We start from the raw sequence: 165,407 nt of genomic DNA on the forward strand, positions 1-165,407 counted from the left end.
GACAATCCCTGTGTTGAAGTAGTCATTATCTGCCTCAAGCATGGTCACCAAAACCGCATATTCACAGTTCTTTTCTCGACGGTCCTTGTCCAATTCCTTGTAGAAATCCGCATTCTTATGCTTCTTCTCGGTCCCGTCGGCTTCATTCTTCATCTCAAACATGATGGAGATAATCTCCACTCCATTTTCATCACACTCGCGGAAGATAAAGTCACCTTTAGACCCACGTGCAGAGACCTTGTTGTCCTTTTCAAAATAGGCATTTGGGAAGGCAAAACTGCGAACCTTGTTGAATTCACTTTCCGCATACTGCTCCAGACTTTCACCGATAGCTTTTGTAGATTGTTGGGCCTTGAAATTCTTGTAGAACTCGACCTGTTCATTGGCCGCCTTTAGCTGGGCTTCATAATTTTGTTTAACAGAAGCTAGGGACAGTTCATTTTCCTTCTCTTGAAGGAGCAATTGGTTTTGTACCTGATCACGCTCCTTCTCCAAATTAGAAAGCGTCTTTTGCAGTTGGTTCTCATGCTCCAAGCGCAAGGTGGCCAATTGATTTTCCAGCGCTTGCACTTCTTTTTCTTTCTCTAGCAAGCTTTGGCTAGCGGTTTGCTCCACCTCTTTTTTAGCCAATTCTTTTTCAGTATCAAACTGTTGAATCTGGTTTTGTAACTGGGCAATTTCTTGATCCTTCTTGGCTAACTTCTCTTGTTGCTCATTAAGGGCCTTTTGCTCAGCCAAAGCCAACTCTTGCCGAATTCGCTCATGAATTTCCTTGTCAAACTCTGCTGTCCGTACCTGTGACAAGAGTTCGCTGTATTGACTTTCATTGACTGTAAAGACTTCCCCACAGTTGGGGCACTTGATTTCGTTCATAGCATGCCTCTTTCTCTATTCTTAGTATATTATATCATGCCACTTGGAAAATCAAAACCAGCAAGCTAAGCTTGCTGGTTTCAACTGAATATTCATTTCTCTATAGAGACTTTCCTTAGGTGAGGATGGACGGTAGCGACTCCCTTTGGGATTCCATACCTTAGATTTGAGTCTTACGTCTCAAATCTACCGAGCACCAGAAACTAATGCGTTTCTGATGCTTTCCTCACGGCGAAAGGTCTCAATCTATTTTGCACTAGTTCCAAAATATTTTTTTCAATAGTCTCATTCAGTAATAATTTTAGATTTCTGAAAAGATGTTGCTTATTTATAATCTGAAACAGTGGACTTAGCTTACTGGTCTCCACTTATTTCTTTTCAATCGGAGCGACACTGGCTAAGAGTTTCTTGAGACCCACTTCTGGGAAGTTGATCTTGAGCTCTTGGGTACTGCCACTACCAGAGACCTCTAGGACAGTCCCTTCGCCCCACTTCTTGTGAATGGCAATGTCGCCAATGGTCCAAGCGACACTTTCTTTGGCACCCGCTCGGTTGCTATTGCCAAAGGGGAGACTTGATGACGTGAGAGCACTTGGGGCTGCTTGTCTCTTGCGCTCTTGAAGGGCTTGCGACAGGCTCATGCCTTTTTCAAAGGTCGTTCCGCCTCCATTGCTATAAGAAGCCTTAAAGCTAGTGTTGACTGGACGGGCCAAGCCCTGGTAGGTCAATAAATCCGAGCTAATTTCATTGATAAAACGCGTCGGACGGTTGTAGCTGGTCCGTCCAAAGAGCAAACGTGAATTGGCATTGGTCAAGAAGAGAACCTTCTCTGCCCGCGTGATCCCTACATAAGCCAAGCGACGCTCTTCTTCCAACTCATCTGGATCCTCTGCCGCTCGACTAAGAGGAAAAACATTTTCTTCCATTCCAATCAAGAAGACGACTGGAAACTCCAATCCCTTAGCTGCATGAAGAGTCATCAAGGTCACTTCTGAGGTCTCTTGCGCTCCATCGTCTGTATCGGCAATCAAAGCCAAATCATTCAAGAAACGACTCAAGGTTTCCACACCTGTTTCGTCTTCGACGGTTTCCCCGTTTTCATCAAAATTCTTGGTAACAGACAGGAACTCTTGGATATTCTCGATGCGGGCCTGACTTTCCAAATTCCCCTGATTGGTTAAGGCTGTCATATAACCCGTCTTGTCAAGGACTTCTTCGACCAACTCTGTAATGGTCAGCTGGTCCAATCTTTCTCTCAAATCAAGAATGAGATTGGCAAAGTCCCAGATAGCCTGGGCTGCCTTTCCTTTGATGCCTGAGAGCATGATATTGGCCGAAGCATCCAGGAGCGAAGTCTCTTGCATTTGGGCAAAATCGCGAATCTTATCCACTGTACCTGGCCCGATTCCCCGCTTAGGTTCATTGATAATGCGCTCAAAACTGATATTGTCACTGAGGTTAGCAATCAAGTTCAGATAAGCAATGACATCCCGAATTTCCTTCCGGCTGTAGAACTTGGTGCCCCCTACCATAGTGTAGGGAATGTTGGACTTGAGCAAGGCTTCTTCAATGGTCCGTGACTGGGCATTTGTTCGGTAGAGAACAGCAAAATCACGGTGCTTGTAACCCGCTTCGCGACTCAGCTCTTCAATGGTTTTGGCAACAAAGACCGCTTCATCCTGCTCGTCATTGGCCCGATAATAGACAATCTCTTCCCCGTCAGCATTTTGGGTCCAAAGATTCTTAGGACGACGATTTTTATTGTTTTTGATGACATCATTGGCTGCTTGCAGGATAGTTTTAGTGGAACGATAATTTTCCTCTAACAAAACGACCTTGGCATCAGGATAGTCCTTTTCAAAGTCCAGGATATTCTGCATATCTGCTCCCCGCCAGCCATAGATAGACTGGTCAGCATCCCCAACGACACAGATATTCTTAAAGCGTGAAGCTAAGAGTTTGACCAACTGGTATTGGGCATGGTTGGTATCTTGGTACTCATCCACATGGATATATTGGAACTTCTGCTGGTAATAGGTCAGCACATCAGGATGCTGATCAAAAAGACGCAAGGTCAGCATGATCAAATCATCAAAGTCCACTGCTTCCGACTGACGGAGTTCCTTTTGGTAAGCCTCATAGCACTTGGCGACGATCTGAGTATACATATCTCCAGCCTGGGCAGCATAGGCCACTTCATCAATCAGGTCATTTTTGGCATTGGAAATGGTCCCCAAGATGGTCCGTTCATTCCATTTCTTAGGATCCAAATTCAAGGACTTCAAGATCCGCTTCATCAAGGTCCGTTGCTCACCTGGATCGACAATGGTAAAATTGCGATTGTAGCCAATATGATCCGCATCTCGACGGAGAATACGCACACACATGGAGTGGAAGGTGGCAATCAAGCAATCTTGGGTGGCTGGATTCAACTGATAAGCCCGGTCCTTCATCTCCCGAGCGGCTTTATTGGTAAAGGTAATGGCCAAAATATTCCAAGGATTGACCATCTTTTCATCAATCAAGTAAGCGATGCGGTGGGTCAAGACACGTGTCTTACCAGAACCAGCCCCCGCCATGATCAAGAGAGGACCTTCTGTCGTTTGGACCGCCTCTGCTTGGCGATCATTCATACCATTCAATAAAGGATTCATCTCATACTCCTCATTCATTCAATCGTTCTATTATACCACAAAAACCGGCCTAGCTTCTTTTAAAAAAGGACTCATTTGAATTTCCCTTCCAAAAACGATATAATAGTAGCTTAAAGAAAACAGGTTCATATCCGAGGTTGTAGGAGGAAATTTTGGAAAAACCATACAGTAACTTAAAACTGGCCGAACGTGGTGCCATCATCAGTATTTTAGCCTATTTACTACTTTCTTCAGCAAAATTAGCTACTGGCCATCTGCTTCACTCCTCTAGTTTGGTAGCCGATGGATTTAACAACTTATCAGATATTATCAGCAATGCTGCCCTGCTCATTGGGATTCGTCTCGCTCGCCAACCTGCTGACCGTGATCACAAGTTTGGTCACTGGAAAATTGAGGATCTAGCTAGTCTAGTCACCTCCATCATTATGTTTTATGTCGGTTTTGATGTCTTACGCGATACCCTCCAAAAGATCTTCAGCAATGAAACAGTTAGCATTGATCCACTTGGCGCTGGTGTCGGAGTGGTTTCAGCCCTTGTTATGCTAGGCGTTTATTTCTACAATCTTCGCTTAGCCAAACGAGCCAAATCTAAAGCCTTAAAAGCAGCCGCAAAAGACAATCTTTCAGACGTCGTCACATCTCTTGGAACGTCGATCGCGATCGCTGCTAGTGCTTTTAACTATCCAATTGTCGATAAAATCGTAGCCATCATCATCACCTTCTTTATCCTCAAAACAGCCTACGATATCTTTATGGAATCTTCCTTTAGTCTTTCAGATGGCTTTGACGATAGTCTCCTCGAAGATTACGAAAAAGCTATTTTAAAACTCCCTAAGATTGCGCGTGTGAAATACCAACGCGGACGGACCTACGGAAGCAATATCTATCTGGACGTTGTCTTGGAGATGAATCCCGATCTTTCCGTCTATGAAAGCCATGCGATCACAGAAGAAGTCGAGGATCTCCTGAAAGAAGAATTTGGAGTCTTTGACATTGATGTCCATGTAGAACCTAGCTCAATTCCTGAGGATGAGTTGATCGAAAACGTTGAAAAGAAACTCTTAACCTACGAAAAACGCCTCTATGCTAAGCAAGAGTTTGATACATTGCTAGCGGACAATTATACCTTGATTGACGATACCGGTCACGAACACAACAAGGCAGAATTAATAGAGGCTCTCGCAAGCGACCAAGTTCAATTCCAAAACTTTGAACTGGAGTCCATCAGCCAAAAAACCAAACTCATACGCTATGAACTAGACGGTCAAATCCATACCAGTCTCTGGCGTCGCCACGAAACTTGGCAAAAGATTTTCCATCAAATTACTAATAAAACAGACTAAAAGAGGCTGGGACAAAAGTCCTAGCCTCTCAATTATTTTTGGATTGTCGAGCAAGACGCAGTGGTTGAGTGGGCTCTACTACGCTGATTTCATCAGCTTTTACAGCCCTACTCAACTGTGCGGAGGTGGGACGACGAAATCGAATTCTAACGAATTACCGATTTCTGTCCCACTCTCTTTTTTTACTTGATGTCATCTGTTGCTACATCCGTTCCGAACCACTTCTTAGAGATCTTTTGGAATTGGCCCTTTTGATAGAGTTTTACGAAAGCTTCATCAATTTTTTTCTTCAAGGTTTTATCCGCCTTGCGCACCCCTACTGCAAAGGATTCTGTCTCAAAACCGACAGGAAAGACATTGTAGTCTTTTAAAATTCCTTCTGTTTGTAGATAATAGTTGGCATAGACACGGTCGATTAAGAGGCCATTGATCCGATCGTTCTGGAGATCGATCAGTGCCTCGTTAAAACTCTGATATTGGGTAGCCTTTTGATTTTTGACCTTATTTTTTAAGATTTTAGGATTGGCTTCAAAATCCATATAGCCAGACGATCCGGTCTGGGCACCTAATCGTTTCTCTTTCATCCCATCGACTGATTGGATCCCAGATGCTTTCTTTGTGACCAAGACTTGCTCGTTTTTCATATAGGGCTTTGTAAAAGCAACACTTTCCCGACGTTCATCTGTAGCCGAATAGCCATTCCAGATGGCATCAATGGTCCCATTTTTTTGTTCCGTTTCTTTCATGTCCCAATCAATGGGTTGCCAGTTCACATGAATCCCATAAGATTCAAAGACTTGATTGGCCAAATCAATATCAAAACCCGCATAGGTTCCATCTTTTTGTTCAAAGCCCATAGGAACGAAAGTATTATCAAAACCAATCGTGATGGACTGCTCTTTTTGGTATTTTTGCCAGTTGTCCACTTTAGGATCACTCACAGTCTGCCCACAGGCTGTCAGAAAGACGAGACTAAGGACACCTAGCAACCATGGTATTACTCGTTTCATAGTCTCCTCCTATTTAGGCTCAACCTTGAGAAGAACATCCGCAATTCCTTCTGCAAATGGAATATCATGGGTAACAACGATCTGAGTCATCCCCAGTTCCCGGTTTTGCAAGATTAACTTCTCAACTTCTAATCGCAATTCTGGATCCAAGGCCGAAGTTGGTTCATCATAGCCAATAATTTCTGGATCGATCATCATAGCACGAGCCAATGCCACCCGTTGCTTCTGACCACCAGATAGAGAGAATGGATAAGCATCCGCATGTTGTTCGAGTCCCAAACGCTCCAGTAAGCTCATGGCTTTTTTACTCGCTTCTTCCTTAGTAACATTCATGGTCTTGATAGGGGACAAGATCAGGTTTTCCATGACCGATAAGTGTGGAAATAATTGAAAGTCCTGGAAGACAAAACCGAGAAGATTTCGTTTTTCTAAGGCATCTAGAGGCAAATTTTCACCATTATAGACGATCTGACCAGAATCAATGGTTTCAAGACCAGCTAGCATACGAAGCAAGGTAGTCTTTCCTCCTCCAGAAGGTCCAACAATGGCAACGATTTGTTTTTCAGGAACGAGAAGATTGAAATCTGATAAGATCTGCTTATCCCCAAAACGTTTCGAAATTTGTTTTAATTCTAACATATGCTTCTCCTCCTATTTATAATATGAAAACTTCTTTTCAACCCGCTTGGCAATGATGGTCACGATCCCAATGAGGATTAAATAAATAGCTCCCGCTAAAAACATGGGTGCTAGACTGGCATCACGATTGGCTGCCGTCCGACTAGCCAGGATCAAATCACTAATTCCCAAAGCATAGACCAAAGAGGTGTCTTTAATCAAGGACATGACTTCATTGAAGACGCTTGGAAGAACAATCTTTACCACCTGAGGTAAAATAATATATCGAATCGTTTGCCAAGAACTCAATTTTAAGACCTTGGCCGCCTCATACTGCCCTGTCGGAATTGCGACAATTCCTCCACGAAAGATTTCCGCAAAATAGGCTGCATAATTAAGGGTGAAGGCTGTAATAGCCGCAGGCAACCGGTCAATCCGAATCCCAATACTTGGAAGGACGTAATAAATAAAGATCAACTGGAGCAAAAGAGGGGTCCCTCGCATGATCCAGATATAAATCGTTAGGAGTCCATGCAGAATCTTTGAGCGCAATTGAAGCAAAAAGGCAACAACGATTCCTAATGGAATCGATAAAATCAATACGAAAGCAAACACTTGCAAGGTGAGGCTTGCTCCCTTTAACAAACTTGGTAAAATTTCCAAAGCATACTGCATAGCATTCTCCTCCTAAAAAATTATTTAATGAACATCTTATCACAAAAATGGAAAAAAAACTAGTTTATTTTGATATTTATAAAAAAAAATAGCCTTTCGGCTATTCTTCTACTTTTATAAATCCAAATTTATTAAGAGGATAGAGACGCAGATTCACGACTCCTTCGATCTGATTTTTATGGATATAACCAAACTCACGACTATCTTCTGTATCCCCACGGTTATCATTTAAGACCAGATAAGTATCCGATGGTACACGACCAGCCTTGGTCCCTTTTAACTCTGATAAAAAGAAATCATCCGTATAATACCCATTACTCGTTGGAGCCGCTAAGTGTTTATTCAGCATTTTATTTAGGTAAGGTTCTGGTGTTGCCTGTCCATTCAAATAGAGGACGTCATCTACGTAGCTGACTTCATCGTTTTCTTTGGCAATGACACGTCCAAGGTATTCTTTTCCACCGACCTTGTATAAGACCAGATCACTGCGATCTACCTGAGCATTTCTAGTCGCTACCACAAGATCTCCATTTTTCACAGAAGCATTGGCCATCTTATCATTGATACTAAATGGATGAAATACAAAGATTCGTAATAAGATCAGTGCTAAAACCAGTACAGCGACAATGATGACATTTCTAATTAAATCTCTCCTTGGCATGAATGTCTCCCTTCCTTTTTATTTATTATACCATGTTTTCTGTCTTAAAAAAAGAGAAAGAAATCTTTGGAAGTGATTCTTATCAATAGTCACATCTAGAGAAAAAGCCGTTAGTATAAAGAAAAACCTCGCGGTCAATCCTTTCGGACCAACCAGCAAGGCTTTAAGATATAATTGTCTACTAGCGTACTGTACGGATACGCATTGTGTTTGTACGAACTGCCTCACCAAGTGGTACACCTGCAACGATAACGATATCGTCACCAGATTGTACAAGACCTGCTTCTACCGCTTTACGTTCTGCGATTTCGAACATATCGTCAGTTGATGATGGAGCATCTGTCAACATTGGGATAACACCCCAGTTCAACATCAATCCACGTTCAGTCAATTCATCAAATGTCAAGGCCAAGATATCAGCATTTGGACGGTATTTAGAAATCAAACGTGCAGTGTGACCAGTCTTAGTAAGAGTAACGACCAATTTGATATCCATTGAGTTTGTAGCATCTTTAACAGCTGACGCCATAACTTCTGTCTTAGAGTTACGTTCAAATGAATCTGAATTCAAACGTCCGTATTCGTTAAGAAGAGTTTGAGCGTTCATATCGATTTTCGCCATAGTAGCTACAGATTCAACTGGGTATTTACCATTTGCAGATTCACCAGAAAGCATTGTAGCATCAGTACCATCGATAACGGCGTTGAAGACGTCAGATACTTCAGAACGAGTTGCACGTGGTTTTTCAGTCATTGTTTCAAGCATGTTTGTTGCAGTGATAACAACTTTACCAGCAGCGTTTACTTTAGAAGTGATCATCTTTTGATAAACTGGAACCATTTCGAATGGTACTTCAATACCCATGTCACCACGAGCGATCATGATACCATCAGTTACTTCAATGATTTCATCCAAGTTTTCGATACCTTGTTGGTTTTCGATCTTCGCAAACAATTGAACATGGCTGTTCCCAGTTTCTTCACAGATTGCACGAACTTCTTGAACGTCTTTTGCAGTACGTACAAATGAGATAGCGATGAAGTTGATACCTTGTTTCAAACCGAAACGGATATCATCATTATCGCGATCAGCAAGAGCTGGGAAAGGAATTTTCGTATTAGGAATGTTTACACCTTTTTGTTTTGCGATGATACCATCGTTTTCAACTTTAACAACAAATTCACGTTTAGCAGCATCTTTTTCGATAACGCGAAGACCCAATTTACCATCGTCTACCAATACTTGGTGACCCACTTCAACATCATCAAAGATGTCAAGAGCTCCGGCAACGTTCAACGCAATCACATCACGAGTTGATTTAATTCCTTGTTTTGTCGCAACACGAATCGTTTCACCAGTTTTGTAAGAATATTCTTTTGCTTCACCCTCGAACAATTCAGTACGAATTTCAGGACCTTTTGTATCAAGAAGGTAACCAACTTTTTTACCAGCGATTTCTTCTGCACGTTTAACAGTGGCCATACGTTCACCTTGTTCAGCATGGTCACCATGTGAGAAGTTGAAACGGAAAACATTTGCACCAGCTTCGATCAATTTCGCGATATTTTGAGCTGAAGCTTCAACGTCAAGTTTTTCGCCCCAGTATCCATCTTCGCCAAATTTCTTACCACCACGGATTTCGACCGCAGGACCTAAAGTTGCAACGATTTTAACACGTTTGTTCATGATATACGACTCCTTTTATATATATCTGTCTTTTTAAGACAAGGTTAACGAATTTATGAAATAAAATTAGATTGAAGACAAGCTACGGTTCAACTCGGCAAGACCAAGATCAGCTTTATGTGGATTGTTTACCACAATCTTACCATCTTCTGTCAAGCTAAAGAGGGCTCCTTCTTCTGCTTTACCAAGGATTGGGTTTTCAACCATTTTTTCATTACGGATACCAACGGCTACACCACCGATTCCTTGTTTCAACAATTTAACTGCATGTGCTCCCATACGTGAAGCAAGAACACGGTCACGCGCAGTAGGTGAACCACCACGTTGGATGTGGCCAAGCTCAGTCACACGAAGGTCACTTTCATCACCAGCTTCTTTCAACGCTTTACCAAATTCATCTGCAGACATCACGCCTTCAGCCAAGATAATGATGTTGTGGGTACGACCTTTTGCGTAACCTTCTTTGATGCTCTCAACAACATCTTCGATCTTGAATCCTTCTTCAGGGATGATGATTTCATCTGCACCAGATGCAATCCCTGCCCAAAGAGCGATATCTCCAGCGTTACGTCCCATCACTTCGATAACGAAAGTACGGTGGTGACTAGATGAAGTATCACGGATCTTATCGATCGCGTCCATTGCAGTTGTGACTGCAGTATCAAAACCAATTGTAAAATCAGTTCCGACAATATCGTTGTCGATCGTACCAGGAAGACCAACAGCTGGGAATCCAAGTTCAGTCAAGCGCATCGCACCATGGTAAGAACCATCTCCACCAATAACGACAACACCTTCGATCCCGTGTTTCTTCAATTGCTCGATCCCTTTTAATTGACCTTCGCGTTGTGCGAATTCAGGGTAACGTGCTGAATGAAGGAAAGTACCACCACGGGAAATAATATCTCCAACAGATGATCTATCAAGGGGCTGAATTTTACCAGCAACCATTCCCGCATATCCATCATAGATACCGAAAACTTCCATTCCTTCTGAAATTGCTTGACGAACAACTGCACGGATGGCAGCATTCATACCAGGGGCATCTCCACCACTAGTTAAAACAGCAATACGTTTCATTTCGTTGTTTGCTCCTTTTTTTCTTTTACATTCTACGTAATTATAACACAAAGAAGACTAAAATTCTCGTATTTTTCGCACTTTTCACCGATAAATCGTTTTCATAACGAGATTCTTTAGTTCATCCTCTAATTCTTTGTTTTTCTGGACTGTATAGCCTTTCAATTGAAGAGTTTTTTTCTCGTCTTCATAGCGTAATACCACAGGATATGGCCCTGGATATTTTTTTAAAATAGAAAGAATCATTTTATCATCTTTATGGTTAGCCAGTTGAATCCAGAATTTCTCATTGGTCGCTAGTTGCGCCTCTGCTAGAATCATCTGCAAGCGCCCATCACGCTCTTGTATCTTCCCTGTCAAGTAATAAAAGCCACCTTCTTTTATCAAGGAGGAAAATCGATTGTAGGTTTCAGGGAAAAGGGTCACATCCAATTTTTTCTTGGTATCACTGACTTGTAAGAAAGCCATGAGATCACCCGACTTGGTTCGAATGGTTCTGATGTTTTGTACCTCAATGAGAATGCGTGCCTGCTCTCCTTGTATGAGTTGAGAAATTGGTTGGATCTCGTAGGGACTCGTTTGCCCAATCGCAACCAATGGGTGAGTACTGAGCCCGACGCCAATAATGGCCTCTTCCTTCTCATATTTTTCAGCCTGGCTAAAGTCCTCCGCTTCTGTCCAGGAATAGTTAGAATCTGCAAATAAACTACCTAGCTCATCAGCAAATACAAACAAATTCGGCAAATTGTGAAGCACCTTGCGCCTATTTTTTTCAAAAATATCAAACAATCCAAGCTCCACTAAAGGTGTTAACAGAGGTAATTTATGATACTGATTGGGGAGTCGTAAAATGAAATCTTCGACACTTTCAAAGGGACGATTGTCAATGATCCAATACGCTAAATCTCTCGGGAGTCCCTTGATATTTTTCATTCCCAAGTAGATTTTTCGATCCTGGAACTTATCTCTGTAAGGGATGGTGTTGATGGATAATGGCGCGACTTTAAAATCAAACTGAAGAGCATCTGCCAGATAATCGCTGCTCGAATAATTGAGCATGACATCAAAGAAAACATCTGGATAATGGACCTTGAAATAGGCCATCTGAAAAGCCAAGGCAGAATAGGCATAGGCATGGGAACGGTTAAACCCATATCCTGCGAATTTTTCCATGATTGCAAAGACTTCTTTGGCTTTTTCTTCCGTATGACCAAGTTTAAGAGCACCTGAGACAAAATCGTCTTCCATCTGATGCATTTCAGCTGCATTTTTTTTGCCCATAGCCCGACGTAAAATATCGGCTTTCCCCAGGCTAAAGCCTGCAAAACGCTGGGCAACCTGCATGACCTGCTCTTGATAGAGCATGATCCCATAAGTGGGCCTTAAGATTTCTTCGATAGCTGGATCCAGAATGTCAACTTTTTCCTGGCCGTGCTTTCTTTTGACGAAATTATCAATGTAATCACTAGCTCCTGGACGATTGAGAGAGGTGGTCGCTACCACTTCTTCGAAATGATTGGGTCTCACACGTCTCAAGAGGCGAATGGCTCCAGCCTGTTCAAATTGGAAAATCCCCTTGGTATCCCCAGCAGCAAACAAGGCCAAGGTTTCTGGATCTTCTAAATCAATGGCTTCAATCACGATCTCTTCTTGGTACTTTTCATAGACCGCTTCCTTCATTTTCTGAACGAAGGTTAAATTTCGCAGACCCAAAAAGTCCATCTTCAACAGACCATTGGCTTCAACCGCATGGGCATCATACTGGGTGACAAACATGTCTTCTCCATACTTGAGAGGAATGTGATCCGTCAAATCCTGGTCACTCATCACAACCCCAGCTGCGTGGATCGATGTCTGTCTTGGTTGGCCTTCTATTCTTTTGGCAATTTCAAAGCCACGCTCAAATTCTGCTCGGCTATGAATCACTTGTCGAAAAGCTAGATTCTGTTCATAAGCAGTCGTCAGTGTATCCCTAAAGCCAATCCGCTTGGTAATGGAGGTCAATTCATACTCTGGGACCCCAAAACGTTTGAAGACATCTCGAATGGCTTGTTTGGCTCCAAATGTTGAAAAGGTCACGATCTGAGCTGCATGGTAACTCCCGTAACGGTCTCGCACATAGCGGATAAATTCTGGACGATAGATATCAGGAATATCAATATCAATATCCGGCATGGTGTAGCGCTCCACATTTAAAAAGCGCTCAAAGAGGAGGTTCTTCTCCACAGGATCAATCCCTGTAATCCCTAGGGAATAGGCTACCAGTGAGCCTACAGCAGACCCACGTCCCATTCCCATATAATAGCCTTGACTCCGTCCGAAACGAAGAAGGTCCCAGACAATTAAGAAATAATCATCAAAGCCCATCTGGTGAATAATGTCTAATTCATGCTCCAGACGTTCTTGATAGACCGGACTGGTCAAGTTCTTTCGAAGGAGACCCGCTTGAGCTAATTCTCTCAGTTCCTCAACAGCTGGTTTCTGGGGATTGAAGCGAGGCAATTTCAACTGGGTGTCAATATCATATTGAATCCCTTGGACTAGTTTTTCCAGATTTGTGATGGCTTGAGGAAATCGCTCTGCAAAATCATTCTTTAAATTCTGAGGAGTTTTTAGGACTGTTGTAGGATCAATTGACCCTGTTTCTGTCAAGCTTTGATTGTCCTTGATGGCTGCCAGCATCTGCATGGCTTCCACATCTTCCACCTCAAAGAAACGCACAGTATGAAGAGGGAGCACAGGGTGGCTAAACTCTTGGACCGGCGTATCCACAAAAACTCCGATGAAGTAATCTAGACCAAGTGGCAAGTCTCCACTAGCAAAAGGCGCTGGGACAATGACTGCTACTCCTTCTGTTAGGTGTTTCACATCTTCCCAATTATTTTTCCCCATCATTTTGACGGTCGACATCTTCATCAGATTCTGGTAGCCCTTCGTTGACAAGGCCATCATCCGAAACGGAATTGTTTCATTGTCTACTTCTAGTTCAATTTCTAAACCGACCAAGGGACTGAGCTTGTGGGCCTGACAGGCTTCGATAAATTCATAAGCACCATACAAATTATCTACATCCATGATTCCCAATGCGCCATAACCCATGCTTTTAGCCACTTGGACATAGTCTTTTATGCTCACAAGGCTTTCCATAAAGGTATAGACTGTTTTGGTATCTAGCTGTGCAATCACTTTTTCTCCTCCCTCACTTGTCTATTTTTGGGACTCTTTTTTGTACAAAAAAACACCACTGCTACACAATGATGTCTCAACAACGGAAGACATGGGATTCGAACCCACGCACGCTTTTACACGCCTACCGCGTTTCCAACACGGCCTCTTAAGCCTCTTGAGTAATCTTCCATGAATAAAAATATGGAGCCGGTGGGAGTCGAACCCACGTCCAAACACCTGCCAGCATATTTGTCTACAACCATAGGTTATGTTTTATTTTAACAGCTACACGACACATAACTCAAGCCCTGTACCTGCGAGTCTATCAATCTCTTATCTAACTCCTAGACAAAGCTAGATCGTATCTCGCTAAAATTAAGACCTGTCATCAAACACGAGCGATTCGAATCGGGTCACGCCTGCTGGTGTTTAGGCAGCTAAAGCGTAAGAATTATTATTTTTTGCAGTTATATTTAACTGGCGTTTTACATCCGCTAGATGAGTTGCAAAATATGCCTCATAATGCCTGTCGAATCCGTAACGACCCCAAAACGAATACAATTAGTATATCAAAATGTAGCCAAAAATGCAAAAGAAAAAAATTGAACAAGAAGGCTTCCACTGGGAAGCTTCTTGCTCAATTTACTGTTATTATTGAAGATTCAACTTGTACTTGCTGATATAGTGAATCGTGAAGTACATAGAAACAATTTTGATGACTTCATAGATGAGGCCTGGGATGAAGTTAGGTCCAAAATCATCAATATTTCCATAAACCAATGCAGACCCGACAGCATATGAATCTTTTAATGGATTGAATGCTGTACCGATGATACTTAAAACAATGCACAAGAGAAAGAAAAACAGAATAGCCTTAAATCCACGACGATTTTGGAAGAGTTGGCCAAGTGCGATCGATACATAAAATAGGAAGATCCCTGAAGCTGTGGTAAAAATCCACCAAACGATAATCCAATAAGCAATAGAATGACTAAAAGCCTCAGCGATAATACCAAATACAGGAGAGAGGTCTTGTCCAATGACAGCGCCCATCACAATAATTGTGATAAAACCACTCAAAAATAGAAGGAATAGGCAGTAAAGACTCGCTACTAAAGCTCCCACAAATTTAGACAAAATAATCGCATGTGGGCTAGCTGGAAGGGTCCAGGTCAAGTAACCTTCACGTCCGTATAAGTTGGAATAAAAACGACGGATAATAATATAGTAGTTACTAAGATAAAGACCAATGACTCCTCCAAAAATGAGAATCCCAAGAGTCCCCGTCATGATTTGCATACTATTGGTTTCCATATTCACAAAACCGTTTGTAGCACTTCCACCAATAACACCTGTAATCACTGACAAACCTAGTGCGATCAAAGTAATCAACAGATACCATTTACTTGTTGACTTAAATTCGTATTTTAATAATTTACCAAACATGGGTTCCTCCTAATAAACACGGAATTGATCACGGAAGATCTCATCGATTGATTTTCCGTGTTGATTGCGCATAACAGTCGTATTTTCATGCAAGAGGATTCTTCCTTGGTTGATGAAAATGGCCTCATCCAAAACTTGCTCAATATCCGCAATCAAGTGAGTAGAAATCAAGACAGAAGAGTTTGGACGTCTGTTTTGAATAATGGTCCGCAAAATATAATCACGCGCTGCTGGGTCAACCCCACCGATTGGTTCATCAAGAACATACAAGTCAGCTTCACGGCTCATCACCAAAATCAATTGCACTTTTTCCTTGTTCCCTTTTGAAAGGCTGTTCAATTTTTGATTTGGCTGCAAATGCAAATCGTTGAGCAATTGGTAAGCTCGTTGGACATTAAAATCTGCATAAAAATCTTGGAAATAGTTAATAGCATCAATAATTTTCATATTTTCATTCAGATAAGTTGTATCTGGCAAATAGGAAACCACTTTTTTAGAAGCTGGGGATGGTAATTGCCCATGAATATAGATATTTCCAAGGCTTGGTTGCAACAAACCATTAATCAATTTAATGATGGTTGTTTTCCCGCTACCATTGGGACCCAAAAGGCCAATAATACGGCCAGGTTGGATGTTCAAACTAACATCCATGAGAGCAACTTCATGCCCATAATTCTTTGTCACATGGTCCAAGTAGACCAAAGGATACTGATTCATGTAAATCTCCTTTATTTTCTATTTATGCTATTATACCTTGTCCCCTTGATGATTGCAACTTTATCTGAAAATTTGCTAAGAATTTGTAAATGCTTGTTCAAAAAAATAGGGATAAATAAATCAGAGGTTAGGGAAACCCCAACCTCTGATTTGTTTTGATGCATAGAATGTTTAACTGATTCCAAGTGCGATCCGTGCATAACGGCTCATCTTTTCAACCGTCCAAGCAGGGTACCAGACCAACTTCACATCCACTGATGTCACTTCTTCTACTTCTGCTAAAACATCATGAATCTGATCTGTCAGAAGATCCGCTAATGGACACCCCATGGTCGTTAGGGTCATATCAATGACGGTTGCTCCAGTTTCACCGTCAAAATGGATCTCGTAGACAAGACCTAAATTGACAATATCAATCCCAAGCTCAGGATCGATTACCTCTTCCAAAGCATTTAAGATTTTATTTTTAATTTCTTCAATTTGCTCAGTTGTATATGCCATATGACTTCCTTTTTCTGCTATTTACTTTCGATAAAATTTTTTGGCTCGAGTTAAAAAGATCCGCAGGACCTGGGCCACTCTCTTATTTTGGGGCGACCGTTAAAAAGGTCCCCCGGACCTTCCTCGCTTCCGAATTTTTCGGCTCGGGTTAAAAAGGTCCCCCGGACCTTTTTAATCCTCTATAAAGTCACGCAATGGTTTGCTTCTGCTTGGGTGGCGGAGTTTGCGAAGGGCTTTGGCTTCGATCTGACGGATCCGTTCACGGGTCACGTTGAAGACTTTCCCCACATCTTCCAAAGTCCGCATTTTTCCATCATCGAGACCAAAACGAAGACGCAAAACATTTTCTTCACGGTCTGTCAGGGTATCAAGAACTTCATCCAATTGTTCACGTAGAACCACACGTGTAGTGTAGTCTACTGGATTTTCAATCACTTCATCTTCGATAAAATCGCCCAAATGGCTATCGTCCTCTTCACCGATTGGGGTTTCAAGAGAAACGGGTTCTTGGGCAATCTTCAAGATTTCGCGCACTTTGTCTGGCGTCATATCCATGCGTTCAGCAATTTGTTCAGGTGTTGGATCTTGTCCCAATTCTTGCAAAAGATTGCGTTGTTCACGAACCAACTTATTGATGGTTTCCACCATATGGACAGGAATCCGAATGGTACGCGCTTGGTCTGCAATAGCACGAGTGATGGCCTGACGGATCCACCAAGTAGCATAGGTAGAGAACTTGAACCCTTTGGTGTAGTCAAACTTATCAACCGCCTTCATCAAGCCCATGTTTCCTTCTTGGATCAAGTCCAAAAATTGCATCCCACGACCAACGTAGCGTTTCGCAATGGAAACAACCAAACGAAGGTTAGCCTCAGCTAGACGTTGCTTGGCTTCCAAGTCACCTTGTTCCACCAAGATAGCCAATTCTTGTTCTTCCTCATTGGTCAAAAGAGGAACAACCCCAATTTCTTTCAAGTACATCCGTACTGGGTCATTGACCTTAGCAGAGTTGCTTCCAAGCAATTCTTCATCTGACAATTCTGGCTCTTCTTCATTGTTCAACACACGCGCACTTGGGTTGCCATCTTTATCAGTGATCGAAATCCCTGCATCTTGAATTCTTTGCAGGAGATCTTCAATACCATCTGCATCCAGTGTGAAAGGAATAACCAACTGATCATTAATTTCATCATCTGTAGCAGTCCCACTTTGCTTATGACTGCGGATAAATTCTGCAATTTGAACGTCCAATGTTGTAATATCTTTTTGTTCTTTAGCCATTCCTACTCCATTCTTCTTTTTTGAGCGATCAAGCGCTCGAGTTCCAATAAAGCTCTTTCCGCATCCCCAGTCGAGGAAGCTTCTTTCACCTTATTTCCAATTTGTTGACTTTCTTTGCGAAGGAGCTCACGAGTGCGTGTTGCTTCTACTTCTTCTAATTCACCATCCGCTATTTCTTCCGGTAAATCTTCTTCTAACATGCGGTACCAGGCGTGTTGAACCCCTTCTGCTTGCTCTGACAAATCCTGCGAAGTAACTTCTCCATTTTGACAGAGCAATTGGTAAAAGATCTGTAGTTCCGGTGTATCAAAGGAAAAATCAGGTCGTAAACGATAATCATTCAATACCATTGGAAAATCCTTCATTCTACTCAACAAATGATTTTCCGCCTTGATCAAGCGCGTCATCCCACGATTGGGTAATAAATCTACTGAAAAATTCGACGTTCTTGATTGTCCACTACTTTGAGCCTCTTGCCGTTGATGCAAGCGACTATTATTGACAATCTGCTCAATCTGCAAATAATCAAAATCTGGTAATAAATCCGCCAGTTTATAAATATAGGTATTTTGCGCTGTAATGGAGCGCGTCTGGGCGATTATAGGCGCGATCTTTTCTACAAACTCAATCTGCGCTTGTAGATTCTCAATATACTGGGGTTTCCAGTATTGCATCAAGAATTCAACCTTACTGATCCGAGAATTCTTCAAGAGGCCTGCTAGATCTTCTGGGGAAGTTTTTTTGAGGTACTCATCTGGGTCCATCTGATCAGGGATACGGACAATTTCCAACTCCAGATCTTGCAGAACATCCAAGGCCTTAGCTGTCGCTTCAAGCCCTGCCTTATCCCCATCATAAGTCAAAACCACTTTTTTTGAAAAACGAGACAAGTGCTGGACGTGCTCAGGTGTCAATGCTGTCCCCATGGAGGCAACAGCATTTTCAATCCCAGCTCGATAAGCCGCAATGACATCCATAAAGCCTTCCATGATATACATTTCATGTTGCTTTTTTGCGCTTGCCTTAGCCTGATCTAAATGATAGAGTTCATAGCTTTTATTAAATAGACGTGTACTGCGACTATTCTTATACTTAGCGTGATGACTCCCATCATCTATTTTTTTCCATAATCTACCTGAAAAAGCAATGACTCGTCCGCTATCATCCGTTAGGGGAAACATGATCCGATCCTGAAAGGCATCGAAAACCGTTCCAGTATCTGAAATTGTAAACAAACCCGAATCTGTAATGACTTTCTCCGAAAATTTTTCAGAGAGATTTCGATAGAGATAATTCCCTTCTGCTGGTGCTAAACCCAATTGAAAATGTCGGATCACTTCATCGGTCAGACCACGTTCATGCAGATAGTTTCGCGCTTCTTCTCCCATCTTTGTCGTCATCAGAATGGCTTGATAAAATTTACTAGCTTCCTGATGAATCTCATAAAGTTCTTGATGGGGATTCACCTGTGCCTGTTGATTTGACCTTGCCTGGTACTGAAGCGCAATGCCAGCTTTTTCTGCTACAATCTGGACCGCATCCATAAAGGAAACTCCCCGATAGTCCTCAATAAACTTAAAGACATCTCCAGAGCGACCACATCCGAAACAATGGTAAAACTGTTTGTCTTCAACGACATTAAAGGAAGGAGTCTTTTCACCATGAAAAGGACACAGGCCTAAAAAATTACGGCCAGCCTTGGTCAAGGAAACAACTTCTCCAATGACTTCAACAATGTTTACACTGTTTTTAATTTCTGCAATGAGCTCTTTATCAACCATAAACAGTGCCTCCATTATACCATAGATTATCACTTTATATTTTATACTAAAAATTAGTAAAAGTAAATTTTTTCCTACCTATTTCACACAGAAAAGATTTTCAACCTTTATCACTAATTTAAAAAAAATAGGCATATTTCTTGTCAGTCAAATATTTTTCCGTTATACTAACTTAGTATAAAATTATTATGAAAGGACATATAAACGTTATGTTGAAAGAATTAAAAGCCTTCCTCCTTCGTGGAAACGTTGTTGATCTTGCTGTCGCAGTTATCATTGGAGCTGCTTTTGGAGCTATCGTAACATCACTCGTTAACGATATCATTACACCACTTATTTTGAACCCTGCTTTGAAAGCAGCAGGTGTCGATAAAATTGCTGAATTGACATGGAACGGTGTTGCATACGGTAGCTTCTTGAGCGCTGTGATCAACTTCCTTGTTATCGGTACAGTACTTTTCTTCGTTGTTAAAGCTGCTGAAAAAGCTCAAAACTTTGGAAAAAAAGAAGAAGCTGTCGAAGAAGAAGCTCCTGCTCCAACCCAAGAAGAGTTGCTTGCAGAAATCCGCGACTTGCTTGCTAACAAATAATCATTAAAAGATCCGATCTTCTAAGTAGAAGGTCGGCTTTTTTGTCTTTCTTGTTTAAGAGAAACAAAAAACAGACCGAAGTCTGTTCCTGTATTCAATTAGAATTTTTTACGTTTACGAGCTGCTTCTGATTTACGTTTACGTTTTACAGAAGGTTTTTCATAGAATTCACGTTTGCGTGTTTCTTGAAGAGTACCAGCTTTAGTAACCGCACGTTTGAAACGACGAAGAGCATCGTCAAGAGATTCATTCTTACGTACTACTGTTTTTGACATATTTTTCACTCCCTTCAAGCCTAAAATCTTAATTATTTTATCATACTTGAAAGATCCTGTCAAGATATTTTGAAATTTTTCTAGTCTTCTTAACCTTCATTCCATTTCCTTTTTTCCGACTTTTTCATTCCTCCTATTTTATGATACAATGGAAACAAAGAAAACCCTGAAGGAGATACCATGTCAGAAATTTATGATATTACGATTGTTGGGGGCGGACCAGTTGGTCTGTTTGCTGCTTTTTATGGCAATATGCGCCAAGTTAAAGTCAAACTGATTGATTCCTTACCTCAACTTGGAGGGCAACCAGCCATTCTCTATCCAGAAAAAAATATCCTCGATGTACCTGGATTTACTAATTTAACTGGTGAAGAATTGAGCAATCGCTTGATCGAGCAAGTCAAACGATTTGATACACCAATCTTCCTCAATGAAACTGTAGAAAAAATTCAAAAAGAAGGTGACCTCTTCACTATCACTACTTCTCGCCAAGTACATCAGTCTAAAGCAGTCATCATTGCTATGGGTGGCGGTGCCTTTAAACCACGTGCCCTTGACATTGAGGGAGCTGAAGACTTTGATAACGTCCACTACCATGTTTCAAACATCCAGCAATATGAAGGACAGCAGGTGACCGTCCTTGGTGGTGGGGACTCTGCTGTGGACTGGGCTCTTGCTTTTGACAAGATTGCTCCAACTACAATCATTCACCGTCGGGACAACTTCCGCGCCTTGGAACATAGTGTAGAAGAACTCAAACAATCTTCTGTCAACATCAAAACACCATTTGTTCCTAGTCGCTTGATTGGAGAAAATGGTCATGCCACACACCTTGAAATCACAAAAGTTAAATCCGATGAAACTGAACTCCTCCCGATTGATCACTTATTTGTCAACTATGGCTTTAAATCTTCAATCGGAAACTTGAAAGAATGGGGTGTAGAATTGCAACGCCATAAAATCAAGGTGAACCAAAAACAAGAAACCAGCCTTCCTGGAATTTATGCCTGTGGAGACTGCTGCTTCTACGAAGGAAAGATTGATCTCATCGCTACAGGTCTGGGGGAAGCTCCAACAGCCGTAAACAATGCCATCAACTATATCTATCCAGATAAGAAAGTCCAACCAACGCATTCAACCAGTTTATAATAAAAAAGGCCTTTGGCCTTTTTTAAATTGAAGTCAAACTATTTTAAGTTAATCGATTCTGCAAAGAAGTAAAAATGAGTTCCTATTTTTAGTATGAATCAAGAAAATACAAAAACTTTCCGCTGTGAGAAAAGTGCCTGAAACATTACGTTTCAGGCACTCGGGAGTTTTGAGACATTAGGCTCAAAACTAAGTCATGGAACTTCTATGAAGTTCGCTGACGTCCGTACTCACCTAAGGAAAGTTTTTAAAAAGACTTTATCCTCATTATGAAAGGCCTTTGGCCTTTTTTATTTGTCTAAATCGTCTGAGATCTTATTGATCTTACGCAAGCGGTGATTGACACCGCTTTTTGAAATAGGTTTTTGCAAACTATCAGCGATCTGCTGGATGGAATAATCTGGATGGTTCATCCGGATATAGGCAACTTCTTGCAGGTCACTTGGTAAGCTTCCTAGACCGACCGTATCCACAATTTTACTAATATTATTAATGGTTTTCATGCTAGCTGTGACTGTCCGCTGAATGTTGGCCATCTCGGCATTATTGGCCCGATTGAGGTCATTGCGCGTCTCTCTCATGACCTTGATAGATTCAAATTCCTGCATAGCTTGCATGGCCTCTACCACAATGAGAAAATCAATAATATCTTCCGCTCGTTGCAGATAGGTCACCACTCCTTTTTTCCGCTCGATGGTTTTCGCATCTAGTAAAAATCCTTGCATGAGAAGGGCAATTCCTTCCGCGTGGTCTGTATAAACAGAATGAATTTCCAGCTGGTACTTCCCTTTTTCAGGATCCTTGATGGAACCACTCGACAGAAAAGCTCCTCGAAGATAAGCACGACTAGCTGCTTCATCTTCTAAAACACTGGCATCAATGCCTGTCTCAATCCCAAAGAAGGCATCTGCCAAATGCAAGTCAGCTAGAATCTCTTCCACCTTTTCATCCAAGAATACTGTATAGACACGATTTTTTTTCAAATTGGTTTTTTGATGGTGGCGGATATCCGATTTTGCCTCATAGAAATGATGCAACAATTCATAGATATGGCGGGCAATCTTGGCATTTTCTGTCGTCACCGAGAGCGTCAAGCCCCCCATTGAAATCCCAAGACTTCCAGACATCTTGATAATGGCAGCCAATTCACTCTTTTCAAATCGCTTGAGAGACAATAATTCTTCTTTTACCTGAACCGTAAAACTCATTTTCTCACCTGCACGATCTGCATCAACTCTTCGACCACTTTTTCGCCATCATGAAAAGCTCCTCCATTGACCAACTTCAAGAAATCGGAAGAAATCACTTGAGGAACTTGCGAGTGCAACCCCTTAAAATCGTGCTCTACCTGCACCAAGTATTCATCAAATTTGTTACTGTTCATGTAAGCTGCGGGAACCTGATTGATATTGACAAGGACGGTATCGATGAACTTCTCTCCCAAATGTTTATGGAGAACGGCAACGTGGTCACTATCTGTGAAATGCTCGGTTTCTCCTCTTTGGGTCATGATGTTACAAACATAGGCTACCTGAGCCTTGGTTTCAAGGATGGCTTTCCCAATCTCATCGATCATCAAATTAGGAAGGATCGAGGTAAAGAGCGAACCAGGACCTAAGACGACCATATCACTTTCAAGAATAGCTTCCACCACTTTCTTACTAGCTTTTGGGCGCTCTTGATCAAAGGTATTGGTCACATAAACATGATCAATCATGCCGGTGTAGTTAGCAATGTGGCTTTCTCCTACCACTTCTTTTCCATCTTGAAAAACGGCATGAAGGGTCAAGGGACTATCACTGGAAGGATAGATCTTGCCGGTTGTATGAAAGAATTTGGTTAACAACTGCATGGCATTATAGGTCGAGCCTTGCATCTCCGAAATCCCTGCAATGATCAAATTTCCCAAAGGGTGTCCGGCCAAAGGTCCATCATCGTCTGCAAAGCGGTATTGAAAGACCTTCTCATAAAAACGAGGCATATCTGACATGGCAACCAGCACATTTCGAAGATCCCCAGGTGGTGTCAATTTTTGGATGTTCTTCCGCAATTCACCTGAACTCCCGCCATCATCTGCAACTGTAACAATGGCAGTGATATCGACCGGTTTCTTTCTCAGACTATCGAGAATAACAGAAATCCCTGTTCCTCCTCCAATAACGGTTACTTTAGGTTTTCTCATGAGCGATTCACCGTTTCTTTCCGTCTGTCCTTGTCTCTATGACTGCAATTGACCTGCCAATTTTTTTCTAAATCATGCGCTAAGCGCTCTGCAAAGGCTACTGAACGGTGTTGCCCACCGGTACAGCCCATAGCGATGGTGAGAACGGATTTACCTTCTCGTTTATAAGACGGTAAAATAGGAACGATCAAGTCATGGAGGTGACGATAAAAGTCCTCTGATTCAGGGTGATCCATGACATAATCATAGACAGCTGGATCTTGACCGGTTAAATTCCGAAGTTCCAATTTATAGTAGGGGTTTGGAAGGAAACGCACGTCAAAGACAAGGTCAGCATCGATCGGAAGGCCATATTTAAAACCAAATGACATGACCTCAACCCGAAAATCTGGTTGATTGTCTTGACTGGCAAATTGTTCTGCGATCGTTTTTCTCAGATTACGAGGCGTCAACTCAGTCGTATCCACCACATTTTGACTGATATTTTTTAATGGTGATAAGAGTTCGCGCTCTAGGGTAATCCCATCTAAGACACGGCCATCTGCCGCTAGTGGGTGACTACGACGAGTTTCCTTGTATCGCGCTACCAACTCACTGTCCGTAGCATCCAAGAACAAGACCTTGAAATCCAGGTCTTCTTGGTTGTCCAATTCATCCAAAATGGTGCGAATTTCATTGAAAAAAGAACGGCTCCGCATGTCCACAACAACGGCTAATTTATTGTTATCTGGGCTATGGCGCATTAGCTCAATAAATTTCAGCAAGAGCGCCGGTGGCATATTATCGATGGTAAAGTAACCCAAATCCTCAAACGATTGGATGGCGACGGTCTTTCCCGCACCGCTCATCCCTGTTACCATGACCAGTTGAATCTTACTTTCTGTCATTTTCTCCTCCCATAAATAAAACAGAGTGGCCTACAGTTTCCTGCTCTCCACTCTGTCTTTTAGTCTTTGAATGGTTATTAGGCTTTGATTTCCGCAATAACTTCAATTTCAACCTTCACATCACGTGGCAGGCGTGCTACTTCAACAGCAGACCGAGCTGGAAACTCTGTGGTAAAGACTGTTTTATAAACCTCATTAAAAGGTACAAAGTCATTCATATCACTTAAGAAACAAGTGGTTTTCACCACGTGGTCAAAGTCTGTCCCAGCCTCTTCCAAAATAGCCCCAATGTTCTTTAAGACTTGCTCTGTTTGTTCTTGGATGGTTTCGCCAATGATTTCGCCTGTTTCAGGTGACAAGGGAACTTGTCCGCTTGCGAAGAGAAGATTCCCTACGATTTTCCCTTGAACATAAGGTCCAATTGCTGCGGGTGCTTTATCTGTATGAATTGTTTTTGCCATAGTATTCTCCAAGTCTATTTACTTCTGCTGGTTTTCTTTTGCTAATTTTTCCCTTTGTAAGCGCAATTTGCGCTTAGGATTTAGCGTATTAAAGAGTTCTTCTAGTTTTTCAGCATTCCAAACATCGGCTGCTGAAACAAAATTTCCATTTTCATCTCGAAAAGATATTGGTTTATCTCCCACTGAAAAAGCCTCACTTCTTATTTGGAATCCTTGATCCGCTGGGGATCTATCCTAATCTACAAACTCAAATTCAAATTTACCGATCCGGACGATATCGCCATCTTTTGCCCCACGCGCACGGAGAGCTTCATCAACACCCATGCCACGCAATTGACGAGCAAATTTCATGACCGCTTCATCACGATCGAAATTCGTCATATTAAAGAGTTTTTCAAGTTTTTCACCAGACAAGACCCAAGCGGCATCGTCATCCCGACTGATGTCAAAGGCTGGCTGGTCTTCATCAAAGCCATAGTAGACTTCTTCTTGGGCCATTTCGTCTTCTGAATACAAGAGGAATTCTGGCGTTTTGTCTAACAATTCTGCCGTTGCTTCTAACAAGTTGTCCAAACCTTGATGCGCCAAACTAGAGATCGGGAAGATCTGTGGCAGTTCATCAAACTCATCGTAATTGGCTGCCAATTTCTTCTTGAACTCTTTCAAGTTTTCTTGGCTCTCTGGCATATCCATCTTATTTGCCACAATAATCTGAGGCCGCTCCATCAAACGAAGATTATAGGTTTCAAGCTCTTTATTAATTTGAACATAGTCTTCATAAGGGTCGCGTCCTTCGCTCGCCGACATATCAATAACATGCAAGATAACACGGGTGCGCTCGATGTGACGAAGGAACTGGGTTCCTAGTCCAACACCTTGGCTAGCTCCTTCGATCAATCCAGGAAGGTCTGCGACTGCAAAGGATTCACCTGATGGCGTCCGAACCATGCCCAAATTTGGAACGATAGTAGTGAAATGATAAGCTCCAATCTTTGGTTTGGCTGAAGTGATGACACTAAGAAGGGTAGATTTCCCAACAGAAGGGAAGCCAACCAAACCAACGTCTGCCAAGACCTTGAGTTCTAATTCGAGTTCGCGTTCCTGACCAGGTTCCCCATTCTCAGAAATTTCTGGAGCTGGATTCTTTGGAGTAGCAAAACGAATATTTCCACGTCCTCCACGGCCACCGTGTGCGACAATGTACTCTTGTCCATTTTCAACTAGGTCTGTAATGACCTTGCCAGTCTCAGCATCTCGGACGGTCGTTCCTTGAGGGACTCGTACATAGAGATCTTCTGCTCCCCGTCCGTGCATCCCTTTTGTCATTCCTTTTTCCCCATTTTGGGCTTTGAAATGACGGTTATAACGGAAGTCCATCAGAGTGCGCAAACCTTCGTCTACTACGAAGATGACGTTTCCTCCACGACCTCCATCACCACCCCAAGGTCCGCCATTAGGGACATATTTTTCACGGCGAAAGGCCACCATGCCATCGCCGCCATTTCCAGCCTTGACCTTAATCTTGGCTGTATCTAAAAACATACTCATAAATAGATGATTTCCTTTATTTCTGTGTGCGTCTTAATAAGAAAGAGCACCAATTGCGGTTGCAAAGATTGCACCAACCGTTACAATCAACATAATCACAATGACAACCATCGTGATCATTTCAAATGGTGTTTTTTTACGTTTTCCGTTATCTCCAAAAGCCACTTCTAATACCTCGATTACTATAAATTCATTAGCCCTATTTTACCACGAAATAGGGGATTTTTCAAATCGCGCCTACACAAAAAGACCAGACAGAAGTCTGATCTCTTTTTATCTTTAGGAGTGTTTTTTTCTGAGCGAAAGATACGAACGCTCATAAGCAGGATCGATAAGAATGGTCCCTGACTTTTGAATACACAAAGCTCACACCTAGACACATTCATTTTTAAAGTCCGATTTCTGCTTGGACAACTGCAGCAATGGTATCCACATAGTAGTCCACTTCTTCATGGGTTGGTGCTTCTGCCATGACACGAAGGAGGGGTTCGGTTCCACTTGGACGCACAAGGATACGACCATTTCCTGCCATTTCCGCTTCCATTTTTTCAATGATTTCACGAATAGCAGGCACTTCCATCGCCTTGTCTTTCATGCTATTTTCAACCCGGATATTGACAAGCTTTTGTGGGTAAATGGTTACTTCTGCAGCTAATTCAGACAATTTTTTGCCGGTTTCTTGCATGATTTTGGTTAATTGAACGCCTGTTAATTGACCATCACCAGTCGTGTTGTAATCCATGATGACTACATGACCGGACTGTTCCCCACCAAGGTTATACCCAGATTTGCGCATTTCTTCGACCACATAACGGTCTCCAACAGCTGTGATTTCTTTTTGAATCCCCTTCGCATCTAATGCCTTGTGGAAACCGAGATTGGACATGACGGTTGTAACGATCGTATTTTTTTCGAGCAAGCCCTTGCTTGAAAAATACGAACCGATGATGTACATGATCTTATCCCCGTCTACGATTTCTCCATTTTCATCCACTGCAATCAAGCGATCACTATCTCCGTCAAAGGCAAGACCAATCGCTGCGCCTACTTCTTTCACTTTCTCTTGCAAGTGCTCTGGGTGAGTAGAGCCAACCCCATCATTGATGTTCAAACCATCTGGGTTTTCACCGATGACAGTCAATTGAGCTCCTAAATCTGCAAAGATTTGACGAGCACTGGTAGAGGCTGCACCATTTGCTGTATCCAAAACCACGTGCATGCCCTCGAGTTGGACACCTGTCGATACAAGGAATTCTTGATACTTACGCAAGCCTTCCGGATATTCCATGACTGTTCCTAAACCTTGCGCACTTGGACGTGGAAGGGTATCTTCAGCGGCATCAAGCAAGGCTTCAATTTCAAGCTCGCGATCATCATCCAATTTGAAACCATCACCACCAAAGAATTTGATTCCATTGTCCAAGGCTGGATTGTGGCTAGCAGAAATCATAACGCCGGCGCTGGCTTTTTCCGTACGAACCAGATAGGCAACACCTGGCGTGGCAATCACACCCAACTTATAAACGCGAATCCCAACTGATAAGAGGCCAGCGATCAAAGCATGCTCCAGCATTTCACCAGAAATACGCGTATCACGTCCAACAAATACCAAAGGTGTTTCTTCTTCATGTTGGCTCAACACATAACCACCGAAACGACCCAACTTAAAGGCTAATTCTGGCGTTAATTCTACATTTGCTTCTCCACGGACACCGTCCGTTCCAAAATATTTACCCATTTTTGATTACCTTTTTACTTTCTAATTACTTGAACTGGAAGAGGTCGACGACGAACTGCTAGAGCTTGACGTAGACGAGCTACTCTTTGTAGTCACTTGAATCCGTGTTTCACTCGGATTAACCAAGCCTGGTAGAATATTTCCTTGAGCATCCACTGCATTTAAGGAAATGGCTCCGCTATAATTTCCACTGATGATCTCACTGGATGGGAAGACAGCTTGGACATGATCAATACGACTTAAGGTTTCTTGATCACTCGTCACTTCCACCTTAGTTTTTTCAAGAGAAATATCCGTTACCGTAATTCCATCCACAATTTGATTATCCGGGATCGTGGCTCTAACTGCAAACGATTTTTTCGCTTTCTTACCGATTTTTACAGAAACTTTCTGAGGCTCTACGGTTGCTGTCAAACCAGCTGGAAGATCTTCCACAATCAACGGCACTTCAACGGTACCTTCCTTGACCTTACGAAGATCCGCTACCACGCGAAACTTCCTAGTTCCCGGTTGCATCTCACTTGCAAGTGCGACCCGGTTTGAACCCTTTAGAAAGACTGTTACCTCAGATGTCAATCCACTGACAAAATATTTCTTGTCATTATACTTGGCATCAATTGGAATATTGGTCAAGGTATTGGTGTAGGTCTCTGAACTCACTTGCCTAGCGCTGCTATTATTTTGAAAATTAAAGGAAGATGCATTGATAAACAAGATAAAGGACAATAAGACGGAGGCAAAAACATAAAGAAATTCTTTTTTCGATCTCATTTTGTTACCCTCCCAAATAGACGCTCTTTCCAACTAGTCGTTTTATTCTCTTCAGGAACCAGGAAGGCTCTCAATTCTGCCTCGAACTCTTCTAAGGATAAATCATGTCGGAAGGTTCCATTATAGGTCACAGAGATCCCGCCCGTTTCTTCTGATACCACAAAGGTAAAGGCATCAGAGACTTCAGATAAACCAATAGCCGCGCGGTGACGCGTTCCGAACTCTTTTGAAATTCCAGTATTTTCGGTCAAGGGCAGGTAGGCACAAGAAACAGCGATTTTATCATTGCGGACAATGACGGCTCCATCATGCAAAGGAGTATTAGGAATGAAGATATTAATCAGCAATTCTCCTGAAATATCTGCATCTAGAGGAATCCCTGTGGAAATATATTCCTGAAGAGTTCTAGCTCCTTGAATGGCTACCAAGGCACCAATCTTACGTGGGCTCATATAAGCTACTGCCTTAACATAAGCCTGCAGCATCTTCTCTTCCTGACTGACTTCACTCGTCGTAAAGAATTCTGTTGCTCGACCCAGACGCTCTAAACCAATCCGAATCTCAGGGGAGAAAATCACAACCAGGGCGATAACCCCATAAGTAATCACTTGATTGATCAGCCATGAAATAGTCGTGAGCCCTAAGAAATTGGCTAAAAACTGCACCAAGAAAAAGATAATAACTCCACGAACCAAAATCATGATCTTAGTCCCTACGATGGCCTTGATCAAAAAATACAACAACCAAGCCACCAGGGCAATATCGATGATATTGATAACAATACTCCACCAATTCGGGAACAAACTGGTCCAAAATTGTGGATTTGTAAACTGTTGAATATTCATATTCTCATACCTACCACTTCTCTAAAAGACATCACCTTATTATAACATGTTTCAACAGATTTTTCTGTAACCTTCTGACGCTTTTTATGATAAAATATGATTTATGAAGATAAATACAACCTTGGGCCTTCTGGCAGGAAAGCTTGCCGGCTCTATTCTACAAAAAATGGGGCGGGGATCAACCCTACCAGGTAAAGTAGCCCTCAAATTTGATAAAGATATTCTCAGACAACTGGCCAAAAACTATGAGATTGTTGTGATTACAGGGACAAACGGAAAAACCCTGACCACTGCACTAACCGTAGGTATTCTCCAAGAAGCGTTTGGACCGATTTTAACCAATCCAAGTGGGGCCAATATGATCTCTGGGATTACAACGACCTTCTTACGAGCTAAGCATTCGAAATCAAATCGACCGATCGCGGTACTTGAAATTGACGAGGCCAGCCTCTCTCGGATTTGTGATTATATCCAGCCCAGCCTTTTTGTGGTCACCAATATTTTCCGGGATCAGATGGACCGCTATGGAGAGATCTATACAACCTACCAAATGATTTTGGATGCCATTCACAAGGTCCCAACTGCGACGGTTCTGTTAAATGGAGATAGTCCGCTCTTTAATAGTCAGACCTTATCCAATCCGATCCAATATTACGGATTTGATACAGAAAAATCAGAGCCACAACTAGCCCATTACAATACCGAAGGAATCCTGTGCCCGCATTGCCACAACATTCTCAAGTACAAGCTCAATACCTATGCTAACCTTGGTGACTATGTTTGTGAACACTGTGGGTTCCACCGGCCTCCTCTGACTTATGCCGTGTCCGACTTACTGTCTTTAACCCATCGCTCTTCCCAATTCCGGATCCAAGGCCAAGACTACCACATCAATATCGGTGGTCTCTACAACATCTATAATGCCTTAGCAGCTGTTTCCGTTGCTGGATTCTTTGGGGTTCAACCTGAAGTGATTAAGCAAGGATTTGATCGCAGCCGCGCTGTCTTCGGTCGTCAGGAAACCTTTAAGATTGGGGATAAGGAATGTACCCTAGTCCTGATCAAAAATCCAGTTGGAGCTACTCAGGCTATTGAAATGATCAAACTAGCGCCGTATTCCTTCAGCTTGTCTGTGCTTCTCAACGCGAATTATGCAGATGGGATCGACACCAGCTGGATTTGGGATGCCGACTTTGAGCAAATCACCCAGATGGACATCCCAGAGATCAATGCTGGCGGAGTGCGCCACTCTGAGATTGCTCGACGACTTCGGGTCACTAGCTATCCTGCAGAAAAGATCACTGAAATGGCTGAATTAAAAGAGGTCTTCCAACGTATCCAGCAACAGGAAACCCCTCACGCTTACATTTTAGCTACCTATACAGCCATGCTAGAATTTCGTGAACTCTTGGCCCAAGAACACCTGATTGAAAAGGAGATGCACTAATGATATATACTTCCCTAGAATCTTCTGATCAAGCACAGTATCCCTACAGCCTGCGCATTGCTCATCTCTACGGCAATTTAATGAATACCTATGGGGACAATGGAAATATCCTCATGCTCAAGTACGTTGCGGAAAAGCTTGGAGCCCATGTCACTGTTGATATCGTCTCTCTCAAAGACCGATTTGACCCTGATGCCTATGATATCGCCTTTTTCGGTGGAGGCCAAGACTACGAACAGACCATTGTATCAGAAGATCTTCCAGATAAAAAAGAAGATCTTGCACGCTTTATTGATGAAGATGGTGTGGTCCTTGCTATCTGTGGTGGCTTTCAGCTTCTAGGCCAGTACTACATTGAAGCTTCTGGCAAACGCATTGAGGGCCTTGGTATTATGGGGCATTATACCCTCAACCAAGAAAACAATCGCTACATTGGCGACATCAAAATCCATAACGAAGAGTTCAATGAAACCTACTATGGTTTTGAAAACCACCAAGGTCGGACCTTCTTGGCAGAGGATGAAAAACCGCTGGGCAAGGTTGTCTATGGAAATGGGAACAACAAAGAAGATGGGGGCGAAGGGGTTCATTACAAGAACGTCTTTGGGAGCTACTTCCACGGTCCTATCTTGTCCCGAAATGCCAATTTGGCCTATCGCCTAGTGAGCACTGCCTTAAAAAATAAATATGGCACGGACCTTTCCCTACCGGCTTATGAGGAGATTCTAAGCCTAGAGCAGCCGGAAGAATACGCTGATGTGAAAAGCAAGGCACCGACTGAACAATAAGGAGATAATGATGAACAAAAATAATCTACACTACATTGCTTTATTACTTTTAATTTTATTGATTGCTGGTATTTCCCTTGCAAACATGCAATCAGTCACTGTGAATTTCCTCTTGGTCCAATTTAAATTGCCCTTGATCATTCTGATCTTGCTCTGTGTCCTCTTGGGTGCATTTGTCATGACCTTGGTTAATTTTTCAAAGGGCTTCTCCCTAAAAAAAGAACTCAAGAGCACTCAAAAACAACTGGAGGAAGAAAAGAAAGAAGTAAAAATAGAAGAAAAAGATAACAACTAAAAAAGCACCGATCGGTGCTTTTTTTATGCTGATTTACTTTCTTTTGCTTGCAGTTGTTTGGCGACTACTTGAGCTAGGAGTGAAAAGAGAATGACTCCAGCTCCAATCAGGAGAAACGATTCTACTCGGACACTTGGTAACCAAGTCATCAAGCCTTTAGCGATGGGCATAAAGAGAATGGCTAGGGTAAAAATAGTGCTTAATACCCTGCCCAGATAGTCTCTTTCCACCTTTGTTTGCACTTGGGTAAAAAAGTGGATATTAAAAATCGTCATAAAGAGTTCACAGACTAAATTTCCAGAAAAGGATAGAAGAGGAGGAAGAGGCAAGCCCATCATGAATACTCCTACTCCTGTTAAAATCAATAAGAAGAGAAGCATTTCCATGCTTGATTTAAATTTATTAGCAATCAAGGCTCCGATGATGGAGCCAATAGCCCCCAAGGTTAAGATGGTCGCATAAGCGCCCTTGACCCCGTAGAGCCGATTGGAAAATGGGAGTAAAAACTCAAAAGCTGCAAAGAAGAAATTGACACTGGAAGCCACCAAGAGGAGAAAGAAAATTTCTTTCTGATGCCAGATATAGTGCAGTCCATCCTTGATGTCCGAAAAAATATCTTTTCCTGTGAACCGTTTCTTTTCTTGAACTTTGGCTTCTTCTTTCGGAAGGAATGCCACTAGGACAAAGGCGATGAAAAAGGTCAGTGCATCCAGTAAGAGGGTCGCATGGAGACTGGCAAATTGTAAAACAAGGAAAGAGAACACAGGTGAGCTAACACCGACAACCTGTAAGACCAACTCCAAGCGGGCATTATAGGTCACAATCTCGTCCTTCTCTACGACCTCAGTGATAATGGCTTTGTTAGCCGTACGAGAAAATGCAAAGGCAATGGCCTGAACAATATTAGCAAAGATCAAAGCTCCAATCATCCAACGATCGTTCCTGATAAAAGAAATCGCCAAACAAAGGAGACCACACACCAGGTCGGTCGTCATCAAAATCTTGCGACGAGAAAAACGGTCTGAGATCACGCCACCAAATGGATTGACTAGAATGGAGGTGACGAGTTCAGAAATCTGATAGATCCCCAATACCGTCTTTCCCACCGTCCCCATCGAGGCCAGCCAGACACTGTTCCCATAATCATAGAGCATATTTCCCATTCTATTGATCGCCCCACGAGCAATTAATTGGACTGCATATCGATTCATCAAAAAAACCTCCTTCATTTTCTGAAACTATTGTATCAGTTCATGAAAGAGGTTTTTATTTTGTCCCTTATTTGGGAAAAACAATAAGTTACAATTTATAAAAGGATATCTACTGTTCTTTTGATTGAAGCTGCTTAGCTAGTAGCTGAGCCAAGAGTGAAAAGAGAATAACTCCAGCTCCAATCAGGAGAAAGGATTCTACTCGGACACTTGGCAACCAAGTCATCAAACCTTTGGCGATGGGCATAAAGAGAACAGCCAAAGTATAAATCGTACTCAAGGCTCTACCTAGATAATCATCTTCCACCTTGGTTTGCACTTGAGTAAAAACGTGGATGTCGAAAATGGTCACAAAAAATTCACAGACCAGATTTCCCGAAAAGGAAAGATAAGTCGGAAGAGGCAAGCCCATTATGAACACTCCTACACCTGCCATGATAAGTAAAAACAGGAGAATTTTCATACTTGATGTAATTTTATTGGCAACAAGTGCTCCTAGAATAGATCCAATAGCTCCCAATGTTAAGATGGTCGCATAAGCCCCCTTGCCCCCGTAGAGTCGATTGGAAAATGGAAGTAAAAACTCAAAAGCCGCAAAAAAGAAATTAACGCCGGAAGCCACCAACAAGAGAAAGAAAATCTCTTTCTGATGCCAGATATAGTCTAACCCCTCCTTGATATCAGAAAAAATATCTTTCCCCGTAAACTGTTTCTTTTCTTGAACCTTTGCTGCTTCTTTCGGAAGGAATGCCACTAGGACAAAGGCAATGAAAAAGGTCAGGGCATCTAGTAAGAGGGTCGCATAGAGACTGGCAAATTGTAGAACTAGGAAAGAAAACACGGGAGAACTGACACTAACAACTTGTAAGACCAGCTCCAAGTGCGCATTATAGGTTACAATCTCTTCTTTCTCTACAACTTCTGTAATAATGGCTTTATTGGCAGGTCGAGAAAAACCAAAGGCAATGGCCTGAACAATATTGGTAACAATCAGAGCCCCAATCATCCAACGATCATTTCTGATAAAAGAAATCGCCAAACACAGGAGACCACACACCAAGTCGGTCGTCATCAAAATCTTGCGACGAGAAAAACGGTCTGAAATCACCCCTCCAAAAGGATTCACGAGGATCCCTGTCACTAACTCAGAAATCTGATAGATTCCTAATACCGTCTTTCCTATAGTTCCCATTGAGGCCAGCCAGACACTATTCCCATAATCATAGAGCATATTTCCAATTTTGGTAATCGCTCCACGACTAATTAATTGGACCGCATGTCGGTTCATAAAATCTCCTTTATCTCTCTCCTATTTAGGAACATTCATCTATTACAAATTTATCAAAGTGTTCTTGATAGTAAGCTACCTGCTCTGGGAGACCTAGCACATCAAAAATATGCATAGCCTCTTGCATTTGCTGATTCCCTTCTTTCTCTAGCCCCTTCTGATAGAGGGCAAATCCCTTGAGGTAATGAAAGACATTGCGCTCGTAGAGTTTGATGCTCTTGCCGATAATCTTTTCCACAGAGGCTTCAAAATAACTAGCACTTTCAAAAGAACGGTGTTCTAAACAATGCTGGTAACAATTCAGAGCTAGAATCAAGACCAGTTTTCGATGGCGACCAATTTCCTTGTAGAAATCTTCCCGCTCCATCACTTCTCTACCAAGCCGAGTGACATAATCCACATCATAAAAGCTATAAAGATTGCCAAAAAGGATCAACTCATACATGGTCCATTCTTCCGTTTGAAAGAGATAATCCGCCACCTTTTCCAGATCACGTTGCTTCATCGTGTAGCTGGCATCTCTCTGGCAAATCAGCCCTTGTAACAAAATCCAGTTCAATTCAAAATAGAGGGGATTGGTCGAACTTGTAGCCTTTTCCAGTTGTTCTCCTTGAAGCCTTTGAAAACCAGCAATATCATTTGCATAGTAAAGCGGAATAATCTGAGCCATCAAGGCGACATGCTCATGGTGTTGAAAATTCCTAGCCTTATCCATAAAATTCTCAATCGTCACATGGATATTGTCCAAAATTTCAAAGAAGCGCGACGTAGCCAGATCCGACTCCCCCAATTCAAAGCGGGATAACTGGGAGGTCGAGCAGGCTTCTCCTGCAGCTTCTTTTAACGAATAATTTTTACTGATTCGAAATTCACGAAAAACTTTGCCTAAATCTTCCATCTATTCCACCTGCTCTGACAGTTCTGCCCACTCTTCCATGACCGCTTCCTGCTGGACAGTCAGTTGGTCCAGGTCACTCTGGAGTTGAACTAAGTCGGCTGCATCATTGGTGCTATGCATGGTTTCGGTGATGTCTTGGATTTTCTGATCTAGCTCTTCCATCTCTGCTTCCAATTGCTCAATGCGACGGGTGATTTTACGGAGTTCCTTTTGATTTTGTTTTTGCAAGTGATAGTCATTGCTAGTGACTTCTTCCGTTGAAGAAGCGGGCTCAGCTTCTGCTTGCGCTGCAGCAAGGGCCTCTAACTCTGCTTTTTTCTCCAAATAATAATCATAGTCTCCCAGATAAAGGGTCGAGCCCTCTTCTGAGAGTTCTAAGACTTGGGTCGCTACCCGATTGATAAAGTAGCGGTCGTGGCTGACAAAGAGCAGGGTCCCATCAAAATCAATCAAGGCATTTTCCAGTACTTCCTTGCTATCGATGTCCAAGTGGTTGGTCGGTTCATCGAGAATCAAGAAATTGTTGTTTTCCATGGACAGCTTGGCCAAGAGTAGGCGCGCCCGCTCTCCTCCCGACAGCATGCCGACGGTTTTCTTGACATCGTCCCCTGAGAAAAGGAAGGCTCCTAGTCGATTGCGAATTTCTACTTCTGGTGTCAGTTTAAAGTCATTCCAGAGCTCATCCAAGACACTATTGTGAGGGGTTAGTTTACTTTGGGTCTGGTCATAGTAGCCCACCTCGACATTGGCCCCAAAACGGGCTTCCCCCTTGATGAAAGGAATCTGCCCGACAATAGACTTGATAAGAGTAGATTTCCCGATCCCATTTGGTCCGACAATAGCGACCGCATTCATCTTACGGATATCCAGATTGATCGGCTCGGACAGGATTTGATCATCATAGCCAACGGCCGCCTCTTCTACTGTCAAAACGACATTGCCAGAGATCTTATCAGAATGGAAGGTCATATGGGCAGACTTGGTCCCAGCTTCGGGCTTGTCTAGGCGCTCCATTTTTTCCAACTGCTTGCGACGAGACTGGGCCCGCTTGGTGGTTGAGGCCCGCACCAAATTGCGATTAACAAAGTCTTCGAGCGCTGCAATTTCTTTTTGTTGCTTCTCGTAGTTCTTGGCTTCGGTCAGCAATTTTTGTTCTTTTTGCTCCACAAAACTGGAGTAATTGCCGACATAGCGATCTAAAGAATGCTTGGTCAAGTCCAAAGTAATGGTTGCGACCTTATCTAGGAAATAGCGGTCGTGACTGACAATGAGAAGGGCCCCACTATAATTGACCAGATAGTTTTCCAACCAGGCAATGGTCTCAATATCCAAGTGGTTGGTCGGCTCGTCCAGTACCAAGAGATTTGGCTTTTCCAAGAGCATCTTGGCCAGGGCTAGACGGGTATTTTGCCCACCAGATAACTCTTCAATCTTCATCTGCCACATGGACTCATCAAACTTGAAGCCGTTTAGAATAGCACGGATATCTGCCTCATAGGTGAAGCCACCAGCTTGACGGAATTCTTCAGATAGACGGTCATAATCCTGCATAAGTTTGTCCAAGTCAGCCCCAGTTTTTTCCCCCATCTCAAGCTCCATCTGCCGCAAACTTTTCTCCGTCTTACGGAGATCGTCAAAGACATGAAGCATCTCATCGTAGATGGTATTGGACGACTCAAAGCGGCTATCCTGAGCTAGATAGGAGAGGGAAAGGTCCCGCTTTTTATTGATTTCCCCAGAAGTCGGCTCTTCTTCTCCGACCAAGATTTTCAAGAGCGTGGACTTGCCAGCTCCGTTCTTTCCGACCAGGGCAATCCGGTCCCGTTCATCCACTTGCAGGCTGATATTATCAAAAAGAACCTCCCCTGCAAAAGAGCGTTCAATTTTGTTAGCTTGTAAAATAATCATGTCCCTATTTTACTATCTTTTTACGGATTAAACAAGGGAAGACGAAGCATCAAAAAAATCCCGAGCCCCTTGAGGCCCAGAACTTTTAGCAAGTATTTTAAAACTCATTATTCCTTGTATAATTGCCGGACTGCTTCTACATCTGAATCCTGAATACTGTAGAAAGAGCCAGCTGGTTGCATGACCGATTCTCCATCTGTGTGGTCCAACCCAATCGCATGGCCTAGCTCATGCTCAGCTGTATTGACAATCCGATCATAACTATAGTTATAGATATAATTTAACAGATAATGGCGATTGAGGCGAACTGTGATGTGGGTGAACCGATTGGTTAAGAGGTTAGTTTGAGAGGCAGTCTCTCCTGCTGCAGAAACGGATGCGTTGTCCATTTCGGTCAAGACCACATTGGCCTCTTTTTCATTTGTGACCAGCTTGAAAGTAAAGGTACCTGTTTGGTTCCAAGCCTCAATGGCATCCTGATAGGCTTTTATAAAAGTTTGACTGATATTGGGATCTAGATAAACCGTGGCCTCTGCTTTTTCCCAGCGAGCACCACTATGCTCATGATTATCCGTCTGCGTCGTCTGTGAGCTAGGCGCCATCCCAAAGCGCGATGCAAAGCCCTGATTACCAAATAAATTTCCAACTTGATAGACAACCTTTTGGGCAGCTCGCCCAACCCCATCCATACCAGAACTAGGAGAATCTGTGAAATAGATGATCCCCACAAGGATGAGAAAACTGATCGCAATGGTCCAGAAAAATCCCCAAAAGAGACTCCAAGCCATGCGAAGGATTCCTCTGAAAAACCGAAAAATAGTTCTCATACATTCTCCTTTCTCTTAAAGAAGGTATGCAATTGTAACACTCCATTCTTAAAAATAACTTAAATAAACCTGCTTTTTTGCTTATTGATGGATGGTTACTTTTCCTGTCTGGTAATCCAGGCTCATTCCACTTTGAACATTAGGAACAAAGACATTGAACTCAAGAGTCCCGTCACTCGATTTGGCTTCGATCTGAGAACCTAAAGGAATCAGATCTTCCGGCTGATTGTAGATCAAAGTGACCCGATAGCGGACCCGCTTGTTCTTATCTAGGGCTTTTCGAACCAGGGTCTCATAGTAGTTTTGACCAGTGGAATGAGGATCATTGGCTTGATTGGACCAAGCCGTTTGCACGGCGATATTTTTGGGATTGCTAGTAGAGGCGTCAAAGCCTTTGAGATTGCCGATCAAGGCGTAACCCAATAGATGACCTCTATCCACAGCATGGTCGTACTCGCCTGACAGATTATGAACCTGATGCCAACCTGCAGGTTTCCAATCGGTTAGGCCACTTCCTGTTGCATCGCGATCTCTGTACTGACGAGTCGCCTTAGTCATGATGGCATTGGCAACTGTCGGTACGGTCTTTCCATTGACTTCTTTTGTCTTGTTATCCGCATAGGGTTGACTAGCCACACTGGCATCCAAATCTGTTCGATTGCCCTTAACGACAAAGGCTCCAGCTCCGTTCCATTCTATGTCATTTCCTAATTGTGAACGAGCAGATTTCGTTAGTACAGAGCTAGCTAACTCTTTACTGGGTGTTTCCTCTTGGCTACTGGTCACCACGGAAACAACCTGATCCGTCGCTTCTTTTATTGTCGGTTGATTAAAATAATAGCCCCCGATTGCTAGGGCTGTTGCCACCACAAAACCTGCTAAGGTTTGTTTGGTTCGTTTGCTTACTGTTTGTTTTGTCATACCTCTCTCCAAAAAAGAGCAGCGCTAGATGGGTCACTGACTCAATTCGCTGCTCTCCTTTTTACTCAATGTTATTTAAATCTTATTTGCCGGTTAGCTTTCCAATGATTTCTGACCAGGTATCCGGAGAGAGAATGGACCATGGATTTTTTCCATCGCCAATCACTCCATAGCCAATGACCAAACCAATTGCAAAAATGATGATGCCAATCACAGCCAACAGGAGGACAATTCCTAGCTGTTTTCCAACATAGCGAAGATTAGTTTTCATCGTCTGCTTCCTCTACACGTTTCACGTCTGCACCAAGTGCCACCAATTTCTCATGGAATTGATAATAACCACGGTCTAAGTGACTTAATTTGCTGACCTTTGTTTCTCCTTCTGCCACTAAGCCCATCAAGACAAGCGTTGCACTCGCGCGCAAATCGGTCGACATGACCTCTGCACCTTGGAAGCTTTCACCTCCTACGATACGAGCTGTATCCCGCATAATATCTGAGTGAACGCCCATTCGACGCATTTCTTCCAAATGTTGGAAACGATTCTCAAAGACGGTTTCAATCATGGTGGACTCACCCTTAGCCATGGCCATCAAGGCTGTAAATTGAGCCTGCATATCAGTTGGGAATCCTGGGTAGGGAAGAGTTTTAACGGTCACTGGACGGAGCTTACTGATATCCGATTGAATCCGAATGCCATTTTCTTCTTCGGTTACCGTCACGCCCATCTCCTGCATCTTAGACAGCAGAGGACGATTGTGTTCCCAAATGGCATCTTCGATCAAGACATCTCCACCGGTCATGGCTGCCCCAATCATAAAGGTTCCAGCTTCGATGCGGTCTTGTACAACATTGTGGTCTGCCCCGTGCAAGCTCTCCACACCGACGATGGTTAAGGTCTCAGTTCCTGCCCCCTTGACATTAGCTCCCATTTTGTTGAGCAAAAGAGCTAGGTCAACAATCTCAGGTTCCCGCGCAGCATTTTCAATCACGGTGACTCCATCAGCCAAGGTTGCAGCCATCATAATATTTTGTGTCGCCCCTACTGATGGGAAGTCCATATAGATATGTGCTCCCTTGAGACGATCTGCTTTCGCTTCAATATAGCCGGCCGTTTGTGTAATTTCAGCCCCCATGGCTTCCAGACCTTTGAGATGGAGGTCTATTGGACGACTACCGATCGTACAGCCTCCAGGCATGGAAACTTTAGCATGGCCATTGCGTGCCAAGACAGGACCCAAGACAACGATAGAGGCCCGCATCTTGCTCACATACTTATAAGGCGCTTCCTCTGATAATTTTTCTTGCGCATCTACGACAACCGTATTTTCTTCTTCATTGAAGGTCACTTGTGCATTCAAACCACGAACGACATTGTTCATTGTGAAGACATCTGATAAAACAGGGACGTTTTTTAAGGTTGTCACGCCCTCACTTGCAAGGACTGTTGCAGCAAGAAGCGGAAGGACAGCGTTTTTTGCTCCTTCGATTTTGACAGTTCCAACTAGTCGATTATTTCCACCATTAACGATTATTTTTTCCATACGGGATTGTTCTCCAATTTCTTAAAGTCACGACTTCTATCATACCATATTTTTGATAAAATGTGGCTAGAATTGGCCAATAAAAATCTGCCGACTCATCTCATACACGCTGATAAAAAATGAGCTGGCTAGATAGCCGATTCCAATGCTGAGCATCAAGATCAAAAAACGGATTTTAACAGCATTTTCAGTACTTACTTTTAAAAACTTTTCCCATTGAACTAGGTTCAACAATAGGTAATAGGCAAAAAAGATAAACAATAAATGGCTTGAAAAGTTAAAAATCATTTGGATCATACAGCTATTATACCATATTTGATTCTCACTTTCTTCTTTTGATTCTCACTCAACAAAAATAAGGCGAGGACAAGACCTCTACCTTATTTTTTAATATGTTATAAACGATTTCCGACATTAATCCGGTTAATGGCGCGTTGAAGAGCAATTTTAGCACGACGTTCCATATCAACCGAATGCTGATCTTTGGCTTCTTCAATCGCTTTTTCAGCTCGCAGTTTGGCACGTTCTGCACGACTAATGTCGATATCTCGAGCACGTTCGGCAGAATCGGCAACAATGGTAATGACATTACCTGCTACTTCGATAATCCCCCCATTGACTGCAATCCAATCAATATGTTTGTCATCGTCTATCCGACGAACCTTTACTTGGTCTACAGCCAAAACCGCAATGGTATTGATATGATGAGGTAAAATCCCTAATTCACCATCAATTGTCTTGACAGATACAAATGCGGCATGATGATCATAAACCAGTCCATCCGGTGTAACGATTTGGACGTTCATTTGACTCATCTTTCACCTCTTCTTAGAATCCCATTTTTTCAGCTTTGGCGATCACATCTTCGATCGATCCAACACCACGGAAGGCATCTTCAGGAAGATGGTCATATTTCCCATCCAAAATTTCTTTAAAGCCACGAACAGTTTCTCCAACTGGTACATAAGAACCAGGTTGACCGGTAAATTGTTCCGCAACGTTGAAGTTTTGTGACAAGAAGAATTGGATCCGGCGAGCACGAGCAACCAAGGTCTTTTCTTCGTCAGACAATTCATCCATCCCCAAGATAGCAATGATATCTTGCAATTCATGGTAACGCTGAAGGACACGTTTGACCTCAGATGCTACTGCATAGTGTTCTTCTCCTACGATTTCTGGAGAAAGGGCACGTGAGCTTGATGCCAATGGGTCCACCGCAGGGTAGATCCCCAATTGTACCAATTTACGTTCCAAGTTGGTTGTTGAATCCAAGTGGGCAAAGGCGGTTGCTGGCGCTGGGTCTGTATAGTCATCGGCTGGCACATAGATGGCTTGGATGGATGTAACAGAACCTTTCTTGGTTGACGTAATCCGTTCTTGCAATTGCCCCATTTCAGTTGCCAAAGTAGGTTGGTAACCAACGGCTGAAGGCATCCGTCCCAAAAGGGCTGATACTTCAGATCCGGCTTGGGTGAAACGGAAGATATTGTCGATAAACAAGAGAACGTCCTGACCTTCGACATCACGGAAGTATTCCGCAATGGTCAAACCAGTCAAAGCAACACGCATCCGTGCTCCAGGTGGCTCATTCATTTGTCCAAAGACCATGGCTGTTTTTTCAATAACGCCAGATTCTTTCATTTCCCAGTAAAGGTCATTCCCTTCACGTGTCCGTTCCCCAACACCGGTAAATACAGAAATACCACCGTGTTCTTGGGCAATATTATGGATTAATTCTTGAATCAAGACAGTCTTCCCAACTCCGGCACCACCGAAGAGTCCGACCTTCCCACCTTTCAAATAAGGGGCTAAGAGGTCAATGACCTTGATCCCTGTTTCAAGAATTTCTTCTGAAGTAGAGAGCTCGTCAAAGGATGGAGCTTTTTTGTGGATGGAGTCACGAGGAGCATCCTCAGCAAAAGGTTGATCCAAGTCAATGGTATCTCCAAGAACATTGAAGACACGTCCCAAGGTTTCTTTTCCGACAGGAACAGAGATTGGACGACCTGTGTCCAAGACTTCCATTCCACGGGTTAAACCATCGGTTGATTCCATGGCGATGGTCCGTACGACCCCATCACCAAGTTCCAAAGCTACTTCAAGAACGACTTTTGATTTTTGTTGGTCATTTTTATAGACTACAAGCGCATTATTGATCTCAGGAAGTTTATCTCCAACGGAAAAGGCAACGTCTACGACGGGACCTACGACCTGAGAAATTTTGCCTAAACTCATGTCATTCTCCTATTCTAAGTAATTTCTACTGCTCAAAAGTTCTCTTTCAAGCATCTGTTTTTGTATTTAAAATTGTATCCGACAACTATTCAAGGGCGCTAGCACCCGCAACGATTTCGGTAATTTCTTGTGTAATCGCTGCTTGACGAGCACGGTTGTATTGAATCGTTAATTCATCAATGACTTTCTTGGCATTGTCTGTTGCAGTTTGCATGGCCATCATCCCAGCAGCATTTTCAGCTGTTTTAGCATCAATAATGGCACCATAGATCATGCTTTCAGCAAATTGAGGAAGCAATTGATCCAAAATGGCATCTCGACTAGATTCCAATTCTAGATTCAATACATAGTCCTCATCCGCTTCATTTGGGTCCAAATCAATAATTGGAAGCATTTGTTCCACCCGCATTTGACTCGTCAAACTGTTGACGTGGTGGTTGTAACAGACGTACAACTCATCAAACAAGCCTTCCTGATACATTTGGACTGTTTTCGAAATGATCTTGCGAACTTCCTTAAAGCTAGGCTGATCAGGCAAACCACGCAATTCATAAACCGGCTGAATCCCACGGGCACGGAAGAAATCCGCACCGACGCTTCCAATACAGATCACTTCAAAGTCATCTCCAGTTGGATGGTATTCTGCCTTCATTTCCATCATGGTTTTAAGGATGGAGGCATTGTAACCTCCAACCAAACCACGATCGGATGTAATCACGATATAAGCTGTCTTTTTTACCGGGCGACTCACCAACATCGGATGGGACTTGGTATTTTCTGTTTCATGTCCATGGAGCAAGTCTGTTAAGAGCTTACGAACCTTAGCAGCATAAACCTGAAAATCCTTGGCTGCCTGCTCAGATTTACCAAGTTTGGCAGCAGACACCATCTGCATGGCATTGGTGATTTGACTGGTGTTTTTTGTGGATGCAATTTTATTTTTAATATCATTTAATGAAACTGCCATCTTCCACTCCTATTTCTATTTGAAATTTGACTGGTTGACAAATTCAGTAAGGGCTGCATCCAGTTCTTCTTCTGCTGGAAGATCATGTGTCGAACGAATCGTCTCAAAGATTTGATGATAATGTGCTTCGAAGTAATCAAACAACTCTTCTTGGAAACGAAGAATGTCGTCTACTGGAACACTATCTAAGAAACCATGAGTCAAGGCATACAAGATCACGACTTGTTTTTCAACCGTCAATGGTTCATGAACAGGTTGTTTCAAGACTTCAACTGTTCGGCGACCACGGTTCAATTTCGCTTGAGTCGCAGCATCCAAGTCACTACCAAATTTCGTGAAGGCTTCCAATTCACGGTAGGAAGCGAGGTCGATACGAAGGGTACCCGCAACTTTCTTCATAGCCTTGATTTGGGCAGCTCCCCCTACACGAGATACAGAAGAACCTGCATCAATGGCTGGACGAATACCAGCATTGAACAAACTATCTTGCAAGAAGATTTGTCCGTCTGTGATCGAAATCACGTTGGTTGCGATATAAGCAGAAATATCTCCTGCTTGGGTTTCAATGATTGGAAGAGCTGTAATAGAACCCCCACCCAATTCATCTGAAACTTTCGCAGAACGTTCCAACAAACGGCTGTGGAGATAGAAGACATCCCCTGGGAAGGCTTCACGTCCTGGTGGACGACGGAGAAGAAGGGACAATTCACGGTAGGCTACGGCTTGTTTTGACAAATCATCATAGACGATCAAAACGTGTTTACCGTTATACATGAACTCTTCTGCCATAGCAACCCCAGCATAAGGTGCCAAATAAAGCAATGGAGACGGTTGAGAAGCCGAAGCGGTTACTACAATCGTATAATCCATAGCTCCGTATTTACGAAGAGTTTCTACTTGCGTACGAACTGTTGATTCTTTTTGACCAATCGCCACATAGATACAGATCATGTCTTGACCCTTTTGGTTCAAGATGGTATCGATGGCAATCGAAGTTTTCCCTGTTTGACGGTCTCCGATGATCAATTCCCGTTGACCACGTCCGATTGGAACAAGGGCATCAATGGCTTTCAAACCAGTTTGTAAGGGTTCTGAGACAGATTTCCGTTGCATAACACCAGGAGCTGGTGTTTCAACTGGACGGAATTTATCTGTCACAATCTCGCCCAAACCATCTACTGGTTGGCCAAGCGGGTTGACAACCCGACCAATCAAGGCATCCCCTGCAGGGACTTCCATGATTTTACCTGTACGACGGACAGAGTCTCCTTCACGAATATCCGTGAAATCACCCAAGATGATGATACCGACATCCGTTGTTTCTAAGTTTTGGGCCATCCCGTATGAGCCATTTTCAAAGATCAACAACTCACCACTCATGGCATTTTCAAGCCCATGAGCACGGGCAATCCCGTCACCAATGTAGGTTACAACACCTGTCTCAGTGACGTCAAAGTTTGGCTTGAAATTTTCAATTTGTTGCTTAATTAAAGCGCTGATTTCTTGTGCGTTAATCGCCAAAATTCACACCACTTTCTATTTCAATTTAGATTTTATAACTTGCAATTGGTGTTTGAGACTGGTATCCAACGTTTTATGATTGGCTGTCACGACAAAGCCACCAATTAAATCTGGATCGATCTTTTGTTGGATCGAGCGAACTTGAATCCCAAATTTTCTTTCGATAATGGGTACTAGCTTTTGCTCTTGAACAGGATCCAAACCAGCAACCGTCGTAACAGTGACGACAAAAGTGTTGCTCAACAGTTGAATCTGATCCAAACAAATCGTTACAATGTCATAAAATAAGGCTTCACGATGATTGAGAATAACCACTTCAATCAAATGGTCGAGTAATTGTGAATCCGAGGGTTGAAAAAGTCTGAGACTTTTTGCTTTCTCTTCATCCTCTACACCGATATGAGCTAAGAAGTTAGCAAGTCCAGTCTCTTCAAAAATACCCTTGATTTGAGTCAATTTTTCAAAGACTAGGTCTTGTTCTCCTTTTTCAAAGACCAATTGAACAAAAGGCTGGGTATATTTCTCAATCACCATCAGTTGCTTTTTGTCCATTAGGCTTCTCCTAATTCATCAAGATAGCGATCGATCAGTTGGCGTTGACCTTCAGCATCCAGCTGTTGGCTCAACAATTTGCTGGCAAGATTGACAGTGAGATCTGCCACATCGCCTTTGATACTGTTCAATGCTTCTTCTTTGTTATGCGCAATTTCTTGTTGCGCTTTTTCTTTCAAACGTACTGCTTCTTGAGTGGCTTCTGAAAGGATCTGAGATTTGTTCTTTTCTGCAGTTTCCTTTGCATTTTCGACAATAGACGCAGCTTCTTTGCGGCTACCTGCCAACTCTTCTTCACGTTTACTTGCTAGTTCCTCAGCTTTTTGACGAGCTGATTCTGCTCCATCAATATCATCTGTAATCTTTTTGGCACGCGCTTCTAAAATTCCATTGATATTGTTCCATGCAAATTTCTTTATTAAAAAGATTAATAATAGGAAGGAACCAGCAATGAGAATAAAGTTACCAATAATTTCACTCATTGATACATGCATTCTTCTACTCCTCCTCTACTTACTCTTCACCATTAATTTTCTTACCAATATAAATTGATGACAACATGGTAAACACATAGGCTTGGATACATGAAATGAAAATCGAAAACGCTGTCCACGCCATGCTTCCAATAAAGGCAAATGGATACCAATAAACAGCTTGATGCGACAAAGTCACAAGCAAGCTTGCTAGTACCTCACCCGCAAAGATATTTCCGAAGATCCGAAGTGCCAAGGAGGCAAAGTTCGTTAATTCTTCCAAAATATTCATGGGGGTCATAAATCCGGGTGTCACAAAAGCCTTTAAATATTCCTTCACACCACGTCTGCGAATTCCTTCTACATGGGCGATTAAGGTGATCAAAAATGAAAAGGCAAAGTCATAACCCAGGTTAGCGGTTGGTGATGTCCACAAATTGTAACCATTGGTCGTTTCGATTTTAGCCATCAATCCAATGTTATTGGCTACTAAAAGAAAGAGGAAAAGAACAAACAAGAACAAGGAATAGTCCTTTATATAATGTTCCCCAATATTTCCTTTGGTAAAGCCTACGACAAAGTCATATGCGTATTCCAGCACATTTTGTTTGCCTTTTGGTCGGATCGACATTTTTCGACTGGCCCAATAAATGAAGCCAAAAACGGCGAAAACAGAAATCAGGGTCATAGCAAGTAGGGTCAAATTAAAAGATACAGGTCCAAGAGTAATCGTTGGATTGATACTTTCTTCCAAGGTTTGACACCTCCTTTTCTAAAATAGAAGCGTCTATTTGATAATAAAGGCCATAACCAAGGTTACGAAGAAAGTACCTTCGACAAAGGCAACACCAAGAATCAAGAGGCTACGCAATTGACCGATAATTTCTGGTTGACGAGACGCAGATTTCAATAAGCTACTCATCATCAAACCTTCTGCCAGTGATACACCAAAACAGGCTAAACAAAGACCTAAAAATGTTAAATTCATGATGAATTCTCCTTTTATAAATTTTACCTCCTTAGTTTACTCCTAAAAGATATAATAGTCAAATATTTCCTATAAAAGTAAGCGTTTTAGTGAAATTACGTTATTTTTTTAATATGATAATTTTTCCTATCTACGATTGATTTCTTTTAATTTTTAGACGCTTTGTCCACCTCTATTCATTTTTTCTTCTAAAAACCTCTCACCTGCTCAGCAGATGAGAGAATTCGATTATTTAAAGATAGACGTTTTGAAACTGTCTGTTTGTTGCAGTAATTTCTTAAAGATTTTTTCTTTCAAGGCAAGGGTATTGTCAAATTTGACAGAACCATTCTTCAAACTGGCCTGATCTTTTTCAACCGCAGTTGCAAAGGCTTGTTTTAAGTCCTCATAAGAGCTATAAGTAGTCCCATCCACTTCAATAGCCTGAAGTCCATTTTTGGCACTGGTTACCACTTCATTGAAGTAGGCTTTCTTCCAGTCTTCAAGGGTACTGAATTTCCCATCAGAAATCTTTTGAATGATGTAATCATCCCCTAGAGTCGCATGACCTGCTTGTTTGGATTCTTGTTTATACTTGTTTGAAGCATAGCCTAAGAAGCCTTTTTCATAGCCATAGTAACCCCAGAGTCTGAAGGTATTGTGTTTGAAGGACATGGCTCCAGGAGCCCCTTCACTGGTGTTTCCACCATAGATCCCTGTCATCATCGGTACCGTCACATAGGCTGAACCAAAGTCCGATGGATTATAGACACCATTTCCAGGACCACGATTGGTCATGAAGTTGTTGGTGATGAGATCATCTACTGAATGTAAGGTGATGGCTTTTTCCTCATCACTCAAAGGACGCACCTTATCAAATTGATTCTTGGTATTAGCCCCTCGGTATTGTTTATCAACCTTCTTGAACCATGCATTGTTCAAGTCTTGACTGCCTTTATTGAGGACGGCTTCTCCTTCTAGGTAATCCAGAAGCATGAGAGTGTCATTATAGCCTTTCATATACCGATCAATTTCGTCACGTGACTTCAAATCATTTGGATTGGTATTGTACCATTGGTTGCCGTCGTTTGGACGTTCATAGGCCATGTTGAGACCTAGAGCTTTGTATTCCCCATTTGGATTGGATACGGATGGCGTTTGGAGCATGCCTTGAGCATAGGCTTCTAGATCCGTTCCTTCACGGTGTCTCCAGCCACCCAAGTATACCATACGGTCATTGACGTGCGTCGTTTCATGGGTAAAAGCAGAAATCCCAAAGTCACTGATCATATCCGTCACCATAAAGAAGACCGAATCATCTTTATAAGGATTTCCATAGACACGAGCGGTTGCTCCCATGCGCCAATCTGTCGCATGGTAACGATCAGTTGGTCCATATAATTCACGAATTGGAGCGACATCTTTTCCACTATTCGTATGGCCATAACGGTCTGTACTAATGCCTTTATAGTTTTGATTATCAAGGACAGGGGTCGGCACCATATTATTGCTCTTTAGGAGCTGGTTGCGAACATTATCAGCTGCTAATCGCGACCAGAAATCCAAGTAGTCCTGTTGGGCTTTTGCTACTTTATCAATTTCCGCCTTGAAGGCATTTCGTTCTGCCTCAGTGTTTTTACCGTATTTCTCGAAGGAACTATAGGCCAAGGTATTGTATGTTGAAATCAAGAACATGTGCGCATCTTTAAGATTCAAGAGTGGCAAGATCATTTTACCGTGAATATCATTGTTTAAGCCCTCATAGGCTCTATGCTTAGCAGATGCGAAAGCTGGATTGGTCGTCTCAGGCTCCACAATATAGACATTGTCTTTGGTTGCTTTGATGAACCAATCATTCAAGTCTGTATCAGTTGTAAAGAGGTCCATATTGTACTTCAGGAAGTCATTTAGGTTGCTAGAAAGAGTAGACTTCGCAACGACTTCTCGGAAGGCATCATGGGTACGAGTTCCTTTGATGTAGTCTTCTTTTGAACCAATTTCAATCAAACGGTCTAAGACATCAACATTCTTCCCATAGAAGTCTGGCTTGAACAACATGAGCTGCTTAAGATTGACATCATCGAACTTCACTCCGTAATAGCGATTGAGGTAAGAAAGCCCTAAAAGAACGGCCGCCTTGTTGTCATCAACTTTCTTGATAAGGGCACGTTTAGCAGCCTCATCTGTGTTTAATTGATGGTCTTGGTTTTCAACCAGTTGTTTGACAAAGTGAGTCAGATTATCCTTGACTTCTTGGAAACTTTCTTCGAGGTAAAGGTTCTTAATGGCATTGACTTTGTTAGGTCCTGTTCGACCTAAGTGAGTGTAGATTGGATCTGATTGCAATTCTACAGGACTTAATTTCTCTACGATGGCACTGATGAGATCGCTACGGTCCTTGTCCACCATATTTGGCGTGTAGACTACTTCACCGAGCTCCGCCACACTGTACTCTTTGACTTGTTTGACTTTAGAATCTTTCGGTGTCATGCTAAAGACATCTTTGGTCTTATCGGCATAATGGATCAGGATGTGATCAGCATCTGCTAGTTCCGTGACAAAATCATTGCCCTTCATAGCGGTCACAGACAAGACTTCCTTGGTCAAAAGAGGGCTCGTCGCAGCCAATTTATTCCCTTGGTCGACAATCCACTCTTTATTGTAGAATGGTTGCAATTTAGCAATATTACGGTAAGCCAGCTCACGAGTCGCATCGTAAGCAGTGATGGCCTTGTATTGATCGTCTTTGCTAACAAGGTGATTGAGCGTGTCTTCAATCGGTTTGCTGCTGGTGAATGTATCAGCTGTAATTCCCATTGCTTCGATTTTCTGCTCAGCTTCTGCCAGCGAGATGCTAGGGATTTTACGGGAGTTGTTAAAGGATTTCTTCCCTTCACTCACGCCTTCCACGCTGTAATTGCGCTTGGTTCTTGAATAGGTGAAGTAATCATCAGCGTCGATATCCGAGTGTCCGAAGACCATCTCACCCGTTTTGACTTTCATCATGGTGATGTTGTCTTCAATAGTCCCCAAGGCCCAGTTGGTCCCCAGTAATCCACCAGATTGAACCGCTTCTTTGAGTTCAATTGAACCTTTAGCAACGGAGTTTCTGAGAACCCCTTCTTTACCTACTGTGTGGTTATTTCCACCATTTTGAGAGGAATAAACGAGACCTGCAGCTTTGGCTTTGTTCCCAGTGATTTCAGCATCAACGTAAGCTTTTTCTACGACACCCTTCCAGTTCTCACCAACAACACCCGCTAGATAGCCACCTTTGTTCCCAGCAGCGTGCAGTTTCCCGATAAAGGCGACATTACTTACTTTCCCACTGCCATCAATTTTATTGATAATACCAGCTACGTCATTGTTCCCAACAACACTTCCTGTTACTTTAACATTTTCAACAGTTGCATTATTTTTGATGACACCTGCGATTGGAGCTACTCGATCAGTCCCAGGTAGGTCAATCGCAACATTTTCAAGCAAGAGATTCTTAACCGAGCCACCTTCGATGTTCCCAAACAGTGGTCGCGTGATATTATGGATGGCAAATGTATTTCCATCCGTACTTTCCAAAATTCCCTTGAAGGCATTGGTCACATAGGATTTCCCTGCTGGCTGGACATTAGCCGCATTCATATTGCTACCAATCTTAAAGGTACCAGTCGGATTGGCTTGCATGGCTTTTACAAGTTCGTTGAAATTGTAGTAGACATCACCTTCATGTGCTTTTGGTTTCGCAATATAGTGGACATAGTCCTCACTGAACTGGTTGTCCGCAGTCCGTTGGATGAGATCAGGAGCTTTGGCTGTTACTTTGTAGAGGGTCGTGCCATCTACCGTCACTTCTTCGATTTTATCAACGGCTAGTTTCGTGACCTTATTATCATGGGTGGTAACCTTTAAGTAGTAAGGCTTCACATCAGACGGTGTTTCAGTCAAGAGGCTGCTATCAGTCTCAAGACCTTGGTCATCCACGCTAATCAGACTGGTTTCCTTGATGTTTTTGATTTCAACTTTTTTAAGATCAATTCTCAGTGGTTCTTCCTTGAGAACTTCTTCTTCATCCCCATTTCCACGGTCATAGACCATGGTCGTTGCGAGCGTATAATCCTTGTAGTAGTCCAAGTCCGCTAAAGCAGCTGCCAAGTCCGTCTCTGAAAGGGTCAGGGTTTTCACCACTTGATCACCCTTCTTCAATACAGCCTGGATGGACTTGATGGTCACACCGTCTGGTTTATCCAAATGATAAGTAGCTTTAGCACTGCGCTTCAATTCTTCCTTATCGACCTGGGTCAAAGTTAAGGTAGGCTTGTCAAGTTCTTTGGCCCCTTGTTGAATGATCTGATCTTGCGCTTGTTCAACTACTTCCTCAGAAATCGTAGGAGCATCCGTTGTCTTAACTCCCTTAATGGTCTTATAGACCTTGGTGATTTTCTTCTTCCCATTCTTACCGGCTTGAGAAACCCTTTCGGTTCCTTTTAGCAAGGTAGCATCTTGTTCGGTTACCGTCTTAAATGGAATTTCCTCATACGAAACATCCTCTGTTTGGCCTTCAATCGCCTTAGTCCCACGACTAATTTTTTCTGTCACAGGAGCTTTTACCGTTTCAGTGGTCGTGCTCACGGGCTCGCCAATCTTCTCACCATTGACCGTCTTATAAACTCGACGAATCTCCTGGCTACCAGCCTCGCCTTTCTGAAGGAGGCTTTCTTCATCGGTGTAACGATTGGCGTCCGTTACATACTCTGTTTCATATGGAAGGATTACCGTTTCTGTCTCTGTTACCGTCCCTTCCGTTACTTGATAGGTTGGGTTCTCTGGTTGAATAGGAGCTTCGCCGACATGGCCTTCTTCCTGTGTTCCCTTGGCTTCCACCACACCTGTATAGGTTGGGTTCTCAGGTTGAACAGGGGCTTCGCCGACATGGCCTTCTTCTTGTGTCCCTTTGGCTTCCACCACGCCTGTATAGACTGGGTTCTCAGGTTGAACAGGGGCTTCGCCAACATGGCCTTCTTCCTGTGTTCCCTTAGCTTCCACCACACCTGTATAGGCTGGGTTCTCCGGTTGAACAGGAGCTTCGCCGACATGACCTTCTTCTTGTGTTCCTTTGGCTTCCACCACACCTGTATAGGCTGGGTTCTCTGGTTGAACAGGAGCTTCACCGACATGACCTTCTTCCTGCGTCCCCTTTGCTGTTACAACTGGAGAAGGGCTGGGTTGAGGGGTTGGTTGGGCATCTTCTTTTGTCCCAACGGCAAGAATTTGTGAAACTGGTTCTTTTGTGACCTTGCTTTCAACGACTCTGCGAACTTCTTGTCCATCTACCACACTCACTTCCGTCAATATGGTTCGCTCCCCATTTTGGCCAGCAGTCAGCACCTTGGTTTGCCCTTTGGCTAATGTAGGATCAGCTTGTTTGACAGTTTCAAATGGCACAGGCTCAGCAGAGACTTCCAGGCTTGGTTTTTCAACTTGAGGAAAGGCTGGAGCGACTTCTGGGGTCACACGCGCTTGTGGTTCCACTTGTGGAATCCCTGTACTTGTTTTGATCGTTCCTTCTACAGAAGGTTTCGTTTCCTGCATAGCCTTTGGCTCTTGTAAGCTCGTCTTTTGGACTGACGGGTAGCGCAAATAACCAATATAGTCATAACCGTCAATTTGAATCACGCCATTTGCAAGATCTTTGTTCGATGCGATCGCAAGATCCTGATTATAGGTGCGTAAGACTTGATTTTGTAGGGCTGCGACTTCAACTGGAAGTAGAAGACTTTGTCCCATGGCTCCAATCAAAAGGACGCCCATAACCTTCTTTCGGTGCTTTTTAGAGAGTAAGAGGACCGCAAAGGAAGCTGTGGCTAGACTTAACCCAAAAAGAGCGACTTCCTGACTTCCTGTTTGAGGAAGAACCGACTGAGTTGCTTCCTTCTTCTTATAGACGAGATAGAAAGTATCTTCATTTTGATATGCTTCAGGGATTGCATGAATCACCTGTGCTTTTTCTTCAGCGGTTAGCTCTTCTTCTGTCACATATCCTAAGTGCACATGAGCAGGTAGAGTCACCTGATCTGCTTTGACAGGACGAGCTCCTAACAAGCTTCCTCCTAATAAAAAGGCTCCAATGGCTACCGGACCAACACCGACAGATAATTTTCGAATCGAATATTTGGTCATTTTTTCAAACGTTTGTTTCGCTTTTTTCATCCTAAAATTCCTATATAGTAATATTTAATCCTCGAGCAGAGACCTGATTATTTCTAGAGAAGCTGAGACCCTTTCCAGAAAATAAGGACCTTCCCGGGATTTTTTACCTTTACCTATCTTATCTTTTTTCTTCTATTTTAGCAAGCTCTAAAACTCAAAAAAATAAACCGTTTTCTTTATAGGAAGAAAGCAACACAAAAAACGCCTCGAAAGGCGTTTGTATTATAGATCTATTTATAAGGATTGGTACAAATCATTGTATCGTTGACTAGCCGTATCCCATGAGAAGTCACGCGTCATAGCTTGCTCTTGGAGACCATACCAAGCCTGTTTGTCATTGTAGTAGACAGCCAAGGCTTCATCAACTGCCCAGTTAAACCAATAGCCAGACAAATTATTGAAACTAAAGCCTGTTCCACTTCCATCAACAGCATTATACGGTTGGACCGTATCTCGAAGTCCGCCGACTTCATGTACCAGAGGAAGGGTTCCATAACACATGGCCATCATCTGAGAAAGGCCACATGGTTCAAAGCGGCTTGGCATCAAGAAGACATCTGATGCTGCATAGATTTCTTGGGCCAATTGGACATCAAATGTGATATTGGCTGAAAGTTTATCTGGGTAGGCTTGACCAAACCAAGCAAAGGCATTTTCAAATCCAGGATCTCCTGTACCGAGCAAGACAATCTGAATATCCTTTTGCAAAAGTTGATGCAACTCTTCTACCACCACATCAAAACCTTTTTGACGTGTCAAACGAGAGACGATCCCAAACAAAGGAACATCATCGCGAACAGGTAGACCAACACGTTCTTGAAGAGCTCGTTTACTAGCTGCTTTACCTGAAAGATCTGAGAGACTGAAGTGATACGTCAAGAGTGGATCCGTTTCAGGATTATACAGATCTGCATCAATCCCGTTAACAATTCCGGTCACCTTGCCAGACTCCATCCGAAGGATCTGATCCAAGCCACAACCATATTCAGCAGTCATAATCTCATGCGCATAGCTAGGAGAAACGGTTGTTACACGGTCAGCATATAGAATACCAGCTTTCATCCAGTTCAGGCAATCATTCCACCGAAGCGTTCCATCTGCATAGCGTTCAAATCCAACTCCGAATAGGTCCCACAACATTCCTGGGTCGAACTGACCTTGGAATTCCAAATTATGGATAGTCAATACTGTTTTAATTCCATGATAAGCTTGAATCCAACGGTATTTTTCCTTCAGCAAGAAAGGAATCATCGCCGTATGGTAATCATGGGCATGAAGAACATCTGGAATGAAGTCAACTCGTTCCATCGTTTCTAAGGCCGCGAGCTGGAAGAAGGCAAACCGTTCGCCATCATCAAAGTCACCATACACATGGCCTCTAAAGAAATAGTGTTGGTTATCAATAAAGTAAAAGGTGACTCCATCTCGTACAATGCGTTTCACACCCACATATTGACTTCTCCAGCCAACCTTGGTCTCAAAATGCAAGACATCTTCGATTTGATCTCCAAACTTGGCCTCTACCATATCATAGTAAGGGAGGATCACGCGCACATCATGACCACTTTTCGCTAAGGATTTAGGAAGAGCGCCAATAACGTCTCCCAAACCACCTGTTTTAGAAAACGGTGCTCCTTCAGCTGCAACAAATAATAGTTTCATTAGACAATATCCTCTGTAACAATCGTTCCTTTTTTAACCACGACAGGTGCTTCTTCTGTCCCACGAATCGTCACACCAGCAGCCACTTCGACACCCTTATCCAGGATGGCATGTTCGACGATTGCATTTTCATGAATCACAACACCAGGGAAGAGAAGACTACTGCGGACCTCTGAACCTTCATGAAGGCGTACCCGACGTGAAACAATGGAACGTTCAACGGTTCCTTCTACAATACTACCCGAAGCAAATTGAGACGTTTTAATATGTGATGTCTTGGAATAATACGTTGGTTCTTCATTCTTCACTTTCGTATACACCTTTTGGTTTGGTGAAAAGAGCTTCATGAATTTTTGGTTTTCCAACATATCCAAGTTTGCATGGTAGTATGATTCAACTGAATGAATATTGGCTAAGTAACCTGTATATTCAAAGGCAAAAGCATTGTATTCCACCGCCAAATCACGCAAGATATAGCGCAATTTTTGTGGGTATTCTTTCTTAGCTTCTTCTTCAATTTTTTCAATCAACCAAGGAGTGTCCACAATAAAGACATCTGTTGACATGTTGTAGACTTCGTCAGGATCCTTGCCATCAAAAAGTCTTTGCTCTGAAACATGGTCTGTTTCATCAATTTTCAAGACAGCATTGACTTCAGAGATATTTTGAAGATGTAACTTCTTATAAACCACTGTAATCGGACGATCAATGGTATTATGAAGGTGGAAAATTTGGTTGAGGTCAATATTCATCAAAACATCACAGTTTAAAGCAACTGTTTGGTTGGAACCAGACCGTTTCAAATAGGTCAACAATTGTTGGTAATATTCTGGCCCTACCGTTGTATTTTCAACAGGAGTATTATAGATTCCGAGGTAATAGTGGCTCAATAAAGTAGACAAGCCCCACTCACGACCTGAACGAATATGGTCAAAGACCGAACTAATATTTTCTTGTTGGAAAATCCCAAAAACACTACGAATACCAGCATTCGCAAGACTAGACAACGGGAAGTCAATCAAGCGGTATTTCCCATCAAACGGTAGGGATGCTACCGGACGATGGCTGGTCAAAGTGGACATATCATGATACCCAACTGTATTTCCTAAAATGGCTGAATATTTATCAATCTTCATCTGTTGCTACCCCCACTTTTTCATTGTAACCGACAACTTGTACTTCCTCTGTTCCATCAATCACGACACCTTCTGCAATAACTGCACCTTCTCCGATAATCGCGCGTTTCACGACAGCTCCTTTACCGATAATGGCATTGCTCATCACGACAGCATCTTCAACAACTGCTCCTTCACGAACTTGAGCTTCTGTTGATAAGATGGAGTGTTTGACTGTACCGTCTACCAAACAACCATCGACTACAAGAGAATCTTCGATGTGAGCATGTTCCCCAAAGAAGTTTGGTGGTGAAATAAGGTTGCGTGAATAGATTTTCCAGTGACGATCGCGACTATCCAAGGCATTATTTGGATCGATATATTCCATATTGGCTTCCCAAAGAGACTCAATCGTACCAACGTCTTTCCAATAACCATTGAATTCATATGCATAAACACTTTCGCCTGATTCTAGATACGTTGGAATGACATTTTTACCGAAGTCTGACATATCGATATCGCTCTTTTCAGCAGCAACTAACATATTGCGCAGACGAGCCCAGTCAAAGATGTAAATCCCCATTGAAGCCTTAGTTGATTTTGGTTCCGCTGGTTTTTCTTCAAATTCGACAATCCGATTATTGGCATCTGTATTCATGATTCCAAAACGGCTTGCTTCCTTCAAAGGAACATCTAGGACGGCAACAGTCAAGCTTGCGTTATTATCCTTGTGTGCTTGAAGCATGTCATCGTAATCCATCTTGTAGATGTGGTCCCCAGATAGAATCAAGACATATTCCGGATTGATGCTGTCGATATAGTCGATGTTTTGGAGAATAGCATGACTAGTTCCTTCGAACCACCGATTTCCTTCACTAGCTGAATAAGGTTGGAGAATAGACACACCTGTATTGATTCCATCCAAGCCCCAGCTGGAACCATTCCCAATATGGCTGTTAAGGGCAAGTGGTTGATACTGTGTAATCACACCAACATTGTGAATTCCTGAGTTGGCACAGTTTGAGAGAGCAAAATCGATAATCCGATAGCGCCCACCAAATTGAACCGCAGGTTTCGCGATGTTTTTGGTTAATTTTCCAAGACGTGTTCCTTGCCCACCGGCAAGAATTAAAGCGAGCATTTCATTCTTCATTGACTACTTCCTCTTTTTAAAGCTTGGACTCCCTTAGAGTCAACCGATCATCATTTTTTATCTGATGTTTTAGATTTCGTTTTGCGAACCTTCCGTTTCACCTTCCAAATGCTAGCCCCTAAAGCCGGCAAAGTAAAGGTCAAAGTTTGTTCATAATCCTTCCACAGTCCATCTTGAGACTGAACTGTCGGATTGTGCTCTTTCCAGACACCTCCCCATTCTTCTAATTCTGTATTCCAAATTTCTTCATAGACAGCTGATACAGGCACACCAATCGTAAAGTCCTTGCGTTCTACTGGTGCCATATTAAAGACGCACACCAGAATATCTCCTTTACGATTTTTCCGAGCCATAGACAAAACGCTCTGATCCCGGTTATCTGCATCAATAATCTCTAAGCCATCAAAGCTATCATCAATCTCCCACAATTCCTTGTGTTCTTTGTAGAAATGATTGAGCTGAGAAGTGAAACGACGCATCTTAGCATTCATTTCATCCTCTAGATTGCCCCATTCCAGTTGCTCTTCTGACTTCCATTCCAAAAACTGGCCAAATTCTGAACCCATAAAGAGTAATTTCTTACCTGGATGACAGATCTGATAGGTCAAGAGGTTACGGAGTCCAGCAAATTGATTGTAACGATCTCCCCACATCTTATGCATCAAACTCTTCTTACCATGCACCACTTCATCGTGTGAAAATGGTAGTAAGAAGTTTTCAGAAAATGCATACATGAAACTAAAGGTTACCAGGTTAAAGTCAAATTTCCGGTAGATGGGATCTTCTTCGTAGAATCGAAGGATATCATTCATCCAACCCATATTCCATTTATAGTCAAAGCCAAGTCCACCTTCTTCTTCAGGACCCGTGATCTTTTGACCAGCAGAACTTTCTTCTGCAATCATCATGACATCTGGGTGTTCGTTCTTGATAATCGCATTCAAACGTCTAAGGAAATGAACACCTTCATAGTTGAGGTTTCCACCATCAATATTTGGTGTCCATGGACCGCTATCGTAATCAAGATAGAGCATATTGCTCACCGCATCGACCCGAATCCCGTCTAAATGATAGGTATCAATCCAAAACTTCAAACTAGAAATCAAGAATGACTGGACTTGATTCTTTCCTAAGTCGAAGTTCAAAGCTCCCCAACCATAGTTATGGGCCCGATGTTCATCCTGGTATTCAAAGGTTGGTGTTCCATCATAATACGCCAAGGCATCATCATTGATAATGAAATGTCCTGGTACCCAATCCACAATCACTCCGATATTGTTGAGGTGGCATTCTTCCACGAAGTCTTGAAACTCTTCTGGGCTACCATAAGTCTGCTCGAGTGCAAAATATCCCATAAGCTGATAGCCCCAACTCAAGCCCAATGGATGGGCCATCACTGGCATAAATTCCACGTGGGTGTAGTTCATCTCTACCAGATACGGAATGAGTTCATCTTTTAGTTGTTTGAAGGTATAGGAACTATGATCCTCATTACGTTTCCACGATCCTGCGTGAACCTCATAAATATTAACAGGTCGTTCCTTAAAACCAAGTTTTTTGCGGCGTGCTCTCCAGAGACCATCTTTCCAGTTTTTCTCTGGAATGGTCTTAATAATAGATCCTGTATTGGGTCTCTTTTCCATCCATAACGCTAGAGGATCGATTTTTTGCACCTGATGACCATTTTGTCGAGTCACCAAATACTTGTATATATCTCCCTCTTTTGCATCGGAACAGAAGACTTCCCAGACGCCTCCTTCATTACGAACCATTGGAATTTTACGAGCTTCCCAATCAGTGAAATCACCAATCAGATCCACCGCCTGAGCATTGGGAGCCCAAACACGGAAGGTAAAGCCTTCTTGTTCTCCCCTTGTTTCCTTGTGAGCTCCTAAGTACTCTTGAAGATGGAAATTATCCCCTCTTCCAAATGTCCATAAGTCTGTGCTTCTATCCATATACTCACCTCTTTGCTTTTTGAAAGCGTTTTCTATTTGATATTATTCTACTATAAAATCACTTAATTTTCAAGTTGATTCCTGTAAAATCATGTAAAATTATCAGGAAAAGTTTTTCCATTTTCTTTCCCGAACCTTTTCGATCCTTCCTTGGTCATCCTCCTTATCTTACTTACGATTATACTATATATACGAGGAAAATCAAACAAAAACCGAACATTTAAATCACTATTTTTATTACTAACTAGTTTATTACGAATAAAATGAACATTTTTATGAACAATGTAAAAAAAGACTAAGACAGATTTGTCTTAGTCTTGTTGAATTCTTAGTCTACGTTCACGTATTCTTTTGAAAGTTCAAGAACTTCTTCCATTGTTGAACATTCAGTAAGAGCACGGTTAGCGTATTCTTGCATTTTAGCTGTGTCGAGTTTCTTCATCAAGCTACGTGTACGAAGGACAGATGTCGCTGACATTGAGAACTCATCCAAGCCCATTCCGACAAGAAGTGGAACAGCAGTTTGGTCACCGGCCATTTCACCACACATACCAGCCCATTTGCCTTCAGCGTGAGCCGCTTTGATCACGTTGTTGATCAAACGAAGGATAGATGGGTTATATGGTTGGTAAAGGTATGATACTTGCTCGTTCATACGGTCAGCAGCCATTGTGTATTGGATTAAGTCGTTAGTACCAATTGAGAAGAAATCAACTTCTTTAGCAAATTGATCCGCAAGCATTGCTGCAGCTGGGATTTCAATCATGATTCCTACTTGGATATCGTCTGCAACAGCAACACCTTCCGCAAGCAATTTAGCCTTTTCTTCTTCAAGAATACCCTTAGCTGTACGGAACTCAGTTAACAAAGCAACCATTGGGAACATGATCCGCAATTTACCGTGAACAGATGCACGAAGCAAGGCACGCAATTGTGTGCGGAACATTTGGTTACCAGTTTCAGAGATAGAAATACGCAAAGCACGGAAACCTAAGAATGGGTTCATTTCTTTAGGAAGGTCGAAATAAGGAAGTTCTTTATCCCCACCGATATCCATTGTACGAACAACCACAGGTTTACCGTTCATACCTTCAAGAACAGCTTTGTAAGCTTCGTATTGGTCATCTTCTGTAGGGAAGTCTTGAGAATCCATGTACAAGAATTCTGTACGATAGAGACCAACAGCTTCTGCACCATTATCGTTTACACCTTCAACATCTTTAGGTGTACCGATGTTGGCAGCCAACTCGAAGTGTTTTCCATCAGCAGTCACTGTTTTCGCATCTTTAAGGAGAGCCCATTCAGCTTTTTGTTTCGCATAAGCTTCACCAGCTGCTTTGAACTCTGCGATTTGTTCTTCAGTAGGGTTGATCACTACTTCACCAGTGATCCCTGAAACAGCCAAAACATCGCCATCTTTGACAAGTTCTGTGATGTTATTTGTACCAAGAACAGCTGCGATTTCAAGTGTACGAGCCATGATAGCTGAGTGGCTTGTACGTCCACCGATATTCGTAACAAAAGCTTTTACATACTTTTTGTTCAACTGTGCTGTATCAGATGGAGTCAAGTCATGCGCAACCACGATTGCTTCTTCATTGATAGAAGCAGGGTTTGGCAATTTTTTACCAAGCAAGTTGGCAAGGACACGTTTGGTAACGTCACGAATATCTGCTGCACGTTCTTGCATGTAAGGATTGTCTTCCATTCCTTCAAAGATCGCAATGAACATGTCAGTGACTTCTTTCAAGCCAGCTTCTGCATTGATTTTTTTCGTACGAATTGTTTCTTTGATCTGACCAATCATTTCAGGGTCAGCAAGAACCATCATATGCGCATCAAAAACTTGTGCTGCTTCTTCACCAAGGCTTGCTACTGCATTCTCCCGAATAAGAGAAAGCTCGTTTTGTGAAGCTTCAAGAGCTGCATCCAAACGAGCTTCTTCTGCACTTGTATCTTCGACTGAAACAGTCTCAAATGATAAGTCTGGTTGAATGAGCAAATATGCCTTAGCAACGGCAACACCGTCAGATGCTGCAATTCCTTTTAGCATTTTTGTCATATTTTAAGCCAATCCTTCTTTAGTCATTGTTTCTGAGATAGCTGCGATAGCATCATCAGCGTCAGCACCTTCTGCAGAGATTACAACGTCTGCTCCTTGACCAACACCAAGGCTCATAACACCCATGATTGATTTCAAGTTAACTGATTTACCTTTGTATTCAAGAGTAATATCTGAAGCAAATTTGCTAGCAGTTTGAACCAACAAAGTTGCTGGACGTGCGTGGATACCTGTTTCTGCCACGATGTGGAAATCTTTAGAAGCCATAGTTTGACTCTCCTTTTTAAAAATAGTTTTTGAGTTACCTTTTGATAACCCTTACAATTTGGTATTATATCATCTTTTGAAATTTTTTTCAAGATTTTTATCACTGACTTACAGAAAAAGACTGAGAAAAATCCCAATTTAGATACATTTTAAGAAGCACCTGAAGAACAGAGAAAATATCTTTTCAATTTTCTACTATATTATAAGTAACATTTTCCTCCGCTTTCAATGAAAAGAAGCTGTTGAACCACAGGATATTGATTCACCAAAAAATTATAACTAATTAAAGATGCTTTAAAGCCTATTCTTATCCCATTTCTTCGATTTTCACACTTTTCGCTCACCACAATATATTGTGCTTTAAAAACTCCATTTCATCTCTTTGCACAATATTTAGTTTTATTTTGTTGACAAGTTGCTGGATTTTGTTTATACTGTTTACAGATTTATATTTCGATAGGAGAACGGAAAAGAAATGGTAACCATTTATTCAAAAAATAATTGTGTTCAATGCAAAATGACCAAGCGATTCCTCGATAGCAATCATGTGGAATACCGCGAAATTAACTTAGACGAACAGCCAGAATTTGTAGAGCATGTTAAGAACCTTGGCTTCAATGCTGCTCCAGTTATTCAAACACCGGATGAAGTATTTTCTGGTTTTCAACCAGCTAAGTTGAAGAAACTTTCTTAATAAACACAGTATTTTGCTTAAATAGGGTCTAGCGTTAGCAACCTAACACTAGACTTTTTACTTGGAAAGAGAGGACTTCTCCTCTTCATTTTTTTGAACTAGAAAAGGATTATTATGGGATTAAAATCTCTTGAAGATGTGACGTATTTTCGTCTTAACAATGAAATCAACCGTCCAGTAAACGGCCAAATCATGCTTCATAAAGATAAAGAAGCTTTGGATGCGTTCTTTAAAGAAAATGTTGTACCAAATACTAAAGCCTTTGACTCGATTACAGACAAGATTCAGTACCTTCTCGAGCACAATTACATTGAGAGAGCTTTTATCGAGAAATACCGTCCTGAATTTTTAGAGGAATTGGCCCAATTTATCAAAGACCAAAACTTCCAATTCAAGTCCTTCATGGCGGCCTACAAATTCTATAACCAATACGCTTTGAAAACAAATGATGGAGAATACTATCTTGAAAGCATGGAAGACCGTGTCTTTTTCAATGCTCTCTATTTTGCTGATGGAAATGAAGCTATCGCGCGAGACATCGCAAACGAAATTATCCACCAACGCTACCAACCAGCTACTCCTTCTTTCTTAAACGCTGGACGTGCCCGCCGTGGGGAATTGGTATCATGTTTCTTGATCCAAGTAACCGATGATATGAATGCGATCGGACGTTCCATCAACTCTGCCCTTCAACTGTCTCGTATCGGTGGTGGGGTTGGGATTTCTCTCAGCAACCTTCGTGAAGCTGGAGCACCAATCAAAGGGTATGAAGGAGCCGCTTCTGGGGTCGTACCTGTTATGAAACTCTTTGAAGATAGCTTCTCTTACTCTAACCAATTGGGACAACGCCAAGGGGCTGGGGTGGTTTACCTCAACGTCTTCCACCCAGACATCATCGCCTTCCTTTCAACTAAGAAAGAAAATGCCGATGAAAAGGTTCGGGTTAAGACCCTTTCACTTGGTGTCGTCGTGCCAGACAAATTCTATGAGTTAGCGCGTAAGAATGAGGAAATGTACCTCTTCAGCCCATACTCTGTGGAACGTGAATACGGAGTACCATTCAACTACATCGACATCACTGAAAAATACGATGAGTTGGTTGCTAATCCAAATATCCGCAAGACTAAAATTAAGGCACGTGATTTGGAAACTGAAATTTCTAAATTGCAACAAGAATCTGGCTATCCATATGTAGTCAACATCGATACTGCTAACCGGGCAAACCCTGTTGATGGAAAAATCATCATGAGTAACTTGTGTTCAGAGATCCTCCAGGTTCAAGAACCAAGCTTGATCAACGATGCCCAAGAATTTGTCCAAATGGGAACAGACGTCTCATGTAACCTTGGTTCAACCAACGTGGTTAACATGATGACTTCACCTGATTTTGGACGTTCGATTCGTGCCATGGTCCGTGCTTTGACCTTCGTTACAGATAGCTCTCATATCGTAGCCGTTCCAACTATTGACCACGGAAATAAATTGGCGCATTCGTTCGGACTTGGAGCTATGGGACTTCACAGCTACCTTGCCCAACAATTGATCGAATACGGATCACCTGAGTCTGTTGAGTTTACAAGTATCTACTTCATGCTCATGAACTACTGGACTCTCGTAGAATCAAATAACATTGCACGCGAACGTGGTGTCACCTTCCACAACTTTGAAAAATCAGACTATGCCAACGGTACTTACTTTGATAAGTACATGACTGGAGAATTTGTACCAAAATCTGATCGCGTCAAAGAACTCTTTAAAGATATCTTTATCCCAAGTGCTGAGGATTGGGCAGAACTGCGTGCTAAAGTTCAAGCAGATGGTCTTTACCACCAAAACCGCTTGGCTGTCGCACCAAATGGATCTATCAGCTACATCAATGACGTATCTGCTTCTATCCACCCAATTACACAACGGATTGAAGAACGTCAAGAGAAGAAAATCGGTAAGATCTACTACCCTGCAGCAGGATTGTCAACGGAAACGATTCCTTACTACACTTCTGCCTACGACATGGATATGCGAAAAGTCATCGATGTCTATGCTGCTGCAACTGAGCATGTAGACCAAGGTCTTTCACTGACTCTCTTTATGCGCAGCGATATTCCAAAGGGTCTTTACGAATGGAAAACTGAAAACAAACAAACCACTCGTGACTTGTCTATCCTTCGGAACTACGCCTTTAACAAGGGTATCAAGTCTATCTACTACGTCCGTACCTTTACAGATGATGGTGGAGAAGTTGGCGCCAACCAATGTGAAAGCTGTGTCATCTAATCCGCTATCCTAGATAGCTATCAAAAGTCGGTTCGCCGACTTTTTGTGCGGTATTCTATCAATTTATGGTAGAATAGTAACGATTGAATGAATAGAAAAAGAAAGTGATGCAAATGGAAACATACTACAAAGCCATTAACTGGAATGCAATCGAAGATGTCATCGATAAATCGACCTGGGAAAAACTGACAGAGCAATTCTGGTTGGATACACGTATCCCTTTGTCAAACGACTTGGATGACTGGAGAAAGTTGTCTAATAAAGAAAAAGACCTAGTTGGTAAAGTCTTTGGGGGATTAACCCTTCTAGATACCATGCAATCTGAAACAGGTGTTCAGGCTCTTCGTGCGGATATTCGTACTCCCCATGAAGAAGCTGTCTTTAACAACATCCAATTTATGGAATCAGTCCATGCTAAGTCATACTCTTCTATCTTTTCTACTTTGAATACCAAGTCAGAAATCGAAGAGATTTTCGAATGGACCAACACCAATCCTTTCCTTCAAAAGAAGGCAGAAATCATCAACGAAATCTACCTCAATGGGACCCCTCTTGAAAAGAAAGTTGCCAGCGTCTTCCTTGAAACCTTCCTCTTCTACTCTGGTTTCTTCACACCTCTCTACTATCTTGGAAACAACAAATTGGCCAACGTAGCTGAAATCATCAAGTTGATCATTCGTGATGAATCAGTTCACGGAACCTATATCGGCTACAAGTTCCAACTTGGATTTAACGAATTATCAGAAGAAGAACAAGAAAAACTCAAAGAGTGGATGTATGATCTGCTCTACACTCTCTATGAGAATGAAGAAGGTTACACAGAGAGCCTCTATGATGGTGTGGGCTGGACTGAGGAAGTCAAGACCTTCCTTCGATACAACGCCAATAAAGCCCTCATGAACTTGGGACAAGATCCGCTTTTCCCAGACTCAGCAGATGACGTTAACCCAATCGTCATGAACGGAATCTCAACCGGTACCTCTAACCACGACTTCTTCTCTCAAGTCGGAAATGGTTACCTTCTCGGTGAAGTAGAAGCCATGCAGGATGACGATTACAATTACGGACTATAAGACAAAAACCTTTCCAAACGGAAAGGTTTTTTTGTTGCATTCTTTTTCTAATTGGCTCTGCTTCTTTGTTGAAAAAAGAGGTTGAACAAACATCCAACCTCTTCGATAATTACAATTTACCTGCTACAGCATCCAACAATTCTTGGATTTTCGCTTGGTTGCTTCCTCCTGCCATGGCCATGTCTGGTTTACCACCACCACGTCCATCGACGATTGGAGCCAATTCTTTAATGACATTACCTGCATGGACTTCTTTTGTCTTGCTGGCTACAAGGACATTGACCTTGTCACCGATGGCTGCGACAAGAACAAGCACATCAGAGTAATCTTTTTGTTTCCAGTTATCCGCAAAGGTACGAAGGGCACCTGCATCTGATACAGAAACTTGGCTGGCAATGTAACGGTGGCCGTTTGCTTCTTGAACATTCTTGAAGACATCGCCTGCTGCAGCTGCTGCCGCTTTTTCCTTCAATTCTGCATTTTCTTTTTGCAATTGACGGAGTTGTTCTTGAAGACCTTCCACCTTATGAGGGACTTCCTTGAGTTGAGGTGCTTTCAAGGTTGCTGCGACTGCTTTCAGTGCGTCTTCTTGTTCACGGTATGCTTCGAAGGCTTCCTTACCAGTTACTGCTAAGATACGACGAGTTCCTGATCCGATTCCTTCTTCTTTGACAATCTTGAAGAGACCAATTTCAGAAGTATTGCCTACGTGAGTACCACCACAGAGCTCAACAGAGTAATCACCAATAGTGACAACACGAACTTCTTTACCGTATTTTTCACCAAAGAGGGCCATGGCTCCCATTTCTTTAGCAGTATCGATATCTGTTTCAATCGTTTCGACTGCGATCGCTTCCCAAATCTTTTCATTGACTTGTTGTTCAATAGCGCGCAATTCTTCTGGAGTCACGGCTTGGAAGTGAGTAAAGTCAAAGCGAAGGAATTCTACTTCATTGAGAGATCCCGCTTGGGTTGCGTGGTTACCAAGGATATTGTGAAGAGCCGCATGGAGCAAGTGAGTTGCTGTGTGGTTCTTCATGACACGATGACGACGATTGGTATCGATCGCCAAAGTGTATTCTTGGTTCAAGGCAAGAGGAGCAAGAACTTCAACAGTATGGAGTGGCTGTCCATTTGGTGCTTTTTGAACATCTGTCACCGTCGCTACGACGTTTCCTGCAGCATCCAAGATTTGACCATGGTCCGCAACTTGTCCACCCATTTCAGCGTAGAATGGAGTTTCTGCAAAGATCAATGATGCAGTCCCTTCTGATACAGCCTCTACTTCAGCATTGTCCGCTACGATAGCCACCAACTTAGAAGGCAATTGGCTGGCATTGTAGTTGAAGCTACTTTCAACTGTAATGTTTTGAAGGGTTTCATTTTGCATCCCCATAGATCCGCCTTTGACAGCTGATGCACGCGCACGCTCTTGTTGTTCCTTCATAGCTGCTTCAAAACCTTCACGATCGACTGTCATTCCAGCTTCTTCGGCGATTTCTTCTGTCAATTCTACAGGGAATCCGTATGTATCATAAAGTTTGAAGACATCTTGACCAGCAATCACTGTTTGACCTTTAGCTTTCAAGTCTTCAACGATGGTTTGGGCAAAGTGTTGACCAGAGTTCAAGGTACGAGCAAATGATTCTTCTTCACTCTTGATAATTTTTTCGATAAAGTCTTGTTTTTCAAGTACTTCTGGGTAGTAGCTTTCCATGATCTTCCCAACAGTTGGAACCAATTTATACAAGAAGGTTCCTTCAATCCCCAATTTTTGACCATGCATGGAAGCACGACGGAGGAGACGACGAAGAACGTAACCGCGTCCTTCATTACCTGGAAGAGCCCCATCTCCAATCGCAAATGAAAGCGAACGGATGTGGTCAGCAATCACCTTGAAGCTCATATTGTCGCCATCTGGATCGTAGGTTTTACCAGACATCTTTTCAACTTCACGGATGATCGGCATGAAGAGGTCTGTTTCAAAGTTAGTCTTCGCCCCTTGGATAACGGCTACCAAACGTTCTAAACCTGCGCCCGTATCAATGTTCTTGTGTGGCAATTCCTTGTATTCGCTACGAGGAACAGCAGGGTCAGCGTTAAATTGTGACAAGACAATGTTCCAGATTTCGATGTAACGGTCGTTTTCGATATCTTCTGCAAGCAGACGAAGACCGATATTTTCAGGGTCAAAGGCTTCTCCACGGTCAAAGAAGATTTCTGTATCTGGTCCAGAAGGCCCTGCACCGATTTCCCAGAAGTTGTCTTCAATTGGGATCAAGTGACTTGGATCCACACCAACAGCGATCCAGCGGTTGTATGAATCTTTGTCGTCAGGGTAATAGGTCATGTAAAGTTTGTCTTTGGGGAAGTCAAACCATTCCGGACTTGTCAAAAGCTCATAAGCCCATGTGATGGCTTCGTCACGGAAGTAATCCCCGATGGAGAAGTTCCCCAACATTTCAAACATGGTATGGTGACGGGCAGTCTTCCCTACGTTTTCGATATCGTTGGTACGAATAGCCTTTTGAGCATTGGTAATCCGTGGATTTTCAGGTTTGATGGTTCCATCGAAGTATTTCTTAAGAGTGGCAACCCCTGAGTTGATCCATAAAAGCGTTGGGTCATTTACAGGAACCAAGCTAACAGATGGTTCTACAGAGTGGCCTTTGCTTGCCCAGAAATCAAGCCACATTTGACGGACTTGTGCACTAGATAATTGTTTCATATTTGTCTCCTAATTTTTTAAGATTAATTTGCGCTAGCTTCTAACATTTCGACATAATCGATGGCGACACACAGTGAGATGACTAAATCAGCGTATTCATCCTCATAAACCGATACTTGATAGGTAGAGGTTAGATGAAAGAGTTCTTTGCTAATCTCAGCGACGATTTGATCCCGATCATCGAACAATTTGAATTCCAGGTCCCAGATATTTCCCTGCACCCGAAGCCCCAAATCTTCGATATCGTATTTGTCTCTAAAGAGCGTCAGTTTTTTATTGATAAAAAAGCGGTCCCCATCCTTCAACTCAACCACAAATTTGGGAAGAAGGCTGATTGTTTTTTTAGTAATGTGGCTCACTTCTTGTCCATTCTTATCATAGATGGTAAAAGTCTTGGGAATCTTAAGAAAAGATCCCTCAACCTGGTACTCAACATTTCCCAACTCATCTTTGATATCGAACCGCTCGCCACCCAATCGAAATTTTTGTTTCACTTGATAGGTTCGCATCTTTTGATCTCCTTTAAAAAGCTCCAGACAACTGCCCATAAACAAAAGACAAGCCACTAAACGAAGGGCGAAAAACCGCGGTACCACCTTCATTCAATGAACTTGTCATTCTTCATTTTGTATGCAATTGTCTCAGCCGAGTAGCAAAATCATTTCTCTTCCATGGCTCGCACCCCCGCCACTTCTCTGATTCCGAGTAACAATGATTTATTCTCAACTATTTCATTATACAAGTTCCAAAAGGAACCGTCAACTATTTTTTAGATGATGAACTGCTATCGCTCGTTTGAACACCGATATTTTGCAAATATTGGTTGAAGGTTGATTTGAAGGCATCATCTTTGACCTTGATATTGGCATTGGTCATCGCTTTTGCAATAATGCTACGGATGTAGTTGGTATCTTGCTTACGACCGTTAACAATGATCTCTTTCAAACGTTTTTCGTATTTCTTCCAGTCAGAACCTTTTTCTGTCTTCTTATTCAATTTGACAATATAGTAGCTAGCAGAATAGTTTTGACCTGCTGAAACTGTGATCACATCTGAAATGCCGTTCTCATCCAACTTAAAGGCAGCTTCTTTGACTTGAGATGGAATATCTGCTGTTCCTGAATCGAACTTGACTTCGCCACCTTTGTCTTTTGTAGCAGTATCTGTTGAATTGTCTTTGGCGATTTGGGCAAAGTCTGCACCTTCCGCTTTAGCTGCTTCCAACACTTCTTTTGCTTTATCTTCTGAATCCAACTTGATAATTTGTGCTGTCACTTCTGGTGTGTAAGATTCAAAAGCCGACTTGTAGTCAGACTCTTTGATATCTTTCTTAGCAGCTTGGTTGACTGCATATTCCAACAACATATTGCTACGGATTTGTTTCTTCGCTGTTTCTTCCGTCAAGCCTTGTTGCGCCAAGTATGCATCGAATTGTTTGCCTAATTGTTTCTTTTGTTTAGCCAATTCTTTATCGACTTCTTTATCAGAAACCTTTGATCCATATTCTTTTTCAAAGACTTTATTGATGGTCATTTGGAAAAGAACTTGTTGAGCACCTTGGTTGGTTTTGATTTCATCATAGAAATCAGAAACTGTAATCGTGTCCCCTTTCATGGTCACGATATCTTTGTTTGTGCCATTGGCACACGCTGCTAGTGTTACGACTGATAGCAAGGTCACAGCACCTGCTACAAGTTTTTTCTTCATGAAAATTATTCTCCGTTCCTTTTTAAACTTATTCTATTTTACCACAAATTAGAGAGAATACCTTAAATTTACCTAAAAAGAGCTAGGATCTGGCAAGGTTACCGTCTCTGCATTTTTCCGAATCATCAAAATACCATCTCCAAGTGGCACCAAACTAGCGGTCAAATCTGGATGATTGAGAGTCGCATGAAAGAGATTTTGAAGCCCCCGGTAAATGGTTCGTTGCCCACGACGCACTTCCATGATGTCCTTGGCAACATCTCCTCCTTGGAAAATATCATCCAATACCACGACTCCCCCAACCTCCAAGAGTTCGAGAATTCGTGGTAAAAAGACGATGTACTTAGACTTAGCAGAGTCCATAAAGACAAAGTCATAGGTCTCTGTCAAATCCTGCAAAACATCTACTGCATCTCCTTCAAGCAAGGTGATTTGTTTTCTCTGATCGTATTTAGCCAGATTTTCCTTAGCAAAGCCAATCATCTCTTCATTCCGATCAATAGTGGTAATTTGTGCATCGGGAGCATTTTCAGCCATTAAGAGCGCTGAAAATCCAATTGCTGTCCCAATTTCCAGGATTTTCTTTGGTTGTAGGGCTTGCAGGAGTAGTCTAAAGTAAGCTACCGTTTCATGCGGAATAATCGGAATATTTTCCTTGCGGGCGAATGCTTCTAACTCCTCCAAGGCACCTGCTACCGGTTTTTGACGCGTGCGCATAAAGTCAACGATCTCGTCTTTAACCACTGGCCGGCGCATATTGTGGTTGGCATTTTTACTATAAGACTCTACCATCTTATGCGAGTCCTAATTTTTCTACTAGGGCTTCAAATTCATTCAACCGACGTTCAAAGACCGCAAAGGCTGCGTCCAAGTAGTCTTCTTTTTCCATATCCACACCTGCTTTACGGATGACGTTGAGTGGATAGTCAGAGTTTCCAGCCTTCAAGTAGTCGATATATTTATCACGATCTTCCTGAGTTCCATGAACGATTTTTTCAGCTAAAGCCGAAGCTGCAGCAAAACCAGTTGAATATTGGAAGACGTAGTAGTTATAGTAGAAGTGAGGAATTCGAGCCCATTCATATTGGATCTCAGGGTTATCATCTTTTGAGAGACCATAGTATTTTTCATTGAGCTCTGCATAGAGGTTGTTCAAGAACTCACTAGTCAATACCGTACCTTCTTGGTCTGCTTTATGAATGGCATGCTCAAATTCGGCAAACTGGGTTTGACGGAAGACCGTTCCACGGAAGCCATCCAAGAAGTGATTCAAAATAGCAAAGCGTGTCGCATCGTCTTCTACTTCTTCTAACAGACGTTCGGTTAGGATATTTTCATTGGTTGTAGAGGCAATTTCAGCAAGGAAGATGGAATAGTCCCCATAGACATAAGGCTGGGTTTCACGGGTATAGCTAGAATGCATACTATGACCAGTTTCATGCACCAAGGTGAAGAGATTATCCAATGTATCTTGCCAGTTCAACAACATGAAGGCATTGGTATCATAAGAACCACCTGAATAGGCACCCGAGCGTTTCCCTTGGTTGACATGCACATCAATCCACCGTTCGCTAAAGGCACGTTTCACACGAGAAAGGTAGTCCTCACCCAAAACAGCCAAGACTTCTTCTGCTTTGGCCAACGATTCTTCATAGGTAAACTTGTAGTCTGTATCGGATAATGGCGTATACATATCGTACATCTTCAAGTCTGAGATTCCTAGAATTTTTGAGCGCAATTGCACATAGCGTTGCAAGAGTGGCAAGTGTTTGTTCACAGCTGCTACCAAGCTATCATAAACACTTTCTGGTACAAAGTTTTCAGAAAGGGCCGCTTCACGGGCAGACGAGAATTTGCGAACTTTGGCATTAAAGTTGTGAACTTTCACATTGGTTTGCAAGGTTTTAGCATAGGTATGTTGATACTGTTCATAAACCTTATAGAGACCTTCGTAAGCTTCTTTACGAACGGCACGATCTTTTGATTCTACCAAAGAAATATAGTTTCCATGGGTTAATTGAACCTCTTCGCCCTTGTCATCATGCACAGTTGGGAAAACAATATCTGCATTGTCCAAGATTTCAAAAGTTTCACCACCAGCTGCAAAGATCTCACCAGCTCCTGCAAGTAATTCCTCTTCTTTTTGAGACAAGACATGTTCTTTTTTCTCTAGCAAACGATCAAAATAATGACCATATTGTTCCAAGGCTGGAACCTCACTCACAAAGGCCTTGTACTGCTCATCCGTAATGGCCATGAATTCAGGCTCATAGAAGGCAAAGGTTTCGCCTAACAAGCTATAAAGAGACATCCCTTTTGATTGGTACTCTTGGTATTTAGCCACACGTGTATCTTGGTCATTTTTCATATGAGCATAGACGTAGACCTTTTCCAAACGACGGCTCAATTCCAAATAAGCATTGGTTGTATCCAAAAGTGTTTGCGCTGAATCCAACAAGTGACCAGCATAGTGGCTTGCTGCTTTAATATCTGCAGCTAAGCTAGCTGCTTCTTCTTCCCAAGCTTGATCTGTCGCAAAAATTGTCGACAAATCCCACTGGTATTTTTCATCAATTTCATTACGTTGTTTTACCATTTCAATTAATCCTCCAATGGTACTATTTTAGCATAAAAATGAACATTTCGGGAGGATTTCTATCTTAGAAAGTTAGCTTTTCTGTTGAGCATAAAAACGTGGGGGATAAAGGATCTGAACAGGTTGGATCCCTTGCGACTGATAATAGCTCATAAATTGCTGGTAGTAATCTTCTACATCCTCTTCAATTTGAAGCAAATTCTGTGAAAGGATCGGACGACAAAGAGGATAAAAGAAAGCCAGCCCCAGTTCCATCAGATGGTGTCCCTGCAAATAGAGTTCTTCCTGAAGCTTCAGCCACTTTGGGTGACGATAAAAGAGTTGCTGCTGTATATAGGTTAAAAATGTCCGATCGAGCTCGACTGCCATATGCTGCATTGGTTGCGAGAGATAAGGGGTCCGCAAGACTTCCAGTAAAGACCTTTGACCAAAAGGGAAAATTTCTGTTTGATAATGCAACCGCCCTCGTAAATCCTCATGGATGAGGTATTGCAAACGTAGCTCTTTCTTTGTTAGATCCAATTCCCAAAGATGGAACCCGCGATTCTGACTAAAATAAAGAAAGCCAGCCTGTAGCTTTGTTAGTCTTTCCTTGAGCCACAACTTTTTACCAAGCAACCAATAGACCTGGTAACCATGGGATCGATAAGCACCGCTTCTCTCCTTCAAGCGCTCTAAAGATAAGGAGCTGCACTGCACTTCCAAAGCTAAATTCTTGTCTACTACCAAAAGATCAGCAATTTGTTGAAAATCTGCTAAATAACTTTCTACCTCTGTTTTAGACTCCTTAGAGGCCCAGTTATAAAGACAAGCTTTCAATTCCAGATGTTCAAAACTCTCAGCTTCGTGATGATAGGGACAATGCTGTAATTCTACATGAGCAAAATGAGCCCGCATTACCGTGCCATTTTTTAGACGCACTGGACTATGACATGCTAGACAATAGAAGGGCCCTTCTGTCACAGCTGGGATCTCTTCCATACAGTTCCACCGCTTTTGATTGTTATCCATGGCAATAAACATAGACCCACCTCCTCATCTATATCATTCGAAAAAAAATAAGAAAAAGGCTGGAAATTCCAACCTTTTCTTCTTTTTATTCTTCAGAATCTGAATCTGAATCATCACTGTCGTCATCTGCAACAGGAGATTTACTCAATTCTTTCTGCATATCTTTCATTTCTTTACGAGTGCTTTCCAACTCTTCACGAGCATCTTTCAAGATTTCGATCAAAGCTTCACGGTCTTCTTTAGGAACGACTGTGCTATCTGAACCGATGCTTTCCAAGCCTTCATTAAAGATATCTTTTTGGTTTTCTAATCCTTGCTTTAAGGTACTAATCATTGCATCGTATTGTTCTTTTGCAGAACCTGTCACAGAAGTACCTGCTTCTTCAGTAATAGAAACAGATTGATCCATTAATTTTGCAAACAACTTTTTAAAGTCTCCAACTGTTTTAGCCTTGCTGATTTCAGCGTCTGTTAAGAGGCTAGAAGATGAAGTCTCTTCTGAATCTGTTGAAGTATCCTTGCTTTTTGAAGTGTTGGCAGATTTGCTCGTCACTTTAGTAGTTGATTGACTGTTTGAAGTTTCCTTCTTTGTGTCTTGTTTGTTTGAACAAGCAGCTAGGGAAACAATCGTCAAAAGAGCAGCTGTCGATAAGATCATTTTTTTCATAAAATGGTCTCCTTTATATTTATTTTACCTCATTCTACCATCGAATACTTTGATTGTCAAATTAATCACTAGTTCTTAATAATAGCAAAAAAGTTGGACAAAACACTGTGAAATCAGTGTTTCTGTCCAACTCCTCGATGATTAGTCATACAATTGTGACAATTTTATTAGTCTACTTTGCCACTAAAAAGGCCGTGAGCCTTCCCTTGGGGCATTTTTAAGGCAAAGCTCAGCAAAAAGACGATCCCTACAACCCCTGCTAAAAAGAAACTCATGACTTGGTAACCACCTCTTTCAATACAGAGGGCTGCGAGAGGTTGTAAAAGAATGGTTCCTAAATAACGAGCTCCTTGGACAATAGCCATGGCAAGAACCAAGTCTTTGCCATTCACCTGTTGGGCAATAAACCGTAAGGAGACCATAATCAAAACCATCCCTGTTGTATGCTTGGCTAAAAGAGTCAAAAGCACTTTTAAGAAGACAGGACTTGGAAGAGCGTAGACAACATATTGAGCAAAAATAATCCCGATTGGAAGAGCGATCAAAACCCGTAAAGGCCAGTGGTCCATGAATCGATCAGAGAAAAAGATCAAGGGAGCTTCCACTACGACGGAGATAGCCACAACTGTTGAGGCAATATGAACTGGTAGACCACTATCCATGAGTAGCTCAGGAATATAGGTATGACCAATATTTCCAACCCCTGAAGCCAAGCCAATCAAAATGATAAAGAAGAGGTAAGGTCCATTGTGAAGAAGGGGACGAATAGAAACTGGCTCTTTAACCTTTTCTTCTTTTTTCTCTCTTGTCTTCATCCGAACGGCACTTAGACAGAAAATGCTGAGTACAATGGTGATCAAAACCGTATAATAGACAGCTTGGGGGCTAAACTGATGATAGACCCAGCCGGCTATTTGAACACCGACCGAGTAGCCAATGGTTCCCCAAACGCGAATCTTCCCAAAAGCGTATGGACTTTGCGTTGCAAAAACTTCCATCATGGGAGCTGTCCCATTCAAACAGACTAGAACAATTCCGTAAAAAACGGTCAGCCAAAAGAGATTGGGGGCCCAAAGAAAACCGAAGACACCACCAATGATCACACTCAGACTGAGGGTCGTCATTTTTACGATTCCAAATCGCTCATTGATATAACCAAAGAAGGGTTGGGCTACCATGGATAAGAAAAAAGCAACCGATACCAAGGTCGACACTTGGGTTGCACTATAGTGCTTTCCCATCAAATAGACGGAAATGAGGGTCGTAAAGAGAGATGTGGACATAAAATAAAAACTATAGAGCAACATATAAGCCGCATAAGAATTTCGGAATTTTTTCATATGAATCCTTTCTAAAAATATCGGAATGAGACAATGACAAAACCCAACTGACAATCAGTTAGGTTTTATTTTACTCTTTATTATAGCGCTTTTGAGCCTCTTTTTTGCGTCTCTCACGACTTTGTTTTTCAATCGAGAGAATGATGACAAGAATGAGAATTGGAATCAAGATCAGGAAGTGATCCAGCGAAAGCCATTTACTGTGCTTAGCCGTTGTCTTTTTCCCACTTGCTGTTTCTTTGACAAGCTCTGGCTTGGCCCCTTCTTCTACCTTCATATCATCTCGGATACCTTCAGACAACGTGTAGAGATCATTATCTACTGTCAGATAGCCATCTTTTACCGCAAGGGTCGGTTCTTTAGCACCTTTTTTGACCGTTGCATAGAAGGGTTTTTCAAGTGTATAGGTCTTGCCGTCAATCTTCTGGACACCTGCATCTAGCAATTTTTTATAGCCAAAATCTTTATAGGCTTTTTCGATCAAGGCATTGCCAAACGGGTGACGGTAATATTCCCCATCTTGGTCTGCCCAATCTCCTACGCCCATAATGACAGCAATTAAGCGCTGATTGCCCCGTTTGATGGTCGCGATATAGTTGAAAGCTCCACGAGGGCTTGAACCAGTTTTCAAACCATCCACACCTTTCAAGGCATACTTGGCTCCTGGCAATGAATAATTGTAGGTATCAAAGGTTTCCTCATATGGAGTCCCTTTTTTGACCGTGACTTGTGCTTGATTGGTATAGTTTAAAATATCTGGGTATTGATTGATAAAATGATAAACCAGAATCCCTAAATCACGCGCAGTTGTCTGGTTGGCCGCATCATTTGGATAATTGTTGACCTGATAGTAGCCCTGCAAGGTGGAGATGGCTGCCCCACTCGGGTTATTCCAGACCGTATTGGTCATCCCTAATTCCTTAGCCTTGGCATTCATGCGCTCGATAAAGGCATCTGGATCATTGTTGGACATGAGATTGGCCAACATGAGGGTCGATACATTTGAGGATGGAACCACTGTCATGGTAATCAACTCAGGAATGGTGTAGTCTACCCCAGCAACAATATTATTGTTGGAGATCTCATAGATCTTTCCGATCGCTTGGTCTGAAGCGGTCGCCTTGATCACTGTATCCTTACTGATCTTGCCATTTGCCATATCTTCAAACAAGAGATAGAGCGTCATGAGCTTACTCATGCTGGCAGGATCTCTGACTTCATCGATATTGTCTTTCCAAAGAACATTGCCCGTATTTCCGTCAATAATAAGCGAAGAATGTGGACGGTTAATGGCTTGGACATTGTCATTTGGATACATCTTTTGCGCCATATCCACCAATTCATCCGCACTCGCTAGAATTGGCTGGCATAAGAGACTCAGAAGGAGGCAAATATGGATCAAATATTTTTTTATCATAAACTTTTCCTTTATAACAGACTAATCAGCTGGAGGCTAAAATAAGCTTCTAGCCCTCATGCCCTTTCCTCTTGTCTCCCAGTAGATGAAAAGAGCTAATCCCAGCAGATAATTACTTGTATTGTACCATATTTTGAAGCAGAAAAAAACCTATCTGGCCCGAATAAATCGGCGATAGGTCCTGTTTTTTATCGACTTAACAAGCTCAAGGCTTCCTTATCCGCAATAATGGTCACATTTGGATGTCCTTGAAGGGCACTAGCTGGCACTTTTTCAGTCCTTTCACCCTCTACTGTACCTTTGATTGCTTGGGCTTTTGATTCCCCATAGGCAAACAAGACAATCGATTTCGCTGCTAAGATATTAGCAATTCCCATCGAAATGGCTTGGGTTGGTACATCTTCGATCTTATCAAAGAAACGAGAATTAGCCTCAATGGTAGAGTCATCCAACTGAACTAAGTGGGTCTGACTATCAAAGGATGTCCCTGGCTCATTAAAACCGATATGCCCATTGCGTCCGATTCCCAAGATTTGTAGGTCCACTGGATGGTCTTCGAGTATTTTGTTATAACGGATCACTTCCTGATCGGCAGATTCTTCTACACCTGATGGGAGATAACTTTCTTTGAATGGTTTGGCATCAAAGAGATTTTTCTCCATGAAATACCGATAAGATTGAGGATCATCTCCCGTCAACCCTACGTATTCATCTAAGTTTACACTGATTAGATTAGATAAGTCCAAATCACTTTCACGAATTTGTTTATAAAACTCAAGGGGACTGCTTCCAGTCGCAAGACCTAAGGTTTGAGCACCTTCCTTTAAGGTTTCTTTTAATATATCAAAGGCAACTTTTCCACCCTCAATTTGGTCCTTTACTTCAATAATTTTCATTGGATAGACCTCCTATTTCTCTATGCTTTTATTATATGGTATAGACCAATTTTTGTCAAGTGAAACCGCTATCTTTTTCTGGCATTTTTTTCATTTTCAAGTCGATTCGTGATATAATGAAAGGTATGATTGTATCACTATTATTCATCATTTTTTTGATCGGACTCCTTGTCTTTCTCTTATCTTTCTTGATTCATCAAAGAAAGATTCTCAAGGTCCTGATCTTTTTGATGGGAATCAGCCTGATGCTCTTAGCTGTCGGGACTACCATCTATCTACTCACAAATTTATTATAAAAGGAGCGCAAATGAATACCAACGACTTTGACTTTGATTTGCCTGAAGAACTGATTGCTCAAACCCCTCTTGAAAAACGAGATGCCTCTAAACTCTTGATCCTCGATCGAAAAACAGGGCAATTCCAAGACCGTCATTTTGATGCAATTTTGGATGAATTGGAGCCAGGAGATGCTCTTGTCATGAACAATACGCGCGTTCTACCAGCCCGCCTTCATGGGGTCAAACCAGAAACAGGTGGTCACGTCGAATTCCTTCTCCTTAAAAATACTCAAGATGACTGTTGGGAAGTCTTGGCAAAACCTGCAAAACGCTTAAAAGTAGGGGCCACAGTCAGCTTCGGAGATGGTCGTTTGACTGCAACGGTTGAGGAAGAATTGGAGCATGGAGGGCGCATCGTTCGCTTCCACTACCAAGGGATCTTTTTAGAAGTCTTGGAAAGCCTTGGTGAAATGCCACTTCCTCCCTATATCCATGAAAAACTGGCTGACCGCGAGCGTTACCAAACCGTTTACGCCAAAGAAAATGGTTCTGCTGCAGCTCCGACGGCAGGTCTTCATTTCACCCAAGAATTGCTCCAAAAAATTGAAGCAAAAGGGGTTCACCTGGTCTATTTGACCCTTCATGTGGGCCTAGGAACCTTCCGTCCAGTATCTGTGGACAATCTTGAAGACCATGAGATGCACTCTGAATTCTACCAACTTTCTGAAGAGGCCGCTGCTACCCTTCGTCAGGTAAAAGCTGCAGGGAAACGCATCGTAGCCGTCGGAACGACTTCTATCCGAACTCTTGAAACGATTGGCAACAAATTTGATGGAGACATCCAAGCTGATTCAGGCTGGACCAATATTTTTATCAAGCCTGGTTATGAATGGAAAGTCGTCGATGCCTTTTCAACCAACTTCCACCTTCCAAAATCAACTCTGGTCATGTTGGTTTCTGCCTTTGCCGGCCGTGAATTAACCCTCGAAGCATACCACCATGCGATTCAAGAACGCTACCGATTCTTCAGTTTTGGGGATGCTATGTTCATCAAGTAAAGGAGTCTCTCATGAATAAAATTGAAAGTCGCCACCGCTTGATCCGCTCTATCATTTCTGAGCGTAGGATTCATACCCAACAAGAACTTCAAGAAGCCTTAGAAGCTAATGGCGTTCTCGTTACCCAGTCTACCCTTTCACGGGATGTCAAATCCTTGAATCTAGTAAAAATTAACGAGGGGGATAGTTCCTACTATGCCATGAACACCATCGCTCCTTCCCGTTGGGAAAAGCGCCTGCGGATGTATATGGAAGATGCCTTAGTTATGTTACGGCCCGTTCAAAACCAGGTCGTTGTAAAAACTCTTCCAGGTCTTGCCCAATCCTTTGGAGCGATCTTAGATGCATTGGAACTCCAAGAAATTGTAGCGACCATCTGCGGAGACGATGTCTGTTTGGTCATCTGCGAAGACAACCAAGGAGCTTTGGATTGTTTTGAAAAATTAAAAGAATTCACCCCACCCTTCTTCTTTAGTAAATAAAAAGTTTGGAAACTTGGTTTCCAAACTTTTTATTTTGTCGCTAGGCGCTGAATGGCTTCTCGATAGATTTCCATCGCAGCGTAGAGATCGTCAATTTTTGCTCGTTCATTGGCCTGGTGCTCGGTCTGTTCTGCACCTGGGAAAAGAGCGCCGAAAGCTACACAGTTTTCCATAGTTCGCGCAAATGTCGCACCACCTGAAGACATGGCTGGTGTCCTATCCCCAGTTTCTTCCTGGTAAACGGCCATCAAAGAGCTGACTAAAGGACTATCTAGCGGTACATATAAAGGAGCCAAATAGTCAAATTCTTCATACTCTAACTGATAGCTAGCCGCAATTTCTTGCAGACGAGCCACTAAATTCTCCTTATCTACAAGGACTGGAATTCGAATATCAATTCCAATTTCCGATTGCTCTTGATCGATCACAAGGGTCGCAAGGTTGAAGGAAAGATCCCCACTTGGTTCATCTGTAATTTTTCCAAATAGGGCTTCTCCAGTTGCATCCTCACCAACAGCATCTGCAATAAAGAGCAAGGCTGGGTGGGGTTGGATGAGGGACAGACTTTCCGCTAAACCGACAATGGCATTCACTCCTTCGGCTGCATCTTTGGAGTGCTTTGAAACTCCCATAACCATTACAGAATCTTCTGTTTGGCTATACTGAACCCCACTTTGATCCAAAACGGGAAGCAATTCTTCTAAACGATGACCTGCATAGGTCGCTTTATCTGGAACAACATTGAGGGCCTGACCAGCCTGTAAAGGAAGATCATCCCAACCTGGGCCATGCAATTTCACTTGTAACAAGCCTTTTTCAGCATAGGTTAATGGGAAAGAAGAATCCGGTGCAAACCCAAGATCCGCTTGTTCTTCAATTTGATTGTAGCGGTTCATACACCGCCACAAGGTTTCTTCATCCGTCCCAAAGATAAAGCGGATTCGTTTGGTAAACTGGACGCCATCATCCAGCAAACTCTTAACTGCATAGAGGGCAGCGAGTGACGGCCCCTTATCATCCTGTACACCACGACCTACTAGATAGTCACCGACAACAGTCGCTTCAAAGGGTGGCGTTTGCCAATCTTTTAGATCACCGGCTGGAACAACATCCAAGTGACAAAGAACGGCCAGGAGTTCCTCCCCCTGACCGATCTCTGCATATCCATAGTATCCTTCAGGATCTATATATGTTTGAAAACCTAATTCTTGAGCAAGCTCTAAGGTTTTTTCTAGGACATCTTGGATAGCTTGTCCAAACGGTGTTCCATTTTCCCCTTCATTTAACACAGAAGGGTAAGAAATGATGGTTTGAAGAGAGTTTAAAAACTGCTCTTTCACATCGTCCTTAATTCTTTTTTTCATGAAACACCTACTTTATTCTATTGCAAGAATGGAACCACAGTTCCTAGTAGAAGAAGGGCAATAGTAATCACAACAATCGCTACGACCAATTTACCCATGAATTTCCACCATGCACTCAAGTCAACACGTCCAAGAGCAAGAGCTCCCATTACGATACCTGAAGTTGGTGCGATCAAGTTCAAGACACCAGATGCAGATTGGTAAGCTGTAACAATCAAGCTACCTGGTACATTGACGAATTTACCAAGAGGTGCCATGATACCCATTGTTGCGCTGGCAAGACCAGATGATGATGGGATCAAGAATGACATTGGCAAGTAGAAAATGTAAGTCAAGACAATGAACAATTGAGATGAAAGACCTTTCAGTCCTTCTTCACCCCAGTGAAGAATTGTTGCAGTGATCATACCGTCGTTCATGATGACTTGGATACCACGTGCTACTGCTACGATAAGAGCAACACTCAAGAGGTCAGCTGCACCATTCATGAAGGATGAAATAATCTTATCTTCTTTCAAGCCATAAATGATACCAACAAGGATTCCCATGAAGGCAAAGAGCATAGCTGTTTGAGGGAAGTACCATGTACCAAGAGCATCTGTGTTACCGATCAATTGACCAAGGTAAGGAACTTTATGGAGAGATTCGTTGAAGCTGTCAAAGAATGTAATACCCAAATCTTTGAATGGGATAAATCCAGCAACCATGATGACGAATGTTGAAATGAAGACGAGCAAGACACGTTTTTGTTTCTTGTTCATTTGTGAAGGAATTTCTTCACCACTATCAACGTTGAAGTGTTTCAAATCTTCTTCACGAGTTGCATAGGTGAGAGATTTGGTTGGGTCTTTTTGAACCTTATCTGCATAACGGTATACATAGTAGGTGCTAAGTCCTGTCAATACGATCCAGAAGATAACACGGAGCAAGAGACCTGAAGCACTTGAGATACCTGCAGTATCAGAAGCGATAACTGTTGCAAATGGGTTCAATGTTGACGCCAAACATCCGATTTGTGATCCTAAGAGGATAATAGCCACCCCTGTCAAGCTGTCAAAACCAACAGACATCATAACAGGAACAAGAAGTGGATAGAAGGCCATAGTTTCTTCACCCATACCATAAGTTGTACCACCAAGGGCAAACAATGGCATCAAGATCAAGATCAACATTTTTTCACGGCCTTTGTATTTACGAACGATAGAAGCAATCCCTACATCAAGGGTACCTGTTTCGTTCACAACTCCAAGGAAACCACCGACCATCAAGATGAAGAAGGCTACGTCAATCGCTGCACTGGTTGGTGCTTTACCAAGCATGGCATTGATTGGAGCCATCAGGACATCCCAAATCCCTTGAGGGTTTTGTTTCACAGATTCATAACTACCTGCGATGATGGCACCAGCTTTATCAACTTTGTATTGACCAGCTGGAATGATCCAAGTTAACACTGCCATAATGGCAATGATGATCAACAATACGGAAAAAGATGAAGGCATCTTAAATCCTTTTTTCGTTTTTTCACTCATTTGTCTTCCTCCTAACGCAACAAAGTGTGAGTGATGTTTTACAAGAGTCTCTTGTAAAACGCTTACCTATAGACTTATTCTATCACAATAAGCTTTAAAATACTAGTTTTTTCCTAATTTTCCATTAGTCTTTTTGGATGATTGTTCCACTTTCAGACTCAATCAAAGCGCCAAGGTTTTCAAGTGAAGTGATGACTGCTTTTCCTTCTGGACGACCATTTACAAAGGCAATGGCAGCTTCTACTTTAGGAAGCATGCTTCCTGGTGCAAATTGGTCTTGTTTGATGTACTCTTCCAATTGAGCTACATTCACATGTTCCAATTTCGCTTGGTCTGGTTTGTTGTAGTTGACAAAGACATAATCGACACCAGTCAAGACGATGAAGAGGTCTGCTTCTACCAATTCAGCCAAACGTTGAGATGCGAAGTCTTTATCGATTACCGCTTCAACACCAGATAGGCTACCATCTGCTTCTTTCACAACCGGGATACCGCCACCACCGGCAGCTACAACGACTTGACCGTCGTTCAACAAAGTACGAATTGTATTGATTTCTTTGATATCCACTGGTTTTGGTGAAGCCACAACTTTACGCCAGCCACGACCAGCATCTTCTTTGAAGGTTGCACCTGATTTTTCAGCTTCTGCTTTTGCTTCTTCTTCTGAGTAGAATGGACCAATTGGTTTACTGAGGTTAACAAAAGCTGGGTCGTTCTTATCAACAACGACTTGTGTCACAACAGAAGCCACATCTTTTTCAATTCCTTCTTCAAGAAGAGCATTTTGAAGAGCATTTTGAAGCCAGTAGCCAATGCTTCCTTCGGTCATAGCAACTAGTGAATCAAGTGGGAAAGCTGGGTTCTTTTCAGAATTTGCAGCCAAGTGTTGGAGTAAGAGGTTCCCTACTTGAGGACCATTTCCGTGAGTGATTATCAACTCATCCCCATTTTTGATTAATTTAACTAAGTGTTTAGCTGTTTCTACAAGTGCTTCTTGTTGAGCTTGCGCAGAAGGATCAGATGAGAGAATAGCATTTCCTCCCAAAGCAACGACGATTTTTCTTGACATGAATTTTCCCTTTCTATAAAAAATAGGGGCAGGACTAAAGCTAGCAGTCCAGCCCCTATAGCTGTTGGTATACGGTTATAAAGTCTTAAACTTTTGGAATGTACAAGTTACCAAGAGTAGCTGCCATAACCGCTTTGATGGTGTGCATACGGTTTTCAGCTTGGTCAAAGTGACGAGCATATTTGCTGCGGAACACTTCGTCAGTAACTTCCATTTCTTCTACGCCGAATTTTTCAGCAACATCTTTACCGTAAACAGTGTTTGTATCGTGGAAGGCTGGCAAGCAGTGCAAGAAGATCAAGTCTTCGTTATCAGCTTTCTTAATCAAATCCATATTTACTTGGTAAGGTTTCAAAAGGGCAACACGTTCTGCAAATTTGTCTTCTTCACCCATTGATACCCAAACGTCAGTGTAAAGTACGTCTGCACCTTTCACAGCTTCGTCAGCATCTTCAGTGATCAAGATATGAGCGCCACTTTCTTTTGCAAATCCTTCTGCCAATTCAACAATTTCTTGTTCTGGGAAGAGTTCCTTTGGTGAGAAGATGTGTACGTTCACACCAAGGATAGCACCTGTTACAAGAAGGCTGTTTGCAACGTTGTTACGTCCGTCACCACAGTACACAAGTGTCAAACCTTCAAGGCGTCCAAAGTTTTCTTGAACAGTCAAGTAGTCTGCAAGCATTTGAGTTGGGTGCCATTCGTCAGTCAAACCATTCCATACTGGAACACCTGAGAATTCAGCCAATTCTTCAACCATACGTTGGCTGAAACCACGGAATTCAATACCGTCAAACATACGTCCAAGAACTTTAGCAGTATCTTCTGTAGATTCTTTTTTACCAAGTTGGATGTCGTTTGCACCTAGGTATTCTGGGTGAGCACCAAGGTCGATAGCTGCTGTTGTGAAGGCAGCACGAGTACGAGTTGAAGTTTTTTCAAACAAAAGCGCAATGTTTTTTCCAGCAAGATAGTGGTGTTGGATGTTGCGTTTTTTAAGGTCTTTCAAGTGAGCTGAAAGTCCGATGAGGTATTCTAACTCTGCGCGTGTAAAGTCTTTTTCTGCCAAGAAGCTACGTCCTTGGAACACTGAATTTGTCATTCTAATTGTCTCCTATTTCTTTCTAGTATTGATCAGTAAGAAGGAAGAGCTGATCCCTCAAGACCAGCTCTCGGTCTTCTACATTAGATTTCTTCACGTTCAAATGGCATTGACATACAACGAGGTCCACCACGACCGCGAACCAATTCACTTCCGCGGATCTTGATCAAACGAAGTCCGTATTCTTCTAATTTCTTGTTTGTGACTGTGTTACGGTCGTATACGACTACCACACCCGGTGCGATTGTAAGAGTATTTGAACCGTCGTTCCATTGTTCACGAGCAGCAGCAACTACATTGCCATCACCACAAGGGATCAATGTAACTTTTTCAACACCAAGGTTTTCAGCAAGCAATTCAGCCAAATCACCTTTTTCTTCAACAATCTTCAATGCTTCATTTTCATAGGTTACAGAGAAGACGCGAAGGTTCCCTTGGATTTCTGGGTGGATTGTGAATTTATCGTAGTCCACCATTGTGAATACTGTATCCAAGTGCATGAATTTACGGTTGTTCGCAAATTCGAAGGCCAATACTTTCTTGAAGCCAACGTTCTTCTTGAAGATGTTTACCAACAATTTTTCGATTGATGCAGCATCTGTACGTTGTGAGATACCAACTGCCAATACATCTTTAGAAAGCACCAACTCATCTCCACCTTCGATACGAGTATCTTCTTCACGGTTGTAGACAAGTTCAACTTTTCCACCATAAACTGGGTGGTATTTGAAGATGTATTTACCATACAAAGTTTCACGGTTACGTGTATCTGCGTACATGTGGTTCAATGATACTGCATTACCAATTGTAGCAAATGGGTCACGTGTGAAGTACAAGTTTGGCATTGGATCAATCGCAAATGGATAGTCAGATTCAACAAGGTCTGTCAATCCTTTGTCAGCTTCAGGAATTTCTGGAAGCTCAGCTTTTTGGAAACCAGCCATTGTTTTTTCAACCAACTCTTGGTTGTCTTCAATACCACGAAGGATTTCGCGAATAGCGTTTTTAGTTTGGCGTCCACGAATGTTTGCTTCATCAAGATATTCTTCGATGAATTGTTCGCGAATTTCTGGAGTAGTCAATGACTCAGCTGCCAATTTTTCAAGATAAAGTACTTCGATTCCTTCGTTACGAAGCGCTTGAGCAAAATTGTCGTGTTCTTTTTGTGCATCTTCCAAGAATGGAATATCATCAAAAAGAAGACGCTCTAGATAGTCAGGCATCAAGTTTTCCAACTCTTTACCTGGACGGTGCAACATTACTTTTTTCAGTTTTCCAATTTCAGAGAAAACATGAATTGGTTTAGTTGACATCTGTCATCCTCCTTTTTTCTTTGAGCCTGTTCACAAGCTTTATTACAATTGTTATTATATCCTTTATTGGTACCGCTTTCACGAAGGATTCTACTTTTCGAATGCAAAGAATTTTGTGTTTTTTTGAATGTTGTCTATATTTTATTCAATATGAAGCGTTTTCTTTGCATATTTTGTCTTTTATATTATTTTTATGAATATATATTTTTTTGTAAAAAATATAAAAAGATCAACAAATTAGTTGATCTCTTCAAAACTCTTTAAAAAGTAGGCTGTATCTAGAAAAGTTAGTTGTTTTCTCTCATACTGGATCTTATGAGAATCAATGAGTTTCTTTAAAACTTGATTGACGGTTTCTCGGGTTGTGGCTGCTAATTTGGCCATTTCCTTCATACTAATTGGAAATGGAAGCTGATTTCCTAGACCTTCATAGTCCTTGCACAGAATGGCTAAGGATTGAATCACGCGCTCACTGGCACTAGCTGTCACGACATTGCGCAAGCGCAACTCTTGAAATTCTAGGATGGAGGAGAGCTTTCTCATAATAAAGAGCAACTGCTCCTTACTCTCTTGGGCATATAATTCATAGAGGTTGACGGGAATCACGAAACAACGCAAATCCGTCACCGCACTAGCTGTATAGTGGTAACGCTCATCCTGGAACATCCCACCATAAGGGAACAGAGCCCCCTTCTTAATATAATCCATATAGGAGAATTGGTCAGACGAATCAAATTGCTCAATACGAGCAAAGCCTTTTGTCAGAAGAAAAATGCGCTCCCGCCTATCTCCTGCATAAAATAAAATTTGTCCTTTAGGGATATCCCTGGCATGAATTTCAACAGCTAATTTATCAAATAGCTCCACTGGTAGCGCAGAAAAGGCTGGATGCGAGCGGAGCAACTGGTAATCTTCCTTTGTAATCATGTCTATACTTCCTCTTATTACTATTAGTAGTATAACATACTTTTTATAGAAAAGGGAAAGAAGTCTCTTTAGAACAGAAAAGTAATTCGAAACACCAAGTGAATTTCATCCTACTTTGATAGAATAAAAGGCCTGAGCAACCCTCAGACCTTCTGTCGATTATTCATTCATATTGACACGATGCCATTCATTGATGACATAAGCTAGTTCTCCCAACTGATAAAGACCAACACCACTGATTTCAGAACTTTCTGGGGTCGTTCCACCCAGTCCTGCAGTATAGATGGCAACCAAATAAGGGGTCGATTCATGGACAATGGCATCCACATTGAGCGCTTCCGCAACATAGCCCGGTTTTTGTTGAATGACCAAATCTGGCAAGAATTTCTTATAGTACTCACCTGGGAAAGATTCCCCAATCAATTCCAACAAATCTGCATATTTTTCTTGATGATTCCAAAGATATTGCAAGACATGGATATAATAATCCGTTGTCGTTTTATTATCTTCGCTAAAGGTTTTGACTTCTGGTGAGCGAGATTGACCATAGCGACTGAATAACTTGCGCGCTTGCTCCATTCCCCCTAAACGATCTGCCAAGGCATAGGCTGGGGTATTTTCAGAGTAAACTAATGAATAGCGTTGCATATCAGGGATAGACATGGCTCCATCAAAGGCAGCAACGTAATTGTCATGTTCCCCTACATATTCATAGTAGGTATTGTTAATGTCAAACCGATCTGTTAAATTGAGTTTCCCCTTTGTGACCTCATCCACCACCAACATGTTCAACGGTAGCTTATAGGTACTTCCTGCCGTCATTGGTTGAAGATCATTCATAGCAAATTGCTCTCCTGTAATGGCATTGCGATACGTGAAGGCAACTTGTGACGGATCAATTCCACTTTCCGCTAGGAAATCCTGGACAACCTCTACCAACCCCTTATTAGCATAATCATAGACAAGGCCATAAGCACTCATCGTTTCCATGTCTGCATCGACCACTGCTTGCTTGGCTTCAGGAGATTTGACACGTGGTTTTTTCGTCTCAGGCGTAGACTTTTCTATATCTTTTTCTTTTGCTTCTTTTGTTTTCTTTTCTTTTTTTTCAATTGCTGATGCTGTTGGTTGCGTAACATGCAAGTAGCCCAGTGCGCTTGTTCCCCCTAAGCACAATAGAATACTGATCGCAATCATGATCGAGCGTAGATTAAAATATTTTTTCATACGAGATTAATTATAAAAGATTCTACTGAAAATAACAAGAATTATCAGAAATAGAAAACGATTTCTTTTTAAAAAGATTATTTCTTTTCATCAAAGGCTTATTTTCGTTTAAAGGAGCCCATAATTAGCTTAGCGATCTCACGCGCAATCGTCCGGAATAAGGAACTCAAGAAGGAATCCTTAGCTTTTTCAAGACTGGATTTTCTTGGGCGACCTGGACTGCGTTTTTGCTCTGCTTTTTCCGTCGCAGCTCGTTCTTTTTCTGCTTCTTTTTTCTCCTCTTCTTGTGCTTCCTTGCTTGCTTTAGCTGCTAATTTTTCATAGGCAGATTCCCGATCAATCGTCGTCGCATACTTTTGATGGAAAGGCGATGTCGTGATTAAGGCCAATTGTTCACTTTCATTTAAGAGGTCAAAACTCGATTGAGGAGAGAGAATATAAGCACGCTCAACAACACTAGGTTGCCCCTTCTCATTCAGGAAAGAAACCAAGGCTTCCCCTGTCCCTAATTCTGTGATCACTGTTTCTGTATCAAAGTCTGGATTCGGACGAAAACTTTGGGCAGCCACCTTGATGGCCTTCATTTCTTTTGGTGTATAAGCTCGAAGAGCATGTTGTACACGATTTCCAAGCTGTGCCAAAACAGATTCTGGTAGATCTTGAGGATTTTGGGTAATAAAGTAAATCCCTACACCCTTAGAACGAATCAGGCGCACGACTTGCTCGACCTTCTCAAGAAAGAGCTTGCTTGCATCCTTAAAGAGGAGATGGGCTTCATCAAAGAAGAAAACCAGTTTTGGCTTTTCGGGATCCCCAACCTCGGGAAGTGTTTCAAAGAGACGAGACAACATCCAAATTAAAAAGGTTGAATACAATTTTGGTGAATGAAAGAGCTTTGTAGCCGAAAGGATATTGATATACCCACGCCCTGATGCATCGAGTTGCATAAAGTCATTTAAATCAAGTGCAGTCTCTCCGAAAAACTGATCCGCTCCTTCTTCTTCAAGAACCAAGAGGCTTCTTTGGATCGCACCGACAGATTGTTTGGTGATATTACCATATTGGGCAGAATAGTCCGAGCTGTGTTCATAGACTTCCTTTAAAAGGCTTTGCAGGTCCTTCAAATCAATCAAGGGCCAATCTTTCTCTTGAGCCACTTTAAAGACAATTGCAAGAATTCCTGATTGAGTTTCATTCAAATCAAGCAGACGAGAAAGAAGCAATGACCCCATTCCTTCGACAGTCGCACGAACAGGATGACCAGCTTGGCCAAAGACATCCCACAATCGAACAGGGAAGGCTTGCGGCTCAAACGGATCTGTGAGACCAAGCAGTTTGTAGCGTTCTTCCAGTTTTGGAGTCCATTGTCCCGCTTTGGCTAAACCAGATAAATCTCCCTTGATATCAGCTAGAAAGACCGGAATGCCCTCTTTGCTTAATTTTTCTGTGAGGACCTTGAGGGTAACTGTTTTCCCTGTCCCTGTTGCTCCTGCAATTAAGCCATGACGATTCAACATCCGTAAATAGATAGGCGTCTCAACTGCTCCTTTGGTAATGGTAATACTAGTCATTTCATTTCTCCCTGAATGTTTCAGTTTTCATTTTAACGGTCATCTTTTCCTTGCCTAGGCCCTTCAAACTGGGCTTTTGATAAGTAAGACACACTCCTACTAGTGTATCATTTTCCTGTCCAAACGCAAGAAATTATACTCCGATTTTCCGGATACAAACAAAAAAATCTATAAGAGGCAATTGTCGCTCTTATAGATTCCTTTATTTTATTATTTTGCTGCCGCAAACAAGTCATTAACTTTATTCCAGTTGATCACTGAGAAGAAAGCTTTGATATAGTCAGGACGTACGTTACGGTATTTCACGTAGTAGGCATGTTCCCAAACATCCAAACCAAGGATTGGTGTTTTTCCTTCAGAGATTGGTGTATCTTGGTTTGCTGTTGAAGTGACTTCAAGTTTACCTTCTTTGTTGACAACCAACCATGCCCAGCCAGAACCAAAACGTGTTGTTGCTGCTGCTGTGAAGGCTGCTTTGAAGTCTTCAAATGAACCAAATGTGGCATCAATAGCTGCAGCAAGTTCTGCTGAAGGAGCTGTTTGTTCTGGAGTCATCAGTTCCCAGAAAAGAGCGTGGTTCAAATGACCACCACCATTGTTGATCACAGCTTGGCGAATGTCAGCTGGAATGGATTCAACATTAGCTAACAAGCTTTCAAGGTCTTCTCCAATTTCAGGATGTTTTTCAAGAGCTGCATTCACATTGTTTACATATGTTTGATGGTGTTTATCATGGTGCAAATGCATGGTTTCTTCATCGATATAAGGTTCCAATGCATCATAAGCATATGGTAATTCTGGTAAAATGATAGCCATTTTATGGTCCTCTTTTCTTTATTACTGACTTGATAATAACGCAAACAGCTAAATTATTCAACTAATCTGCTTGCAATTTCATTCATGTTTAGACGCTATTTGCCACTTTTAAAAGTGCCAAATCAAATAAGTAGTCTTTATCATACGTTCCACTTTTAATTGCATAATCCGTCTCGATGAAGGTCATCATGGCCTGCTTCAAAAAAGACAGGGAAAGCCTGCGGCTATCCCGTAAGGCAAACTTCACCTGGTAAGGATTGACCTTGCGTCCTGACAAGTCCGACAAGCTCGCTACAATTTGGCTTTCGGATTGGCCTTCTTCTGAGAAAATTTTAACTTGAGAAAACATTCGGAATTGCCCCAACAAAATAGCGATCAATTTTATTTCATCTTCTCCTTGTAAGCGAAGATCCTTAACCAAATTCCTAGCTTGATCGATTTGGCGTTTGAGAATCATCTGTGTCAGATCAAAAATATTATCTTGCAAGGACTTTGGAACAACCTCCTCGATATCTTCGAGGGTAATCTGACCATCTTCTTTATAAGCCTGCAACAGAGCGAGATTCTTCTGTGACTCTCCAAAATCATAGCCAGATTTTAAAAGTAGCTGGTCCAAGGAATCGCCCACAAAGTGTAAGCCCAATTCTTGAGCCTGACTAGAAAAATAACGCTTTAAATCTTGCTCTTTAGGTGTTGTTGCTTCAATGATCTGGGCATCCCGTTTTAGGAGTTTGACTAAGCGACGCTTACTATCTAATTTTCCTTCTGCAAATATCACCAAACGGGTCGATTCAGAAGGATTTTCCAGATAGTTTTCAAATTGCTTCAGATCTTCATCGGTTAAATTGCGTTTCTTGGCAGTGGTCAGATCCAATAAGTGATCCAAAATCACGATTTTTTCATCTGCAAAAAAGGGAAGACTGACCAAATCCAGTTCGACCTCAGCATAGGAGGCTTCCTTCATATCAAAATAAGAATAATTCAAATCTGAGGGATCATAGCCTATTTTTTTTAAAATGTCTTTTTTTAACCATTCAAATTGACCTACATCCTCACCCGTCAAGACAAGAATAGGAGGCAGAGTTTGAACCGTCAGATGTTTAGTGTCGGTAATTGCTTGCATGAAACTCTCTTATCTTTTATCAGTTTAGTGGATTTCGTGTTCAGCAGCCATCTTTTGTTCCAATGGTGGTTTTTCATCAGACAAATCAGGTGCTGCTACAAAATTTGGAATTTGCTCAAAGGAGTTGCCTCCAAAGCTCCCCCCTGTCGCTGTGACCTGTGGTTCAGAAGCCACTCCCATAGGAGTTTCTACTGGTTGTGGGAAGGTGTTTTTCCCTGGAAGTATCATGAGAATCAAGAGAGAAATAACTGTAATCCCCCAAAGAAATAGGAAAATATCTAGCCCCGTCAACAAATAGAGCAGAACCGGACCAAGGTTCAAAAAAATCCAAGACCAATGAATCCCAGCATCCCGCAAGCGACGCACACAAATGGCTTGACTGGGTACCAAAATGAGGAAGTAAAAGAATGCTAAGAAAGCAAGCGCACATAAACCTGTCTTAGAATGAACAGTTGAAAAATTGAGCGTTTCTTGAGCATTTTGATGGGATAAAGAGGTCACGATGTAAAAAACCCAAAGAGGCAAAGAAATCAGGGAATTCCAGAAAAAAGCTAGCCAAAAATGGGCCCGACTGGTCTTACTTGAAAAATCTGCATACTGTATCCAAAATTGCTTAAATGCGTTCATACGATTCTACCTTTACATTGATTTCACTTTCTATAATAGCAATTTTCAGCATAGAAAGCAAACCTCTCCTCGTCTCTAGCGGACCGTTTCTACCCTCCAATGGTCCCACCCAATCAAGCGAATTGCTCCCCTTTCATCGGTACGAAGATAAGAAATAGAGCGTTCCTCTAGACGATCGAGCAATTCTTTATGGGGATGTTGGTAGCGATTTTTCTTTCCAACAGAGATCAAGGCCAACTGAGGATGTAACTGATCTAAAAACACATCACTAGAGGAACCTTTAGAACCGTGGTGGCCTACTTTCAAGACATCTACTTGTAATTGTGGATCGTTTTTCAATAGTTTTTTCTCTCCAGCTTCTTCCAAATCACCCGTGAACAAAAATCGTTTCTGATAGAACTGCCCATAGAGGACAATCGAATCATCATTTTTACCATCCCCCACTTCATCAGGAGATAAGACTTCTAGATGATCATCAAAAATAGGAAGTTGATCCCCTCTCTGGACTACTTCAATCGGACTATGAAGCTGTTTCAATTTCTCTTGAAATTGAGAATTGGTTAGACTACCTGGACTGACATACACTTTTTTAACTGGGATTTGTTTGGCAACCTCCACCATATCGCCCATATGGTCCTGGTCTGTATGAGTCAAGACCAAAGCATCGAGTTTTCCAACACCTCGACTCTTGAGATAAGGAATCAGGGTTTGATCCGCATTGGCAGATTGACTGCGCTCTTGCCACTTTTCTCCACTTTTAAAAGTGACACGTCCTCCGACATCAATCAATATGGTTCTTCCTTTCCAATCGCGTAAAAAGATACTGTCTCCTTGACCGATATCCACCATGGTAATCTCATTTTCTAAAGGATGCTTGGTCCAACAAAAGATGAGTAGAATCATGCCTATTAACAGGAAACGACGTTTTTTTTGCTTTCGAAGATCATACAAGATCCCTAAAAGAAGGAAGAGAGCGATCAGAGCTGGTCCCGTCGGCTGACCGAATACCAAAGGTAGCGACGTGAGCTTTGAAATCCAACGAATACACTCCTCTATAAGAAGAAAGAAACTGTTAAAAATTGTAAGGGGCTTTAGAATCGATAAGATAAATAGCACCGTTAAACCTGGAAGAAGGACAAGATCAAATAAGAAAGAAAAGAGGAAGGTTAAAGGGAGTGACCACGGTTGAAAGACACTAAAGTAATAGGTCAAAAGGGGCAAAATCCCCAGGCTAATCCATAAACTTTCCACTAGTAGCTTTTTCAGTCCGGAATAAGAACTGGTATCTACCAAGGTCAAAATAAAGGCGTAGGCACAACTCAAAACCCCTCCAGCTGTCAGGAGAAACTTGGGCATGAGAAACATTAAGAGCATCAAGGTCATCGCCATATTCTCCATCCCTCGGATGCCCTTTTGAGAGAGAATCTTCTGCAAGAGACTGCGAACCACTGAAACTGAAAAACCTGTCAAGCCAGCATAGACCAAAGAAATTGGAACCATCCAGATATCAACTGTTTCTTGTAAGATTCCTAGACGTAAGAGAGCTTTCCGGATCCCATTGATGAAAAAGCCGACCTGCATCCCAGATAAGGCGAATAAATGGATGATTCCTAAACTCGTGTAAAGCTGGTCCATCTCTTCAAAATCCCTATCTAAATAGCCAAAAAGAAGGCCGGTCATATACTGGTTCATTGGCTGCGGAAAGTGCTCTTTACTCCAAACAATGGCTTGTCGCCTCCATTGAGACAGCCAGTCAAAAACATTCCAAGTCTGTATAGGAAGCGCGGATTGGATCGCTTCAATTTTTATTTGATAGTGAATCCCCTGTGTTTGCAAATAAGCCCGGTAGTCAAATCCTCTAAAATTTCGCTGTCCTTCTGGTTCCTCTATAACACCTTTATATGTCAACTCCAACAAATGAGTTTGACTTTGCCACTGCTGTTTTTCTTTTTCTGATTTTAAAGTGTAGAAGACTTGATAGGTCCTACCCTGATTTTTAGCACGAAAAGACAGGGCATCCCCATTGATCTTGATCGTATCTGGAATCAGGCGTAAGTGGGGTGGGGGCTGACTTTCCACTTGTACTGGATGATCCTGTAGTCGCTGAAAGACAAAGAAGGCCGCGAAACAAAGGGTTACTAAACCAAGCCCTAGCAAACTTGAGCGATCCCCTTTATAGTGATGAACCGCTAAAACTCCCACTACTACTAGACCGCTGATCGAAAGCCAAGATGGTTGATAGATACTAAAATACAGCCATAGGAGCAAAAAGGCGAGATGGACAAGAGAAAATGGAAGGTCTTTAATCCACCGTGAAAGCATCTCTTAGTTTCTCCAGTGTTTTCTCTCCGATTCCTGAAACATTCTTCAGATCATCCACTGATCGAAAAGGACCATTTGCTTCGCGATAGGCGATAATGTCCTGGGCACGTTTCTGTCCAATGCCTGATACGGTTTGGAGCTCTGACTCGGTCGCTCGATTTAAACGGACCTTGCCTGTTTTTTCTGCTGGCGCTGACGAAGTTGCAGGACTTTCTGAACTTCCAAGTACTGGAACATCCTCTCCTTCTTTAGCAACATAGATCACTGCTTCATCGGAGAGTTTTTGCGCCAAGTTGACCGATTGGCTATTGGCATCTGCTGTCATCCCGCCTGCCTTATAAATAGCATCGTGGACTCTGCTATTGGAGCGCAACTCATAGACACCTGGTTGTTTGACGGCTCCTTTGACATCGACCGTAATGATCTCGGGTGCATCAGACACAGAAGTCGCCGTCTTTTCTTCTTTGGAACTAGTGGTCTGCACCTTTTCTTTACTCGAAGTTGAACTAGAAGCCTGATAAAGATCCGGTATGGTGGATGCACTTGACTGAGGTCGATGAAAAAGAAAATACCCTCCAAGTAAGAGTCCGATAGCTGTAAGAGCCAAAAAGAGCTTATATTCTTTGATTTTTTCGATGATGTCCTCCATAAGAAACCTCCTCTCACTTTTATTATTCGTAAAAATAAAAAAAACTGAGAAAAACTCTCAGTTTTTTTACTTGTTTTTCCGATGTTTGTCTGGGTCCCATACAAAGCTTGCTAGATAACTAAAGAGCAAGGTTAAGATGCCCACGACTAAGACAAGGGGAATCAAAAGGATTTTTAACAAACGAATCAAGATAAAAGGTTTTGTTGGGGTGTTGATCGCTTGCGCTTCCGCATCCAAACGGTCAAACTCCTCTTGGATACGGCGGGCAACTTCTGCCACTCCTTCGTCATTCATCTTTTTAATATCCGAAATATCAATGGGATGTCCAAAGTTCATATCAATGCGTTCACCCGTTGCCAACCCTTTCAAGTCTCTTGGGCCAGTATAAGTCACTGGCATGATACGGACCTTCGCCATTTTGGCAATAATGGCAACACCGCCTTTGACGTCTTGAGAATGACGACTTCCACTTGGGAACATAATCAAAGAACGATTGCTCTTTTTCAGCATATTGACAGGATACTTAATGGCTTCTGCTCCCGGATTTTCACGGTCGATCGGAAATGCCCCACACATGCGAATCCACCAACCAAAAATACGATTGGTGAAGAGCTCTTTTTTCGCCATAAAGATAAATTGCTTTGGCTTGGTTGCAAAGGCCATATAGACCGGATCCCACCAAGTTCGGTGAGGGGATACCAAGATGTAGTTCTCTTCCCGATCTGGAATATTGTCCTTATGATGGTAATGGGCATTCCCATTTAAAACCCACAGAATAAAGGCAACAAGGCCACGTAAATAGGTATAAAACATAGTTGTTCCTCAAATCCATTTCATTCGTCTCTCTACAAGATATTCCATCCTGTAAAAGGTTCTTTCTTATTATACCGTATCCTGATTTTGACCGCAAACCTTTTTTAGATAAAAATTGTCTCAGCGGACCGATTCTAGATAGTCTTTTTCTCAAAAAAATGATATCATATTGTCTATGGAAACTATTGATTTAAAGGGCTTGTCCCTCAGTGAAGTCCGCAAGAAAATGGATCGCGGACAAACCAATGATTTTACAACGAATACAAGTACCAGTACCTGGCAAATTATCAAGCGCAACGTCTTCACCTTGTTTAATACCTTAAACTTTGTGATTGCCGTGGCCTTGGCTGCTGTACAGGCCTGGAGCAATATGATCTTTTTCGCAGTCATTTGCTTCAATGCCATTACAGGGATCATGACCGAGATGCGCGCCAAGCGGATGATTGATAAACTCAACCTCATGAGTCGTGAGCTAGTGACTGTCATTCGAGACGGGGAAAAAGATGCGATTCCACCCGAAAAGCTTGTTCTGGGTGATTTAATGCTTTTATCTTCGGGTGAGCAGATCCCTAGTGATGCCGAAGTCATGTCTGGTATCGCTGAAGCCAATGAAGCTATGCTGACTGGTGAGAGTGATCTGGTCTTAAAAGAAGTTGGTGATGAACTGCTTTCTGGTAGTTATATTGCCAGTGGTCAAGTCTATGCCCGTGTCAAGCGAGTTGGAGCAAACAACTATGCCAACAAACTGATGATGGAAGCTAAAACCTTGAAGCCTATCAATTCGCGTATTCTTTATAACTTAGCGAAAATTTCAAGCTTCACTGGTAAAATTATCATCCCATTTGGCCTTGCCCTCTTCTTTGAAGCACTGTTGATCAAGATGCTGCCAATCAAAGATTCTGTCGTGAATTCTTCCACAGCTCTCTTGGGAATGTTGCCAAAAGGAATTGCCCTACTGACGGTTACGTCTCTTTTGACAGCGGTTATTAAGCTCGGTATGCGCAAGGTTCTTGTCCAAGAAATGTACTCAGTAGAAACCCTGGCGCGTGTGGATACCTTGTGTCTAGATAAGACCGGTACCATCACTCAAGGGAAGATGACAGTCGAATCTCTCCATAGCTTATCGGATCATTTTTCGGAACAGACGATCCAGGTCATTCTCTCTGCTTACATGCAATATAGCGAGGACACTAATCCTACTGCTCAAGCTATTCGCAAGGCTTATGGGGAGTTGGAGCATGCTTATACTGCGGAAAACATTATTCCTTTCTCAAGTGATCGGAAATGGGGAGCCATGCACCTATCTAACCTTGGAACTGTCTTTCTCGGTGCTCCTGAAATGCTCCTTAAAGAAAATCCAGCTGCTGTCGTCGAAGCACAAGCTCGTGGATCGCGCGTGCTCGTCTTGGCTCACAGTTCAGAACTGATCAGCATGCAGGAATTGAAACTGCCTGAAAATCTTGAAGGGATTGCAGTTATTGAGATTACAGACCCCATTCGTGAAGGGGCTTCAGATACTCTTGAGTATTTGCGCTCTCAAGGAGTGGATCTCAAAATCATCTCCGGTGACAACCCTGTGACAGTCTCTTATATCGCTCAACAAGCTGGCTTCAAAAATTATGAGAACTACGTCGATTGTTCAAAAATTTCTGATGATCAATTAGTGGATCAAGCAGAAGAAACAGCTATCTTTGGACGCGTGTCCCCTCACCAGAAAAAACTGCTCATCCAAACCTTGAAAGCAGCTGGTCGGACAACTGCCATGACAGGAGATGGGGTCAATGATATCCTTGCTCTTCGTGAAGCAGACTGCTCCATCGTGATGGCTGAGGGAGATCCCGCAACTCGTCAAATTGCCAATATTGTTCTTTTGAACTCTGACTTTAATGACGTTCCAGAAATTCTTTTTGAAGGCCGTCGTGTGGTGAATAACATTGGACGAATTGCTCCAATCTTCTTTATCAAAACGATCTATTCCTTCCTCTTGGCTATCATCTGTATTGCCAGTGCTCTCTTCTTTAACGTCAACTATTTGCTGATTTTCCCTTTCATCCCTATTCAAATCACCCTGATCGACCAATTCGTCGAAGGATTCCCACCATTTGTGTTGACCTTTGAACGCAATATCAAACCGGTTGAAAAACACTTCTTGAGACGTTCCCTTCTGTTAGCCTTACCAAGCGCCTTGATGGTCGTCTTTAGTGTCTTGTTCATTCGCCTTTGGGGAGCAAGCCATGGTTGGTCTGCAGCCGATATGTCTACTGTATCCTACTACTTACTTGGATCCATCGGTTTCCTATCCGTTATCCGTGCTTGCCTGCCACTAAATATCTGGCGGGCCCTCCTCATCCTCTTCTCTGTAGTAGGATTCTACGCATCTGCGGTCGTGTTGAAAAACTTGATCGAGATTTCCCTCCTTACAGCCACTACTTTCCCAGTTTATCTGGCATTGATGGCTATCTTTACAGGAGTCTTTATCCTCACTACGATTCTCCAAAAATATGAATTTGATTAAAAAAGTTGAGAGAAAAAACTCTCAACTTTTTATGTTCTATCGATCTTTCCCCAAGCCTCTTTTCATGCTATAATAGAGCCATGACAGATATCGAATTAAAAGACGGCGAGCGCGTCAATCAACTCTTTTCAAGTGATGTGAAAATCATACAAAATCGGGAAGTCTTTAGTTACTCCGTGGATAGCGTCCTCCTCTCGCGCTTTCCAAAATTGCCCAAGCGAGGCTTGATCATAGATCTCTGCGCTGGAAATGGGGCTGTGGGACTCTTTGCAAGCACTCGGACAGAGGCCCAGATCATTGGTGTCGAAATTCAAGAACGTCTGGCGGATATGGCTACCCGCTCCATTGCTCTCAATGACTTGAACCGGCAAATGTCCATGATCACCGATGACCTTAAGCATTTGCCTCAACATATCAAGGGCAGTAAGGTGGATATTATCCTCTGCAATCCTCCTTATTTCAAGGTGGATGAGCATTCCAATCTCAATGAGAGTGAACACTACCTCTTAGCTCGGCATGAAATTACGACCAATTTAGATGAGATTTGCCATGTGGCCCAGCGGGTTCTCAAATCAAATGGTCGCTTAGCGATGGTCCATCGTCCAGATCGTTTTTTAGATATCATCGAAACCATGAAGCGTTACAATCTTGCACCTAAGCGGATCCAGTTTGTCTATCCCAAAGTGACCAAAGAGGCGAATATGTTATTGATTGAAGCGATCAAGGATGGCTCACTGGACGGTTTAAAAATTCTGCCTCCCCTCTTTATTCACAATGAAGATGGAAGCTATACAGAAGAGATTCATGAGATCTACTATGGAAACTAAGGCTTACATGTATGTCCTAGAATGTGCGGATGGCTCCCTCTACACTGGCTACTCCACGGATGTCGAAAAACGCCTAAAGACTCACAATGCTGGAAAAGGCGCCAAATACACACGGGCTCGCCTCCCTGTTAAACTTCTTTACCAAGAAGCCTATCCAGATAAACCCTCTGCTATGTCTGCCGAGGCTCTCTTTAAAAAGAAATCACGCCAAGCTAAGCTAAACTATATCAAAAAAAGAGAGTGGGACAGAAATCGGTAATTCGTTAGAATTCGATTTCGTCGTCCCACCTCCGCACAGTTGAGTAGGGCTGTAAAAGCTGATGAAATCAGCGTAGTAGAGCCCACTCAACCACTGCGTCTTGTTCGACAATCCAAAAATAATTGAGAGGCTAGGACTTTTGTCCCAGCCTCTTTTCATTTATAAAATGGTGATACGATACTGGTGACTCCGTGTCTCTTGAGGAGCCAACTGGATCACACTTTTTTTATCTTCGAAGAAATCGCCCTCTTCTGAAGATGTGGAAATACCCGTCCAAGGCTCTAAGGCAATGAAAGGACCCTTGTTATTGGTAGACCAAAGGACGAGATTCTCAAAATCTGCAAAGGCAAATTCCAAACCTTTACCAGATTTTTTCGAGATAAGCTTCACAGATTTAGAGGCTAATTGATCTAAAATAATGGCGTCTTTTTCAAACAGTTCATGGCGCAAAGGTAGGCTAGGACTATGGTCTAAAAATGGCGTCCGCTGCAGGCGATCGACCAAACCGGTTTCTGTGAACAAGATAGGAACGCTACAGCTTTCCTCTTTTTCAAAAATCAACTCGTAGTCTTCATAGTCTTCATCTGCTAAAAGGGGACAACGAAAGGCTGGATGCCCTCCAATGAAATAAGGCATGACTTGATCTGACTCTAAATTTTGCACGCGATAGGTGATGGTGATCTCTTTCCCTTTCAATTCATAAGCGATTTCCACTCGAAAATGGTAGGGATAATTTTGTAAGCTTTCGTCGTTAGAGGTGATTTCAAAAACAAGACGATTGTCTGTTTGTTCTTTGAGTTCAAACTCTCTCTTGCGAATGAGACCGTGTCTTGGAAGCTGGCCTGTCTTCACTCCATCTTTTAGATGATACTGCACTTGGCCATTACGAACGCTCCCGCAAATCGGAAACAGAACTGGCGCTTGTCCTGACCAATAATCTGGATCCCCTTGCCAAAGATATTCTATGCCTTCTTTACTTCGAATGGAGCACAATTCCCCTCCAAATGTTTTACATTGTACTTCTAGATCATCATTTTTTAATGCAATCACCATGGATGACACCTCTTTATGATTAGTATGGTTATTATATTCATTATAACCTTTTAGAAGAGATTGTCAATTTTTATTTTTCTAGTCCAAAATTTTAAAAAAATAATAAAAAATTCTTGACAAAGCTTAGAAATAATTGTAGACTTAATATGTTAACAAGAATATTCCATTTTAGGAATTCATTCTTTCTGTTGTCTGACTTTTTTGGATGCTCCTTATCATGATACATTTTTTCTAAAAGAGTCAGTTATCATTTAGGTCTCCTTATAAATATACAAGGGTTAACAGCTGGTTAACCCTTGTATTTTTGATTTTCATAAAAAAACGGCCTATTGCTAGACCGTCCTTAGGACTTATTTATCCCCTTTGTTGCGGATGACAAATCCATTTTTCTTTTCATTGGAAGTACGATGAGGACGTTTGTTGCCTTTGCCTTCAAAGTCTCGGCTATTTTTATTGGACTTGCGTTTGAAATCACGGCGTCCACCTTCACGGTCATCTCTGCGATTTCGGTCACGGCGTTGGTCTCCACGACGGCCATTTCCACGGCCACCTTTGCCTTTTCCACCAAAGCCACCACCAGATGGTTTAAATGGCAATGGTTTTTCACGCGCAATTTCAACTTCTGGAAGACTGTCTGGATCTTGAACGGTCAAGCTCAAAATATACATAGCCAATTCTTCAGGAGTGAATTCTGCAGCCAATTTGCGAGCATCCTTACCAAACTTCTCAAAGTTGGTCCGGATGGTTTCATCTTCAAAGTCTCGCTCAATTTTCTTCAGTGCTACTTGTTTTTTCGCTTGGAAGGCTTCTTCTGCTGTTGCAGGTTTCATTCCCTTCATCCGCTTTTTGGTCAAGTTCTCAATGATTTGCAAATAGCCCATTTCATTTGGCGATACAAAGGTAATGGATTGCCCAGTTTTCCCAGCACGACCTGTCCGTCCGATCCGGTGAACATAGCTTTCTGGATCTTGTGGAATATCGTAGTTGTAGACATGGGTCACACCTGAAATGTCCAACCCACGTGCCGCAACGTCCGTTGCGACCAAGACGTCCAAGTTCCCATTTTTGAAATCACGAAGGATACGAAGACGTTTGTTTTGATCCAAATCTCCGTGAATCCCTTCTGCTCGGAAACCACGAATCTTCAGGCCACGAGTCAATTCATCAACCCGGCGTTTCGTCCGACCAAAGACAATGGCAAGTTCAGGTTGCTCGACATCCATCAATCGAGTCATGGTATCAAATTTTTCGCCTTCTTTGACACGAATATAGTATTGATCGACCAAATCGGTTGTCAATTCTTTGGCCGCAATCTTAACGTGTTCTGGCTCTTTCATAAACTGAACACCGATGCGTTTGATGGCTTCTGGCATCGTTGCTGAAAAGAGCAAGGTCTGGCGTGTTTCTGGAACACGGCTAATGATGGCTTCGATATCTTCCAAGAAGCCCATATTGAGCATTTCATCTGCTTCATCCAGGATCAAGGTTTCAATATGATCGAGTTTCAAGGCCTTGCGCTTGATCAAATCTAGCAAACGTCCAGGTGTTCCCACAACGATGTGAGCGCCTGACTTCAAAGCTTTAATTTGCTTTTCAATGCTTGATCCACCATAGACAGAGCGAACTTTGACTCCCTTACTGCGTCCAAAGCGGAAGAGTTCTTCCTGACTTTGAACCGCCAATTCACGCGTTGGGGCAATGACAAGTGCTTGGATCACTGTGTTATCGACATCAATCTTCTCCAACGTTGGAAGACCGAAAGCGGCTGTTTTACCAGTCCCTGTTTGCGCTTGACCGATGACATCTTTTCCTTCAAGGGCCAAAGGAATAGTTTGTTCTTGGATCGGGCTTGCTTCTACAAAGCCTGCTTTTTCAATTTCTGCTAATAATTCAGCAGATAAGTTAAATTCATTGAATTTCAATTCTTTCTTCTTTCTAAAAAGTGGTGCGAAGCCACTTTATCAAACTTCTTTCAATGCGAATACGCACTGATTGCATAGGAAGTCACCTTCCTGGTTACCTGTCGCAAGACTCATCTAAAGAAAAACTCAGTCCGTCTGTTATGGACTACATTTTCTTTAGAGAAAAATGTTTTGCGTCCTAACGGATGTTGCTGACTGGAATTGTTTTTCAAACAAACAGTCAACAAGATCCTTTTTGCGGGAGTCTTCTTTCGAACAGAATCCTTCCATCTGCTCCGTCTCCCCACCATTTCTCTCATACAAGTTTGCAACTTATCTAGTATAACACAATGAAGAGGCAAATGATAGTCAAAGGAGAATTATTTTATTTTTTAGGAAAACCTCCTTGATAGCTCGAAATCTTCAAAGTGACGTAAAGCCAGGCCAGGACTGCTTTTCTTTTTGCGACCATCTAATATACTTCATCATAGGAGTATAAAAATTTCGGAAAAACTTTTATTTTTTGGTAGTTCTTATCTTGCGTTTTTACAAATAAATATGTATAATACAGTTAGTATCTAAAATATTTCTGTATAAAGAAATAGGATCATTTTATCTGATTCAACGATTTATTCTACGTTCTAATTTTTTTAGAAACTACTCAGTACTATTAAATCTACTCCTACTATTTCCAAGAAGATTTTGTACAGTCAATGAACTATTCACACTGCCCCTTCTTTGGAGAGGAGGGCAGGTGTCTAGATGGTTCCTATTTCTCAGATTATTTAGATACGAAGAGGCTCGGATTTCTCCAAGCCTCTTTTTTTATCTTTTTTTAACAATCCACCGCATCACTTTTGCCAAAAGGAGCCATAAAATAAAGCTGCATACCGACACATAAATCCATGCATTGGGATCTTGTGTCAATGGAAGAGGGATGTTCATACCGAAGAAACCTGTGATCACGGCTAAAACAGCCAACAAGGCTTCAAAGATGGTTAGGGTGGTCAGGTTGTCATTCAGGTTATTGTTTAGGATATTATTGTATGATCCAGACAACTGCTGCAAGACGTTGGAAATCAACTCAGTCATTGAAACCAACTGACGCGCTTCGATCATGGCATCATCAAACTGCTCTTTTTCAACATCATCCATCCTTCGATAGATGGCGTGCGCTTTAATATGCTCTAGCAACATCCGATTTTGCTTAGCTGCTGCAACTAGATAAACCATACCGGTCTCAAGGTCAGACAGGGCATAGAGATTCTTGGTCGTTGTTGTCTTTCGAAGCAAGCGATTGAGTTCATCCTTGTGCTTATCTAAGCGATCAATAATCGGATAATAAGCATTACTGATCATTTCAAGACCTGCAAAAAGCAGTTTATAGATCGATAGTTCCTCATGGCTTTCCAAATAGCGAACCATTTGTTCAATGATATAGGCATTGTCTTGGTTACTGATGGTGACGAGTCGCGTATCTTGAACGATAAAGGTCATAGGAATGGTTTCGTAGTATTCCTTGTCCTTTTCTAAATCCAATACATTGTAGATAAAGGTGATCGTACCGTTTTCTCGATTGTAATCCATATGGGCACGTTCGTTCTTATCCATCGCGTACTCAATGGTTTCTTTGTCAATCTCGTATTTTTTATAAAGATATGAATTTTCAGCAATCATATCCGAGTCGATATTGATCCATTTCCGATCTTGACCCAATTGTTTATCGATAAACATTCCGTCTCCTTTCTCAACTGTTCTTTATCAAATCGATTTCTTTTATTTAAAGACCGCACTGGCTAATGCTTGCTGGATTTCAATGACGCTGTTGTCACTCTTGAATTGTAACACTTCTGAAGGCTCCACTGCAGAAGAGACCCAGATTTTTAATTCTGCATCCAAATCAAAATGACCAGATGTTTCCACTGAAAAACGAGAGATAGAACGATAAGGAAGGGATTTGTAGGACGTTTTCTTTCCTGTTACTCCTTGCTTATCCACCAAGATCAAACGAAACTCTGTAAAGACGATTAAATCACGAATCAAGCTAAAAGCAAGTGTGACTTGCTCTCCCGGCACCAAGATATCTTCCAGATCTCTTTCTACTTTATCAACATTCTTTTGAGAGGCATTGCCCATCAAACCACTTAGTAATCCCATAGTTTCTCCTTTATAAGCGAAAACGGGTAGATTTTCGTCTTCTTATTCTATTGTTATGGATCGGTTTTGAATCGTTCCTTACCCCATCTTTTCTTCCAGCTCAACGTCTGGATACTTATCCGCAAACCAACGGAGGGCAAAGTCGTTTTCAAAGAGGAAGACTGGTTGGTCAAAGCGGTCCTTGGCCAAGATGTTTCGGCTTGAAGACATGCGCTCATCTAAGTCTTCTGGTTTGATCCAGCGAACGGTCTTTTTACCCATTGGGCTCATGACCACTTCGGCATTGTATTCATTTTCCATCCGGTGCTTAAAGACTTCAAACTGAAGTTGACCAACGGCACCAAGCATGTATTCACCTGTTTGGTAGTTGGTATAGAGCTGAATAGCTCCTTCTTGCACCAATTGCTCAATCCCTTTGTGGAAGGATTTTTGCTTCATGACGTTCTTAGCTGACACTTTCATGAAGATTTCAGGCGTAAAGGTTGGCAGGGGTTCAAATTCAAACTTGTTTTTGCCCACTGTCAAAGTATCTCCAACCTGATAAGTCCCGGTATCGTAAACCCCGATGATGTCTCCTGCTACAGCATTGCTGACATTTTCACGGCTTTCGGCCATAAATTGAGTCACGTTAGATAACTTAGCGCCCTTACCGGTACGAGGCAGGTTGACGCTCATGCCACGCTCAAATTCGCCAGATACGATCCGCACAAAGGCAATCCGGTCACGGTGACGAGGGTCCATATTGGCTTGGATTTTAAAGACAAAGCCTGAGAAATCCTTATCGTAAGGATCGACAAGTTCACCGTCTGTTTTCTTGTGTCCGTGTGGTTCTGGAGCAAATTTCAAGAAGGTTTCCAAGAAAGTCTGTACCCCAAAGTTCGTCAAAGCGGATCCGAAGAAGACTGGTGTTAATTCACCCGCAAGGATGGCTTCTTCTGAGAATTCATTCCCAGCTTCTTGCAAGAGTTCGATGTCGTCTTTCACTTGCTCGTAGAAAGGATTGTTAGCAAAGAGCTTGTCTCCGTCTTCTAGACTCGCAAAACGCTCGTCTCCTTTATAGAGTTCCAAGCGTTGGTTATAGAGGTCATAGAGTCCCTCAAAGGCCTTCCCCATCCCAATCGGCCAGTTCATCGGGTAACTCGCGATGCCTAAGACTTCTTCCAATTCTTGCAAGAGATCCAGTGGCTCACGACCGTCCCGGTCTAGCTTATTCATAAAGGTAAAGACGGGAATGCCACGGTGTTTCACAACCTCAAACAATTTCTTGGTTTGAGCCTCAATCCCTTTGGCAGAGTCTACCACCATGACGGCAGCATCCACCGCCATCAAGGTCCGATAAGTATCTTCTGAGAAGTCCTCGTGCCCTGGCGTATCAAGGATATTGACCCGTTTGCCATCATAGTCGAACTGCATAACAGATGAGGTTACCGAAATCCCACGTTGTTTCTCAATATCCATCCAGTCAGATTTAGCAAAGTTTCCTGTTTTCTTCCCTTTGACGGTACCGGCTTCCCGAATCTCTCCCCCAAAGTAGAGCAACTGCTCTGTAATCGTCGTTTTACCAGCATCCGGGTGGGAGATAATGGCAAAGGTACGGCGTTTTTTAATTTCTTCTTGTACGTTCATATTCCTAGTTCTTTCTCTTTTTATTTTCTGATAAATTTACAAATTCATCTCTACATCGGATCTCTCCTCAATTTCTCTATCTTTTCTATTATAGCGAAAATAGGCACTTTTTTCAATGATGATTCTTCTTTGAGAGCAGAAAGAAAGACTAAAATCCGTCGATTCTAGTCTAATTCAATCATATTTATTTTCTCACTTTCACCCGCTCACTTCTGCGACTGAAGAACTGATTAAAGAGTAATAAAGCAAGGGCTAAAATACTGGATACAACCAGATAATTGAGCCACACCTTATCCCCTCTCATAATCGGAGGGCGGGCCATCAAGCCATAATTTCCTCCCGTCAATTGATTGACTCCAACCAGGAATAAATCTAAGGCAAAGGTATAGAGAACAATCTGACTATTTTTTAAGAGGTTTCGATCATACCATCTCAAGAGATAAATCAAGGAATTGATTAAAAGACAGTAATGTCCGAGGAGGAAAGAAAAGCTTGTAATATGAGGGAAAGTATAGGGATCAAAGACTGGATAGCCCAAAGCAAAGATGGCTCCACTCACTCCCATCAAGGCAAAGAACTGTTTGCTTTTCCATCTGTCTGGTAAAAACAAGACCGCAAACATGGCCAAGCGGCAATGATAAAATGGTAAACTGTTGGACCAAGGAATGTGGTAGGCAAAATACCAAAGATACAAGCAAATTAACTGGAAGCCTTGTAAGTATTGAAAGCATTTGCGAAATTGCTCATTCTGATAATAGCGAAGTGACATCATGATCGCTGTCACAACGAACAAGACCATCACACTATACCAAAGTGCTGAGATTGCTGGTGGTGCTGTTGATTCTGTAGTGAAAAAATGATGCATAAAGTCTCCTTATTTAAACAGATTCAGGTATTCTTCTTTTCTTACTGTACTGAACGATCGTATTGATGAGGATCAGTGTCCCCGTCATTAGGACTGTCACGATGAAATAGTTGAGCACAAGGCCATGGTCTCCTAGCACAGGTGGCCGACGCAGAAAGCCATAGTTTCCGCCCGTTACAAGGTTGGCTAGAACAATAATAGCATTGACTCCAAAAGTCATCTGACAGATCTTCCAAACAGCCCCTTCTTCCACCTGGTAGGATTGAACCAGATAGATCAAACAGTTGGCCAAGAGGGCCCAGTGACCAAAGACATTGTTGATCGAGGAAACGTGAGGAAAAGGGTAGGGATAAAAAACAGGATGAACCAAGGCCATAATGGAGCCAAAGACTCCCACAAGGGCAAAATATTGTTTGAAGCTGCCCTTGGGCGCCAAAAGAATGATCCACATGGCCATCCGGCTATGATAGAAAGGAAGACTCTCTGAAAGAGGCAAGCGAGCAGCTAGATACCAAGCGTTGATAATCAGCAACTGGATCAACTGTCCCCAATACCAAAAGGTTTGGTAGCTTTTGGAGTGAGCAAATCGAACGGACAGAACTCCCACCACTACCAAAGAAGTCGGCAATAAGAAATACCAGACCCCCAATTGAGGAGGGGATGTTGGTTGACTAGTGAAAAATAAGTTCCAAAGTGCCATGATTTCTTTCCCTCATCTACTCTTTTTTCTATTCCGAACGCGAAACAACAGTCTCTTCAGCCATCTTGTATTTGTAGCGCTGGTTGACCAAGCAAATACCAGCCACCATCACGATGCTGACCAAGAGGTAGTTTAAGAGAGAACCATGGTCTCCAATGATTGGTGGACGCTTTAAGAAGCCGTAATCTCCACTTGTCAAGAGATTGACCAAAAAGATGACTGCATTCATACCAAAGGTGATCTTAACAATTCGTAAGGTGTCCTGTTTTTCCGACTGGTAAAAATCCTGCAGGTAAATCAAACTATTGGCAAACAAAGCCCAGTGACTAAAAATCAGATTGAGTACAGTAATATGAGGGAATGGGAAGGGGTCAAAGGCCGGATAAACCAAAGCCGCAATGGATCCTAGAACACCCAACAAGGCAAAATATTGCTTGATATAGGTCCCTCTAGGCGCAAAGAGGATCGCAAGCATGGCCAAGCGGCAATGATAGAAAGGCAAATTATCCGTCAAAGGCATGTGGGCGAGAATATACCAAGCATTAATAGTCAAGACTTGGATCAACTGCGCCCAATACCAAAAGCGTTGGTAGCTTTTAGACTGTGCATATTTGATAGAAAAGTAGCCAACCACCAACAAGGAAGCTGGTAGGAAAACATACCAGAGTCCAAACTCAGGCGGGGCTGATTTTTGGTTCGTAAACAATAAATCCCAAAGTGTCATTTTCACATTCCTTTAGTTTATAATAGCCTATCCTTGGAGAGATGAATCCTCTCTTTTCACTAGGCTTTCTCCAACTCCTCTACTAATTTTGCCAAATTCATGGAATTGCTTCCCTTGATAAGGATTTGGTCTTGCTCTTTCAAGCTTTCCTTGACTTGTTTGACCATGTCCTCAAACTGATCTTCCTCAGCTGTTTTCTTGAAATAATAGACATGTCCGAGTGGGAACATCTGACTCGCTAACTGAGCCAATCCCGCAATGTCTTGGCCATAGAAAATAACCGTATCCAAAACATCCGGCGAGAGACTAAGAATCATTTGGTTGTGCAGATCAATAGATTGCTCCCCTAGTTCTTTCATATCTGCCAGGACGGCTAATTTTCGGCCATTTGGATTAGCAGGAATAGTCGAGAAAGTTTCTAAGATTAGGCGCATAGCCGTTGGGTTAGCATTGTAGACATCGGATAGGATATCCGCCCCATTACCTGCTTTCTTCCATTCTGTCCGGTTGCGTGTTAATTGCAAGGTTTCAAAACTATCACGAATCGCAGCCTCACTCACTCCTTCTTGCAGGGCAACATAAGCTGCGATCATAGCATTGGTCGCATTGTATTTTCCTGTTACCGGAAGATCAATCGCTTCTTCTAAGAAATTCGCTCGGAAGGTTAGGCTGTCCTTTCGTTCGATTAACTCGGTAATAAAAATCTCCTCATCTGGCCCAAAGCGAACCACTTTTTGTTTTTCAGGGAGGTAGGCATTCACGATCGGATCAGCTGGAACCACCAGAAGGCCACCTTCTGGCATGCCATCCGCAATCTGGAGTTTTCCTTTTGCGATCTCACTTCGATCTTTAAAGAATTCCAAATGGGCTTCTCCAATCAAGGTGACAATAGCAGCTTTTGGATGCGCCAGTTCTGACAAGAGATGGATATCTCCTAGATGGTCTTGCCCCATTTCAAGGACGAGTTTGTCTGTTCCTTCTGGCATATGCAAAACCGTATAAGGAAGACCAATTTCGTTATTATAGTTTCCCTGTGTTTTATAGGTTAGGTAAGTAGTGGACAAAAGCTGTGCCAACATATCTTTTGTGGTGGTTTTACCATTTGACCCCGTCACTGCAAAAACATCTACTTTTGTCTTTTGAAGATAGGCTGCAGCAAGTGTTTGAAAAGCGCTCAGCACATCTTCCACCAAAATATAAGGGTGGCCTTCTACCACTTTCTCTGAAAAAGTGGCTACGGCTCCGTTTTCAAAAGCAGTCTCAATAAAGTCATGACCATCACGCGCTCCCTTTAAAGGAACAAACAGGTCTCCAGGCCCAATCAAACGGCTGTCAAATTCAGGCTTGACGAGGGCCACATCTTCAAATTGGCTGATATCATTTTTTGCATGTACTAGATGAGCAACTTCATGTAATGTGAGATTCATATCCGACTCCTCAGTTCTCCGTAGCGTCCTTAAAGGTCCGGACGCTCCTATCAAATTCTTCTCATTATACCATATTCTAGACCACAAAAAAAGTGGCTGGGACAGAAGTCCTAGCCTCTCAATTATTTTTGGATTGTCGAGCAAGACGCAGTGGTTGAGTGGGCTCTACTACGCTGATTTCATCAGCTTTTACAGGCCTACTCAACTGTGCGGAGGTGGGACCACGAAATCGAATTCTAACGAATTACCGATTTCTGTCCCACTCTCTCTTTTCTTACAACAAATGCGCTTCGTGTTTTTGGAAGACTTCTTTTCCAAGCTCTACTAACTTGGTGATCAAATCTGTATAGTTAAGTCCCATATTGTCCCAAAGCAAGGGATACATAGACCATTGGGTAAATCCTGGCATGGTATTGAGTTCGTTTAAGAAGATCTCTCCTTTATCGGTATAGAAGAAATCACAACGCGCTAAACCTAGACCACCGATTGCACGAAAGGCTTTTTCTGCGTTGGTCCGCATGGTTTTCACAACCTCAGGGTCCAATTGAGCTGGAATCGCCATGGTAATTTTATTGTCGATGTATTTAGCATCATAATCATAGAAGGCCACATCTTTCACAACTTCACCTGGCAAGGTGCTCTTCACATCATAGTTTCCAAGAAGTCCAACTTCGATCTCACGCGCATTGACTCCTTGTTCTACCAAGACACGGCTATCGTACTTGAAGGCCAATTCGAGAGCAGCCCGAAGCTCTGTTTGGTTTTCAGATTTTGAAATTCCTACGCTAGAACCCATATTGGATGGTTTGGTAAAGACAGGATAAGAGAGAGTGGCTTCAATTGCAGCAATTTTCTCTTCCAAGTCATCGCCTTCCACTACAGCTACATAAGGAACTTGTGGAATCCCTGCAGACTCCAAGACCCGTTTGGTCGTGATCTTGTCCATCGCAACACTGGAAGCTAGGATGCCACAGCCAACATAAGGCATCTTCAAGACTTCTAAGAAGCCTTGAATGGAACCATCTTCTCCCATTGGTCCATGAAGAACTGGAAAGACCACTGCTCCTTCCTTGTAAATCGCAGATGGTGCCACTTTTTTAGACCAGTCCACTGTATCATTGGTCATCAATTTCTCATCATCCGCTGGTTTCTCATCAAAAGCTTGCGTCTGGATGAAGTCTCCTGACTGCGTAATAAAGTAGGTTTGAACCGAAAATGCTTGGTAATCAATCGCGCGCATCACGCTTTCTGCTGAAAGAACAGATACTTCACGTTCTGCACTACGTCCACCATACAACAGGATTAAGTCTTGTTTACTCATAGTTTCTCCCTAATTGTTCCCTTGATTTCTTACTTGATAGTATACCACAATGATAGCCCTTTCGAAAGAACTTCTCTTATAATTCTGTCCGATTTTCAATCGCGCGAAGCAAGGTCACTTCGTCCGCATACTCGATGTCAGCTCCAACTGCCAATCCCCGTGCCAAACGTGTCACTTTGATCCCTGCTGGTTTGAGCACGCGTGAGATATACATCGATGTCGCTTCCCCGTCTGCCGTCGCATTGGTCGCAACAATGACCTCTGTGACTGTTCCATCCATCAAGCGACTAATCAAACTCTTGAGATTGATATCATCGGGTCCCACACCATTCATAGGCGAGATCAAGCCATGCAAGACATGATAGCGACCGTGGTATTCCTGGATATTCTCCATAGCAGATACATCCCGGCTATCTTCTACAACCAGAATGAGGGATGGATCTCGCGTTTCATCTCGACAAATCTCGCAGGTTTCTTCATCGGTTAAATTTCCACAAATACTGCAATACCCCAGCTCACGCTTGGCATTCAGTAAGTTCTTGGCAAATTCATTGACATCATCATCCGACATACCAATCGTGTAAAAAGCCAGACGAGTCGCTGTTTTGATCCCAATTCCTGGCAACTTCGAATAGCTGTCAATTAATTTTGCAATAGGTGCTGGATAAAGCATAATTTCCTTTCTAATTCATGGGGTGTTTCTGATTGTATAAATTAATAATGTCACGCGCAATGGAATGACTGACCGTCGCTTGTAGATTGGTATTATGTGGAAAAACCACTGCTACCGCAATCTTTGGATTGTTTGATGGTGCATAAGCCACCACATTGGTATTAATGGCTTGTTTGCCTCCATCGACTGTGGTTTCAGCTGTACCGGTCTTTGCACTAATGGGCACACTAGCACCTCGACCCACGGTCTTTCCTGTCGTTAACCCACTCGTACCATTTGCAACTTGGTAGAACCCTTGCTTGATCAAAGCCATGTCCTCCGCTGAGATATGCACCTGATTGAGCTCTTTAGTTTCGATCGTTTTTTTCAACTGACCAAGGCCCCCTTGATCATTATTGTCATAGATGCCTTCAACAACATGAGGACTCACCCTCTTCCCATCATTCGCAACTGTCGCCACATACTGGGCCAATTGCATAGGTGTATAGTTGTCAAACTGGCCAAAGGCATTAGTCAAATAATTGCCGACTGTATATTCTTTCGGGATAAAACCAGTCGATTCATTGGGAAGGTCAATCCCCGTTGTCGTTCCAAGACCATACTCTGCAAAAGTAGAACGGAGTTTTTTCATAGCAGGGTCTACTTGATCCACTTGTAAGGTCATGTTTGGAGTGTAGGGTTGCCCCATCATCTTAAGGGCAATTTGGACCATATAGGTATTAGAGGAGTATTCCAAAGCCTCCACCGCATTGATGGAACGACTACCGTATTGGGTAAACCAAGAATTGATAGGAGCTGATCCTGCAAAAACAATCGGCTGATCGGTCAGCACCTGATTCCCAGAAATGGCTCCATTTTCCCATCCCGAAGTCAAGGTCGCTCCTTTGACCACGGATCCTGGGACGAAGACGTTGGTCACTGTTCCCAAAGCATCTGCTGATAGATCTTGACTCCCTGCTTGGTGTTTAATCCCTGCCATAGCAAGAACTTTCCCTGTATCAGGCTCCAGTGCTACAGCATAGACACCTTCGGAGTAGGTCGCATTTCCAGCTTGTAACTCTGCGCTAAAGGCAGAGCGGAGAATATCCTCCACCCCTTTTTGGAAATCCAAATCAATCGAGAGCTTGAGGTTTTCTCCCTTAGCCCCTTTCGAAACGTCGACCACTTTTTCTATGTTGCCATTTTTATCCAGAAGAATTTCTTTTTCACTGCGTTTCCCTTGGAGAACCTCTTCATATTCCTTTTCGAGATAAGACGTTCCAACCCGGTCATTAAGAGCGTAACCTTTTTTGACATACTGGTCGACCTCTTCTGCTGGAAGCCCCGCCTGCTCGGTTGAGACATTCCCAATAATAGAGGCTAGAGGAGTATCCAAAACCTTGCGGTCCCAGCTAGTCGTGATGGCAATTCCCGGAAAATCTTGACTGTCAGCAGTGATGGTCGCAATCTGCTCAGCACCTAACGCTTTCGTCGTAATGATTCCCGTCGCAAAATTCTCCACAGCATTCATCTGGCTGTAAAGATAGATGATCTTTTTCTCATCATCAGTGTAACCGAGTTTCGAAGGATCAATGCTGTCCACTGCCGCTTGATAGATTTTAGCTTCCGGCAGACGATTTCCATCTGTATCATATTTCTTTTTCTCAGGCAGATGTTCCACGACCTCTTGATAGACTTTGGTATTGGCTAGATAATAGTCTACTTCTTGCCGTTCGGTCACTTGAGGATCCTCTACATCAACGTACTGTAAGAGTTTCCCTGCAGTCTCTCGCATTTCTTGGGCTGTCATTTTACGATCCCGCGTAAATGTCAGAACCTGTTTCCCCACATTTTCCACCAAGGGCTTGCCAGAAGCATCATAGATTTGTCCTCGCACACTCCCTTGTTTGACCGTCTTTTTCGTAGCTTTTGCCAATTTATCCGTATAATAGGATTGGTGAGTGATCTGCATATAGCCAAGCCGAGCAATCAGAACTAAAAAAAGAAGGCAAATCAAACTAAACAGCAGATATAGCCTGCGTGTTATCGAATGATTCTCAAACTTCCGTATTTTTTTCTTCATGAAATTTTCTATCCTTCTTTTCTAATAAACACTTTCCTTTCATTTTACTATTTTTTCAAGAGTATCTCAAGAAAATGAAGAGGCCTTTCCTGGAATTTTACAAAGAAAAAAGATTGGACAGGCTCGCCCAATCTCTTCTACTAATAGGTCACCACGTTGATCTTTCCTTTGTCGTACTCGGCAATGAAAATATCCAAAACGTTGTCATAGCCTTCTTTTTCCAATTCAGCCAGCAGCCACTCTTCACTTTTTCCAATTGTTTCCAAAATTTCAAGCTGAACTACGCCATCCGTAATAATCGGGTATTTAGGATTCTCATCTCCCAAACGTACAATAATCAATTGACCATTTTGTTCAATAACAGCGCGCTTCACATCTTTTAATTGAAAAATCCCTTGTCCACGTAGTTTCAAGGCAACATCTGAAGCAGAAAGTCCTTTGGAACGACAAGCTTCCGGATCGAGTTTCCCATTTTTAATGATGACAGTAGGTTTTCCATCAATCAAATGCTTCATAAAACGAACATTGGTATTGAGCCATTTTAAGAGCAAGATCAAAATGGTCCACATCAAGAGAATCACAATGTATTGAAGAATGGTAATGGAGCTATTGTAAATAACCCCACCAATAATTCCCCCCAGAACAAAGTTCTGTATCTGGTCTACTGCAGAACTTGGTGCTAGATTGCCTTTCCCTGTCACATTGATCACAAATACCAAGGAAATCAAGCCGAGAGCTAATTTAATCAAAATGGCTAAAAAATCTACTGTCATTTGTTCACCTCCACAAGTTCCACGTCTGTTTTATACAGATCCATCTTTTCTAATAGGTAGCTATCTGGGTCAGATCCTGCGATAGCTCGGTAATAAACTGCTCCAACTTTCAGGATCGCCCCATCTGTGGCTGCCGAAGTATTGACATAGACCTTTTCTTTTTTGACATTCAACTCCTTTGAGATGACTTCAATAAAATGCAGAGACCGTTGGAACTGGTCGTTATTACTTTGACTATTTTGAAAATTACTGATGCTGATCAAGACCACTGCAACCAGAGTCAAAATCGAGATAATGGATAATTCACGGAATTTGCTATCGTGCTTATCCCGATAGGCTTTCACCGCGAAAAAACCAGTCAGTAGAATGAGCAAGCCAGAGATCCCAATGGTCACCCAATTTTGCTGACTAATCTGACTCAATACATAGTCATAAGAGTAAAATTTCATAATGAACTCCCTTTCTCCAAATGAATTCAAGCTATTATAATGGATTTCAGGAGAGAATTCAAGGCATTCTAATCAGAAAAAAATATATTTTTTGTTATAATAAAATTATCTATCATGTCAAGAAAAGGAAACACAATGAAACTCATTTCATGGAATATCGACTCGCTTAATGCTGCATTAACCAGTGATTCGGCACGCGCCAAACTCTCTCAAGAAGTCCTCCAAACCTTGGTTGCTGAGGATGCGGATATCATTGCCATTCAAGAAACCAAGTTATCCGCCAAAGGACCTACAAAGAAACACCTCGAAATCCTTGAGGAACTCTTCCCACAATATGAAAACACCTGGCGCTCTTCTCAAGAACCGGCTCGTAAAGGCTATGCTGGAACCATGTTCCTCTATAAAAAAGAGCTCACACCAGTTGTGACTTTCCCAGAAATCGGAGCTCCTTCGACCATGGACTTGGAAGGTCGGATCATTACACTAGAATTTGATCACTTTTTCGTGACTCAGGTCTACACACCAAACGCTGGTGATGGTCTCAAACGTTTGGAAGAACGTCAAGTCTGGGATGTCAAATATGCGAAATACTTGGCTGAACTAGACAAGCAAAAGCCTGTCCTTGCAACCGGTGACTACAACGTTGCTCACAAGGAAATCGACCTTGCTAACCCTGCCAGCAACCGTCGTTCACCAGGTTTCACAGACGAAGAACGCGAAGGATTTACAAATCTTTTGGCCAAAGGATTTACAGATACCTTCCGCCACCTCCACGGCGATGTGCCGGAGCGTTACACTTGGTGGGCGCAACGCAGCAAGACTTCAAAAATCAACAATACAGGCTGGAGAATCGACTATTGGCTCACAAGTAACCGTGTGACAGACAAAATTACCAAGTCAGATATGATCGACTCAGGCGCTCGTCAAGATCATACACCAATTGTATTAGAAATTGATTTGTAAGGATGTTCTTTATGAATTTCAATGCAGTGATTCCTGAGTTTATTGTATCGAATATAGAGCAGTCCCGTTCCTTCTACTGTGATTTACTGGGTTTTACCATCGAATACGGGCGACCAGAAGAGAACTTCCTTTTTCTTTCTCTCGAAGATTGCCAGCTAATGATAGAGGAGGGAACAAAGGAGGAGCTAGCTGAACTGACTTATCCATTTGGTCGTGGAGTCAATATCTCCTTTGGCATAAAAGATGTCCCTAGACTCTATCAAAAATTGCTAGAATCTAACTATCCTATTCATCGTCCATTGACCAAAAGAGAATTTCGTGTTGGTGAACAGTATATCTATCCTCATGAATTTTCAGTTTTAGATCCAGATGGCTATTTTTTAAGATTTAGTGAATAGAATAATCATCACCCGTCTATGAGCTATAACCAAAAATCTATTATTTGGGGTGCAGTTCAATAGCGGGTGATTTATTTATCTTTCATCTTAAAAAATGAGACAGACTGACTTTCGAGACATAAAAAAAAAACGGAGCCTTCACATGACGGCTCCGACTTTTTTATCTTCATTGATAGACCAATGATTGATTTTTTTATTTTTTCTTCTCAATGTGATCTTTGAGATCTTCTTGAGCTTTTTTATTGGATTCTGCTTTTTTCTTCAACCATTCTTCTTTGGCCTTGTTAAAGTCTTTGGTTGTGACAACATCTTTGGACATTTCAAGGTATTTGTAGAATGTTCCTGTTCCTTTTGTACCAACCCATGAAGCAGCACGACTGTATGGTACGGTCCGTTGAAGCATTGGAGAACCACCATTTGAAACAGTTGGAAGCGTAATCGCACTATCCGTCAACCAAGCTTGTGCTGCTGCATATTTTTCGTAGCGTTTTGCTTGATCCAACAATTCAGCATCCGCATCTTTTAACATGTTGGCGTATTGGTCCAAACCAACTGCTGCAATGGCTGGGTTGTTTGTTCCCGCATCTATACCAAAATAGTATGAAACTGAACCATTGACTGGGCTGATACTTTCGAGATAAGTGGATGGATCTTGGTAGTCAGGGGCCCAACCACCGCCTGAGATATCGTAATCTCTCGCAGCTGCTGTATCACTGAAATAGGTGATATTTTGGAAATCATCATCCGAAACCTTTTGAAGGTCCACAACGACATTGTCTGCACCAAGCGCTGACTCTACAGATTGTTTGAAGGAGCTAGCTTGTTGGACCATGCTGTTGTCCACTTGGCTGACAATATAGTCCAAATGAATTGGGAATTGAACTCCTTGTTTTTGCAATTCAGCTTTAGCTTTCGCAAATGAAGCCTTGGCTTTTTCTGGGCTGTAAAGGCTTGTTTGACCATCGTCCAGATTCACACCCTTCCATTGGTCTCCATAGGTAACCAATTGTTTTTCAACGACTTTACCAAAATCTTCTCCATTGATTTGGACATAGGTTGGTGGCACCAAGGTACTACGAAGGGTATTTTCAGCCGCATCAGCCCCGGATACTTGTGCTGCATAAGATTTACGGTCAAATGCAAAGTTTACCGCTTGACGGAAATCCTTGTTCAGGATTGCTTTCTTGGTAGAAGCTTTTTGTTCATCCGTTGTTTTGGCAGTGTGGTCATACTTTTGACGGTCCAAGTTGAATCCAAGATAGTAGGATGTTCCTAATTGTAAACCGTAGACAATGTTGTCGCCAAAGTTTTTCTTAACGCTCTTGTAAGTCGAGCTGTTTGGCATAACAGATGCAAAGGAATATTGACCTTTTTCAAAGTTTTTAATGATAGAATCTGGGTTTGATCCATCGTTAAAGGTCAATTTGACATTATCGATATGAACATTTTTCGCATCGTAATAGTCTTTGTTCTTGACCAATTCAATCTCAGATTTTGAAGTCAATGATTTCAAGTAATATGGACCATTGTATAAGATGCTGCTAGGTTTCAAAGAACCAAAATCTTTTCCTTGAGATTTCAAGAAATCCGCATTGACTGGGAAAAGAACACCTGAGGTTGTTTTTGAGTTCCAGAAGCTTTCTGGACGGACCAAAGTATATTGGATGGTGTGGTCGTCTAAGGCTTTGACTCCAACTGTGTTAAAGTCTTTGGTTTCCCCTTTTACATAGGCATCCAAACCTTTGATCGAATTTTGAATCAAGAAGAGACCTTCTGATTTAGACTCAACCGCGTGTTTGATCCCTGTAACAAAGTCTTGAGCCGTTACAGCACCATATTCTTCTCCTTCACTCGTATACCATTTGGCATCCTTACGAAGTTTGTAAGTATAGGTTAATCCATCTTCAGAGACAGTCCAATCTTCTGCTAGACTTGGCACAAAGTTTCCGTATTGGTCGTTTTCAAGAAGACCATCTACAAGGTTACTTGTGACATCTGAAGTTGTTGTACGAGTTGCAGCGATGTAATCCAAGGTATTTGGATCCGCTGAATAGACGAATGAGTAGGTTGCTTGATTGCTACTACCACCACCACACGCTGCTAAGAGAAAGGCACCTGCAACAGAAACTCCTGCAAGAGCTAACAGTTTTTTTGCTTTCATCACTATCTCCTTATGTTAGATTTTCTACCATTATACACTATTTCTTTTAAAAAACCAAATTTATTTTAAAAAAGTTCGTTATTTCTGAATGAATATAATAAGATGTCAAGAAAAAGCATCTTGAAATCAATCTCAAAAAAGCTGGATAGGCGAATCTAGGCACCTACCACCACAGATTTGCAAAACTGAATCTTTCAATCCTTTTAATAAATATACGTTCAGCCTAAAAAAGAACCTCTGCTCGAACGAGCAGAGGAACTGATTCCTAATCAAAATGATAGAGTTGTGGGTACTGGTCACATTCAGGATTTTTAGGATGGCAGATAGCCCGTCCAAAATAAATCATGGCTTGATGGGCAGCTAGCCATTCGCTCTTTGGCAGAACATCCATGACCCGCTTTTCAACTTCCAATGGCGTCGCTGATTTCTTGACAATATCATGGTGCTTGCAGATCCGCTCCACATGGGTATCGACAGCAAAGGCTGGAATACCAAATCCTACACTCATAACGACATTTGCTGTCTTGCGACCTACTCCTGTCAGGCTTTCTAACTCTTCGCGAGTCTGAGGCACTTGACCATCAAAGTTATCTAGCAATTGCTGGGCACATTTTTTGAGAAATTTGGCCTTATTTCGATAGAGGCCTAATTTAGAAATATGCTTGGCGATAGCGGCTTCACTGGCTGCTGCCATAGCTTGTGGGGTTGGAAAAGCCGCAAACAAACCTGGTGTCGCTTTGTTAACAGCCGCGTCTGTCGTCTGAGCTGAGAGCATGACTGCTACTAGTAATTCAAAATGGTTGCGAAAATCCAAACTTGGCTTAGCATCTGGAAAGAGAGCAATAATTTCTTCAATCACATGGCGTGCCCGTTTCTTTGATAAAACCATAATTTCTCCTTTACATTACTAGACTTTATTATAGCATGAAAGCACCCTATTTCTAAAAAAATCAGCTTCAAAAAAAGAAGAGGGACTGGAAATGAAATTGAATCGAACTTCATTATTCGTCCCACTTCTATCATAAGATATTCCTTGGCTCTATTGTTTATTTTACACCAATCTCTTTAAGAAGGTAATCAAGGTTTGAGCAGAGCGTTCGCCAGCCTCCACGATAAATTCATCAAAAGAGATATTGGCTGCGTGATCTGCCGTATCACTCATAGCTCGAATGACCATGAAAGGACGTCCAGCTGCGTGTGCGGCTTGGGCAACGGCTGCCCCTTCCATCTCAACTGCCAAGACTTCTGGGAAATGCTCCCGAATCGCTGCGACTTTTTCTTCACTTGCGATAAAGCTATCTCCTGTTGTAATCAAGCCAACATGCGTGGTTGCAGCTTCTTCTTCCAGAACTTTTTTCATTTCTGATACAAAATAGCGACTGGATTCAAAGTAAAGTGGTTGACCTGCCATTTGACCATACTTATAGCCAAAGGCTGTCACATCCACATCATGATAGGCCAATTTATTCGCAAGAACGATATCTCCAACAGCCATTCCCGGTGCGACTGCTCCTGCAGATCCTGTATTGATAATGGCTTCCACTTTGAAATCATTGGCCAAGACGGCTACACTCATGGCAGACATGACTTTTCCGATGCCACTTTCAACCAAAACGACTTCATGGCGACCAATCGATCCTGTATAGTAGACTTTTCCAAGACGCAGATGCTTTTCCCCATTTTCAAGGGCTTCAACCAGAATCTTTAACTCCTGGGGCATGGCTGCGATAATTCCAATTTTCATATCCATTCTCTCCTTGTGACGACCTTACAGACGCCAAATAGCAATGATCAAGGCAATGAGGAGCACAATGATCCAGAACAAAATCTTATTGAGTTTGGATTGGACCACACTTTGTTTACGCTCTTCAATGCGACGACTCTTGGTCACAGTGGGCTCCACTTGGATCTGCAAGGTATCCTGTGAATAGCTCTCCTGCGGGCGCTCCCTACGGCTTTCTCTCATAGGTCGTTCGTAGCCAAATCCCCTGTGGTCTGTCCGAATAATCTTCGTCTCTTCAGCATCGACCATTTTAGGATCCGAAATGTCCTCACCTCGCCTCGCTCGTTCAATCATTTCATCGGTTAATAAAGGTTTTCCCATCGGATCCTCCTCTATTTATTGATTAAGTCCCAATATTGGATAGCCATGATGGTCTTGGCATCACAGATTTCACCAGACAGGATCAAATCTTTCGCTTCCTTCAAGGTCACTTCTAATAACTCTAAGGTCTCATCCGCATCTTGTGGACGTGGATTTTCCACCTTTTTCAAGTTGGTCGCACCATAAAGTTTGATTCGCTCATTACAAAATCCAATGGCAGAATAAAAATCATACAATAACTCTAGATCCGCTGTATAGCCAATTTCTTCTTCCAACTCACGCAGAGCAGCCGATTTAGGATCTGCATTTTCTCCCTTTTCTAACTTCCCTGCTGGAATCTCCACCGAGGTCCTTTCAATCGCCTTGCGGTACTGCTTGACCAAGATCGTTTTCCCATCTTCTGTGATCGGCAAAACCGCTACTGCTCCGTTATGGAAGATTAAATCACGCTGCGCTTGGCCTTTTCCAGCGGGTAGTTCTACTTGATCAGTGACCACTTGGAAAATTGGCCCCTGATAAATCTCCTTGCGCTCAATGGTTTTTTCTTCAAATTGCATGAGAATCTCCTATTTATTTTTAGGATGGTGTGGCAAGCGAAGGGCATACTCTTCTTTATTCACTTGACGGCCACGACCAATCGCAATCGCATCAGCTGGTACATCCTTGGTAATGGTTGATCCAGCACCGACTAAGGAATTGTCGCCTAATTCAACTGGCGCAATAATCGTCGAATTGGAGCCGACAAAGACATTGTTTCCAATCGTCGTTTTAAACTTATGTTGGCCATCGTAATTCACTGTGATAGTTCCTGCACCAAAGTTAACGTTGCTACCGACTTCACAGTTGCCGATGTAGGTCAAATGACCTGCTTTGGTATTTTCGCCAATAGATGAACCTTTGACTTCGACAAAGTTCCCAATATGGACATCTTTGGCGAGGCTAGAACCTGGACGAATATGAGCGTATGGTCCTACCGTTACGCCATCTGCTACCGTGCTTTCTTCAATCATGGAGTTGGTAATAACGGCACCTGCACCAATTTCACTATCCACAATATAGGTTCCATTGGTTAAGACGGTTTCAGCCCCAATCTTTGTGTGCCCTTTTAGGGTAACATTGGCTTCGATTTGCACTTCTGGTGCGATCTCAACATCGACATCGATATAGGCCGCATCCGGGTTGACAAAGCTCACCCCATTAACCATGTGGGCTTGGTTAATACGACGACGCATGATGCCTTCTGCTGTCGCAAGGGCCACGCGGTCATTGACCCCAAGACTTTCATCAAAGTCTTTAAGCGTATAGGCCCCGACTTTTTCACCTGCTTCTCGGAAAATACCGATCACGTCCGTGATATAGTATTCGCCTTGGGCATTGTTAGTGTTGATATTTTTCAACGCTTCAAAGAGGCGCGCATTGTCAAAGACATAAGTCCCTGTATTGATTTCCTTGATTTGCTTTTCAAAATCTGTCGCATCCTTTTGCTCGACAATTCGAAGCACTTCCGCATTGTCATTACGAACAATCCGACCATAGCCAAATGGATTGGCTGCTTCGGCTGTCAAAATGGTTGCCACATTCTTGTGGTTGATATGAAAGTCGATCAAGTGTTTGAGGCTTTCACCCGTAATCAAAGGTGTATCTCCTGCGATGACAAGAGTATGGCCTTCAAGACCTTCCAAGACTGGCTCTGCCATCATTACCGCATGACCAGTTCCCAATTGTTCGGTTTGTTTAACAAATTCTGTTTGTCCAGCTAGGACTTGCTCCACCAATTCCGCCTTGTGGCCCACAACCGTTACCGTCTTCTCAGGTGAGATGGCTCCAACACTACGGAAGACATGCTCCAACATTGAGATCCCTGCAACCTTGTGAAGAACCTTAGGCAAATCTGACTTCATACGGGTACCTTTCCCCGCTGCTAAAATAATGGCATAATTTGGCATAACATTTCTCTTTTCTGTACAATATCGCTTATATTATACCATTTTTTAGCCCTTTTGGAAAATAAGACCCAAACCAAAAAACTCTCCTATAAGGAAAGCTCGAATGTAGACAAACTATTTTTTAGTAAGATAAGTAACGTTACTCTACAAATCAGTAATAATAGTTTTAATTTTAAAAATTAATCAAAAATATACTAAAACTTTCCGCTGTGAGAAAAGTGCTTGAAATACAATCATTTCAAGCACTCGGGAGTTTTGAGAGTAAAACAGTTTGGGAAACTGTTTTAGCCTGAGCCCAGAAATTAAGGAGCGAAGAGGCTCAAAACTAATTGAACACGGGCTGCGGATTGTGTCAAAAAGATAAGTTCTCCTAGAATCTAAAGATTCTAGGAGAACTTCCTATTTTGACTGTATCCGCAGATGCTCTTTGTATCTTAATAAGTCATGGAACTTCGAGGAAGTTCGCTGACGTCCGTACTCACCTAAGGAAAGTTTTCAAATTGATTTTGTCTTCAATAATGACTCTCCTAAAAGGAGAGCGTATCTATAATGGATAAACCTTACGAAATTCTTCTAAAACCACCTTGCTGTCAGGGGTAAAAGTCAGTCCGGCCTCGCTCATCCACTCGGTGAAAACCTCCTCATGAACCTGACGCCAATAGGCTAGAGATTTGTCTCCTTCACCTTCCTTATAGGCATGGTCGGCTGAAACCTGATGAAAAGGCTGAACGGAAACCTTTGTAATTTCAATAATGCAGACAGCTTGATCCTTACTGTCTAAAACAACATCAAAAGTTCCTTCTTGTGGAAGGGGTTCGTCCTCTACTGCATAGAGATCGTAGGCTGAGGCTGTTGCTGTTTTTTCGCCTTTAAAGACCAGTTCCGCTAAAAGGTCTGGTTCCACTCCAAAAGCCCAGGCATCTATCTCATCTCCGATAGAGGGGTTGATTTGCTTGTAGGTATTCCACATTTCTTGAGGTGTCATTTCTTCTCCTTCTTTTCTTTTACCTTCCAATTTCTATAGCTTGTCAGTTCTAATTCTGGAAATCCTCGTAACTCTGCCTTCACCTTTAATACTAAGGGTGAGACATTTTCTTCGGTAATTTCTTCCCAATTCAACCAAATGGCATTGGCTGAATCATTGCTTCCATCAAGAACCTCCTGAGGAAGGGATTGTTGAGAGCTCTCGAAATCGAGTACGATATCATAAAAGGCCATGATATGATGTACAGCAAAATCTTTCCCATCTTCTTGAACCAGCACGTCATAAATCCTAGGATTTGAATAATGACTTAGCGTATAACCTGTCTCTTCCAAAACTTCTCTCTTGAGGGTTTCAGTCAACCCTTCACCTGCTTCCTGACTACCACCCGGTAGATCAAAACGATGTTGATAAGGGCCTCTTGTTTTTTCAATGCAGAGCAGTTTCCCGTCTTGAAGACAGACTCCGTATACACCAAAGTGATTTTTAATTTCCATATTCTACTCTTTCTAAAAGTTAAAGATTGCTAGCTCACTTTATCCCTTAAAAGGAAAGAGGCTATAGATTTCATGCTCCTTGATATACTTCTTCAGTATCTCCGTATTCTCTTCGATTTTTGCCTGGATATCTGTCTTTTCACAAGTTAACTCAGTAATAAAGAGGTAAATTTTCAATAAATCTGTCAAGTATAGCAGACGGCGTTCCATTTCTGATTCAAGACTTAAAGAGTGCTCGATTTTTGCAAGCTTTTGATCCAAGCTATCACCATTCAAAAATCTCTGATGAACTCTCCTTCTTATTTTTTGAGTTGATTCTTCCCCCTGTTCTAATGGAGATAAAAGGATTTTTTTATAGTCGAATACTTTATTTTCTGCCTCTCTTTCCAGATAGGCCAATAAAACCAGAGAGCTATCAACAAAAGTCCAAGTGTTATAATTCCCTTCAAATGGAACTTGTATGATACTATCTAATAATTCCTTAGCTATTTCCTCTTGACCATTCAGATAAAGTAAATAGGCCAGATGATTTAGCGATTCGAGATAGCTAGCTTGGGTTTTCTTATTCTTTTTTAAAATTTTATCTAAATAGAGATGTAGGTCTGGATGTTTTTCCAGTTGTTCAACTATTTCCGATAGCTTCATCTGAAATCCTTTCTATTCTTTTTTAAAATTTAAAGAGATTTTAGTCAACTAATCCAACTCTGCTCGGCTAAACAAGTCTTTCATAGTGTTGGTATCATCACAAACTCTTTCAATCCAAGTGCAAATCTAGCTAAGGCGTCTACCTTGGAAGAATAAGCACAAAACATACTTCCTTCTGGATCAAAGTCGATAGCTTTACTTAATTCAGGCATTTTTTCTCCAAATCCAGAGATGCCAAATCGTAGCTATTTCCTTCAAATCCCTCCTCTTCTCGAGTGTCAAACAATTCTAGTCTGTATTCTACATCACGGTAATAAATGAGCGACCCTCGAACATTTTGAGGATTCTCATCATAAACATGCAAGTTAAAAGGGGCAATTATTCATTTATGTTTTCGCATCCCTTCTCCTTTTTAATCTCACTCTTCAACAAAGGAGTTCAAAAAAACCTCAAAAGATGGCCATTGACCATACACCTCAGCTGTTTCTTCTAAAATATAGAAGTAAACCATACCATAATCTTCTTCCCTTAGAGAAAGAGCATAGTTGCCAGAACCAGGATCATAGGCGAAATGGAGAAGGTCTGTAGCCCTAAATCCTGCAGGCACAGCCTCATCGTCATACCATGTAAGAGACTTCCTCATCTCCTCAAGTGAATCAAAGGAATTAAAAGGAAAGAGATGATGTTCATCGTGGACACCCATTACTTGGGGCTGGCCACCGTTGTGCTTGAGATAAAAATCCATCATAGATTTTGGTAATTTCTTTCCAAGAATCTCCTCAAATTGTAAAAAATCTTCGCTTGAAATAGCTGGATCTGTGTCTGTTAATACTAGCATCTCGTCTCCTTTTGAGTCTCTCTTCCCAAAGGCTTTTTTTATTTGACCTCCATATTACAGGTCCCTTTTAGGCTATCATACCATAAGATTCCTTTTCCATAAAGCTAAAATAGAAAATGAGCCCAGTGGTTTTACTAGACTCATTTTATCCTTATTATTTTACTTTTTCAACCCATATTGACCGCTCAATCAACCGTCTTAGACAGAAGTCTTGCCCTTCTTCTTGAACCAGCACGTCATAACCCCTAGGATTTGAGTAACGGCTAAGGGTATAGCCCGTCTCTTCCAGAACTTCTCTCTTGAGGGTTTCTGTCAACCCCTCACCGAGTTCCTGACTACCACCCGGTAGATCAAAACGATGTTGATAGGGGCCTCTAGTTTTTTCAATGCAGAACAGTTTCCCCTCTTGAAGACAGACTCCGTAGACGCCAAAATGATTTTTGATTTCCATCAAATCCTCCTACTTTCATTCAAAGCTCAGTCGATAGTGAAACCAGTATAGCTATTCTTTTTGCAACACCATCTCTTATTGACCCTAATCATTTCTTCTCTATTGATTTAATACCTTTTCAATATCAATTTTAGTAATTTTTCTAGATACCAATAATCCTGCAAAAACTGAAGTGAGTATCCCTATTAATACCGGGAACAACAATCTGGTAAGTTCAATATCTAGTGGTAATCCACTCAAAAAGATGATCAAATAAGAAATAGCAATTCCTATCACCAATCCCGCGCTTGTACCTCTTACTCCCATCATAAAGCTTTCAAATAAATATATTCTTTTTATCTGTCGATCAGATGCACCGATGATTTTAAAAGTTGCGATCTGTTTATGATTCTCCTGAATGGTAATGGCTAGAATATTGATGATATTAATAATCGCTACAATAGAGATAAGAACTATGATTAAGAGGATAAAAAGGTCGATGTAGGAAAACCATCTGGATAGCATATTGATAACATCCTGTTGTGTTGCTACAACAACATCTAATCCTGTTCCTGATAAAGATTGTTTTAAATTTTCATTTTTTAAAACATTCTTTTCTATCTTGTTTGCCACTTCATTTAAATCGGTTCCATTTTTTACAGTAGCATTCAGATAGTAATACTTATTTGATGAAACGCTACTACTATTTACATTGATTGCCATCATTTGATTTATTTCTGTTGGCAAGGTAGAAAATAACTGCGCTTCTTGCTTGTCTATAATGCCAGAAATTACAAACTTTTCATAATGATTATCAATCTTAATAGTCACCGTATCTCCGACATTCATTGATGTAGCCTTGTGTACGGAATCTCCGATTAATATTTCATTGTCCTTCTCTGGAAATTTCCCTTCAGCAATTCTAATATTCAGGTTTTTTAAATACTTTTCTTCTAGACAATGGATAGTATTGGAAACCGATGTTTTGCCATTTTGGAATTTGATATCATCCGTAAATAATAGTTTTACACCAGTAATATTTTTTACTTCATCTATTTTTTTTACTCGATCAATATCTTCATTAGAAAATAAAGGCAAAGCTTTATAATTCAGAGAATTTTCTTTATTACCAAAGGCAACAGTAACAACATTTTTATTTGCTACAGTCATTTCTTTAATCATTTTATTATAGAAAGAATTAGAAATGAGCATCACTAAAACAATTAGCAAAACAGAGATCGCTATTGACAGTCGAACTAATCTATATCTTCGTTTGTTAACTTCTAAATCTCTTTTAGCAATGAATAATATGGAATGATTCATTTTATCATCTCCTTACGTACTCAATTTTGCCATCAACAACTGTGCAAATAGACTGCATACTATTCGCCACCTTATCACTATGAGTTACTGTTATAATCGTGATACCTAACTCCTCATTGATCCGCTTCAACAATTCTATTATATTTTGTTCGTTAGCAGCGTCTAAATTACCAGTAGGTTCATCTGCTATCAATATTTCTGGATTATTAATAAGAGCTCTTGCCAAAGCAACTCTTTGTTTTTCACCTCCACTAATCTTATCAATACTCTTGCTTAACATTTCCTTTGAAAGACCTAAAGTGTTACAAATTTCGTTAATGTTATTCTCTCCATTTTCAAAAAAATATCTTGGAAGTAGAATATTCTCTTCCACCGTGAAACCTGAAATCAAATTAAAGTTTTGGAAGACACAGCCAATATTCCTACGCCTTACCTTACTCAAATTTTTCATATCTAAAATGGAACTACCACAGACTAAGATATCCCCCTCATTTAAACTGGTAATCCCTAATATTAATTTAACAAGAGTAGTTTTTCCTAATCCAGAACGGCCAACTATTGCAGTCGTGCTACCTTTTTTAAATTCAAAATTACAATTTTTGAAAATATATCTGACATCCGATCCATCACTAAAACATTTAGTAACATTCACTAATTTAATCATGATTTCACCTTCATTCCATAATGACTTAGCAAATCAATTGTACTATACGTTTCTTCTAAAACAATCTCTTAAGGTTTCAGGTAGCCCATTCAAAAAGTTCTTCTGAACTTACCCTCAGTTATCTTCATAATTGTTATTATCCCTGTCTTTTTTTGGTGAAATAGGCTAGATCTCCATCGTGACCAATCATAAAGAAATCTGATTCATCCTGATCACTCTGGTAGGTTTAATTTCGTTCAGTAAGATCTTCTTTAGCATAGAGGTAAATACCTGTCTCACCACTGTCCTAACTTAATTGTTCACCTAGGTTTGATCCTCTTTCAGTAAGGAAAAAACAATTACATTTCTTAGCAAGATTTCAACTCTTGCTTTTTCATCCTCCTACTTCAAACTCCAGCCACCATCAATCGTCAGGATTTGCCCTTGCATAGCAGACGCCTTCCCGCTAGCCAAAAAGAGGCTAACTTCTGCCACTTCCTCTGGCTCTATCCAGCGTTTGATGGGGGTTTCACTGGCTACCCAGTCAGCCAAGCCACCAGGTTCAAAGTCAGCTGCCGTCATGCCTGTTTTGACAGCCCCAGGAGCAATCCCAAAGACCTGAATCCCAGCTTCTGCATAATCCAGGGCCAACTGCTTGGTAAAGCCCGCTAGAGCATGCTTGGAGGAAGTATAAGCGTGACCGCCTCCACCAGCTAGACTAGATGCAATGGAGCACATATTGATGATGATACCTCGCTTCTTCTCCAACATTTGAGTCAGATAATGCCGTGTCAGCTCCACCGGAGTCACATAGTTAATCTCAAAAATCTCCTGAATCTCCTGAGCACTTTGCTCAAGAAGCGGTTTGTAATCATCCAAGACCCCAGCCGTATTACACAAGACATCTACCTCAGGACACCAGTCGAAAATCGGCGTCAAATCAAGAGTTAAGTCCCGTTGCAAGAAGTGAAAACCATCTGCTAACTGAGGATCCGCTCCCTGGTCCACTCCATAGACCTGGTAGCCCTTTTCTAGAAAGAGGCGAGCTTGAGCCAGACCAATCCCGGAACTCACGCCTGTAATCAAGACTCTTTTAGTCATGGACTTCCACCCAATCTGTCGCTAAGACATCACAAGGGGTTGGACTCCACATAGAGAAGCCTTCCCCTTCACCAGAAACGTTAATGAGGAAATAAGGCGTCACTTCTAGAGCCACTCCATTTTGCTCGATGGTATCAAAAAGCTGCACATAGTTCTCAGCTCCACCCCAACCTGTACGTACATATTTTTTCTTAGCCTTTAAGCCTGGTAAAATCTCTTCAAATGTCATGATGTTCTCCTTTGTTATCTAGTTAACTTTCTCCCTTTATTATACCAAAAAAAGAGCTTTCTCTATGTAAAAAGCCAGAGTTCTACTACTCTAGCTTTCATCTTTTATTGATTTTCTTCTGAATGGCGATACCCATAACCGAAATAAATTCCAACCCCGATCAAGAGAGCAACTCCGAAGGCCAGCCAGGTCGATAGGGAATACTGGGTCATAAAGGACAGACAGACCACAATCGATAGGATTGGCAAGACTGGAACCAAGGGCGTTTTAAATTCACCAGGTCCAGGGGCCCCGTGTTCCTTACGCAATTTCAAGAGGGCAAAGGCCAACATAACCAGGTAAGCCAAGGTACAGATATTTAAGAAGGAAGCGATACTGGCTAGCGGGAAGACTCCACCAGCAATGGCAGCCATCGAGCCAGCTACTAGTGTTGCATTTTTGGGAATTCTAGTTTTTGGATCGAGCTGTTTCATAGCTTTTGGCAAGAGCCCATCCCGCGCCAAACTGTATATCATCCGTGAGAGGGCAAAGGTCATGGAAATGCAGACGGTAATCAGGGTCAAAATAGCGACCAGTGATACATAATTCCCAGCCCAGCCGGCTCCTACCTGACGGAGGGCAAAGGCTACTGCATCATCTACATTTAAGTTCTTAAAAGGAACCATACCGGTCAAAACCAGGGTGACCAAAATATAAAGAACCGTTGTGATCAAAAGACTAAGGACAATGCCGCGAGGAACGTTCTTTTGTGGTTCCTTGATTTCGTCGACCGCCATGGAAATGGACTCAAAACCAAGAAAGGCAAAGAACATGAGCGAAGCTCCAGCCATAATCCCTGTCTGACCACCATAGATTTCGCCAAATCCATAAGGGGCAAAGTTTGCCCAGTTGCCAGGGTTTAGATGAAAAATCCCGACAAGGATAAACAAGGCAAGAGCAGAAAACTTGAGTAAGACCAGCAGGGAATTAAAGCGTAAAACCGCTTTTGCATTCATAAGAACTAAGGCTGTGACGAGGACCATGACCAAAATAGGCAAGAGATCCACATAAGTTCCCTTAGCTGGATCAAAAGTCCCGTTTAAAGCCGTCGGCAGGCTCCAGCCAAGATTGGCCAACAAGCCCTTGAAATACGCGACCCAACCTGAAGCCACCCCTGATACAGCTGTCATAAATTCCATCACGGTCAACCAACCGGCAATCCAGGCTGGAAACTCTCCAAAGATGGCATAGAGGTAACTATAGGCCCCACCAGTTGAAGGGATGCGAGACGCAAATTCAGCAAAGAAAAGGCCAGATAAGCCAACGCAAAAAGCCGCAATCACAATCGAAATGATCAAGGCTGGACCAGCTAAATTCGCGGCTGCAGTCCCAGTAATCGTGAAGATCCCTGTCCCCACCATGGCACCAATTCCTAAAATAATCAAATCCCATAAACGTAAATGGCGATTTAGACCGGGGTGTACTTGCCCAAGTCCCTTTTTTCGAAATAGATTCATGCATATTCTCCCATCTAATGAGTTTATTCTATCATACTTGGACAAGAAAGGGGAGACTCTTTTTCCCCCTTTTCTTACTATTTATCACTTTCCGTCCTATTCTTTTTCAAAGCACGAATCGTAAACCAATAATAAATAACCAACCCAAAGACGATGATCACTGTGGGCAGAAGAACCGTCATACCAAGATTCTGAACTCCTTGTGCCAAGGTCCAGCGATGTAAGAATCCAACCACTAAAAAGGCGACGATAGGAAAGATGAAAGCTCGTCCAAACTCTTCTTTCCATTGCCAAAGAATGAGAGCTCCGCTAGACCCTGTCATGAGAAGAGCATCCCAAGGACTAGGGACTACAAACCATGCAAGAGCTGGCAAGAAACGGACCCCCACTATTTCACCAACAAAATAGAATCCTAGAACTAGAACCAATGCTACATAAATTGCTTTTTTCGCTTTTTCTTCCGCAAAAATGAGGCGACGAAGGAGATAGAAGATTATCCCAACAGCTAGGAGTCCCAAAATGATGTCGGTTAAATAGACTAGTGGCTTGAGCACAAGGACCGCTTGAGAAGCAAAATCACTTAGGAGGCGATAAAAAATCACAATACCTGAAAAGATAGCCCCATATTTCAAAACAGACCGCGTCGATTCTTTGGGCATATTTTCGATGATTTGGTCTGCCATTCCCTTTGGATCAAGGCCAAAATAATCCTTTGCCGTGAGGCCATCTCCGCTTGCTTGCGAAAAGTCAAGTGCTAGATTATAGACCTGCTCTCTTAAGGCTTTCTCCTCATATAAGAAACCTGCAAGATTGAAATAATCCCAGAGATCTTGGAAATAAACTTGATCCTCTTGGCTAAAGGTTTGCATCAAGGCCTGCGTTTCTTCAAAATACATTGCTGATTTCATGCTTCTTCCTTCTTTCTTTGGAGACAAAATACAACAAGGGTCAGGACTAGTCCCATGAGAGGAAGGAGCCAGCCTATTAAATGAGCAGTTTCCTGATTCACAAGACGAATCCAGCATCCAGTAACTAAGAAAGTCAGGCCCATGACTAGTAGACTCGACATCAAACGCTCCCTGCTTCTATAGGCCATAACTGCAAACCCAAGTAAGACTAAGACAGCAAGAGCAATCCCCCAACCATCTGACAAGAGGATACTCCCAATGTGGCCAAAATGGATCGAAAATAGTCGTACGATGTTCAGAAACACCATCAGGCTGATCACACTGATAAACATAGCCCAAGACCACTCCATTTCACCATAGCTCTGTTTGGACCAAAGCCACGTGATGAACTGGCTGAACACCAAGAAATTGAGTAGAATGACAACATAGGTTAAAGGTTCGATTTTCAGTGGTGTCATCCAGGTAAAATCCATTAAATAACGCATGCCAACCAAGATCACTCCAAGTATAAAAACTAGTCCCACATAAGATCCTAAAGAGCGTTTAGGCAAATCTGAAAGAACTTGATCCACCATCGCTCGTGGATCCTTTCCAAAATAATCCACCGCCCGAATGCCTTCTTTTTCAGCAACTTTCAGGTCGCAAACCATATTGTAGAGTTGTTCACCGAGCGCTTCATCATCATAAAAATAGGACTTGGCCCCAATATAGGCCACCATTTTTTTCACATAGACTTGATCCTCTTTGTTTAGATGACTCAATTCATCTGACATTTTTTCTGTATAACTTTCTACCATTCTTCTCCATCCTTCTTGATACGTTCTACTTTTGTGACTAGCTCCTGCCACTGGTCCCAAAATTCCCCTAAGCGCTCTCTTCCAGCATCACTGAGTGAAAAATACTTACGATCGGGACCATCTGGAGACGGCCTCATTTCCCCATGAATAACCCCTTGTTTTTCTAATTTTTGAAGCAGGGGATAAATGGTCCCAGCGACAATCTTATCAAATCCCATCTCTTTGAGACTTTGGATCAATTCATAGCCATAGATAGCCTTTTTAGAAATAATCTCCAGCACACAGCCCTCCAAGACTCCCTTTAGTAATTGGGACTCTTTCATCCTTCTCACCTCTTTCTTCACATTTTTTACTAGTTTGTTTTACATACTAGCTGTTTCACTATCAGTATACTCTTTCCAAGCTAGTATGTAAAGCATAATAGTAAATTTTTCAAAAAAATTTTTATTCCTTAAAAATCCCTTAAAATCAAGGTTTCTCTGTATACTCGTGTGTAAATATACAAAAAAAGTTCAAAAAACACTTTATTTTGTAGATTGATTGGAGTATAATAATTTAAATTATTCAAAAGGAGACACGAATATGAAAAAATCGAAGCTTGCTCTTTTAGCAGGTGTCGCCGCGGCTTCAACGCTTTTCCTTGCTGCATGTGGCTCATCTTCTAATGCGTCAAAAGGGACGACCTACAACTACGTGTATGGTACAGACCCTGATTCCTTGAACTATTTGACTTCAAATCGTTCAACTACAAGCGACATTACAACCAACTTGGTCGATGGTTTGTTTGAAAACGATCAATACGGTAACTTAGTGCCTGCTCTTGCTGAAGACTGGTCCGTTTCAAAAGACGGTCTGACTTATACCTACAAGCTTCGAAAAGACGCGAAGTGGTATGATTCAGAAGGAAATGAATACGCTGACGTCACTGCAAAAGATTTCGTGACATCTCTGAAATATGTAGCAGATAAAAAATCTGATGCTCTTTACTTGGTTCAAAACTCAGTCAAAGGATTGGATGACTATGTAAACGGGAAAACCAAAGACTTCTCAACTGTTGGAGTCAAAGCTGTTGATGATCATACTCTTCAATATACTTTGAACCAACCTGAATCTTTCTGGAATTCTAAATTGACGACTGCTACCATGATGCCAGTTAATGAAAAATTCTTGGAATCAGCTGGGAAAGATTTCGGTAGCGTGAAACCAAATGGGATCCTCTACAACGGGGCCTACATTTTGAAGTCCTTCACTTCAAAATCACAAATCGAATTGGAAAAGAACCCTGAATACTACGACAAGAAAAATGTTCACATCGATACCGTTAAATTAACTTACTTCGATGGTTCCGACCAAGACTACCTTGCCCGTAATTTCTCAGATGGGAACCTATCTACTGCTCGTCTCTTCCCAACAAGCTCAACCTACAGTACGATTGAGAAGAAATTCAAGGATAACATCGTTTATTCCCCACAAGATTCTACTGTTTACTACGCTTACTTCAACGTCAACCGTCAAAATTACGGCCATACGAAGAAGACATCTGATGAGCAAAAGAACAGCACCAAGACAGCCCTTCAAAACAAAAACTTCCGTCAAGCTTTGAACTTTGCTTTAGACAGAACTTCTTACAGCGCTCAAGTTAACGGGAAAGACGGAGCATCAAAAACTCTACGTACCCTTCTAGTTCCACCGACATTTGTGCAAGCAGACGGGAAAGACTTCGGTACTCTCGTTGAAGAAAAACTTGCCGCAACAGGAGATGAGTGGAAAGGTGTTAGCTTCGCAGATGCTCAAGATAGCTTGCATAATGCGGATAAAGCCAAAGCGGAACTTGAAAAAGCGAAGGCTGAATTGCAATCACAAGGTGTTCAATTCCCAATCCATATCGACTATGTCGTAGACCAATCTTCTAATGCTCTTGTCCAACAAGCAGACTCTATGAAGAGTTCTATTGAAACAGCTCTTGGTAAAGACAATGTCGTGATCGATGTACAAAAATTGTCTACAGACGATGCAGACAACGCTACTTACTTCGCCCAATCACCAGACCAAAAAGACTTTGACATGGATATCACTGGTTGGGGACCTGACTTCCAAGACCCATCTACTTACTTGGATATCTTGAACCCAACAGATGGTTCAACCTTGACTGGTATGGGACTTGATCCTAAGAAAGACCAAGCGCTCATCGAGAAAATTGGTTTGAACGAGTACAAAGCATTGTTGGATGCTGCCAATGCTGAAAAATTGGATACCAATGCACGTTATGAAAAATACGCTGCTGCTCAAGCATGGTTAACAGAAAATGCAATTGTTCTTCCAATCTACTCTAAGGGTGGAGTTCCATCTATCACGAAGGTAACACCATTCTCAGGCGCTCGTTCTTCAATCGGTATCAAGGGAGATTCAAACTTCTATAAATACCAAAAACTTCAAGATAAGACAGTCACAACTGCTGACTACGAAAAAGCTTATAAGAATTGGTTGAAAGAAAAAGAAGAATCAAACAAAAAAGCGCAAGAAGAACTTGCAAAACATGTGAAGTAATCACGAAAGAAAACACCGAGGATTTGATCCTCGGTGTTTTTTGTGCTAACAAAATGTTGTATGTTTCATCTTATTTCTAATCTTTTATAGACTCGAACGCTATCTCACGACAATCTTCCGATAACTTCTAGAAGTCAGAAGAAAGACGAGAACATAAGAGATGAAGAAGACAGCACAAATGGAAAGAGTTGTTTGAAGGACCAATCCCGCATTTGTCGCTCCTAGGATGGCAACGATTTTTGCAATCATCTTGTAGGCCACTCCTAGGTACAGGAAGGAGAAGAATAAAGGAAGGAAAAAGACGGTGAGTATCTGTTTGCGAATAGTGTTGGACGTTTGCTTTTCGTCCAATCCTACTTGTTGCAAGATCACAAAATTATCTCGATCCTCATAGCCCTCTGAAATCTGTTTGTAGTAAATCACGAGAACCGTAGCCAATAGAAAGATCACAGATAGGAAAATCCCGATAAAGAGGAGAGTCCCTGCTGATTCACGCCACTCTTTCTCTATGCTGTATCGTTCATATCCACCAAAAAGAGTCGCACCATATTGACTCATTTTGTCTGTCGAATACAGCTCTTTGATCAAGCTAGAAATAAAATCTTGGTTATCTTTATTTTTAGCAGTAATAGAGAATTCCAAATTTTTATCAACTTTTAGTCCCAGTTGGTTCAAGTCAGGGAGGACAAGGTGCAAGCCCATTTGATGTTGAAACAGGGCGATTTGGGGGATTTTCCCTTGGATAAAATTGGAATCTAATTTTTGTTTAATCGTGAAGGTCTTCCCATTGATTTCTAATTGCGCGTCTAATCTTCCAGGATACTGATAACCATAGGCTAGGATTTCATTTTCCCCAAGCACAACTTTTTGACCGGTCAGTTGCTCATAAGTCGCCTGATCAAAAAAGTAGACTGTTCCTTCTGACTTCAACTCCTGACCAGTTGATGGAGTGGACTGATCATTCACCTCTAAGATCTTTCCATCAATCTTTCGAATTTCAGCCGACCAGTATGTTGTTTGAGCCACCTGATAATCTGATAGATGTGTTGCATCGGCTGTTTTCTGAATAATAGCTTGAACATCCTTGATAACCGGTTCTGTTTCAGCATCTGAAGGCATATGCCCCACACTAATCATGTAATCAGAAGGGTAAACAGTATCTAGGTAGTTTTTCCCTCCAACAAAGATATTAAGCGACCCGGTTAAGGTGACCAAAACCATGGTGGATAGAATACTAATCGTCGCAAGACCCGCTGCATTTTTTCGCATCCGAGCTATTAAGTTAGAGACGGATATAAAATTCTCTGGCTTGTAATAGTAGGATTTCCGACTTTTGAGAAATCTTAAGAAGGTAATGGAGCCTGCGTTGAATAAGAGATAAGTCGCCAGAATGACCAAAATGACAGCAATAAAGAATCCTTGGACAGCCGCAACCGGACGCTCCGCTGTTAGCGCCAAATAGAAAGCAATTCCTAAGAGCCCTAGACCTAAAAGAGTTTGGACCAGCAAGAATCTTCCCTTCTTCTCTCCTGCTTTCTTTTGCTGCATAAGATGAAGAGAACTGTAGCGCAAGAGGCGGAAAGAATTCAACAAAAGAATGAGGCCAAAAGCTAAGGCTAACCCAAGTAAAGTGTTAAGAACAGCCCCTATCTGGAAGGTTGATTGAATGACGACTGGAAGCCCCATACATTTTAAGAGCAGGGCAAAAATCAAGGGATCAAATAAGAGCCCCAAACCCAGTCCCGCGCCAACTGTGAGAATATAGAAGATAAGCAATTCCCATAAGGTCATGACGAGGAGGTGCTTCTTCTCCATTCCCAAAACACTGTAGAGTCCCAGTTCTTTGGAACGATTTTTCATGACATAGCCATTGGCATAAGCCACTAGAATGATGACGACCAGCTGGACGACGAAAGTACCAAAACCAAGAACCGTTCTCGCCGTTCTCCCTCCGTAAGAATTCTCTAAATGAGGGGTCGTTGCCAAGGCGATAAAACTATAAAGGATCATGGTCGTTAAAATAACAGCCAAGGCAAAGGGATAATAGAGCTTGCGATTTTGTTTGAGGTTGGAAAGAGCTAATTTACTTGTTAATTTAAACATCATGATCCTCCTTACCCGCCATGACCGTCAGAGTATCTGAGATTTCTTGGAACATCTGACGCTCCGTCTTTTCCCCGCGGAAGATCTGATTGTAAAGAATCCCGTCCTTGATAAAGAGCACGCGCTTGGCACGCGCTGCTGCTGCGGTTGAGTGAGTCACCATGAGAATGGTTTGGCCCATAGTGTTGATATCTTCAAAGACGTCCAGCAGTGCTGCCGAAGACTTGGAATCCAGCGCCCCTGTTGGCTCATCGGCCAGGAGGATTTCTGGTGAGGTGATGATGGCCCGCGCTACTGCCACCCGTTGCTTTTGACCCCCAGAGATCTCGTAGGGATATTTTTCAAGCAGTTGGTGGATGCCCAACTCCCGACTCACGCTATCGACCTTGCTCATCATTTCCTTGACCGGTCTGCGAGAGAGGACCAGTGGCAAGAGGATATTGTCCTTGACAGACAAGGTATCAAGCAGATTGAAGTCTTGAAAGACAAAGCCTAGTTTTTCCCGGCGGAAGCTCGATGCGTCCTTGTTTTTGATGGTTGAGGTATCGGTGCCATTGAGGTAGACCCGTCCTTCGGTCGGCTGGTCCAGCATGGCCAGGATATTGAGGAGGGTGGATTTCCCGGATCCTGATTCCCCCATGATGGCCACGTATTCGCCCTTCTCAACGGTAAAATGGATATCCTTTAAGGCTTCAACCTGCGTCCCTTGAAAGCGGGTTTTGTAGATTTTTTTGATATGTTGAACGTCTAGTAGGGTCATGGTCCATTCCTTTCTAGCTCGAAAAAGCTTCAATCGTTTTTTACAAGTCTATTGTACTAAAACTGAAACGCTTTCACCATAACATAACCTTACATTTTACCCTTTATTTCTTACATTTTTGTAAGAAAGCAAAAATAGGCTAGGACTTGAGGTCCTAACCTATTTCATTCTTTTATTACTGAGCCGATGTATACGGTGCAACCATTTTATATGCACTTTCAAGAGCTTGTTTCATTGCATCACGAGATGTTTTCACTTGTTGTAAGAAAGTCGTACGTCCTTGTTCAGGAACAGTCGTACTATCAGGACCTACGCTTGAAAGCATCGTATCAAATTGAGTTTTTGATTCATCCAAGGCCTTAATAGCTGGATCTACTTGTTGAGTATACGCATCTCTCTGAGCCTCTGGAATTTGTTGGCCAATATCTTGCGCATATTTCTTATAGCTTTCAACTAATTTGCTATAAAGATTCTTCATATCTCCGATTGTTTTTGCACTGTCAATTTCTTCATCTGTCAACAATACAATTTCAGGGATATTTGTTGAAGAAGTTGCTGATTTAGATGATTTTGATGAACTGCTTGATTTGCTTTCTGAAGTAGATGATTTTTCTACCTTACTAGAAGAAGCCTTTGCATCTTTGCTAGATGATTCCGAAGCAGTTTTACCAGAACATGCTGCTAACGTTGCAACTGATAAGAGAGCCACGCCCGCTGTAAGAAGTTTTTTCATAATTTTTTCTCCTATAGATATTGATTAATTATATTTTAAAATGAAATCTTTTTATTGTCAAATATTTTATGTACTCAATCCTTTTTATACCGGCTTTTATCACTAACTCTTAACATATTTTTCCGTCCGATTCACAAAAAACAGAAAATATATTTTTATTCATTCCGCGAATAAAATAAAAGATTAGACAAAACGTCCAATCTTTGATGAATGCTTGAAATAACCGAATAAGCCCGTAGCTGATCGTTTAAAGAACTACATCGAGGTATTAAAGGAAGTTTCTAACATATTTATTTGCCTTTTAACTGCAAAAGTGCACAAAATGTGTGAAACAAGATTTCGCTCCTGTTTCTTTTTTTCAATGATGAAGTAATTGATTGAACTCTTCTTGAAGTTCCTTGTTGTCCGTTGGTTTTAGATACATCTTCCCACCATTGGTCGTTGGAGAATGAAAGACAATGGCTTCTCCCGTATCTGTAATGGCAAAGAAATAACTATGCACATCTGGATACTTGTCCCAATTACTATAACGTTCTACGATGCGGTATTTTGCATTTCCCTGACCAGTATCTGTATAAATGGCATCCATCTTGCTATTTTCCCCTAGACTGTAGAGGTTGTCTGGTCCAACATCACCACCAGCAATGCCTTTTTGATAGTTGGGTTGACCCAGTTTTTCACCCCAGCTCTTCATAAATTCTGCTAATTTTGCTGATTTTTCAGCATTCCAAGGCGTTTTTCCCTGGCTTTGGCTATTTCCCGCTGATGGTGTGCTGTCAAAAGTTTGCCAGTCAAAACTCTTGAGATCCAATTTTTCCTCGTCCGATTTTCCAAAGAGGGCATTCAGATCTGACCCCGGTACTTGGACTTCTTCTTCCTGGACTTTGGTCGCGGCTTGAGGCACCTTTTCTATCCGTGAGAGAACGGCTACACCACGGCCAGTTCCTGACAACCAGCTGACTTCTAAGACTTCTCCTCCCTTATAGAGGGTCGTCGCATTGCGCGCTCCACCGTGTCCAGCGACGAAACCTTCAGCTAGCAGAGTCGGTTTTTGGTTCTTGAGGTAATAAACTCCTGTCACAAAGTAGCTTCCATCGGTCTGCTGATTGGCGATGATCATCTCCTCTACCCCATCGTTATTTAAGTCCTTAAAGGCATAATGAACGGCTTCTGGCTGATTGATCACCGTCTCGATCACCCAGCTATTGATCATCCGATCTTCTTTGGCTAATTCATCATTCAATTTGGAAATGGCATCTAACTCTTTGGAAGTGGCAAAAATCTTTTGGTAGTCTGAAAAAACAGACTGGTATAATTGTTTGTTATCTGCCTTTTTCGCGTGTTTTTTTGCTGAAGTCTGGCTACTTGCAGCCTCTTTTTTAGGACTGGACTGGCGTTGGTATCTCTGGTAACATCCTGTTAACATGACCATACTGGAAGCCACTAAGCCCAATTGCATCCATTTTTTTCTTTTCATCTGATTTCCTATAGTCTCCCTTATTTTCATACTAAACTTTATTATACTAAAAAAAAGGTGAGGAAGGAATCCCTTCTTCACACTTAGTTTATTTTATTTGGTTTGGCTCGACGATCCGCTTGACTTTCAATATGCTCTTTCACCAAGGCAACCACCTCATCATTGGTTGGAAGGTCTGAGTGCTGAGCATCTTCCCCCGTCACTGTAATCTCCGTGTAGCTAGCTGCTTGGTTTTGGTAGATATATTTCCCAGCAGAGACACTGGCATCCGGGACCAACTCATCTGAATCATAGGTAATAGTCCCTGCTACTGAATACATATGAAGGGTTGTGGGGATAGCTTCTTTTCCCTTGATAAAATCGGCCAACATCTCAGATTTATTTTTGATATTGGTCTCCGTGAAATTGTAGGGAGTTCCGATGGTCATAAGGGTCTTGAGATCCACCTCATAATCCCCTAGATAATTTTCAATAAAGGCTGTATAAATCAAGCCACCGTTGGAATGACCCAAGCCCTTAAAATTATTAAAATTGTATTTTTCTTGAAGGGCTTCAAAGGCTTGATTAAATAGTTTGGCTTGCTTTTTAATATTGCTATAGCCATCTTTGTTATTTTCAAAACCAACCACAATTACCGGCTCATTGTCCTTGGCATCAATACTACCACTATAGGTGATATGCCCATCATTCCAAACCTTAACCTTAAGTAGACTGTGTTTGGTTCCTTGGCGGTCTTGGTTGAGCTTGGTCACCAAGCCATCAAAGCGGTTCTCTGTCGCAGAGCTTCCCGGGATCATGATGATGGGAGACAATTTTGAATTATAAAATTTCTCGATTTTTGAAACATTCGTCCGAGTCCAGCTATAAGAAGGAATGGCTAAAGCGATCAAGAAAAGACTGACCAAAGTGAGGACGATGGCTGTTTTTTTAGATTGTTTCATCGCTTTCTCCTTTCACTTTTAAATCTTTTCGAATACGATTTCCCATGCGGACAAATGGTAGATAAAGGAGCACATCGACGGTAAAACAAAATATACTGACAGCTAAGGCTCTCAGACTTCCTCCCGTTCCAATAAAGGCATAGAGAAGGCTAGGAGTCCCATCTGGCACCGGATAGACGGCTGCTGGCATCAGCTTGAAGCACAAAGCTACAGCTGCTATTCCCATATTCACCAAAGGGATTAATAAGAAAGGAATCACATAAAGTAGGTTGAGAAGGACCGGTATCCCTACCATGAAAGAAGCCCCATTGTTAAAGAGACTTGGAAACAGACTGAGAAGGCTGACTTTCTTGTCCTTTTGACTTCGTGAAACCAGCAGGATCGCTACCAATAAGGCTAGAACTGCACCAATTCCAGCTACCATGCCAAAACTGCGGTACAAATTGGTCAAGGTATAGAGATGTGGAATACCTGTCGTTGAATGATGGGTCACAGCGTAGGTCAGATTTTCCAAAGCAAAGCTATCATCCGCAATTGAGTTCAAGGCAAAGGATTGACTATTACCAAACCAAGCAGATAGGCTACTAAAAAGACCCATGACGAAGGTGGATAAGAGATGATGACTGCTTACCGTGATAGAAGCCAAGAACTGTTGGATAGTCTGAAAAATATTAAATTGGTTCCCGAGAACCAAAAGAAGATTGAGGCTAACCCCTAGAACCAAGGACAAGAAAATGGGACGCACAGTCTTGGGCTGATAGATAAAGTCTTTGTCCACAATCTGATCGTCACTGGCTTTAGATAGCCGAAAGATCTGTCCGATTAGATAGCCTAAAACAATGGCTAAGAGGATATTGGTCGTCGCAGGTAAGTTGATGCGCGTCAGTTGCCCCTCATGGAGAGGGCCTACCAACAATTCCTGTGACCCTACAATCAAGCTGACCAAAAGAGCGGTGACACCTGCTGTCCCTGTACTTCTACCGTAGTGCCCAGCTGTGTATTTTCCAGCGAAGTAAGTCGCTAAAGGCCCAGCTAGACCTCCTAAAAATTTGGAAAATTTGATAAGAACTTGACTAATAGCTTGATCCCTCGGCAACCAGCTATCCATCGAAAAGAGCTGATGGATATAGCCTCGATCGGAGAAGACCGATAGAGCGATCACCCGAATGATCCCTGAAAATAGGAAAAAAGGAAATAAGGAAACCAGGGTCTTCTGGGAAATTTGAATCAAACTTTTTTCTCGTAACCAGAAAAACTTCTGGACTAAATACTTGGTCATGGGGCCTCCTGTCCGAGTTGATTGACTTATTCACGTTGCTTACTTTCTTCTTATTATACCATACTGGCGAGCCTTTCCTTTCGTTTGTAGAGACGTCATCAGTTGAGAATGCTGTTAATATTTTCAAAACTTTTCAAAAACTCTTTGACAGGGGTCTTCATTTCCTCTATACTATTTGTTAGCTAACAAAACGATGGATCAGGTTGCCGTAGGTCTTGCTATGCTCATAGCGATTGGAGCTGACGGAAAATCAGATCGTAACCATGATTTTTATACCATAGTCCATATCTTTAGGAAGATTTAGGAGGAATCAGACACCGATGTCACAAGAAAAAATTTCAGCCAAGGTCCTGTATGCTATTTTTGCAACAGGGATCCTTTCCTTTTGCGGGGTGGCTGGGGAAACCGCTATGAATATCACCTTCCCAATATTGATGAAGGAATTTGAAATCAATACTGCAACCGTCCAGTGGGTTACGACCATCTATCTTCTAGTGGTTGCCTGTGTGGTCCCCTTGTCTGCTTATCTCAAACGCTCTTTTAAAATGAAGTCCATCTTTTTAGTTGGAAATCTTCTCTCTGTTTTAGGTGTTCTTATCGACTTCCTTGCTCCAAGTTTTGGCTTTGTGGTTCTGGGTCGATTGGTCCAAGGAATGGGGGTTGGTTTTGCCCTTCCTCTAATGTTTAATATCATTTTAGAGCAGGTCCCAAAACGCAAGATCGGTCTCATGATGGGAGTGGGTACCCTAATTACAGCCATTGCACCAGCCATTGGGCCTACTGTCGGTGGTCTCTTGACGGCTAACTTCGGTTGGCGGTCCATCTTTTTGGTTCAATTCCCGATCCTTCTAGCTTCGCTAGTTGCAGGACTTCGCTCCATTGAACAAATCAGTAAAGTCAAGCGAGAAACGCTTGATATCATGAGCCTTCTTGCCATTATTGCTTCATTTTTAGGCTTGATTCTAGGTATTCATGGTCTTTCTGATCATGCTTTCTTTAGTTTTTCTGTTTTTGGTTGGCTGGTGATCGGGTTCTTGGGACTGGTTCTCTTAGTTCGGCGGTCTAATCAGTTAGAGACTCCCATTATCAACCTTGCCATCTTAAAGAACCATCTCCTCACTGGCCATGTTCTTGCCTTTTTCACCTTCCAATTAGGCTCTCTGGCCATGAGTTTCCTCTTGCCCAATTATGTCCAATTGGTCAACCACTCGAGTACCACGCTTGCAGCCTTGATGCTGCTTCCAGGAGCCATCATTGGGGCTGGTTTTGCTCCCTTCTCCGGTCTCATTCTAGATAAACTAGGAGCCCGTATACCGATTCTCCTTGGAGCTACTTTAATTCTTCTGGCCCATTTCCACTTTACTCTCTTTGGACTGAAGCTGACAAATGGCTTGATTCTCATCTTTTACATGATCTTTATGACCGGTATGGGACTGGCCTTTGGCAATATCATGACCAACGGACAAAAACAACTCTCTCTGGAAGAGCAACCTGATGCGAACGCGATTTTTAACACCTTGCAACAATTTGCAGGTGCTGTCGGAACAACACTGGCTTCGCTGATTGTTGCCATGAGCCAAGCTAATCAAAAGATGGACTTTACTCAAGCCACTGCTAAAGGAAGTCGCAACGGTTTTATGGTCTTATTTGCCTTGGGCATCTTCCAACTCCTTCTCTTATTTTGGGTTGTTGGGAAAGAACAAGATACGAATTAATTTTTCTCATCAGAAAACAGCAATTTGCTGTTTTTTTGTTATCCTTTTCTGACCCGTGTGACAATGCCATCAGGATCTTCAAAAATTATGCCACTTCTGCTAAATAAATCTTGCTTGGATAGGTGTATACCCTATTCTTTCTCTTTTGCTTGTAATGCCAAATATTACAACTAAAAAATTCTATTAATTTATCTAACTTTTATCATTTGAGTTAAAATCCTTGCTTTCTTTTTGTATTTTATTTATAATCATTCTAAACAAGATAAAGGAGACATTGTATGACTGAAATGAAACATGGAGTAGATGAGTCATTTAGCGATCGCTTGAATATCTTGAGGGCTGCTGTTCTCGGTGCCAATGATGGAATCATTTCTATCGCTGGAGTGGTGATTGGGGTAGCCAGTGCCACCTCAAACATCTGGATCATTTTCCTTTCTGGCTTATCAGCGATTCTGGCAGGTGCCTTTTCGATGGCGGGCGGTGAATATGTCTCAGTTTCCACTCAAAAAGACACGGAAGAAGCCGCTGTTAACCGCGAACAAGCCTTGTTGGATCGCGATCCAAAGTTAGCTAGAGAATCTCTCTACCACGCTTATCTTCAAAATGGAGAATGCGAAACTTCCGCAAAGATTTTGACAGAACGGGCCTTTCTGAAACATCCCCTCAAAGCCCTAGTCGAAGAGAAATATGGTATCGAATATGAGGAGTTTACCAATCCTTGGCATGCTGCTGCATCTAGCTTCCTTGCTTTTTCGGTTGGTTCCCTTCCTCCAATGCTCTCTATCATCCTCTTTCCAGCTGCCTATCGCATTCCGGTGACGGTCTTCGTTGTTGGACTATCCTTGATCTTCACTGGCTATACCAGTGCAAAACTGGGAAAAGCACCAACCAAGCAAGCCATGCTTCGCAACCTGATCATTGGCCTTCTCACCATGTGTGTGACTTACTTCTTCGGACAACTCTTTAGTATCTAAAAAAGCTGAGAATTTTGTCTCAGCTTTTTCTTATGCTTCTAATAAGGCTTGTGCTTGTTTTTCCAGTCCTGCGACCGCTTCATCTGTCAAGATTAATTCACCTGTTCCCCAAGCTTCTGGGTTAACGGTTGTTCCAGTGAACTCTCCAACTACTTGAGTTCGAACGAATGGCAAAAGCGCTTGGTATGCCGCAAACATTGGTTCGTGTCCGGCATTGGCTACTGAAGAAACCGTTACGATCTTATCTTGAAGGGCAGATGGACCACGAGTTTCTGACAGGTCAAGGGCACGGCTAAGCCAGTCGATCAGGTTTTTCACTACACCTGGAATCGCAAAGTTATAAACTGGCGAGAAGATCCAGATGGCATCCGCAGCAAGAACCGCATCACGCGCTGCTTGTACAGCTGGCAAGGTTGGTGTTTCCAAATCTTGGTTCATCATTGGAATGTCCTTGTAGTCCAAGTAAGTCACCGTTGCTTTTCCTTCCAGAAGGCTTTCTGCTTTCTTAGCCATTTGGTGGTTAAAAGATCCTTGACGAAGAGAACCGACGATAAATAAAATGTTTTTCATAGTTGTTTCCTCTTTCTGTTGTAAGATTTTTTGTTACAATAGCTATTATACACGATCATAATGTAATGTCAAGGATTACAACTCGGACATTTTAAACTTTTATTCCATTTCACTAAGGATGGGCCAAGAGGAGTGAGAAAAAAAGGTTGGATAAAAGTTTCCAACCTTCAATAAATCATAACCGTATAAATCTGTAGAGGATCAACATCCAAGAAAAACGACTCCCAGAGATCTTTACAATCCATTTTAGAACTATTTTTTTCTCAGCAAGGTAATTCTCAATCCCAAAATTCTGTTCTCGCTACTACTCCTCGTTAGACAAATCCGTAGCCAACATTTTTTTGATGGATTCGCTGGATAAATCCGTCATTTCAGCAATCATCTCGATACTCATCCCCTTCAAAGATAGTTTCTGAATCAGAGACTGCTGACCAGCTTGAACTCCCAGTTCCATGCCTTCTTGTCTGCCTTGTTCTAATCCCTGCTCTAATCCCTGTTCGAGACCTTGTTCGAGTCCTTGTTCTAATCCCTGCTCGAGTCCACGCTCGAGACCTTGTTCGAGACCTTGTTCAAGACCTTTTTTCAACCCTTTCTGAAAACCTGCTTCCAGTTGTTCTTTCCGAAAGGTATCCATGCTCATTTCCCAATTTTCTCTGATACGAATCCGTTCATCAATCATTTCTTTTTCCTCCCTTGTCCAATTTGATGGGATTAGGAGTGATTCTGCCTGCTCGATCACTTGATCTGGTTGATGACTGAATGGGCGATTACCAAAAAATTCAAGCCATTGTCTCCAGTGAGCATTCAACTCCGTATCTCTACTTTCATTATACTTATCCAACTCTAAAAAGGCAACCTTTAACATATTATGAACTACTCCATCCTTTCGAGAGCTATAAAGAGGTGTCCCGTCTACTGTATGGCGCATTTCATAGACATTGACGGGTGAATCTAAATGAGGAAAAATACTTCGCTCCAGGATAGCGATCCCATAGACCGGCTCCAGCTCCTGGTACATAGAATGGGTTGCCCCTTTCTTTCGCTTGCGTTGGACATTTTCTACCAGTTGATTGGCTAAATAATAGTGGAAACGATTCAGGAAATACTCTTGCTTCAAAACTTGAATCTCAATGATCACTTCAAGCCCACTATCTAGTCTTGCTCTCACATCAACGGATGTTTCAAAAGGAAGATCTCCTAAAAACCCTTGCTCATGGATTTGGTCTCCTTCTAAAATCTCAACGGACTCTACTGGCAGATCCAATACTTCGCGGATAAATTTGGCTGTCACATCCGGCAGACTAAAAATCTTTTTCGCCATTAAATCCAAGGTGGGCGATACATACTCGTGTCGTTTCTTCATAGCAACCTCCAATGATTTCGTATAGGGAATCCCCTCACTTATACCATTCGAAAAAATTGCAGAAAATGAGAGTGGGACAGAAATCGGTAATTCGTTAGAATTTGATTTCGTCGTCCCACCTCCGCACAGTTGAGTAGGGCTGTAAAAGCTGATGAAATCAGCGTAGTAGAGCCCACTCAACCACTGCGTCTTGCTTGACAATCCAAAAATAATTGAGAGGCTAGGACTTTTGTCCCAGCCTCTTGCTTTTATGCATGCTCCAATCCTTTTCGTGTATTTTCTTTGATGGTTTCGGCTGAATGGAGCAATTTTTCTTTTTCTTCTTCTGTCAAATGCAAATCCAATCGTTCAAGAATTCCTTTTCGACCTACAATTGCTGGATAGCCAAGATAGGTTCCATATTCTGGACGATAGTTAGACACAGGCATTTCCTCGTGGCTATCATTGATCACAGCTTCTGCCAGGCGTTGGGCTGCCGCAGCAATCCCAAAATTAGTATAGAATTTGCCAAAGAAAACCGTGTGGCCACCGCGCAAGGACTCGTAGTTGATAGCATCAAGCTCTTCTTGAGAGAAGAGATCGGTAATAGCGTGTCCCTTGACACGGACCTGACTCCAAGCAACAAATTGAGAATTTCCGTGCTCACCGAGGTTGTAACCTGATACACTAGCAGGAGAAACCTGCAAACGATCAGCGACTGCACGCTTCATCCGAGCTGTATCCAGTAACGTCCCTGTCCCAATCACCTGCTCTTTTGGAAGGCCAGTATATTGTTGATAGAGTTGAGTAACGGCATCGACCGGATTGGTCACTACCAATAAGACCCCGCTAAAACCAGAAGCCTTCAGATCACGCGCTACTTGCACCACTTGCTTACTGGAAAAGGGAAGCTCTGCAAAACGGTCATCAGTGTTATTAGCCTGCAACTCAATATTTCCAAGAGTCGACACCACGACATCCGCATCTTTTAAAGCCGCGTAGTCATTGACCGTGATATGAACCGGATACCCTGTATTGGCAACCGTATCACAGAAATCCAAGGCATCTGCCTTAACCTTTTTCTCATTGGTATCAATCAAGACCAAGTGATCACAGGTGTGTTTCAAAATCATGCTGTGGGCCAAGGTGGCACCCACATGCCCCAAACCAATAATACCAATTTTTCTTGTCATCAGAATCCTCTTTTCTAGTATCGATCACACTGTTGGTGAGGATAGCTCTTTGTTGACTCTATTCTACCACAATTCTAGAAAGGCGGATTGAAAAAATGGGAAAATTTTCAAGTTTTTTCAAAAAAGAAAAGAGGCACTGCCTCTTTTAACGACTCAGGAAAGAAGAGTCTCAATCTCTTCAAGCGACAAACCTGTCATCTCTGATATCAGATCAGGTGTCATTCCTCGTGAGATCATCTCGCATACCAACTGTTTACGACCTTGTTCCAGACCTTCTTCACGCGCTTCGTCTATAGCCGTCTCCAGGGTCATATCATAATTTTCTTGAATACGAATACGCTCGTCTATCATGGTCTTCTCCTCCTTGGTCCAGCTAGATGAATCTAATAATGAATCTGCGTGGGCAACGGCTTGACTGGGAGCTTTTGTGAAGGGAAGATTCCCAAAAAACTCCAACCACTGTCTGCCTGCATCTGTCAGGTTCTCATCTTTATTATACTTGTCTAGCTCTAAAAAGGCAACCTGCAAAAGATTTTGGTGCTTGCCATTTTTATAATAGGCCTTAAGTTGCTTGCCAGACCTGCTATTAGTCAGCCAGTATTTATTGATGGCAGCCTCTTCATCTAGTAAGAGCGACTTCTCCAAAATCGCAATCCCGTAGACGGGCTCCATCTGCTCATACATCTTATGTGTCTGACCTTGCTGGCGCAGTTTTTGCACATTTTCCACCAGCTGATTGGCCAAATAGTAATGGAACCGATTCAAGAAATACTGCTGCTTGCGAATCTGGATCTCGATGATCACCTCAGCCCCGTCGTGGAGCTTAGCTCTTACATCCACCGCAGTGGAGAACAAGTCATCCTCCTCATAGGCCATGCTGTGGGGCTGGCTTCATTCCACAATCTGAGCGTCCGCCACATCTAGCTCCAAAATGTCTCGAATAAATGTGGCCGTCACCTCAGGCAAACTAAAAATCTTCTTAGCCATAATATCCAAGGTCGGCGATACATGCGCATGTCTCTTTTGCATCCCTGCTCCTTTTCTATAAAAAATAGAGGGAAAGTCCCTCTACTTCTATAATTCGAAAAAAATTTGGGAATAAGAAGCATCTTATTTTGTCGCATTTTTTAAAGCATTTTGGAGTTCTTCATCAACCGCATAGATGTACAGACCATTAACTCCACGGGTTAACAAAACATTTAACTCATTTCGTAATAATGTTTCTCCATAGTTTATCATTTCACCAGAATCAAGTTTTCTGTTTTGGACAGCACTTTTATTTTTACTTTCACTTATATCAAAAATAATTTTACCATCTCTATATTTTACTGAGGGACCAATGATGACTCCCACATAATTTAGGTCAAATCCCTGAACAGTAAACGTTGAGCCAATTTCATGAATCGTTTGAGGTTGCTCTATCCAGGATAAGTTTTTAGATTTTCTATCTTTTGCAAGTTGTCTGTTCCATGGACAAGACCAGGCCCCGATACGAACACACCAATATTCCGAATCCGTAGGTTTCGACATACTACTATATTCCCAATCATAGGTTGCTGTTAAGCGTGAAATCCCTAAATTCTGATCTTCATCTTTTTCATGATTGCTTTTTGTAGTTCCTCAGGGGAGTCAAAAACTCTAATATCATAATCATTATCAATTGGAACCTCATTCACAACTCCAACATCAATCAGATTTCTTATCCACTCAACTGTTTCTTTTGTTGCATGGATACGCATTTGATTATGTAGTGTAATGAGATTTCCCTTTAGATTTGCCTCGTGTTCTAAATTTAAGAAAGAATCATCTGTCCATATTTGAGATTTGTTCATAATCTGGTTCTCATCATAAACAAGGACGACTACTTTTGATTTAGCAAGTAAATCATTTAAATGATTCCCACCTAAATAAGCTTGATTTTTTGCAGTCAATAATAAATGGCCTTCATCTACCACTACAATTCCAGCATCTCTATTTTCTTTTTTCAGAGCATTCAAAAATTGAGTTGGTTTCATCACAACATTAATATTTGATCCACTCTTCCATTCCAATTTTTTCTCAATTTCTTGGTAAACACTGAGTTGGTCATCATGATTCACAACCAAATTGATATCATTGTTTTCACGAATCATTTGAATATCTTCAGAATTCAATAAATCATCGACGAGAGAACTCATCAAAACTGTTTTTCCTGCACCAGCATCACCCTTTACTAAAATTAAAACTCCTGTTTCATTTCTACTGATAACGGAGGTGATTTTTAGCAATATTTCATTTTTGGCCTTTACTTGTTCATCCGTTAACTTGTGAAATGGAGAGGATTTAAATATCGCTGAATTTCGAATAAAGCTTTCTGCTGGGAATAAATAGTGGTTTTTCCTATTTAGGCTTCTCCAAATCTTTGAAAAAATCTCGTCCAATTCCTCAGAAGTATAGTATTGATTTTGAGGATTCCCTCTTCTATTTTGAACACGTTCAACCTTTTCAACACTTGAAAGATAGAGCATTAATCTATTCTCAATATCCAATGTCAATGATTTATTAAAATGGTTATGCCCAATGACAAACATTTTAGAAGTTTTAGATTTTTCAAATTGTCGCCAATCTTCTCGGTTCTTCTTTATATCATCTGATAAGTGTTGATTTGTTCTTCGAATAATATCTGTTGTTTCTCCAACATAGACACTATACTTATTTTTATTCTCATCATTTACGATGTATACAGTTGGGTAATCAAAAATGAGCTTAGAATGTTTTGGTGCAATCGTTTCTTTTAATTGATCAAATGTTCGACTTGAATAGTCGATTTCTATGACTACGGGTGATTGAATGTTACTCATTTTTTCTCCAAGTCCGTATATTTTTTGTTATTTCCTTTACTTAATTCTACAGGATATTTTTTTGCATTAATTTTTATTTTCTCTTTTATAATTTCTTCTACATCCAGATTTAAATTATCTGCAAGCATAAAAGAATACATAAAAACATCTGCAAGCTCTTCTCTGATTTCTTGTAGTGACTTTTCAACTACCTCATCTGATTGTTTCCATTGAAAAAGTTCCAATAATTCGCTTGCTTCTATTGAAATCGAAATAGCCAAATCTTTTTCATTATGAAACTTTCTCCAGTCACGTTCATCTCTAAATTGATTAATTAAATTGATTAAATCTTTCATCCGTCTATCCTTTTCCTGTGCATAATCTCCTATTATTATAGCATGTTTGGGAAAGAAATTAACGCTTTCAAAGCATTTTGTTAGTTATTCGCGCAAAAAAACGAACCTGGTCTGGTCCGTTTTTTCTTAGTCGAGTTGAATCCCTTTTTCTGCTAGATTGTCTAGGCATTCTTGGAGGTAAGTGTCCTGATGCTCGGGATAGATAGGGGTGCTCAAGGCTTCTTCTTTCAGCTCTGGGATAGGCTGGGCAGGTTTTGCCTCGATAGGTCGGCTCCCACCACTCTGGACTGACCTTGTAGCCACGAGCGGTCATCTCCTCCATGATCAGGCGGTGATAGGCATAGAGGCGATAGGGCGAGTAGTCAAAGACATAGTTGACCGTCGCGTGCTTCTTGCCCCAGCCATTACCTCGAAGGGCGCAGCATTCCCGATGTTGGCCGAGGAGCTGGGGACGAGGGAGTTTGCTAATCAGGTCTTGGTGCCACAGTCTCATCTATTGACCTCCTAGTAGGGTCGAGTCTTGTAAATAGCGATTAGGATAGCACTCTAGGAGCGTTTGGATCCCCTTGATGAGATCCTCTTGGCTACCTTGGCCATGCTGGTATTTCTCAAGTAGTAGCATAAAGTCTGCCTTTTCCTCAGGAGTCGCCTGCTTTTTGAAATAGCCCCAGATATGCTGAAAGGCATTGGAGACCTGGCCACGATTTTCCGGCAAGGCCAGCGCTTGCTGGATCAGGTCCTCGACGTGGCTGACCTCCACCTGGTCTTGCTTGAGGTATTCCCGGATTTCCTTGTAAATGTTGCTGGAATGACTCAGCACCAGGTATTTATTTTTTGCCCATAGGACTTGGCAGTGATGTTTTTGATCCACTCGTGTCTCCTTTTGATCTTCTCTATGAATAGTCCTCCCATTATACCATGGAAATGCTTCATTCCATCAAAAAGAGGCTGGGACAAAAGTCCTGGCCTCTCAATTGTCTTTAGATTGTCGAGCAAGACGCAGTGGTTGAGTGGGCTCTACTACGCTGATTTCATCAGCTTTTACAACCCTACTCAACTGTGCGGAGGTGGGACGACGAAATCGAATTCTAACGAATTACCAATTTCTGTCCCACTCTCTCTTTCATTGATTACAAGGCTGTGATGGCTGTGATCAAACCAAAGACGATCCCTGGTGCATTGGCTGCAGCAAGTGGAATATCGCGTTCTTTTTTGAAGAGTCCGTAGTAAACCCAAAGGCTACAGTTGATGGCTGCGACAAGGGGTTGAATAAAGTTCCCTTTGTGACCTGCGAGGTTATCCATGATTTGTGGGAAGTAAGACACATACATCATCACAGACATAAAAGTCGCAACCCAACCAAGAATTTTCATTTGTTTTTCATTCATTTTGAAACTACCATTTCCTTTTCTTTTTTTAAGTATGCACTATTCTACCTTTTGTCCTTTACAAATTCAAGTCCTTTTTACAAATGTTACCGAACTGTAAAGTGTCACAATCTTGTGATTTTGCAGGAAGATGGATTTCTTTTCGAGAGAGTCTTCTCTCTAGTAATTATTTTAGACACTTTGTCTAATTTTTTTGCAAATATAATCATTTTCATCTTGAATAGCATGCAAATTAATTGCATTATCTTCCTACTTATGCTATTTTAATACACAGAGGTAAAATTTTATGAATAAACAAAAAATCAACCAAATCGTTGGCTCGATCGGTGCCTTTATTGGGATTATCGTTTTCATTGCCTACATCCCACAAATTATTGCTAATTTACAGGGAAACAAGGCCCAACCTTTCCAACCCTTGTCAGCTGCTATTTCTTGCTTGATCTGGGTCATTTATGGTTGGACAAAGGAACCTAAAAAAGACTGGATTTTGATCATTCCGAATTCGGCAGGTGTCATCCTAGGGGGATTGACTTTCCTTACATCACTTTAATAGAAAGTGAACAAAGACTGAACTCTACGGGTTCAGTCTTTTTTGTGTATCCCTTTGAAAAACAAAAACAATCGCAGTCGGTTTTCGTACAAAAAAGCCCGCTATGAGTAAGCTAAAAAAATTGACAATTCTTTTCTTTGAATAACCTATGCTGGATTATTGTGCAAAAATATCCAAATAATATCTGATTATTATTAGAGTATATTGAAACTTTCCGCTGTGAGAAAAGTGCCTGAAACAATTATGTTTCAGGCACTCGGAATTATTGAGACCTTAGGCTCAATAATTAGTCATGGAACTTCATAGAAGTTCCATGACGTCCGTACTCACCTAAGGAAAGTTTCTAATTTGATTCAAGCTTCTTTTTCTTATATCTGCACAATCTTACGATAGCTCCGAGAGGTGATCCAAAAGACGATCAGGTAGGTGATGAGAAAGACGGCGCAGACGCTGAGGGTCACGACGAGGACTTGGCCACTATTGATGACACCGAGGACTTTGAGAATGAGGCGGATCATATGGTAGGCAAAGGCCAGATGGATAAAGGCAAAGATGAGAGGGAGGAAAAAGACAGTCCGCACTTGACGGTTGATGGTCCGTTTGACCTCGTGTTCATCGAGCCCCACCTGTTGGAGGATGACGAAGCGGTCACGGTCTTCATAGCCTTCTGAGATTTGCTTGTAGTAGATGACGATGACCGTTCCGACCATAAAGATCAGTGACAAGAAAATTCCGATAAAGAAGATGCCACCAAAGAGGCTATTCAACTCTGCCACATCATTGGCTCGGTTACCTCCATAGATAAATGTTCCTTGGCCCTGTTGGCTGCTCAATTCATCGATCATCTTGTCATAGCTGGCTGCTAGCTTGAGTTGCTGGTCTTCATCGACATTGACATTGAAGCCACCGTAGATATTGGTATTGATGGCAAGATTTGGAAACTGGGCGACAAAGGCTGAGAGATCAGGTACGATCAGGTAGTTGAAATCCTCCGTCAGCATATTAAACTGATTTGGAACATGATCGGTGATAAAATCCTTGGTCACTTCTTCCTTGACTTGGAAGTCTTTCCCATTGATAGTGAACTGCTTTTGCCCCTTAAGAGCCTCGTTATGGGCAAAGAGGATGACTTGGTTGCCTGTCAGATCGACCTGTTCGCCTGTCATGTGTTCATAACTAGCCGAATCAAAGACCATAAAGACAGTTTTAGGAGTGACGCTGCGTTCATCAGCTGGATAGACGGTGAAGGCTGTGCCCTTTTGTGATTTAACCCCAAAGTTGGCATAGGTCATCAGGTCACGATTCTTGATCTCGAGATGGTGTTCAGAGGCAAATTCATCAAATTTCTGATTGATCTGCTCCAAATCGACCCCTTTTCCTTGGACAGAGAAATCATGAGGCGCCATGATTTTCTTGACCATTTCGCTACCGACATAGATGTTGGTTGCTGCAGAGATAGTTACTAGCACCATGGTCGAGAGGATGGCAATGGTCGCAAGCCCCACTGCATTTTTCTTCATACGATAGATGAGGTTAGAGACCGAGATCATATTATTGGGCTGGTAATAGTAGCTCTTCTTTTTCTTAAGCAGGTGCAAGAAGACGGTGATCCCCGCATTAAAGAGCAGGTAGGTCCCGATCATGACCAGGATAACGGCTAGAAAGAAGGTCACAAGCGCAATGATGGGGTCTTTGACAGACAAAGCTAGGTAATAGCCAAAACCAAGAGAGGCTAAGCCCAGGATGGTTTGAGGCCACAAGAAGCGGGCTTTCTTTTCGCCACTAGCCTTCTCACGAGTTAGTTGCAGGGCATTCAAACGGAGAATGCGCCAAGCGTTGAGAAGAATCAAAAGTCCAAAGATGAGACCAAAGGTGACAAAGACCAAGATGACAATCCCAGGTTGGAAGGTAGATACTAGCTGGACCTTCATCTTCATGAGTTTCAAGAGGAAGGCAAAGATCAGCTTGTCAAAGAGGGCTCCAATCAAGACGCCGGCTGAGATAGTCAGAAAGCCAAAAAGCAAGAGTTCCTTGAAGATCATGCTGATGAGATGCTGTTTCTCAAGACCAAGCATGCTGTAGATTCCCAGCTCTTTGGAGCGGTTTTTCATGACAAAGCTATTGGCATAGAGCACAATGATAGCACCCGCAGCATTGACCACGAAGAATCCCAAGCTGAGAGTGAACACTATAGAAGATCCTCCTCGAAGCTCGTGAATGTGGGGATTAAAGGTCAGGGAGTCAAAGAGGTAGGCGATGGTCACTGCGAGAATGACCGCAATCGCAAAAGGATAATAGAGCTTGCGGTTCTTGATCAGATTGGAGCAAGCTAATTTAGTGGTTAATCGTAACATCTACTCCACCTCACTTGCCATGACCGTCAAGGTATCCGAGATTTCTTGGAACATCTGACGCTCTGTTTTTTCCCCGCGGAAGATCTGGTTGTAAAGGATCCCATCCTTGATAAAGAGCACGCGCTTGGCCCTCGCTGCTGCGGCGGTTGAGTGGGTCACCATGAGGATGGTTTGTCCCATGCTATTGATATCTTCAAAGACATCGAGCAAAGCAGCCGAAGATTTGGAATCCAGCGCCCCTGTTGGCTCATCAGCAAGGAGAATTTCAGGTGAGGTGATGATGGCCCGTGCTACAGCCACCCGTTGCTTTTGCCCACCAGAGATTTCGTAAGGATATTTTTCTAAGAGCTGGTGAATGCCCAACTCCCAACTCACGCTATCCACCTTACTCATCATTTCCTTAACGGATCTGCGTGAGAGGACGAGAGGGAGAAGGATATTGTCCTTGACGGACAAGGTATCCAGCAGGTTGAAGTCTTGAAAGACAAAGCCTAGTTTTTCCCGACGAAAGCTCGAGGCATCCTTGTTCTTGATAGTTGAAGTATCGGTACCGTTGAGGTAGACACGTCCTTCGGTCGGCTGGTCCAGCATGGCCAGGATATTGAGGAGGGTTGATTTCCCGGATCCTGATTCCCCCATGATAGCCACGTACTCACCTTTTTCCACGGTAAAATGGATATCCTTTAAGGCTTCAACCTGCGTTCCTTGAAAGCGGGTTTTGTAGATCTTTTTGATATGTTGAACATCTAGTAATGACATACTTTTCTCCTTTTACTAGTAGATCAAGAAAAATTCTTGGGTTTGTTGCAGGACTTGGAGACCAAATTCCGTCTTTTCCAGATCGGTTTGGTTATTTGGTTTCTTAATCTTTTTGGGTTGTTTCATCCATTTCAAGAGTTTCATTTTCTTGACCTCCTTCATTTGATGAGACTATTGTATAAAAAATAAAAGGCGGCTACCATAACCTAACCTTTCATTTTGACCTTTATTTCTTACATTTTTGTAAGATGGGGAATCTTAATCCATGACCAACTTCTTCTCTTCAAAGCGAATGGCAACGGTCGTGCCTTGGCCGACCTCTGAATGGAGAGTGATCCTGTGGCCCAATTGCTCTGCGATTTTCTTAGATAGATAGAGCCCCAGCCCTGAAGATTGCTGGGTCAGGTGGCCATTGTAGCCGGAGAAGCCCCGCTCAAAGACGCGAAGGACATCGCTATTTTTGATCCCAATCCCGCTATCTTTTATATAGAGAGTCTGGTCTTTAAAATAGATTTCAATTCCACCGGTGCTGGTGTACTTGAGGCTATTGGACAAAAGCTGCTCGATGATGACTAGGAGCCACTTGCGATCGGTGATGACCTCCTGCTCCAAATCATGCAGATCCACGGTCAAGTTCTTTTGGATAAAAAAGAGGGCATACTTGCGGACTACTTCTTTGACCAAATCTTCTACCGACACGCGCTTTAAGACCAGATCATCATGAAAACTCTCCAGTCGCAGGTACTGCAAAACCAGATTGGCATAGGAATCAATCTTAAAGAGCTCCTGCTCCATCTGCTGCTTGACAATGGGTGTCTCGACATCTTGCACCAAGAGCTGGCTGGCCGCAATGGGCGTCTTAATCTGGTGAACCCAGAGGGTATAGTAATCCATCAGGTCATTGAACTTGGCCTGGGCGGTCTTCCCTTCCTCCAGGCGCGCCTGCTGTTCTTCCGTGTATTTTTCATAAAGGAGATGTTCCAGAGGTGAGGCAACCTCTATTTCCTCATAAAGTGCGGCTTTACGATAGTCTTGAAAGGTCATGGCGAAATCCCAGATCAAGACACAGAAGGCAAAAAAGCCTAGCACTAGGGTCGCATAGAGGAAAACCGTCCCCGTCTCTGGAAAGAGATAGGCAAAGACCAAATCGACGATCAAAAAGATGACCAATAGATAGAGTAGGCGCCTGCGGGATACCACATACTGCCAGAAAATCGTTCCAAATTTATTCATGGGTCAACCCGTAACCGATGCCTTTCTTGGTTTCGATGAAGTTTGACAAGCCAGCCTCCTCTAGTTTCTTGCGAAGGCGGGCCACATTGACAGACAAGGTATTGTCATCAATAAAGAAGTCGCTATTCCAGAGCTCCTTCATCATGTCATCGCGTGCCACGATACTGCCCGCATGCTCAAACAGGACGCGAAGGATCTGAAATTCATTCTTGGTCAACTTGATGACTTCCCCTTCATACACCAAGTCCGTAGACTTGAGATTGAGGATGGCTCCCCGGTGCTCCAGCAGATTTTGATCTGTCCCAAATTCGTAGGAGCGGCGCAAGAGACCTTGGACCTTGGCAAGGAGGACATTTTGGTCAAAGGGCTTGGTGACAAAGTCGTCTCCACCCATATTGATGGCCATGACAATATCCATGGCTTGATCCCGTGAAGAAAGAAACATGATCGGAACCTTTGAAACCTTACGAATCTCCTGGCACCAGTGGTAGCCATTGTAGAGAGGCAGGCCAATATCCATGAGGATCAAGTGGGGGTCACTTTCGACAAAGATCCCGAGGACATCCATAAAATCTTCTACTGCAACCACTTCATAGCCCCATTGTTCCAATAATTGTTTGACCTGTTGGCGGATAATTTCATCGTCTTCCACTAAGAGAATTTTATGCATGGCTTTCTTTCCTTCTTTTTTTCTTCTTCCTATTATAACAGATTAAACAGCAGAGAAAAAGGCTGTTTCATAGGGAAAGAAGAACTGGCTCCTCCTTTCTTGATGGGAGGCGCTTTTTCTCCATCCATTTTTGTGCTATACTGAAAGAAATAAGACACGGGAGGCACAGATGTCGACGATTTTTGATTACCTAAAAGAAGTGACTTATGATTCCATATATGACCGTCCCTTCAATGAACTGGATGTTCTCGCTTTGACAGAGCTGACCTATCTGCCCTTTGGACACATTGTACCTCAAGGAGATACAACAGGAATCCCAGTGCGCCTGTCTGATGCGATGGAACTGATCGATCGGACTACCGATTTTATCGTGAGTAACCAGCACCTCCAATTAGTCGATGAGTTGGCTACTTCAAAGCGCTTTAATAACATCAAACTCCTCAACTATGTCGATGAGTACGATCCCGATGTGCAAAAACAGTTTGCGGCCATGACCTATCGGCTTAGTCTGGATACGTATTTGGTCGTTTTCAGAGGGACGGATGATACCTTGATCGGCTGGAAGGAAGACTTCCACATGACCTATATGAACCATGTTCCAGCTCAGAAGCGCGCAGCCAGCTACCTGCAACATGTCATGAAGGAATTTCCAAAAGGACATTTCTTAGTAGCCGGTCACTCCAAAGGGGGAAATCTCGCAACCTATGCCTGCTCGTATCTACCTGATTCCTTATTTGAACGGGTCGACGCGATCTACAGCTACGATGCTCCTGGCCTCAACAAGGCCATTATCGAAACCGAAGGCTACCAGCGCACGTCTCCAAACATTCGGCGCTTTGTCCCTCAGGGATCCATCGTTGGCATGATGTTGGAAGTGCCAGAACCGACGACCATTGTCAAGAGTCGCGCCTTTGGTGGCTTTGCCCAGCACGACGCCTTCACTTGGGAAATCAAGGACTACAGCTTTGTGACCGTTTCAGAAACCAGTCCAGATAGCCAGCAGACCGATCTGACCTTGAAGCAATGGGTTCGCGAAACATCGGCAGAGGAGCGCAAGAAGTTTTTTGACACCTTTTTTGGCATTTTTCTGGATGCCGGTATCACTTCCATCAATGACCTAACGGATCTCAAACAGCTAGCTAAGGCCAAGGAAATCCTCCAAAATGCCCAGGATTTGGATCCAACCGAGCGGGAAATGCTAGAACGCTTAGCCAAGCAGCTCATCGATACCCGCTTTCAAGCCTGGAAAAAATGGCAGACTGTCCCCCGCATCCTGGTTCAAATGACCGCATTTTTCAAGCGAAAAAAAGCAGTCGAGTTTCCCTCACCACTGCTCCTGGAGCACAAGGAGTGAGGCTCAACAACTGAAAAAAGAGACCACTTCTTCTATTCACTAAAATGCAAAAAGAGGCTGGGACAAAAGTCCTAGCCTCTCAATTATTTTTGGATTGTCGAGCAAGACGCAGTGGTTGAGTGGGCTCTACTACGCTGATTTCATCAGCTTTTACAGCCCTACTCAACTGTGCGGAGGTGGGACGACGAAATCGAATTCTAACGAATTACCGATTTCTGTCCCACTCTCTTTTCTATTTTCTATTGGTTCTGAGGAGACGGAGTATCTGGCGTGCTTGCTTCTGTTACAGGTGCGCTTGCAGGCTCTGTTTCTGTCTCAGTTGTGGCAGGCTTGCTTCCTTCTAAAGCTGCTGCTTCTTTTTCCACCGGAGTTTCTGTAGCGACAGGCGTTTCAACCGTGGTAGCTGGTTTGCTCGCTTCGCTTGCAGATGGCGTTGCTGCCAACTCTGCCTGGAAGGCTTGGATGGCCTGTAGTAAAGCTGCTTTATCACTCTTTGGATTAGCTAATTGGTCAAAGAGAGCTTCTAAGCGATCAAACACCGCATCACTAGCTCCCTTGTCCTGCAATTGTTGGTGCAAGGCCATCAATTGGTTATAGAGCTGTTGATAAAGAGCGACATCCCCAATTTGAGGCTCTTCCGTTTTCTTTTGTTTTTGCTTTTCAATGGTATCACTGATTTCGCGTAGAAGTGCTTCCCCACTTGTAATAGCCTTGTCTGGATCAGATTCTTTTCCAAGCTGAGCCAAGCCTGCTTCAAAAGCCGTTCGTTTGCCTTGGTCTTCGACTTGTGGCAAGAGCGACTGGATTTGCTCTAAGAGAGCTGTCAAAATCTTGTTCTGTTGACGGGCTTCTGTTGCCTTATCCAATTCTCCATTCAAGCCTTTGAGGAAATCATAAACCGCTACGTTGTAGGATGGAGTTTGACTTCCTTTTTGATCCAAAACTGTTTTTTCAATAGGATAGGTTTGGCCTTTTTCTTGGGAGAAGAGCTGATCAATAGCTTGCTTGGTTTGGTAGAGTTCCATAAAGTGAGACTTGGAATCCCAAGCTTCTTCAAAGGCTTGAGCTCGGTAGAGCTTCAAGGCTAGATCTGCTGCCTTAGTGCGGAGTTCTGGTGTCAAGCGCGCATCGCTCAAGCTTTGGTAGAAATACTTGAGGTAATCGACCGATGTCACACCCGTCCGATCTTGCATCTCCTGAACAGCTTCTAATAGCTTCCCTTCCTGCTCTAAACGCTTGCTGTCCTTGGCAGTATAGGCTTCCTGCAGTTGAGAGACCAACTCTTCCTTCTTCAATTGGAAGGCTTCTGTGTCTAGCAAACGCACTTGTTCCAGCAACTCTTGGTAACGACGGTCCAAGGCTGTCTCTTCTTTTGGTTTGACTGCTTGAGTCGCATGAATGTACTGCTCATCAACCTGTTTGAGACTGGCTAGGTAGCCCTCTGTCGAGTTACTTGGGAAACTCTTGACATTTTCCAAGAAGTGGCCCAAGATGAGCTCAATCCGTCTTTGTTGCAACGGATCAGAAGCATAGAGGCTGCGACTTTCCGCTAAGAGCTGGTTGACTCTGTCCTCTACAACTTTCTTGTCCAAGTCTCCTTTTTTGTAAGGAGATTGGATGGTTGGAAGACTGTGGGCTAAGTAGTCTGCTAGTCCTGCTGAGCGTACCTTGATGTAGTGGTTGTGATCGCCATGCGGGATGACAAACTGACCATTTTCAATCTGGAGGCTATATGGAGAAATCCCTGAACGAAGCGCTGTTGCATAGAGTTCATTGATAAAGTCTAGTTCAGGATTGCCAGTTTCAAGTGGGATGCGGACATGTTCCTTCCGAACGGCATAAGGATGGATGTGGGTCGGATCGTATTCTTGGTCTGGATTGTTAAAGACAAAGAAACCATTGGAAATCTTGATGGCCTCGCGAGGGACACCGTAGGTCTTGCTGATGTACTGGATCTTTTCCTCATCTGAGGCATCACGAGAATAGGTCGCAACATCATCTGTCAGGGGCTGACCCTTGTCCTCTTCTTTCTTACCAGCTAGAGTTGCCTCTGCTGCTGCAATCTCTTGAGGTGAGAGATCCTTCTTGTAGAAGTAATGGGCATGGTCTCCGTGAGCGACCATATATCCCTCGTCATCCTTGCTGATGACATGGTCAGCATGGAAACCATGATCATGTTCGCCTTCATGATGATGGTCATGATCGGCTTCATGGTCCTCATAGTCATGCTTGTGATGAGGATCTTCCTTCTCATGGTCGTGGTCATGATCAGGATCAACTGGTTTTGTGCTCGGATTTGAAGGCAAGCCTGGACTTACTTCTGTTGGACTACTAGATCCTTGAGCACGAAGCAATTGGAATTGCCGCGCCAACTCACGCTCTAAAGGCGATAAGGAGCTGTATGGGATAAAGTGGAAATGATCCCCATGAGGGTAGACAATCCCTTGATCGGTCCACTTGGTAATCTTGCTTGGATCAAAGACAGAACCATCAGACTCCACATGACGAGAAGACAACGGGGCTTTCTGCAATTCTTCGATCAAGTTGGTCAGGGTTAGACTCGGTTTAGATGCAGCCGGTTTAGAAATCGTTGGGGTCGTCTGTGTATTGGTTGGACTGGATGACGGCTGGTTGCTCGCTTGCTTCCCAAGGCTTGGAGAGGCTTGATCTGGAGTAGCTTGCTCTGTGCTTGCTCCAGCTAGGTGTGAGTTCCCAGCCTGATGACCGGCTTGACCACCTAAGACGGAGAGGGCTGCTGCTAACTCTCCAGCAGATAAAGCACTCTTTGGAATATAATGGAAATGGCCACCATGGGGCACAATAAAGCCATCCCCTGTATCTGAAATGACATCTCCAGGGCTAAAGACATAACCATCGTCCGTACGGTAGCCACCTCCTGTATGGTTCTTAGCCGTCAGCATCTCAAGGGTCTTACCTTCTTTCAGCGCTTGACTCGGTTGACGGAAGTCACGGGTCTTGCCTGCCTTGTGCGAGGAGCTCGCTTGCACCGATCCCGTTTCCCCTTCTTCTTTGGTGCCTCCCTTTTGCTGTTGGGCAATCTCTTCGATCGAGCGCACATTGACTGTATGTTGGGCATCCTTTAAGTAGAGATAGTATTTCCCAGCGCGTTTGATAATATAGCCATCCTTGACCTTGCTCACGATATCCGCTTCTTGCAGCTGGTAAGTTGGATCCCGCAAAATCAACTCTTCACTAAAGATGGCATCAAATGGAACCTTGCCGCTGTAGTAATGAAAATGATCCCCATGAGAAGTGACAAAGCCTTCATCTGTAATCTTGATGACAATCTGCTCTGCCTGGGTCTTTTCCTTGGCATTGACCGCTTCGATGCTGTCTTCCTTTTTGCTGGAGGAAGTCGCTGACGATTTCTTGTCCGCTTGCAAATACTGAATCTGATTCTTTTTCTCTTCCTTGACTTGTGGTTGCTGACTGAGCGCATAGGCACAGAGTCCTAACCCCAAGGTCGCTACAATTCCAATCGTTCCCTTTTTCTTCATTCTTGATTTACTCCTCTAATTCCTTGGCTAAAGTCGCCATAGTTTCTTCTAAATTTTCTAATAGATCCTTATCGTTTTGTGGATCGGCTTCCAGTGGATCCAAGACCTTGACACGCGCCCCTGTTGCCTTGGCGATACTATCTGCCACTTTTGACGACGTGTGCTTTTCCACAAAGATCGTTTTCACCTTGTAGTCTTTGACAAACTGCTGGATCTCGGCCAATTGCCGAGCGGTCGGTTCTTGCTCTGGGGAAATCCCTGCAATCCCTAACTGCTTGAGACCAAAGCGTTTAGCCAGGTAAGAAAAGGCCGTATGCTGGGTCACAAAAGTCTTTTGCTTGGCCTTGTCAAAGAGAGGCTGGTAGCGGGCTACCAGTTCCTCACAGCGCTTTTCAAGCTTTTGAGCATTGGTCTGATAGCGCTCCTTGTTCTTTGGATCAATCTCTCCCAAGCGCTGGGCGATGATCTTTCCTTCCTCTGCGATTTTTACAGGATCCAACCAAGTATGCGGATCATACAAGTGCTTGGCTTCTTTTCCCTGACCAGCCTCGACATCCTCTAATCCAGCCACCTTATCAAGGGTCATTCCTTGGCTACCTTCGATCACTCGCAACTTGGAACCTTGAAGATTGGGATCTAAGCGACCGGCCCAAGATTCCAGGGTCTGAGAATGATAGACAAAAACATCCGCATCATAGATCTGGGCCACTTCTTTGGTAGAGGGTTCATAATCATGGATCCCTGCACCTGACTGAACCATCCAGATGTCATTTTGATCGCCAGAGATTTCCTTGACCAGGGCATAGATGGGATAAAAACTCGTGACAATTTTAAGACCTTTTTTAGAAGGGGGCTTGCCCGCATTTCCTTGACTTCCACAAGCTGTCAGCAGAAAGAAACCGAGAAACAAGAGTCCCAGAACCTTCATTCTTCTCCTATTCATCCTTCACCTCTTTTTCATTTTTATTAACTAGTTTATTAATCAGTTAATTAACTAGTTAATAATACTGCGAATCATTTGCTTTGTCAAGCTTTTTTTACATTTTTTTCCTTTTAATGCTAGAGACTAACAGTTGCCTAGACTCCACGAGCCTTACTTGCA

The 165,407-nt window shown here is 42.3% G+C and carries 146 protein-coding genes, 1 tRNA gene, 1 other RNA gene and 4 pseudogenes (1 of these 152 only partly in view); 21 read left to right on the forward strand and 131 right to left on the reverse strand.

Going from position 1 to position 165,407, the window contains the following annotated elements; translation table 11 throughout:
• Together O3605_RS01660 and pcrA are read right to left on the reverse strand one after the other, a co-directional pair.
• Positions 1–873, reverse strand: partial view of a DUF2130 domain-containing protein gene (locus tag O3605_RS01660; protein ID WP_048789667.1) — the 5' portion only. Its footprint begins 402 nt before the window's first position; 873 of the gene's 1,275 nt are visible here — the first part of the coding sequence; its start codon is at positions 871–873; its stop codon lies off the left edge, out of view.
• Positions 874–1,241: 368 nt separating this feature from the next.
• Positions 1,242–3,527: a DNA helicase PcrA gene (gene pcrA / locus O3605_RS01665; protein ID WP_371585139.1), complete on the reverse strand. Its 2,286-nt coding sequence runs from the start codon at positions 3,525–3,527 to the stop codon at positions 1,242–1,244.
• 152 nt (positions 3,528–3,679) lie between these two features.
• On the opposite strand from pcrA, the gene O3605_RS01670 reads away from it, so the two are divergent.
• Positions 3,680–4,870: a cation diffusion facilitator family transporter gene (locus O3605_RS01670; protein WP_150905788.1), complete on the forward strand. Its 1,191-nt coding sequence runs from the start codon at positions 3,680–3,682 to the stop codon at positions 4,868–4,870.
• Positions 4,871–5,052: 182 nt separating this feature from the next.
• Here the strand turns inward: O3605_RS01670 and O3605_RS01675 are convergent, their stop codons facing one another.
• From O3605_RS01675 to dnaG, 14 genes are all read right to left on the reverse strand, one after another.
• On the reverse strand, positions 5,053–5,880 hold the full coding sequence (locus O3605_RS01675; protein WP_371585140.1) for a transporter substrate-binding domain-containing protein: 828 nt from the start codon (positions 5,878–5,880) through the stop codon (positions 5,053–5,055).
• Positions 5,881–5,889: 9 nt separating this feature from the next.
• On the reverse strand, positions 5,890–6,519 hold the full coding sequence (locus tag O3605_RS01680; RefSeq protein ID WP_049496535.1) for an amino acid ABC transporter ATP-binding protein: 630 nt from the start codon (positions 6,517–6,519) through the stop codon (positions 5,890–5,892).
• A 12-nt stretch (positions 6,520–6,531) separates the two neighbouring features.
• Positions 6,532–7,173, reverse strand: coding sequence for an amino acid ABC transporter permease (locus O3605_RS01685; protein WP_061455444.1), 642 nt, complete (start codon positions 7,171–7,173; stop codon positions 6,532–6,534).
• Positions 7,174–7,273: 100 nt separating this feature from the next.
• Positions 7,274–7,834 (reverse strand): signal peptidase I, encoded by a 561-nt coding sequence (lepB, locus tag O3605_RS01690; protein ID WP_004220170.1) that lies wholly within the window; start codon positions 7,832–7,834, stop codon positions 7,274–7,276.
• Between the two features lie 181 nt (positions 7,835–8,015).
• A complete protein-coding gene (gene pyk / locus O3605_RS01695; RefSeq protein WP_061604843.1) occupies positions 8,016–9,521 on the reverse strand; it encodes a pyruvate kinase in 1,506 nt (501 codons plus the stop codon).
• A gap of 66 nt (positions 9,522–9,587) precedes the next feature.
• On the reverse strand, positions 9,588–10,601 hold the full coding sequence (pfkA, locus tag O3605_RS01700) for a 6-phosphofructokinase (protein WP_371585141.1): 1,014 nt from the start codon (positions 10,599–10,601) through the stop codon (positions 9,588–9,590).
• An 84-nt stretch (positions 10,602–10,685) separates the two neighbouring features.
• On the reverse strand, positions 10,686–13,787 hold the full coding sequence (locus tag O3605_RS01705) for a DNA polymerase III subunit alpha (RefSeq protein WP_371585142.1): 3,102 nt from the start codon (positions 13,785–13,787) through the stop codon (positions 10,686–10,688).
• 83 nt (positions 13,788–13,870) lie between these two features.
• Positions 13,871–13,958: transfer RNA gene (locus O3605_RS01710), tRNA-Ser, on the reverse strand.
• Positions 13,959–13,968: 10 nt separating this feature from the next.
• Positions 13,969–14,317: a transfer-messenger RNA gene (gene ssrA / locus O3605_RS01715) on the reverse strand.
• A gap of 103 nt (positions 14,318–14,420) precedes the next feature.
• Positions 14,421–15,215, reverse strand: a complete 795-nt coding sequence (locus tag O3605_RS01720) for a hypothetical protein (RefSeq protein WP_070505753.1) — start codon at positions 15,213–15,215, stop codon at positions 14,421–14,423.
• A gap of 9 nt (positions 15,216–15,224) precedes the next feature.
• On the reverse strand, positions 15,225–15,932 hold the full coding sequence (locus O3605_RS01725) for an ABC transporter ATP-binding protein (protein WP_024054676.1): 708 nt from the start codon (positions 15,930–15,932) through the stop codon (positions 15,225–15,227).
• Positions 15,933–16,103: 171 nt separating this feature from the next.
• Positions 16,104–16,433 carry a metal-sulfur cluster assembly factor gene (locus O3605_RS01730; protein ID WP_049486316.1) on the reverse strand — a complete coding sequence of 110 codons (330 nt, stop codon included), beginning with the start codon at positions 16,431–16,433 and terminating at the stop codon, positions 16,104–16,106.
• 171 nt (positions 16,434–16,604) lie between these two features.
• Complete coding sequence (gene rpoD / locus O3605_RS01735) at positions 16,605–17,714, reverse strand: RNA polymerase sigma factor RpoD (RefSeq protein WP_003014120.1); 1,110 nt, start codon at positions 17,712–17,714, stop codon at positions 16,605–16,607.
• 2 nt (positions 17,715–17,716) lie between these two features.
• Entirely contained in the window at positions 17,717–19,495 is a 1,779-nt protein-coding gene (gene dnaG, locus O3605_RS01740) for a DNA primase (protein ID WP_371585143.1), read from the reverse strand.
• Between the two features lie 209 nt (positions 19,496–19,704).
• Here dnaG and mscL point away from each other — a divergent pair, with 209 nt between their 5' ends.
• A complete protein-coding gene (gene mscL, locus O3605_RS01745; protein WP_371473549.1) occupies positions 19,705–20,085 on the forward strand; it encodes a large conductance mechanosensitive channel protein MscL in 381 nt (126 codons plus the stop codon).
• A 98-nt stretch (positions 20,086–20,183) separates the two neighbouring features.
• Here the strand turns inward: mscL and rpsU are convergent, their stop codons facing one another.
• Complete coding sequence (gene rpsU / locus O3605_RS01750) at positions 20,184–20,360, reverse strand: 30S ribosomal protein S21 (protein ID WP_000048054.1); 177 nt, start codon at positions 20,358–20,360, stop codon at positions 20,184–20,186.
• A gap of 180 nt (positions 20,361–20,540) precedes the next feature.
• Here rpsU and O3605_RS01755 point away from each other — a divergent pair, with 180 nt between their 5' ends.
• The gene (locus O3605_RS01755; RefSeq protein WP_371585144.1) at positions 20,541–21,509 is read left to right on the forward strand and encodes an NAD(P)/FAD-dependent oxidoreductase; all 969 of its coding nucleotides are present in this window, start codon (positions 20,541–20,543) and stop codon (positions 21,507–21,509) included.
• A gap of 290 nt (positions 21,510–21,799) precedes the next feature.
• Here the strand turns inward: O3605_RS01755 and whiA are convergent, their stop codons facing one another.
• The 10 genes from whiA to cdaA form a co-directional block, all read right to left on the reverse strand.
• Positions 21,800–22,717: a DNA-binding protein WhiA gene (whiA, locus tag O3605_RS01760; protein ID WP_371585145.1), complete on the reverse strand. Its 918-nt coding sequence runs from the start codon at positions 22,715–22,717 to the stop codon at positions 21,800–21,802.
• A complete protein-coding gene (locus O3605_RS01765) occupies positions 22,714–23,691 on the reverse strand; it encodes a YvcK family protein (RefSeq protein ID WP_003017791.1) in 978 nt (325 codons plus the stop codon). The genes whiA and O3605_RS01765 overlap by 4 nt, the downstream gene beginning before the upstream one ends.
• Positions 23,688–24,578 carry an RNase adapter RapZ gene (rapZ, locus tag O3605_RS01770; protein WP_009732574.1) on the reverse strand — a complete coding sequence of 297 codons (891 nt, stop codon included), beginning with the start codon at positions 24,576–24,578 and terminating at the stop codon, positions 23,688–23,690. The genes O3605_RS01765 and rapZ overlap by 4 nt, the downstream gene beginning before the upstream one ends.
• A 77-nt stretch (positions 24,579–24,655) precedes the next feature.
• Positions 24,656–25,039, reverse strand: a complete 384-nt coding sequence (locus O3605_RS01775) for a RidA family protein (protein ID WP_003006514.1) — start codon at positions 25,037–25,039, stop codon at positions 24,656–24,658.
• Between the two features lie 18 nt (positions 25,040–25,057).
• The gene (locus tag O3605_RS01780) at positions 25,058–25,222 is read right to left on the reverse strand and encodes a hypothetical protein (RefSeq protein ID WP_003006512.1); all 165 of its coding nucleotides are present in this window, start codon (positions 25,220–25,222) and stop codon (positions 25,058–25,060) included.
• A 51-nt stretch (positions 25,223–25,273) separates the two neighbouring features.
• The gene (gene obgE, locus O3605_RS01785; protein ID WP_023917726.1) at positions 25,274–26,587 is read right to left on the reverse strand and encodes a GTPase ObgE; all 1,314 of its coding nucleotides are present in this window, start codon (positions 26,585–26,587) and stop codon (positions 25,274–25,276) included.
• A gap of 33 nt (positions 26,588–26,620) precedes the next feature.
• On the reverse strand, positions 26,621–26,752 hold the full coding sequence (locus O3605_RS01790; protein WP_003011566.1) for a DUF4044 domain-containing protein: 132 nt from the start codon (positions 26,750–26,752) through the stop codon (positions 26,621–26,623).
• Positions 26,753–26,975: 223 nt separating this feature from the next.
• A complete protein-coding gene (gene glmM / locus O3605_RS01795; RefSeq protein WP_003006502.1) occupies positions 26,976–28,325 on the reverse strand; it encodes a phosphoglucosamine mutase in 1,350 nt (449 codons plus the stop codon).
• A gap of 21 nt (positions 28,326–28,346) precedes the next feature.
• Positions 28,347–29,096 carry a CdaR family protein gene (locus tag O3605_RS01800; RefSeq protein WP_003006499.1) on the reverse strand — a complete coding sequence of 250 codons (750 nt, stop codon included), beginning with the start codon at positions 29,094–29,096 and terminating at the stop codon, positions 28,347–28,349.
• The gene (cdaA, locus tag O3605_RS01805) at positions 29,093–29,941 is read right to left on the reverse strand and encodes a diadenylate cyclase CdaA (RefSeq protein WP_003006497.1); all 849 of its coding nucleotides are present in this window, start codon (positions 29,939–29,941) and stop codon (positions 29,093–29,095) included. The genes O3605_RS01800 and cdaA overlap by 4 nt, the downstream gene beginning before the upstream one ends.
• 103 nt (positions 29,942–30,044) lie before the next feature.
• Here cdaA and murT point away from each other — a divergent pair, with 103 nt between their 5' ends.
• The 3 genes from murT to O3605_RS01820 are packed head-to-tail and all read left to right on the forward strand — an operon-like array spanning position 30,045 to position 32,471.
• The gene (murT, locus tag O3605_RS01810) at positions 30,045–31,388 is read left to right on the forward strand and encodes a lipid II isoglutaminyl synthase subunit MurT (protein ID WP_003006494.1); all 1,344 of its coding nucleotides are present in this window, start codon (positions 30,045–30,047) and stop codon (positions 31,386–31,388) included.
• On the forward strand, positions 31,388–32,176 hold the full coding sequence (gatD, locus tag O3605_RS01815; protein WP_371585146.1) for a lipid II isoglutaminyl synthase subunit GatD: 789 nt from the start codon (positions 31,388–31,390) through the stop codon (positions 32,174–32,176). The genes murT and gatD overlap by 1 nt, the downstream gene beginning before the upstream one ends.
• Positions 32,177–32,186: 10 nt before the next feature.
• Positions 32,187–32,471: a LapA family protein gene (locus tag O3605_RS01820; protein WP_371585147.1), complete on the forward strand. Its 285-nt coding sequence runs from the start codon at positions 32,187–32,189 to the stop codon at positions 32,469–32,471.
• A 23-nt stretch (positions 32,472–32,494) separates the two neighbouring features.
• Here O3605_RS01820 and O3605_RS01825 read toward each other — a convergent pair whose 3' ends face one another.
• From O3605_RS01825 to O3605_RS01940, 24 genes are all read right to left on the reverse strand, one after another.
• Positions 32,495–33,682 carry an MFS transporter gene (locus O3605_RS01825; RefSeq protein WP_155198995.1) on the reverse strand — a complete coding sequence of 396 codons (1,188 nt, stop codon included), beginning with the start codon at positions 33,680–33,682 and terminating at the stop codon, positions 32,495–32,497.
• Positions 33,683–33,791: 109 nt separating this feature from the next.
• Positions 33,792–34,970 (reverse strand): MFS transporter, encoded by a 1,179-nt coding sequence (locus tag O3605_RS01830; RefSeq protein WP_070505772.1) that lies wholly within the window; start codon positions 34,968–34,970, stop codon positions 33,792–33,794.
• A 25-nt stretch (positions 34,971–34,995) separates the two neighbouring features.
• Positions 34,996–35,868 carry an XRE/MutR family transcriptional regulator gene (locus tag O3605_RS01835; protein WP_049496702.1) on the reverse strand — a complete coding sequence of 291 codons (873 nt, stop codon included), beginning with the start codon at positions 35,866–35,868 and terminating at the stop codon, positions 34,996–34,998.
• Positions 35,869–37,776: an ABC-F family ATP-binding cassette domain-containing protein gene (locus O3605_RS01840; protein ID WP_070505775.1), complete on the reverse strand. Its 1,908-nt coding sequence runs from the start codon at positions 37,774–37,776 to the stop codon at positions 35,869–35,871. It abuts the gene before it with no gap.
• 107 nt (positions 37,777–37,883) lie between these two features.
• Positions 37,884–38,603 (reverse strand): M57 family metalloprotease, encoded by a 720-nt coding sequence (locus tag O3605_RS01845; protein ID WP_371585148.1) that lies wholly within the window; start codon positions 38,601–38,603, stop codon positions 37,884–37,886.
• Positions 38,604–38,684: 81 nt separating this feature from the next.
• Positions 38,685–39,524 (reverse strand): DNA/RNA non-specific endonuclease, encoded by an 840-nt coding sequence (locus O3605_RS01850; RefSeq protein WP_049496714.1) that lies wholly within the window; start codon positions 39,522–39,524, stop codon positions 38,685–38,687.
• An 82-nt stretch (positions 39,525–39,606) separates the two neighbouring features.
• Positions 39,607–39,795 carry a DNA-directed RNA polymerase subunit beta gene (locus tag O3605_RS01855; protein WP_049486327.1) on the reverse strand — a complete coding sequence of 63 codons (189 nt, stop codon included), beginning with the start codon at positions 39,793–39,795 and terminating at the stop codon, positions 39,607–39,609.
• On the reverse strand, positions 39,785–41,068 hold the full coding sequence (gene murA, locus O3605_RS01860) for a UDP-N-acetylglucosamine 1-carboxyvinyltransferase (RefSeq protein ID WP_014713091.1): 1,284 nt from the start codon (positions 41,066–41,068) through the stop codon (positions 39,785–39,787). The genes O3605_RS01855 and murA overlap by 11 nt, the downstream gene beginning before the upstream one ends.
• A 66-nt stretch (positions 41,069–41,134) precedes the next feature.
• Positions 41,135–41,365 (reverse strand): DUF1146 family protein, encoded by a 231-nt coding sequence (locus O3605_RS01865; protein ID WP_013903322.1) that lies wholly within the window; start codon positions 41,363–41,365, stop codon positions 41,135–41,137.
• 98 nt (positions 41,366–41,463) lie between these two features.
• Positions 41,464–41,883 (reverse strand): F0F1 ATP synthase subunit epsilon, encoded by a 420-nt coding sequence (locus O3605_RS01870; protein WP_049496717.1) that lies wholly within the window; start codon positions 41,881–41,883, stop codon positions 41,464–41,466.
• 13 nt (positions 41,884–41,896) lie between these two features.
• The gene (gene atpD, locus O3605_RS01875; protein ID WP_003006453.1) at positions 41,897–43,303 is read right to left on the reverse strand and encodes a F0F1 ATP synthase subunit beta; all 1,407 of its coding nucleotides are present in this window, start codon (positions 43,301–43,303) and stop codon (positions 41,897–41,899) included.
• A gap of 85 nt (positions 43,304–43,388) precedes the next feature.
• On the reverse strand, positions 43,389–44,270 hold the full coding sequence (locus O3605_RS01880) for a F0F1 ATP synthase subunit gamma (RefSeq protein ID WP_013903320.1): 882 nt from the start codon (positions 44,268–44,270) through the stop codon (positions 43,389–43,391).
• 15 nt (positions 44,271–44,285) lie between these two features.
• Positions 44,286–45,791 (reverse strand): F0F1 ATP synthase subunit alpha, encoded by a 1,506-nt coding sequence (gene atpA, locus O3605_RS01885; protein ID WP_049496722.1) that lies wholly within the window; start codon positions 45,789–45,791, stop codon positions 44,286–44,288.
• Positions 45,792–45,806: 15 nt separating this feature from the next.
• The gene (locus tag O3605_RS01890; RefSeq protein WP_371585149.1) at positions 45,807–46,343 is read right to left on the reverse strand and encodes a F0F1 ATP synthase subunit delta; all 537 of its coding nucleotides are present in this window, start codon (positions 46,341–46,343) and stop codon (positions 45,807–45,809) included.
• The gene (gene atpF, locus O3605_RS01895; RefSeq protein WP_004219970.1) at positions 46,343–46,837 is read right to left on the reverse strand and encodes a F0F1 ATP synthase subunit B; all 495 of its coding nucleotides are present in this window, start codon (positions 46,835–46,837) and stop codon (positions 46,343–46,345) included. The genes O3605_RS01890 and atpF overlap by 1 nt, the downstream gene beginning before the upstream one ends.
• Positions 46,838–46,856: 19 nt before the next feature.
• Positions 46,857–47,570 carry a F0F1 ATP synthase subunit A gene (atpB, locus tag O3605_RS01900; RefSeq protein ID WP_024055550.1) on the reverse strand — a complete coding sequence of 238 codons (714 nt, stop codon included), beginning with the start codon at positions 47,568–47,570 and terminating at the stop codon, positions 46,857–46,859.
• 33 nt (positions 47,571–47,603) lie between these two features.
• The gene (locus tag O3605_RS01905) at positions 47,604–47,804 is read right to left on the reverse strand and encodes a F0F1 ATP synthase subunit C (RefSeq protein WP_003006433.1); all 201 of its coding nucleotides are present in this window, start codon (positions 47,802–47,804) and stop codon (positions 47,604–47,606) included.
• Between the two features lie 228 nt (positions 47,805–48,032).
• The gene (locus tag O3605_RS01910; protein ID WP_371585150.1) at positions 48,033–53,987 is read right to left on the reverse strand and encodes a ZmpA/ZmpB/ZmpC family metallo-endopeptidase; all 5,955 of its coding nucleotides are present in this window, start codon (positions 53,985–53,987) and stop codon (positions 48,033–48,035) included.
• Between the two features lie 234 nt (positions 53,988–54,221).
• Positions 54,222–55,649 (reverse strand): glycogen synthase GlgA, encoded by a 1,428-nt coding sequence (gene glgA, locus O3605_RS01915; protein ID WP_371585151.1) that lies wholly within the window; start codon positions 55,647–55,649, stop codon positions 54,222–54,224.
• On the reverse strand, positions 55,649–56,785 hold the full coding sequence (gene glgD / locus O3605_RS01920) for a glucose-1-phosphate adenylyltransferase subunit GlgD (protein ID WP_049496742.1): 1,137 nt from the start codon (positions 56,783–56,785) through the stop codon (positions 55,649–55,651). The genes glgA and glgD overlap by 1 nt, the downstream gene beginning before the upstream one ends.
• Positions 56,775–57,917 carry a glucose-1-phosphate adenylyltransferase gene (locus tag O3605_RS01925; protein ID WP_049496743.1) on the reverse strand — a complete coding sequence of 381 codons (1,143 nt, stop codon included), beginning with the start codon at positions 57,915–57,917 and terminating at the stop codon, positions 56,775–56,777. The genes glgD and O3605_RS01925 overlap by 11 nt, the downstream gene beginning before the upstream one ends.
• A gap of 50 nt (positions 57,918–57,967) precedes the next feature.
• On the reverse strand, positions 57,968–59,875 hold the full coding sequence (glgB, locus tag O3605_RS01930; RefSeq protein WP_049496744.1) for a 1,4-alpha-glucan branching protein GlgB: 1,908 nt from the start codon (positions 59,873–59,875) through the stop codon (positions 57,968–57,970).
• A 328-nt stretch (positions 59,876–60,203) separates the two neighbouring features.
• Positions 60,204–61,937: a phosphoenolpyruvate--protein phosphotransferase gene (ptsP, locus tag O3605_RS01935; RefSeq protein WP_003006414.1), complete on the reverse strand. Its 1,734-nt coding sequence runs from the start codon at positions 61,935–61,937 to the stop codon at positions 60,204–60,206.
• Positions 61,938–61,940: 3 nt separating this feature from the next.
• Entirely contained in the window at positions 61,941–62,204 is a 264-nt protein-coding gene (locus tag O3605_RS01940; RefSeq protein ID WP_003006411.1) for a phosphocarrier protein HPr, read from the reverse strand.
• Positions 62,205–62,679: 475 nt separating this feature from the next.
• On the opposite strand from O3605_RS01940, the gene nrdH reads away from it, so the two are divergent.
• From nrdH to nrdF, 3 genes are all read left to right on the forward strand, one after another.
• Positions 62,680–62,898 carry a glutaredoxin-like protein NrdH gene (gene nrdH, locus O3605_RS01945; RefSeq protein ID WP_003006408.1) on the forward strand — a complete coding sequence of 73 codons (219 nt, stop codon included), beginning with the start codon at positions 62,680–62,682 and terminating at the stop codon, positions 62,896–62,898.
• A 114-nt stretch (positions 62,899–63,012) separates the two neighbouring features.
• Positions 63,013–65,172 carry a class 1b ribonucleoside-diphosphate reductase subunit alpha gene (nrdE, locus tag O3605_RS01950; RefSeq protein ID WP_049496745.1) on the forward strand — a complete coding sequence of 720 codons (2,160 nt, stop codon included), beginning with the start codon at positions 63,013–63,015 and terminating at the stop codon, positions 65,170–65,172.
• A 113-nt stretch (positions 65,173–65,285) separates the two neighbouring features.
• On the forward strand, positions 65,286–66,245 hold the full coding sequence (gene nrdF / locus O3605_RS01955) for a class 1b ribonucleoside-diphosphate reductase subunit beta (RefSeq protein WP_037617283.1): 960 nt from the start codon (positions 65,286–65,288) through the stop codon (positions 66,243–66,245).
• A gap of 109 nt (positions 66,246–66,354) precedes the next feature.
• Here the strand turns inward: nrdF and alaS are convergent, their stop codons facing one another.
• From alaS to O3605_RS02005, 10 genes are all read right to left on the reverse strand, one after another.
• A complete protein-coding gene (gene alaS, locus O3605_RS01960; protein WP_049496746.1) occupies positions 66,355–68,973 on the reverse strand; it encodes an alanine--tRNA ligase in 2,619 nt (872 codons plus the stop codon).
• Between the two features lie 23 nt (positions 68,974–68,996).
• Positions 68,997–69,482 carry an LURP-one-related/scramblase family protein gene (locus O3605_RS01965; RefSeq protein ID WP_070505785.1) on the reverse strand — a complete coding sequence of 162 codons (486 nt, stop codon included), beginning with the start codon at positions 69,480–69,482 and terminating at the stop codon, positions 68,997–68,999.
• A gap of 253 nt (positions 69,483–69,735) precedes the next feature.
• The gene (gene prsA, locus O3605_RS01970) at positions 69,736–70,680 is read right to left on the reverse strand and encodes a peptidylprolyl isomerase PrsA (RefSeq protein WP_070505787.1); all 945 of its coding nucleotides are present in this window, start codon (positions 70,678–70,680) and stop codon (positions 69,736–69,738) included.
• Positions 70,681–70,752: 72 nt separating this feature from the next.
• Positions 70,753–71,472, reverse strand: a complete 720-nt coding sequence (locus O3605_RS01975; RefSeq protein ID WP_003006390.1) for an O-methyltransferase — start codon at positions 71,470–71,472, stop codon at positions 70,753–70,755.
• Between the two features lies 1 nt (position 71,473).
• Positions 71,474–73,276, reverse strand: a complete 1,803-nt coding sequence (gene pepF, locus O3605_RS01980) for an oligoendopeptidase F (RefSeq protein ID WP_070505789.1) — start codon at positions 73,274–73,276, stop codon at positions 71,474–71,476.
• 72 nt (positions 73,277–73,348) lie between these two features.
• A complete protein-coding gene (locus O3605_RS01985; protein ID WP_371585152.1) occupies positions 73,349–74,299 on the reverse strand; it encodes a competence protein CoiA family protein in 951 nt (316 codons plus the stop codon).
• A gap of 73 nt (positions 74,300–74,372) precedes the next feature.
• On the reverse strand, positions 74,373–74,954 hold the full coding sequence (locus O3605_RS01990) for an LptM family lipoprotein (protein ID WP_070666260.1): 582 nt from the start codon (positions 74,952–74,954) through the stop codon (positions 74,373–74,375).
• Positions 74,955–75,121: 167 nt separating this feature from the next.
• On the reverse strand, positions 75,122–76,294 hold the full coding sequence (locus O3605_RS01995; protein ID WP_023917667.1) for an MFS transporter: 1,173 nt from the start codon (positions 76,292–76,294) through the stop codon (positions 75,122–75,124).
• Between the two features lie 70 nt (positions 76,295–76,364).
• Positions 76,365–77,711, reverse strand: coding sequence for a DUF1958 domain-containing protein (locus O3605_RS02000; RefSeq protein ID WP_049490513.1), 1,347 nt, complete (start codon positions 77,709–77,711; stop codon positions 76,365–76,367).
• A 188-nt stretch (positions 77,712–77,899) separates the two neighbouring features.
• The gene (locus tag O3605_RS02005; RefSeq protein WP_004219627.1) at positions 77,900–78,607 is read right to left on the reverse strand and encodes a glucosamine-6-phosphate deaminase; all 708 of its coding nucleotides are present in this window, start codon (positions 78,605–78,607) and stop codon (positions 77,900–77,902) included.
• Positions 78,608–78,914: 307 nt separating this feature from the next.
• Between O3605_RS02005 and queA the strand changes: the two genes are divergently transcribed.
• Positions 78,915–79,943 carry a tRNA preQ1(34) S-adenosylmethionine ribosyltransferase-isomerase QueA gene (gene queA, locus O3605_RS02010; protein ID WP_003006367.1) on the forward strand — a complete coding sequence of 343 codons (1,029 nt, stop codon included), beginning with the start codon at positions 78,915–78,917 and terminating at the stop codon, positions 79,941–79,943.
• Positions 79,944–79,954: 11 nt separating this feature from the next.
• Positions 79,955–80,425, forward strand: coding sequence for an arginine repressor (locus O3605_RS02015; RefSeq protein ID WP_003006364.1), 471 nt, complete (start codon positions 79,955–79,957; stop codon positions 80,423–80,425).
• A gap of 29 nt (positions 80,426–80,454) precedes the next feature.
• Here the strand turns inward: O3605_RS02015 and O3605_RS02020 are convergent, their stop codons facing one another.
• From O3605_RS02020 to O3605_RS02085, 14 genes are all read right to left on the reverse strand, one after another.
• Complete coding sequence (locus O3605_RS02020) at positions 80,455–81,789, reverse strand: dipeptidase (RefSeq protein WP_272106476.1); 1,335 nt, start codon at positions 81,787–81,789, stop codon at positions 80,455–80,457.
• A gap of 17 nt (positions 81,790–81,806) precedes the next feature.
• Positions 81,807–83,318, reverse strand: a complete 1,512-nt coding sequence (locus tag O3605_RS02025; protein ID WP_049514056.1) for a YfcC family protein — start codon at positions 83,316–83,318, stop codon at positions 81,807–81,809.
• Positions 83,319–83,442: 124 nt separating this feature from the next.
• Positions 83,443–84,387 carry a carbamate kinase gene (gene arcC, locus O3605_RS02030; protein WP_070673829.1) on the reverse strand — a complete coding sequence of 315 codons (945 nt, stop codon included), beginning with the start codon at positions 84,385–84,387 and terminating at the stop codon, positions 83,443–83,445.
• A gap of 85 nt (positions 84,388–84,472) precedes the next feature.
• Positions 84,473–85,489, reverse strand: coding sequence for an ornithine carbamoyltransferase (argF, locus tag O3605_RS02035; RefSeq protein WP_155168925.1), 1,017 nt, complete (start codon positions 85,487–85,489; stop codon positions 84,473–84,475).
• 83 nt (positions 85,490–85,572) lie between these two features.
• Positions 85,573–86,802, reverse strand: a complete 1,230-nt coding sequence (arcA, locus tag O3605_RS02040; RefSeq protein WP_371585153.1) for an arginine deiminase — start codon at positions 86,800–86,802, stop codon at positions 85,573–85,575.
• 237 nt (positions 86,803–87,039) lie between these two features.
• Positions 87,040–87,729, reverse strand: coding sequence for a Crp/Fnr family transcriptional regulator (locus O3605_RS02045; RefSeq protein ID WP_024056304.1), 690 nt, complete (start codon positions 87,727–87,729; stop codon positions 87,040–87,042).
• A 159-nt stretch (positions 87,730–87,888) separates the two neighbouring features.
• A complete protein-coding gene (locus tag O3605_RS02050) occupies positions 87,889–88,956 on the reverse strand; it encodes a serine hydrolase (protein WP_195487050.1) in 1,068 nt (355 codons plus the stop codon).
• Positions 88,957–89,054: 98 nt separating this feature from the next.
• Positions 89,055–90,527, reverse strand: coding sequence for a helicase HerA-like domain-containing protein (locus O3605_RS02055; protein ID WP_371585154.1), 1,473 nt, complete (start codon positions 90,525–90,527; stop codon positions 89,055–89,057).
• 210 nt (positions 90,528–90,737) lie between these two features.
• Positions 90,738–91,343, reverse strand: a complete 606-nt coding sequence (gene sodA, locus O3605_RS02060) for a superoxide dismutase SodA (protein WP_061455362.1) — start codon at positions 91,341–91,343, stop codon at positions 90,738–90,740.
• An 88-nt stretch (positions 91,344–91,431) separates the two neighbouring features.
• Entirely contained in the window at positions 91,432–92,466 is a 1,035-nt protein-coding gene (holA, locus tag O3605_RS02065; RefSeq protein ID WP_371585155.1) for a DNA polymerase III subunit delta, read from the reverse strand.
• A gap of 24 nt (positions 92,467–92,490) precedes the next feature.
• Positions 92,491–93,093, reverse strand: coding sequence for a DUF805 domain-containing protein (locus O3605_RS02070; protein WP_049490497.1), 603 nt, complete (start codon positions 93,091–93,093; stop codon positions 92,491–92,493).
• 75 nt (positions 93,094–93,168) lie between these two features.
• Positions 93,169–95,415 carry a DNA internalization-related competence protein ComEC/Rec2 gene (locus tag O3605_RS02075; RefSeq protein ID WP_371585156.1) on the reverse strand — a complete coding sequence of 749 codons (2,247 nt, stop codon included), beginning with the start codon at positions 95,413–95,415 and terminating at the stop codon, positions 93,169–93,171.
• Positions 95,396–96,064, reverse strand: a complete 669-nt coding sequence (locus O3605_RS02080; RefSeq protein ID WP_371585157.1) for a helix-hairpin-helix domain-containing protein — start codon at positions 96,062–96,064, stop codon at positions 95,396–95,398. Before O3605_RS02080 ends, O3605_RS02075 begins: the two co-directional genes overlap by 20 nt.
• 66 nt (positions 96,065–96,130) lie before the next feature.
• Positions 96,131–96,877, reverse strand: a complete 747-nt coding sequence (locus tag O3605_RS02085) for a lysophospholipid acyltransferase family protein (RefSeq protein ID WP_003006324.1) — start codon at positions 96,875–96,877, stop codon at positions 96,131–96,133.
• A 175-nt stretch (positions 96,878–97,052) separates the two neighbouring features.
• On the opposite strand from O3605_RS02085, the gene O3605_RS02090 reads away from it, so the two are divergent.
• From O3605_RS02090 to O3605_RS02100, 3 genes are all read left to right on the forward strand, one after another.
• A complete protein-coding gene (locus O3605_RS02090) occupies positions 97,053–99,392 on the forward strand; it encodes a cation-translocating P-type ATPase (RefSeq protein ID WP_371585158.1) in 2,340 nt (779 codons plus the stop codon).
• 80 nt (positions 99,393–99,472) lie between these two features.
• Entirely contained in the window at positions 99,473–100,219 is a 747-nt protein-coding gene (locus O3605_RS02095; protein WP_371585159.1) for a tRNA1(Val) (adenine(37)-N6)-methyltransferase, read from the forward strand.
• Entirely contained in the window at positions 100,209–100,478 is a 270-nt protein-coding gene (locus O3605_RS02100; RefSeq protein WP_371585181.1) for a GIY-YIG nuclease family protein, read from the forward strand. The genes O3605_RS02095 and O3605_RS02100 overlap by 11 nt, the downstream gene beginning before the upstream one ends.
• A gap of 159 nt (positions 100,479–100,637) precedes the next feature.
• Here the strand turns inward: O3605_RS02100 and O3605_RS02105 are convergent, their stop codons facing one another.
• The 14 genes from O3605_RS02105 to O3605_RS02170 all read right to left on the reverse strand — a co-directional run bounded on the left by O3605_RS02105 (position 100,638) and on the right by O3605_RS02170 (position 116,209).
• Entirely contained in the window at positions 100,638–101,531 is an 894-nt protein-coding gene (locus O3605_RS02105) for an aldose 1-epimerase family protein (RefSeq protein ID WP_371585160.1), read from the reverse strand.
• A 350-nt stretch (positions 101,532–101,881) separates the two neighbouring features.
• A complete protein-coding gene (cshA, locus tag O3605_RS02110; protein ID WP_371585161.1) occupies positions 101,882–103,453 on the reverse strand; it encodes a degradosome RNA helicase CshA in 1,572 nt (523 codons plus the stop codon).
• An 804-nt stretch (positions 103,454–104,257) separates the two neighbouring features.
• The gene (locus O3605_RS02115; RefSeq protein ID WP_014713063.1) at positions 104,258–105,166 is read right to left on the reverse strand and encodes a magnesium transporter CorA family protein; all 909 of its coding nucleotides are present in this window, start codon (positions 105,164–105,166) and stop codon (positions 104,258–104,260) included.
• Between the two features lie 42 nt (positions 105,167–105,208).
• Positions 105,209–105,589 carry a PH domain-containing protein gene (locus O3605_RS02120; protein ID WP_003015210.1) on the reverse strand — a complete coding sequence of 127 codons (381 nt, stop codon included), beginning with the start codon at positions 105,587–105,589 and terminating at the stop codon, positions 105,209–105,211.
• 78 nt (positions 105,590–105,667) lie between these two features.
• Entirely contained in the window at positions 105,668–107,215 is a 1,548-nt protein-coding gene (locus O3605_RS02125; RefSeq protein ID WP_023917622.1) for a peptide chain release factor 3, read from the reverse strand.
• Between the two features lie 184 nt (positions 107,216–107,399).
• On the reverse strand, positions 107,400–108,080 hold the full coding sequence (locus tag O3605_RS02130; protein ID WP_003006294.1) for a YwaF family protein: 681 nt from the start codon (positions 108,078–108,080) through the stop codon (positions 107,400–107,402).
• A 13-nt stretch (positions 108,081–108,093) separates the two neighbouring features.
• Positions 108,094–108,780: a YwaF family protein gene (locus tag O3605_RS02135; protein WP_070666307.1), complete on the reverse strand. Its 687-nt coding sequence runs from the start codon at positions 108,778–108,780 to the stop codon at positions 108,094–108,096.
• Positions 108,781–108,808: 28 nt separating this feature from the next.
• On the reverse strand, positions 108,809–109,504 hold the full coding sequence (locus tag O3605_RS02140; RefSeq protein WP_070666310.1) for a YwaF family protein: 696 nt from the start codon (positions 109,502–109,504) through the stop codon (positions 108,809–108,811).
• A 59-nt stretch (positions 109,505–109,563) separates the two neighbouring features.
• Positions 109,564–110,931: a UDP-N-acetylmuramoyl-tripeptide--D-alanyl-D-alanine ligase gene (locus O3605_RS02145; RefSeq protein WP_371585162.1), complete on the reverse strand. Its 1,368-nt coding sequence runs from the start codon at positions 110,929–110,931 to the stop codon at positions 109,564–109,566.
• 274 nt (positions 110,932–111,205) lie between these two features.
• Positions 111,206–112,252, reverse strand: a complete 1,047-nt coding sequence (locus tag O3605_RS02150) for a D-alanine--D-alanine ligase (RefSeq protein WP_371585163.1) — start codon at positions 112,250–112,252, stop codon at positions 111,206–111,208.
• 76 nt (positions 112,253–112,328) lie between these two features.
• Positions 112,329–112,925, reverse strand: coding sequence for a recombination mediator RecR (gene recR, locus O3605_RS02155; RefSeq protein ID WP_003002450.1), 597 nt, complete (start codon positions 112,923–112,925; stop codon positions 112,329–112,331).
• A gap of 10 nt (positions 112,926–112,935) precedes the next feature.
• Positions 112,936–114,987 (reverse strand): penicillin-binding protein PBP2B, encoded by a 2,052-nt coding sequence (gene pbp2b / locus O3605_RS02160; RefSeq protein ID WP_371585164.1) that lies wholly within the window; start codon positions 114,985–114,987, stop codon positions 112,936–112,938.
• Positions 114,988–115,127: 140 nt separating this feature from the next.
• On the reverse strand, positions 115,128–115,760 hold the full coding sequence (locus tag O3605_RS02165) for a DUF421 domain-containing protein (protein WP_003014418.1): 633 nt from the start codon (positions 115,758–115,760) through the stop codon (positions 115,128–115,130).
• Positions 115,757–116,209: a DUF3290 family protein gene (locus O3605_RS02170; RefSeq protein WP_041826261.1), complete on the reverse strand. Its 453-nt coding sequence runs from the start codon at positions 116,207–116,209 to the stop codon at positions 115,757–115,759. Before O3605_RS02170 ends, O3605_RS02165 begins: the two co-directional genes overlap by 4 nt.
• Before the next feature lie 135 nt (positions 116,210–116,344).
• On the opposite strand from O3605_RS02170, the gene O3605_RS02175 reads away from it, so the two are divergent.
• The gene (locus O3605_RS02175; RefSeq protein WP_371585165.1) at positions 116,345–117,172 is read left to right on the forward strand and encodes an exodeoxyribonuclease III; all 828 of its coding nucleotides are present in this window, start codon (positions 116,345–116,347) and stop codon (positions 117,170–117,172) included.
• An 11-nt stretch (positions 117,173–117,183) separates the two neighbouring features.
• Positions 117,184–117,570: a bleomycin resistance protein gene (locus O3605_RS02180; RefSeq protein WP_041826259.1), complete on the forward strand. Its 387-nt coding sequence runs from the start codon at positions 117,184–117,186 to the stop codon at positions 117,568–117,570.
• Positions 117,571–117,763: 193 nt separating this feature from the next.
• Here O3605_RS02180 and O3605_RS02185 read toward each other — a convergent pair whose 3' ends face one another.
• The 20 genes and pseudogenes from O3605_RS02185 to O3605_RS02280 form a co-directional block, all read right to left on the reverse strand.
• Positions 117,764–119,731, reverse strand: coding sequence for a peptide ABC transporter substrate-binding protein (locus O3605_RS02185; RefSeq protein WP_013903283.1), 1,968 nt, complete (start codon positions 119,729–119,731; stop codon positions 117,764–117,766).
• A gap of 265 nt (positions 119,732–119,996) precedes the next feature.
• Positions 119,997–120,620, reverse strand: a complete 624-nt coding sequence (gene nth / locus O3605_RS02190) for an endonuclease III (protein WP_014713051.1) — start codon at positions 120,618–120,620, stop codon at positions 119,997–119,999.
• Positions 120,621–120,782: 162 nt separating this feature from the next.
• The gene (locus O3605_RS02195) at positions 120,783–121,475 is read right to left on the reverse strand and encodes a 5'-methylthioadenosine/adenosylhomocysteine nucleosidase (protein ID WP_037616522.1); all 693 of its coding nucleotides are present in this window, start codon (positions 121,473–121,475) and stop codon (positions 120,783–120,785) included.
• 24 nt (positions 121,476–121,499) lie between these two features.
• Positions 121,500–121,835, reverse strand: coding sequence for a cell wall synthase accessory phosphoprotein MacP (gene macP, locus O3605_RS02200; RefSeq protein WP_003014399.1), 336 nt, complete (start codon positions 121,833–121,835; stop codon positions 121,500–121,502).
• 11 nt (positions 121,836–121,846) lie between these two features.
• Positions 121,847–122,392: an NUDIX hydrolase gene (locus O3605_RS02205; protein WP_003014414.1), complete on the reverse strand. Its 546-nt coding sequence runs from the start codon at positions 122,390–122,392 to the stop codon at positions 121,847–121,849.
• Between the two features lie 9 nt (positions 122,393–122,401).
• Positions 122,402–123,781, reverse strand: coding sequence for a bifunctional UDP-N-acetylglucosamine diphosphorylase/glucosamine-1-phosphate N-acetyltransferase GlmU (glmU, locus tag O3605_RS02210; protein WP_195915418.1), 1,380 nt, complete (start codon positions 123,779–123,781; stop codon positions 122,402–122,404).
• Positions 123,782–124,325: 544 nt separating this feature from the next.
• Positions 124,326–124,766 (reverse strand): ASCH domain-containing protein, encoded by a 441-nt coding sequence (locus O3605_RS02215; protein WP_195915417.1) that lies wholly within the window; start codon positions 124,764–124,766, stop codon positions 124,326–124,328.
• Complete coding sequence (locus O3605_RS02220; RefSeq protein WP_195915416.1) at positions 124,763–125,260, reverse strand: NUDIX hydrolase; 498 nt, start codon at positions 125,258–125,260, stop codon at positions 124,763–124,765. The genes O3605_RS02215 and O3605_RS02220 overlap by 4 nt, the downstream gene beginning before the upstream one ends.
• A gap of 39 nt (positions 125,261–125,299) precedes the next feature.
• Positions 125,300–125,905, reverse strand: a complete 606-nt coding sequence (locus O3605_RS02225) for a DUF6707 family protein (RefSeq protein ID WP_301355239.1) — start codon at positions 125,903–125,905, stop codon at positions 125,300–125,302.
• 80 nt (positions 125,906–125,985) lie between these two features.
• Positions 125,986–126,117 (reverse strand): Imm51 family immunity protein, encoded by a 132-nt coding sequence (locus tag O3605_RS02230; RefSeq protein ID WP_003016726.1) that lies wholly within the window; start codon positions 126,115–126,117, stop codon positions 125,986–125,988.
• A 206-nt stretch (positions 126,118–126,323) separates the two neighbouring features.
• Positions 126,324–126,743: an SMI1/KNR4 family protein gene (locus tag O3605_RS02235; protein ID WP_195915414.1), complete on the reverse strand. Its 420-nt coding sequence runs from the start codon at positions 126,741–126,743 to the stop codon at positions 126,324–126,326.
• A 187-nt stretch (positions 126,744–126,930) separates the two neighbouring features.
• Positions 126,931–127,194, reverse strand: a pseudogene (locus O3605_RS02240) (NUDIX domain-containing protein); the annotation flags it as partial.
• A gap of 99 nt (positions 127,195–127,293) precedes the next feature.
• Complete coding sequence (locus O3605_RS02245; protein ID WP_156671543.1) at positions 127,294–128,496, reverse strand: ABC transporter permease; 1,203 nt, start codon at positions 128,494–128,496, stop codon at positions 127,294–127,296.
• Between the two features lie 4 nt (positions 128,497–128,500).
• Positions 128,501–129,160, reverse strand: a complete 660-nt coding sequence (locus O3605_RS02250) for an ABC transporter ATP-binding protein (RefSeq protein WP_301355235.1) — start codon at positions 129,158–129,160, stop codon at positions 128,501–128,503.
• A gap of 381 nt (positions 129,161–129,541) precedes the next feature.
• Positions 129,542–130,240: a 3-oxoacyl-ACP reductase gene (locus O3605_RS02255; RefSeq protein WP_371585166.1), complete on the reverse strand. Its 699-nt coding sequence runs from the start codon at positions 130,238–130,240 to the stop codon at positions 129,542–129,544.
• Complete coding sequence (locus O3605_RS02260) at positions 130,233–130,469, reverse strand: DUF2829 domain-containing protein (RefSeq protein ID WP_000141913.1); 237 nt, start codon at positions 130,467–130,469, stop codon at positions 130,233–130,235. The genes O3605_RS02255 and O3605_RS02260 overlap by 8 nt, the downstream gene beginning before the upstream one ends.
• A gap of 104 nt (positions 130,470–130,573) precedes the next feature.
• The gene (locus tag O3605_RS02265) at positions 130,574–131,965 is read right to left on the reverse strand and encodes an APC family permease (protein WP_371585167.1); all 1,392 of its coding nucleotides are present in this window, start codon (positions 131,963–131,965) and stop codon (positions 130,574–130,576) included.
• Positions 131,966–132,042: 77 nt separating this feature from the next.
• Entirely contained in the window at positions 132,043–132,873 is an 831-nt protein-coding gene (locus tag O3605_RS02270; RefSeq protein WP_301355211.1) for a hypothetical protein, read from the reverse strand.
• Complete coding sequence (locus O3605_RS02275) at positions 132,870–133,670, reverse strand: hypothetical protein (protein WP_301355210.1); 801 nt, start codon at positions 133,668–133,670, stop codon at positions 132,870–132,872. The genes O3605_RS02270 and O3605_RS02275 overlap by 4 nt, the downstream gene beginning before the upstream one ends.
• Positions 133,664–133,993, reverse strand: coding sequence for a PadR family transcriptional regulator (locus O3605_RS02280; RefSeq protein ID WP_003016719.1), 330 nt, complete (start codon positions 133,991–133,993; stop codon positions 133,664–133,666). The genes O3605_RS02275 and O3605_RS02280 overlap by 7 nt, the downstream gene beginning before the upstream one ends.
• Before the next feature lie 259 nt (positions 133,994–134,252).
• Here O3605_RS02280 and O3605_RS02285 point away from each other — a divergent pair, with 259 nt between their 5' ends.
• The gene (locus tag O3605_RS02285; protein WP_371585168.1) at positions 134,253–136,217 is read left to right on the forward strand and encodes a peptide ABC transporter substrate-binding protein; all 1,965 of its coding nucleotides are present in this window, start codon (positions 134,253–134,255) and stop codon (positions 136,215–136,217) included.
• A gap of 99 nt (positions 136,218–136,316) precedes the next feature.
• Here the strand turns inward: O3605_RS02285 and O3605_RS02290 are convergent, their stop codons facing one another.
• The 6 genes from O3605_RS02290 to O3605_RS02315 all read right to left on the reverse strand — a co-directional run bounded on the left by O3605_RS02290 (position 136,317) and on the right by O3605_RS02315 (position 143,510).
• Positions 136,317–138,320 carry an FtsX-like permease family protein gene (locus tag O3605_RS02290; RefSeq protein WP_371585182.1) on the reverse strand — a complete coding sequence of 668 codons (2,004 nt, stop codon included), beginning with the start codon at positions 138,318–138,320 and terminating at the stop codon, positions 136,317–136,319.
• Positions 138,313–139,080 (reverse strand): ABC transporter ATP-binding protein, encoded by a 768-nt coding sequence (locus O3605_RS02295; RefSeq protein WP_155198970.1) that lies wholly within the window; start codon positions 139,078–139,080, stop codon positions 138,313–138,315. The genes O3605_RS02290 and O3605_RS02295 overlap by 8 nt, the downstream gene beginning before the upstream one ends.
• A 175-nt stretch (positions 139,081–139,255) precedes the next feature.
• Positions 139,256–139,813 carry a hypothetical protein gene (locus tag O3605_RS02300; protein WP_003016742.1) on the reverse strand — a complete coding sequence of 186 codons (558 nt, stop codon included), beginning with the start codon at positions 139,811–139,813 and terminating at the stop codon, positions 139,256–139,258.
• A 358-nt stretch (positions 139,814–140,171) separates the two neighbouring features.
• Entirely contained in the window at positions 140,172–141,290 is a 1,119-nt protein-coding gene (locus tag O3605_RS02305) for a DUF4767 domain-containing protein (RefSeq protein ID WP_371585169.1), read from the reverse strand.
• A gap of 83 nt (positions 141,291–141,373) precedes the next feature.
• On the reverse strand, positions 141,374–142,231 hold the full coding sequence (locus tag O3605_RS02310) for an alpha/beta hydrolase (protein WP_371585170.1): 858 nt from the start codon (positions 142,229–142,231) through the stop codon (positions 141,374–141,376).
• A complete protein-coding gene (locus tag O3605_RS02315) occupies positions 142,218–143,510 on the reverse strand; it encodes a PTS transporter subunit EIIC (RefSeq protein WP_371585171.1) in 1,293 nt (430 codons plus the stop codon). Before O3605_RS02315 ends, O3605_RS02310 begins: the two co-directional genes overlap by 14 nt.
• Before the next feature lie 320 nt (positions 143,511–143,830).
• Between O3605_RS02315 and O3605_RS02320 the strand changes: the two genes are divergently transcribed.
• Together O3605_RS02320 and O3605_RS02325 are read left to right on the forward strand one after the other, a co-directional pair.
• Positions 143,831–145,225: an MFS transporter gene (locus O3605_RS02320; protein ID WP_371469137.1), complete on the forward strand. Its 1,395-nt coding sequence runs from the start codon at positions 143,831–143,833 to the stop codon at positions 145,223–145,225.
• 278 nt (positions 145,226–145,503) lie between these two features.
• Positions 145,504–146,199, forward strand: a complete 696-nt coding sequence (locus O3605_RS02325) for a VIT1/CCC1 transporter family protein (RefSeq protein ID WP_371585172.1) — start codon at positions 145,504–145,506, stop codon at positions 146,197–146,199.
• Between the two features lie 30 nt (positions 146,200–146,229).
• Here O3605_RS02325 and O3605_RS02330 read toward each other — a convergent pair whose 3' ends face one another.
• The 9 genes and pseudogenes from O3605_RS02330 to O3605_RS02370 form a co-directional block, all read right to left on the reverse strand.
• Entirely contained in the window at positions 146,230–146,769 is a 540-nt protein-coding gene (locus O3605_RS02330) for an NADPH-dependent FMN reductase (RefSeq protein ID WP_003016745.1), read from the reverse strand.
• A gap of 304 nt (positions 146,770–147,073) precedes the next feature.
• On the reverse strand, positions 147,074–148,132 hold the full coding sequence (locus O3605_RS02335) for an Rpn family recombination-promoting nuclease/putative transposase (RefSeq protein ID WP_371585173.1): 1,059 nt from the start codon (positions 148,130–148,132) through the stop codon (positions 147,074–147,076).
• Positions 148,133–148,380: 248 nt separating this feature from the next.
• A complete protein-coding gene (locus O3605_RS02340) occupies positions 148,381–149,304 on the reverse strand; it encodes an L-lactate dehydrogenase (protein ID WP_003006122.1) in 924 nt (307 codons plus the stop codon).
• 153 nt (positions 149,305–149,457) lie between these two features.
• Positions 149,458–150,333 (reverse strand): annotated as a pseudogene (locus O3605_RS02345) (Rpn family recombination-promoting nuclease/putative transposase).
• A gap of 81 nt (positions 150,334–150,414) precedes the next feature.
• Positions 150,415–152,144: pseudogene (locus O3605_RS02350) on the reverse strand (DNA/RNA helicase domain-containing protein).
• On the reverse strand, positions 152,141–152,479 hold the full coding sequence (locus tag O3605_RS02355; RefSeq protein ID WP_371585174.1) for a nucleotide pyrophosphohydrolase: 339 nt from the start codon (positions 152,477–152,479) through the stop codon (positions 152,141–152,143). Before O3605_RS02355 ends, O3605_RS02350 begins: the two are co-directional and overlap by 4 nt.
• A gap of 126 nt (positions 152,480–152,605) precedes the next feature.
• Positions 152,606–152,972: pseudogene (locus tag O3605_RS02360) on the reverse strand (TIGR02328 family protein).
• The gene (locus O3605_RS02365; RefSeq protein WP_371585175.1) at positions 152,973–153,350 is read right to left on the reverse strand and encodes a YbgA family protein; all 378 of its coding nucleotides are present in this window, start codon (positions 153,348–153,350) and stop codon (positions 152,973–152,975) included.
• Between the two features lie 259 nt (positions 153,351–153,609).
• Entirely contained in the window at positions 153,610–153,867 is a 258-nt protein-coding gene (locus tag O3605_RS02370) for a SemiSWEET family transporter (RefSeq protein ID WP_123159466.1), read from the reverse strand.
• A 286-nt stretch (positions 153,868–154,153) separates the two neighbouring features.
• On the opposite strand from O3605_RS02370, the gene O3605_RS02375 reads away from it, so the two are divergent.
• Positions 154,154–154,417 (forward strand): SemiSWEET family transporter, encoded by a 264-nt coding sequence (locus O3605_RS02375; protein ID WP_003012241.1) that lies wholly within the window; start codon positions 154,154–154,156, stop codon positions 154,415–154,417.
• Between the two features lie 368 nt (positions 154,418–154,785).
• On the opposite strand, the gene O3605_RS02380 is transcribed toward O3605_RS02375, so the two are convergent.
• The 5 genes from O3605_RS02380 to O3605_RS02400 form a co-directional block, all read right to left on the reverse strand.
• Entirely contained in the window at positions 154,786–156,771 is a 1,986-nt protein-coding gene (locus tag O3605_RS02380) for an FtsX-like permease family protein (protein ID WP_371585176.1), read from the reverse strand.
• A complete protein-coding gene (locus O3605_RS02385) occupies positions 156,772–157,530 on the reverse strand; it encodes an ABC transporter ATP-binding protein (RefSeq protein WP_049497710.1) in 759 nt (252 codons plus the stop codon). It lies immediately after the preceding gene.
• 15 nt (positions 157,531–157,545) lie between these two features.
• Positions 157,546–157,674: a hypothetical protein gene (locus tag O3605_RS02390; protein ID WP_256263169.1), complete on the reverse strand. Its 129-nt coding sequence runs from the start codon at positions 157,672–157,674 to the stop codon at positions 157,546–157,548.
• A gap of 114 nt (positions 157,675–157,788) precedes the next feature.
• On the reverse strand, positions 157,789–158,763 hold the full coding sequence (locus O3605_RS02395; RefSeq protein ID WP_049497713.1) for a sensor histidine kinase: 975 nt from the start codon (positions 158,761–158,763) through the stop codon (positions 157,789–157,791).
• On the reverse strand, positions 158,756–159,433 hold the full coding sequence (locus O3605_RS02400; protein WP_003006080.1) for a response regulator transcription factor: 678 nt from the start codon (positions 159,431–159,433) through the stop codon (positions 158,756–158,758). Before O3605_RS02400 ends, O3605_RS02395 begins: the two co-directional genes overlap by 8 nt.
• A 169-nt stretch (positions 159,434–159,602) precedes the next feature.
• Here O3605_RS02400 and O3605_RS02405 point away from each other — a divergent pair, with 169 nt between their 5' ends.
• Positions 159,603–160,787 (forward strand): DUF2974 domain-containing protein, encoded by a 1,185-nt coding sequence (locus O3605_RS02405; RefSeq protein WP_371585177.1) that lies wholly within the window; start codon positions 159,603–159,605, stop codon positions 160,785–160,787.
• A 239-nt stretch (positions 160,788–161,026) separates the two neighbouring features.
• On the opposite strand, the gene O3605_RS02410 is transcribed toward O3605_RS02405, so the two are convergent.
• Together O3605_RS02410 and O3605_RS02415 are read right to left on the reverse strand one after the other, a co-directional pair.
• Positions 161,027–164,305 (reverse strand): pneumococcal-type histidine triad protein, encoded by a 3,279-nt coding sequence (locus tag O3605_RS02410; protein ID WP_371585178.1) that lies wholly within the window; start codon positions 164,303–164,305, stop codon positions 161,027–161,029.
• Between the two features lie 7 nt (positions 164,306–164,312).
• Entirely contained in the window at positions 164,313–165,248 is a 936-nt protein-coding gene (locus O3605_RS02415; protein ID WP_152904308.1) for a metal ABC transporter solute-binding protein, Zn/Mn family, read from the reverse strand.
• Between the last annotated feature and the right edge of the window lie 159 nt (positions 165,249–165,407).

The organism is Streptococcus sp. 27098_8_99 (assembly GCF_041431935.1).
Classification (GTDB): Bacteria; Bacillota; Bacilli; order Lactobacillales; family Streptococcaceae; genus Streptococcus; species Streptococcus parasanguinis_D.

Excerpts from the sequence above, each read along its gene's own strand:
- pcrA (WP_371585139.1), bottom strand. The coding sequence starts at position 3,527 with ATGAATCCTTTATTGAATGGTATGAATGATCGCCAAGCAGAGGCGGTC.
- O3605_RS01675 (WP_371585140.1), bottom strand. The coding sequence starts at position 5,880 with ATGAAACGAGTAATACCATGGTTGCTAGGTGTCCTTAGTCTCGTCTTT.
- O3605_RS01680 (WP_049496535.1), bottom strand. The coding sequence starts at position 6,519 with ATGTTAGAATTAAAACAAATTTCGAAACGTTTTGGGGATAAGCAGATC.
- O3605_RS01685 (WP_061455444.1), bottom strand. The coding sequence starts at position 7,173 with ATGCAGTATGCTTTGGAAATTTTACCAAGTTTGTTAAAGGGAGCAAGC.
- lepB (WP_004220170.1), bottom strand. The coding sequence starts at position 7,834 with ATGCCAAGGAGAGATTTAATTAGAAATGTCATCATTGTCGCTGTACTG.
- pyk (WP_061604843.1), bottom strand. The coding sequence starts at position 9,521 with ATGAACAAACGTGTTAAAATCGTTGCAACTTTAGGTCCTGCGGTCGAA.
- pfkA (WP_371585141.1), bottom strand. The coding sequence starts at position 10,601 with ATGAAACGTATTGCTGTTTTAACTAGTGGTGGAGATGCCCCTGGTATG.
- O3605_RS01720 (WP_070505753.1), bottom strand. The coding sequence starts at position 15,215 with ATGTTTGGTAAATTATTAAAATACGAATTTAAGTCAACAAGTAAATGG.
- O3605_RS01725 (WP_024054676.1), bottom strand. The coding sequence starts at position 15,932 with ATGAATCAGTATCCTTTGGTCTACTTGGACCATGTGACAAAGAATTAT.
- O3605_RS01730 (WP_049486316.1), bottom strand. The coding sequence starts at position 16,433 with ATGGCATATACAACTGAGCAAATTGAAGAAATTAAAAATAAAATCTTA.
- rpoD (WP_003014120.1), bottom strand. The coding sequence starts at position 17,714 with ATGGCTAAAGAACAAAAAGATATTACAACATTGGACGTTCAAATTGCA.
- dnaG (WP_371585143.1), bottom strand. The coding sequence starts at position 19,495 with ATGGTTGATAAAGAGCTCATTGCAGAAATTAAAAACAGTGTAAACATT.
- mscL (WP_371473549.1), top strand. The coding sequence starts at position 19,705 with ATGTTGAAAGAATTAAAAGCCTTCCTCCTTCGTGGAAACGTTGTTGAT.
- rpsU (WP_000048054.1), bottom strand. The coding sequence starts at position 20,360 with ATGTCAAAAACAGTAGTACGTAAGAATGAATCTCTTGACGATGCTCTT.
- O3605_RS01755 (WP_371585144.1), top strand. The coding sequence starts at position 20,541 with ATGTCAGAAATTTATGATATTACGATTGTTGGGGGCGGACCAGTTGGT.
- whiA (WP_371585145.1), bottom strand. The coding sequence starts at position 22,717 with ATGAGTTTTACGGTTCAGGTAAAAGAAGAATTATTGTCTCTCAAGCGA.
- O3605_RS01765 (WP_003017791.1), bottom strand. The coding sequence starts at position 23,691 with ATGAGAAAACCTAAAGTAACCGTTATTGGAGGAGGAACAGGGATTTCT.
- rapZ (WP_009732574.1), bottom strand. The coding sequence starts at position 24,578 with ATGACAGAAAGTAAGATTCAACTGGTCATGGTAACAGGGATGAGCGGT.
- O3605_RS01775 (WP_003006514.1), bottom strand. The coding sequence starts at position 25,039 with ATGGCAAAAACAATTCATACAGATAAAGCACCCGCAGCAATTGGACCT.
- obgE (WP_023917726.1), bottom strand. The coding sequence starts at position 26,587 with ATGAGTATGTTTTTAGATACAGCCAAGATTAAGGTCAAGGCTGGAAAT.
- glmM (WP_003006502.1), bottom strand. The coding sequence starts at position 28,325 with ATGGGTAAATATTTTGGAACGGACGGTGTCCGTGGAGAAGCAAATGTA.
- O3605_RS01800 (WP_003006499.1), bottom strand. The coding sequence starts at position 29,096 with ATGAGATCGAAAAAAGAATTTCTTTATGTTTTTGCCTCCGTCTTATTG.
- cdaA (WP_003006497.1), bottom strand. The coding sequence starts at position 29,941 with ATGAATATTCAACAGTTTACAAATCCACAATTTTGGACCAGTTTGTTC.
- murT (WP_003006494.1), top strand. The coding sequence starts at position 30,045 with ATGAAGATAAATACAACCTTGGGCCTTCTGGCAGGAAAGCTTGCCGGC.
- gatD (WP_371585146.1), top strand. The coding sequence starts at position 31,388 with ATGATATATACTTCCCTAGAATCTTCTGATCAAGCACAGTATCCCTAC.
- O3605_RS01820 (WP_371585147.1), top strand. The coding sequence starts at position 32,187 with ATGAACAAAAATAATCTACACTACATTGCTTTATTACTTTTAATTTTA.
- O3605_RS01825 (WP_155198995.1), bottom strand. The coding sequence starts at position 33,682 with ATGAATCGATATGCAGTCCAATTAATTGCTCGTGGGGCGATCAATAGA.
- O3605_RS01830 (WP_070505772.1), bottom strand. The coding sequence starts at position 34,970 with ATGAACCGACATGCGGTCCAATTAATTAGTCGTGGAGCGATTACCAAA.
- O3605_RS01835 (WP_049496702.1), bottom strand. The coding sequence starts at position 35,868 with ATGGAAGATTTAGGCAAAGTTTTTCGTGAATTTCGAATCAGTAAAAAT.
- O3605_RS01840 (WP_070505775.1), bottom strand. The coding sequence starts at position 37,776 with ATGATTATTTTACAAGCTAACAAAATTGAACGCTCTTTTGCAGGGGAG.
- O3605_RS01845 (WP_371585148.1), bottom strand. The coding sequence starts at position 38,603 with ATGAGAACTATTTTTCGGTTTTTCAGAGGAATCCTTCGCATGGCTTGG.
- O3605_RS01850 (WP_049496714.1), bottom strand. The coding sequence starts at position 39,524 with ATGACAAAACAAACAGTAAGCAAACGAACCAAACAAACCTTAGCAGGT.
- O3605_RS01855 (WP_049486327.1), bottom strand. The coding sequence starts at position 39,795 with ATGAAAACTAATCTTCGCTATGTTGGAAAACAGCTAGGAATTGTCCTC.
- murA (WP_014713091.1), bottom strand. The coding sequence starts at position 41,068 with ATGGAAAAAATAATCGTTAATGGTGGAAATAATCGACTAGTTGGAACT.
- O3605_RS01865 (WP_013903322.1), bottom strand. The coding sequence starts at position 41,365 with ATGATCCAAATGATTTTTAACTTTTCAAGCCATTTATTGTTTATCTTT.
- O3605_RS01870 (WP_049496717.1), bottom strand. The coding sequence starts at position 41,883 with ATGAGTCAAATGAACGTCCAAATCGTTACACCGGATGGACTGGTTTAT.
- atpD (WP_003006453.1), bottom strand. The coding sequence starts at position 43,303 with ATGAGTTTAGGCAAAATTTCTCAGGTCGTAGGTCCCGTCGTAGACGTT.
- O3605_RS01880 (WP_013903320.1), bottom strand. The coding sequence starts at position 44,270 with ATGGCAGTTTCATTAAATGATATTAAAAATAAAATTGCATCCACAAAA.
- O3605_RS01890 (WP_371585149.1), bottom strand. The coding sequence starts at position 46,343 with ATGGACAAAAAGCAACTGATGGTGATTGAGAAATATACCCAGCCTTTT.
- atpF (WP_004219970.1), bottom strand. The coding sequence starts at position 46,837 with ATGCATGTATCAATGAGTGAAATTATTGGTAACTTTATTCTCATTGCT.
- O3605_RS01905 (WP_003006433.1), bottom strand. The coding sequence starts at position 47,804 with ATGAATTTAACATTTTTAGGTCTTTGTTTAGCCTGTTTTGGTGTATCA.
- O3605_RS01910 (WP_371585150.1), bottom strand. The coding sequence starts at position 53,987 with ATGAAAAAAGCGAAACAAACGTTTGAAAAAATGACCAAATATTCGATT.
- glgA (WP_371585151.1), bottom strand. The coding sequence starts at position 55,649 with ATGAAACTATTATTTGTTGCAGCTGAAGGAGCACCGTTTTCTAAAACA.
- glgD (WP_049496742.1), bottom strand. The coding sequence starts at position 56,785 with ATGAAGATTGATAAATATTCAGCCATTTTAGGAAATACAGTTGGGTAT.
- O3605_RS01925 (WP_049496743.1), bottom strand. The coding sequence starts at position 57,917 with ATGAAGAATGAAATGCTCGCTTTAATTCTTGCCGGTGGGCAAGGAACA.
- glgB (WP_049496744.1), bottom strand. The coding sequence starts at position 59,875 with ATGGATAGAAGCACAGACTTATGGACATTTGGAAGAGGGGATAATTTC.
- ptsP (WP_003006414.1), bottom strand. The coding sequence starts at position 61,937 with ATGACAAAAATGCTAAAAGGAATTGCAGCATCTGACGGTGTTGCCGTT.
- O3605_RS01940 (WP_003006411.1), bottom strand. The coding sequence starts at position 62,204 with ATGGCTTCTAAAGATTTCCACATCGTGGCAGAAACAGGTATCCACGCA.
- nrdH (WP_003006408.1), top strand. The coding sequence starts at position 62,680 with ATGGTAACCATTTATTCAAAAAATAATTGTGTTCAATGCAAAATGACC.
- nrdE (WP_049496745.1), top strand. The coding sequence starts at position 63,013 with ATGGGATTAAAATCTCTTGAAGATGTGACGTATTTTCGTCTTAACAAT.
- nrdF (WP_037617283.1), top strand. The coding sequence starts at position 65,286 with ATGGAAACATACTACAAAGCCATTAACTGGAATGCAATCGAAGATGTC.
- alaS (WP_049496746.1), bottom strand. The coding sequence starts at position 68,973 with ATGAAACAATTATCTAGTGCACAAGTCCGTCAAATGTGGCTTGATTTC.
- O3605_RS01965 (WP_070505785.1), bottom strand. The coding sequence starts at position 69,482 with ATGCGAACCTATCAAGTGAAACAAAAATTTCGATTGGGTGGCGAGCGG.
- prsA (WP_070505787.1), bottom strand. The coding sequence starts at position 70,680 with ATGAAGAAAAAACTTGTAGCAGGTGCTGTGACCTTGCTATCAGTCGTA.
- O3605_RS01975 (WP_003006390.1), bottom strand. The coding sequence starts at position 71,472 with ATGGTAGAGTCTTATAGTAAAAATGCCAACCACAATATGCGCCGGCCA.
- pepF (WP_070505789.1), bottom strand. The coding sequence starts at position 73,276 with ATGGTAAAACAACGTAATGAAATTGATGAAAAATACCAGTGGGATTTG.
- O3605_RS01985 (WP_371585152.1), bottom strand. The coding sequence starts at position 74,299 with ATGTTTATTGCCATGGATAACAATCAAAAGCGGTGGAACTGTATGGAA.
- O3605_RS01990 (WP_070666260.1), bottom strand. The coding sequence starts at position 74,954 with ATGAAAAAAATGATCTTATCGACAGCTGCTCTTTTGACGATTGTTTCC.
- O3605_RS01995 (WP_023917667.1), bottom strand. The coding sequence starts at position 76,294 with ATGAAAAAATTCCGAAATTCTTATGCGGCTTATATGTTGCTCTATAGT.
- O3605_RS02000 (WP_049490513.1), bottom strand. The coding sequence starts at position 77,711 with ATGATAAAAAAATATTTGATCCATATTTGCCTCCTTCTGAGTCTCTTA.
- O3605_RS02005 (WP_004219627.1), bottom strand. The coding sequence starts at position 78,607 with ATGAAAATTATTGAAGTAAAGGACCAAATTGAGGGTGGAAAAGTTGCC.
- queA (WP_003006367.1), top strand. The coding sequence starts at position 78,915 with ATGAATACCAACGACTTTGACTTTGATTTGCCTGAAGAACTGATTGCT.
- O3605_RS02015 (WP_003006364.1), top strand. The coding sequence starts at position 79,955 with ATGAATAAAATTGAAAGTCGCCACCGCTTGATCCGCTCTATCATTTCT.
- O3605_RS02020 (WP_272106476.1), bottom strand. The coding sequence starts at position 81,789 with ATGAAAAAAAGAATTAAGGACGATGTGAAAGAGCAGTTTTTAAACTCT.
- O3605_RS02025 (WP_049514056.1), bottom strand. The coding sequence starts at position 83,318 with ATGAGTGAAAAAACGAAAAAAGGATTTAAGATGCCTTCATCTTTTTCC.
- arcC (WP_070673829.1), bottom strand. The coding sequence starts at position 84,387 with ATGTCAAGAAAAATCGTCGTTGCTTTGGGAGGAAATGCTATTCTCTCA.
- argF (WP_155168925.1), bottom strand. The coding sequence starts at position 85,489 with ATGACAAATTCAGTGTTCCAAGGACGTAGCTTCTTGGCAGAAAAAGAC.
- arcA (WP_371585153.1), bottom strand. The coding sequence starts at position 86,802 with ATGTCAACTAAACCAATTCATGTTTTCTCTGAAATTGGAAAACTGAAA.
- O3605_RS02045 (WP_024056304.1), bottom strand. The coding sequence starts at position 87,729 with ATGATTACAAAGGAAGATTACCAGTTGCTCCGCTCGCATCCAGCCTTT.
- O3605_RS02050 (WP_195487050.1), bottom strand. The coding sequence starts at position 88,956 with ATGAAAAAATATTTTAATCTACGCTCGATCATGATTGCGATCAGTATT.
- O3605_RS02055 (WP_371585154.1), bottom strand. The coding sequence starts at position 90,527 with ATGACTAGTATTACCATTACCAAAGGAGCAGTTGAGACGCCTATCTAT.
- sodA (WP_061455362.1), bottom strand. The coding sequence starts at position 91,343 with ATGGCTATCATTTTACCAGAATTACCATATGCTTATGATGCATTGGAA.
- holA (WP_371585155.1), bottom strand. The coding sequence starts at position 92,466 with ATGCAAGCAATTACCGACACTAAACATCTGACGGTTCAAACTCTGCCT.
- O3605_RS02070 (WP_049490497.1), bottom strand. The coding sequence starts at position 93,093 with ATGAACGCATTTAAGCAATTTTGGATACAGTATGCAGATTTTTCAAGT.
- O3605_RS02075 (WP_371585156.1), bottom strand. The coding sequence starts at position 95,415 with ATGCTTTCACGGTGGATTAAAGACCTTCCATTTTCTCTTGTCCATCTC.
- O3605_RS02080 (WP_371585157.1), bottom strand. The coding sequence starts at position 96,064 with ATGGAGGACATCATCGAAAAAATCAAAGAATATAAGCTCTTTTTGGCT.
- O3605_RS02085 (WP_003006324.1), bottom strand. The coding sequence starts at position 96,877 with ATGTTTTATACCTATTTACGTGGCCTTGTTGCCTTTATTCTGTGGGTT.
- O3605_RS02090 (WP_371585158.1), top strand. The coding sequence starts at position 97,053 with ATGGAAACTATTGATTTAAAGGGCTTGTCCCTCAGTGAAGTCCGCAAG.
- O3605_RS02095 (WP_371585159.1), top strand. The coding sequence starts at position 99,473 with ATGACAGATATCGAATTAAAAGACGGCGAGCGCGTCAATCAACTCTTT.
- O3605_RS02100 (WP_371585181.1), top strand. The coding sequence starts at position 100,209 with ATGGAAACTAAGGCTTACATGTATGTCCTAGAATGTGCGGATGGCTCC.
- O3605_RS02105 (WP_371585160.1), bottom strand. The coding sequence starts at position 101,531 with ATGGTGATTGCATTAAAAAATGATGATCTAGAAGTACAATGTAAAACA.
- O3605_RS02115 (WP_014713063.1), bottom strand. The coding sequence starts at position 105,166 with ATGTTTATCGATAAACAATTGGGTCAAGATCGGAAATGGATCAATATC.
- O3605_RS02120 (WP_003015210.1), bottom strand. The coding sequence starts at position 105,589 with ATGGGATTACTAAGTGGTTTGATGGGCAATGCCTCTCAAAAGAATGTT.
- O3605_RS02125 (WP_023917622.1), bottom strand. The coding sequence starts at position 107,215 with ATGAACGTACAAGAAGAAATTAAAAAACGCCGTACCTTTGCCATTATC.
- O3605_RS02130 (WP_003006294.1), bottom strand. The coding sequence starts at position 108,080 with ATGCATCATTTTTTCACTACAGAATCAACAGCACCACCAGCAATCTCA.
- O3605_RS02135 (WP_070666307.1), bottom strand. The coding sequence starts at position 108,780 with ATGGCACTTTGGAACTTATTTTTCACTAGTCAACCAACATCCCCTCCT.
- O3605_RS02140 (WP_070666310.1), bottom strand. The coding sequence starts at position 109,504 with ATGACACTTTGGGATTTATTGTTTACGAACCAAAAATCAGCCCCGCCT.
- O3605_RS02145 (WP_371585162.1), bottom strand. The coding sequence starts at position 110,931 with ATGAATCTCACATTACATGAAGTTGCTCATCTAGTACATGCAAAAAAT.
- O3605_RS02150 (WP_371585163.1), bottom strand. The coding sequence starts at position 112,252 with ATGAGTAAACAAGACTTAATCCTGTTGTATGGTGGACGTAGTGCAGAA.
- recR (WP_003002450.1), bottom strand. The coding sequence starts at position 112,925 with ATGCTTTATCCAGCACCTATTGCAAAATTAATTGACAGCTATTCGAAG.
- pbp2b (WP_371585164.1), bottom strand. The coding sequence starts at position 114,987 with ATGAAGAAAAAAATACGGAAGTTTGAGAATCATTCGATAACACGCAGG.
- O3605_RS02165 (WP_003014418.1), bottom strand. The coding sequence starts at position 115,760 with ATGACAGTAGATTTTTTAGCCATTTTGATTAAATTAGCTCTCGGCTTG.
- O3605_RS02170 (WP_041826261.1), bottom strand. The coding sequence starts at position 116,209 with ATGAAATTTTACTCTTATGACTATGTATTGAGTCAGATTAGTCAGCAA.
- O3605_RS02175 (WP_371585165.1), top strand. The coding sequence starts at position 116,345 with ATGAAACTCATTTCATGGAATATCGACTCGCTTAATGCTGCATTAACC.
- O3605_RS02180 (WP_041826259.1), top strand. The coding sequence starts at position 117,184 with ATGAATTTCAATGCAGTGATTCCTGAGTTTATTGTATCGAATATAGAG.
- O3605_RS02185 (WP_013903283.1), bottom strand. The coding sequence starts at position 119,731 with ATGAAAGCAAAAAAACTGTTAGCTCTTGCAGGAGTTTCTGTTGCAGGT.
- nth (WP_014713051.1), bottom strand. The coding sequence starts at position 120,620 with ATGGTTTTATCAAAGAAACGGGCACGCCATGTGATTGAAGAAATTATT.
- O3605_RS02195 (WP_037616522.1), bottom strand. The coding sequence starts at position 121,475 with ATGAAAATTGGAATTATCGCAGCCATGCCCCAGGAGTTAAAGATTCTG.
- macP (WP_003014399.1), bottom strand. The coding sequence starts at position 121,835 with ATGGGAAAACCTTTATTAACCGATGAAATGATTGAACGAGCGAGGCGA.
- O3605_RS02205 (WP_003014414.1), bottom strand. The coding sequence starts at position 122,392 with ATGCAATTTGAAGAAAAAACCATTGAGCGCAAGGAGATTTATCAGGGG.
- glmU (WP_195915418.1), bottom strand. The coding sequence starts at position 123,781 with ATGCCAAATTATGCCATTATTTTAGCAGCGGGGAAAGGTACCCGTATG.
- O3605_RS02215 (WP_195915417.1), bottom strand. The coding sequence starts at position 124,766 with ATGACACCTCAAGAAATGTGGAATACCTACAAGCAAATCAACCCCTCT.
- O3605_RS02220 (WP_195915416.1), bottom strand. The coding sequence starts at position 125,260 with ATGGAAATTAAAAATCACTTTGGTGTATACGGAGTCTGTCTTCAAGAC.
- O3605_RS02225 (WP_301355239.1), bottom strand. The coding sequence starts at position 125,905 with ATGAAGCTATCGGAAATAGTTGAACAACTGGAAAAACATCCAGACCTA.
- O3605_RS02230 (WP_003016726.1), bottom strand. The coding sequence starts at position 126,117 with ATGCCTGAATTAAGTAAAGCTATCGACTTTGATCCAGAAGGAAGTATG.
- O3605_RS02235 (WP_195915414.1), bottom strand. The coding sequence starts at position 126,743 with ATGCTAGTATTAACAGACACAGATCCAGCTATTTCAAGCGAAGATTTT.
- O3605_RS02245 (WP_156671543.1), bottom strand. The coding sequence starts at position 128,496 with ATGAATCATTCCATATTATTCATTGCTAAAAGAGATTTAGAAGTTAAC.
- O3605_RS02250 (WP_301355235.1), bottom strand. The coding sequence starts at position 129,160 with ATGATTAAATTAGTGAATGTTACTAAATGTTTTAGTGATGGATCGGAT.
- O3605_RS02255 (WP_371585166.1), bottom strand. The coding sequence starts at position 130,240 with ATGACTAAAAGAGTCTTGATTACAGGCGTGAGTTCCGGGATTGGTCTG.
- O3605_RS02260 (WP_000141913.1), bottom strand. The coding sequence starts at position 130,469 with ATGACATTTGAAGAGATTTTACCAGGCTTAAAGGCTAAGAAAAAATAT.
- O3605_RS02265 (WP_371585167.1), bottom strand. The coding sequence starts at position 131,965 with ATGAATCTATTTCGAAAAAAGGGACTTGGGCAAGTACACCCCGGTCTA.
- O3605_RS02270 (WP_301355211.1), bottom strand. The coding sequence starts at position 132,873 with ATGAAATCAGCAATGTATTTTGAAGAAACGCAGGCCTTGATGCAAACC.
- O3605_RS02275 (WP_301355210.1), bottom strand. The coding sequence starts at position 133,670 with ATGGTAGAAAGTTATACAGAAAAAATGTCAGATGAATTGAGTCATCTA.
- O3605_RS02280 (WP_003016719.1), bottom strand. The coding sequence starts at position 133,993 with ATGAAAGAGTCCCAATTACTAAAGGGAGTCTTGGAGGGCTGTGTGCTG.
- O3605_RS02285 (WP_371585168.1), top strand. The coding sequence starts at position 134,253 with ATGAAAAAATCGAAGCTTGCTCTTTTAGCAGGTGTCGCCGCGGCTTCA.
- O3605_RS02290 (WP_371585182.1), bottom strand. The coding sequence starts at position 138,320 with ATGTTTAAATTAACAAGTAAATTAGCTCTTTCCAACCTCAAACAAAAT.
- O3605_RS02295 (WP_155198970.1), bottom strand. The coding sequence starts at position 139,080 with ATGACCCTACTAGACGTTCAACATATCAAAAAAATCTACAAAACCCGC.
- O3605_RS02300 (WP_003016742.1), bottom strand. The coding sequence starts at position 139,813 with ATGAAAAAACTTCTTACAGCGGGCGTGGCTCTCTTATCAGTTGCAACG.
- O3605_RS02305 (WP_371585169.1), bottom strand. The coding sequence starts at position 141,290 with ATGAAAAGAAAAAAATGGATGCAATTGGGCTTAGTGGCTTCCAGTATG.
- O3605_RS02310 (WP_371585170.1), bottom strand. The coding sequence starts at position 142,231 with ATGAAACAATCTAAAAAAACAGCCATCGTCCTCACTTTGGTCAGTCTT.
- O3605_RS02315 (WP_371585171.1), bottom strand. The coding sequence starts at position 143,510 with ATGACCAAGTATTTAGTCCAGAAGTTTTTCTGGTTACGAGAAAAAAGT.
- O3605_RS02320 (WP_371469137.1), top strand. The coding sequence starts at position 143,831 with ATGTCACAAGAAAAAATTTCAGCCAAGGTCCTGTATGCTATTTTTGCA.
- O3605_RS02325 (WP_371585172.1), top strand. The coding sequence starts at position 145,504 with ATGACTGAAATGAAACATGGAGTAGATGAGTCATTTAGCGATCGCTTG.
- O3605_RS02330 (WP_003016745.1), bottom strand. The coding sequence starts at position 146,769 with ATGAAAAACATTTTATTTATCGTCGGTTCTCTTCGTCAAGGATCTTTT.
- O3605_RS02335 (WP_371585173.1), bottom strand. The coding sequence starts at position 148,132 with ATGAAGAAACGACACGAGTATGTATCGCCCACCTTGGATTTAATGGCG.
- O3605_RS02340 (WP_003006122.1), bottom strand. The coding sequence starts at position 149,304 with ATGACAAGAAAAATTGGTATTATTGGTTTGGGGCATGTGGGTGCCACC.
- O3605_RS02355 (WP_371585174.1), bottom strand. The coding sequence starts at position 152,479 with ATGAAAGATTTAATCAATTTAATTAATCAATTTAGAGATGAACGTGAC.
- O3605_RS02370 (WP_123159466.1), bottom strand. The coding sequence starts at position 153,867 with ATGAATGAAAAACAAATGAAAATTCTTGGTTGGGTTGCGACTTTTATG.
- O3605_RS02375 (WP_003012241.1), top strand. The coding sequence starts at position 154,154 with ATGAATAAACAAAAAATCAACCAAATCGTTGGCTCGATCGGTGCCTTT.
- O3605_RS02380 (WP_371585176.1), bottom strand. The coding sequence starts at position 156,771 with ATGTTACGATTAACCACTAAATTAGCTTGCTCCAATCTGATCAAGAAC.
- O3605_RS02385 (WP_049497710.1), bottom strand. The coding sequence starts at position 157,530 with ATGTCATTACTAGATGTTCAACATATCAAAAAGATCTACAAAACCCGC.
- O3605_RS02390 (WP_256263169.1), bottom strand. The coding sequence starts at position 157,674 with ATGAAACTCTTGAAATGGATGAAACAACCCAAAAAGATTAAGAAACCA.
- O3605_RS02395 (WP_049497713.1), bottom strand. The coding sequence starts at position 158,763 with ATGAATAAATTTGGAACGATTTTCTGGCAGTATGTGGTATCCCGCAGG.
- O3605_RS02400 (WP_003006080.1), bottom strand. The coding sequence starts at position 159,433 with ATGCATAAAATTCTCTTAGTGGAAGACGATGAAATTATCCGCCAACAG.
- O3605_RS02405 (WP_371585177.1), top strand. The coding sequence starts at position 159,603 with ATGTCGACGATTTTTGATTACCTAAAAGAAGTGACTTATGATTCCATA.
- O3605_RS02410 (WP_371585178.1), bottom strand. The coding sequence starts at position 164,305 with ATGAAGAAAAAGGGAACGATTGGAATTGTAGCGACCTTGGGGTTAGGA.
- O3605_RS02415 (WP_152904308.1), bottom strand. The coding sequence starts at position 165,248 with ATGAATAGGAGAAGAATGAAGGTTCTGGGACTCTTGTTTCTCGGTTTC.